The sequence below is a fragment of the Streptomyces sp. NPDC104307 genome, assembly GCF_055584045.1.
In genome coordinates this window covers 1-230,686 of record NZ_JBVJMU010000010.1, presented here as the reverse complement: position 1 = coordinate 230,686, position 230,686 = coordinate 1, and the positions used below count along the sequence as shown (strand labels likewise).

General features: G+C 70.5%; 181 protein-coding genes and 2 riboswitches (1 of these 183 cut by a window edge). Of the genes, 111 read left to right on the top strand and 70 right to left on the bottom strand.

What is annotated here, in order from left to right; translation table 11 throughout:
- Together ACZ601_RS24860 and ACZ601_RS24855 are read left to right on the top strand one after the other, a co-directional pair.
- A protein-coding gene (locus ACZ601_RS24860) for an AzlC family ABC transporter permease (protein WP_469541666.1) crosses the window boundary here: on the top strand, positions 1–106 show its final stretch. It extends 719 nt beyond the left edge of the window; the window shows 106 of its 825 coding nt (coding positions 720–825); its start codon lies beyond the left edge, outside the window; the stop codon is at positions 104–106.
- Positions 103–408, top strand: a complete 306-nt coding sequence (locus ACZ601_RS24855; RefSeq protein WP_073737754.1) for an AzlD domain-containing protein — start codon at positions 103–105, stop codon at positions 406–408. Before ACZ601_RS24860 ends, ACZ601_RS24855 begins: the two co-directional genes overlap by 4 nt.
- 22 nt (positions 409–430) lie before the next feature.
- Here ACZ601_RS24855 and ACZ601_RS24850 read toward each other — a convergent pair whose 3' ends face one another.
- Positions 431–1,345 (bottom strand): hypothetical protein, encoded by a 915-nt coding sequence (locus ACZ601_RS24850; RefSeq protein WP_440577802.1) that lies wholly within the window; start codon positions 1,343–1,345, stop codon positions 431–433.
- Between the two features lie 79 nt (positions 1,346–1,424).
- Here ACZ601_RS24850 and ACZ601_RS24845 point away from each other — a divergent pair, with 79 nt between their 5' ends.
- From ACZ601_RS24845 to recX, 4 genes are all read left to right on the top strand, one after another.
- A complete protein-coding gene (locus ACZ601_RS24845) occupies positions 1,425–1,619 on the top strand; it encodes a DUF3046 domain-containing protein (RefSeq protein ID WP_073737752.1) in 195 nt (64 codons plus the stop codon).
- A 185-nt stretch (positions 1,620–1,804) separates the two neighbouring features.
- On the top strand, positions 1,805–2,980 hold the full coding sequence (locus tag ACZ601_RS24840) for an AI-2E family transporter (RefSeq protein WP_469541663.1): 1,176 nt from the start codon (positions 1,805–1,807) through the stop codon (positions 2,978–2,980).
- A 196-nt stretch (positions 2,981–3,176) separates the two neighbouring features.
- Entirely contained in the window at positions 3,177–4,310 is a 1,134-nt protein-coding gene (gene recA / locus ACZ601_RS24835; protein WP_073737750.1) for a recombinase RecA, read from the top strand.
- 3 nt (positions 4,311–4,313) lie between these two features.
- On the top strand, positions 4,314–5,081 hold the full coding sequence (gene recX, locus ACZ601_RS24830) for a recombination regulator RecX (protein ID WP_469541597.1): 768 nt from the start codon (positions 4,314–4,316) through the stop codon (positions 5,079–5,081).
- Between the two features lie 186 nt (positions 5,082–5,267).
- Here the strand turns inward: recX and ACZ601_RS24825 are convergent, their stop codons facing one another.
- Positions 5,268–6,017 (bottom strand): DUF6197 family protein, encoded by a 750-nt coding sequence (locus tag ACZ601_RS24825; protein WP_469541594.1) that lies wholly within the window; start codon positions 6,015–6,017, stop codon positions 5,268–5,270.
- 347 nt (positions 6,018–6,364) lie between these two features.
- Between ACZ601_RS24825 and ACZ601_RS24820 the strand changes: the two genes are divergently transcribed.
- A complete protein-coding gene (locus ACZ601_RS24820; RefSeq protein WP_469541591.1) occupies positions 6,365–8,923 on the top strand; it encodes an FtsX-like permease family protein in 2,559 nt (852 codons plus the stop codon).
- 48 nt (positions 8,924–8,971) lie between these two features.
- On the opposite strand, the gene ACZ601_RS24815 is transcribed toward ACZ601_RS24820, so the two are convergent.
- From ACZ601_RS24815 to ACZ601_RS24780, 8 genes are all read right to left on the bottom strand, one after another.
- Entirely contained in the window at positions 8,972–9,403 is a 432-nt protein-coding gene (locus ACZ601_RS24815; RefSeq protein WP_469541589.1) for a rhodanese-like domain-containing protein, read from the bottom strand.
- The gene (locus tag ACZ601_RS24810; protein ID WP_469541586.1) at positions 9,400–9,930 is read right to left on the bottom strand and encodes a cupin domain-containing protein; all 531 of its coding nucleotides are present in this window, start codon (positions 9,928–9,930) and stop codon (positions 9,400–9,402) included. Before ACZ601_RS24810 ends, ACZ601_RS24815 begins: the two co-directional genes overlap by 4 nt.
- 89 nt (positions 9,931–10,019) lie before the next feature.
- Positions 10,020–10,106 carry a putative leader peptide gene (locus ACZ601_RS24805; protein WP_311307652.1) on the bottom strand — a complete coding sequence of 29 codons (87 nt, stop codon included), beginning with the start codon at positions 10,104–10,106 and terminating at the stop codon, positions 10,020–10,022.
- A 32-nt stretch (positions 10,107–10,138) separates the two neighbouring features.
- Positions 10,139–11,758, bottom strand: a complete 1,620-nt coding sequence (locus ACZ601_RS24800) for an FAD-dependent monooxygenase (protein ID WP_469541583.1) — start codon at positions 11,756–11,758, stop codon at positions 10,139–10,141.
- A 242-nt stretch (positions 11,759–12,000) separates the two neighbouring features.
- A complete protein-coding gene (locus ACZ601_RS24795) occupies positions 12,001–12,912 on the bottom strand; it encodes an amino acid ABC transporter permease (RefSeq protein WP_469541580.1) in 912 nt (303 codons plus the stop codon).
- The gene (locus ACZ601_RS24790; RefSeq protein WP_469541577.1) at positions 12,909–13,577 is read right to left on the bottom strand and encodes an amino acid ABC transporter permease; all 669 of its coding nucleotides are present in this window, start codon (positions 13,575–13,577) and stop codon (positions 12,909–12,911) included. The genes ACZ601_RS24795 and ACZ601_RS24790 overlap by 4 nt, the downstream gene beginning before the upstream one ends.
- A gap of 74 nt (positions 13,578–13,651) precedes the next feature.
- Positions 13,652–14,494 (bottom strand): glutamate ABC transporter substrate-binding protein, encoded by an 843-nt coding sequence (locus tag ACZ601_RS24785; protein WP_469541574.1) that lies wholly within the window; start codon positions 14,492–14,494, stop codon positions 13,652–13,654.
- 69 nt (positions 14,495–14,563) lie between these two features.
- The gene (locus ACZ601_RS24780) at positions 14,564–15,352 is read right to left on the bottom strand and encodes an amino acid ABC transporter ATP-binding protein (protein WP_123526919.1); all 789 of its coding nucleotides are present in this window, start codon (positions 15,350–15,352) and stop codon (positions 14,564–14,566) included.
- A 349-nt stretch (positions 15,353–15,701) separates the two neighbouring features.
- Here ACZ601_RS24780 and ACZ601_RS24775 point away from each other — a divergent pair, with 349 nt between their 5' ends.
- Both ACZ601_RS24775 and ACZ601_RS24770 read left to right on the top strand, forming a co-directional pair.
- Positions 15,702–16,394 carry a response regulator transcription factor gene (locus ACZ601_RS24775; RefSeq protein ID WP_024493686.1) on the top strand — a complete coding sequence of 231 codons (693 nt, stop codon included), beginning with the start codon at positions 15,702–15,704 and terminating at the stop codon, positions 16,392–16,394.
- Positions 16,395–16,409: 15 nt separating this feature from the next.
- Complete coding sequence (locus tag ACZ601_RS24770) at positions 16,410–17,804, top strand: sensor histidine kinase (protein WP_440573778.1); 1,395 nt, start codon at positions 16,410–16,412, stop codon at positions 17,802–17,804.
- 37 nt (positions 17,805–17,841) lie between these two features.
- On the opposite strand, the gene ACZ601_RS24765 is transcribed toward ACZ601_RS24770, so the two are convergent.
- Positions 17,842–18,843 carry a TAXI family TRAP transporter solute-binding subunit gene (locus ACZ601_RS24765; RefSeq protein ID WP_469541568.1) on the bottom strand — a complete coding sequence of 334 codons (1,002 nt, stop codon included), beginning with the start codon at positions 18,841–18,843 and terminating at the stop codon, positions 17,842–17,844.
- A gap of 134 nt (positions 18,844–18,977) precedes the next feature.
- Here ACZ601_RS24765 and miaB point away from each other — a divergent pair, with 134 nt between their 5' ends.
- On the top strand, positions 18,978–20,498 hold the full coding sequence (gene miaB, locus ACZ601_RS24760; RefSeq protein ID WP_469541565.1) for a tRNA (N6-isopentenyl adenosine(37)-C2)-methylthiotransferase MiaB: 1,521 nt from the start codon (positions 18,978–18,980) through the stop codon (positions 20,496–20,498).
- Positions 20,499–20,620: 122 nt separating this feature from the next.
- The gene (locus tag ACZ601_RS24755) at positions 20,621–21,334 is read left to right on the top strand and encodes a class III extradiol dioxygenase subunit B-like domain-containing protein (RefSeq protein WP_469541562.1); all 714 of its coding nucleotides are present in this window, start codon (positions 20,621–20,623) and stop codon (positions 21,332–21,334) included.
- Positions 21,335–21,452: 118 nt separating this feature from the next.
- Here the strand turns inward: ACZ601_RS24755 and ACZ601_RS24750 are convergent, their stop codons facing one another.
- The gene (locus ACZ601_RS24750; RefSeq protein WP_073737729.1) at positions 21,453–21,689 is read right to left on the bottom strand and encodes an antitoxin; all 237 of its coding nucleotides are present in this window, start codon (positions 21,687–21,689) and stop codon (positions 21,453–21,455) included.
- Between the two features lie 241 nt (positions 21,690–21,930).
- On the opposite strand from ACZ601_RS24750, the gene miaA reads away from it, so the two are divergent.
- The 6 genes from miaA (at position 21,931) to hflX (ending at position 29,914) form a co-directional block, all read left to right on the top strand.
- Entirely contained in the window at positions 21,931–22,869 is a 939-nt protein-coding gene (miaA, locus tag ACZ601_RS24745; RefSeq protein WP_469541559.1) for a tRNA (adenosine(37)-N6)-dimethylallyltransferase MiaA, read from the top strand.
- Between the two features lie 107 nt (positions 22,870–22,976).
- Positions 22,977–23,417, top strand: coding sequence for a hypothetical protein (locus ACZ601_RS24740; RefSeq protein WP_440573783.1), 441 nt, complete (start codon positions 22,977–22,979; stop codon positions 23,415–23,417).
- A gap of 84 nt (positions 23,418–23,501) precedes the next feature.
- Positions 23,502–24,374, top strand: coding sequence for a diaminopimelate epimerase (gene dapF / locus ACZ601_RS24735; RefSeq protein ID WP_469541556.1), 873 nt, complete (start codon positions 23,502–23,504; stop codon positions 24,372–24,374).
- A 140-nt stretch (positions 24,375–24,514) separates the two neighbouring features.
- The gene (locus ACZ601_RS24730; RefSeq protein ID WP_469541553.1) at positions 24,515–26,629 is read left to right on the top strand and encodes a RelA/SpoT family protein; all 2,115 of its coding nucleotides are present in this window, start codon (positions 24,515–24,517) and stop codon (positions 26,627–26,629) included.
- A 167-nt stretch (positions 26,630–26,796) separates the two neighbouring features.
- Positions 26,797–28,260, top strand: coding sequence for a M1 family metallopeptidase (locus ACZ601_RS24725; RefSeq protein WP_469541550.1), 1,464 nt, complete (start codon positions 26,797–26,799; stop codon positions 28,258–28,260).
- A 133-nt stretch (positions 28,261–28,393) separates the two neighbouring features.
- Positions 28,394–29,914, top strand: a complete 1,521-nt coding sequence (gene hflX / locus ACZ601_RS24720) for a GTPase HflX (protein WP_440573787.1) — start codon at positions 28,394–28,396, stop codon at positions 29,912–29,914.
- A 93-nt stretch (positions 29,915–30,007) separates the two neighbouring features.
- Here the strand turns inward: hflX and ACZ601_RS24715 are convergent, their stop codons facing one another.
- Complete coding sequence (locus ACZ601_RS24715) at positions 30,008–31,174, bottom strand: trypsin-like serine peptidase (protein WP_469541547.1); 1,167 nt, start codon at positions 31,172–31,174, stop codon at positions 30,008–30,010.
- Between the two features lie 211 nt (positions 31,175–31,385).
- Positions 31,386–32,612 (bottom strand): trypsin-like serine peptidase, encoded by a 1,227-nt coding sequence (locus tag ACZ601_RS24710; RefSeq protein WP_440573789.1) that lies wholly within the window; start codon positions 32,610–32,612, stop codon positions 31,386–31,388.
- A 371-nt stretch (positions 32,613–32,983) separates the two neighbouring features.
- Between ACZ601_RS24710 and ACZ601_RS24705 the strand changes: the two genes are divergently transcribed.
- From ACZ601_RS24705 to ACZ601_RS24685, 5 genes are all read left to right on the top strand, one after another.
- On the top strand, positions 32,984–34,363 hold the full coding sequence (locus ACZ601_RS24705) for a diaminobutyrate--2-oxoglutarate transaminase family protein (protein ID WP_440573790.1): 1,380 nt from the start codon (positions 32,984–32,986) through the stop codon (positions 34,361–34,363).
- A 29-nt stretch (positions 34,364–34,392) separates the two neighbouring features.
- Positions 34,393–36,285 carry an IucA/IucC family protein gene (locus ACZ601_RS24700; RefSeq protein WP_469541542.1) on the top strand — a complete coding sequence of 631 codons (1,893 nt, stop codon included), beginning with the start codon at positions 34,393–34,395 and terminating at the stop codon, positions 36,283–36,285.
- Between the two features lie 65 nt (positions 36,286–36,350).
- Positions 36,351–37,190 carry a GNAT family N-acetyltransferase gene (locus ACZ601_RS24695; RefSeq protein WP_469541659.1) on the top strand — a complete coding sequence of 280 codons (840 nt, stop codon included), beginning with the start codon at positions 36,351–36,353 and terminating at the stop codon, positions 37,188–37,190.
- Between the two features lie 60 nt (positions 37,191–37,250).
- Positions 37,251–39,260 carry an IucA/IucC family protein gene (locus ACZ601_RS24690; protein WP_469541539.1) on the top strand — a complete coding sequence of 670 codons (2,010 nt, stop codon included), beginning with the start codon at positions 37,251–37,253 and terminating at the stop codon, positions 39,258–39,260.
- A gap of 50 nt (positions 39,261–39,310) precedes the next feature.
- Positions 39,311–41,281 carry an ATP-dependent DNA helicase gene (locus ACZ601_RS24685; RefSeq protein WP_469541536.1) on the top strand — a complete coding sequence of 657 codons (1,971 nt, stop codon included), beginning with the start codon at positions 39,311–39,313 and terminating at the stop codon, positions 41,279–41,281.
- A gap of 85 nt (positions 41,282–41,366) precedes the next feature.
- On the opposite strand, the gene lexA is transcribed toward ACZ601_RS24685, so the two are convergent.
- Positions 41,367–42,161 carry a transcriptional repressor LexA gene (gene lexA, locus ACZ601_RS24680; protein ID WP_024489034.1) on the bottom strand — a complete coding sequence of 265 codons (795 nt, stop codon included), beginning with the start codon at positions 42,159–42,161 and terminating at the stop codon, positions 41,367–41,369.
- Between the two features lie 532 nt (positions 42,162–42,693).
- Between lexA and nrdR the strand changes: the two genes are divergently transcribed.
- Both nrdR and ACZ601_RS24670 read left to right on the top strand, forming a co-directional pair.
- Positions 42,694–43,206 (top strand): transcriptional regulator NrdR, encoded by a 513-nt coding sequence (gene nrdR / locus ACZ601_RS24675; protein WP_073737717.1) that lies wholly within the window; start codon positions 42,694–42,696, stop codon positions 43,204–43,206.
- A 158-nt stretch (positions 43,207–43,364) separates the two neighbouring features.
- Positions 43,365–46,271 carry a vitamin B12-dependent ribonucleotide reductase gene (locus ACZ601_RS24670; protein WP_469541532.1) on the top strand — a complete coding sequence of 969 codons (2,907 nt, stop codon included), beginning with the start codon at positions 43,365–43,367 and terminating at the stop codon, positions 46,269–46,271.
- Positions 46,272–46,374: 103 nt separating this feature from the next.
- Here the strand turns inward: ACZ601_RS24670 and ACZ601_RS24665 are convergent, their stop codons facing one another.
- The gene (locus tag ACZ601_RS24665) at positions 46,375–46,911 is read right to left on the bottom strand and encodes a TerD family protein (protein WP_440573797.1); all 537 of its coding nucleotides are present in this window, start codon (positions 46,909–46,911) and stop codon (positions 46,375–46,377) included.
- A 238-nt stretch (positions 46,912–47,149) separates the two neighbouring features.
- On the opposite strand from ACZ601_RS24665, the gene ACZ601_RS24660 reads away from it, so the two are divergent.
- The 4 genes from ACZ601_RS24660 (at position 47,150) to ACZ601_RS24645 (ending at position 51,496) form a co-directional block, all read left to right on the top strand.
- Positions 47,150–47,755, top strand: a complete 606-nt coding sequence (locus tag ACZ601_RS24660; RefSeq protein ID WP_073737715.1) for a YdbC family protein — start codon at positions 47,150–47,152, stop codon at positions 47,753–47,755.
- Between the two features lie 121 nt (positions 47,756–47,876).
- Positions 47,877–48,536 carry a histidine phosphatase family protein gene (locus tag ACZ601_RS24655; RefSeq protein ID WP_311302844.1) on the top strand — a complete coding sequence of 220 codons (660 nt, stop codon included), beginning with the start codon at positions 47,877–47,879 and terminating at the stop codon, positions 48,534–48,536.
- A gap of 10 nt (positions 48,537–48,546) precedes the next feature.
- Entirely contained in the window at positions 48,547–49,443 is an 897-nt protein-coding gene (locus tag ACZ601_RS24650; RefSeq protein WP_469541528.1) for an ADP-ribosylglycohydrolase family protein, read from the top strand.
- 229 nt (positions 49,444–49,672) lie between these two features.
- Complete coding sequence (locus ACZ601_RS24645) at positions 49,673–51,496, top strand: DUF4153 domain-containing protein (RefSeq protein ID WP_469541525.1); 1,824 nt, start codon at positions 49,673–49,675, stop codon at positions 51,494–51,496.
- A gap of 232 nt (positions 51,497–51,728) precedes the next feature.
- On the opposite strand, the gene ACZ601_RS24640 is transcribed toward ACZ601_RS24645, so the two are convergent.
- Complete coding sequence (locus ACZ601_RS24640; protein ID WP_469541522.1) at positions 51,729–53,282, bottom strand: MFS transporter; 1,554 nt, start codon at positions 53,280–53,282, stop codon at positions 51,729–51,731.
- A 235-nt stretch (positions 53,283–53,517) separates the two neighbouring features.
- On the opposite strand from ACZ601_RS24640, the gene ACZ601_RS24635 reads away from it, so the two are divergent.
- The 3 genes from ACZ601_RS24635 (at position 53,518) to ACZ601_RS24625 (ending at position 55,676) form a co-directional block, all read left to right on the top strand.
- A complete protein-coding gene (locus ACZ601_RS24635; RefSeq protein ID WP_469541656.1) occupies positions 53,518–54,144 on the top strand; it encodes a TetR/AcrR family transcriptional regulator in 627 nt (208 codons plus the stop codon).
- A 140-nt stretch (positions 54,145–54,284) separates the two neighbouring features.
- Positions 54,285–54,995, top strand: coding sequence for a ribonuclease HII (locus ACZ601_RS24630; protein WP_311302839.1), 711 nt, complete (start codon positions 54,285–54,287; stop codon positions 54,993–54,995).
- A gap of 60 nt (positions 54,996–55,055) precedes the next feature.
- Complete coding sequence (locus ACZ601_RS24625) at positions 55,056–55,676, top strand: hypothetical protein (protein WP_469541518.1); 621 nt, start codon at positions 55,056–55,058, stop codon at positions 55,674–55,676.
- 171 nt (positions 55,677–55,847) lie between these two features.
- Here ACZ601_RS24625 and ACZ601_RS24620 read toward each other — a convergent pair whose 3' ends face one another.
- Together ACZ601_RS24620 and ACZ601_RS24615 are read right to left on the bottom strand one after the other, a co-directional pair.
- Complete coding sequence (locus ACZ601_RS24620; protein ID WP_390091921.1) at positions 55,848–56,480, bottom strand: hypothetical protein; 633 nt, start codon at positions 56,478–56,480, stop codon at positions 55,848–55,850.
- 217 nt (positions 56,481–56,697) lie between these two features.
- Positions 56,698–58,869 carry a RecQ family ATP-dependent DNA helicase gene (locus tag ACZ601_RS24615; RefSeq protein ID WP_469541514.1) on the bottom strand — a complete coding sequence of 724 codons (2,172 nt, stop codon included), beginning with the start codon at positions 58,867–58,869 and terminating at the stop codon, positions 56,698–56,700.
- 111 nt (positions 58,870–58,980) lie between these two features.
- Here ACZ601_RS24615 and ACZ601_RS24610 point away from each other — a divergent pair, with 111 nt between their 5' ends.
- From ACZ601_RS24610 to ACZ601_RS24585, 6 genes are all read left to right on the top strand, one after another.
- A complete protein-coding gene (locus ACZ601_RS24610; RefSeq protein WP_469541511.1) occupies positions 58,981–60,282 on the top strand; it encodes a DUF4192 domain-containing protein in 1,302 nt (433 codons plus the stop codon).
- Between the two features lie 153 nt (positions 60,283–60,435).
- On the top strand, positions 60,436–61,200 hold the full coding sequence (locus tag ACZ601_RS24605; protein WP_469541508.1) for an NUDIX hydrolase: 765 nt from the start codon (positions 60,436–60,438) through the stop codon (positions 61,198–61,200).
- A 331-nt stretch (positions 61,201–61,531) separates the two neighbouring features.
- Positions 61,532–63,394 carry an ATP-binding cassette domain-containing protein gene (locus tag ACZ601_RS24600; protein WP_469541505.1) on the top strand — a complete coding sequence of 621 codons (1,863 nt, stop codon included), beginning with the start codon at positions 61,532–61,534 and terminating at the stop codon, positions 63,392–63,394.
- A gap of 180 nt (positions 63,395–63,574) precedes the next feature.
- Positions 63,575–64,459 (top strand): FadR/GntR family transcriptional regulator, encoded by an 885-nt coding sequence (locus ACZ601_RS24595; protein WP_469541653.1) that lies wholly within the window; start codon positions 63,575–63,577, stop codon positions 64,457–64,459.
- A 322-nt stretch (positions 64,460–64,781) separates the two neighbouring features.
- Complete coding sequence (locus ACZ601_RS24590) at positions 64,782–66,329, top strand: RNA polymerase sigma factor (protein WP_469541501.1); 1,548 nt, start codon at positions 64,782–64,784, stop codon at positions 66,327–66,329.
- A 131-nt stretch (positions 66,330–66,460) separates the two neighbouring features.
- On the top strand, positions 66,461–67,291 hold the full coding sequence (locus ACZ601_RS24585; RefSeq protein WP_469541498.1) for a S1 family peptidase: 831 nt from the start codon (positions 66,461–66,463) through the stop codon (positions 67,289–67,291).
- A 103-nt stretch (positions 67,292–67,394) separates the two neighbouring features.
- Here the strand turns inward: ACZ601_RS24585 and ACZ601_RS24580 are convergent, their stop codons facing one another.
- Positions 67,395–67,628, bottom strand: a complete 234-nt coding sequence (locus tag ACZ601_RS24580; protein ID WP_024489001.1) for a DUF7455 domain-containing protein — start codon at positions 67,626–67,628, stop codon at positions 67,395–67,397.
- A 438-nt stretch (positions 67,629–68,066) separates the two neighbouring features.
- Here ACZ601_RS24580 and ACZ601_RS24575 point away from each other — a divergent pair, with 438 nt between their 5' ends.
- From ACZ601_RS24575 to ACZ601_RS24545, 7 genes are all read left to right on the top strand, one after another.
- Complete coding sequence (locus tag ACZ601_RS24575; RefSeq protein WP_440577927.1) at positions 68,067–70,187, top strand: DNA gyrase/topoisomerase IV subunit B; 2,121 nt, start codon at positions 68,067–68,069, stop codon at positions 70,185–70,187.
- A gap of 175 nt (positions 70,188–70,362) precedes the next feature.
- A complete protein-coding gene (locus tag ACZ601_RS24570) occupies positions 70,363–70,881 on the top strand; it encodes a DUF1453 domain-containing protein (protein WP_469541493.1) in 519 nt (172 codons plus the stop codon).
- On the top strand, positions 70,878–72,041 hold the full coding sequence (locus tag ACZ601_RS24565) for a sensor histidine kinase (RefSeq protein WP_469541489.1): 1,164 nt from the start codon (positions 70,878–70,880) through the stop codon (positions 72,039–72,041). The genes ACZ601_RS24570 and ACZ601_RS24565 overlap by 4 nt, the downstream gene beginning before the upstream one ends.
- Entirely contained in the window at positions 72,038–72,715 is a 678-nt protein-coding gene (locus ACZ601_RS24560; RefSeq protein ID WP_469541486.1) for a response regulator transcription factor, read from the top strand. Before ACZ601_RS24565 ends, ACZ601_RS24560 begins: the two co-directional genes overlap by 4 nt.
- Positions 72,716–72,846: 131 nt before the next feature.
- Positions 72,847–73,290, top strand: a complete 444-nt coding sequence (locus ACZ601_RS24555) for a DUF485 domain-containing protein (RefSeq protein WP_440577928.1) — start codon at positions 72,847–72,849, stop codon at positions 73,288–73,290.
- Positions 73,287–74,879 (top strand): solute symporter family protein, encoded by a 1,593-nt coding sequence (locus ACZ601_RS24550; RefSeq protein WP_469541483.1) that lies wholly within the window; start codon positions 73,287–73,289, stop codon positions 74,877–74,879. The genes ACZ601_RS24555 and ACZ601_RS24550 overlap by 4 nt, the downstream gene beginning before the upstream one ends.
- A gap of 307 nt (positions 74,880–75,186) precedes the next feature.
- Positions 75,187–76,206 (top strand): LacI family DNA-binding transcriptional regulator, encoded by a 1,020-nt coding sequence (locus tag ACZ601_RS24545; RefSeq protein WP_469541480.1) that lies wholly within the window; start codon positions 75,187–75,189, stop codon positions 76,204–76,206.
- A 29-nt stretch (positions 76,207–76,235) separates the two neighbouring features.
- On the opposite strand, the gene ACZ601_RS24540 is transcribed toward ACZ601_RS24545, so the two are convergent.
- On the bottom strand, positions 76,236–77,687 hold the full coding sequence (locus tag ACZ601_RS24540) for a citrate/2-methylcitrate synthase (RefSeq protein ID WP_469541477.1): 1,452 nt from the start codon (positions 77,685–77,687) through the stop codon (positions 76,236–76,238).
- Positions 77,688–77,799: 112 nt separating this feature from the next.
- Here ACZ601_RS24540 and ACZ601_RS24535 point away from each other — a divergent pair, with 112 nt between their 5' ends.
- Both ACZ601_RS24535 and ACZ601_RS24530 read left to right on the top strand, forming a co-directional pair.
- Positions 77,800–78,960, top strand: a complete 1,161-nt coding sequence (locus tag ACZ601_RS24535; RefSeq protein ID WP_469541650.1) for a citrate synthase/methylcitrate synthase — start codon at positions 77,800–77,802, stop codon at positions 78,958–78,960.
- A 20-nt stretch (positions 78,961–78,980) separates the two neighbouring features.
- A complete protein-coding gene (locus ACZ601_RS24530; RefSeq protein WP_469541474.1) occupies positions 78,981–80,081 on the top strand; it encodes a CobW family GTP-binding protein in 1,101 nt (366 codons plus the stop codon).
- An 18-nt stretch (positions 80,082–80,099) separates the two neighbouring features.
- Here ACZ601_RS24530 and ACZ601_RS24525 read toward each other — a convergent pair whose 3' ends face one another.
- A complete protein-coding gene (locus tag ACZ601_RS24525) occupies positions 80,100–82,550 on the bottom strand; it encodes a DNA gyrase/topoisomerase IV subunit A (RefSeq protein WP_469541471.1) in 2,451 nt (816 codons plus the stop codon).
- A 326-nt stretch (positions 82,551–82,876) separates the two neighbouring features.
- On the opposite strand from ACZ601_RS24525, the gene ACZ601_RS24520 reads away from it, so the two are divergent.
- From ACZ601_RS24520 to ACZ601_RS24505, 4 genes are all read left to right on the top strand, one after another.
- Positions 82,877–84,250, top strand: coding sequence for a M16 family metallopeptidase (locus ACZ601_RS24520; protein ID WP_469541468.1), 1,374 nt, complete (start codon positions 82,877–82,879; stop codon positions 84,248–84,250).
- Positions 84,251–84,276: 26 nt separating this feature from the next.
- Positions 84,277–85,659 (top strand): M16 family metallopeptidase, encoded by a 1,383-nt coding sequence (locus ACZ601_RS24515; protein WP_440577600.1) that lies wholly within the window; start codon positions 84,277–84,279, stop codon positions 85,657–85,659.
- Positions 85,660–85,870: 211 nt separating this feature from the next.
- Positions 85,871–86,037: riboswitch (cyclic di-AMP (ydaO/yuaA leader) on the top strand.
- Between the two features lie 13 nt (positions 86,038–86,050).
- Complete coding sequence (locus ACZ601_RS24510) at positions 86,051–86,851, top strand: M23 family metallopeptidase (protein ID WP_469541464.1); 801 nt, start codon at positions 86,051–86,053, stop codon at positions 86,849–86,851.
- A 220-nt stretch (positions 86,852–87,071) separates the two neighbouring features.
- Positions 87,072–87,782, top strand: coding sequence for a GntR family transcriptional regulator (locus ACZ601_RS24505; protein ID WP_390091941.1), 711 nt, complete (start codon positions 87,072–87,074; stop codon positions 87,780–87,782).
- 211 nt (positions 87,783–87,993) lie between these two features.
- Here the strand turns inward: ACZ601_RS24505 and ACZ601_RS24500 are convergent, their stop codons facing one another.
- A complete protein-coding gene (locus ACZ601_RS24500; RefSeq protein WP_440577598.1) occupies positions 87,994–88,275 on the bottom strand; it encodes an HPr family phosphocarrier protein in 282 nt (93 codons plus the stop codon).
- 172 nt (positions 88,276–88,447) lie between these two features.
- Here ACZ601_RS24500 and ACZ601_RS24495 point away from each other — a divergent pair, with 172 nt between their 5' ends.
- The 5 genes from ACZ601_RS24495 to ACZ601_RS24475 all read left to right on the top strand — a co-directional run bounded on the left by ACZ601_RS24495 (position 88,448) and on the right by ACZ601_RS24475 (position 95,668).
- Positions 88,448–91,390: a bifunctional acetate--CoA ligase family protein/GNAT family N-acetyltransferase gene (locus ACZ601_RS24495; RefSeq protein ID WP_469541460.1), complete on the top strand. Its 2,943-nt coding sequence runs from the start codon at positions 88,448–88,450 to the stop codon at positions 91,388–91,390.
- Positions 91,391–91,470: 80 nt separating this feature from the next.
- Positions 91,471–92,073 (top strand): DUF5998 family protein, encoded by a 603-nt coding sequence (locus tag ACZ601_RS24490; protein ID WP_440574499.1) that lies wholly within the window; start codon positions 91,471–91,473, stop codon positions 92,071–92,073.
- The gene (locus tag ACZ601_RS24485) at positions 92,073–93,260 is read left to right on the top strand and encodes an alkaline phosphatase family protein (RefSeq protein WP_469541456.1); all 1,188 of its coding nucleotides are present in this window, start codon (positions 92,073–92,075) and stop codon (positions 93,258–93,260) included. Before ACZ601_RS24490 ends, ACZ601_RS24485 begins: the two co-directional genes overlap by 1 nt.
- A gap of 53 nt (positions 93,261–93,313) precedes the next feature.
- Positions 93,314–93,964, top strand: a complete 651-nt coding sequence (locus ACZ601_RS24480) for a thymidine kinase (protein ID WP_469541453.1) — start codon at positions 93,314–93,316, stop codon at positions 93,962–93,964.
- Positions 93,965–94,225: 261 nt separating this feature from the next.
- On the top strand, positions 94,226–95,668 hold the full coding sequence (locus tag ACZ601_RS24475) for a LamG domain-containing protein (RefSeq protein WP_469541450.1): 1,443 nt from the start codon (positions 94,226–94,228) through the stop codon (positions 95,666–95,668).
- 54 nt (positions 95,669–95,722) lie between these two features.
- Here the strand turns inward: ACZ601_RS24475 and ACZ601_RS24470 are convergent, their stop codons facing one another.
- The 13 genes from ACZ601_RS24470 to ACZ601_RS24410 form a co-directional block, all read right to left on the bottom strand.
- Positions 95,723–96,439 (bottom strand): DUF6390 family protein, encoded by a 717-nt coding sequence (locus ACZ601_RS24470; protein WP_469541448.1) that lies wholly within the window; start codon positions 96,437–96,439, stop codon positions 95,723–95,725.
- A 62-nt stretch (positions 96,440–96,501) separates the two neighbouring features.
- Positions 96,502–97,608: a hydrogenase expression/formation protein HypE gene (gene hypE / locus ACZ601_RS24465; RefSeq protein ID WP_469541445.1), complete on the bottom strand. Its 1,107-nt coding sequence runs from the start codon at positions 97,606–97,608 to the stop codon at positions 96,502–96,504.
- The gene (gene hypD, locus ACZ601_RS24460; protein WP_469541443.1) at positions 97,605–98,708 is read right to left on the bottom strand and encodes a hydrogenase formation protein HypD; all 1,104 of its coding nucleotides are present in this window, start codon (positions 98,706–98,708) and stop codon (positions 97,605–97,607) included. Before hypD ends, hypE begins: the two co-directional genes overlap by 4 nt.
- The gene (locus tag ACZ601_RS24455; RefSeq protein WP_469541440.1) at positions 98,705–99,001 is read right to left on the bottom strand and encodes a HypC/HybG/HupF family hydrogenase formation chaperone; all 297 of its coding nucleotides are present in this window, start codon (positions 98,999–99,001) and stop codon (positions 98,705–98,707) included. The genes hypD and ACZ601_RS24455 overlap by 4 nt, the downstream gene beginning before the upstream one ends.
- Positions 99,002–99,048: 47 nt before the next feature.
- Entirely contained in the window at positions 99,049–101,598 is a 2,550-nt protein-coding gene (gene hypF, locus ACZ601_RS24450; protein ID WP_469541438.1) for a carbamoyltransferase HypF, read from the bottom strand.
- Positions 101,599–101,600: 2 nt separating this feature from the next.
- Positions 101,601–102,146, bottom strand: a complete 546-nt coding sequence (locus ACZ601_RS24445; protein WP_469541435.1) for a hydrogenase maturation protease — start codon at positions 102,144–102,146, stop codon at positions 101,601–101,603.
- Between the two features lie 13 nt (positions 102,147–102,159).
- Entirely contained in the window at positions 102,160–102,279 is a 120-nt protein-coding gene (locus tag ACZ601_RS24440) for a DUF6893 family small protein (protein ID WP_440574509.1), read from the bottom strand.
- The gene (locus ACZ601_RS24435) at positions 102,276–103,676 is read right to left on the bottom strand and encodes a hypothetical protein (RefSeq protein ID WP_469541432.1); all 1,401 of its coding nucleotides are present in this window, start codon (positions 103,674–103,676) and stop codon (positions 102,276–102,278) included. The genes ACZ601_RS24440 and ACZ601_RS24435 overlap by 4 nt, the downstream gene beginning before the upstream one ends.
- Before the next feature lie 116 nt (positions 103,677–103,792).
- On the bottom strand, positions 103,793–104,476 hold the full coding sequence (locus ACZ601_RS24430; RefSeq protein WP_469541429.1) for a DUF6084 family protein: 684 nt from the start codon (positions 104,474–104,476) through the stop codon (positions 103,793–103,795).
- Positions 104,473–105,126, bottom strand: a complete 654-nt coding sequence (locus tag ACZ601_RS24425) for a DUF5947 family protein (RefSeq protein WP_469541426.1) — start codon at positions 105,124–105,126, stop codon at positions 104,473–104,475. The genes ACZ601_RS24430 and ACZ601_RS24425 overlap by 4 nt, the downstream gene beginning before the upstream one ends.
- Positions 105,123–106,064 carry a NifU family protein gene (locus ACZ601_RS24420; RefSeq protein WP_469541423.1) on the bottom strand — a complete coding sequence of 314 codons (942 nt, stop codon included), beginning with the start codon at positions 106,062–106,064 and terminating at the stop codon, positions 105,123–105,125. The genes ACZ601_RS24425 and ACZ601_RS24420 overlap by 4 nt, the downstream gene beginning before the upstream one ends.
- Positions 106,064–107,857 (bottom strand): nickel-dependent hydrogenase large subunit, encoded by a 1,794-nt coding sequence (locus tag ACZ601_RS24415; RefSeq protein WP_390091955.1) that lies wholly within the window; start codon positions 107,855–107,857, stop codon positions 106,064–106,066. The genes ACZ601_RS24420 and ACZ601_RS24415 overlap by 1 nt, the downstream gene beginning before the upstream one ends.
- Before the next feature lie 47 nt (positions 107,858–107,904).
- Positions 107,905–108,960: an NADH-quinone oxidoreductase subunit B family protein gene (locus ACZ601_RS24410; protein WP_440574514.1), complete on the bottom strand. Its 1,056-nt coding sequence runs from the start codon at positions 108,958–108,960 to the stop codon at positions 107,905–107,907.
- Positions 108,961–109,220: 260 nt separating this feature from the next.
- Here ACZ601_RS24410 and ACZ601_RS24405 point away from each other — a divergent pair, with 260 nt between their 5' ends.
- Both ACZ601_RS24405 and hypB read left to right on the top strand, forming a co-directional pair.
- Positions 109,221–109,550 carry a hydrogenase maturation nickel metallochaperone HypA/HybF gene (locus ACZ601_RS24405; protein WP_440574515.1) on the top strand — a complete coding sequence of 110 codons (330 nt, stop codon included), beginning with the start codon at positions 109,221–109,223 and terminating at the stop codon, positions 109,548–109,550.
- 3 nt (positions 109,551–109,553) lie between these two features.
- The gene (hypB, locus tag ACZ601_RS24400) at positions 109,554–110,339 is read left to right on the top strand and encodes a hydrogenase nickel incorporation protein HypB (protein WP_469541418.1); all 786 of its coding nucleotides are present in this window, start codon (positions 109,554–109,556) and stop codon (positions 110,337–110,339) included.
- A 57-nt stretch (positions 110,340–110,396) separates the two neighbouring features.
- Here hypB and ACZ601_RS24395 read toward each other — a convergent pair whose 3' ends face one another.
- Positions 110,397–111,173, bottom strand: a complete 777-nt coding sequence (locus ACZ601_RS24395) for a VOC family protein (protein ID WP_469541415.1) — start codon at positions 111,171–111,173, stop codon at positions 110,397–110,399.
- Positions 111,174–111,406: 233 nt separating this feature from the next.
- Here ACZ601_RS24395 and ACZ601_RS24390 point away from each other — a divergent pair, with 233 nt between their 5' ends.
- Positions 111,407–112,237: a sulfurtransferase gene (locus ACZ601_RS24390; protein WP_469541412.1), complete on the top strand. Its 831-nt coding sequence runs from the start codon at positions 111,407–111,409 to the stop codon at positions 112,235–112,237.
- A 103-nt stretch (positions 112,238–112,340) separates the two neighbouring features.
- Here ACZ601_RS24390 and sepH read toward each other — a convergent pair whose 3' ends face one another.
- Positions 112,341–113,399 carry a septation protein SepH gene (gene sepH / locus ACZ601_RS24385; protein ID WP_440574519.1) on the bottom strand — a complete coding sequence of 353 codons (1,059 nt, stop codon included), beginning with the start codon at positions 113,397–113,399 and terminating at the stop codon, positions 112,341–112,343.
- 496 nt (positions 113,400–113,895) lie between these two features.
- Between sepH and ACZ601_RS24380 the strand changes: the two genes are divergently transcribed.
- Positions 113,896–114,957: a hypothetical protein gene (locus ACZ601_RS24380; protein WP_469541409.1), complete on the top strand. Its 1,062-nt coding sequence runs from the start codon at positions 113,896–113,898 to the stop codon at positions 114,955–114,957.
- A gap of 18 nt (positions 114,958–114,975) precedes the next feature.
- Here ACZ601_RS24380 and ACZ601_RS24375 read toward each other — a convergent pair whose 3' ends face one another.
- Positions 114,976–116,298, bottom strand: coding sequence for a D-arabinono-1,4-lactone oxidase (locus ACZ601_RS24375; protein WP_469541406.1), 1,323 nt, complete (start codon positions 116,296–116,298; stop codon positions 114,976–114,978).
- Entirely contained in the window at positions 116,255–117,502 is a 1,248-nt protein-coding gene (locus ACZ601_RS24370) for an MFS transporter (RefSeq protein WP_469541404.1), read from the bottom strand. The genes ACZ601_RS24375 and ACZ601_RS24370 overlap by 44 nt, the downstream gene beginning before the upstream one ends.
- 169 nt (positions 117,503–117,671) lie before the next feature.
- On the opposite strand from ACZ601_RS24370, the gene ACZ601_RS24365 reads away from it, so the two are divergent.
- Together ACZ601_RS24365 and ACZ601_RS24360 are read left to right on the top strand one after the other, a co-directional pair.
- The gene (locus ACZ601_RS24365; protein WP_469541401.1) at positions 117,672–118,799 is read left to right on the top strand and encodes a ferrochelatase; all 1,128 of its coding nucleotides are present in this window, start codon (positions 117,672–117,674) and stop codon (positions 118,797–118,799) included.
- 39 nt (positions 118,800–118,838) lie between these two features.
- Complete coding sequence (locus ACZ601_RS24360) at positions 118,839–119,657, top strand: inositol monophosphatase family protein (protein WP_469541398.1); 819 nt, start codon at positions 118,839–118,841, stop codon at positions 119,655–119,657.
- Between the two features lie 105 nt (positions 119,658–119,762).
- On the opposite strand, the gene ACZ601_RS24355 is transcribed toward ACZ601_RS24360, so the two are convergent.
- Positions 119,763–119,936 carry a hypothetical protein gene (locus tag ACZ601_RS24355; protein ID WP_185092415.1) on the bottom strand — a complete coding sequence of 58 codons (174 nt, stop codon included), beginning with the start codon at positions 119,934–119,936 and terminating at the stop codon, positions 119,763–119,765.
- Between the two features lie 404 nt (positions 119,937–120,340).
- Here ACZ601_RS24355 and ACZ601_RS24350 point away from each other — a divergent pair, with 404 nt between their 5' ends.
- The 4 genes from ACZ601_RS24350 (at position 120,341) to ACZ601_RS24335 (ending at position 123,930) form a co-directional block, all read left to right on the top strand.
- Positions 120,341–120,994, top strand: a complete 654-nt coding sequence (locus ACZ601_RS24350) for a response regulator transcription factor (RefSeq protein WP_440573081.1) — start codon at positions 120,341–120,343, stop codon at positions 120,992–120,994.
- A 5-nt stretch (positions 120,995–120,999) separates the two neighbouring features.
- Positions 121,000–122,235, top strand: a complete 1,236-nt coding sequence (locus ACZ601_RS24345) for a sensor histidine kinase (protein WP_440573082.1) — start codon at positions 121,000–121,002, stop codon at positions 122,233–122,235.
- Positions 122,236–122,639: 404 nt separating this feature from the next.
- On the top strand, positions 122,640–122,936 hold the full coding sequence (locus ACZ601_RS24340; RefSeq protein WP_003965732.1) for a DUF4193 domain-containing protein: 297 nt from the start codon (positions 122,640–122,642) through the stop codon (positions 122,934–122,936).
- Between the two features lie 13 nt (positions 122,937–122,949).
- Positions 122,950–123,930: a hypothetical protein gene (locus ACZ601_RS24335; RefSeq protein WP_469541392.1), complete on the top strand. Its 981-nt coding sequence runs from the start codon at positions 122,950–122,952 to the stop codon at positions 123,928–123,930.
- 9 nt (positions 123,931–123,939) lie between these two features.
- On the opposite strand, the gene ACZ601_RS24330 is transcribed toward ACZ601_RS24335, so the two are convergent.
- A complete protein-coding gene (locus ACZ601_RS24330) occupies positions 123,940–124,398 on the bottom strand; it encodes a DUF3093 domain-containing protein (RefSeq protein ID WP_440573084.1) in 459 nt (152 codons plus the stop codon).
- 58 nt (positions 124,399–124,456) lie between these two features.
- Between ACZ601_RS24330 and ACZ601_RS24325 the strand changes: the two genes are divergently transcribed.
- The 12 genes from ACZ601_RS24325 (at position 124,457) to ACZ601_RS24270 (ending at position 136,837) form a co-directional block, all read left to right on the top strand.
- Positions 124,457–125,041 carry a PaaI family thioesterase gene (locus ACZ601_RS24325; RefSeq protein ID WP_327339400.1) on the top strand — a complete coding sequence of 195 codons (585 nt, stop codon included), beginning with the start codon at positions 124,457–124,459 and terminating at the stop codon, positions 125,039–125,041.
- On the top strand, positions 125,041–125,574 hold the full coding sequence (gene dut, locus ACZ601_RS24320; RefSeq protein ID WP_469541387.1) for a dUTP diphosphatase: 534 nt from the start codon (positions 125,041–125,043) through the stop codon (positions 125,572–125,574). The genes ACZ601_RS24325 and dut overlap by 1 nt, the downstream gene beginning before the upstream one ends.
- A gap of 1 nt (position 125,575) precedes the next feature.
- Positions 125,576–126,349, top strand: a complete 774-nt coding sequence (locus ACZ601_RS24315; protein WP_328865179.1) for a DUF3710 domain-containing protein — start codon at positions 125,576–125,578, stop codon at positions 126,347–126,349.
- Between the two features lie 332 nt (positions 126,350–126,681).
- A complete protein-coding gene (kdpF, locus tag ACZ601_RS24310) occupies positions 126,682–126,771 on the top strand; it encodes a K(+)-transporting ATPase subunit F (RefSeq protein ID WP_037777601.1) in 90 nt (29 codons plus the stop codon).
- 7 nt (positions 126,772–126,778) lie between these two features.
- Positions 126,779–128,443 (top strand): potassium-transporting ATPase subunit KdpA, encoded by a 1,665-nt coding sequence (gene kdpA / locus ACZ601_RS24305; protein ID WP_469541384.1) that lies wholly within the window; start codon positions 126,779–126,781, stop codon positions 128,441–128,443.
- 44 nt (positions 128,444–128,487) lie between these two features.
- The gene (kdpB, locus tag ACZ601_RS24300) at positions 128,488–130,569 is read left to right on the top strand and encodes a potassium-transporting ATPase subunit KdpB (RefSeq protein WP_469541648.1); all 2,082 of its coding nucleotides are present in this window, start codon (positions 128,488–128,490) and stop codon (positions 130,567–130,569) included.
- Between the two features lie 6 nt (positions 130,570–130,575).
- Positions 130,576–131,253 (top strand): potassium-transporting ATPase subunit C, encoded by a 678-nt coding sequence (locus ACZ601_RS24295; RefSeq protein WP_469541381.1) that lies wholly within the window; start codon positions 130,576–130,578, stop codon positions 131,251–131,253.
- A gap of 111 nt (positions 131,254–131,364) precedes the next feature.
- Positions 131,365–132,102 (top strand): ABC transporter ATP-binding protein, encoded by a 738-nt coding sequence (locus ACZ601_RS24290; RefSeq protein WP_440573087.1) that lies wholly within the window; start codon positions 131,365–131,367, stop codon positions 132,100–132,102.
- Between the two features lie 150 nt (positions 132,103–132,252).
- Entirely contained in the window at positions 132,253–134,796 is a 2,544-nt protein-coding gene (locus ACZ601_RS24285) for a sensor histidine kinase (protein ID WP_440573088.1), read from the top strand.
- A 62-nt stretch (positions 134,797–134,858) separates the two neighbouring features.
- The gene (locus tag ACZ601_RS24280) at positions 134,859–135,551 is read left to right on the top strand and encodes a response regulator (RefSeq protein ID WP_440573089.1); all 693 of its coding nucleotides are present in this window, start codon (positions 134,859–134,861) and stop codon (positions 135,549–135,551) included.
- Positions 135,552–135,637: 86 nt separating this feature from the next.
- On the top strand, positions 135,638–136,054 hold the full coding sequence (locus ACZ601_RS24275) for an OB-fold nucleic acid binding domain-containing protein (RefSeq protein ID WP_363072544.1): 417 nt from the start codon (positions 135,638–135,640) through the stop codon (positions 136,052–136,054).
- A gap of 3 nt (positions 136,055–136,057) precedes the next feature.
- Positions 136,058–136,837, top strand: a complete 780-nt coding sequence (locus tag ACZ601_RS24270; protein WP_440573090.1) for a DUF3159 domain-containing protein — start codon at positions 136,058–136,060, stop codon at positions 136,835–136,837.
- Positions 136,838–136,903: 66 nt separating this feature from the next.
- Here ACZ601_RS24270 and ACZ601_RS24265 read toward each other — a convergent pair whose 3' ends face one another.
- Both ACZ601_RS24265 and ACZ601_RS24260 read right to left on the bottom strand, forming a co-directional pair.
- Positions 136,904–137,581, bottom strand: a complete 678-nt coding sequence (locus tag ACZ601_RS24265) for a potassium channel family protein (protein WP_073737650.1) — start codon at positions 137,579–137,581, stop codon at positions 136,904–136,906.
- The gene (locus ACZ601_RS24260) at positions 137,581–138,249 is read right to left on the bottom strand and encodes a potassium channel family protein (protein WP_440573091.1); all 669 of its coding nucleotides are present in this window, start codon (positions 138,247–138,249) and stop codon (positions 137,581–137,583) included. The genes ACZ601_RS24265 and ACZ601_RS24260 overlap by 1 nt, the downstream gene beginning before the upstream one ends.
- A 362-nt stretch (positions 138,250–138,611) precedes the next feature.
- Between ACZ601_RS24260 and ACZ601_RS24255 the strand changes: the two genes are divergently transcribed.
- The 7 genes from ACZ601_RS24255 to ACZ601_RS24225 all read left to right on the top strand — a co-directional run bounded on the left by ACZ601_RS24255 (position 138,612) and on the right by ACZ601_RS24225 (position 153,418).
- On the top strand, positions 138,612–140,660 hold the full coding sequence (locus ACZ601_RS24255) for an APC family permease (protein WP_469541373.1): 2,049 nt from the start codon (positions 138,612–138,614) through the stop codon (positions 140,658–140,660).
- A 167-nt stretch (positions 140,661–140,827) separates the two neighbouring features.
- A complete protein-coding gene (locus ACZ601_RS24250) occupies positions 140,828–142,186 on the top strand; it encodes a class I SAM-dependent RNA methyltransferase (RefSeq protein WP_469541371.1) in 1,359 nt (452 codons plus the stop codon).
- A gap of 590 nt (positions 142,187–142,776) precedes the next feature.
- Positions 142,777–145,053: a GmrSD restriction endonuclease domain-containing protein gene (locus ACZ601_RS24245; protein WP_469541368.1), complete on the top strand. Its 2,277-nt coding sequence runs from the start codon at positions 142,777–142,779 to the stop codon at positions 145,051–145,053.
- 142 nt (positions 145,054–145,195) lie between these two features.
- Positions 145,196–146,773 (top strand): TIGR02677 family protein, encoded by a 1,578-nt coding sequence (locus ACZ601_RS24240; protein WP_469541365.1) that lies wholly within the window; start codon positions 145,196–145,198, stop codon positions 146,771–146,773.
- Positions 146,770–148,035 carry a TIGR02678 family protein gene (locus ACZ601_RS24235; protein ID WP_469541362.1) on the top strand — a complete coding sequence of 422 codons (1,266 nt, stop codon included), beginning with the start codon at positions 146,770–146,772 and terminating at the stop codon, positions 148,033–148,035. The genes ACZ601_RS24240 and ACZ601_RS24235 overlap by 4 nt, the downstream gene beginning before the upstream one ends.
- The gene (locus ACZ601_RS24230) at positions 148,032–152,198 is read left to right on the top strand and encodes a TIGR02680 family protein (RefSeq protein ID WP_469541359.1); all 4,167 of its coding nucleotides are present in this window, start codon (positions 148,032–148,034) and stop codon (positions 152,196–152,198) included. Before ACZ601_RS24235 ends, ACZ601_RS24230 begins: the two co-directional genes overlap by 4 nt.
- Positions 152,189–153,418: a TIGR02679 family protein gene (locus tag ACZ601_RS24225; RefSeq protein ID WP_469541356.1), complete on the top strand. Its 1,230-nt coding sequence runs from the start codon at positions 152,189–152,191 to the stop codon at positions 153,416–153,418. The genes ACZ601_RS24230 and ACZ601_RS24225 overlap by 10 nt, the downstream gene beginning before the upstream one ends.
- Positions 153,419–153,485: 67 nt before the next feature.
- On the opposite strand, the gene ACZ601_RS24220 is transcribed toward ACZ601_RS24225, so the two are convergent.
- Positions 153,486–153,767 (bottom strand): hypothetical protein, encoded by a 282-nt coding sequence (locus ACZ601_RS24220; RefSeq protein ID WP_469541354.1) that lies wholly within the window; start codon positions 153,765–153,767, stop codon positions 153,486–153,488.
- A complete protein-coding gene (locus ACZ601_RS24215) occupies positions 153,764–154,072 on the bottom strand; it encodes a hypothetical protein (RefSeq protein WP_469541352.1) in 309 nt (102 codons plus the stop codon). Before ACZ601_RS24215 ends, ACZ601_RS24220 begins: the two co-directional genes overlap by 4 nt.
- 177 nt (positions 154,073–154,249) lie before the next feature.
- Between ACZ601_RS24215 and ACZ601_RS24210 the strand changes: the two genes are divergently transcribed.
- The 10 genes from ACZ601_RS24210 (at position 154,250) to ACZ601_RS24165 (ending at position 178,392) form a co-directional block, all read left to right on the top strand.
- Positions 154,250–155,092 carry a helix-turn-helix domain-containing protein gene (locus ACZ601_RS24210; protein WP_469541349.1) on the top strand — a complete coding sequence of 281 codons (843 nt, stop codon included), beginning with the start codon at positions 154,250–154,252 and terminating at the stop codon, positions 155,090–155,092.
- A complete protein-coding gene (locus ACZ601_RS24205) occupies positions 155,074–155,283 on the top strand; it encodes a DUF397 domain-containing protein (protein WP_469541346.1) in 210 nt (69 codons plus the stop codon). Before ACZ601_RS24210 ends, ACZ601_RS24205 begins: the two co-directional genes overlap by 19 nt.
- Positions 155,284–155,522: 239 nt before the next feature.
- Positions 155,523–156,755 (top strand): serine/threonine-protein kinase, encoded by a 1,233-nt coding sequence (locus ACZ601_RS24200; RefSeq protein WP_469541343.1) that lies wholly within the window; start codon positions 155,523–155,525, stop codon positions 156,753–156,755.
- 126 nt (positions 156,756–156,881) lie between these two features.
- Complete coding sequence (locus ACZ601_RS24195; RefSeq protein WP_469541340.1) at positions 156,882–160,130, top strand: SNF2-related protein; 3,249 nt, start codon at positions 156,882–156,884, stop codon at positions 160,128–160,130.
- Positions 160,127–165,727 (top strand): hypothetical protein, encoded by a 5,601-nt coding sequence (locus ACZ601_RS24190; RefSeq protein WP_469541338.1) that lies wholly within the window; start codon positions 160,127–160,129, stop codon positions 165,725–165,727. Before ACZ601_RS24195 ends, ACZ601_RS24190 begins: the two co-directional genes overlap by 4 nt.
- Positions 165,724–172,578, top strand: a complete 6,855-nt coding sequence (locus ACZ601_RS24185) for a DEAD/DEAH box helicase (RefSeq protein WP_469541335.1) — start codon at positions 165,724–165,726, stop codon at positions 172,576–172,578. Before ACZ601_RS24190 ends, ACZ601_RS24185 begins: the two co-directional genes overlap by 4 nt.
- Entirely contained in the window at positions 172,575–174,914 is a 2,340-nt protein-coding gene (locus ACZ601_RS24180; RefSeq protein WP_469541332.1) for a UvrD-helicase domain-containing protein, read from the top strand. The genes ACZ601_RS24185 and ACZ601_RS24180 overlap by 4 nt, the downstream gene beginning before the upstream one ends.
- Before the next feature lie 98 nt (positions 174,915–175,012).
- The gene (locus ACZ601_RS24175) at positions 175,013–176,302 is read left to right on the top strand and encodes a DUF262 domain-containing protein (protein ID WP_469541330.1); all 1,290 of its coding nucleotides are present in this window, start codon (positions 175,013–175,015) and stop codon (positions 176,300–176,302) included.
- A 2-nt stretch (positions 176,303–176,304) separates the two neighbouring features.
- Positions 176,305–177,429, top strand: a complete 1,125-nt coding sequence (locus ACZ601_RS24170) for an AAA family ATPase (RefSeq protein WP_469541327.1) — start codon at positions 176,305–176,307, stop codon at positions 177,427–177,429.
- A gap of 30 nt (positions 177,430–177,459) precedes the next feature.
- Positions 177,460–178,392, top strand: a complete 933-nt coding sequence (locus ACZ601_RS24165) for a hypothetical protein (protein WP_469541325.1) — start codon at positions 177,460–177,462, stop codon at positions 178,390–178,392.
- Between the two features lie 497 nt (positions 178,393–178,889).
- On the opposite strand, the gene ACZ601_RS24160 is transcribed toward ACZ601_RS24165, so the two are convergent.
- A complete protein-coding gene (locus ACZ601_RS24160) occupies positions 178,890–179,711 on the bottom strand; it encodes an alpha/beta fold hydrolase (RefSeq protein ID WP_469541322.1) in 822 nt (273 codons plus the stop codon).
- An 81-nt stretch (positions 179,712–179,792) separates the two neighbouring features.
- Between ACZ601_RS24160 and ACZ601_RS24155 the strand changes: the two genes are divergently transcribed.
- Entirely contained in the window at positions 179,793–180,197 is a 405-nt protein-coding gene (locus ACZ601_RS24155; protein WP_469541321.1) for a MerR family transcriptional regulator, read from the top strand.
- Between the two features lie 80 nt (positions 180,198–180,277).
- A complete protein-coding gene (locus tag ACZ601_RS24150; RefSeq protein WP_469541318.1) occupies positions 180,278–181,108 on the top strand; it encodes a tetratricopeptide repeat protein in 831 nt (276 codons plus the stop codon).
- A 102-nt stretch (positions 181,109–181,210) separates the two neighbouring features.
- On the opposite strand, the gene ACZ601_RS24145 is transcribed toward ACZ601_RS24150, so the two are convergent.
- Together ACZ601_RS24145 and ACZ601_RS24140 are read right to left on the bottom strand one after the other, a co-directional pair.
- On the bottom strand, positions 181,211–182,050 hold the full coding sequence (locus ACZ601_RS24145; protein WP_469541315.1) for an endonuclease/exonuclease/phosphatase family protein: 840 nt from the start codon (positions 182,048–182,050) through the stop codon (positions 181,211–181,213).
- A gap of 182 nt (positions 182,051–182,232) precedes the next feature.
- Positions 182,233–183,036 carry a class I SAM-dependent methyltransferase gene (locus ACZ601_RS24140; protein ID WP_469541312.1) on the bottom strand — a complete coding sequence of 268 codons (804 nt, stop codon included), beginning with the start codon at positions 183,034–183,036 and terminating at the stop codon, positions 182,233–182,235.
- A 755-nt stretch (positions 183,037–183,791) separates the two neighbouring features.
- Between ACZ601_RS24140 and ACZ601_RS24135 the strand changes: the two genes are divergently transcribed.
- Positions 183,792–184,178 carry a RapZ C-terminal domain-containing protein gene (locus tag ACZ601_RS24135; protein WP_469541645.1) on the top strand — a complete coding sequence of 129 codons (387 nt, stop codon included), beginning with the start codon at positions 183,792–183,794 and terminating at the stop codon, positions 184,176–184,178.
- A gap of 8 nt (positions 184,179–184,186) precedes the next feature.
- Here the strand turns inward: ACZ601_RS24135 and ACZ601_RS24130 are convergent, their stop codons facing one another.
- Entirely contained in the window at positions 184,187–184,666 is a 480-nt protein-coding gene (locus ACZ601_RS24130; protein ID WP_469541310.1) for a diadenosine tetraphosphate hydrolase, read from the bottom strand.
- Between the two features lie 646 nt (positions 184,667–185,312).
- Here ACZ601_RS24130 and ACZ601_RS24125 point away from each other — a divergent pair.
- From ACZ601_RS24125 to cobM, 4 genes are all read left to right on the top strand, one after another.
- On the top strand, positions 185,313–187,580 hold the full coding sequence (locus tag ACZ601_RS24125; protein WP_469541307.1) for a hypothetical protein: 2,268 nt from the start codon (positions 185,313–185,315) through the stop codon (positions 187,578–187,580).
- Between the two features lie 114 nt (positions 187,581–187,694).
- Positions 187,695–193,742 (top strand): hypothetical protein, encoded by a 6,048-nt coding sequence (locus tag ACZ601_RS24120; protein ID WP_469541305.1) that lies wholly within the window; start codon positions 187,695–187,697, stop codon positions 193,740–193,742.
- 141 nt (positions 193,743–193,883) lie between these two features.
- Entirely contained in the window at positions 193,884–195,185 is a 1,302-nt protein-coding gene (gene cbiE, locus ACZ601_RS24115; RefSeq protein ID WP_469541304.1) for a precorrin-6y C5,15-methyltransferase (decarboxylating) subunit CbiE, read from the top strand.
- Positions 195,182–195,931, top strand: a complete 750-nt coding sequence (gene cobM / locus ACZ601_RS24110) for a precorrin-4 C(11)-methyltransferase (RefSeq protein WP_469541301.1) — start codon at positions 195,182–195,184, stop codon at positions 195,929–195,931. The genes cbiE and cobM overlap by 4 nt, the downstream gene beginning before the upstream one ends.
- 36 nt (positions 195,932–195,967) lie before the next feature.
- Here cobM and ACZ601_RS24105 read toward each other — a convergent pair whose 3' ends face one another.
- Positions 195,968–197,083 carry a cobalt-precorrin-5B (C(1))-methyltransferase gene (locus ACZ601_RS24105; protein WP_469541298.1) on the bottom strand — a complete coding sequence of 372 codons (1,116 nt, stop codon included), beginning with the start codon at positions 197,081–197,083 and terminating at the stop codon, positions 195,968–195,970.
- A gap of 11 nt (positions 197,084–197,094) precedes the next feature.
- Between ACZ601_RS24105 and ACZ601_RS24100 the strand changes: the two genes are divergently transcribed.
- A complete protein-coding gene (locus ACZ601_RS24100; protein ID WP_469541296.1) occupies positions 197,095–197,856 on the top strand; it encodes a cobalt-precorrin-6A reductase in 762 nt (253 codons plus the stop codon).
- A gap of 55 nt (positions 197,857–197,911) precedes the next feature.
- Here ACZ601_RS24100 and cobJ read toward each other — a convergent pair whose 3' ends face one another.
- From cobJ to cobG, 3 genes are all read right to left on the bottom strand, one after another.
- On the bottom strand, positions 197,912–199,417 hold the full coding sequence (cobJ, locus tag ACZ601_RS24095; protein WP_469541293.1) for a precorrin-3B C(17)-methyltransferase: 1,506 nt from the start codon (positions 199,415–199,417) through the stop codon (positions 197,912–197,914).
- Between the two features lie 2 nt (positions 199,418–199,419).
- Positions 199,420–200,046, bottom strand: coding sequence for a precorrin-8X methylmutase (locus tag ACZ601_RS24090; RefSeq protein ID WP_469541642.1), 627 nt, complete (start codon positions 200,044–200,046; stop codon positions 199,420–199,422).
- A 124-nt stretch (positions 200,047–200,170) separates the two neighbouring features.
- Positions 200,171–201,532 (bottom strand): precorrin-3B synthase, encoded by a 1,362-nt coding sequence (gene cobG / locus ACZ601_RS24085; protein WP_469541640.1) that lies wholly within the window; start codon positions 201,530–201,532, stop codon positions 200,171–200,173.
- A 47-nt stretch (positions 201,533–201,579) separates the two neighbouring features.
- Positions 201,580–201,731, top strand: a riboswitch (cobalamin riboswitch).
- A 72-nt stretch (positions 201,732–201,803) separates the two neighbouring features.
- Here cobG and cobN point away from each other — a divergent pair.
- On the top strand, positions 201,804–205,400 hold the full coding sequence (cobN, locus tag ACZ601_RS24080; RefSeq protein ID WP_469541290.1) for a cobaltochelatase subunit CobN: 3,597 nt from the start codon (positions 201,804–201,806) through the stop codon (positions 205,398–205,400).
- A gap of 147 nt (positions 205,401–205,547) precedes the next feature.
- Positions 205,548–206,606 carry a vWA domain-containing protein gene (locus tag ACZ601_RS24075; RefSeq protein ID WP_440573116.1) on the top strand — a complete coding sequence of 353 codons (1,059 nt, stop codon included), beginning with the start codon at positions 205,548–205,550 and terminating at the stop codon, positions 206,604–206,606.
- 164 nt (positions 206,607–206,770) lie between these two features.
- On the opposite strand, the gene ACZ601_RS24070 is transcribed toward ACZ601_RS24075, so the two are convergent.
- Genes ACZ601_RS24070 through ACZ601_RS24040 form a run of 7 tightly spaced genes read right to left on the bottom strand, consistent with a single transcriptional unit; the run spans position 206,771 to position 212,215 of the window.
- The gene (locus ACZ601_RS24070; RefSeq protein WP_469541287.1) at positions 206,771–208,003 is read right to left on the bottom strand and encodes a cytochrome P450 family protein; all 1,233 of its coding nucleotides are present in this window, start codon (positions 208,001–208,003) and stop codon (positions 206,771–206,773) included.
- A gap of 9 nt (positions 208,004–208,012) precedes the next feature.
- Positions 208,013–209,230: a cytochrome P450 gene (locus tag ACZ601_RS24065; protein ID WP_469541285.1), complete on the bottom strand. Its 1,218-nt coding sequence runs from the start codon at positions 209,228–209,230 to the stop codon at positions 208,013–208,015.
- Positions 209,227–209,856, bottom strand: a complete 630-nt coding sequence (locus tag ACZ601_RS24060) for a GTP-binding protein (protein ID WP_469541282.1) — start codon at positions 209,854–209,856, stop codon at positions 209,227–209,229. Before ACZ601_RS24060 ends, ACZ601_RS24065 begins: the two co-directional genes overlap by 4 nt.
- Positions 209,834–210,187: a DUF742 domain-containing protein gene (locus ACZ601_RS24055; RefSeq protein ID WP_390092027.1), complete on the bottom strand. Its 354-nt coding sequence runs from the start codon at positions 210,185–210,187 to the stop codon at positions 209,834–209,836. The genes ACZ601_RS24060 and ACZ601_RS24055 overlap by 23 nt, the downstream gene beginning before the upstream one ends.
- Entirely contained in the window at positions 210,184–210,606 is a 423-nt protein-coding gene (locus ACZ601_RS24050; protein WP_440573122.1) for a roadblock/LC7 domain-containing protein, read from the bottom strand. The genes ACZ601_RS24055 and ACZ601_RS24050 overlap by 4 nt, the downstream gene beginning before the upstream one ends.
- A gap of 2 nt (positions 210,607–210,608) precedes the next feature.
- Positions 210,609–212,066 (bottom strand): ATP-binding protein, encoded by a 1,458-nt coding sequence (locus ACZ601_RS24045; protein WP_469541278.1) that lies wholly within the window; start codon positions 212,064–212,066, stop codon positions 210,609–210,611.
- A complete protein-coding gene (locus ACZ601_RS24040) occupies positions 212,066–212,215 on the bottom strand; it encodes a hypothetical protein (RefSeq protein ID WP_440577980.1) in 150 nt (49 codons plus the stop codon). The genes ACZ601_RS24045 and ACZ601_RS24040 overlap by 1 nt, the downstream gene beginning before the upstream one ends.
- A 417-nt stretch (positions 212,216–212,632) precedes the next feature.
- Here ACZ601_RS24040 and ACZ601_RS24035 point away from each other — a divergent pair, with 417 nt between their 5' ends.
- From ACZ601_RS24035 to ACZ601_RS24020, 4 genes are all read left to right on the top strand, one after another.
- Positions 212,633–213,538 carry a helix-turn-helix domain-containing protein gene (locus ACZ601_RS24035; protein WP_469541275.1) on the top strand — a complete coding sequence of 302 codons (906 nt, stop codon included), beginning with the start codon at positions 212,633–212,635 and terminating at the stop codon, positions 213,536–213,538.
- Positions 213,539–213,551: 13 nt separating this feature from the next.
- Positions 213,552–213,755, top strand: a complete 204-nt coding sequence (locus tag ACZ601_RS24030) for a DUF397 domain-containing protein (RefSeq protein WP_440577978.1) — start codon at positions 213,552–213,554, stop codon at positions 213,753–213,755.
- 215 nt (positions 213,756–213,970) lie between these two features.
- On the top strand, positions 213,971–215,275 hold the full coding sequence (locus ACZ601_RS24025) for a helix-turn-helix domain-containing protein (protein WP_469541272.1): 1,305 nt from the start codon (positions 213,971–213,973) through the stop codon (positions 215,273–215,275).
- Between the two features lie 189 nt (positions 215,276–215,464).
- On the top strand, positions 215,465–216,682 hold the full coding sequence (locus ACZ601_RS24020) for an FAD-dependent monooxygenase (RefSeq protein ID WP_469541270.1): 1,218 nt from the start codon (positions 215,465–215,467) through the stop codon (positions 216,680–216,682).
- A 62-nt stretch (positions 216,683–216,744) separates the two neighbouring features.
- On the opposite strand, the gene ACZ601_RS24015 is transcribed toward ACZ601_RS24020, so the two are convergent.
- From ACZ601_RS24015 to ACZ601_RS23985, 7 genes are all read right to left on the bottom strand, one after another.
- Positions 216,745–217,473 carry an ABC transporter ATP-binding protein gene (locus ACZ601_RS24015; protein WP_469541267.1) on the bottom strand — a complete coding sequence of 243 codons (729 nt, stop codon included), beginning with the start codon at positions 217,471–217,473 and terminating at the stop codon, positions 216,745–216,747.
- Positions 217,474–217,483: 10 nt separating this feature from the next.
- Positions 217,484–218,311: an ABC transporter ATP-binding protein gene (locus ACZ601_RS24010; RefSeq protein ID WP_469541265.1), complete on the bottom strand. Its 828-nt coding sequence runs from the start codon at positions 218,309–218,311 to the stop codon at positions 217,484–217,486.
- The gene (locus ACZ601_RS24005; RefSeq protein WP_469541263.1) at positions 218,308–220,317 is read right to left on the bottom strand and encodes a branched-chain amino acid ABC transporter permease; all 2,010 of its coding nucleotides are present in this window, start codon (positions 220,315–220,317) and stop codon (positions 218,308–218,310) included. The genes ACZ601_RS24010 and ACZ601_RS24005 overlap by 4 nt, the downstream gene beginning before the upstream one ends.
- A gap of 1 nt (position 220,318) precedes the next feature.
- On the bottom strand, positions 220,319–221,521 hold the full coding sequence (locus ACZ601_RS24000) for an ABC transporter substrate-binding protein (protein ID WP_469541260.1): 1,203 nt from the start codon (positions 221,519–221,521) through the stop codon (positions 220,319–220,321).
- Between the two features lie 100 nt (positions 221,522–221,621).
- Positions 221,622–222,026, bottom strand: a complete 405-nt coding sequence (locus tag ACZ601_RS23995) for a roadblock/LC7 domain-containing protein (protein WP_469541257.1) — start codon at positions 222,024–222,026, stop codon at positions 221,622–221,624.
- A complete protein-coding gene (locus ACZ601_RS23990; protein WP_469541255.1) occupies positions 222,023–224,377 on the bottom strand; it encodes a sensor histidine kinase in 2,355 nt (784 codons plus the stop codon). Before ACZ601_RS23990 ends, ACZ601_RS23995 begins: the two co-directional genes overlap by 4 nt.
- A gap of 594 nt (positions 224,378–224,971) precedes the next feature.
- Complete coding sequence (locus ACZ601_RS23985) at positions 224,972–225,787, bottom strand: SAM-dependent methyltransferase (protein WP_469541253.1); 816 nt, start codon at positions 225,785–225,787, stop codon at positions 224,972–224,974.
- 214 nt (positions 225,788–226,001) lie between these two features.
- On the opposite strand from ACZ601_RS23985, the gene ACZ601_RS23980 reads away from it, so the two are divergent.
- Complete coding sequence (locus ACZ601_RS23980) at positions 226,002–227,417, top strand: lipase family protein (protein ID WP_469541251.1); 1,416 nt, start codon at positions 226,002–226,004, stop codon at positions 227,415–227,417.
- 32 nt (positions 227,418–227,449) lie between these two features.
- Here ACZ601_RS23980 and ACZ601_RS23975 read toward each other — a convergent pair whose 3' ends face one another.
- Both ACZ601_RS23975 and ACZ601_RS23970 read right to left on the bottom strand, forming a co-directional pair.
- Positions 227,450–227,773: an ArsR/SmtB family transcription factor gene (locus ACZ601_RS23975; protein WP_469541638.1), complete on the bottom strand. Its 324-nt coding sequence runs from the start codon at positions 227,771–227,773 to the stop codon at positions 227,450–227,452.
- A 77-nt stretch (positions 227,774–227,850) separates the two neighbouring features.
- Positions 227,851–228,297 carry an SRPBCC domain-containing protein gene (locus ACZ601_RS23970; protein ID WP_469541249.1) on the bottom strand — a complete coding sequence of 149 codons (447 nt, stop codon included), beginning with the start codon at positions 228,295–228,297 and terminating at the stop codon, positions 227,851–227,853.
- 183 nt (positions 228,298–228,480) lie between these two features.
- Between ACZ601_RS23970 and ACZ601_RS23965 the strand changes: the two genes are divergently transcribed.
- Positions 228,481–229,122 (top strand): CatB-related O-acetyltransferase, encoded by a 642-nt coding sequence (locus tag ACZ601_RS23965; RefSeq protein ID WP_469541248.1) that lies wholly within the window; start codon positions 228,481–228,483, stop codon positions 229,120–229,122.
- A gap of 267 nt (positions 229,123–229,389) precedes the next feature.
- Positions 229,390–230,571 carry a macrolide family glycosyltransferase gene (locus ACZ601_RS23960; protein WP_469541246.1) on the top strand — a complete coding sequence of 394 codons (1,182 nt, stop codon included), beginning with the start codon at positions 229,390–229,392 and terminating at the stop codon, positions 230,569–230,571.
- The last annotated feature ends 115 nt before the right edge of the window (positions 230,572–230,686 follow it).

Here is a 230,686-nt window from a genome sequence, read left to right as displayed (position 1 = left end):
GGGCCCAGCCGCTCGGAACGATCAGCACGCCCAGCCCGCCGGGAAGGCGCCGCACGCAGAGGGCGCGAAGGGCTCGCGCACGACCATGCCGGAGGACGGCCGATGAACGTCTGGATCGCCATCGCACTCACCGCCGTCGGCTGCTACCTGGCCAAGCTCCTCGGCCTCCTGGTGCCCGCCGGAGCCCTGGAGCGCCCCATCGTGCAGCGCCTCGCCGCGCTGCTGCCGGTGGCGCTTCTGGCCGCCCTGACCGCGCAGCAGACCTTCGGTGACGGACAGCACCTGGCGCTGGACGCCAGGGGCGCGGGTCTCGCCGCGGCAGCGCTCGCGCTCGTCCTGCGCGCGCCCTTCCTCGTGGTGGTGGGCGCTGCCGTGGCCGTCACCGCCGCGGTCCGCGCCCTCGGCTGACCATCCGCGCCCGGTGCCCGTGTCAGACCAGAACGCGCCCGTGCGCGCGCAACGTCTGCAACGCCCTGAGCGTCACCAGGGGCCGCCCCTCCAGGGCGGTCCCCGGCGCCCACTGCCGCCAGGTCACCGGCCAGCCGCCGTCCGCCTGCTGCCCGGCCGCCAGGTGGTCCAGCGACAGCCCCATCTCGGCATCGGTGAACCACCGGCGGGCGAGCGACTCGGGGGCACGGGCGTAGTCGTACGGGAAGTGCTGCTCGCCGGGTGCGTAACCGGCCGCCACCGGGTACTCCGCCCGCTGCTCCGGATCCAGCACGGCGAGCCGCTGCTCGCGTACCAGGCGCCCCAGGCGATCGGCCGCCGCCTCGGCCCGCGACCGGTCCGGGGCCCCGTCGAGAAAGGCGACGGCCGCCTCGATCTCGTACGGATGAGACACCTGGAGCGCGTCGACGGCCGCCCAGCAGAAGTCGGTGGCCCGGAACAGCCAGGCATGCCACACCGCGTTGCGGTGCAGCAGCCCGACCACGGGGCCGGTGGCCAGCAGCTCGGCCGGCGGGTCGTCGACGATCGGAATGAACGGTGCGGCCGGATAGCCGCGTTGCGAGGGGAGAAGGGCGGGCAGGGCCCCCTCCTTCGTGGACACGTCCGTAAGGAAGCGGCAGATCCGCTCCACCCGGATCCCGCCGCAGCGGCCGATGGAATCGAGGACGCTCAGCGCGTGGGCCGTGTGCAGCGGCTGGCTGACTGGTCCGCGCAGATCGGGTTCGAGCGCGTGACCGTACCCGCCGTCCTCATTGAGATGGGCGGCGAGCGCCGTTTCCACGGCATCGGCGCTTCCGTTCAGGAAGTGGTGGGCGAACCGCCGCTGTTCGAGGACACGGGCCGTGAGCCAGATGAACTGCTCGGCACGGTTGAGGGGACTTTCTCCGGTTCCAGCCATGGACCGACCGTAAGCCGGTGTGGGCTCCCGGCAAGGGCAGGCGGCCCGGCTGCACTCTCAGGAGCGGGATACTGATGGCATGCGGTTGACGATTTTCTGGGAACGGATGGCGGACCACTTCGGCGCGGGCTACGCCGACTCCTTCGCGCGCGACCATGTGATGGCCGAGCTGGGCGGCCGTACGGTCCATGAGGCACTGGCCGCCGGCTGGGAGGCCAAGGACGTCTGGCGCGGAGTCTGCACGGCGGTCGGCATCCCGGCGGACAAGCGCTGAGGCGCAGCTCGGAGCTCTGCCCCGGACGACGGTCGCCCCGGGGCGCGCGCCGGAGTGTCGCAGCCGTAGGCGAGACTGGTTCTGTGGCACCGACAGACGAGACCGCTCAGACCCAGCCGCCCCTCACCCCGCCCGTACCGCCGGTCGAGCCATCGGCCCCGCCGTCGGGTGCCGGGCCGGTCCGCATGCCCGGCTGGCTGCCGCGTGCGATGGTGCTGGCCCTTGCGCTCTACGCCTGCTTCCGGCTCGGGAGCTGGGCGTTCGACCAGCTCATCGGCCTGCTGATCAACATACTGATCGCCTTCTTCCTGGCGCTCGCCATCGAGCCCGCGGTGAGCCGTATGTCGGCCGCAGGCATGCGCCGGGGCCTCGCCACGTTCCTGGTCTTCCTCGCCGTGCTGATCGCGAGCGTCGGTTTCGTCGTGATGCTCGGCTCGATGCTCGCGGGCCAGATCGTCGACATGGTCGACGAGTTCCCCAAGTACCTCGACTCGGTGATCAACTGGGTCAATCAGACCTTCCACACGGAGCTCTCCCGGGTCGAGGTGCAGGACAGCCTGCTGCACTCGGACTGGCTGCAGAAGTACGTCCAGAACAGCGCGACCGGTGTGCTCGACGTGTCGACCACGGTCCTCGGCGGCCTGTTCCGGCTGCTGACGATCTTCCTGTTCTCCTTCTACTTCGCTGCCGACGGGCCCCGGCTGCGCCGCGGACTGTGCTCCGTGCTTCCGCCCTCCCGCCAGGCGGAGGTGCTGCGGGCCTGGGAGATCGCGGTCGCCAAGACCGGCGGATACCTCTACTCGCGCGGACTGATGGCGCTCATCTCGGGAATCGCGCACTACATCCTGCTGGCGGCTCTCGGCGTGCCGTACGCGCCGGCGCTCGCGGTCTGGGTCGGGCTCGTGTCGCAGTTCATCCCCACGATCGGCACCTACCTGGCGGGCGCCCTGCCGATGCTGATCGCCTTCACCGTCGATCCCTGGTACGCGCTCTGGGTCCTCGGGTTCGTCGTCGTGTACCAGCAGTTCGAGAACTACGTGCTGCAGCCCAAGCTGACCGCCAGGACGGTGGACATCCACCCGGCGGTCGCCTTCGGCTCGGTGATCGCGGGTACGGCACTGATGGGCGCCGTCGGCGCGCTCATCGCCATCCCGGCGGTGGCCACGCTGCAGGCCTTCCTCGGCGCCTACGTGAAGCGGTACGACGTCACGGACGACCCGCGGGTGCACGGTCATCACCAGTGGCGGCTCGGCGAACCGCTGGCGGCGCGGCTGCGCCGATTCCGGCATGCCCCGGAGAGCGATGACGGGCAGGCGCCGGGCGAGGGCGACGGGCCGCAGGGGCCGCGGCCGCGCTCCTGAGAGCGGGTGAGCCGGTGTGGCGTGGCGCGCTTGACACCAAAATCGAACATCCGTTCTTATGGGATTCCGGCCGGGTTTTGCCGGGCTCGACCGTGGAGTTGTCCACAGGCCGGGAGGACGTCGAGGCCCATTGTCAGTGGCAGGGGTTAGCGTCTGAGACGTGAAGCGATCGACTCAAGCAAATCGGGTGGAACCCATGGCAGGAAACGACCGCGAGAAGGCGCTGGACGCCGCACTCGCACAGATCGAGCGGCAATTCGGCAAGGGCGCGGTCATGCGCCTCGGCGAGCGGCCGAACGAGCCCATCGAAGTGATCCCCACCGGTTCGACGGCCCTCGACGTCGCGCTCGGCGTCGGCGGCCTGCCGCGCGGCCGTGTGGTGGAGGTGTACGGGCCGGAGTCCTCCGGTAAGACGACGCTGACGCTGCACGCCGTGGCGAACGCGCAGAAGCTCGGCGGCACAGTCGCCTTCATCGACGCCGAACACGCCCTCGACCCCGAGTACGCGAAGAAGCTCGGTGTCGACATCGACAACCTCATCCTGTCCCAGCCGGACAACGGTGAGCAGGCCCTTGAGATCGTGGACATGCTGATCCGCTCGGGCGCCCTCGACCTGATCGTCATCGACTCCGTGGCGGCCCTGGTGCCCCGTGCGGAGATCGAGGGCGAGATGGGCGACTCGCACGTGGGTCTGCAGGCCCGACTGATGAGCCAGGCGCTCCGGAAGATCACCAGCGCGCTCAACCAGTCCAAGACCACCGCGATCTTCATCAACCAGCTCCGCGAGAAGATCGGCGTGATGTTCGGCTCGCCTGAGACCACCACCGGTGGCCGCGCGCTCAAGTTCTACGCCTCGGTGCGCCTCGACATCCGACGGATCGAGACGCTCAAGGACGGCACCGACGCCGTCGGTAACCGCACCCGCGTCAAGGTCGTCAAGAACAAGGTCGCGCCGCCGTTCAAGCAGGCCGAGTTCGACATCCTCTACGGCCAGGGCATCAGCCGTGAGGGCGGCCTGATCGACATGGGCGTGGACCACGGCTTCGTGCGCAAGGCCGGTGCCTGGTACACGTACGAGGGCGACCAGCTCGGCCAGGGCAAGGAGAACGCCCGCAACTTCCTCAAGGACAACCCCGATCTCGCCAACGAGATCGAGAAGAAGATCCTGGAGAAGCTGGGCGTCGGTGTACGGCCCGACGCGGCCTCCGCCGAGCCCGCAGCGGACGCGGCGGCCGGGACTGCCGCGGCCCCGGCCGACGGTGCGGCCAAGCCGGTGTCCGCTGCGGCCGGCAAGACCAAGCCGGCCAAGACGACGGCGGCCAAGAGCTAGGCCGTGACACGTCGTACGGAGTGGCCGGGCTTCGCCGCCGAATCCGGCGAGGGCCCCGGCCCCGGATTCGCCGCCGCGTCAACCGACGGAAGCGCCTCCGGATCGGGCTCTGAGGCCGGTCTCCCCTACGAACCGGCTGCGGGGGCCGGCCGGGGCAGGGGGTCGGGCCCGGGAGCGGGTCCGGGGTTCGGTGAGGGGGCCGGGCGCCGTTCCCGGTCCCGCTCCAGAAGCAGCGGCTCCCCCTCCTCGTCGAGGGCCGAGAAGGGGGAGTCGCGAGACCCGGTCGAGCAGGCGCGCAACATCTGTCTGCGGCTGCTCACCGGGACGCCGCGCACCCGCAAACAGCTCGCGGACGCCCTGCGCAAGCGGGAGATCCCGGAGGAGGCCGCGGAAGAGGTCCTGTCTCGCTTCGAGGACGTCGGTCTGATCGACGATGCCGCGTTCGCCGACGCCTGGGTGGAATCCAGGCACCACGGCCGAGGACTCGCCCGCCGCGCCCTCGTCCGCGAGCTACGGACCAAGGGTGTGGACGCGACGGTCATCGACGAGGCCGTCGGCCGGCTCGACCCGGACCAGGAGGAGGCGACGGCGCGCGAACTCGTCGCGCGCAAACTCCGCTCCACGCGGGGACTGGACCGCGACAAGCGGCTCCGCAGGCTTGCCGGCATGCTCGCCCGTAAGGGATACGGGGAGGGAATGGCCCTGCGTGTGGTGCGCAGGGCACTCGAAGAAGAGGGCGAGGACACGGAAGGGCTGGACGAACCCTTCTGACCGGAGCTTCCGGCCGGTGTGTCCGGCCGGTGTGTCTGACCCGTGTGTCTGACCTGGACTTCCGACTGGCTCAGCTGACTGGTTCCGCCGGTCGGCCCGTCCGACGGGCTCAGCTGACTGGTTCTTCCAGCCGGCCCTCCAGCCGACTGGTTCCCGCTGCCCGTCGGCCTGCGTTATTGGCCTGCGCTACTGTCCGGCGCGGGCTGCGCGGCTGATGGTGGCGTCGATCAGGGCGACCGCATCGGTGGCGGTGCGCCCGGGGTGCCGGTTCCACGGCCCGATCAGCCCGGTCCAGCCCTGGGAGCGGAGCTCGGTGATCAGCCAGGCGCCGGCCTGGTCGACGGTGGCCGCCGAACCGTAGCCGAGGCGATGCGCGGTGAGCATGGCACCGCAGACACAACGGGCGCCCCTCGCGTTGCGCAACCGGTACGGGGTGTTCTGCCAGCCCCACTCGGTGAGGATCTGCCGTGCGTGGGCGAGGTGGGTGGAGGGCCGAACCTCGGCCTGTCCGATGCGCCGCCAGGAGTGGAGCCGGTCGGGCAGTACCGCACCGAGGCGCCCGGGAAGCGGACGCTCGCGCGGCGCGGCGGCGGGCAGCGTACGGAGGGTGTCCGCGATCAGCTGATCGACCGGCACGGACAGCAGATCACGCCAGTCGGCCGGGTCCGCCTGCGACGGATGCGACGAGTCCGGAAGTGACTGGCTCGGATGTGCCCGGTCCGGAAGTGACCGGCTCGGATGTGCCCGGTCCGGATGCGACGAGTCCGGATGCGACGGGTCCGGATCAGGTTCGGCCGGTACGGGACGTACGGGTTCACGGGCCGTGCGGTCCCAGCCCGTGACGATCTGGCGCCACGCGTCCGTGTCATGAAGCCGAGCGGCCTGAGCGTCCAGCTCGTCAGGGGTCAGCGCGGTGGTCGGAGCAGTCGTCGGCATCGGTGCGGGCTCCCCGTCGTAGCGGCCTGGTCGTTGAGCCGAATGTCCGTCCAGTACGGGGATCGCTCCACCGGAGAGAGGCCATACGGGTGTGTCGCGACGGATTCGGGCCGGGAAGAGCCCTCGGGCGGGCGGGCCGTAGGGAGGGGGAAGCCCCGGTGCGGGGGAAAGCCCCCGCATCAAGACGGCGGAACGCTCCAGTGCACCGGTACCCCCGCACAGAGGAGTCTGTGACACATGCCGAAGCAGCCCGGACACGGCCTGGGAACAGGGCCCGGAACCGGTAGCGGCTCGGCCGACAACACCGCGGACGACGACGACGCCAACCGAAAAGAGACGGTCGCATCATGCTGCTGCGCTACGCCCTCGGGACGATCAGACACCGCAAGGGGGGATTCCTCGGAGCACTGCTGGCCCTCATGTGCGCCGCCGCCCTCGTCACCGCCTGCGGCACCCTGCTGGAGACCGGCCTGCGCGGACGCATCGCCACCGAGCGCTACGCCGCGACCCCGCTCGTCGTCTCCGCCGACCAGAACGTTCATCAGACCACCGTCAAGCACAAGGGCAACGGGAAGACCAAGACCAAGCACAAGGCGAAGCCCGTCGCCGAACGTGCCTGGCTTCCCGCAGGCGACGCCGACCGGCTCCGCGCGGTCGAGGGCGTTCGCACGGTCGTCCCCGAACTGACCTTCCTGGCCCAGCCGCTCGGCCTCCCCGGGGGCGGCGGAGCATCCGGTCCGCCGTCCTACGGCCACGCGTGGACCTCTGCCCCGCTCACCCCGTTCGCCCTCACCGCAGGCCGTGCACCGGCCGCCGCGGACGACGTGGTGATCGACCGGGACCTCGCCCGGCGGGCAGGACTGACCGTCGGAGACCGGATCACCGTCCAGTCCACCCGGGCCCCTCGCGCGTACCGAGTCAGTGGCGTCGCGGCCCCGAAGGGTGTCGACCGGCTCCGGGAGCAGACCTCGCTGTTCTTCTCCACCTCGGAGGCCGAGCGCCTCGCCGCCCGCCCCGGCCAGGTCACCGCGTTCGGCGTGCTGCCCGCAGCCGGTACGGACCTCGGCGGGCTGAAGCAGCGGGTCGCGCAGGCCCTCAAGGGCACGACGGCCCAGGTCGCCACGGGTGACGACCGAGGACCGGTCGAGTTCCTGGACGCGGCGGGTGCCCGGGTCAAGCTCGTCTCCATGGGAGCGGCCATGGGCGGCACCTCGCTGCTGGTCGCCGTACTCGTCGTCGTCGGCACCTTCGCGCTCTCCATCCAGCAGCGCCACCGTGAACTGGCCCTGCTGCGCACCATCGCCGCCACCTCTCGGCAGATCCGCCGCCTGCTCGGCCGTGAGGCGCTGGTGGTCGGGGCCGTCGCCGGGGTGCTGGGCGCACTGGCCGGACTGCCGCTCGCCGGCTGGCTGCACGGCCGGTTCATCGATACCGGGGCAGTCCCGGCGACCCTGGAGCGGACGGCAGGCATCTTCCCGGCCTGCGTCGCCCTGGCCGTCACGCTCATCGGCGCCTGGGCCGCCGCCCGGATCTCCGGTCGCCGCATCGCCGGGCTCCGCCCGGCGCAGGCCATGGCCGAAGCCGAGGTCGAGCGCGCCCGCCCGGCACGCCTGCGGACCGTCGCCGGTCTCGTCCTGCTCGTCGGCGGCGGGGTGCTCGTCGCCGTACTGAGCATCCTGCGCACCGAGGCCGCCTCGACCCCCGTCACCTTCCTCGCCGTGGTGATGCTGGCCACGTCGGTGTCGCTGCTGGGCCCCCACCTCGTGCGGGCGGCTTCCCTTCTGCTGGGCCTGGTGCTCCGGCCGGCCGGGCCCATCGGGAAGCTGGCCAACTCGAACACCCGGGGCAACTCCACCCGGATGGCCTCCGTCGTCACCCCGCTCACCCTGCTCATCGGCATGACCTGCACGGTGCTCTTCGTCCAGCCGACCCTCGGGGACGCCGCCCTGGCCCAGGCCCGGGAGGGCACCCGCGCGACCTGGGTACTGGGCGCACAGGGCCCCGGCGTCCCGGCCGCCGCCGTCGACGCCGTCCGCGCGACGTCCGGTGTCACCGCCGCCACGGAGATCGTCCGGACCACGGTCCGGGTCGGGCTCGACAAGTACCCGGCCCAGGGGGTCACCCCGGCCGGCCTCGCCCGCACCTGGGACCCCGAGGTGACGAGCGGTTCGCTCGCCGCGTTCACCGCCGACTCGCATACCGCCGCGATCAGTGAGCTCGCCGCCGATCAGCTCGGCCTCCACCCCGGCAGCAAGCTGAAACTGCACCTCGGTGACGGAACGCCCGCCACCCTCACGGTCGCCGCCGTCTACCACCGGGGCCTGGGCTTCGGGGACCTGACGCTGCCGCACGATTTGGTCGCCCGCCACATGGACAACCCCCTGGCCGCCACGGTCCTGGTGTCCGGAGACGCCTCCCGCAGCGAACTGACCGCCTCCGTAAAGAAGTTTCCCGGCATCGCGGTCCTGGCACCGGCCGACGCCGACCGGCTCCAGGCGGACCAGCAGCAGAACAACGCCGAGGTCAACCTCCTCGCCATGGGCCTCGTCCTGGCCTTCACCGCCATCGCCGTGGTCAACACGCTCGCCATGTCGGTGTCCGAGCGACTGAAGGAGTTCGCGCTGCTCCGGCTGGCCGGGGCGACGCGCCGCCAGGTGCTGCGGATGCTCCGCATCGAGACCGTGTCGGTCCTGATGATCGCCGCCGTTCTCGGCTCCGGAATCGCGCTCGCCGTACTGACCGCGTTCAGCATCGGTATGACGGGCGGTGCGGCCCCCGCCGTTCTGCCGCTGGTGTACGCGACCGTGGTGGGCGCCGCGGCGCTGCTCGCCCTGATCGCCACGGCGCTGCCGGGCCGGATGGCGCTGAAGGCCCGGCCGGTGGACGCGGTCACGTCGGGTCAGTGAACGGAGCCCCCGCCGACCCGGGGGCCCCACCGACCCCGAGGCTCCCGGTCAGACGTCGACCGGGAGCCCCGCCGCGCGCCAGGCCTGGAAGCCGCCCGCCAGATCCGTTGCCCGGTACAGCCCGAGCCGGTGCAGCGACTCGACGGCGAGGCTCGACGCGTAGCCCTCGTTGCAGATCACCACGACCCGCAGACCGTGGCTCACCGCCTCCGCCGCGCGGTGGCTGCCCTGTGGGTCCAGCCGCCACTCCAGCTCGTTGCGTTCGACGACCAGCGCTCCCGGGATCAGCCCGTCCCGCGCGCGCAGCTCCGCGTAGCGGATGTCGACGAGCAGGGCCCCGTCGGCGGCCGCAGCACGGGCCTCCTCGGGGCCGATCCGCTCGAATCCGGACCTGACCCGCTCCAGCAGCTCGTCTATCCCGACCTGTCGGGTGCCCTCCGGCCCCGTACCTTCGTGATCTTCGTGCGGTGCGTCGCTCACTGCCAGTCCTCCGGGATTTCGGTCTGTTCGAGGCGGAGTACCGCGTCCGTGCGGCTGTAGCGCCGGATCTGCGGGAGCGGGGGGTAGTACGCGTGGACGGAGACGGCGTGTTCGTCGGCGGACTCGTTCAGCACCTCGTGCACATGGTGCCTGCCGAAGGCCCTGCCCTGCCCCGGCGTCAACTCCCGCGAACGATCGATGCCCTCGGTCAGTTCGAGGGTCTTCCACCCGTCGGTGGGCAGTCGTGCCGCGAGCGAGTGCTCCTTGAGCGTGCCGCTCGCGGTGAGGAAGGCGCCGATGGAGTCGGCGTGGTCGTGCCAGCCGGTGCCGGTGCCGGGCGGCCAGCCGATCAGCCAGGCCTCACTGCCACCGGGCCCTTCGAGCCGGATCCAGGTGCGGCCCTCGGGGTCGAGCGGGAGCGAGGCGATGAGGGCGGCGTCCGCGGCGGTACGGCGGACGAAGTCGAGCAGTTCCGCAACGGTCGGAACGGTCCGACCGGAAGTGGACGAGGGTACGGAAACAGGCAAGGCAGAGGCAGACACAGGGGACCGTCCTGAGAGTTCGCGTGGATGTCCCGCCGTACGTCATGGCGTACGGCGGAGCAGGAGAAGGCGATTCAGCAGGACGGGCGACACACGCAGCCCGCATAGCGGAGCAGGTCCATATGGACCCTCCGCCACAGGCGCACATCGGTGTCGGTCATGTTCCGGAGTAGACCATGTGCGCCTGCGGGGGTCAATTGATGTCTGCGGTGCGGTCGGAGCGTTCGGAGGTGCGGGCCGCGCCGCCGCGCGCCGCTTCCGCTGCCGCGCGGAGCTCGGCGGGCCGTACCCCGCTGAACGACTCCACCAGGTGACCGTCCGGCCTGACCAGCAGAACGGTGTGCGCGGAGGCCCCTGGATAGCTCTCCGCCACCAGCAGTTCGCCCTTCACCGGCAGGGCGTCCACCGCCTCGACGAGCCGGGGCATCACTCCAGCGCCCATCCAGTGCCGCCGGTCCCATACTCCAGTTCCGGGGGCCACCAGGACCACCAGCAGCCGCCCCTGCCCCAGCCGTTCCCGGAGCCGTACGCCGGTGCCGTCCGGTGCCGTCACCCGCACATCGGTGACCGGCGCACCGGGGGGCGTACCCACGGACGTGTGCGCCTCGGCACGCGGGGGCGCAAGGGGGGACAGCGAGTAGGAAGGGGGCGCACCGAGGGGGCCGCATCCCAGATGCCCGTCGGTGAGCAGCGAATCGTGCCCCCGTGCGCTCCCCGGGACCAGGGTCCGCAGCCCGCCGCCGCCCCGCAGTATCGGCAGTGACTGGTCTGCTGCGCGCAGCCGCGCGGCGACGGCGGACCGGCGCTCGGCCTGGTAGCTGTCGAGCAGCACGTCGGACGCGCCGTGGTGCCAGGCCAGCGCCAGCTTCCAGGCCAGGTTCTCGGCGTCCCGCAGCCCCTCGTCCAGCCCCTGGGTGCCGAGCGCGCCCAGCAGATGGGCGGCGTCCCCGGCGAGGAACGCCCGCTTCACCCGCCACCGCAGGGCGAGCCGGTGGTGCAGCGTGTAGACGCCGGTGTCCAGCAGCTCGTACGGGGGTGTCTCGCCGCACCAGCCCGCCAGGGTGTCCCGGACCCGGGCGACCAGGACGTCGGGCGTGACGAGCTCGCCGCGCGGCGGCAGCAGCCAGTCCAGCCGCCAGACGTCGTCCGGCAGCGGCCGTGCGGTCACCTCGGCACCACCGGAGCGCCACGGCGGCAGCCGGTGCAGTACGGCCTCGCCCGGCCAGGGCAGCTCGGTGCGCAGGGCGGCGACGGCATGCCGCTCCACCGCCGTACGCCCGGGGAACCGGATGTCCAAGAGCTTGCGCACGGTGGACCGGGCCCCGTCGCAGCCGACCAGATAGCTCCCGCGCCACCAGGTCGCCCCGGGGTCCCTGGTGTGCACGGTGACCCCGGCCGGGTCCTGCTCCAGCGTGTCTATCCGGCTGTGCCGTGCCGTCCGTACGAGATCCTGCGCGGCCACCGCGTCCCGGAGTCCGCGCACCAGTGCGTGCTGCGGGATGTGGACGGGGGCGGCCGGCGCGTCCCCGGACTGAGCGTGTTCGCCTTCTCCGAGGGGCAGTTGGCTCACCAGCTGCTTACGCCGCAAGGACCGCCAGCCGGACCAGCGAAGGCCCTCGTCCTGGAGCGTCTTGCAGCCGAGCCGCTCCAGCAGGGCCGCGGTGTCCTCGCGGAGCACCACCGTGCGGGCAGGCCGCGTCTCCTCCTTGCCGGGATCCTCGTCGAGGAGCACGGAAGGCACCCCCTGAGCCGCGAGGGCGAGCGACAGCACCAAGCCGACCGGCCCGGCACCGACGATGATCACCGGGTCCACGGCGCGGCCCCCGGAACGTGTGCGGTCGGACGCTTGGCGGCGTACGGGCGGAGCGGACGGGCCGGGGCGGCCCCGGAGGTCGGGGAGGGCGGCGACGGAGATGCGGCGGCGTAGGGGGCTCGGGGCGCGATCACAGAACGTATGCAACCTACTGCCGGTGCTTGCGTCAAGTGACACCGGAACGCGGCGAGGGGCGGTGGCGCACGCGCCACCGCCCCTCGGGGACCTCTGTTGATCAGCCGTCAGACGGCGCGTCCGTCATCAACGTTGAGCGACGGCGCACCAACCGTCTCCAGGTCGCCCCCCGGGCCGGTGCCCACGACCGCGCCCGTGCTCTTCTTCGCGCGCCGGAGCCGCCGCTCCAGCCAGCTCGCGAAGGACGTCAGGGCGAAGTTCAGCGCGAGGTAGACCAGCGCGATGATCGTGAAACAGGCGATGGTGTTCGCCCCGTAGTTCGCCGACATCGGCCGGACCGAGGCCAGCAGCTCCGGGTAGCTGAGCACCGCGCCACCGAGGGCGGTGTCCTTCACGATCACCACGAGCTGGCTGACGATGGCCGGCAGCATCGCGGTGACCGCCTGCGGCAGCAGCACGAAGACCATCGTCTGGCCCTTGCGCATGCCGATCGCCTTGGCCGCGTCCGTCTGCCCGCGGGGGAGCGTCAGGATGCCGGCGCGCACGATCTCGGCGAGCACCGAGGCGTTGTAGAGCACCAGACCCGTCACGACGGCGTACAGCAGACGCGTGTCCGGTTCGAGGTCGGCGTACTCGGAGTACATCGCGTTGGCGATGACCATCAGGAGCAGTACGGGGATGGCGCGGAAGAACTCCACGACCACGCCGCTCGGCACGCGCACCCACCGGTGGTCCGAGAGCCGCCCGATGCCGAACAGCGCGCCCAGCGGAAGAGCGATGATCAGAGCGAAGAAGGCGGCCTTGATCGTGTTCTGGAAGCCGGGCCAGATGTACGTCTCCCATGCCTGGGTGCCGGTCAGGAACGGCTTCCACTTGACCCAGTCGAGCTGGTGCTTCTCGGCGAGGCCGCCGTACACCCACCACACCACTGCCGCTGCGGCCAGTACGAAGAGGACGGTGTACAGGATGTTGCGCCGCTTGGCGCGGGGCCCCTGCGCGTCATAGAGGACGGAACTCATCGCTTCACCGCCACCTTCTTGGCGACCCAGCCGAGGATGAGACCGGTCGGGAGGGTCAGAATGATGAAGCCGAGGACGAACACACCGGAGATCAGCAGCAGCTGGGCCTCGTTCTCGACCATTTCCTTCATCAGGTACGAGGCTTCCGCGACCCCGATCGCCGCTGCGACCGTGGTGTTCTTCGTCAGTGCGATGAGCACGTTGGACAGCGGATTGACCACCGACCGGAACGCCTGCGGGAGCACGATCAACCGGAGCACCTGGGTGAAGCTGAGCCCGAGTGCCCGGGCCGCCTCCGCCTGGCCGACGGGCACCGTGTTGATGCCCGAACGAATGGCCTCGCACACGAACGACGCGGTGTAGACGACGAAGGCGAGCACCGCGAGCCGGAAGTTGATGACCTTGAAGTCGCCTCCGCCCCCGAGCGTGATCTGAAGCGTCTGGAAGAGGCCCAGCGAGGCGAAGACGATGATCACGGTCAGCGGAATGTTCCGGACCACGTTCACATAGCCGGTCGCGAAACCGCGCATCAGGGGGACCGGGCTGACCTTCATGCCGGCCAACAGCGTTCCCCATATGAGGGAGCCGAGGGCGGAGTAGACGGTGAGCTGCACCGTCACCCAGAACGCCCCGAGCAGGTCGTAACCATCAAGAAAGTCGAACACGATCTCCCGCGCTTCCGCGTGTAGGAGGGCACGGCGCGCCGCCGTCAGTGGCGGCGCGCCCGGTCAGCCCTGCTTCACTTGACGACGTTGCCGATCTTGGGGGCAGTCTCGTTCTTGTAGTTCGCCGGGCCGAAGTTGGCCTTCACTGCCTTCTCCCACGAACCGTCCGAGACCATCTTGGTCAGCGCGTCGTTGATCTTCTTCTTGAGGTCGGCGTCGCCCTTCTTCAGGCCGATGCCGTAGTTCTCGTTGGTCATCTTGAAGCCGGCCAGCTTGAACTTGCCCTTGTTGACGTCCTGCGAGGCGTAGCCGGCCAGGATGCTGTCGTCCGTGGTCAGCGCGTCAACGGCCTTGTTCTCCAGGCCGGTCAGGCACTCCGAGTAACCGCCGTACTCCTGCAGCTGCGCCTTCGGGGCCAGAGTGTCGTGGATGTTCTGCGCCGAGGTCGAGCCCGTGACCGAGCAGAGCTTCTTGTTGTTGAGGTCCTCGGGCTTCTTGATCGAGACGTCGTCCGCGCGGACCAGGATGTCCTGGTGGGCCAGCAGGTACGGACCCGCGAAGTCGACCTTCTTCAGCCGCTCGTCGGTGATCGAGTAGGAGGCGGCGATGAACTTGACGTCACCGCGGTCGATCGACGTCTCGCGGTCCTGGCTCTTGGTCTCCTTGAACTCGATGTTCTTCGCGTCGTAGCCGAGTTCCTTGGCGACGTACGTGGCGACATCGACGTCGAAGCCGGTGAACTTGCCGTCCGGCGTCTTCAGACCGATTCCGGGCTGGTCGATCTTGATACCGATGGTGATCTTCTTGCCGCCGCCCGAACCGGACGAGTCGTCCTTGTCGTCGGATCCACAGGCGGTGGCGGTCAGAGCGAGGGCGAGCACGGCGGCCGAGGCGGCGGTGACCTTACGAAGCTGCATGGTGAAATTCCCTAGAGTTGACGCGATGTGAGTGATCGGCCGGCCCTGAAACCGGCGCTGAAGGCTCCATCAGTGGTGAAGGATCTTCGACAGGAAGTCCTTGGCCCGGTCACTGCGCGGGTTGCTGAAGAACTGGTCGGGCACGGCCTCTTCGACGATCTTCCCGTCCGCCATGAAGATGACCCGGTTCGCCGCGGAGCGGGCGAAGCCCATCTCATGGGTGACGACGACCATCGTCATGCCCTCGCGGGCGAGCTGCTGCATGACCTCCAGCACCTCGTTGATCATCTCCGGGTCGAGCGCGGAGGTCGGCTCGTCGAACAGCATGACCTTGGGGTCCATCGCCAACGCCCGTGCGATCGCCACGCGTTGCTGCTGACCGCCGGAGAGCTGCGAGGGGTACTTGTCGGCCTGGGTCCCCACGCCCACCCGGTCGAGCAGCGAACGCGCCTTGTCCTCGGCCGCCTTCTTCTCCGTCTTGCGGACCTTGACCTGGCCCAGCATCACGTTTTCGAGCACCGTCTTGTGGGCGAAGAGATTGAACGACTGGAAGACCATGCCGACATCGGCACGCAGCCGCGCCAGCTCCTTGCCCTCCTCGGGCAGGGGCTTCCCGTCGATCGTGATCGCGCCCGAGTCGATCGTCTCCAAGCGGTTGATCGTGCGGCACAGCGTGGACTTCCCGGACCCCGAGGGCCCGATGACGACCACGACCTCGCCACTGGCGATCGTCAGGTCGATGTCCTGGAGCACATGCAGCGCGCCGAAGTGCTTGTTGACGTTGCTCAGCACGACCAGGTCGCCGCCGGCCGCGGGTGCAGCGTCCTCGGCGCCCTTGGTCACTGAAACTCCGCTCATCGGCTTTTTGCTCCGTCCTCCTCGGTTGGCAAGGACCTTAGTGACGCAGTGCGACCAGCGTCATTACATCTGAGCGGAAATTGAGCATAACGATCCGGCCGCAACCGGACACTCCGCGTGAACGGGACGTCACGCGCGGGAACCCGGCGTACCGGGTGCATAACGGAAACATGGATGCAACCGGCAGGCACTTGACTGGCCCACCGGTCATCGGAGTGGATGCCTTGGTACACCCCGACGTGAAACGCCTCGATACGGGGAAGTGACCAGGGGCGTACGCGACCGCACCGACACCACATCCGCCGACTTCAAGACATTTACCGGCACCGCGACTCCGGAGAGGGGGCCCATGAGACTGCTGCTCGTCGAGGACGACAACCACGTCGCCGCCGCCCTGTCCGCCATCCTCGGCCGGCACGGCTTCAAGGTGGTGCACGCCCGCAGCGGCGAGGAGGCACTCCAGGCCCTCCTCCCCACGGATGCGGAGCCCTTCGGAGTCGTACTCCTCGATCTCGGGCTGCCCGACCAGGACGGCTACGAGGTGTGCGGGAAGATCCGCAAGCGCAGTGCCGTACCGGTGATCATGGTGACCGCGCGGGCCGACGTCCGCTCGCGCATCCACGGGCTGAACCTCGGCGCGGACGACTACGTGACCAAGCCGTACGACACCGGCGAGCTCCTCGCCCGTATCCACGCCGTCAGCCGGCGCAAGCCCGCCGCGGAGGACACCGGGCCCACGCCCGTCGCCGCGCTGCGCCTGGGGCATGTGCACATCGAGCTGCCCACCCGGCGGGTCAGTGTCGACGGCAGCGAAGTCCAGCTCACCCGCAAGGAGTTCGACCTGCTCGCGCTCCTCGCGCAGCGGCCCGGCGTGGTGTTCCGACGGGAGCAGATCATCAGCGAGGTCTGGCGCACGAGCTGGGAGGGGACGGGGCGCACGCTTGAGGTGCACGTCGCCTCCCTGCGCGCCAAGCTGCGGCTGCCCGCACTGATCGAGACCGTGCGCGGGGTCGGCTACCGCCTCGTCGCCCCGTCCGCGTAGGGGCGTACGGCTCCGGTGCGTACCAGGCTGCTTCCGCTGCTCATCGTCCTCATGGCGAGTGTCCTGCTCGCGCTCGGCTTCCCGTTGGCCGTCAGCGTGGCCGCCGCTCAGCAACAGGGCGTCGTGATCGACCGGATCGACGACATGGCACGCTTCGCCGCACTCGCCCAGTTCATCACCGAGCGCACCAACGGCTACGACGAGCGACAGCGCACGCTCCAGACCGAACTGGAGACGTACGACGCGGTGTACGGCATCCGGGCGGGCGTCTTCTACCGTGACGACTCCGCGATGGCGAAGGCCCCTGGAGACTGGCGGCTGCCGGTCGAGGGCGAGGGCCGGGAGGCGTTCAACGAGGCGCTGCTCGGCCGTCGCAGCCACGATCCGCCGCAGGTCTGGCCCTGGCAGGACGGCCGGGTGGTCGTCGCCTCACCCGTCGTGCGCGACGGGGACGTGGTCGCCGTCGTCGTCACCGACTCACCCACCGCGCAGATGCGTTCCGACACCCTGCGCGGCTGGCTGCTGATCGCGGCGGGCGAGGTGGTCGCGATGCTGGTGGCGGTCGGCGCGGCGATCCGGCTCACCGGCTGGGTCCTGCTCCCGGTGCGGACCCTGGACGTGGCCGCCCACGACATCGCCAGCGGCCGGATGCGGTCCCGGGTGGCGGCCTCCGGCGGACCGCCGGAACTCAGGCGGCTGGCCCGTTCGTTCAACGAGATGGCCGACAACGTCGAGGACGTGCTGGAGCAGCAGCGCGCCTTCGTCGCGGACGCCTCGCACCAGTTGCGCAATCCGCTGGCCGCGCTGCTGCTCCGGATCGAGCTGCTCGCCCTGGAACTCCCTGAGGGCAATGAGGAGATCGCCTCGGTGCGCACGGAGGGAAAGCGCCTCGGCCAGGTCCTCGACGATCTGCTCGACCTGGCCCTGGCCGAACACGCCGCGGCCGATCTCCAGCTCACCGACATCGGCGCCCTCACCGCCGAACGCGTGCTCTCCTGGCGCCCGGTGGCCGAGGAGAAGGGGGTCAGGCTCCGGACGGACGGCACCCCCGCCGTCACCGCCTGGGCCGACCCGATCGCCCTGTCCAGCGCACTCGACGCCATCATCGACAACGCGCTCAAGTTCACCCCGGCGGAGGAGGAGGTCCGGGTCACGGTCGCCTCCGGCGGCGAGTGCGTCACCGTCGCCGTCGCGGACCGCGGACCGGGCCTCACCGAGCAGGAGCTGGAGCGCGTCGGAGACCGCTTCTGGCGCAGCTCGCAGCACCAGAACGTACGGGGTTCCGGCCTGGGCCTCTCCATCTCGAAGGCGCTCCTGGCCGCGAGCCGGGGCACCATCGCCTACGAACGCCACGAACCGCACGGGCTGCGGGTGACGGTGTCCGTTCCCCGCAACAGCCCGCATGGCTGAGCGGACTGTTGCGGCGGCCCGCCCCGGCCCGGCGGACTCAGGGCTTGACCGAGCGGTAGTAGCGCTTGGCCCCTTCGTGCAGCGGCAGCGGATCGGTGTAGATCGCGGTCCGCAGGTCCACCAGCTGCGCGGCGTGCACCTCACGCCCGATGCGGTCCCGGCTGTCGATCACGGTCCGGGTGAAAGCCTCGGTCATCGCCGCGTCCGTACGGTCGGTGGTCACCAGTACGTTGGCGACCGCGACGGTCGGCACGGCCTGGCCCTGCTGAGCGTTGCGGTAGGCGTCCGCGGGCATCACGGCCGAGCGGTAGTAGCGGGTCGAGCCGCCCGCCGCCTGGAGCTGCTTGATCAGCGTGTTCTCCAGCGGGACCAGCCGGATCGCGAACCGGTCGGAGAGGTCCGCCACCGCGGTGGTCGGCAGCCCCCCGGACCAGAAGAACGCGTCGATCCTGCCGTCCTGAAGCAGCTTCGGCATGGTGTCGATGCCCGCCGGTACCGCCGTCACGTCGTTGACGGGGTCCAGCCCGGCGGCCGTCATCAGCCGGTCCGCGACCAGCCGCACCCCGGAGCCCGGCTGGCCGACCGCGACCTTCTTGCCGCGCAGGTCGGAGACCTTACGGATCTCCGAGCCCCGGTCCACGACCAGCTGTATGTAGTCGTCGTAGAGCCGGACACAGCCACGCAGCCGCTCGGCGCCCGGCTTCCGGTCCCGCAGGTAGGTGGCCACGGCGTCGGTGGTCGCGATGGTGAAATCGGCCTTGCCCGCCGCCACCCGGGCGATGTTCTGCTGAGATCCCTCGCTGGTCTGCAGCTTTATCGACACATCGGGCAGATCCTTGGCCAGCGCGCCCTTCAGCCGCTCGCCGTAGCGCTGGTAGACGCCGCTGCGCACGCCGGTGCTGAACGACAGGCTCCCGGTCGGTGTGGAGTCCCCGAGCGGGAGCAGCCACCACAGCAGCAGCCCGAGCACGACGACGAGGGCGGCGCCCGCCCGAAGGGAGCGACGCCGGCCGATTCGGGACAGAGCCGACGGGAGCATGGCGGCGATCCTGCCAGGTGGTTCCCGGCCATGGCCAGGGGTGCCGGCGGATCTCCCGGCCGGGGCGGGGCCGGGGAAGCCGTCCGGGAGCCGCCCGCGACGGGAGGTGTCCGGGCAGCGCCTACCCTTGTCGCATGAGCAGCGGCAACCGGAGCGAAGCAGTGGACGTCAGAAAAAGCTACGAGGTGCGCACCTACGGGTGCCAGATGAACGTCCACGATTCCGAGCGGTTGTCGGGTCTGCTGGAGGACGCCGGCTACGTACGGGCGCCCGAGGGCTGCGACGGGGACGCCGATGTCGTGGTCTTCAACACCTGCGCGGTGCGGGAGAACGCCGACAACAAGCTCTACGGCAACCTCGGCCGGCTCGCCCCGATGAAGACGAAGCGCCCCGGGATGCAGATCGCGGTCGGCGGCTGCCTCGCCCAGAAGGACCGCGACACCATCGTCGAGCGCGCCCCCTGGGTCGACGTCGTCTTCGGTACGCACAACATCGGCAAGCTGCCCGTGCTGCTGGAGCGCGCCCGAATCCAGGAGGAGGCGCAGATCGAGATCGCCGAGTCCCTGGAGGCGTTCCCCTCGACGCTCCCCACCCGCCGCGAGTCCGCGTACGCGGCCTGGGTCTCCATCTCCGTCGGCTGCAACAACACCTGCACCTTCTGCATCGTCCCGGCGCTGCGCGGCAAGGAGAAGGACCGCCGGACCGGCGACATCCTGGCCGAGATCGAGGCACTGGTCGCGGAGGGCGTCTCCGAGATCACCCTGCTCGGCCAGAACGTCAACGCCTACGGCTCCGACATCGGCGACCGGGAGGCCTTCTCCAAGCTGCTGCGTGCCTGCGGGCGGATCGAGGGCCTGGAGCGGGTCCGCTTCACCTCGCCGCACCCGCGCGACTTCACCGACGACGTGATCGCGGCCATGGCCGAGACACCGAACGTGATGCCGCAGCTGCACATGCCGATGCAGTCCGGCTCCGACACGATCCTGAAGGCCATGCGGCGTTCCTACCGGCAGGAACGCTTCCTCGGCATCATCGAGAAGGTGCGGGCCGCGATGCCCGACGCCGCGATCTCCACCGACATCATCGTCGGCTTCCCCGGGGAGACCGAGGAGGACTTCGAGCAGACGATGCACGCGGTCCGCGAGGCGCGCTTCGCCAACGCCTTCACCTTCCAGTACTCCAAGCGCCCCGGAACCCCGGCCGCCGACATGGACGGGCAGATCCCCAAGGAGGTCGTCCAGGAGCGGTACATGCGCCTGTCCGTCCTCCAGGAGGAGATCTCCTGGTCGGAGAACAAGAAGCAGGTCGGCCGCACGCTGGACGTCATGGTCGCGGAGGGCGAGGGCCGCAAGGACGGCGCGACCCACCGGCTCTCCGGCCGCGCCCCCGATAACCGCCTCGTGCACTTCACCAAGCCGGACCAGGACGTACGGCCCGGCGACGTGGTGACCGTCGAGATCAGCTACGCGGCCCCGCACCACCTGCTCGCCGAGGGCGCACCCCTCGCCGTGCGACGGACCCGGTCCGGGGACGCCTGGGAGAAGCGCAACGCCTCGGCCGCCGCCAAGCCGGCCGGTGTGATGCTGGGCCTGCCCGGCATCGGCGCCCCGGCCCCGCTGCCCGCCGCCTCGGCCCCGGGCTGCGGCTGCGACTGAACGGACCGCTGGGCGAGAGGGGCGAGGGGCACGGGGCGCGTGGCCAGCACGCCGCGGATCACGTGAGCGCGCGGCCAGCACGCCGCAGGGCGCGCGAGCGCGCAGCCAGTACGCTGCCCCTCATGCTTGTCGCCGCCGCTGTGTGCCCCTGTCCGCCCCTGCTGGTCCCCGACGTCGCCGCCGGTGCCGCGCCGGAGCTCGACGCCGCGAGGACCGCGTGCACCGACGCGCTGGGCGTGCTGGCCGCCTCCCGGCCCGATCTGCTGATCGTGATCGGCCCGGCGGGCATCGCGGGCCGCGGGACCCATCCCGAGGGCGCAACCGGCTCCTTCGGGGAGTTCGGCGTCGATCTCGCGGTTCGGCTCGGGCGGGACCTGGGCACGGTGGCGGACCGGCCGCTCCCGGCGTCGCTCGCCGTCGGCGCCTGGCTGCTGGCCCGCACCGGCTGGGCAGACGCGCCGGTCGAGGGGCTGGGCGTGGGGGAGCCGCTGGAGACCGCCCGCTGCACGGACACCGGCCGGGCGCTGGCCGGCCGGGCGGACCGGGTGGCGATGCTGGTGATGGGCGACGGCAGCGCCTGCCGCACCCTCAAGGCCCCGGGCTACCTGGACGAGCGCGCCGCCGCGTTCGACGCGGCGGCCTCGCGCGCGCTGGGCGCGGCGGACACCGGCGCGCTGACCGCGTTGGACGAGGCACTCGCGTACGAGCTGAAGGCCGCGGGCCGCGCACCCTGGCAGGTGCTCGCGGGGGCCGCACAGGGCGCCGGTCTCGACGGCCGGCTGCTGTACGACGACGCGCCCTACGGCGTGGGCTACCTGGTCGCCGCCTGGTCCTGACCCCGCGAAGGCTCGGGCCGCACGGAATCCGGCGCACAGCCCTGGGCGGTCCGCAGGGCACACGACGGCCGCGGAGCGATACGCTCCGCAGCCGTCACGGTGTCCTGCCGGACCGGGGTCAGGAAGCGGGCGGGGTGGTGCCCCCGTCCTTGTTGGACAGCTTCTCCACCGCGTCCTTGGCCTTCTGCGTGCCGGACACGATCTTGTCGCTGTACTTGCCCTTGGTCTTCTCGTCCACCGTCCGCGCGGCCTTGTCGAGCCCCTGGTCGATCTTGCCCCCGTGCTGCTGCGCGAGGTCGCTGACCTTGTCCTTGGCCGGGCTCAGCTTCGCCTTCAAATTGTCCATGAAGCCCATCGGACACCTTCTCTGCTGGGGGAGTGCGTGCGTGCGCGTCTTCTCCGGACCGGGTACCCGCCGTGCTGCCGCGCAGTCACCGCCGCGATACCTGCTGTCGTGGCGGGACGGAAACCCGAACTATGAGAAAACGCCCATATGTACTCGACATTTTACTTGACGGGGTGTCCGGACGCGCCGCCGTCCCCGGCCACCCTCTCGGCCATTCGGAACGGGCCCCCGGGTTTGCGAGACTGTGCCAGTGAGAAGCCCAGCTCCCGCACCGCGGGTCATCGCCGTCGTCGGTCCCACCGCAGCCGGAAAGTCCGACCTGGGGGTGTTCCTCGCCCAGCGGCTCGGGGGTGAAGTGGTCAACGCCGACTCCATGCAGCTCTACCGGGGGATGGATATCGGCACCGCGAAGTTGACCCTGGCGGAACGCGCCTCCGTCCCGCACCTGCTGCTGGACATCTGGGACGTGACCGAGGCCGCCAGCGTCGCCGAGTACCAGCGCCTCGCCCGCGCCGAGATCGACCGGCTGCTCGCCGAGGGCCGCACCCCGGTCCTGGTGGGCGGCTCCGGGCTCTACGTGAAGGGCGCGATCGACGCCCTGGAGTTCCCCGGCACGGATCCCGATATCCGGGCCGCGCTGGAGGCGGAGCTGGCGGAACGGGGCTCCGGCGCGCTGCACGAGCGGCTCCTCGCCGCGGACCCGGAGGCGGGCCGCGCCATCCTGCCGAGCAACGGGCGGCGCATCGTCCGGGCCCTCGAAGTCATCGAGATCACCGGCAAGCCCTTCACGGCCAACCTCCCCGGTAACGATGCGGTCTACGACACCGTCCAGATCGGCGTCGACGTGGCCCGCCCCGAACTCGACGAGCGCATCGCCCTGAGGGTCGACCGGATGTGGGACGCGGGGCTGGTCGACGAGGTGCGCGCACTGGAGGCGCGGGGGCTGCGGGAGGGGCGTACCGCCTCCCGGGCGCTCGGCTACCAGCAGGTGCTCGCCGCGCTGGCCGGGGAGTGCACGCAGGACGAGGCACGTGCCGAGACCGTGCGCGCCACCAAGCGGTTCGCGCGCCGGCAGGACTCCTGGTTCCGCCGCGACCCGCGCGTCCACTGGCTGAGCGGCGCCGCCGAGCACCGCGGAGAACTCCCGCGCCAGGCGCTGGCGTTGATCGAACGAGCGGTCACAGCCTGATCACGTGATTGCATCGGGAAGCCCTGCCCGTCAGTTCGGCCGGTCGCGGCGTGCCATCATCGAGCATCGATCGACCAGTGGAGTCCGAGTTGGGAGGGCGCGTGGCGATGGAGGCCGGCCCTCGCGACACAGAACAAGACGCACCGGACACGCAGCACGAGGCAGGAAGCTTGAGCCCCGACGGGCCCGATGAGCTCGATGTGACCCCCGAGGTCCAGGTCGAGCTCCGCCCCGCCCGCCGACTGCGTATCTGGCAGCTCGCGCCGATCGTCACGCTCGCCGCGATGGGATCGCTGATGTTCGCCTTCCCGCTCGCCTTCGAGTTCGGTGACGGCGGCGCGGTCGTCGCCATGCTGGGACTGCTGATCAGCTGCTGCGCCGCGGGCTGGGGCATGATGGCCGCCCGCCGCGTCGGACACACCTGGCCCGGTCTGCCGCCCAGGGGCTCCGGGGAGCGCCCGGACTGGCGGGTGATCGTGCTGTACGTCGCGGTGTGCGCGGCACTGGTCGCGCTGGCCGTGTGGCGCGTGGCCCGGCTGCGTTCCTGAACAGCGGCGGGCCGGCCACCGCGGCCGATGCCGCCGGGCCGGGCGGTTTCCGGCGCTGTCGGCGCCACCTCGTACAGTTGACCTGTGACCATCTCGCAGATCGACTTCCTCAAGGGCCACGGCACCGAGAACGACTTCGTGATCCTTCCGGACCCGGACAACGCCCTCGACCTGACCGCCTCCGTCGTGGCCGGGCTCTGCGACCGCCGGGCCGGCATCGGCGGGGACGGGCTGCTGCACGTCGTGCGGTCCGCCGCCCACCCCGAGGCGCGGGCCATGGCGGACGAGGCCGAGTGGTTCATGGACTACCGCAACGCGGACGGCTCGATCGCCGAGATGTGCGGAAACGGCGTACGGGTCTTCGCCCGCTACCTCCAGCGCTCCGGCTCGGTCGAGGAGGGCGATCTCGCCGTCGCCACCCGCGGCGGCGTGAAGAACGTGCACCTCGCCAAGGACGGCGACGTCACCGTCTCGATGGGGCGTGCGCAGCTTCCGGCCACCGGAGTCACGGTCACCGTCGGCAGCCGCAGCTGGGACGCCCGCAACGTGAACATGGGCAACCCGCACGCCGTCGCCTTCGTCGAGGATCTGGCGCACGCCGGCGATCTGTTCACCGAGCCGTCCTTCGGCCCGGCCGAGGTGTACCCCGACGGGGTCAACATCGAGTTCGTCGTGGACCGCGGACCGCGTCATGTCGCCATGCGCGTCCACGAGCGCGGCTCGGGCGAGACCCGGTCCTGTGGCACCGGCGCCTGCGCCGTGGCCGTCGCCGCGGCCCGCCGGGACGCCGCAGACCCCGCGATGAGCGGCACCCCGGTCACGTACACCGTCGACCTCCCCGGCGGCACGCTGGTGATCACCGAGCACCCGGACGGTAAGATCGAGATGACCGGACCGGCCGTGATCGTCGCACAGGGCAAGATCGATCCGGCCTGGCTCGAAACGCTGAACGGATAGCGCTTCGCTCGAATGGGTGATCCGTTTCACGCTGGGCGAGAGGCGGACTCCGCCACGTGGTGGGCTCGGTAGCATCAAGCACCGGCCCGGAGGCGCGACCGCACCTTTCCACCGCCGGTCGACGTCGCCGGAGGTGCCCCATGAGCGCAGAGGCCGCCAACCCAGGTGCTCCCATCCGCAGGCGGGGCCGTCCCCGGATCGACCTCCGCAGACTGGGCCGCGTCGCCCTGCTCGGCCCGGTCTCCCGGGACCGGCTGCCGGACGCCATCGGCCATGTCGCGGAGGCGCACCGGGCCCACCATCCCGACGCCGACCTCACCGTGCTGCGCCGCGCCTACGTCCTGGCGGAGAGCTCGCACCGCGGGCAGATGCGCAAGAGCGGCGAGCCGTACATCACACACCCGCTGGCGGTCACCCTGATCCTCGCGGAACTCGGTGCCGAGACCACGACGCTGACGGCGTCCCTGCTCCACGACACGGTCGAGGACACCGAGGTGACCCTCGACCAGGTCGGGGAGCAGTTCGGTGACGAGGTCCGTTATCTGGTCGACGGCGTCACCAAACTGGAGAAGGTCGACTACGGCGCGGCGGCCGAGCCCGAGACCTTCCGCAAGATGCTGGTGGCCACCGGGGACGACGTCCGGGTGATGTCGATCAAGCTCGCGGACCGGCTGCACAACATGCGCACCCTCGGCGTGATGCGCCCGGAGAAACAGGCCCGGATCGCCAAGGTCACCCGCGACGTACTGATCCCGCTGGCGGAACGGCTCGGGGTGCAGGCGCTCAAGACCGAGCTGGAGGACCTCGTCTTCGCGATCCTCCACCCCGAGGAGTACGCACGCACCGATGCCGTGGTCTCCGCCGCCACCAGCGGGGCGGACCCGCTGACCGCCATCGCGGGGAACGTCGCCTCGGTGCTGCGGGAGGCCGGAATCCCCGCCGAAGTCCTGGTCAGGCCGCGCCACTTCGTCTCCGTCCACCGGGTCAGCATCAAACGCGGCGAGTTGCGCGGCACCGACTTCGGACGGCTGCTGGTGCTCGTCGGGGAGGACGCCGACTGCTATGCCGTCCTCGGAGAGCTGCACACCTGCTTCACCCCGGTGATCTCCGAGTTCAAGGACTTCATCGCGGCCCCCAAGTTCAACCTCTACCAGTCGCTGCACACCGCCGTGGTGGGCCCGGAGGGCGAGGTGGCCGAAGTCCTCATCCGTACGCACCGGATGCACAAGGTGGCCGAGGCGGGTGTCATCGCCCTCGGCAATCCGTACGCCGCGGACAGCGGTGCGCAGAGCGCGGAGCCGGCCGACGGCGAACGGGCCGACCCGACCCGGCCCGGCTGGCTGTCCCGGCTCCTTGAGTGGCAGCAGTCCGCCACCGACTCCGACACCTTCTGGACCACGCTCCGCGCCGACCTCGCCCAGGACCGTGAGATCACCGTCTTCCGCACCGACGGCGGCACGCTCGGCCTGCCCGCGGGCGCCAGCTGCGTGGACGCCGCCTACGCGCAGTACGGGGACGCCGCGCACAGCTGCATCGGCGCCCGGGTGAACGGCCGGCTGGCCACGCTCGGCACCGCGCTGGGCGACGGCGACACCGTACAGCTGCTGCTGGCGGAGGACGCCGCGTCCGGGCCCTCGCCCGGCTGGCTGGACCATGCCAGGACGCCCACCGCCCGGATCGCGATCACCGGCTGGCTCGACGCCCACCCGCCGGACGCGGACACCGTGTCCGGCAACGCGGCCGCGGACCCCAGGCCCGGACCGCAGCCCGCGCCGCCCGGATCCGAGGGCGCAGGCGGCCGCGCCGCGCGGGCCCTGGTGAACCGGCCGGACGCCACCGTACGGCTGGCCGGCTGCTGCACCCCCGTACCGCCCGACGACGTCACCGGCTTCACGGTGCGCGGCGGTGCCGTCGCCGTCCACCGGCTGGCCTGTCCGGCGGCGGCCCGCATGGAGGCCGTCGGCCGGGTGCCGGTGGCGGTGAGCTGGGGCGACGCCTCCGAATGCCGGGTGACGCTGATCGCGGAGTCCTTCGGACGGCCCCGGCTGCTGGCCGACCTCACCGAGGCCATCGCCGGGGCGGACGCGGCGATCGTCTCCGCCACCGTCGAACCGCCCAGCGAACAACGGGTGCGGCACACCTACACCCTGGAACTCCCCGACGCCGCCGGGCTGCCCTCACTGATGCGCGCGATGCGCGACGTACCCGGGGTGTACGACGTGAGCCGCGCCCAGCACCCGGCCGCCGTTCTCTGACCGGGCGGAACTCCCGGAACCCGCCCCGGGGGCCCAGCACCCGGCCGCCGTTCTCCGACCGGGGCGGCCTGCGGCCGGGACCGTGCTGTCCGCCGCGACGGATCTCGTTCGAGTGGCGTGACGCGCGCCGTCCCGTGGCGGGCGGGCGGCGCTGATAGCCGTAGTGCATGCCGTTCCTCTCCCGCCGCCTGCGGGCCGCACTGCTGGCCACCGCATCGGCCACTCTCGTCGCCGCCACCCTGCCCGCACCGGTGCCGCTCGGCATCGGTGACCCGCTCTTCCCCCACCTCGGCAACCCCGGATACGACGTACTCGCCTACGACATCGGCCTCGACTACCGGGGCAGCAACAGCGAGCCGCTCGAAGCCGTCACCACGATCGACGCGCGCACGACCGGTCCGCTGGACCGGATCAACCTCGACTTCACCCGGGGCACCGTGCACTCCGTCTCCGTCAACGGCCTGCGCGCCGACTTCGCCGTCGAGGACGAGGACCTGATCGTCGAACCGCCCGGCCGGCTCCCGGCCGGCGTACCGCTGCGGATCACCGTCCGGCACACCAGCGATCCCCGGGGCGAGCGGAACAACGGCGGCTGGGTGCCGACGGCCGACGGGCTCGCCATGGCCAACCAGGCCGACGCCGGGCACCGGGTCTTCCCCAGCAACGACCACCCGTCGGACAAGGCGTACTTCACCTTCCGGATCACCGCCCCCGACGACCGGACGGTGGTGGCCAACGGGGTGCGCACCGGACGCACCCGGCACGGCGACCGCACCACCTGGACCTACCGCACCGAACACCCGATGGCCACCGAGCTCGCCCAGGTCAGCATCGGGAAGTCCGCGGTCGTGCGGCGGACCGGACCGCACCGGCTGCCGGTGCGCGACGTCGTGCCGGCCGCCGACCGGAAGCGGCTGGAACCATGGCTGAGCAAGACCCCGGGCCAGCTGGAATGGATGGAGCAGCAGGTCGGCCGCTACCCCTTCGAGAACTACGGCGTGCTGATCGTGGACACCGACACCGGATTCGAGCTGGAGACCCAGACCCTGTCGCTCTTCGAACGCCGGCTGTTCACAGACCCCGGCTTCCCCGAGTGGTACGTGGATTCGGTCATGGTCCATGAGCTGGCCCACCAGTGGTTCGGTGACAGCGTCTCGCCGCGGTCCTGGTCCGATCTCTGGCTCAACGAGGGACACGCCACCTGGTACGAGGCGCGCTACGCGCAGGAGCACGGCGGCAGGACGCTCGAACGCCGGATGCGCGACGCCTACACCTACTCGGACAGCTGGCGCGCCGACGGCGGGCCGCCCGCGCGCCCGGACGCACCGGCCCCCGGCAAGAAGATCAGCCTGTTCCGGCCGGTGGTCTACGACGGCAGCGCGCTGGTCCTGTACGCGCTCCGTCAGGAGATCGGCGACAGTGCCTTCGACCGGCTGGAGCGGCTCTGGGTCCGCAAGCACCGCGATGCCAACGCCGCCACCGCGGACTTCATCCGGCTGGCGTCCCGGGTCGCCGGACGTGACCTGAGCACGTTCTTCGACGGCTGGCTGTACGGGAAGACCACGCCGCCGATGCCCGGTCATCCGGACTGGCACAGCACGGCACCGGCGGGGGGCGGGAAACCCGCGTGACGGGCCGGGCGCTCCGTGCGACTATCGACGGGTCGCCGCGGCGGCCGGACCGGAGCGCTCCCCGTGCGGGAATCATCCGGGTAGGTGACGCGTTGTGACTGATGCAGACCACTCGTATCGACGTAAGGATCCAATGACCTCCTCTTCTTCCCTTCCCCAGGACGCGCAGGACGCGCAGAGCGCCACGGAGAACGTCACCGAGAGCCTCAACGAGCCCCTTCGGGCCGACGCCCTGATGGAAGAGGACGTCGCCTGGAGCCACGAGATCGACGGAGAGCGCGACGGCGAACAGCTCGACCGCTCCGAGCGCGCCGCACTGCGACGCGTGGCGGGACTCTCCACCGAGCTTGAGGACGTCACCGAGGTCGAATACCGGCAGCTGCGCCTGGAGCGCGTGGTGCTGGTGGGCGTCTGGACCTCGGGCACCGTGCACGACGCGGAGATTTCGCTCGCCGAGCTGGCGGCCCTCGCGGAGACGGCCGGAGCCCAGGTGCTCGATGCCGTCTTCCAGCGCCGTGACAAGCCCGACGCCGCGACCTACATCGGTTCGGGCAAGGCCTTGGAGCTGCGCGACATCGTCCTCGAATCCGGGGCCGACACCGTCGTCTGCGACGGTGAGCTCAGCCCCGGACAGCTGATCCACCTGGAGGATGTCGTCAAGGTCAAGGTGGTCGACCGGACCGCCCTGATCCTCGACATCTTCGCCCAGCACGCCAAGTCCCGTGAGGGCAAGGCGCAGGTCTCACTGGCACAGATGCAGTACATGCTGCCGAGGCTGCGCGGCTGGGGTCAGTCGCTCTCCCGTCAGATGGGCGGCGGCGGTTCCAGCGGCGGTGGCGGCATGGCCACCCGTGGCCCCGGTGAGACCAAGATCGAGACGGACCGGCGCCGGATCCGCGAGAAGATGGCGAAGATGCGCCGGGAGATCGCGGAGATGAAGACCGGCCGCGAGATCAAGCGCCAGGAGCGCAAGCGCAACAAGGTGCCTTCGGTCGCGATCGCGGGCTACACGAACGCCGGCAAGTCCTCCCTGCTCAACCGGTTGACCGGGGCGGGCGTACTGGTGGAGAACTCGCTGTTCGCCACCCTCGACCCGACCGTGCGCCGGGCCGAGACACCGAGCGGCCGGATCTACACCCTGGCCGACACCGTCGGGTTCGTACGGCACCTGCCGCACCACCTCGTCGAGGCGTTCCGCTCCACCATGGAGGAGGTCGGTGAATCCGACCTGATCCTGCATGTGGTGGACGGCTCGCACCCGGTGCCGGAGGAGCAGCTGGCCGCCGTGCGCGAAGTGATCCGTGAGGTCGGCGCGGTGGACGTGCCCGAGATCGTGGTGATCAACAAGGCGGACGCCGCGGATCCGCTGGTGCTCCAGCGGCTGCTGCGCATCGAGAAGCATGCCATCGCGGTATCGGCCCGGACCGGCGCCGGTATCGACGAGCTGCTCGCGCTCATCGACGGTGAACTGCCGCGCCCCTCGGTCGAGATCGAGGCACTCGTGCCGTACACCCAGGGCGGAGTCGTCTCCCGGGTGCATGCCGAGGGCGAGGTGATCTCCGAGGAGCACACGCAGGAGGGCACCCTGCTCAAGGCGCTGGTGCACGAGGAACTCGCCGCGGAGCTCTCCACGTTCATGGCCGTGGCGCACTGACCGCAGCGCAGCGCAGCGCAGCACCGCAAAGGCCGATGGCCCGCGCCCCCTGCACAGGGGGCGCGGGCCATCGGCCTTCGCAGTGCGCCGTAGTCACCGACCGGCGAACTTGTCGCTCATCATCGTGAAGATCTGCTCGGCACCCTGGCCCAGGTGGGGTCCGGCCAGCCAGCCCGAAGTCACCGGGCCGATGGAGGTGTTGGAGACCAGCGCCAGCTTGCCGTCGTCACCCTCGCTGAACCAGCCGCCGCCGGACGAACCGCCGGTCATGGTGCAGCCGATGCGGTACATCGTGGGGGTGGCGGGGCTGATGGAGAGCCGGCCGGGGCGGTCGACGCACTTGTGCATGATCAGGCCGTCGTACGGCGGGGCGGCCGGGTAGCCCCAGGCGCCCATCGCGTTGATCTGCTTGGCCTCGGGGGCGTCGAAGTTGACCGCCAGGGCGTTGCCCACGGTCTCCTCCAGGGACTTGGTGCCCTTCTCCGGCTTCACGTGCAGCACCGCGTAGTCGTACGGCGCGCCCTCGCCGCCGGTGGGGCCGCCGTCAGCCAGCCATTCGCCCGAGGTGGTGGCCCAGTCGGCCCAGTAGGCGCCGTACGGGGCGATCTCCTGCGGCTGCGCGTTGCGCAGCGCGGCGGCGTCCTTGCCCTGGTCGTTGTACGCGGGAACGAAGACGATGTTGCGGTACCAGCCGCCCTTGGAACCGGCGTGGACGCAGTGGCCGGCGGTCCACACCAGGTTGGACCTGCCCGGGTTCTTGGGGTCCTTCACGACCGTGCCCGAGCAGACCATGTGGCCCTCGGGGGAGTCGAAGAACACCTTGCCGACCGGGGCCGCGTAGTTGTGGTACGGCGTCTTCTCACGCTCGGCCGTGACCGGCTTCGGCTCCGGGTCGCTGACGCCCTGGTCGCCGGAGAAGTCGCCGGCGGACATGGTCTTGGCCGGGTCCTTGGCGGACTTCATCCGGTCGGGCTTCCACAGCCCGTCGATGACCGGGTTCACGAAGTCCTTGGCCTCACGCAGCCATGTGGCCTTGTCCCAGTTCTTCCACTCGCCGTTCTTCCACTTCTCCGGGTCGACACCGTGCTTCTTCAGCGTGTCGGCCAGACCGGCGGACAGGCCGCCGTCGCCGGCACTGGCGGACTCGGTGGCGGCGGGCTTGTCGGCTGCCTGGTCCTCGCTCGGACCACAGGCCGTGGCGGTCAGCGCCAGGGCTGCGACGAGACCGGTGGCCGCGAGCAGCGGACGTATGGATCGCATGGAAAGAGATTCCCCCTGAAATCTAAAAATGGCATGAATACGCCATGTGGCATGACCGTGTCATGCGAAACGCCGGTCGGACCGGCTGTCGAAGATGATGCGGACCACCCTATGACGGCCCGAACCGGGGTTCTGCCGGAGCTGGAGGTCACTGACCGGCCGTCACCCGCGCCTGTGCGGGTGACGGCCGGTCCCTAACGTCCCGGGTACTTCACTGTCCCGCGTACTTCTTGCTGACCGAGTCGTAGACGCCCTTGGCTTCCTTGCCGAGGCGCGGTCCGGCCAGCCAGCCGGCCGTCACCGGGCCGATGGAGGTGTTCGAGACCAGTGCGGGCTTGCCGTCCTGGCCCGCCGCGACCCAGCCGCCACCGGAGGAACCGCCGGTCATGGAGCAGCCGATGCGGTACATCGTCGGGTCGTCCTTCGTGAGCGAGAGCCGCCCCGGCTTGTCCTTGCACTGGAACAGCTTCTGGCCGTCGTACGGCGGAGCGGCCGGGTAGCCGGTAGCCGTCATGTCGGCGATCTTCGGCACGGCCGGTGCGTTGAAGTCGACCGGCAGCGCAGAACCGACCGTCTCCTCCAGGGACTTGCCGTCCGAGCCCTTCTCCGGCGTCACGTGCAGCACCGCGAAGTCGTACGGAGCGCCCAGCCCGCCGACCGAGGCGCCCTGGTCGATCCACTGCTCGGAGGTCTGTGCCCACGCGCCCCACCACACGCCGTACGGGGCGACCTTCTCCTTGGGTGGGTTGTTCTGGAGCTCAGCGGTGGACAGACCGCTGTCGTTATAAGACGGCACGAAGGCGATGTTTCGGTACCAGCCGCCCTTCTTGCCCGCGTGGACGCAGTGGCCGGCCGTCCACACCATGTTGGACTTGCCGGGGTGCGCCGGGTCCTTCACCACGGTCGCCGAACAGACCATGGAGCCCTCGGGGGAGTCGAAGAACAGCTTCCCGGACTCGGCGGCGTTGGCGTGGAGCGGCGTATTCACGCCCACGGCCCGGACCGGCGCCGGGGTCGGGTCGGTCACCCCCTCGTCACCCGAGATGTCGTTGTCGACGGGCTTCTCGGGCGTCTTGTCGGCGTCCCGCATCCGGTCCGGGTCCCAGAGGCCCGCGATGATCGGATTGATGAAGTCCTTGGCCTCACGCAGCCACTTGTCCCTGTCCCAGTTCTTCCACTCGCCGTTCTTCCAGTGGCTGAGGTCGATCCCGTGCTCCTTGAGCCGGTCCTTCAGATCGTCCGGGACGGTGATCTTGTTGTCCGACGTCTGGCCCGCGGAGCTGGCGCTCGGCTCGGCATTCGCACTGTCGTCGTCCGGCCCGCAGGCGGTCGCGGTGAGTGCGAGGACGGCGGCGACCGCCGCGGTGGCGAGCACGGGAGAGGGGCGACGGGCGCTCCCCCCGCGGCGTGCGGTGGCTGCTGGTCGAATGAGTCGCATCTGGTGATCCCCCTGGGACTTCGTAACTCAACACTTCTGTACTGCACTTCTGTACGGCGCACCGCACTTCCTCACAGCACACCGGTCCCCTCCCGGATGACGTTCCGGGACTGCTCCGGTGGTGCCGCGGCCGCCGGGGAGCTGTCCCCGGCGCTCGGCGCGGTCCCCCACTATGCCGGTGCCGGTGTTGACGGTGTACGGCAGGGGCATGGTTCCGCTCCGCAAGGATCTTCGGATCTACCCGTGATCCTCCGCGTCCGGCGTCGTTGGTACGAACGGGGGACACAGGGACAGAGTTCACCCCCGCAGCCCGTCCCTGCGCGATCGTGCTGACGTGCAACGCAACTGTTACAGCGGGAGGAACAAGAGCCGTGGCCGTGACCGAACCAGCTCCGGCGGCACCGCCTGCAGCGTACGAGGGAATTCTGCGCCGCCAGGCGACGCGCGAGTCGGCCGCCCGCACCTACGCCCGGTCGCTGCCGATCGTCCCGGTACGCGCCCGTGGGCTGACCATCGAGGGCGCGGACGGCCGGCGCTACCTCGACTGCCTCTCCGGCGCGGGGACGTTGGCCCTCGGGCACAATCACCCGGTCGTCCTGGAAGCGATCAAGAAGGTCCTCGATTCGGGTGCGCCCCTGCACGTCCTCGACCTGGCCACCCCGGTCAAGGACGCCTTCACCACCGAGCTGTTCGCCACGCTGCCGCGTGAGTTCGCGGACAACGCGCGGATCCAGTTCTGCGGACCGGCCGGCACGGACGCCGTCGAGGCGGCGTTCAAACTCGTCCGCACCGCCACCGGGCGCAGCGGACTGCTCGCCTTCACCGGCGCCTATCACGGCATGACGGCCGGTGCCCTCGCCGCGTCCGGCGGCGCCGAGGACGTACGGGTGACCCGCCTCCCGTTCCCGCAGGACTACCGCTGCCCCTTCGGCATCGGCGGCGAACGCGGCGCGCGGATCGCCGCGCGGTGGACCGAGACGGTGCTGGACGACCCCAAGAGCGGAACACCCGCGCCTGCCGGAATGATCCTGGAACCGGTGCAGGGCGAGGGCGGCGTCAACCCCGCCCCGGACGGCTGGCTGCGCCGGATGCGGGACATCACCGCGTCCCGGTCCATCCCGCTGATCGCTGACGAGGTCCAGACCGGCGTCGGCCGGACCGGTGCCTTCTGGGCCGTCGAGCACAGCGGGGTCGTTCCCGATGTGATGGTGCTCTCCAAGGCCATCGGCGGCTCCCTTCCGCTCGCTGTCATCGTCTACCGCTCGGAACTGGACACCTGGCAGCCCGGTGCCCACGCGGGCACGTTCCGCGGCAACCAGCTCGCCATGGCGGCGGGTACCGCCACCCTCGCCTACGTCCGGGAGAACCGGCTGGCCGAGCGCGCCGGGACCCTCGGCACCCGGATGCTGGCGAGGCTGCGGGCACTTGCCGCGGACCACCCCTGCATCGGTGACGTCCGCGGCCGGGGCCTGATGATCGGTGTGGAGCTCGTCGACCCCGAGGCGGCCCCGGTGGACGGAGTGAGCGAGGCCCCGCCCGACCCCGTCCTCGCGGTCGCCGTCCAGCAGGAGTGCCTGCGCCGAGGTCTCATCGTCGAACTCGGCGGCCGTCATTCCACGGTCGTACGTCTGCTACCTCCCCTCACGCTCACCGACGAACAGGCGACAGCGGTCATCGACCGCCTCGCCGATGCCATGGCTGCCGCGGAGCGCTCACCGCACCGACGGACCGCGACCGGGTCGATCCGCTGACCCCGGACACCCTCACAGGAAAGACCGCCGTGAACCCCACCCCCGCGCCCGAGGCCGACGGCCCTCCCTCCACCCACCACCGAGGAGAGGCCGGAACGCACGGCCACCTCGCCGTCGAGCCGCCGACCGTGCCGCGCCAGAAGGAGATGCCGCACGGTCACTGGCACGCCGCCAGGACGACGCCCGCCTGCCCGGCACCGGCCGCCGACCCCCTGGACCACCCGGACCCGCTCCGGGCCGCGGACGCCGCCGGCATCGAGAACCTGCTGCGCTGCTGGGTCCGCGAATGCGACCTCCCCCGCCCGGAGGGGGAGACCCTCCGCATCCCGCTGCCCGCGAGCGGCACCGCCCTTCTCGTCCCCGTCCGCCACTGGTCCGCCACGGGCTGGCACCGCTTCGGCGTACCCGTCCTGGCACAGGCGCCCGACGGAGCGCCCGGCGCGGACGCCGTCACCGTCGCCGCACTCCTCGGCCGCGAGGCCGACCACAACGAGGGCGCGGACATGGTGGGAAGGGTGGCCGACTCGGTGCGGCGAACCGCCGTATTCATCGACGGGCAACGACGCCGGCCCACCGCCGCCGCCGAGGCCGACCTCTTCCTCAGTGCCGAGCAGTCCCTGCTCCTGGGACATCCGCTCCACCCCTCTCCCAAAAGCCGCGAAGGCCTCTCCGACTCCGAATCCCGCCTCTACTCGCCCGAGTTGCACGGATCCTTCCCCCTCCACTGGATGGCTGTCGACCGGTCCGTACTGGCAGCCGACTCCGCATGGACCGACCAGGGCCGTCCGGTGCCGGCGACCGAACTCGTGGCCCGGCACGCCAAGGGCCTGCCGTTCCCCGAACACACCGCACCGATCCCGCTCCACCCCTGGCAGGCCAGGGAACTGGCGAACCGCCCCGAGGTCGCCGCCCTCCTCGACGCCGGACTCGTACATGACCTGGGCCCGTACGGCGCGCGCTGGCACCCCACCTCTTCGGTACGCACCGTGCACCGGCCCGGCGTCGGCACCATGCTGAAGCTCTCCCTCGGCCTGCGTATCACCAACTCCCGTCGTGAGAACCTCCGTAAGGAACTCCACCGGGGGGTGGAGGTCCACCGTCTGCTGCGCAGCGGGCTCGCCACGCAAATGCATCTCGCCCATCCCGGCTTCGACATCGTCCGGGACCCGGCATGGCTCGCGGTCGACACCCCGGACGGCGAGCCCGTACACGGCTTCGACGTCATGCTGCGCCACAACCCGTTCGGCCGGCACGACGACGCGGTGTGCATCGCCGGGCTCACCGCGCCGCGCCCCTGGCCGGAGCGGGCAGACATGCACTCACGCCTCGCTGACATCGTCCGCCGGCTCGCCGCCGCGACCGGGCGGACCACGACCGCCGTGGCCGCCGAGTGGTTCCTGCGCTACCTCGACCGGGTTGTCCGGCCAGTGCTCTGGCTCGACGGGCACGCGGGGGTGGCACTCGAAGCGCATCAGCAGAACACCCTGGTGGTGCTCGACGCCGAAGGCTGGCCGGTCGGCGGCCGCTACCGCGACAATCAGGGCTACTACTTCCGTGAGTCGCACCGCCCGGCACTTGAGCGGAGGCTTCCCGGCATCGGATCGGTCAGCGACACCTTCGTCTCCGACCCCGTCACCGACGAACGCTTCGCGTACTACCTCGGTATCAACAACGTGTTCGGACTGATCGGAGCGTTCGGTGCCCAGCAGCTCGCTGACGAACAGATGCTCCTCGCCGCCTTCCGGCGGTTCCTCGGAGTGGCGAGCGGACTGGGCTCCCCGTTCCCCGCACACCTTCTGGAAACCCCGCGCCTCCGCTGCAAGGCCAACATGCTGACCCGGCTGCACGGGCTCGATGAACTCGTGGGCCCTGTCGACACCCAGTCCGTCTATGTCACCATCACCAACCCTCTCTGCGGCTGAAGGAATCCCGCTGGGTGCCCGAAGGAACCTCGTCGTCCGAATTGCTGAGAGAGGAGAGCACCACCGTGCCTCCCGCCGACGCGTACGCCGACGCGTACGCCGACGCGTACGCCGACGCGTACGCCGACGCGTACGCCGACGCGTACGCCGACCCCGGAACCGGCCTCGCCCCCAGTGCCGGATCGGGCGCCGAGGACACACCGGATCTACCGGGCACCCATGAACTCCTCGCCTCCCCGGCCGAGGACATACCCGGTGCATCCTCCACGCCCAGCACGACCGGTGCACTCGGCGTATCCGGTGCACCGGTCACCGGGAACGCCGCAGGCGTCTCAGAGCTGCTCGACCGGCCGGCCGCGTGGCAGCCCGCCACCACACCGGCCGGAGTGTTCCAGCTCGTCCCCGTACGGCTGGAGCGCGACCTCGCGGTGATCAGCCGCTGGATGAACGACCCTGCCGTCGCGGCCTTCTGGGAGCTCGCCGGAGCCGAATCCGTCACAGCGGACCATCTGCGGTCCCAACTCGACGGCGACGGACGCAGCCTTCCCTGCCTGGGGGTGCTGTCAGGCATTCCCATGAGCTATTGGGAGATCTACCGCGCCGATCTGGACCCGCTGGCCCGCCACTATCCCGCCCGCTCGCATGACACCGGAATCCACCTCCTCATCGGTGAGATCAACAACCGCGGCCGTGGAGTCGGCGCCATGCTGCTCCGGGCCGCCTCCGACCTCGTACTCGACAACCGTCCCCTGTGTACCCGGGTCGTCGCCGAACCCGACTTTCGTAACACCCCTTCCGTCTCCGCCTTTCTCAGCGCCGGATTCCGCTTCTCCGCGGAGGTCGAACTCCCGGACAAGCGGGCCGCGCTGATGATCCGCGACCGAGCCCACCGTGCCCAGCTGTGAACCAACCGCTGCCTTGTCTACACCGCTCGAAGCCCATCGGTTCCATCCCGAGGAGTCCCCGTGCCCACATATCCTGCGAGCCATGATTCAGCGGAGTCGCCCGCGCTGCTCAGCACTCCAGAACTGAACCGGGCGGTGTGGGACCGAGCCGCCGCCCGGATGCTTGCCAAGATGCTCGGCGAATTCGCCTACGAGGAAGTCATCCAGCCGGTCGTGCGATCTGCCGGGAGCAGTACGTACACCCTCGTGCTGGACGACGGCGGAAGCCTGATCTTCACCGCCGGCCGCGGGGTCTACGGCAGCTGGCGGGTCGCCCCCGACTCGATCCGCGAGGCGACGACGGCCGAGACCGAGGCGCACGCCCTCGCCGCCCGGGAAGCGACCGCCCCAGCCGCGACCGCCCCAGCCGCGACCGCTCCGGCAGCGACCGCCGCAGCAGCTGCCCCTGCGGCGACGGCCGCCCCCGCAACGACCGCCGCCCCAGAAGCCGCCGCGGTATCCGGTGCGTCGCCCGCGTCCGAAACGTCCACGGGCGTCCCCTTCCGCGACCCGCTGCTCTTCCTCGCCCGCGCCCGCCGCCTGCTCGGAATCGACGGCGCCACCCTCGGCCACCTGGTGCGCGAGCTCACCACCACACTCACCGCCGACGCCCGCCTCGACCACAGCGCGCTCACGGTCTCCGAACTGGCCGACCTCGACTACGCGGAACTCGAAGGACACCAGACGGGCCACCCCTGGATCGTCGCGAACAAAGGGCGGCTCGGGTTCTCCGCCACCGACGCGTCCCTCTTCACCCCCGAGGCCCGCAGGCCGGTCCGGCTGCCGTGGATCGCGGTCTCCTCCCGGATCGCCGCCTACCGGGGCGTGAACTCACTCGCCGCCGCCGAGCAGCTCTACGCGACGGAGCTCGACCCGGCGGTCCGCGAGTCCTTCGCCGCGGTCCTGCGCACCCGGGGCCTGGACCCCGACGACTACTACTGTCTGCCCGTACACCCCTGGCAGTGGGACGAATGGATCGTTCCGCTGTTCGCCCCGGCCATCGCCGCGGACGACATCGTCCCCCTGCACGCCGACCCGGATCTGCGGCTTCCGCAGCAGTCCATCCGTACCTTCGCCAACCTGGAACGGCCCGACCGGCACACCGTCAAGCTGCCCTTGTCGATCCTCAACACACTGGTCTTCCGCGGACTCCCTACCGAACGCACCCTCGCCGCCCCCGCCGTCACCGGCTGGGTCCAGGGGCTGCGCGACAACGATCCCTTCCTGCGCGACACCTGCGGCGTCATCCTGCTCGGAGAGGTGGCATCGGTCACCGTCGAGCACCCGCTGTACGACCACCTCCCCGAGACGCCGTACCAGTTCAAGGAGATCCTCGGCGCGATCTGGCGCGAACCCCTCCTCCCTCGACTGGCGCCCGGCGAGCGGGCCCGCACCCTCGCCTCCCTGCTGCTCACCGACCCGCAGGGGCGCTCCTTCACCGCCGAGCTGGTCGCCCGCTCGGGACTGACCCCCACCGCGTGGCTGAGCCGGCTCTTCGCCGCCCTGCTCCCACCGCTGCTGCACTTCCTCTACCGCTACGGCACCGTCTTCTCGCCCCACGGCGAGAACGCCATCGTCGTCTTCGACGGCCGGGACGTCCCCGCCCGCCTGGCGATCAAGGACTTCGTCGACGACGTGAACATCAGCGCCCGGCCGCTGCCGGAGCACGACAGCATGCCGGACGACGTACGTCGCGTGCTGCTCACGGAGGAGCCCGGCTTCCTCACCCAGTTCATCCACTCCGGTCTCTTCACCGGAGTGTTCCGCTTCCTCTCCCCGCTCTGCGAGGAACAGCTGGGTGTACCGGAGGCCGAATTCTGGTCACTCGTCCGGGCGGAGATCCTGCGCCACCACGCCCGTTTCCCCGAGCTGAAGGAGAGGTTCGAGATGTTCGACATGCTGACGCCGCGCATCGAACGTCTCTGCCTGAACCGCAACCGCCTGCATCTGGACGGCTACCGGGACCGGCCCGAGCGACCGCACGCGGCGGTCCACGGCACCGTGGCCAACCCGCTCCACCCCTCCGCGTGAGGCCGGGAGTGACCGCCGTTGTCAGTGGCGCCCCGTAGGCTGGTCGGGCTATGACGAAGCCACCTCTCCCCGAGCTCCTGCACGCCGCCGTGACCGCCGTCGGCGGTACGGAGCGGCCTGGTCAGGCCGCCATGGCCGACGCCGTCGCCGAGGCCGTAGACGACCAATCCCACCTGCTGGTCCAGGCCGGCACCGGCACCGGCAAGTCGCTGGGCTACCTGGTGCCCGCCCTGGCGCACGGCGAGCGTGTCGTGGTGGCCACGGCCACCCTGGCCCTCCAGCGCCAGCTGGTGGAGCGGGACCTGCCGCGTACGGTCGACGCCCTGCATCCGCTGCTGCGCCGCCGTCCTCAGTTCGCGATGCTCAAGGGCCGGTCGAACTACCTCTGTCTGCACCGCCTCCACGAAGGAGTGCCGCAGGACGAGGAGGAGGGTCTCTTCGACCAGTTCGAGGCCGCGGCCCCGTCGAGCAAGCTCGGTCAGGACCTCCTGCGGATGCGGGACTGGTCGGACGAGACGGAGACCGGTGACCGCGACGATCTGACGCCGGGGGTCTCCGACCGGGCCTGGGCGCAGATCTCCGTCTCCTCGCGCGAGTGCCTGGGCGCCACCAAGTGCGCGTACGGGGCGGAGTGCTTCGCGGAGCAGGCCCGTGAGCGGGCGAAGCTCGCCGATGTGGTGGTCACCAACCACGCGCTCCTCGCCATCGACGCCATCGAGGGCGCTCCGGTGCTCCCGCAGCACGAGGTGCTGATCGTCGACGAGGCCCATGAGCTGGTCTCCAGGGTCACCGGTGTGGCCACCGGCGAGCTCACCCCCGGACAGGTCGGCCGCGCGGTTCGGCGCGCCGCGAAGCTGGTCAACGAGAAGGCCGCGGACGCGCTGCAGAGCGCGTCGGAGGGCTTCGAGCGAGTGATGGAGCTGGCGCTTCCCGGTCGCCTGGAAGAGGTGCCGGAGGATCTCGGCTACGCGCTGATGGCCCTGCGGGACGCCGCGCGTACGGTGATCTCCGCCCTGGGATCCACCCGGGACAAGTCCGTCCAGGACGAGGACGCCGTGCGCAAGCAGGCTCTGGCCTCGGTGGAGACCATCCACGGCGTCGCGGAACGCATCACGCAGGGCTCCGAGTACGACGTCGTCTGGTACGAACGCCATGACCGCTTCGGCGCCTCCGTACGGGTCGCCCCGCTCTCCGTCTCCGGACTGCTGCGCGAGAAGCTCTTCACGGACCGCTCCGTCGTCCTCACCTCGGCCACGCTGAAGCTGGGCGGCGATTTCAACGGGGTCGGCGCGTCACTCGGGCTCGCCCCCGAAGGCACCGCGGGTGACGACATCCCGCAGTGGAAGGGGCTCGACGTCGGCTCGCCCTTCGACTACCCGAAGCAGGGGATCCTGTACGTCGCCCGGCATCTGGCGACGCCCGGCCGGGAGGGCTCCCGCACCGACATGCTGGACGAGCTGGCCGATCTGGTGGAGGCCGCGGGCGGCCGTACCCTCGGGCTGTTCTCCTCCATGCGGGCCGCCCAGGCGGCCGCCGAGGAGCTGCGGGGGCGGCTGGACAGGCCGATCCTGCTCCAGGGCGAGGAGACGCTGGGGGAGCTGATCAAGAACTTCGCGACTTCCCCGGAGACCTGCCTCTTCGGCACGCTCTCGCTCTGGCAGGGGGTGGACGTCCCCGGCGCGAGCTGTCAGCTGGTGGTCATGGACCGGATCCCGTTCCCCCGCCCCGACGACCCGTTGATGAGCGCGCGCCAGAAGGCGGTCGAGGAAGCGGGCGGCAACGGTTTCATGGCGGTCGCGGCGACCCACGCCGCGCTGCTGATGGCACAGGGCGCCGGCCGGCTCGTCCGTGCCACGGGTGACAAGGGTGTCGTCGCGGTGCTCGATCCGCGTCTCGCCAATGCCCGGTACGGGAGTTATCTGCGCGCCTCGCTCCCCGACTTCTGGTACACGACCGACCGCAACCAGACGCGTCGCTCGCTGGCGGCGATCGACGCCGCCGCGAAGGCCGAGGGCAGGTAGGCCCGTACGGGGTTCCCCGGTCGTGTGGATGGGGCCCGGAAACCGGCACTACCGGTTTCCGGGCCCCATCCACGCGGTGGAGACGTCACACCCGCCGCAGCACCGCCACGACCTTGCCGAGAATGGTCGCCTCGTCGCCGGGAATCGGCTGGTACGCGGAGTTGTGGGGGAGCAGCCAGACATGACCGTCCTCCCGCTTGAAGCGTTTGACGGTGGCCTCGCCCTCCAGCATCGCCGCCACGATGTCGCCGTTCTCCGCCACGGGCTGGCGCCGGACAGTGACCCAGTCCCCGTCGCAGATCGCCGCTTCGATCATCGAGTCGCCGACGACCTTGAGGACGAAGAGCTCGCCGTCACCGACCAGCTGGCGGGGGAGCGGGAAAACGTCCTCGACGGACTCCTCCGCGAGGATCGGGCCACCGGCCGCGATCCGGCCGACCAGCGGTACGTACGAAGCCGCAGGCTTCCCGGTGGTGTCCGTGGGCTGCGTGCTGGGCTGGTCCGAACCGCGAACCTCGTACGCCCGGGGGCGGTGGGGGTCGCGGCGCAGGAAACCCTTGCGTTCCAGAGCCATGAGCTGGTGCGCGACGGAGGACGTACTGGAAAGGCCCACCGCCTGGCCGATCTCCCGCATCGACGGGGGGTATCCCCGCCGCTGCACGGAGTCCCGGATGACCTCGATCACTCGCCGCTGCCGGTCCGTGAGCCCCGAGCTGTCCGCCCGGATTCCAGGAGGTCGCCCGGGAAGCGAGCGCGCTGGGCGCGCGGGCTCGGGCCCCTCCGTGTTCGTGGCTGAGTCATTCATGGCATGCACCGGCTCGCGTCGGCTCTGGGAGCGGTCCTGGGCAGTGATGATGGCACTGTCTGCGGTGGTGGTCACGTCGGCCCCTCTCGAATGGTCTCCCTAGCTGCACAACGGTAGTAGCTTTCGAAAGGTTGCGCCAAACACACGTTCGAGTGAAAAACAAATAAAAGCCTGTTGGGCTTTCATTGCTAGGTGTATGAGCGAGGCCGCGATGCGCGCCGCCCGCCGTCGGGTCGAACGGCAATTCGAACCATTACGGTAGCCCTCGCGGCCGCGGAGGCGTCGCGCGGGGTCGCCGTCCGAGTCGCGGTCCGGCCTCCCGTGCGCCCCGGAAGCCGCCGCCCCGCAATCGATGGGGCCACATGCTTCCCGTACTCTCTTGCTCGGTCGTACGCTGCCTTCCGGCCGCCCGTGACGCGCGACACGCGCTAGGGCCGAATGCGCGGCCAAACCCAAGATCTAGTGGTTGGATTGCCTCGATCGCCCAGAGGTTGTGGTCCCCGTCTTCCGGGGGTGCGGTCATCGCCTATGCTTGAGACTGCTTCGAAGGCCCCAGGCGGGGCCTGAAGAGGCCATTCAGTCGTGCTGTGAAGGAGGGTTGGGAGCCATGCACTGCCCCTTCTGCAGGCACCCCGACAGCCGGGTCGTCGACAGTCGCACCACCGACGACGGGACCTCGATCCGCCGGCGCCGCCAGTGCCCCGACTGCTCCCGCCGTTTCACGACGGTGGAGACCTGCTCGCTCATGGTGGTGAAGCGCAGCGGAGTGACCGAGCCCTTCAGCCGCACCAAGGTCATCTCCGGCGTGCGCAAGGCGTGCCAGGGTCGGCCGGTCACCGAGGACGCCCTCGCCAAGCTCGGCCAGCGGGTCGAGGAGGCGGTGCGTGCGACCGGCAGCGCCGAGCTGACCACTCACGATGTGGGCCTGGCCATTCTCGGCCCCTTGCAGGAACTCGACCTGGTCGCTTACCTGCGGTTCGCATCCGTGTACCGGGCGTTCAACAGCCTCGAAGACTTCGAGGCCGCCATCGTGGAACTCCGCGAACAGCGGCCTCCCGTAGAAGGATGCGGGACCGGCGAGACCCTTGAGGTCCCCGTTCCCGCCGTCGCCGCCGACTGAGCGGCGCAGGCCGACCGCCGCCGGTTCCGGACCGGCGGCCGGGTGGCACGCAGACCTGCTCCGGATGCCCCACGCGGCGTCCGAAGTACCAGACACACACTGTGCCCGGGGAAGTTCTCGGCACTTCAGGGCGTTTTTGCCCACATATGGGAGGCGGCATGACAGAGACGGCGAGCGGCCCGGCACGAGGTTCCCGCACCAAGGGAGCCAAGTCGACTGCGACCAAGCAGGGCCTGCGTATCGAGCGCATCCACACCACCCCCGGCGTGCATCCGTACGACGAGGTGGCGTGGGAGCGCCGTGACGTCGTCATGACCAACTGGCGCGACGGCTCGATCAACTTCGAGCAGCGTGGCGTCGAGTTCCCCGACTTCTGGTCGGTGAACGCGGTCAACATCGTCACCAGCAAGTACTTCCGCGGGGCCGTAGGCACCCCGCAGCGCGAGACCGGTCTGCGACAGCTCATCGACCGGATCGTGAAGACCTACCGGAAGGCCGGAGAGGACTTCAACTACTTCAGCTCTCCGGCGGACGCGGAGATCTTCGAGCACGAGCTGGCGTACGCCCTCCTGCACCAGATCTTCAGCTTCAACTCGCCGGTCTGGTTCAACGTCGGCACTCCCCAGCCGCAGCAGGTCTCCGCCTGCTTCATCCTGGCCGTCGACGACTCCATGGAGTCGATCCTCGACTGGTACAAGGAAGAGGGGATGATCTTCAAGGGCGGCTCGGGCGCAGGCCTGAACCTCTCCCGTATCCGCTCCTCCAAGGAGCTCCTCTCCTCCGGAGGCAACGCCTCCGGTCCGGTCTCCTTCATGCGCGGCGCCGACGCCTCCGCCGGAACGATCAAGTCCGGTGGCGCCACCCGCCGTGCGGCCAAGATGGTCATCCTCGACGTCGACCACCCCGACATCGAGAACTTCATCGAGACCAAGGTGAAGGAGGAGGAGAAGATCCGCGCCCTGCGCGACGCGGGCTTCGACATGGACCTGGGCGGCGACGACATCACGTCCGTCCAGTACCAGAACGCCAACAACTCGGTCCGGGTGAACGACGAGTTCATGAAGGCCGTCGAGTCCGGCGGGAAGTTCGGGCTGCGCGCCCGGATGACCGGTGACGTCATCGAAGAGGTCGAGGCCAAGTCCCTCTTCCGCAAGATGGCAGAGGCCGCCTGGGCCTGCGCCGACCCGGGCATCCAGTACGACGACACGATTAACCAGTGGCACACCTGCCCCGAGTCCGGCCGGATCAACGGCTCGAACCCGTGCAGCGAGTACATGCACCTGGACAACACCTCGTGCAACCTCGCCTCGCTGAACCTGATGAAGTTCCTCAAGGATGACGGCAAGGGCAACCAGTCCTTCGAGTCCGAGCGCTTCGCCAAGGTCGTCGAGCTGGTCATCACCGCGATGGACATCTCCATCTGCTTCGCGGACTTCCCGACCCAGAAGATCGGCGAGAACACCCGCGCGTTCCGTCAGCTCGGCATCGGCTACGCCAACCTCGGCGCCCTGCTGATGGCGACCGGCCACGCGTACGACAGTGACGGCGGCCGCGCGCTCGCCGGCGCCATCACCTCGCTGATGACCGGCACCTCCTACCGTCGCTCCGCTGAGCTGGCGGCGGTCGTCGGCCCGTACGACGGCTACGCCCGTAACGCCGAGCCGCACCAGCGCGTCATGAAGCAGCACTCCGACGCCAACGCGGTGGCCGTGCACGCCGACGACCTGGACAACCCGATCTGGGCCGCCGCCACGGAGGCCTGGCAGGACGTCATCCGGCTCGGCGCGAAGAACGGTTTCCGTAACGCGCAGGCCTCGGTCATCGCGCCCACCGGCACCATCGGTCTCGCGATGTCCTGCGACACCACCGGCCTTGAGCCCGACCTCGCCCTGGTCAAGTTCAAGAAGCTGGTCGGCGGCGGCTCGATGCAGATCGTCAACGGCACCGTTCCGCAGGCGCTGCGCCGCCTGGGGTACCAGGAGGAGCAGATCGAGGCGGTCGTCGCCCACATCGCCGAGAACGGCAATGTGATCGACGCGCCCGGCCTGAAGCCCGAGCACTACGAGGTCTTCGACTGCGCGATGGGCGAGCGTTCCATCTCGGCCATGGGCCACGTGCGCATGATGGCGGCCATCCAGCCGTGGATCTCCGGCGCGCTCTCCAAGACGGTGAACCTGCCGGAGACGGCCACCGTCGAGGACGTCGAGGAGGTCTACTTCGAGGCCTGGAAGCTGGGCGTGAAGGCGCTCGCGATCTACCGCGACAACTGCAAGGTCGGCCAGCCCCTCTCCACCAAGAAGTGGGAGGAGAAGAAGGACGAGGTCACGGCCAAGGCCGAGGACACCATCCGTACCGCGGTCGAGAAGGTCGTCGAGTACCGCCCGGTCCGCAAGCGTCTGCCCAAGGGCCGGCCCGGCATCACCACCTCGTTCACGGTGGGTGGCGCCGAGGGCTACATGACCGCCAACTCCTACCCGGACGACGGTCTGGGTGAGGTCTTCCTGAAGATGTCCAAGCAGGGTTCGACCCTCGCGGGCATGATGGACGCCTTCTCCATCGCCGTCTCGGTCGGTCTGCAGTACGGCGTCCCGCTGGAGACGTACGTCTCGAAGTTCACCAACATGCGCTTCGAGCCGGCCGGCATGACGGACGACCCGGACGTGCGGATGGCGCAGTCGATCGTCGACTACATCTTCCGTCGCCTGGCGCTCGACTTCCTGCCCTTCGAGACCCGCTCGGCACTCGGCATCCACTCGGCCGACGAGCGTCAGCGCCACCTCGACACCGGTTCGTACGAGGCCTCGATGGACGAGGACGAGCTGGACGCGGAGAGCCTGGCCCAGTCCGCCCCCGTACGGCCGGCGGAACCGCTGAAGGCGGTCGCCCCCGTGCGTGAGACGGAGAAGCCGGAGCCGAGGACCGCGCACACCTCGGCGGAGCTCGTCGAGATGCAGCTGGGCATCAGCGCCGACGCCCCGCTCTGCTTCTCCTGCGGTACGAAGATGCAGCGCGCCGGATCCTGCTACATCTGCGAGGGCTGCGGCTCGACCAGCGGTTGCAGCTGATCCCGGCCGCATGAGGCGCGACGGCTGAGCCGCGCCCGGCGGCGGGCCATGGGGCGGGAAGGTCTCCTCGGGGAGCTTCCCGCCCCTTCCCGTACCCGGAGCCTCAGGCTGCGGACGGGCGGTCTCCCATCGTCGCGGCGAACGAGTCGGCGTCGCCGTCGAAGCCCCGCACCGTGTCGTGGAACTGCCAGGCACCCGTGGTGTCCCGGACGAACTCGGCGACGACCGCCGCCGTCGCGCCGCCGACCGACGAGAAGTCGTTCTCGGCCAGGATGTCGTAGCCCTCGCGGACCTGTACGGCGGTGTTCTCCACGGCGCCGAAGGTCTTGTGGCCGTCGCGCTGCTGTATGGCCACACCGACGATGACCCGGGTGTACGACTCCGACAGCCGGTCCAGCTCCAGCGTCATCACCTCGTCGTACCCAAGCCCCTGACCGGTCCTGCTGTCCCGGTCGAGCGTGATCGTGCCGTCGGGCGCACGGCTGTCGAAGTGGACGAGGTAGGCGGGGCTGCCGTACGGCTCCTCGGTCGAGTAGGTCGCCGCGATGATGTCGAGGTCATTGGGGGGATCGCCGTGAGGGCTGGGGTCCCATTTGACCCTCACCTCGACCTTCTCGATGTCCTTGTTGGGCGTGCTCATCGGACTTCCCTCCTTCGCCCGTGGGGCCGTCGCCCCGGCTCTATCACCAGATCATCTCCGTAACTGTCGGTGAAACCAACCGGCTTGGCCACGGGCGGCGGAATCGGGCCACCGCCCGGTCCGGTCACCGGGTACCAAATCCGCGGCGGCGGTCCATGGCGGACCGCCGCACGGCCGGTTCCGGTGCACTCCGAGAGAGCGTGACCCACGCCACGTCCGTCACCCGTACGATGGGGCCGTGCTGGTCAAGTGGATTCGCTGCAATGTGGTCGACCGTCGCGGTTTCGAGCGGGGGCAGCGCAAATGGGCGGGGCTGCTGGGGGAGCCGGGGTTCAGGGGACAGGGTGGCGGCTGGAGCCGTGGCCGGCCGGAGGTGGCGCATGTCTTCGCGTTCTGGGAGAACCGGGTCTTCTACGACTCGTTCATGGCGCGCGGGCACGACGCCCTGGCCGCCGCGCAGTCGGGCACGTGCAACGACATACAGGTCAAGCTGTTCGACTACCGTTTCGACGTGAAGACCGGCTTCGAACCCGGGTTCACCGATGCGGACGTGCTCAGGGTGGCGCACAGCAGGGTGCACGAGGACCGCGTCGAGCACTTCGCGCTGATGCAGCAGCGGGTATGGAATCCGGCGATGGCCGGATCGCCCGGGATGCTGCGAGGAGTCTTCGGAGAGGCGCCGGGCCATGAGTTCCTGGTCCTCTCCATGTGGCAGTCGAGCGCGGAACGCGGCAAATACCGGGCGGGGAGTGTCGAACGGCTCGCGCAGCGGGCGCAGACCGAGGACGATGTGGCGGCGCTCTCCGGCGACGTCGTGCAGCTCGAACCGTCCTGGACGGTGTGAGCGGACCGGGCGCCCCGGCCGTACCCGTTCCGTGCGAGGGCCGCGAGCCGGCCCATCGCTCGACGCGGCGACCGGAGGCCGGCGCTCACGACCTCGTGCACCAGGTCGTTAGGGTCGGTACATGGCAAGACCGCAACGCATTGTCCTCGTCCGCCACGGCGAGTCCGAGGGCAATGCCGACGATACGGTGTACGAACGTGAGCCCGATCATGCGCTGAGGCTTACCTCGACAGGGCTGCGGCAGGCCCGGGAGACCGGGGTGCGGCTGCGCGAGCTCTTCGACGGAGAGCAGGTCAGCGTGTACGTCTCGCCCTACCGCCGCACGCACGAGACGTTCAGGTCCTTCGGCCTCGACCTCGAACGCGTGCGGGTGCGGGAGGAGCCCCGGCTGCGTGAGCAGGACTGGGGGAACTGGCAGGAACGGGACGACGTCAAGCTGCAGAAGGCGTACCGGGACGCCTATGGGCACTTCTTCTACCGCTTCGCGCAGGGCGAGTCCGGGGCGGATGTGTACGACCGGGTGGGAGCCTTCCTGGAGAGCCTGCACCGGAGCTTCGAGGACCCGGACCACCCGCCGAACGTCCTGCTGGTCACGCACGGTCTGACCATGCGGCTGTTCTGTATGCGCTGGTTCCACTGGTCCGTGGCCGAATTCGAATCTCTCTCGAATCCGGGCAACGGCGAGTCCAGGACGCTGGTGCTGGGCAAGGACGGGCGTTACACGCTTGACCGGCCGTTCGAGCGCTGGCGCACCCCTGAGCCGTACGGCATCACCGGATAGAGTGGAACCGATGACCGATTCGGCTTCCGACCAGCGCTTCGAACGCGCCCTTGCCAGCCTGCGCGGCCTCTCCGTGGGAGACGCCCTGGGCTCACAGTTCTTTGTGCCCGCCAACTATCCGCTACTGAAGGACCGCCACCTGCCACCGGGTCCCTGGCAGTGGACCGACGACACGGAAATGGCCTGTTCGGTCCTGTCCGTACTCCACGAGCACGACCGTATCGATCAGGACGCGCTCGCCCGTTCCTTCGCGGTGCACCACGATTTCGACCGAGGCTACGGTCCCGCCGTGAACCGCCTGCTCAGGCTGGTCCGGGAGGGCGGGGACTGGCGGGAGCTGGCCTCCGCGCTCTTCAAGGGCCAGGGTTCGTGGGGCAACGGTTCGTCGATGCGCATCGCCCCGCTCGGTGCCTGGTACGCGGACGATCCCGAGCAGGCCACGCACCAGGCCGAGATCTCCTCGTACCCGACCCACCAGCACCGGGAAGCGGTCGTGGGAGCGATGGCCGTGGCAGCGGCCGCCTCGCTCGCCGCGTCGCCCACCGGCCCGCCGAAGCCGGCCGACCTCCTCGACGGCGTCATCGCGCTCGTGCCGCGCAGCGCGGTCGGTGCGGGACTGCGCAGGGCCCGCGACATGCTCGACTACCGCGACGCCGGAACGGTCGCCGCGGTGCTCGGCAACGGCCGTCGCACCAGCGCGCACGACACCGTCCCCTTCGCCCTCTGGTCCGCGGCCCGCAGCCTCGGCGATTTTGAGCAGGCCTTCTGGGTGACCGCGCAGGCGGGCGGAGACGTCGACACGACCTGCGCGATCGTCGGCGGGGTGGTCGCGGCGGGCGCGGCCGGCGCACCACCGGCGGACTGGACCGCGAAGACGGAGCGGCTGCCCGACTGGATGGCGCGGTAACGGACCCGGCTGCGAGTCTGGACGGCGCGGCAGAAGCGGCGCGCCGTACCCGACTGTCACGGTACTGCCACAGCGCTTCCCCGTTCGGCCCGTGACGGTAACGGGGGGTTACTCTTTCGGCCACGCCGCCCTCGGTGATCATTACGACGGGTGCGCACCGATAGAGACGCCGGGGGGCCGCGCGCTGCCCAGGGCTCGCGTGGGCGGACCTCGGTGGGGGAGGGGTCCCATGTCCGATCACATACCAGAGTCACCCCGGCACGAGCGCGCTCCGGGGGCGTCGGAGCCGGTGGATCCGCCCGGACCGGCCGAGGCGGGAACGCCGGAGCCGGTGCCGGCCGCGGTGCAGATGTCCAAGCCCGTAGTGGCGCCCGCGCCCTCCGGTGCACCGGAGGGCGCGGGCGCACCGGACGAGCGCGCCGCGGTGCCTGAGCCGCCGAAGGTCCCGGCCTACGCGCGGCAGCCGCACCCGCGGCAGCCGCCCTCGCCCTGGGCGCACTCAGGCAGGCAGACACCCTCGGAGCTCACCCGGATCCGTCCCGCCGCACCCGGGCCCGTTCCTGCGGCCACTCTCTGGTCCGTCCTGGCCACCGCGCTGCTCAGCGCCCTGCTGCTCGGTGACGGGATCGGCCTGAACCTGTTCGTGGTGGCGGTCCCCGCGGCGCTCGCGGCGTACTTCGCCGCACGGGCGGCCGGCCGTGGGCTGCGCCCGTGGACCGCCGTCTGGGCCGTCGGTGGTCTCGCACTCCTCGCCGTACCGGCACTCCGCGACGCGGGCTGGCCGGTCTTCCTCGCCGTCGTGTCCGCCGTGGCAGTCGGTTCGCTCGCGCTGCACGGCAGCCGGGGCTGGCTCGGGATCTTCCTCGGTTCGCTGGGACTGCTCACCTCCGTCGCCGGATCGCTGGGCTGGGGTGTCCACGGAGTACGCGACCGGATGGCCGGCTCCCGCGGGCGCTGGGGCGTCGCGTTCCGCTCCACGGCCGCCGCGGTCGTGCTGCTCATCGTGTTCGGGGCGCTCTTCGCCAGCGCCGATGCCGCGTTCGCCGACGTACTGGGCAGCTTGATCCCCGATGTGTCGGTGGGCGAGGGCCCGTGGCGGCTGTTCCTCGCCGCGGTCGGGCTCGTGGGCGCGCTCGCGGCCGCGTACACCGCCGCCGCACCGGTGCGATGGGACGCGCTCACCGTTCCTTCCGGCCCGGCGCGCGGGCGGTTGGAGTGGGCGCTCCCGCTGATCGTCCTGAACCTGCTCTTCGCCGGCTTCCTCGCCATCCAGCTCACGGTGCTGCTCGGCGGCTACGACAAGGTGATGGCCGAGACCCATCTCAGCTACGCCCAGTACGCCCGCGAGGGCTTCTGGCAACTGCTCTGGGCCACCGTCCTCACGCTGCTGGTCATCGCCCTCGCACTCCGCTGGGCGCCGCGCGGCGGAGCACGCGACCGTACGCTCGTGCGCTCCGTGCTCGGCACGCTGTGTCTGCTCACGCTCGTCGTCGTCGCCTCCGCGCTGCGGCGCATGGATCTGTACGTCGATGCCTATGGCCTGACCCGGCTGCGCATCTCCGTGGCCGCGGTCGAGCTCTGGCTGGGCGTGGTCCTCCTGCTGATCATGGCGGCCGGGGTGTTCGGAGCGAAGATGCTTCCGCGCGCCGTCGCCGCGAGTGCGGCCGTCGGCGTACTGGCCTTCGGGCTGGTCTCACCGGACGGGCTGATCGCCGAACAGAACGTCCAGCGGTACAGCGACCATCATTCGATCGACATTCAGTACCTCCGCGGCCTCTCCGCCGATGCCGTGCCGGCCCTGGACACGCTTCCCGAGCCGCTGCGCTCGTGCGCCCTCGAAGAGATCCAGCGGACCTTGCGAGGCTCGGACGCGCCCTGGTACGCGACGAGCTGGGGCGAGGCGCGGGCCCGGGACATTCTCGGTGACTGGGATCCCGGTGCGCGGGTGCGCGACTGCCAGAGGCTCGGGTCGGGCGACATGGGGAACGAACGAGGCGACGGGGACGGCGGCACAAGCGGGGGCGACTCGTACGATCCGTACGACCCCTACTGATCCGCTGGTCCCGTACGCCTCGTACACCCGGTACGTCACTGCTGATCACTCGGCCTGTCCGGCCGGCCGGAACCGGACCGGACTCGTCCGTACGGAAGAATCCGGAGTCCGGTCCGGTTCCGGTGGACTCTTCCGTACGGACGGCGTGCGTGATTCGTACGGACGGCGTGCGTGACACGTCCGTCCGTACGGACGGCGTGCGTGACACGTCCGTCCGTACGGCGGCTGAGCGTTAGACGGCAGCTCCCCCTGCCGACGCCTTGCCGCTCAGCGCGTCCAGATCGCTCTTGCGCACCCGGATCACCAGAGCCGCGGTGAGCAGGGCGAGGGCCGCCATGGCCACCGCCGCGATGAACGCGGTGGAGATGCCCTGCGCGAGCACCTGGTGCCCCCAGTTTCCCGGCAGCTCGTGGGTCCTGGCGAACTCCGCCTTCTGTTCGGGCGAAGCCTTCGCCAGGAACTGCGGCACCTGCTTCTCCGCCTCGTTGCGGCTCGCTGTCCCGAAGACGGTGACCAGGATCGAGAGCCCCAGCGAACCACCTACCTGCTGGCTCGCGTTGAGCAGACTGGACGCCGCCCCCGCCTCGTGCTGGGCGACGCCGGAGACAGCGGTGAGGGTGAGCGTCACGAAGTTCAGCCCCATGCCGACGCCGAAGAACATCATCGGTCCCAGCACTCCGGACAGATAGCCGCTGTCGGAGGATATGAACGTGAGCCAGCCGAGACCGACACCGGTGAGTGCCGAGCCGGTGACCATGAAGGGCTTCGGTCCGAGGACCGGGAGCAGCCGCTGCGAGAGTCCGGCTCCGGCGGCGATCGCGACGGCCACGGGCAGGAAGGCCAGGCCCGATTGGATCGGCGTGTAGGCCAGTACGTTCTGCACGAACAGCACGATGAAGAAGAACATGCCGAGCATGGCCGCGGACAGGCTGAGCATGATGACGTACGTTCCGGAGCGGTTGCGGTCGGCGAACATCCGCAGTGGGGTGATCGGCTCCCTGGCGCGCATCTCGATGAGGACGAACGAGGCGAGCAGTACGACCGCGGCGCCGAACGAACTCAGTGTGAGGGAGTCGCTCCAGCCCTCCTCCGACGCCCTGATGAACCCGTACACGAGCGAGGCCATGCCCAGCGTCGAGGTCAGGGCTCCGGATATGTCGAAGCGGCCCGGATGCCTCTGCGACTCGTTGATGTACAGCGGAGCGAGTACGGCGATCAGAACGCCGATCGGCACGTTGACGAAGAAGACCCAGCGCCAGTCCAGCCATTCGGTGAGCATTCCGCCCGCGAGCAGGCCGACCGCGCCACCACCCGCCGACACGGCGGCGAAGACGCCGAAGGCGCGGTTGCGCTCCGGGCCCTCCGGGAAGGTGGTGGTGATGAGGGCGAGTGAGGTCGGTGAGGCGATCGCGCCGCCGATGCCCTGGAGCGCGCGGGCCGCCAGCAACTGCCAGGGCTCCTGGGCGAATCCGCCGAGCAGTGAGGCCAGGGTGAAGATCAGGATTCCGGCCATGAAGACCCGGCGGCGCCCGAGAATGTCCCCGGCGCGCCCGCCGAGCAGCAGCAGCCCGCCGAAGGTGAGTGTGTAGGCGCTGAGAACCCAGGAGAGGTCGGTGGTCGAGAAGCTCAGGGCGTTCTGGATGTGCGGGAGTGCGATGTTGACGATCGTGGCATCGAGCACAACCATCAACTGGCAGGCGGCGATGACGGTCAGGGCGATACCCGGGCGGCCCTGCCGGCGTGCCGGGCTCGGTGCGTCCCGTGCTTCTAACTGAGAGGTTGTCACTATGGATCCCCCACAAGTGAATTAGTGAACGGACCCGTTCACTGTTCCGGTAACGGTAGTGAATCCCCCTCAGTGAACGCAAGCGTTCACTGAGTCCGCTGCCACCCGGTCATGTCCGGTACCGCCGCCCGGCCGGGGACTGCTCGGTCCCGTCCGGCCCCGCATGCCGCCCTGTTCCGCCGTGCCTCCCCGGCCGGCGCGGGTGCGGCGAACCCGTTTCGATGGAGAGAAACTCATGGATACTTCGCGATCGGCAGCCGCCGCCCGGCCGCCGGTGGTGTCCCTTCGCCGCCGGGGCTCCGTGCTGGAACGCGCGATCCTCGAAGCCGCGCTGGAGCGGCTGAGCACGGTCGGCTGGAACGGGCTCACGATGGAGGGCGTCGCCGCGGGGGCCCAGACCGGGAAGGCGGCGATCTACCGGCGATGGCCCTCCAAGGAGGACCTGGTCGCCGACGCGTTGCGGCGCGCGCTGCCGCCGATGGGGGACGCGCCCGACTCCGGCAACATCCGTGACGACCTCTATCAGCTGTGCCGGACGCTGCGGGACGGCATGCTCTCCAAATCCGGCACCGCACTGCGGTCGGTCCTTCACGAATGTGACGCGAGCACGGCCGAACGGTTTCAGTCGGTGATTTTCCACAGTGTGATCGCGCCGTCGACCGACCTCATCCGGGAAGTGGTGAGCCGTGGGGTCGAACGGGGAGAGGTCCGCCCCGACGCCTTGCGCGGGCTGGCCTTCGACGTGATTCCCGCGATGATGATGTATCGCAGCAAGGTGTGCGGCAGCGAATGGAGTGACGGCGACATCGCTGAACTGATCGATCAGGTCGCGATGCCGTTCTTCCGCTCCGGCGCCAGCTGACGGGCCCCGCCGGACGCGGTTCCGGGCCTCCGCGGGCGAGGGTGCCGTGACCGGTCCGGCGGCGCGGCGCCGGACGGCGGCGGCCGGCACGTGCCCCGGGGTGTTCCCGGCCGCCGCATCGGCGTACGCTTGCTGGCGCCATGCCGTATGAACCACCCACGCACACCGTCGAGCGCTCACTGCGCGCCACCACCGGTGCCAGGACCGTCGCCGGTGTCGACGAGGTCGGGCGCGGAGCGTGGGCGGGTCCGGTCACCGTGTGTGCCGCCGTCACCGGTCTCCGCAGACCGCCCGCCGGACTCACCGACTCCAAGCTGATCAGCCCCAAGCGCCGCGCGGAGCTCGCGCCGCTGCTGGAGCGATGGGTCACCGCGTTCGGACTCGGTGACGCCTCGCCGCAGGAGATCGACGAACTCGGGATGACCGCCGCTCTGCGGCTCGCGGCCGTCCGCGCCCTGGAGGCGCTGCCGGTACGCCCGGACGCGGTGATCCTCGACGGCAAGCACGACTACCTGGGCTCACCCTGGCAGGTCCGTACCGTCATCAAGGGCGACCAGTCCTGTGTGGCGGTGGCGGCGGCCTCGGTGATCGCGAAGGTCCGCAGGGACACGGTGATGGCCGAACTCGGCGCGGAATCCGGTGAGTACGAGGACTTCGCGTTCGGTGCCAACGCCGGCTATCCGTCCCCCGTGCACAGGGCCGCGCTGGAGGAGCGGGGCCCGACGGCCCACCACCGCCTCTCGTGGTCCTACCTCGACGCGCTGCCCAGGTGGCAGCACCTCAAGAAGGTCCGCTTCTCCGCCGAGGCGGCCGCACTGGAAAGCGGGGGCCAGCTCGGCTTCGACTTCTGATCGCACACACGTACCCACCCGCTGATGGCTTGTGCGTCAGCGTTTGATAGACAACCACCCATGCCTCTCATCCCCGAGGAGCCTCAGATTCACGAGAGCGCCCAGGGTCCCCGCGCCACTCCGGCCACCGGCCGCACCGCGTCGACCCCTCGTCCCGTACCCGGCCCGCGTACAGCGGCCATGCCGCGCCCCGGTCGTCCGGGTCCCGGCCCCGCGCGGCCAGCGCCCCCGGCGCAGCGCCCGCACCCTGCCCCCGTCCGGCCCGAGGCCGCCGCGCCGGAGAACCGTTCCGCGCCGCAGCTCCAGCTGATCCCCGCCCCCGCCGACGGCGCGCTCGCCGCCGCCGACGAGGCGGTGGACCTGCTGCTCGACTCCGGTCGGGCTCCCGGCGACATCCTGGTGCTCACCACGGCCGGGCAACACCCGTGGGCAACGCACGAGCTGTCCTTCGGCGAGGCCGCTTATTGGGCCCAGCACGAAGCCGGCGACGACGTGTTCTTCGCCGGAGCCGCGGCCGTGGACCGGGTGAAGTCCCGGCCGGTGGTGATCATCGCGGTGAACGGTGTCGTCGATGACGCCGCCACCCGTGCGCTGGCCGCCGCGCGGCGGAGCGTCGGAGCCCTGCTGATCGTCTGTGGTGACCCGCAGCAGGTCAACGCGGTTCTCGGCGCGGGCGTCTGACCGCAGCACGATCGGGCCGGGGGTGGCTACTGAGCCCAGCCCCGGCCTGTCGTCAGCCCGTTCTTCGGGGACCTGCTCCGCAGCGCCCCCGGGTACTGGCGCCCGGCTGTTGGTGACCCTGCCTGTTGGTGACCCGGTCGCCCGCGAGGGCGGCCGGGTCCGCGGCCGGGGTCAGCGGGCCACGCTGCGGTGCAGTGCCTGGGCCGCGCCGCCGCCGGTGCGCGACGGGGCGGCCGGATCCTGGTCCAGCGCGGTGTCCGCGAGAGCCGCAGGCCGAGACGTGGAGCTGGGGCGACGGCCGCCCCTGCCCTCGCCCAGCACCTGCCAGCCGCCGGTGGTCAGCGTGATGTACGCGCCGCACCTCAGTCCGTGCAGGGTGCAGGCGTCCCGCAGCCCCCACATCCACGCCCCGTCCTCCTCCGTCCAGCGCTCGTCCCCCTCGCGGCAGTAGAGAAGTACTGCGGTACGGACGGGAGTACGGCGGCGGAGATCGTGCGGGATGACCCGGCGCAGATGCGCCAGCAGCGAGTTACGGAATTCCCAGCCGTCCGCCGTCACCGAGCGGCGGGCGAACGAGGCACTGGCCGTCAGGCGTTCCTCGTGATCGAGCACGGCCACAACGGCGGTCGCCGGAGTCGGCCGGTGCCTGGCGTGCAGGCCGCTGACGACCTCGCGCGGGCTGCGCAGCAGCGGTATGCCCGCCGCGGCCCACTCGGCCGGTTCGAGTATCCGGGCAAGGCGGTTGGCGGAGTCGGCGGCTGCCGACATGGAAGTGGCTGCGGACGGAGCGAATCCGAAGGTCACGGTCCTCCCTTCGCATACGCGCCCACGATGCGGGCAGGGTCGGGTGAGGGCGCGCCGTGGCACAGCCCTTCCGGGCCCGATAAGAACTGTGCGGGGAGCGAGTCCAATTCTCCCTGGCGTATCGGCAGGCGGCAACGAGCAATTGGCGCAGCTGACGGTAATCAGCTGGAATGACACGGATATCCCTGCCCAATCGGGCCCCGGCTGACGCCACCTGTCACGCCTGAACAGCGAGGACCAGCGGAAACACCGCGTCAGCGCCGGCCCGGCGCAACAACCGGGCCGTCACGGCAAGCGTCCATCCGGTGTCCGAGAGATCGTCCACGAGCAGCACGGGACCGTGTGCCTGCGCCAGGGCCTCGGCCAGCTCGGTTCCCACGACGAGCGTCTCGTGCAGAGCCCGGACACGATGCGCGCTGTTGGTCTGCGAGATCCGGATCCCGTCGGCCTCCGGGGCATGGCCGACGCTGCCGAGGAAGGGCATCCGCCCGACCTCTGCGATACGGCTGCCGAGCGACTGGACGAGCTGTGGCCTGCTGTGCGAGGCGATGGTGACCACACCGACCGGCCGGGGCACGGCGTCCGCCGCACCGGACGCCCACCCGCCGGGCCCCTTCGCCCAGTCGGCCAGCACGGTGACCACCGCGTCGACCACATCGTCGGGCACCGGTGTGTCCGGTGCCTGCGGCGCCAGCATGGGGCGCAGCCTGTTGCCCCAGCCGATGTCGGACAGCCGGCCCAGCGCGCGTCCGGTACCGGACAGCTCCCCCGCGGGGATACGGCCCTTGAGATCGACGCCCACCGCGGCGAGGCCGGTCGGCCACATCTTGCGCGGCTCCACCTCGACACCCGGCCTGCGCAGCTCACCCTGGGCGGTGTCCAGCGCGGCCGAGGAGACGCCCTGGTCGAAGCGTGCTCCGGCGCAGTTGTCACAGCGCCCGCAGGCGGTCGCCTCCTCGTCGTCGAGCTGGCGGCGCAGGAACTCCATCCGGCAGCCGTCCGTCGTGGCGTAATCGCGCATCGCCTGCTGCTCGGCGGCCCGTTGGCGGGCGACCCAGGCATAGCGTTCCGTGTCGTAGACCCAGGGCTCTCCGGTGGCGACCCAGCCGCCCTTGACCCGGTGGACGGCCCCGTCGACGTCGAGAACCTTGAGCATGGTCTCCAGCCGCGTGCGCCGCAGGTCGACCAGGGGTTCCAGGGCGGGCAGCGAGAGCGGGCGGCCTGCCTGGGCGAGGACGTCGATCGTGCGCCGGACCTGATCCTCCGGCGGGAAGGCGACCGAGGCGAAGTACTGCCAGATCGCCTCGTCCTCCTTGCCGGGAAGCAGCAGTACTTCCGCGTGTTCTACACCTCGGCCCGCACGGCCCACCTGCTGGTAGTAGGCGATGGGGGAGGAAGGTGAGCCCAGGTGCACGACGAATCCGAGGTCGGGCTTGTCGAATCCCATGCCCAGAGCGGAAGTTGCCACCAGCGCCTTGACGCGGTTGGCAAGCAGATCGTCCTCCGCCTGCTGCCGCTCGGCGTTCTCGGTACGGCCGGTGTAGGAGGCGACGGTATGCCCGCACTGACGGAGGTAGGCGGTGATCTCCTCCGCCGCGGCGACCGTCAGGGTGTAGATGATCCCCGAACCGGGCAGCTCCTTGAGATGATCACCGAGCCAGGCCAGCCGGTGGGCGGCGTTGGGAAGCTGCAGCACACTGAGGCTGAGGCTCTCGCGGTCCAGCGGACCGCGCAGCACGAGGGCGTCCGTACCCGCTCCGGTGCCCAGCTGCTCCGCGACGTCAGCTGTCACGCGGGCGTTGGCCGTGGCGGTGGTCGCGAGCACCGGTACGCCCGAGGGCAGATCGGCGAGCATGGTCCGAAGGCGCCGGTAATCGGGGCGGAAGTCATGGCCCCAGTCGGAAATGCAGTGCGCCTCGTCGACCACGAGCAGCCCGGTCGCGGCGGCGAGCCTGGGCAGGACCTGGTCCCGGAAGTCCGGATTGTTGAGCCGCTCCGGGCTGACCAGCAGTACGTCCACCTCCCCGGCCGCCACTTCGGCCTGGACGGTGTCCCACTCCTCTGTGTTGGACGAATTGATCGTGCGGGCGCTGATGCCGGCTCGGGCCGCGGCCGTGACCTGGTTGCGCATCAGAGCCAGCAGGGGCGAGACGATGACGGTCGGGCCGCTGCCCTGGGCCCGCAGGAGCGAGGTGGCGACGAAATACACGGCTGACTTGCCCCAGCCGGTCCGCTGGACGACCAGCGCTCTGCGCTTGTCGGCGACCAGCGCCTCGATGGCTCGCCACTGATCCTCGCGCAGCCGGGCGGTGCCGGAGGCGTCCCCGACGAGTCGGGCCAGTACGGAGTCGGCCGAAGCCCTGAGCTCTGCGCGGTCTGCGTTGGTCATGCCCCCATGCAACCCGATGGGTACGACAAACCGCGAACGACCGCGCTGCCCCTGTGGATAACTTATCCACAGGGGGTCGCGGATTCTTGCCCGGCACGAGACCGTCATCCCATGAACAAGCACCACGAATCCACCGGCCCCTCCGACGAGCAGCAGATCACCCTGCGAGGCCCGGCCGAGCTGGCCGACGCCCTCCCGTATCTCATGGGATTCCATCCGAACGACAGCGTGGTGATGGTCGCCCTGCACGGTGGCCGGGGCCGCTTCGGCGGGCGGCTCAGGCTCGGCATCCCACAGTCCGCGCAGGAGTGGCCGTCGGTTGCCGAGCAGCTCGCGGAATGCCTGATCAAGGGGAGCGAGCGGCGTGGCGACCGGCCCGACGCGATCGTCGTCTTCCTCTGCCAGGACCCGGCCGACGGAGAGACCGGCAACCAGGTCATGGAGCGGCTCCGGCCCTTCGCCCAACGACTGCGCACCGCCTGTGGAGCACTGGACGTGCCGGTGCTCGAAGCGCTCTGCATCTCCGACGACCGCTACTGGTCCTACTGCTGCCCCGATGCCCGGTGCTGCCCGGCCGACGGCACCCCGCTGGCCGTGCCCGGCACCTCGGTCATGGCGGCGGCAGCTACCTACGCGGGCGTTCAAGTACGGGGATCGCTGCGCGAGATGGAGGCGAGGCTGACACCCCTGGCGGCTACGGCGAGCAGTGGGCAGCAGCAGGCGCTCGACCGGGCGGGGTCCGCACTGCTGCCGAAGCTTCTCGACGAGGAGGGCCGCAAAGAGGTCGGAGGATCGACGCTGAAGCTCGCCCAGCAGCTCATGAAACGCCTCGGGGAGGTACCGACTGCGATGCCCTCGCTGACCGACCTCAACGACGACCGGCTGATCAGCCACGAGGAGGCCGCAGCGGTGATTCTCGGCCTCCAGGACCGGGAGACCCGCGACAGGGCCGCCGAGTGGATGGAGGGGCCAGAGGCCGAGTCCGCGCTGAGGTTGTGGCGGGCGCTGGCACGCCGCTGTGTCGCGCCGTACGTGGAGCACGCGGCGGCTCCGCTCACCCTGGCCGGCTGGGTCGCCTGGTCCACCGGGGACGAGCCGGCCGCGCGGGTCGCGCTGGGCCTCGCTCTGCGGCTGGACCCCGGTTACACGTTCGCCCAGCTGCTGCACGAGGCCTGCAACCAGGGGCTCGATCCGGAGACGCTGCGACGTTGCCTGCGCGGCGAACGCGCCACCAGGACAGTACGGCGCGGCCGCGGCACGGGACGGGTCGCGGGGGCCCGTTCCGTACGGGCGCACGCGGCCGGGCGGCGCCGGCCACGACAGGGCTCCGCCGGGCCCGGAGCGGCGACCGACCGGCGCCGCGCCGGACAGCCCCGGACGCAAGGCCGCCGGGGGTCCAGGACCCGTCGATGACGGCGGACGCGGTACGGGCGGCCGGCTCCTGGACCCCGGGGCGCGGGGGAGCACGGGACGGAGCGCCTTCGCAGCGGCGCTGCCTGTGCGGGGAAGGGCGAAGAGCGCGACGAAAGGAGTGTTTATCGTCAGGCAGACGACTATGATCACGGCATGCCGCCCTACGACCCGTCGACCTTCCCGCCCTTCGCCGTCACCGTCGACCTGGTCGTGCTCACGGTCCGCCGTCATGCGCTCTGCGCGCTGGTGGTGCGCCGAGGCGAATCGCCGTTCCAGGGCAGGTGGGCGTTGCCCGGCGGCTTCGTCAAAGCCGATGAGGACCTCGGAGCCGCCGCGGCGCGTGAGCTCGTCGAGGAGACCGGGCTCTCCGCGCACGACCCGGTGGTTCCCGCTGTCGGGAACGGCGCTCACCTCGAACAGCTCGCCACCTACGGGGACCCGGGGCGCGATCCACGGATGAGGGTCGTCAGCGTCGCCCATCTGGCGCTGGCCCCCGACCTGCCGGCGCCCAAGGCGGGCGGGGACGCGAACAGTGCCCGCTGGGCACCTGTCGGTGACCTGCTCGGGCCCGAGGGTGGATACGGCCGCGACGGTGAACACCCGGCGCCGTTGGCCTTCGATCACGCGCGGATCCTGGCCGACGGTGTGGAGCGGGCCCGCTCCAAGATCGAGTACTCCTCGCTGGCCACCGCTTTCTGTCCGCCGGAGTTCACGGTCGGGGAGCTTCGCAGGGTGTACGAAGCGGTCTGGGGTGTCGTGCTCGACCCGAGGAACTTCCACCGCAAGGTGACAGGCACCCCCGGGTTCCTGGTGCCCTCCGGCGGCACGACCACCAGGCAGGGCGGCCGTCCCGCGCAGCTGTTCCGGTCGGGCGCGGCGACCGTACTCAACCCGCCGATGCTCCGGCCCGAGGTCTGATCCCGCTTCGACGGGGCGAGTCCCCGCCGACGCCGTACGGCCGATGCGTGTCCGTACCGGCGAGGCATGCCCGTACGCGGTGCGTGCCCGGCCCCTGATGTGTGCCCGGCCAACCGATGCCTGTCCGTGCACCTGATGCGTGCCGGCCAACCGATGCCTGGCCGGGCGGCGTGTGGGTGCCCGTGTGCCGAATGCGCGGGCCGCTGGAATTCACGCGGAGGTGAGGCCGGAACGCCGGGGATGCAGCGTTGCGCAAAAAGTCGGATATGTCGGGTTATCTTTCTGCGGTACCCACTGCCGTCGAGCGGTCTCACCTCGTGCGAGAGAAGCGATGCTCCAGGCCATCGGACTGACCAGCGCCCGCCACCGCGGACTTCCGCCCGCCGTGGACGACCTCACGTTCGAGGCCGGCTCCGGCTGCGTCACCGCCCTGCTGGGCGCGCGGGGTTCCGGAAAGACCGCGGCTCTGCGGCTGATGCTCGAACTGGATCCGGGCCGGGGAATCACCTACTTCCGGGGCAGAGCGCTGCATCGCGTCGCGCAACCCGCCCGCGAAGTGGGAGTGGTCCTCGGGGACGTGCCGGGCCACCCGGTCCGCACCGCCAGGGGACAGCTCCGCATGCTCTGTGCCGCGGCGGGCGTACCGGCGTCCAGGGCCGACGAACTCCTCGACACCGTTGGCCTCGCCGGTCTCGGTGACCAGCGCATCGCCTCGCTCTCCCCGGGCATGGACCGCAGGCTGGCCCTTGCGTCCGCGCTGCTCGGTGACCCGCACACGCTCATCCTCGACGAACCCGCGGAAGGCCTCGACGCGCGAGAGGCCGACTGGCTGCACGGGGTGCTGCGATCCCACGCGACCAGGGGCGGCACCGTGCTGTACACCACCAGCGACGCCAAGGAGGCCGCGAGGGCCGCAGGGCAGGTGGCGGGGCGGGTGGTGTCCATCGACGGCGGACGGCTCGTCGCGGATCAGGACGTCGTCGAATTCGCCCGCACCCGGCTCCGCCCTCGCGTCGCGGTCCGTTCCCCGCACGCCGCCCGGCTCGCCGCGGTCGTCAGCCGCGAGGCGAGGGCGGCCCGGCGCTCCGTCGAGGTCGTCACAGAGGCGAGCAGCAACCGGCTCTCCGTCTACGGCAGCAGCTGCGCGGAGATCGGGGACACGGCGTTCCGGCACGGGCTTCCCGTTCACCAACTCGCGGACGAAGTCGGAGACACGGGCCCGGTCGTCAGCGACGTGGCTCCCGGAGGTCCCGCCTCCCGGACGACCGGGTCCGGCGTGACCGCGCACAGCGGGGCGGCGGCCACCCGAACCCGGCCGGACGGATCGGGTTCCGACGGCGCCGGGCCCGCCAGGGCGGAGGGCTCACCGGCACCGAACGCCGCCGCGAAGGATCTTCCGCCGCCGATCAGGCGGCGTCCCGCCCGTGGTCCGCTGCGCCCGGTGCGCTACGAACTGCGCCGCCTCTTCGGAGTCAGGACCACGGCACTGATCATGGCCGTCGCCCTGGTCGCGTCGGCCGGGATCTCCGTGCTGCTCGCCCGCGACGGCCGTACGCCGCTGCCCAACGTGCTTGCCGCCTGGCCATCGCTGCTCCCGCTGCCGCCCGCCGCGATCTGCGCCGGGCTGCTCGGGGCGCTCTCCTTCGGTGACGAGTTCCGGTATCCCGCGCTCGCCGCCGGCCGAGGCACCGTACCCCGCCGCCTCGGGCTGCTCCTCGCCAAGCTGGTGGTGTCCGCGGGGGTGGCCCTGCTGCTCGCCCTGCTTGTCGTACTGGCCTCCGCGGCGTCTCTTCGCCTCGTGTACGGCGGAGACTTGATCCGGATTCCGCCGAATGTGATGTCGCTGGGCGTGAGTTGGTCGGGCCTGACCGTCGGCTGCGCCTGGGCCGGACTACTGGCCGCCGGAATCTTCCGGGTGACGGCGGCGGGTGTGGCCGCGGTGCTCGCCGTTCCGGTGCTGATGGTTCCCCTCGTCCAGCGGATGCCGAAGGCGCCGACCGCCCGTTCGATGGCCGGACTTCCGGGACGGCTGAGGGAACTGGCCTGGCCGCACTGGCCGCACGAGACGGACCGGTGGCTGTTGGCCGCGGTGCGGGTCGTGGCCCATCCGGTGGGGACCGCATTGACCCTGTCGTTGTCGGTCCTCATCTGCGCGTATCTGTTCACCAGCGTTCGCGGCAGGGTGCGTTGGTGATCGCGCGGTGGCACCGGATCGCCAAAGTTCCACAACTCCATTTGAATTGCCCGTTTTATACCAATAAGGCGTCAATTGGGAAGCGGGTACCGATCACCCTTTCGTGTGCTTTTCACCAAAGACCTCAAGGGGTGGCTGAGCCGCGCCGACAAAGGATGCGTGAGTACCCTTGCGCACACCATGATGACCGCCGCCCGCTCTGCCGACTCCGGCCTCGCCGGCTCGGGCGAACTCGACCGTTACCCCTACGCGGACGCGCCGGCCGGCGAGCGTGCCGCCATTCGTTCCTGGAGCGGTACCGACAATGAGCTCGGCAGGGTGGGCCGGCGGGGATCGGCCAGCCGTGGCCGAGGCCTGCACGGCCAACTTGTCCAGCAGCTCGGACAGATGATCGTCTCCGGAGACCTGGGCGCTGACCGCCCCTTGGTCCCGGAGGAGATCGGTCAGCGATTCGAGGTCTCCCGCACCGTCGTACGGGAGTCGCTGCGTGTGCTGGAGGCGAAGGGGCTGGTGAGCGCCCGCCCCAATGTGGGCACCCGCGTCAGGCCTGTCAGTGACTGGAATCTGCTCGACCCCGACATCATCGAATGGCGTGCCTTCGGCCCGCAGCGCGAAGACCAGCGTCGCGAGCTGAACGAGCTCCGGTGGACGATCGAGCCGCTGGCCGCCAGCCTCGCTGCGGGCCATGGCCGGGATGATCTTCAGCAGCGCCTCGCCGACATGGTCGAGATCATGGGGCACGCACTCGGGCAGGGCGACGTGATCACCTGTGCCCGTGCCGACGCGGAGTTCCATGCCCTGCTGATCCAGGCCGCGGGCAACCGCATGCTGGAGCACCTCTCCGGCATCGTTTCCGCCGCCCTGCACGTCTCGGGTGGGCCGGTGACCGGTTGTGACCGCCCGAATGAGGGATCGCTCGGCCATCACGCGCGGATCGTCGACGCCCTCGCGTCCGGCGACTCCGCAGGCGCCGAATCAGCCATGCGCCAGCTGCTCGCGGTCCCGCTGGAGCTGGAGGCGGAGTCGGCCGAACCGGTGGTGCCGGCGCCGCGCGAGCAGCACTGAGCGCGGCACTTGGCGGGTGTGCCGGCCGTGTGCCGCCGGGCCCCCGCGGTCCGGCGGCATAATTGTGAGGGGATGCCCCTCATGGTCGCGTTCGTCGGAAATGGGGTGTGACTCGGGCCACGCGGATTGGGCGTAACACTCCTCGAAACAGCGCGATGACTTAAGAGGTGACCGCCGCGGAAGGAATACAGCAGCCATTCAGTGTGCTGTGCAGTTCTGAGGCATAGCCCGCGCCGTCGGCACATTCCCAGCCGACGGTCGTCGGTTCAGCCCTCTCCTGGGCCGGGCCGGAAGCCGTTTCCATCGTTCCGAGAGGTTGTTCGTGTCGGCCAGCACATCCCGTACGCTCCCGCCGGAGATCGCCGAGTCCGAATCTGTGATGGCGCTCATCGAGCGGGGAAAGGCTGATGGGCAGATCGCCGGCGATGACGTGCGTCGGGCCTTCGAGGCTGACCAGATTCCGCCAACCCAGTGGAAGAACGTTCTGCGCAGCCTCAACCAGATCCTCGAGGAAGAGGGTGTGACGCTGATGGTCAGTGCCGCGGAGCCGTCGAAGCGCGCCCGCAAGAGCGTCGCAGCCAAGAGCCCGGTCAAGCGCACCGCCACCAAGACTGTCGCGGCCAAGACGACCGTGACGCGGACCGTCGCGGCCACCGCCGCCCCGTCCGCCGAGACCGTGGACGTGGTGGCCGATGACGCCACCGCAGCCGCCCCCGCGAAGAAGGCGGCAGCCAAGAAGACGGCTGCCAAGAAGACCGCCGTGAAGAAGACGGCGGCCAAGAAGACCGCGTCGAAGAAGGCCGGCAAGCAGGACGACGAGGCCCTCGACGGCGACGAGGCGGCCGAGGAAGTCAAGGCCGGCAAGGGTGAGGAAGAGGAGGGCGAGGGCGAGAACAAGGGCTTCGTCCTCTCCGACGACGACGAGGACGACGCACCCGCGCAGCAGGTCGCCGTCGCCGGCGCCACGGCCGACCCGGTCAAGGACTACCTGAAGCAGATCGGCAAGGTCCCGCTCCTCAACGCCGAGCAGGAGGTCGAGCTCGCCAAGCGCATCGAGGCGGGTCTGTTCGCCGAGGACAAGCTGGCGAACGCCGACAAGCTCGCGCCGAAGCTCAAGCGTGAGCTGGAGATCATCGCCGAGGACGGCCGCCGCGCCAAGAACCACCTGCTGGAGGCCAACCTCCGTCTCGTGGTCTCGCTGGCCAAGCGGTACACCGGCCGCGGCATGCTCTTCCTGGACCTGATCCAGGAGGGCAACCTCGGTCTGATCCGCGCGGTCGAGAAGTTCGACTACACCAAGGGCTACAAGTTCTCCACGTACGCCACCTGGTGGATCCGGCAGGCGATCACCCGCGCCATGGCGGACCAGGCCCGCACCATCCGTATCCCGGTGCACATGGTCGAGGTCATCAACAAGCTCGCGCGCGTGCAGCGCCAGATGCTCCAGGACCTGGGCCGCGAGCCCACCCCGGAGGAGCTGGCCAAGGAACTCGACATGACCCCCGAGAAGGTCATCGAGGTCCAGAAGTACGGCCGTGAGCCGATCTCCCTCCACACCCCGCTGGGTGAGGACGGGGACAGTGAGTTCGGTGACCTGATCGAGGACTCCGAGGCGGTCGTCCCGGCCGACGCGGTCAGCTTCACGCTCCTCCAGGAGCAGCTGCACTCGGTGCTCGACACGCTTTCCGAGCGTGAGGCCGGCGTGGTCTCCATGCGCTTCGGTCTGACCGACGGACAGCCGAAGACGCTGGACGAGATCGGCAAGGTCTACGGCGTGACGCGTGAGCGCATCCGTCAGATCGAGTCCAAGACCATGTCGAAGCTGCGTCACCCGTCGCGTTCGCAGGTGCTGCGCGACTACCTCGACTAGGCCGGGGGAGTATCCGGAACGAGGGCTCGCATCCCACAGGGATGCGAGCCCTCGGCATATGTGGGGGTGCGGATCGGCGTCGGCGCGATGACTCTGGGTAGGCATGGTCCATCACAGAGTCAGGAGTACGTATGTCCCGCACCGTCGTCCGCACCATGACCGGGGCGCTCGCCCTCACTGCCGCCGCGGCCGTGATACCGCTCGCGTCCCCCGCTTCGGCGGTCGCGGACAGCATCGTCATCGGAGGTCAGCCCGCCCAGGTCAAGGACAGTCCGTGGGTGGTGGCGCTCTCCAGCCGCAGCCGCTTCGGGGACACCCGTGCCGGCCAGTTCTGCGGCGCCGTGGCGGTGGGGCCGCAGAAGGTGCTGACCGCCGCGCACTGCCTCAGCCGCGAGGCGCTCGGCACCGATGTCGGCCAGGTGCGCGATCTGCGGATCATCTCCGGGCGGAACGAGCTGAACGGTTCCGGCGGCAAGGAGATCGCGGTGAGCGGGACGTGGGTCAACCCCGGGTTCGACGCCACCACCAACAGCGGGGACGTCGCCGTGCTGACGCTCGCCGAAGCGCTCCCGGAGCAGGACGTGATCCCGATGGCCGAAGCCGGTGACGCCGGGTACCGGGCGGGTACCGCCGCGGTCGTCTACGGGTGGGGTGACACCACGGGCAACGGTGACTACGCCTCGTCACTCAGGTCAGCGAAAGTGACCGTTCTGCCGGACAGCTCGTGCGAGGAGGCCTACCCGGGCGGCAGGAACGGCACGTACGAGGCCTCAGCGATGCTCTGTGCGGGCGAACCGCAGGGCGGGTACGACGCATGCCAGGGCGACAGCGGAGGGCCCCTGGTGGCCCAGGGGCGGCTCGTGGGGCTGGTGTCCTGGGGAGCCGGCTGCGGCCAGGCCGGGAGCCCCGGGGTCTATACGCGGATTTCCGCCGCCATCGGGTGGATGGCGGACGCCGACTGACGGCACCGGTTCCGGGTACGAGAACGGGCGGCTCCCTCCGGTGGAGGGAGCCGCCCGTCGGTCGGTACAGGACCGGCCCCTGGCTCGTCGTGGATGCGAGGTATCAGTGTTGTTCCTCTTCGGCGGCTTGGGCCTGCACGGCCGTCAGTCGGTCCGTCTCATCCTGTATTTCCGCGGCGATCTTCTTGAGTTCCGGCTCGAACTTGCGACCATGGTGGGCGCAGAAGAGCAGTTCACCGCCACTGATCAGGACGACGCGCAGATATGCCTGGGCGCCGCAACGGTCACAGCGGTCTGCTGCGGTCAGCGGGCTCGCGGGGGTCAGAACAGTAGTCACGTCGCCTCTTCTCTAGCTCGACGAGCTGTCGTACCAGGGTCAACATCCAACCAGGCCGAAAACGTTCCCGCTCGTGGCTTTTCTTCGAAACTTCTTCTCGGGAAGGCTGTCTGTTGCCGGTTCGCGGCGAATGTGCCGTATTGCTTGGCGCTACGGTTTCGCGTTGCTTGTCTTGGTCGGTCCGTCCGACCGGCTGGCTTGCCGGCTTGTTCATGAGGACGTGCCCGGAGCCTAAATGGTTCATGCCTGGAAGGGAACGTGATGTGCACGTCACTCCGACGAGGGATCGAACGTGTATGCGAGGCTGGACTAGTGTGAGGGTTCTCCTAGGGTGGCGTTACACCCGCTCTACCAGGCCTCGGTACCCTCTCAGCGGCAACCGAAGCCGAGCCCGTTACCCACTGGGCCCCAAATGAAATTCAGCGAGGAGCGAACCGCGTGACCGCCGATACGTCCGTGCCGTCCACTGCGCTGCTGACCGGAGCAGACCAAGACGGTTCCAACTACACCGCGCGGCATCTGCTCGTACTCGAGGGGCTCGAAGCGGTTCGCAAGCGCCCCGGGATGTACATCGGGTCCACCGACAGCCGCGGCCTCATGCACTGCCTCTGGGAAATCATCGACAACTCGGTCGATGAGGCCCTCGGCGGCTACTGCGACCACATCGAGGTCATCCTCCACGACGACAACTCCGTCGAGGTCCGTGACAACGGCCGGGGCATCCCGGTCGACGCGGAGCCCAAGACCGGGCTGTCGGGCGTCGAGGTCGTGATGACCAAGCTGCACGCCGGAGGCAAGTTCGGAGGCGGCGCGTATGCCGCCTCCGGTGGTCTCCACGGCGTGGGCGCCTCCGTCGTGAACGCCCTCTCCGCCCGGCTCGACGTGGAGGTCGACCTCCACGGCGCGACCCACTCGATCAGTTTCCGCCGCGGGGTCCCCGGCATCTTCACCGAGCAGGGGCCGGAAAGCCCCTTCGACCCGGCCAACGGGCTGCTCAAGGGCAAACGGGTCCCGAAGACGCGTACCGGTACGAGGGTGCGGTTCTGGGCCGACCGGCAGATCTTCCTCAAGGACGCCAAGCTCAATCTGGACACGCTCTACCAGCGGGCCCGCCAGACGGCCTTCCTCGTCCCCGGCCTCACCATCGTCGTGCGCGACGAGCGAGGCCTGGACGGAGAGGGCAAGACGGAGGAGACGTTCCGCTTCGACGGCGGGATCAGCGAGTTCTGCGAGTACCTGGCCCAGGACAAGGCGGTCTGCGACGTCCTGCGCCTGACGGGGCAGGGCACGTTCAAGGAGACCGTGCCCGTGCTCGACGATCGCGGCCACATGACGGCGACCGAGGTCACCCGGGAGCTGGTCGTCGACATCGCGATGCGCTGGGGGACCGGTTACGACACCACCCTCAAGTCCTTCGTCAACATCATCGCCACCCCCAAGGGCGGCACCCATGTGAGCGGTTTCGAACGCTCGGTGACGAAGACGGTCAATGAAGTGCTCCGCTCCGCGAAGATCCTTCGCGTCGCCGAGGACGACATTGTCAAGGACGACGCCCTGGAGGGCCTCACCGCGGTCGTGACCGTGCGGCTGGCGGAGCCCCAGTTCGAGGGGCAGACCAAGGAGGTGCTCGGCACCTCCGCGGCCAACCGGATCGTCGCCAATGTGGTCGCCAAGGAGCTCAAGGCGTTCCTGACGTCCACCAAGCGCGACGCGAAGGCCCAGGCCAGGGCCGTCTTGGAGAAGGCGGTGGCCGCCGCACGCACCCGGATCGCGGCCCGCCAGCACAAGGACGCCCAGCGCCGGAAGACGGCTCTGGAATCCTCTTCACTGCCCGCGAAGCTCGCCGACTGCCGCAGCGACGACGTCGAGCGCAGCGAGCTGTTCATCGTGGAGGGTGACTCCGCGCTCGGCACCGCCAAACTGGCCCGGAACAGCGAGTTCCAGGCCCTGCTGCCGATCCGGGGCAAGATCCTCAACGTTCAGAAGGCATCCGTCTCCGACATGCTGAAGAACGCCGAGTGCGGCGCGATCATCCAGGTCATAGGAGCAGGGTCCGGTCGGACCTTCGACATCGACGCCGCGCGCTACGGCAAGATCGTGCTGCTGGTCGACGCCGATGTGGACGGCGCCCACATCCGTATTCTGCTGCTGACGCTCTTCCAGCGGTACATGCGGCCGATGGTCGAGGCGGGTCGGGTCTTCGCCGCGGTGCCTCCGTTGCACCGGATCGAGCTCGTCCAGCCGAAGAAGGGCCAGGACAAGTACATCTACACGTACTCGGACAACGAGCTGCGCACGCGGCTGCTGGAGCTCCAGCGCAAGAACGTCCGGTACAAGGACTCGATCCAGCGCTACAAGGGTCTGGGCGAGATGGACGCCGACCAGCTGGCGGAGACCACGATGGACCCGCGCTTCCGCACCCTGCGGCGGATCAACATCGGCGATCTGGAATCGTCCGAGCAGGTCTTCGATCTGCTGATGGGCAACGAGGTGGCACCCCGCAAGGAGTTCATCACCAGCTCGGCGGCCACGCTGGACCGCTCGCGCATCGACGTCTGAGTCCGCGGCCCGCAGGACCGGCCCGTTCGGCCGGCCCGCACGTCACCGGAGCCGTCGTCTCCACCCGTGGGTGCAGACGACGGCTCCACCCACGTTCAACCCCTGAGCCGATCCCCTGAACCGGCCGTTTCCGTAGCGTCGGAGCCACAGAACTCCCCGCCATTCGGAGGCTTCCATGTCCGGGCTCGTCAATGTCCTGGTGACCGTCGCGGTCATCGCTCTCGTCGTGGTCCGCCAGTTCTCTGCCCGGCAGATCTCCGGCGACCGGCGCTGGTGGCTCCTGCCCGGCATCCTGCTCGTCATGGCGCTGCGCGAGCCCGGACTCGTCGACGAGCACCACGAGGCCCTCTCCGTCGCCGTCCTGGGAGCACAGCAGGCCGTCGGGCTGGTCACGGGCGCGGCCTGGGGATGGACAGCCCGGCTGTGGCGCGGGGAGGACGGCGCCCTCTGGAGCAAGGGGACCGGGGCCACCGTCTACGTCTGGACCGGGAGCCTGGTGCTGAGGGTGGCCGTCTACGGGGTGGCCGCCGCGCTGGATGTACATCAGGGCAGCTCGGCCGTGATGATGGCTCTCGCCGTGACGCTGCTGGTGCGCAGTGGGGTCCTGGTCTTGAGGGCTGCCGGGACACCCGCGTCGTACGGTGATACCGCTGACCGCGCACCGTTCCGGCAGACATGGAAGGACCGTGTGTGACACCGGCCGCATGGACGAGCTGGCCTTCACGAGAGGCTCTCGCGCGGGAGAAGCGCACCCGTTCGAGGACCGTCATCGGGTGGTCCGTACGGGCAGGGCTGCTCACCGTGATGCTCTGGGGGACGTTCACAGGCGGACTGTTCGAGCCCTGGGAGATCGCGGTCGGCCTGATCGGGGTGTTCGGCTGCGCGGTGCTCGCGGTGGCCTTCTTCCGGGTCAGCCTGGAGAACCACCTGTGGCTCTCGCTGGGCACGCTCGCCCTTCTGATGCTGGCGGCGTTCGGGGCGCAGGCGGCCGGGGCCACGGTGCCGGCGGTGGTGCTCTGGTGCGGTTGCGCGGTCACGGCTCTGGAGCGGTTGCCGCTGGTCGCGGGAGTCCCGTCCACGTCGGTGGCGCTCGGCGCGTACGCCGTGGTGAACACCGACAACTGGCTGTCCACCGCTGCGACCACGGCCGGGCTCTGTCTCGCGGGCTACGTACTGCGTCTGGACGCCGAGGCCCGGGGAAGCGCGCGGCGGCTTCTCGCGCAGGAGCGGGCCGCGAGGGTGGCGGAGGCCGAGACGGCTGCCCTGGACGAGCGGTCCAGGATCGCCCGGGAGATCCACGACGTGCTCGCCCACAGTCTCTCCGCGCAGCTGGTGCACCTGGAGGCGGCGCGGCTGCTGATCGAGAGGGAGCCCGCGGGGGAGTTCCGGGACCTGGTCCTGCAGCGGGTGGTCGCGGCCCGCTCCATGGCCCGTGAGGGGCTTGCGGAGACCCGCCAGGCGCTCTCCGCCCTGCGCGGCGAGGTGTCCCCGGTGGAGGACTTCCTGCGGCAGCTGGTGGCGGCCGAGCCGGCCGAGGTCAGGGTGGAGGGGGAGCACCGGAAGCTGACCGCCGAGGCCTCGCAGGCGGTGCGGCGCGTCGCACAGGAGGCGCTGACCAATGTGCGCAAGCACGCGCCCGGCGCCCGGGTGCTCATCCGGCTGGAGTACCTGCCGGACGGGATCGCCCTGGAGGTCAGCGATTCGGGCGGCAGAAGTCCTGAGGGCGACCTCGCTGTCAGTGGCTCCGGATACGGTCTGCTGGGAATGCGGGAACGCGCCGAACTGCTCGGCGGCACGCTGGAGGCCGGTCCCGGCGAGGAGGGGTTCGTGGTGAATCTGCGGGTGCCCGCGTGAGCGCGCGGGTGGTGGTGGCGGACGACCAGTCGGTGGTGCGCGAGGGAATCGTCATGCTGCTGGGCCTGCTGCCCGGGATCGAGGTGGTCGGATCGGCGAAGGACGGGGAGGAGGCCGTCGCCCTGGTGGCAGAGCATGCCCCCGACGTGGTCCTGATGGACCTGCGCATGCCCCGCTGCGACGGCGTGGAGGCGACGCGCCGGATCCGCAAGGACCATCCCGGCACCCAGGTCGTCGTGCTCACGACCTTCGCGGAGGACGATTCGCTCTTCCCCGCGCTCCGGGCGGGGGCCCGCGGCTATCTCACCAAGGACGCGGGGGGAGACGAGATCGTGCGGGCCATCGAGGCAGTCCTCTCGGGCGAGGTCGGCCTCTCGCCCGCCGTGCAGCGCCGGCTGCTGGAGCAGGTCACCACGGGGCCGTTGCCACTGGCCGCGGGCACCGAGCCGGAGCTGCCCGACGGGATGACCCCGCGCGAGGCCGAGGTGCTCGTCCTGATCGCCGAGGGGATGTCCAACGCGGAGATCGCCCGCAGCCTGCACATCTCCCAGGCCACCGTGAAGAGCCACATCAACAACCTGTTCGCCAAGGCGGGGCTCCGCGACCGCGCCCAGGCGGTCCGCTATGCGTACGTTCGAGGGCTCGCACAGCCGCCCGGCACATCCTTCACCTGAAGAGGTGAAGTCTCGCGAATGAAGCGCCCGGGATCTTCCCGATCTGACCATTCTTGGATACGCGGCCGAAGTGGTCCGTGGACAAGGGGAGTTGTTCGGTGGAGAAGGAAGCAGGGCGCGAGTCCGCAGCGGTGCGACTCGACGACCCGTGGTACGACGCGCTCGCCTCCGGTTGGGGGGAACTGGACAGTACGGGAAGCTTCGCGCCCGCCGGGACAGCTGATTCCGTGGTGCCGCAGCGCGGCCACAGTGCGGCGGACATCTATTTGGAGGTACAGCGCAGCGAAGCCTTCCAGGAGGTGCGGCGCCGGTACCGGCGCTTCATCGTCCCCGCCACCCTGGCGTTCTTCTTCTGGTACCTCGCCTACGTGGTCATGGCGGTCACCGCGCCCGGCCTGATGGCAAGACCCGTGGCCGGTGCCGTCAACGTCGCCATGGTGGCGGGACTCGGACAGTTCCTCACGACGTTCCTGCTCACCGGTGCGTACGCGCGGCACGCGCGGCTGCGCAGGGACCGGGCAGCGCTCGACCTGCGCTGGGAGACACAGGAGATGACGCGGGGGGCCGCGCGTTGAGCGGGAATCACCAGACCCTGGCGCTTCTGCTGTTCAGCGTCTTCATCGCCGTGACACTCGGCATCACCACCTGGGTGAGCCGCAACCGGCATGGTTCCGCCGAGGAGTTCTACGCGGGCGGGCGGCTGTTCTCGCCCATGGAGAACGGTTTCGCCATCGCCGGCGACTACATGTCGGCCGCGTCCTTCCTCGGTATTTCCGGTCTGATCGCCCTCTTCGGCTACGACGGCATGCTCTACTCGGTCGGCTTCCTGGTCGCCTGGCTCGTCGTACTGCTGCTCGTCGCGGAACTCGTCCGCAACTGCGGCCGGTTCACCCTGGCCGATGTGGTGGCGGCGCGGATGGCCGAGCGGCCGGTCCGGATCGCGGCGGGGACGTCTTCCGTCACGGTCTCCGTGCTCTACCTCGTGGCGCAGATGGTGGGCGCGGGGAGCCTGGTGGCGCTGCTGCTCGGCGGCACGAGCGGGGCCGCCCGGTCCTGGACCGTCATCGGTGTCGGGGCGCTCATGGTGATCTATGTGTCGCTCGGCGGTATGCGCGCCACCACCTGGATCCAGATCGTGAAGGCCGTCCTGCTGATGGTGGGCACGATCGTGCTCACCGTGCTCGTCCTGGTGCGCTTCCACGGCAATGTCAACGAGCTGCTCAACTCCGCTGCCGACCGCAGCGGCAACGGCAAGAAGTTCCTCTCGCCCGGTCTCCGGTACGGCGGCACCTGGACGGCACGCGTCGACTTCATCAGCCTCGGCCTGGCACTGGTGCTCGGCACGGCCGGGCTGCCGCACATCCTGTCGCGGTTCTACACCGTGCCCACCGCCCGTGCGGCACGCCGGTCGGTCGTCTGGTCGATCGGCCTCATCGGCAGCTTCTATCTGATGACGATCGTGCTCGGATTCGGGGCGGCGGCGCTGGTCGGCACGGCGGACGTACGGGCCTCGAATCCCGCCGGAAACACGGCTGTTCCCCTGCTGGCCCTGGTGCTCGGCGGTGGCGAGGGATCCACCGGGGGAACGATTCTGTTCGCCGTTGTCGCCGCCGTGGCCTTCGCGACCATCCTGGCCGTCGTCGCCGGAATCACGCTGGCCTCCTCGGCCTCCGTCGCCCACGACCTCTACGCCTCGCTCCGTCGCCCGGGTTCCAAGCAGCGCAGCGAGGTCGCCGTGGCCAGGGTCGCGGCGGCGGGGATCGGGGTGGCCGCCATCGGGCTCGGCCTGCTCGCCCAGGACCTGAACGTGGCCTTCCTGGTGGGCCTGGCCTTCGCGGTCGCGGCGTCCGCGAATCTGCCCGTGCTCCTCTACTCGCTGTTCTGGCGGAACTTCACCACGCGTGGCGCGGTCTGGTCGGTCTACGGAGGTCTGATCCCCGCCGTGCTGCTCGTCGTCTTCTCCCCGGTCGTCTCGGGCAGCGCCACCTCGCTCTTCCCCGGCGTGGACTTCCAGCTCTTCCCGCTGGAGAACCCGGGCCTGGTCTCGATCCCATTGGGGTTCCTGGCCGGCTGGATCGGTACGGTCACCTCGAAGGAGCCGCCGGATGTGGCCAAGCACGCGGAGACCGAGGTCCGCGCGCTGACCGGCGCCGGCGCCGTCTGAAGTCCAACTCGCCCGGATGCGGCGGGAGCGCGCCCGCACAACCACGAGCAGCGCGGAGAGTTGCGCGTCGAGGGGTGCCGGAATGAGACTGATGACGAGTACGGTGACGCCGTCGGCGATGGTCGGCCCGCATGACGTACCTGCGGGAAGCACCGCCCCGGTACCGCCGAGTCGGTGCGGTGTTCCGGCAGGGCGTGAGTAGCACGCTTGGGGTGGAAACGGTGCACGGCATTCCGGAGTTTCGCGAGATTGTCTCGTTTCCCACTCCACGCAATCCGCTTGCGCTTCTTGCGCTAATCTTGCACACATGACGCGACGACTTGCTCAGGTGGCACAAAAGGTTGGAGTCAGCGAGGCCACGGTCAGCCGGGTGCTCAACGGCAAGCCAGGAGTCTCCGACGCCACGCGGCAGGCCGTCCTGTCCGCGCTGGACGTGCTCGGTTACGAGCGGCCGACCCAACTGCGCGGCGAGCGGGCCCGGCTGGTCGGCCTGGTCCTGCCCGAGCTGCAGAATCCGATCTTCCCCGCTTTCGCCGAGGTGGTCGGGAGCGCGCTCGCCCAGCAGGGGCTCACGCCCGTCCTGTGCACCCAGACCAAGGGGGGCGTCTCCGAGGCGGAGTACGTCGAACTGCTCCTGCAGCAGCAGGTCTCGGGCGTCGTCTTCGCCGGTGGCCTCTATGCCCAGACCGACGCACCGCACGATCACTACAAGGTGCTGGCCGACCGGAAGATCCCCGTCGTCCTCATCAACGCGGCCATCGATCACCTCGACTTCCCCGGCATCTCCTGCGACGACACCGTGGCCGTCGAACAGGCCTGGCGGCACCTCGTCTCGCTCGGCCACGAGCGCATCGGCCTGGTGCTCGGCCCCTCGGACCACGTGCCCTCGCAGCGCAAGCTGGCCGCCGCCATGGTGCTCGCGGAGGAGGCCGGTACGGCCATGCCGGACAAGTGGGTCGCCAGGGCGATGTACTCCCTGGAGGGCGGGCAGGCGGCCGCCATGCGGCTGCTGGACGAAGGGGTCACGGGGTTCATCTGCGCCAGCGACGTGCTGGCCCTCGGAGCGGTGCGCGCGGCACGCCGCCGCGGCCTCTCGGTGCCCGCGGACGTCTCCGTCGTCGGGTACGACGACTCGGCGTTCATGAACTGCACGGAGCCCCCGCTGACCACGGTCCGCCAGCCGATCGAGGCCATGGGGCGGGCCGCGGTCGAACTGCTCTCCGTGCAGATCGGCGGGCGTACCGTGCCGTCCGACGAGCTGCTCTTCGAGCCCGAACTGGTGGTGCGCGGCTCCACGGCCCAGCCCCCGCGCAGCACTTCCCGCTGACCGTCGCGATTTTGCGCCTGGCGAACAGCCTATTGCGAAGGTGACCCGGTGGCATCGGACCCTGTGGCATCGGGCAGCGGCCGGGGCGGCCGCGGTCCGGTGTACTGGCCGATGGGGCGCATCCGCAGCGGGCGCTCCCCGTACTCCTCCAGGGCGTGCGCGATCCACCCCGCCGTACGGGAGATCGCGAACACGGTCTCGCCCGCCTCCGCGGCCATGCCGGCGGAGACGGACAGCACCGCGAGCGCCATGTCGACATTCGCGTGCAACGGGGCGTGGCGCGCGGTCGTGGCGACCACGTCGCGGGCCGCGGCCAGCGCCGGCGCCGCTCGCGGGATGTCCGCGAGCAGTGCGAACAGTGCCGTGGCCCGTGGGTCCTCGCCGGTGTAGAGCCGGTGGCCCAGCCCCGGCACCCGGCGGCCGGTACGGAGATGGTCCGCGACCACCGGGGCCGCGCCGCCCCGCTCCAGGACCTCGGCCAGCATCCGGTGCGCCAGCCCACTGGCCGCGCCGTGCAGTGGCCCCTCCAGGACTCCGAGCCCGGCCGAGACCACCGCGTACGGGTGGGCCCGTGCCGAGGCCGCGACCCGGGCCGCCAGGGTGGAAGCGGCCAGATCGTGGTCGATCAGCAGCCCGAGAGCGGTGTCCAGCGCGTCGAGTGACGGCTCGTCGGCCGGGTGTGCGGTGAGTTTCGGCCACAGCTGATGTGCCATACCGGGATCGGCGGCCGCGACCGCGCAGCCGCCTTCGCCCCGGCCCCCGGCCCGGTACAGGTCCCCGTCCCGCGTCCCGCCCCCGGCCCGGTACAGGTCCCCGTCCCGCGTCCCGCCCCCGGCCCGTTCCAGGCCCCCGTCCCGCTCCCCGCCCTCGTCCAGGATCCCCGCCCCGTCCGCGTCCACTGTCGGCAGCGCGCCCACCAGCGTCGGGATCAGGCTCCGCGCGCTTCCCAGCACCGCCTCGCGTGACAGGTCGAAACGCAGCGGATCGGCGGCGGCCGCGGCGACGACCGCGACCCGCAGCCGGTCCGTCGAGCCGGAGTGCGCCGGCAGCGCGCCGACCGTCCGGCGTGCCGAGGCCAGCGCCTCGCGGGGCGCGGTGAAGTGTGCGCCCGTCCGCAGCTCACCGGTCCAGAGCCACTCGGCGATCTCCTCGTAGGTGTGACGCCGGGCCAGCTCCGTGGCGTCCACGCCGCGGAAGCAGTAGCGGTCGCCCTCGATGAGCGTGATGCCGGTCCGGAAGGAGAGCTCCCCGGCCGGGGAGGCGGGCTCCCTGCGTCCGGTCCGCCGCGCCAGGGCGTCGACCTCTGCCGGGTCGAACGTACTGCCCCGCCCGCCGGGCGCTCGGTTGCTGCTCAGCTGGCCCCGGCTCACGTACGCGTACACCGTCTCGGGCTTCACGCCCAGGCGCTCGGCCGTCTCCCGGGTGGTGAGCCGTTGCGCCGTGCGCTCCGAACCGTCGCCCGAGCCCGCTTGATCCGTCATGGTGCTCACCGTATCCATATTGATTCAATCAACATTGACAGATATTAAGTCAAGCATGGACAGTCGAATCAATGTCAAGAGCCGCAGCACCGGAATGTTCCTGGAGGAAGCAATGACGACCATGACCGGCTCGGCCCCGCTCGACGTCCCCCGAGGTCTCGCGGGTGTCGTCGTCACCGACACGGCCCTCGGGGATGTCCGGGGCCGCGAGGGCTTCTACCACTACCGGCAGTACTCGGCGATCGAGCTGGCGCAGACCCGCAGCTTCGAGGACGTCTGGTACCTGATGACCGAGGGTGAGCTGCCCGGTTCGGCCGCCCGTGCCGACTTCGCGACCCGCACCGCCGCACTGCGCCGGCTGCCCGCGGAGGTACGGGACGCCCTGCCCGCCATAGCGCGCGGGGGCGCCGTCTCCGGACCGCTCGCGGGGCTGCGCACGGCGCTCTCGCTGCTCGGCGCGTCGGCGGGCTTCCGCCCGGTGTACGACATCGACGCGGACCGGCGCCGCGCCGACGCGCTGACCGCCTGCGCCGCCGTCCCCACCGTGCTCACCGCCCTGCACCGGCTCGGCCAGGGACTCGAACCGGTGGAACCGCGAGACGACCTGCCCTACGCGGCCAACTACCTCTACATGCTCACCGGTTCCGTGCCGGACGCCGCCCGGGTCAGGGCCGTCGAGCAGTATCTGATCTCCACCGTGGACCACGGTTTCAACGCCTCGACCTTCACCGGCCGGGTCGTCGCCTCCACCGGTGCGGACGTCGCCGCCTGCCTGGTGGCGGCCGTCGGCGCGCTCTCCGGACCGCTGCACGGCGGGGCGCCGAGCCGGGCGCTGGACACCCTGGACGCCATCGGGACCCCGGAGCGCATCGACGGCTGGATCCGCGAGCGGGTCCTCGCCGGTGACCGGATCATGGGCTTCGGACACCCGGTCTACCGCACGGAGGACCCCCGCTCCCGCATGCTGCGTTCCATCGCCCAGGGCTTCGGTGGCCCGCTCGTCGACTTCGCCGTCGAGGTGGAACGGCAGGTCGAGGCGATCCTCGCGGAGCTGAAGCCGGGCCGGGAACTGCACACCAACGTGGAGTTCTACGCCGGAGTGGTCATGGAGCTGTGCGGGCTGCCGCGCGAGATGTTCACGCCGACGTTCTGCTCCGCGCGGGTGGTCGGCTGGAGCGCCAATATCCTGGAGCAGGCGGAGGACTCCAAGATCATCCGCCCGGCGGCCCGCTACGTCGGCCCGCCTCCGCCGCAGCCGGTCCCGGCCGCCTGACGTCCCCCGGAAGGGCCCCGTTGAACCCGTCGTCACCGCCCCGCAGTCGGCAGATCCCGGTCATCGTCCTCGCCGGATTCCTGGGATCCGGCAAGACGACGCTGCTCAACCACCTGCTGCGGCATCGCGCCGGAAACCGGATCGGCGTGATCGTCAACGACTTCGGGTCCATCGAGATCGACGCCATGACCGTGTCCGGACAGGTCGGCTCGACCGTCTCACTCGGCGGCGGCTGCCTGTGCTGCGCGGTCGACGTGAGCGAGCTGGACACGTACCTGGAGACCCTGACCCGGCCCGCCGCCCGCCTCGATGTGATCGTCATCGAGGCGAGCGGGCTCGCCGAACCCCAGGAACTCGTAAGGATGCTGCTGGCCAGCGACAACCCGCACATCGTGTACGGGGGACTGGTCGAGGTGGTCGACGCGGCCGAGTTCGCCGCCACCCGGGAGCGTCACCCGGAGATCGACCGCCATCTCGCCGTTGCGGACCTCGTCGTACTGAACAAGACCGACCGGGCCGGGGAGGCCGGCCAGCTGCGTGTCCGGGAGGCCGTCGCGGCCACCGGCAGCACGGCGGCCGTGGTTCCCGCCAGCTACGGCCGCGTCGATCCCGAGCTGCTCTTCGATCCCGCGCTGCGGCCCGACAGCGAGGAGAAGGCACGTCAGCTGAGCTTCGAGGACCTGTACCTGGCGGAGCGGGCGGCGGAGGCGGGGGAGGAGCACGGGGACCATCTGCACGCGGCGTACGAGAGTCTCGACTTCACCACGGACGTGGCCATGAGTCCCCGTCGGCTGATGGCCTTCCTGGACTCCCGGCCGGAAGGGCTCTACCGGATCAAGGGGTACGTCGACTTCGGCGCGGGAGACCCCGACAACGCCTACGCGCTGCACGCCGTCGGCAGGTTCCTGCGGTTCGTCCCGCAGCCCTGGACCCGTGGCGGGCCCCGGCTGACCCGGCTCGTGCTGATCGGCTCCGGCATCGACGTACAGGGTCTGCGCAAGGCGTTGGAAGGCTGTCGCGCGGCGGACGAGCCGACGCCGGACACGGAGCAGGACGCCGCACACGAGCGATCCATGTGGGGCGTCCTGCGCTACGTGCGCGGGCCCGGCGACGAGATGTAGCGCCACGGGCCGGGCTTGCTACACCGGGCCGGCGATCACCGCGACCGGGGACTCCAGAGGCGTCCCGGAACCGTCGCGGCGCGGGTCGGGCTCGGGCAGCGTGGCCGGTGTGCCGTTCTTCTGCGCGGCGCGAGCGGGTGTCGGGCCCGCCCAGGCGAACGTGAGCACGTCCTCGCCCTTCAGGAACCGCTGACAGCGCACCCCGCCGGTGGCCCGGCCCTTGCGCGGGTACTGGTCGAACGGGGTGAGCTTGCAGGTCAGCACGGAGTCGTCCAGCGTGCCGTGCGAACCGGCCACCGTGAACACCACGGCATCAGAGGCCGGATCCACCGCGGCGAAGGAGAGCACCTCCGCGCCCTCCGTGAGCTTCACGCCCGCCATACCGCCGGCCGGACGCCCCTGCGGGCGCACCTGTGCCGCCGGATAACGCAGCAGCTGCGCGTCCGAGGTGATGAAGACCAGGTCCTCCTCGCCGGTACGCAGCTCCACGGCGCCGACGATCCGGTCACCGTCCTTGAGGGTGATGACCTCCAGCTCGTCCTTGTTGGCCGGATAGTCGGGCACCACACGCTTCACGACACCCTGCAGGGTGCCGACCGCCAGCCCCGGGGAGGACTCGTCGAGGGTGGTGAGGCACACGACCTCCTCGTCCGCCTCCAGAGTGAGGAACTCCGCGACCATCGCACCGCCCGAGAGGTTGGGCGCCGCGTGGGTGTCCGGCAGCTGCGGCAGATCGATCACGGCGAGCCGCATCAGCCGCCCCGTCGAGGTCACCACGCCGATGTCGCCGCGTGCCGTGGCCGGTACGGACGAGACGATCACATCGTGCTTGGCACGCTTGGCGTCCTCGGCGAGGACGATCGGGTCGCCATTGGCCGTACGGGCCAGCAGGCCGGTCGAGGACAGCAGCACCCGGCAAGGGTCGTCCGCTACCTCCAGCGGAACCGCCGCGATCTGCGAACCGGCCGACTCCAGCAGCACCGTACGCCGGTCGGTGCCGAACTTCTTGGCGACCGCCGCCAGTTCCGTGGAGACGAGCTTGCGCAGCTCAGGGTCCGATTCGAGGATCGCGGTCAGCTCGTCGATCTCGGCGTTGAGCCGGTCCTGCTCGCTCTCCAGCTCGACCCGGTCGAACCGGGTGAGCCGGCGCAGCGGGGTGTCCAGGATGTACTGCGTCTGGACCTCGCTCAGCGAGAAGCGCTCGATGAGCCGGTCCTTGGCCTGCGCCGAATTGTCACTGGACCGGATGAGCCGGATGACCTCGTCGATGTCGATCAGCGCGACGAGGAGACCCTCGACCAGGTGCAGCCGGTTGCGGCGCTTGGTCCGGCGGAACTCGCTGCGCCGGCGCACCACGTCGAAGCGGTGGTCGAGGTAGACCTCCAGGAGCTCCTTGAGGCCCAGCGTGAGCGGCTGTCCGTCGACCAGTGCCACGTTGTTGATGCCGAAGGACTCCTCCATCGGCGTCAGCTTGTAGAGCTGCTCCAGCACGGCCTCCGGCACGAAACCGTTCTTCACCTCGATGACCAGGCGCAGTCCGTGCGCGCGGTCGGTGAGGTCCTTGACGTCCGCGATGCCCTGGAGCTTCTTCGCCGAGACCAGGTCCTTGATCTTGGCGATCACCTTCTCGGGACCGACGCTGAAGGGCAGTTCGGTGACGACCAGACCCTTGCGGCGTGCCGTGACGTTCTCCACGGCGACGGTGGCGCGGATCTTGAACGATCCGCGCCCCTTCGCGTACGCGTCCTTGATGCCGCCGAGGCCCACGATCCGGCCACCGGTCGGCAGGTCGGGACCGGGGACGAACCGCATCAGGGTGTCCAGGTCCGCGCCCGGATGCTTGATCAGGTGGCGGGCGGCGGCGATGACCTCGCCCAGGTTGTGCGGCGGCATATTGGTCGCCATGCCGACCGCGATCCCGGTCGTGCCGTTGACCAGGAGGTTGGGATAGGCGGCCGGCAGGACGACCGGCTCCTGCTCCTGGCCGTCGTAGTTCGACTGGAAGGCGACGGTGTCCTCGTCGATCGACTCCGTCATCAACGACGTCGCGTCGGCCATCCGGCACTCGGTGTACCGCATGGCGGCCGGCGGGTCGTCGTTGCCGAGCGAGCCGAAGTTTCCGTGTCCGTCGACAAGGGGGAGCCGCATGGAGAACGGCTGTGCCATCCGCACCAGCGCGTCGTAGATCGACGCGTCACCGTGCGGGTGCAACTTACCCATGACCTCGCCGACGACGCGGGCGCACTTCACGTAGCCGCGGTCCGGGCGCAGGCCCATCTCGTTCATCTGGTACACGATGCGGCGGTGCACCGGCTTCAAGCCGTCACGGGCGTCCGGCAGGGCCCGTGAGTAGATCACCGAATACGCGTACTCAAGGAAGGAGCCCTGCATTTCGTCGACGACGTCGATGTCGAGGATCTTCTCCTCGAAGTCGTCCGGCGGCGGGGTCTTCGTGCTGCGGCGGGCCATCGCGGCTGCGACTCCTTCACGGATTCTGTTCGGGCAACCTCAGGTTCTGACGCGGACCATTGTGGACCGCCGCACCGACAACTCCGACCTCGACCCGTCCCAAAGGCGGTTCTCGACCCGTCCCAAAGGCGGTTCTCGACCCGTCCCGAGGGGGGTTCTCGACCCGTCCCGAAGGGGTCGGGACCCTCTTTTCCGACGGCTTCGGCGTGACTCGCGCATGACTTGCGCATGACGTGCGCGGCACGGGAACTTCGCCAGGTGTCGGTGCGCTTGCTTACAGTGGCAGGTCTCGCACCACATCCAGTATCGCGATCGAAGGGACGTACATGCCCATGGGTCACACGGCCACAGCCCAGGCCGGCTCCGGCGGCTTGACAGCGACCGAGCACCGTCTGGCCAACGGCCTGCGCGTGGTGCTCTCCGAGGACCATCTGACCCCGGTCGCCGCGGTGTGCCTCTGGTACGACGTCGGCTCGCGCCACGAGGTCAAGGGACGCACCGGTCTGGCTCACCTTTTCGAGCACCTGATGTTCCAGGGCTCCGGCCAGGTCAAGGGGAACGGCCACTTCGAGCTGGTGCAGGGCGCCGGCGGCTCGCTCAACGGCACCACCAGCTTCGAGCGGACCAACTACTTCGAGACGATGCCCACGCACCAGCTGGAGCTCGCCCTGTGGCTCGAAGCCGACCGGATGGGCTCGCTGCTCGCCGCGCTCGACGAGGAGTCCATGGAGAACCAGCGGGACGTCGTCAAGAACGAGCGCCGGCAGCGGTACGACAACGTCCCGTACGGCACCGCGTTCGAGCGGCTGACCGCCCTCGCGTACCCGGAGGGCCACCCGTACCACCACACCCCGATCGGGTCCATGGCGGACCTGGACGCGGCGACCCTCGATGACGCGCGGTCCTTCTTCCGTACGAACTACGCGCCCAACAACGCGGTGCTCTCGGTCGTCGGCGACATCGATCCCGAGCAGACGCTCGCCTGGATCGAGAAGTACTTCGGCACCATCCCGTCGCACGACGGGAAGCAGCCGCCGAGGGACGGCTCACTGCCCGAGGTCATCGGCGGCGAGCTGCGCGAGGAGGTCCACGAGGAGGTCCCGGCGCGCGCGCTGATGGCCGCCTACCGGCTGCCGCACGACGGCACCCGGGAGTGCGACGCCGCGGATCTCGCGCTGACCGTGCTGGGCGGCGGAGAGTCGTCCCGGCTGCACAACCGGCTGGTCCGTCGCGACCGGACGGCCGTCGCGGCCGGATTCGGGCTGCTGCGGCTGGCCGGCGCGCCCTCGCTCGGCTGGCTGGACGTCAAGACGTCCGGCGGCGTCGAGGTGGCGCAGATCGAGGCCGCGGTCGACGAGGAGCTCGCCCGATTCGCCGAGGAGGGCCCCTCGCCCGAGGAGATGGAGCGGGCCCAGGCCCAGTTGGAGCGGGAGTGGCTGGACCGGCTCGGTACGGTCGCGGGCCGCGCCGACGAACTGTGCCGGTACGCCGTGCTGTTCGGTGACCCGCAGCTCGCCCTGAGCGCGGTGCACCGGGTGCTCGACGTCACCGCGGAGGAGGTCAGGGCGGCCGCCAGGGCCCAGCTGCGGCCCGACAACCGGGCGGTACTGGTCTACGAGCCGGTCGAGCCCGCGGAGCCCGCAGACGAGGCGGGGACCGCCGCCGCCGACACCGACGCGCACGAAGGGGCGGACAAGTGAGCGACGCTGCCGTGACTGGAGTTTCGATGGAGTACCACCCGCAGCCCGCCCCCGGGACGGCCAGGCCCTGGGCCTTCCCCGCGCCCGAGCGCGGTGCCCTGCCCAATGGCCTCACGGTGCTGCGCTGCCACCGCCCCGGCCAGCAGGTCGTCGCCGTCGAGGTCTTCCTCGAAGCACCGCTCGACGCGGAGCCCGAGGGTCTGGACGGGGTGGCCACGATCATGTCGCGCGCCCTGTCCGAGGGCACCGACAAGCGCAGTGCGGAGGAGTTCGCCGCCGAGCTGGAACGGTGCGGCGCCACTCTGGACGCCCACGCCGACCACCCCGGCGTCCGGGTCTCCCTGGAGGTGCCCGCCTCCAGGCTGGCCAAGGCGCTCGGCCTGGTCGCGGAGGCCCTGCGGGCACCGGCCTTCGCCGACAGCGAGATCGAGCGGCTGGTGAACAACCGGCTCGACGAGATCCCGCACGAGCAGGCGAACCCCGCCCGGCGCGCGGCCAAGCAGCTCTCCAAGGAGCTCTTCCCGGCCACGGCCCGTATGTCGCGCCCGCGCCAGGGCACCGAGAAGACCGTCGAGCGGATCGACTCCGCGGCCGTGCGCGCCTTCTACGACGCCCACGTCCGCCCGTCCACCGCGACCGCCGTGGTCGTCGGTGACCTCACCGGCATCGACCTGGACGCCCTGCTCTCCGAGACCCTGGGCGACTGGTCGGGCAACACCGCCGCGGCCCGTCCGGTCCCGCCGATCACCGCCGACGACACCGGCCGGGTGGTCATCGTGGACCGCCCCGGAGCGGTGCAGACCCAGCTGCTGATCGGCCGGATCGGCGCGGACCGGCACGACAGCGTCTGGCCGGCCCAGGTGCTCGGCACCTACTGCCTGGGAGGCACGCTGACCTCCCGGCTCGACCGGGTGCTGCGTGAGGAGAAGGGCTACACCTACGGCGTGCGCGCCTTCGCCCAGGTGCTGCGCTCCTCGGCCCGGGACTCCGCCTCGGGGGCGACCGGCGCCGCGATGCTCGCGATCAGCGGCTCGGTGGACACGGAGTCCACCGGACCGGCGCTGGAAGACCTCTGGAAGGTGCTGCGGACCTTGGCCGCGGAGGGTCTGACGGACGCCGAGCGCGAGACGGCCGTGCAGAACCTCGTGGGCGTGGCACCGCTGAAGTTCGAGACGGCCGCCTCCGTCGCGGGCACCCTCGCGGACCAGGTCGAGCAGCACCTCGCCGACGACTACCAGGCGCAGCTGTACGCGCGCCTCGCCGAGACCGGCACGGTGGAGGCGACGGCGGCCGTGGTCAACGCCTTCCCGGAGGACCGCCTCGTCACGGTCCTCGTCGGGGACGCCGCGCAGATCAAGGAGCCCGTCACGGCTCTCGGCATCGGAGAGGTCTCGGTCGTCACCGGCTGAACCGCCACCGCCCCCGACAGCGGGGCGGGAGCGAGGCCCTGGCGGGTCGTCTGCCGCCAGGGCCTCCCTTTTTGTCCGCTTTGGTGGAGAGGTTGCCTGTCTGCCCTGTGGGATGCGCTACAAAACCGCCTGTCCGTTTGGTGCGGGGAAGTGCCCCCGCTTAGCGTCGGCGCGGCTGTCCGTCACTCGTATGCCGCATCCGCGACGTACCGGGCAGCCATCGCCGAGTCCCCGTCAGGCGCGAGCCGGGGGAGCCGGGGACCCACGCAGTCCCTGGGGTGAATCGGACGGCCGTGCCTCTGTGGGGGCCCGGTGTCCGTAGGAGACCTTCCTGCTCCGAACCCGTCAGCTAACCCGGTAGGCGAGAAGGAAGGAAAGGATCAGCCACTTCATGGCGTTCACCCGTGCCACGGGGAAGCACCGTGCCCCGTGCCGTATGACGCGCCGCGGCGCGAAGGCTCTCGGCATCGCGGCCCTGGCGACCGCCGGAGTCATCGGCTCGCCGGCCTCCCCGGCGCTCGCGGAGGACACCGAGACCTCTGCCGCCGGCACCGGCCTCTCCCAGATCATCGCCATCGAGGGCGACCTGGCCGACCGGATCGACGCCCAGGCGGACGCGCAGCGGCACCAGGCCGACGCCGCAGAGGCGAAGGCCAAGGCCGAAGCCGACGCGAAGAAGAAGGCCGAGGCGAAGGCCAGGAAGGCCAAGGCCGCCGCTGCCAGGGCCAAGGAGGCCCGCGAGAGCGAGGCGCGTGCCGCCCGCTCCGCCGAGCGCGCCCGGCTGGGCACCTTCCAGCTGCCCGTCGCGGGTTCCTACGTGAGCACCGGCTACAAGTCCAGCGGCTCCCTGTGGTCTTCCGGCAGCCACTCCGGCATCGACTTCCACGCCGCGTCCGGCAGCTCCGTCGTCGCCGTCGGCGCCGGTACGGTCGTCGAGGCCGGCTGGGGCGGCGCGTACGGCAACAACATCGTGCTCCGGATGACGGACGGCACGTACACCCAGTACGGCCACCTCTCCTCGATCGCCGTGTCCGTCGGCCAGAGCGTTGGTCAGGGGCAGCGGATCGGCCTCTCCGGTGCCACCGGCAACGCCACCGGACCGCACCTCCACTTCGAGGCCCGCACCACCCCGTCGTACGGCTCCGACATGGACCCGGTCGCCTACCTGCGCGCCCACGGCGTCACCGTCTGACCGACACGAAGCACCTCAGCGAAGGCCCCGGCGACGCGCCGGGGCCTTCAGTCGTACCCGGCGCCTGACCATGGCGCGGCACCCCTTCCCGAACCCGTCCGCGACCAAAAGATATTCATGAATTTACGCCCGGCATCGGAAATGCGTCCGCATTGCAATAGAGTCACAGGACAGGCGTCGATCGGCCGCGTTCCGCGGGGATTAAGGCGGAGGTTCGGACATGCGCATTCCGGCGCATTCGGTATGCACGGCAATCCGTGACGACATCGTCTCCGGTGTCTTCGAACGCGGCAGCCGACTCACCGAGGAAGTGCTCGCACGCCGTTACGGGGTCTCCCGTGTCCCGGTGCGTGAAGCGCTGCGCACCCTGGAGTCAGAGGGCTTCGTGGTCACCCGCAGGCACGCCGGGGCCTGCGTCGCCGAGCCCGACGAGCAGGAGGCGGCGGATCTGCTTGAGGTCCGGATGCTGCTGGAACCGCTCGGTGCGGCCCGTGCCGCCCAGCGCCGCACCGACGCCCACCTCAAGGTGTTGCGCGGCCTGGTCAGGCTGGGCCAGGAGCGGGCCCGCCGGGGCGAGGGCGAGGATCTGCGCTCCCTGGGCGGCTGGTTCCACGAGACCCTCGCCCAGGCCTCCGGAAGCCCCGGACTGATCGCACTGCTCACCCAGCTCCGGCACAAGATCGCCTGGATGTACGCGGTCGACCCGCCGGCCCGCCCCGCCGATTCCTGGGCCGAGTACGGGGCCATCGTGGACGCCGTGGCGCGCGGCGACGCGGAACGGGCGAGGGCGCTCGCCGCCCAGCACGCCGAGCGGGCCACCGCCGCGCACCGGCTGCGCCGCCCCGGCCGCCCCGCTGCTCCGGCCGTGCCCCGGGCCGGCCGGGTGAGGACTTCGCAACATGCCGTAAACACCCAGGGCGGCCGTCATTAACAATTACGCCGTATACAAGAAGTAGCTATTCGCCGAAGCGTTCCTGGTGCTGTCCATTCCGTTGTTCCGCTCGCTGCCCTGAATTATTTCCGGCGGCCGGATGATATGGGTCGCAATGGACAGCATTCTCGTGCGAACGCAAAAGCCGCGGCTCCCGGTCGGGGGTGCCGCGGCTCTCGCGCAGGAATTCCAGGCGGTCGTGACCGCTGGGTCAGACGGTCTCCGGGAGCTCGTCGAGCCCCTCGGCGACCAGCTTGGACAGACGGTCCAGAGCGGCCTCTGCGTTGTCGGCCTCGGACGCGAGAACGATCTCCTCGCCGCCCTGGGCGCCGAGCCCGAGCACCGCGAGCATGGACGCGGCGTTCACCGGATTGCCGTCGGCCTTGGCGATGGTCACGGGGACGCCGGAGGCCGTGGCGGCACGGACGAAGATGGATGCGGGGCGGGCGTGCAGGCCCTCGGCCCAACCGACGTTGACGCGGCGCTCAGCCATGGTTCTGCCCTTCACGAATCAATGGTTGTCTAGACCAGTCTCTCATGCAGTGCGCGATGCTCCGGCCGACCCGCGGCCCGTCCGCGGACCGCTTCCGCCGTCGGCCGGCCACCCCCAGACTGCCCCGGCCCCGACCCCCACGCGACCGCTGGCGGAGCCGTACGCTTTGCCCATGGAGCCCTCTGTGGAGCAGAGTCCGCATCACGCCTACCCCGGCCACTGGGAGGCGGACGTGGTGCTCCGCGACGGCGGCACCGCCCGGATCAGGCCGATCACCACGGACGACGCCGAGCGGCTGGTCAGCTTCTACGAGCAGGTCTCCGACGAGTCGAAGTACTACCGCTTCTTCGCCCCCTACCCCCGGCTCTCCGCCAAGGACGTCCACCGCTTCACCCATCACGACTACGTCGACCGGGTGGGACTCGCCGTCACGGTGGGCGGCGAGTTCATCGCCACCGTCCGCTACGACCGGATCGACGCCACGGGCAGGCCCGCCTCCGCTCCGGCGGACGAGGCCGAGGTCGCCTTCCTCGTCCAGGACGCGCACCAGGGCCGCGGGGTCGCCTCCACCCTCCTCGAACACATCGCGGCCGTCGCCCGCGAGCGCGGTATCCGGCGCTTCGCCGCCGAGGTGCTCCCCGCCAACAACAAGATGATCAAGGTGTTCCGGGACGCCGGATACACCCAGCAGCGCAGCTTCGAGGACGGCTCCGTCCACCTCACCCTGGACCTCGAACCGACCGCCGAGTCGCTCGCCGTCCAGCGCGCCCGCGAGCAGCGGGCGGAGGCGCGGTCCGTGCAGCGGCTGCTCGCCCCCGGCTCCGTCGCCGTCATCGGCGCGGGGCGCAACCCGGGCGGGGTCGGCCGCACCGTCCTGCGCAACCTCCTCGGCGCGGGCTTCACCGGCCGCGCCTACGCGGTGAACAGCGCCCTGGACACGGACCAGGACACCATCGACGGGGTGCCCGCCCACCGCTCCCTCGGCGAGATCGGCGAACCGGTCGACCTCGCCGTCGTCGCCGTCCCCGCCGAGCGGGTGCCGGAGGCCGTCGCCGACTGCGGGGAACACGGCGTCCAGGGACTCGTCGTCCTCTCCGCCGGATACGCCGAGTGGGGCGCGGAGGGCCGCGAACGGCAGCGCGAACTGGTGCGCCAGGCCCGCTCGTACGGCATGCGCATCATCGGCCCGAACGCCTTCGGCATCATCAACAACTCCGAGGCGGTCCGGCTGAACGCCTCACTCGCTCCGGAACGGCCCGCCTCCGGGCGCATCGGCCTGTTCACCCAGTCCGGCGCGATCGGCATCGCCCTGCTCTCCGGGCTCTACCGGCGCGGCGCGGGGCTCTCCACCTTCATCTCGGCCGGAAACCGCGCCGACATCTCCGGCAACGACTTCCTCCAGTACTGGTACGAGGACCCGGACACCGATGTCGCCCTGCTGTACCTCGAATCGCTCGGCAACCCCCGCAAGTTCACCCGCCTCGCCCGGCGTACCGCCGCGGTGAAGCCGGTGGTCGTGGTCAAGGGCGCCCGGCACAGCGGCTCCACCCCGCCGGGCCACGCCGTACCCATCAGCCGGATCCCGGACGCCACCGTCTCCGCGCTGATGCGGCAGGCGGGCGTGATCCGCGTCGACACGGTGACCGAGATGATCGACGCGGGCCTGCTCCTCGCGGACCAGCCGCTCCCGGCGGGCGGCCGCGTCGCGATCCTGGGCAACTCCGAATCCCTCGGGCTGCTCACGTACGACGCCTGCCTGGCCGAGGGGCTGCGGCCGCGTCCGCCGCGCGACCTCACCACCGCCGCCACCCCGCAGGACTTCCGGGACGCGCTGGCCGAGGCGCTGGCCGACGAGGGCTGCGACGCGGTGATCGTGACGGCCATCCCATGGGTGGGGGAGGACGGCGAAGCGGAGCAGGGCGACGGCGAGGTGCTGGCCACCGCCCTGCACGCGGCCGCCGCCGCGGGTCCGGCCAAGCCGGTGGCCGTCGTCCACGTGGAGATCGGCGGCCTCGCGGAGGCCCTGGCCGCGGCCACCAGCACGGTGGCCCAGCAGCGCCCGGCCCCGGCGCGGCCGTCCGGCCCGGCGCCGGGCCGGACGGCCGCCACGCCCACCACATCGGTACCCTCCGCCACAACAGCGTCCCCAGCCACGACACCGCCCTCGGTGACGCCCGCGCCCCTCGGCGATACGGACGCCGCGCCCGGGGCGGCCGGACCCGGTGAAGCTCGCGCCGTCGGCCGGATCCCCGCCTATCCGGCCGCCGAACGCGCCGTCCGCGCGCTCTCCGAAGCCGTGAAGTACGCCCAGTGGCGACGCCAGGCGGCGGTCCCCGGCAAGGTGCCCGAGTTCCTCGACGACACCATCGACGAGGCGGGGGCGGCGGCCCGTATCGACGCGATTCTCGGCAAGGACCCCGATCCGCGCGGCAGGCCCCTGTCGCCCGACGAGGCCCGCGAGCTGCTGGCCTGCTACGGCATCACCGTCCGGCCGACGCTGCCGGCCCCGGACGCGGAGGCGGCCGTCGCCGCCGCCGGGCGGCTCGGCTACCCGGTCGCGCTGAAGACCACCGCACCCCATCTGCGCCACCGCGCCGACCTCGGCGGTGTCCGGCTGGACCTCGCCACCGAGTCCGCCGTGCGCCGCGCCTACGGCGAACTGACGGAGCTGCTGGGCAAGCCCGCCGAGCTGCGGCCCGTGGTGCAGGCCATGGCCCCGCGCGGTGTCGACACCGTCGTACGGGCCACGATCGACCCGGCCGCGGGCGCCGTCCTCTCCTTCGGCCTGGCGGGCGCGCCGTCCGAGCTGCTCGGTGACACCGCCCACCGGCTGGTTCCGGCCACCGACCGGGACGCCGCCGAGCTGATCCGCTCGATCCGGGCCGCCCCGGTCCTCTTCGGCTGGCGCGGCTCGGCGCCGGTGGACACCGGGGCGCTGGAAGAACTGCTGCTCAGGGTCTCGCTGCTGGTCGACGACCACCCAGAGGTGGTCGCCGTGGCCCTGGAACCCGTGGTGGTCGCCACCCAGGGGCTGACGGTCCTCGGAGCGAGCGTCCGGCTCTCGCCGCCCCCGGCCCGTACCGACCTCGGCCCGCGCAGGCTCTCCAACTACTGAACCGCCCGACCCGCGCGCCGTCCGGGACGGGGCGGGCAGGACGTCCCCGGCAGCCATCAGCCCCCCGTAGGATGGTCCGTATGGCTAAGACCGGTACGACGACCCAGGGGCTGCGCGCGGCGATCGAGCGCAGTGGCTACTACCCGGCCCTCGTGGCCGAGGCGGTGGAGGCCGCCGTGGGCGGTGAGCCGGTCGCTTCGTACCTGGTGCACCAGGAGACCACCTTCGACTCCAACGAGGTGCGCCGGCACGTCACCGTCCTGGTACTCACGGATAACCGTTTCGTCGTCAGCCACACCGACGAGCAGAACGCCGACACCAGCTCCCCGACGCCCTACGCCACCACCTCGACCGAGTCGGTCAAGCTCGACCGGATCTCCTCGGTCGTGGTGAGCCGCGTGGTGGCCAACCCGGAGAAGTACGTGCCCGGCACGCTGCCCCGCGAGGTCGTCCTGACCATCGGCTGGGGCGCGGTCTCCCGGATCGACCTGGAGCCCGCCGCCTGCGGTGACCCCAACTGCGAGGCGGACCACGGCTACACCGGCAGCTCCACCGCCGACGACCTGAGCCTGCGGGTCAGCGAGGCCGGCGACGGCCCCGACACCGTGCGCCAGACCCTCGCCTTCGCCCAGGCGCTGTCCGAGGCCACCGCCGCCACCGCCACCGCCGCGGCAGAGCGCTGATGGCCCAGCCGGCCTGGCAGGACCCGGTGCCACTGGGCATCGACACCGCCCCCGTGCCCGAGTACGGCAGCGGCTCGTTGGCCGATCTGCTGCCCACGCTCGTCGCGGGTCAGGGGGTGGCGGGGTTCACGCCCACGATCGCGGAGCTCAAGCCCGCCGACCGCAACTGCGTCTTCCTGATCGACGGCCTCGGCTGGGAGCAGATCCGGTCCCATCCCGACGAAGCGCCCTTCCTGCACTCGCTGCTGCCCACCTCGCGCGGCGGCACGGGCCGCCCGATCACGGCCGGTTTCCCGGCGACCACCGCGACCTCGCTGGCCTCGGTCGGTACCGGCCTGCCCCCCGGCGAGCACGGCCTCGCCGGGTACACCGTGCGCAATCCGGCGACCGGCGCGCTGATGAACCAACTGCGCTGGCGGCCCTGGTCGGAGCCGAAGGTCTGGCAGCCGCACCCCACGGTCTTCACCCTCGCCGACGCGGCCGGAGTGCGCACCGCCCAGGTCTCCGCGCCCGCCTTCGAGCAGACCCCGCTCACCAAGGTGGCGCTCAGCGGTGGCTCGTTCCTCGGCCGGCTGACCGGCGAGGACCGGATGGACGTCGCGGCCGAACGGCTGGCCGCCGGTGACCGCTCGCTCGTCTACACCTACTACAGCGAGGTCGACGGCATGGGGCACCGCTTCGGCGTCGACTCCGACGCCTGGCGCGGCCAGCTGATGCACGTCGACGGACTGGCCAGGCGGCTGGCGGAGCAGCTACCGCCGCGCTCGGCGCTGTACATCACCGCCGACCACGGCATGATCGACATCCCGTTCGACGAGCAGTCCCGGATCGACTTCGACGCGGACTGGGAGCTGCGCGCGGGTGTCGCGCTGCTCGGCGGCGAGGGCCGCGCCCGCCATGTGTACGCCGTCCCCGGCGCGGCGGCCGATGTGCTGGCCGTCTGGCGCGAGGTGCTCGGCGAGCAGTTCTGGGTGGCGAGCCGGGACGAGGCCGTCGCGGCGGGCTGGTTCGGCCCCCGGGCCGACGAACGCGTCCTCGGCCGGATCGGCGACGTGGTCGCGGCTGCCCACGACGACGTGGTGATCACCGCTACCGACAACGAGCCGCACGAGTCCGCGATGGTGGGCATGCACGGCTCGGTGACCCCCGTCGAGCAGCTCGTCCCGCTCCTCGAAGTACGCTCGTAGCCCAGGTCCCCGCGTACCCCTCCCCGCCCGTCCCGAAAGGTGCTCGACCCCTCATGCCCGAGCTGGTTTTCTTCTCCGGAACCATGGACTGCGGGAAGAGCACACTCGCACTCCAGATCGGGCACAACCGGTCGGCGCGGGGCCTTGAGGGCGTGATCTTCACCCGGGACGACCGGGCGGGGGAGGGCAAACTCTCCTCCCGGCTGGGTCTGGTGACGGACGCGGTCGAGGCGGACGAGGGGATGGACCTGTACGCGTACGTGGTGGCCAGGCTCTCCAAGGGCGCCAGGGTCGACTACGCGATCGTGGACGAGGCGCAGTTCCTGGCCCCGGACCAGATCGATCAACTGGCCCGCGTCGTGGACGACCTGGAGATGGACGTCTTCGCCTTCGGGATCACCACGGACTTCCGTACGAAGCTGTTCCCCGGTTCACAGCGGCTGATCGAGCTGGCGGACCGGGTCGAGCAGCTTCAGGTCGAGGCCCTGTGCTGGTGCGGGGCCCGTGCGACGCACAACGCCCGGACGATAGAGGGCGAGATGGTCGTCGAGGGCGCTCAGGTCGTGGTCGGTGATGTGAACCGCCAGGCGGGCGAGGTCGGTTACGAGGTCCTCTGCCGCCGCCACCACTCGCGCCGGGTGACCGCTGCGTCCGCTCGGGCGGGTGCGCTCTCGCCCGATGTCCTGCCGGTGTCGCCCGCCTGACACCGGGGGCGCCTTCTCAACGAGGCGACTGGTGCCGATGGCCGATTTTCGGCCGGTTTCGCCGTGCGCGGCCTCCGGATCGATCCGTGGCATAACGGCCCCTGTAATCGATGGCTGAAAACCGACCGTTTGCCGCTCTCCCGGTACCGAACTCCTGTTCTAGAGTCACGGGTTGTACGGGGGGTGGCCGGGCCGGTGCCGGGACGGCTGATGTGTGCCGGGGAGAGCTCTGCCCACCCTCATCACACACTGGGAGGGACCTTGCACGTCCGATTCGTGGCTCGTACCGCCCTGGTCGCCGCACTGCTGGCGGCGACCGTCACCGCGGCACCCTCGGCTTCGGCCGCCGACAACCACCTGACGCTCCGTCCGTCGGCCGACGGACGGTCCGCGGTCGCGACGGAGACCCGGCCGGTGGCCGCCTGGCGGCTCGACGACCGCAACCGTTCCCAGCGGGCCGCCGCGTGGGCGGGTCCCTACCGGGGACTGCCCGGCCCCGGCGTCCGGTTCGGAGACCAGGGGCCCGACGGCAGTATGCCGGGCGCCGCGAACTTCGACGGGGGCGACTTCAGCTACCTGAACACGGACGGAATCGCCGTGGACACCACCCACGCCTTCACCGCCGGAGTATGGGTGCTCCCCGAGGAGACCGGTCGGGACACGACGGCCATCACCCAGACCGGCATCGCGAGTACGGCCAACTTCTCCCTCGGCACGACCACCGACGCCGCCGGGAACCCGGTCTGGAGCTTCACGCTGCCGTCGGCGGACGGCGAGACGCTGGTCACCGGAGGCACCCCGCAGGCGGGCGAGTGGGCCTACCTCGCCGGGGTCTACGACCCGGCCACCGGCTCCGCGCGGCTCTATGTGGACGGCGCCCCAGTGGCCACCGAGGACGCGGCGGTGCCCGAGGACACCGTCCTGTGGAACTTCGTGATGGGGCGGGACGGCAACGACTACTCCAAGAAGAGGTGGCAAGGAGACCTGGCGGACGTCAGGCTGTGGGACTCCGTCATCGATCCGGTCGAGCTCGCCGAACTCGGCCGCCGCAAGCCGTGGCTCAGGGCCTACTGGCCGATGGAGACCACCGTGCTCTGCTGCGACGGGCTGACCATGATCCCCGAAGTGGACCACCGCGCGGACTTCCTGCTCGGCGGCGACGCCCACATCACCACCGATGACGCGCTGGCGGACACCGGCAGTGTCTCGCTGGACGGCGACGGCGACTATCTCGAAAGCGACATCCCGCCGCTCAACACGTCCAGGAGCTGGGCCGTCTCCGCGAAGGTCCGGCTGCGCGGCACCCCCGACCGCGACATGGCCGTACTCTCGCAGCTCGGCCGGCAGGCGGACGCCTTCACCCTCCGCTACCGGGCGGCGGACCGGAGCTGGCAGGCCGTCCTCGCCCACGCCGACGAGCCGGACGCCACCACGACTCAGATCGGCGCGCCCGCCCGGGGCGGTATCCAGACCCTGCTGCTGCAGTACGACGAGCGGGCCGGCAACGTCCAGCTCTGGATCGACGGCACCCTTGCCGACAGCGCGCCGTACGCGGCGGCCGACGTCTGGGAGGCCGTGAGCTACCTCCAGGCAGGCCGGGACTCGGCGGCCGACGGGGTCGGGGCCCACTACCTCGACGGTGACATCGACGAGGTGCGCACCTGGGCCGGGGTGCTCTCCGGCGAGGAGATCAACTCGCTCTGAGCCGGGGCCGGGGCCGGGGCCGGGGCGCCGCCTCCGGTACGGGCAGGGCTGGGTCTACGGAACGAGCAGGCCCAGCCCGCCACACGTGCGCGCCTCGAAGGACTCGATGCGCAGGGCCTGTTCGTCGGTGAGCACATCGCACACCCAGTCCCAGTGCAGCGCCACCCGGTCACCGGGGCGGACGCCGTCGATCAGCGTCCGCCCGCCGGCCGCGAGGCGCACCGTCTCCACCTGCCAGTCGCCGGCAGCGGTTCCGGTCCCGTCCCAGACCAGCGGACGGGACCGGACGGTCGCCACCTCTGTGCCGCCCGTGAGCACCACGCCCGTCCGGACGCGGCACCGGTCCAGGACGGACAACGCGGTCGGATTCCCGTCCGGCCGGAGCATCCGCGCCCACGGGTAGACCTCGAACACCTGGAAGCTGTGGTGGGCCAGGGCGCGCCCCGCCGCCTCCCGCCAGGTGCCGCCCAGCTGGCCGCGGAACCGGTCGGTCAGCCGCTCGACCAAGGCCGCCGGATCGGCCAGCTCCAGCAGCTCGTTGCCGATCCAGTAGGCCTCGACCACCCGCACATCGAGCGGGTCCGGGAGCCCGGCCGTCTCCGCGAGGAACTGCAGATAGCACCAGGCCCCCTCGAACTGCCGGGCCCGCCGCTCGATACCGGCGGTCTCCTCCCGGCGCAGCAGCGCCGCCGCGTCGGCGGGGCCGCAGTAGCCGAGCTCGTTGGGCGGGTAGGCGTATCGCGCGAACAACAGCGCGCCCTCAGCACTCACTCAGCAGATCCTCGCCCGTTGCCACGCACTCAGCAGATCCTCGCCAGTCGTTCGCCACGCACTCAGCAGATCCTCGGCAGCTGTTCACCGATCGGCAGACCGATCACCCGGCTCCCGCCCAGCCCCGTCCGCGCGACCACCATCCCCGCGTGATCCGGCACGCAGCTGCCGATCGCACATGCGGACCGGCCCAGCGGGTGGGCCCGCATCGCGGCCAGCACCCGGTCCGCGTCCTCGGCGGGAACGATGGCGATCAGCTTGCCCTCGTTGGCCACCTGGAGCGGGTCGAGCCCGAGCAGACTGCACGCGTCCCGCACGGTGGGCGGCACCGGCAGCAGCCGTTCCACCAGCTCGATGCCCACCTCCGAGGCGCGGGCGATCTCGTTCAGCGAGGCGGAGACACCCCCGCGCGTGGGGTCCCGGAGCACATGGACGTCGCTGCCGGTGGCGAGCATGGCGGCGACGAGCCCGTGCAGCGCTGCCGTGTCGCTCTCGACGGTAGTGCCGAACTCCAGCCCCTCGCGGCAGCTCATCACCGCCACCCCGTGCACCCCGATGTCACCGCTGACGAGCACGGCGTCGCCTGGGCGGGCCCGGCGCGGGCTGATGTCGACACCGGCCGGCACCACGCCGATGCCCGAGGTGTTGAGGTAGACGCCGTCACCGCTGGCGCGCTCCACGACCTTGGTGTCACCGGTGACCAGGCGTACGCCGGCGTCCTCCGCAGCCCGGCCCACGGCCTGCGCGATCCGGCCGAGGACGCTCAGCTCCGTGCCCTCCGCGAGGATGAAGGCGGTCGACAGGAACAGCGGCGTTGCACCCGACATCGCCAGGTCGTTCACCGTCCCGTTCACCGCCAGGTCACCGATGGACCCGCCGGGGAAGAACATCGGCTTCACCACGAACGAGTCCGTCGAGAAGGCGAGCCGGGTGCCGCCGACCGTCAGTACGGCCGAGTCACCGAGATCGGCGGCCGCCGCCGCCCCGTACGCGGGCAGGAACAGATGCTCGATCAGCTCGCCGGACATCGCACCGCCACCACCGTGGCCCATCACGACGTTCGGGACGTCCCGCAGCGGTACGGGGCAGGACCACCCCTCGAAGTCGAGATCGGGCACGTCGTCGGCCGGCACCGTCACTTCGCGCACCGCGTCAGTCACATCAGTCACTTCGCATCGACCAGTTCCAGGCGGCGGTGGGTGTAGTACGCGGCGCAGGCGCCCTCAGAGGACACCATGGTCGCGCCGAGCGGGTTGCGCGGCGTGCACTCCTTGCCGAACGCCTCGCACAGGTGCGGCTTGATCAGACCCTGGAGGACCTCGCCGGAGCGGCAGAGCGACGACTCGGCGGTCCGGATGCCCGTCACGTCGAACCGCTGCTCCGCGTCGAACTCGCGGTACTTCTCGGAGAGCCGCCAGCCGCTGCGGGGGATCGCCCCGATGCCGCGCCAGGTCCGGTCCGTCACCTCGAAGACGTCCGCGAGCATCTTCATGGCGGGCGCGTTGCCCTCGTCGCGCACGGCCCTGGGGTAGGCGTTCTCCACCTCGTGGCGGCCCGATTCGAGCTGGAGGACGGTCCGGCGGACGCCTTCGAGGATGTCCAGGGGCTCGAAGCCGGTGACCACGATCGGCACCTTGTACTTCTGCGCCAGCGGCGGGTACTCGGCTGTCCCCATCACACTGCACACATGACCGGCGGCCAGGAAGGCCTGCACCCGGCAGGTCGGAGACTCCATGATCGCGGCGATGGCGGGCGGCACCAGGACGTGGGACACCAGCAGCGAGAAGTTCCGCACCCCGAGCTGCTTGGCCTGGTACACCGTCATGGCGTTGGCGGGGGCGGTGGTCTCGAACCCGATCCCGAAGAAGACGACCTCACGGTCCGGGTTCTCGCGGGCCAGCTTCAGCGCGTCGAGGGGGGAGTACACCACCCGTACGTCGCCGCCGGCGCTCTTGACGGAGAACAGGTCCTGGCTGCTGCCGGGCACCCGGAGCATGTCGCCGAACGAGCAGAAGATGACGCCGGGGCGGGCGGCGATGGCCAGTGCGCGGTCGATGGTCTCCAGCGGGGTGACGCAGACGGGGCAACCCGGACCGTGGATCATCTCCACGTCCTCGGGCAGGAGCTGGTCGATCCCGTGCCGGATGATCGAGTGGGTCTGGCCTCCGCAGACCTCCATCATCGCCCACTTGCGGGTGGTGGCCGCGTGGATCTCGTCGACCAGCCGCTTCGCGAGATCGGGGTCGCTGAACTCTTCGAGGTACTTCACCGGCCGGCTCCTTCGGATGCTGTGCTCTGCTGTGCCGCCAGTTCGAAGCCGTCCCCGAACTCCTCGGCGAGGATGCCCAGCCGTTCGAAGTTGGCCAGGGTGTCCTGGGCGGAGGCCTCGTCGAGGCGCTGAATGGCGAATCCGACGTGCACGATGACGTATTCACCGACGGTCACATCGGGGATGTACTGGAGGCACACCTCCTTGCGGACCCCGCCGAAGTCGACCTCCGCCATCACGGTGCCGTCGACTTCCGCGGTACTGAGGACGCGCCCCGGAACAGCCAGACACATGGTTCCTCTTCTCTGTGGATCCCTTGGGTACGAGAGGTGCGGGGCGGTCAGCCCGCTGCGGCGATCATCAGCTGGCCCAGTGCGATGCCGCCGTCGTTCGGCGGCAGCAGCCTCGGCCGCAGGACGGTGAAACCCCGTTCCGTCAGCCCCTGTTGTGCCGCTTCGAGGAGTACGGCGTTCTGGAAGACGCCGCCGCCCAGAGCCACGGTGCCGAGACCGGTGCGGGTACGGCACAGCTCCGCGAGCCCGGTGATCAGTGCGGCGACCGAGGCGTGGAAGCGCGCGGCGATCAGCCCGGCGGGGACGCCCGCCCGTACGTCGGACACCACGGCCCGTACGACCGGGCCCGGATCCGCGATCGAGGGCCCTTCGCCCGCCCCGGGCCGGATCCCGAAGCGGTAGCGGCCCGCGGCGGCCGCGGGGAGCCCCTGACCACCGCGCGCCGCCCCCTCCAGCTCCATGGCGGCCTCCGCCTCGTACGCCACCTCGTGGCGGAGACCGGCCAGTGACGCGACGGCGTCGAAGAGCCGGCCCATGCCCGACGTGGGCACGCAGCCGAACCCGGTGGCGAACTGATGTGCCAGCAGCTCGCGTTCGGCGGCCGGGCACGCGGCGACCGAGGGCAGGTCCGCGTCCCAGGGGACACCGGCCGCGTGCAGGTGGGCGAGAGCCATCCGGTACGGGCGCAGCACGCTCGCGTCGCCCCCGGCCAGCGGTACGTATCCCAGGTGGGCGGCCCTGCGGAAGGACGCGTAGTCCGCCACCAGGACCTCGCCGCCCCAGGCCGCCCCGTCGTCGCCGTGGCCGGTGCCGTCGAAGGCGATGCCGATCACGCGCTCGCCCGCGCCCAGACCGTGCTCGGCCATCACGGAGGCGATGTGCGCGTGGTGGTGCTGGACCGTGCGCACCGGCCGCCCGGCCGCGTGCGTGCGGGCCCATCCGGCGGAGTGGTAGCCCGGGTGACGGTCGGCCACCAGCCGGACGGGCGCCACCCCGGTGAGGTCCTCCAGGTGCTTCTCCGTCCTGGTCAGCGCCTCCACCGTGGACAGGTCGTCCATGTCACCGATGTGCTGGCTCAGCCAGGCGTAGCGGCCCTCGCCCAGCGCGCAGGTGTTCTTGAGGTCGGCGCCCACCGCGAGCGTCGGCTCCACGTCGAAGGGCAGCGCGATCGGCAGCGGGGCGTATCCGCGCGACCGGCGGATCGGCAGCTCGGCACCGGCCGCCCAGCGGCTGACCGAGTCGTCGCACGGCACCTGGATGCGCCGGTCGTGCCGCAGCCAGCCGTCGACCAGCGGGGCCAGCGAGGCCAGCGCCTCCGCGTCGTCGGTGACGATCGGCTCACCCGACAGGTTGGCCGACGTCATCACCAGCGCGTCCGGGCCCGGCCGGTCGTCCCCGATACCGAGGAGCAGCACGTGCAGGGGCGTGTACGGAAGCAGCAGCCCGAGGTCGGGACTCCCCGGCGCCACCGCGGGGGACACCCCGGGCCTGCCCGGGTCCACCCGGGGGAGCAGGACGATGGGCCGGCGGCCACCGGTCAGGAGCTCCTCGTCCCCGGCCGTCACGGTCACCAGCTCCCGCGCCACGTCGAGCCCCGCCACCATGACCGCGAACGGCTTGCCGCCGCGCCGCTTGCGCCGGCGCAGTTCGGCCACGGCCGCGTCGTTCCGCGCGTCGCACACCAGGTGGTAGCCGCCGAGCCCCTTGACCGCGATGATCCCGCCGTCGGCGAGCAACTCCCGGGCGGCCCGCAGCGCGTTCTCGTCGCGGCAGCGGGACACCCCGTCGCCGCCGACCAGTTCGAGCCGGGGCCCGCAGTCGGGGCAGGCGATCGGCTGGGCGTGGAAGCGCCGGTCACCCGGGTCCTCGTACTCCGCCCGGCAGGCCGCGCACATCTCGAAGTCCGCCATCGTGGTGGCGGCCCGGTCGTACGGGAGGCCGGTGACGATCGTGAACCGGGGACCGCAGTGCGTACAGGTGATGAAGGGGTGGCGGTAGCGCCTGTTCGCCGGGTCGGCCAGCTCGTCCAGGCAGTCCCGGCAGGTCGCGGTGTCCGGCGAGACGAGCGTCCTGGACCGGCCGCCCCCGCCGGACTCCCCGATGGTGAACCCCGTGCCGCCGCGGACCGGCTGTTCGCTGGTGCGCACGTCCACGACGACCGCGAGCGGCGGGGCGTCGCTACGGAGCCTGCGGCCGAACTCCGCCACCGCGTCCGCGTCGCCCTCGACCTCGGCGAGCACCCCGTCCCCGGTGTTCGTCACCGTGCCCGTGAGCATCAGCTCGGACGCGGTGACGTAGACGAAGGGCCGGAAGCCGACCCCCTGCACGACCCCGCACACCTCGAACCTGCGCCGGACCCGCTCCGCCCGGCCCCGGCCCATCATCTCCAGGCCCGACAGGGCCTCGCGGGCCTTCGCCCGGTCGATCAGCTCGACGGCGAAGCCCATGTGCAGAAGCACCCAGTCGTCGCAGCCGGGTGCCTCGTCCAGCATGCCGATGTTGACGCGGCGCCTGGCGCCCTCCACATCGACCAGAGCCAGCTGGCCCGCATACCCCTCGACGATCTCCACGACGCGACCAGGAATGCCCAGGCACATGATCAGGATCTCCGGGGTTCGGCGCCTTTCACGGACGCGGTCGGTACGGGCGGCCGGTCCGGCACGAGCTGCCGGACCAGGGTGTGCACGGTGTGGACGGCCTCGGGCAGCGCGTTCTCGACGGCCTCGCTGAGCCCGATGCCCTCCTCGACTCCGGCGGGTGTGCAGCCGACGAGGTAAGTGAGCGGAAGAGTACCGCCCAATTGATCCAGGTTTGCAAGGACAGCGACCGGATTCATCCCATGGGCGTCGAATTCACCCGTACCGAGGTCGTCGGCGCCGATGCGCAGCACAGTCAGCTCCCCGGGCGCGCCGCCACCCGGGTACGCGTCGACCAGCACCAGCACGTCGTACCCGTCCAGCAGGTCGTACGCGAGGTGCATGCCCCGGATGCCGTAGTCCACCACCCTTACCTCCGGCGGCAGTCCGCCGTCGCGGGACAGCCGGCGGACCGCCTCGGGGCCGAAGCCGTCGTCACCGAGGAACAGATTGCCGATGCCGGCCACCAGTACCCGCGTGGCCGTGCCCGGTTCGCTCGTCGTCGTCATCGGTGCCGGCGGCTCACATCGCCCGGGCGCGCAGATAGCGGCGGATGTCGGGGATCGACTTGATGCCGACGCCCACGGCGACCAGTGCCACGGCCGCAGCCAGACCGGTGGTGATGATGCCCAGGGTCTTCATGATCGGTTCTCCTCTCGGTGCCGAGCCGTCTCCTCGACGGTCAGCGGGGTCAGCTCGTCAGGTGCGAAGTAGAAGTAGCGGCCGTACCAGTCGTGCAGGTCGGAGGCCGGGTCGTCGACGAGGACCAGGGCCACGTGCGTGCCGCCGTCCACGTCAGAGAGCACCGCGGTCACCCGGGCCACCTGGCCGGCGAAGAACAGGTCCTGCGCGTCGGCCCGCCGGGACGGATGGACGCGGACCAGGCTGTCCTTGGCCACCCGGACCCCGTCGATCACCACCGCGTCGCTCCCCGGCCGCACCGAGGCATCGGCCGCCGGGTCCCACCACGGGGCGCCGGAGGTGTCGAAGGCGGCGGGCTCCACGTCCCGCACATCGGCCGGGGCGCCCATGGCGGCGGGCTGCGGCAGGTGCGGGTCGCGCAGCAGTCCGTGCAGCTCCTGGAGCCCGGCGGGCGACATGCCGTCGCAGCGGTCGATGATCTCGCGGGCCCGAGGATCGGTGGCCCGCGCCTCCGCCTTCTCCGCCTCCGTCATGGTCATCACCCGGAGGGTCAGGATCTCGTCGATCTCGGTCGAGTCGAACAGGGCGCCGGGACTCTGCTCGGCGACCTCCGGGTAGTCGTACAGGATGATCGGCGCACCGAGCAGGACATCCGTCGTCCCCTTCGGACCGGCGAGCACCGGCCAGCACCTGCTCTGCCGGCAGCGTCCCGCCGCGGCCGCCGCCCCGGCGGGCGGCTCCAGCAGCGAGACGAACTCCGCGTCGTGCGCCCGCAGCAGCAGATGCGCGCCGATCAGCGAGGCCCGGATCGCGGCGTCCTTGGTGGCCGCCGGTTCCGGGTGCTCGTTGCGCACCGCCACCGAGAGGCGGGTGTACCCCTCGTCCACGACGCTGTCCGTACGGATACCCACCGTCAGCGGCAGCCGCCGCCGCACGATCCGGCCCACCACCGCGCCCAGCGCGTCGGTGAGCGGCTCCCTGTCCTCACCGCCGGGGACCTCGTGGACGGTGTCCACCGCCTCGCCCAGCGGCAGCGCGGCCAGCACGACCTCCCGCTCGACCGCCTCGTCCCAGGACAGCACCTCCACCCCGTCGACGGTCAGCCGGTCGACCGGCTGCTCCGTCCCGTCCGCGTCCGGGGCCCACACCTCGCGGACCTGGAGCTGGAGGAAGCGCAGGTGGACGGTGACCGCGGCCGGACCGTCGTGCGGTGCCAGCAGGACCTGGGTCTCCATCCCCGGCTGCTCACCGAAGCTCGCCGCCTCGGCGTTCGGCGGGCCGAGGACCCCGAACTGCCAGCGCGAGCGGTTCTTGTTCGAGCTCGCCCGGTACGGATAGAGCAGATATCCCTCGTACAGGACGGCGTCCGCGATCGAACGCACCTGGTCAAGGCTCACAGGACCACCCCTTCCGAACCCGCCTGGCCAAGGCTCATCGCGGGACCACCCCTTCCGACCCTGCCTGGTCACGGCTCATCGCGGGACCACCCCTTCCGAACCCGCCTGGCCAAGGCTCATCGCGGGACCACCTCATCCGGAAGTGCCGGTTCGACGCCCACCGGACCCACCTCGTCGTGCCCGGCCAGGAGGGCCTGGACCGTCTCGTCCCAGCTGATCAGCCCGCGCCGGGCCCGGAAGTCCGCGAAGCGCGCCAGCACCTCGTGGTCCAGCCTGATCCACCCGGTGTTGGGGAAGTGTGCCGCCACCATGCGCCGCCACACCTCGACCGGCATGGCGTACCGTGCCTCGCAGTCCCACGGCACCTGCTCGACCCCGAAGCCCTTGCTGCCACGGGTGAAGACCGTGCCGGAGAACATCAGGGCGAGCGGGACCGAACCCTCACCGAGGGCGTGCAGATAGCGGGAGCCGATCACGTCGAAGTCGTAGGTGCAGGGCAGTGGGAGATCGACCTCCGTCGCCCCGCTGAACCCCTGCACCGTGGTGTCGCAGCTCATCCACTGGAACGGCTTCAGGGTGTCCGTCCAGCGCTCCCGGCCACCGAACAGGGCGTGCAGACCGCTCTGTTCGGCCTCGTCGTAGTGGCGCCGCTGCGGCTCGATCCGGACCTGGCAGTGCAGCGCCACTGCGTGGATGCGCCGGCCCGTCCGCTCCTCGATCCGGAGCCTCGCCGTCAGCTGCGGCGAGGCCGCGTACGGCTCGGCGAAGATGTCGAGTACGGAGAACGCGAAGTCGTTCACGGCGCCCCGACCCCCTCGGCGGGGCGGCTGCGGTCCGCCACCCGGGCGAAGAAGGCGTCCATCGCGGTGCGCGCCTCCGAACCGCCGTCGAAGCCGCGCCACAGCGTGCGCAACTGCCCCACCAGCTCGTAACAGGCGTCGATCGGCACCAGATGGCACGAGCCGCCGCCGCCGGCCGTGCGCCGGATCAGCAGCGCCTCCACGTCGGGCCGCAGACCGGCCAGGACCGGGCTTGCCTCGACCACGGCCTCCCAGGCGTCCAGCGGCAGTTCCGACTCGGTGGCCCCGGCCGGACCCGGATAGAACGCGACCATCCGGTCCTGCACGGAGTTGCGGAACAGGAAGGCGAGCCCGACCGGGATCTGCAACTCGTCCCAGGCCCGCCCGTCCACGGTCAGCCCGGCGAAGTGCAGATAGCGCTCGGGCACCGCCCGGTAGCGCAACTGCGCCCCCTCGTCGGTGAACAGCAGGTAGCAGGCCCGGCAGCCGCACATCAGGGCGCGGCTGTCGAGGTTCACCACATGGGGATGCTCTTCCCCGATCGGCTCCGCGCACATCTCGCAGCGCTCCCCGGTGGCCGGCGGCGGCCGGTCGCGGCTGAGGCGCAGCAGCGTGGACGCCGGGGACGCGGAACGCCCTGCCGCGATCACGGCGCCACCGTCACGGGCACCGAGACGGAGACCTCGCCGCCCTCCGCGAGCAGCGGCAACGGGGCCAGATGGGCGCCGTCCTCGTCGAGGCAGACACCCGCCCGCCGCACGTCGTAGTGGGCCCGGCAGCCGGCGCAGCGCAGGATCGCGTCCCCCGAGCCACCGCCGAGGCGCCGCGCCAGCGCCGCACCCTCGAACGGCCGCTCGCAGCGTGCGCACCGGTCCTCGAAGGCGAAGAGGTCCGTGCCCACCCGGCAGACCACCACCGGCATCCGGCCGACCTCGACCCGGGCCACGGCGCCGGACTCCAGCGCGGACAGCTCGGGGACGACCTCCCAGGACGCTCCGTCCCCGGCGGCCGCGCCGGCATCGGTGTGCAGCCGGGCGAACAGCGAGTCCACCGGCACCAGCGGCCCCGCCGCCCCGGACTCCTCCGCGGCGGTCTCGACCTCGATCGAGGTGATCTCCGGAGCCGCCGCCTCCACCGCTCCCTGCACGGCCAGTTTGAGCGTGACCGAGGAGGACGGGCAGCCGTCACAACTGCCCAGCAGCCGCAGCCGGACCGTGCCCTCCTCGCTGACGTCCAGCAGCTCCACATCGCCGCCGTGCGAACCCAGATACGGCCGCACACTCTCCAGCGCCTGCTCGACCCGGGTCTCCACCCCGTACGGGTGCAGCCCGTGCACCAGCAGGACACTGGCCACCAGATCGTCACCGGCCAGCGCGGCCAGCACGTCGTCGTCCAGCCGGCCCTGCTCGTGCACGAGGTCGAGCAGCCGCTCAAGGCCGGCACCGTAGAAGTCGACGACCAGCCGGACCAGTTCCTCGCTGCGCTCGCGGGCGATCGCGCCGCCCGCGCCGCTGGCGGCGATCAGGGTGTCGATGCGGTCGCCGGTGGCCCGCCAGTCGGGCTCCGGCGGGAGATCCTCCCGCGCCATCACTCGCTGCCCGCGGACTGGGTGGGGGAGTGCAGCAGTTCCAGCTTCTTGCCCTCGCCGAGGTACATGTGCACGCCGCACGGCAGACAGGGGTCGAAACTGCGCACCGTGCGCATGATGTCAATGCCCTTGAAGTTCTCCCGGTCGTTCTCCTCGAAGATCGGCTGCCCCTGCACGGCGTCCTCGTACGGGCCCGGCGTGCCGTACGTGTCGCGAGGGCTCGCGTTCCACGGGGTCGGCGGGTACGGGTGGTAGTTGGCGATCTTGCCGTCCCGGATCACCATGTGGTGCGAGAGGACCCCGCGCACCGCCTCGGTGAACCCGCAGCCCACGCCCTCCTCCGGGACCTCGAACTTCTCCCAGGTCTTGGTGTTCCCGGACCTGATCTCCGCGAGTGCCTTCTCCGCGAAGTGCAGCGCGCAGGCGGCGGCGTACGCCTGGAAGTAGCTGCGCGCCCGGTTGCGCTCGATGGTGTTGCTCCACTTCGGGACGTGCCACTCCAGCTCCACCGGGCCCTTGAGCGCGGTCTTGGGGAGGTTGATCTTGACGCTGTGGCCGGTGGCCTGGATGTAGCCGATGTCGACCAGTCCGGCCAGCGCGGTCGTCCACAGCCGGGCGAGCGGGCCGCCGCCCGTGTCGAGCGCCAAGTAGTCCTTGCCGTCGAACCAGCGCGGCGACATGACCCAGCTGTACTTGTCGTCCAGGTCCCGCTTCTGGGGCTGCGGGTTGGTGTGCTGGTTCCACGGGTGGCGCCGGTCGACCGGATTGCCGAGCGGGTCGTGGGACACGAACGTCTCCTGCTCGTCCCAGTCGTTGTAGTACGAGGAGCCGAGCAGGATCCGGATGCCGAGGTTGATCTTCACCAGGTCGGTGGTGACCAGCTTGCCGTCCACGACGACACCGGGGGTGACGTACATCTTCCGGCCCCAGTCGGTCATGTCCTTGTACTCGAAGTTGCAGTGCTCCGGGTCCTGGAACGAGCCCCAGCAGCCCAGCAGGATGCGGCGGTTGCCCACCTGCTCGTACCCCGGCAGGGCCTCGTAGAAGAAGTCGAAGAGGTCGTCGTGCATCGGCACGACCTTCTTCATGAACTCGACGTAGCGCTGGAGCCGGGTGATGTAGTCCGTCATCAGCTGGATGGTCGCCACGGTGCCGACGCCGCCCGGATACAGGGTGGAGGGATGGACGTGCCGCCCCTCCATCAGGCAGAACATCTCCCGGGTCATCCGGCTGACCTGGAGCGCCTCGCGGTAGAACTCGCCGGTGAACGGGTTCAGCGACCGCATGATGTCACCGATGGTCCTGTACCCGTGGGCCTCGGCGTGCGGGGACTCGGTGCGGTTGGCCTGCTCCAGCACCCCGGGGTTGGTCTCCGCGACCATCTTCTCGCAGTAGTCGACCCCGACCAGGTTCTCCTGGAAGATGTTGTGGTCGAACATGTACTCCGCGGCCTCGCCGAGGTTCACGATCCATTCACCGAGGTGCGGCGGCTTCACCCCGTACGCCATGTTCTGCGCGTAACAGGAACACGTGGCGTGGTTGTCACCGCAGATTCCGCAGATGCGGCTCGTGATGAAATGCGCGTCCCTCGGGTCCTTGCCCTTCATGAAGACCGAATAGCCGCGGAAGATGGAGCTGGTGCTGTGGCACTCAGCGACCACTTTCTGCTTGAAGTCGATCTTCGTGTAGATGCCCAGGCTGCCGACGATCCGGGTGATGGGGTCCCACGCCATTTCGACCAGGTCGTTCTTTCCCTGGCCTCCCCGGGCACCCTTGGCTTGCGTCGCGGTCATGTGCGCCGCCTCATCTTTCTGTTTGTCGCCGTGATTTGCGCGGTCACTTACCAGGTGCGTGTGGCGCCGGTCGTGAGTTCCCTGCCCGGCTTACGCCATTTCGGTTCGCGGTCCAGGGTGTGCGTGGTGATGTGGCGCAGCCGCCGCATCGTCGACCCGTACAGCCCGACCGAGTTGGTCGAGAGCTTTCCGCCCGGGGGCTCGTCCATGAACGGCATGAACTTGTCCGGGAACCCCGGCATGGTGCAGCCGATGCAGATGCCTCCGACGTTGGGGCAGCCGCCGATGCCGTTCATCCAGCCGCGCTTGGGCACGTTGCACTTGACCGTGGGGCCCCAGCAGCCGAGCTTGACGATGCACTTGGGCGAGCCGTACTCCGTCGCGAAGTCGGCCTGCTCGTAGTACCCGGCCCGGTCACAGCCCTCGTGCACCGTCGAGCCGAACAGCCACGTCGGCCGCAGCGCGTCGTCCAGCGGGATCATCGGCGCCTGCTCCGTGGCCATGTAGAGCAGGTAGGTGAGCGTCTCCGACAGGTTGTCCGGCTGGATCGGACACCCGGGGACGCACACGATCGGGATGCCGGCCTTGGACTTCCAGTCCCAGCCCAGGTAGTCGGGCACCCCCATCGCACCGGTCGGGTTGCCCGCCATGGCGTGGATGCCGCCGTACGTCGCACAGGTGCCGACCGCGACGACCGCGGTCGCCTTCGGGGTCAGCCGGTCGAGCCACTCACTGGTGGTCATCGGCTGACCGGTGGCGGGATCGTTGCCGAATCCGCACCAGTACCCCTCGTCGTGCAACTGCTCGTTCGGAATGGACCCCTCGACGACCAGGACGAACGGTTCGAGTTCTCCCCGGTCGGCCTTGAAGAACCATTCGAGGAAGTCATCGGCGCCGCCGTTGGGGCCGCACTCGAAATCGATGAGCGGCCAGTGGACGGCGATCTTCGGAAGTCCGGGCAGGGCGCCGAGCGCGATCTCCTCGATGCTCGGCTGAGTGGCCGCTGTCAGCGAAACGGAATCGCCGTCACAGCTCAGCCCCGCATTGATCCACAGGACGTGGATCAGGGTGTCCTCCGCTTTTACCGCTTCCTCTGTCGGCATGGAGGTGCCGCCTTTCAGGATGATGGCCCACCGGACCATCGGCCCCCACGGATGGGTACGCGCACATTGCTACCATCACGCCCCGATTCGGGCGGACCGGCAACACGGGGAATTGCCGGGCCGCCCCATTCCCGGGGGCCGAATGACCGCAGGCCCGTGGACCGGTCGGGTGATCCGGCCGGGTACCGGTCCGGTCGGACCCGGGCGGCAGCCGGCCGCCGCCCTACGGTCGGAGCCACCCCAGGAAGGACGAGGCACCGGTGCACGAGCTGGCCATCACACAGAGCGTCGTCGACTCGGTGTGCGAGCGCGCCGAGGGGCGTCCGGTCCGCACGGTCCGGGTCCGCGTCGGTGTGCTCACCGCCGTGGTGCCGGACTCGATGCGCTTCTGCTTCGGCCTGGTCACCGAGGGAACGGCCGCGGAGGGCGCCGAGCTGGAGATCGAGCAGCGGCCCGGAGCCGGCCGCTGCCGTACCTGCGCTGTCGAATTCACCCTGACCGACCTGATTCTGCTGTGTCCCTGCGGCAGCGCGGATGTGGAGATCACATCGGGACAGGAACTGCAGATCGTTTCCATGAGAGTGGGCTGAACCATGTGTGGCACCTGCGGTTGTTCCGAGGAGTCCGGCGGGACCCGGATCACGATGCTGCGCGAGGACGATGAACCGGATCACGGCCATCCGCACCCGCACCCGCACCCGCACTCACACGCGGGCCTTCAGCCGGACGGCGCCGTGCAGACCGTCACCATCGAGCAGAGGGTGCTGGCCAAGAACGACCTCCTCGCGGAGCGCAACCGGACATGGATGACGGATCGCGGTGTCGTGGCCGTGAACATGATGAGCTCACCCGGCGCCGGCAAGACCACCCTGCTCGAACGCACCATCACCGATCTCGCCGGCCGCCGCCCGGTGGCCGTCATCGAGGGCGATCAGGAGACCCGGCTCGACGCCGACCGGATCGGCCGCACCGGCTGCGCCGTGGTGCAGGTGAACACCGGGGCGGGCTGTCACCTGGACGCGGAGATGATGCGGGACGCGCTGACCGCACTGTCCCCGGCCCAGGGCTCGCTGCTCATGGTGGAGAACGTCGGGAACCTGGTCTGCCCCGCCCTGTTCGACCTGGGCGAGCGCGCCAAGGCCGTGATCATCTCGGTCACCGAGGGCACGGACAAGCCGCTGAAGTACCCGTACATGTTCGCCGCCGCCGACCTGATCCTGATCAACAAGGCCGATCTGCTGCCCTACGTCGACTTCGACGTCGAGCAGTGCACGCGACACGCGCGCTCGGTCAACCCGGACGTGCGCGTGCTGACGCTCTCCGCGACCACCGGCGAGGGCCTGAGCCACTGGTACGACTGGCTCGCGGCGCAGCGGTAGCGCCCGCCGTCCGGGAGCGGAGGGACCGACGCGGGCGTCGGCCCCTGCGCCTCCGTCTCAGTGCTTCGCGGACCGCACGATCGTGAACGCCGCACCCTCGGGATCGGCGACCAGCGCCACCCTGCCGGAAGCGCCCTCCCTGGGGGCCTGGAGGATGTGCCCGCCGAGCTCCACCACGTGCTGCGCGGCCTCGTCGGTGTCCGCGACCTCGAAGTACGTCATCCAGTGCGGGCCGCGGTCCCTCGGCAGGCCGTGGCCGACCCCGTGCAGCGAGGCCACCGGGCGGCCGTTCAGGTGCAGGGTCTGGTAGTCGAAGTCGGCCGAGACCACGGCCTCCGTCGCGTAACCGAAGACCGCCTGGTAGAACTTGGCGACCGTCGCGGTCTCCCGGGTCACCAGCTCGTTCCAGACAGGCATTCCGGGCGCTCCGGCCGGCGAGCTGCCGATATGGCGGCCCGCCTGCCAGATCCCGAAGACGGCCCCGCCCGGGTCGGAGGCGATGGCCATCCGGCCGGCCTCGCCCGCGTCCAGCGGCCCGACACCTACCGTGCCGCCGCAGGCACGGATCGCCTCCGCCGTGAGATCGGCGTCGTCGGTGGCCAGGTAGGTCGTCCAGGCGATCGGCAGGTGCCGGTCGGGAGAGAGCTGCCCGATGCCGGCCACCTCCTCGCCGTCGATCAGGGCCCGGACGTACGGGCCCAGCTGCTCCGGGCCCGGTCCGAACTCCCAGCCGAACAGTTCGGCGTAGAAGTTCTGGGTCGTGTCCAGGCCGTGCACGATCAGGCTCACCCAGCAAGGTGTTCCGGGTGTACGCCGAGCGGCAGCCTCGGTCATCGTCACTATCTCCTCGGACCATCGTGGTGGCCGTACGGGGGAACGGGGCCTGCGCGCCGTCGTGCGGTACGGGATGTGTACGCCCCGTGCAGATGCTTGCACCACCCGGCGCCCGATGCGCCCCGGCCGCGCCGCACTTTCCGTGATCTCGACGGACGAGGTTCCGCTTTGTGCCGGTACGACCATTTCGTCGTTGTTACGGGTGGGCAGGCCACTGCGCGAGGATGGCTCCCATGAAGCCCATCATCTCCGCATCCGAATGTGCGAGCGAGTCGGCGGGGCCCCGGCCGCCGGTGCTCCTGGACGTACGTTGGCAACTGGGCGGCCCGCCCGGCCGGCCCGACTACGAGGCCGGGCACATCCCCGGGGCGGTCTACGTCGACCTGGACAGCGAACTCGCCGGCCCCGCGGGCGACGGGGGCCGCCACCCGCTTCCGGACCCGGCGGAATTCGGCGCCGTGATGCGCCGCGCCGGGGTCAACCGGGACAGTTCGGTGATCGTCTACGACGGCGGCCAGGGCTGGGCGGCGGCCCGCGCCTGGTGGCTGCTGCGCTGGACGGGGCACCGGGACGTCCGGGTGCTGGACGGCGGTCTCGCGGCCTGGACCGGCGAGCTGTCCAAGGAGACCCCGGTCCCCGCCGAGGGCGACTTCGTTCCGGAGCCGGGGGCACTGCCGCTGCTGGACGCGGACGGCGCGGCGGCCCTGGCGCGCTCCGGCCTGCTGCTCGACGCGCGGGCCGCCGAGCGCTACCGGGGCGATGTGGAGCCGATCGACCGGGTGGGCGGGCACATCCCCGGCGCGGTCTCGGCCCCCACGGTGCAGAACGTCGGGGCGGACGGGCGCTTCCTGCCCGCGGCGGCGCTGGCCGAACGCTTCACCGGACTGGGCGCCGACGGGGACGCCGTGGACGTCGGCGTCTACTGCGGCTCCGGCGTCTCGGGCGCGCACGAGGTGCTGGCCCTGGAGGTCGCCGGGTTCACCGCCGCCCTCTACGCGGGCTCCTGGTCCCAGTGGTCGGCCGATGAGACCCGGCCGGTCGCCACGGGCCCCGAGCCCCGGTAACGGGACGGCGGGCCGTAACCGGGAGGCGGGGTTCCGTCGACGCGGCGTGAAGGGGCCCGTACGCAAGCGCGTACGGGCCCCCTTCACGCCTCGGTCACCCGGGTCAGTCCTGCTTCTTGCGGCGCGTGCCGAAGACGATCTCGTCCCAGCTCGGCACCGCGGCTCGGCGGCCCGGCCGGACGCCGTCCGCCTCGGCCTGCCGGTCGGTGGTGCCGGTCAGCCGGTCGCGGTGACCGGCCACCGCGCGGGGCATCAGCACATCCGCGTAGGCGGAACCGGCGCCCGCGGAGGCGGCCGGCGGCTCCTCGGCCTCCGGCTCCTGCGCGGCCGGTTCGATGGCCGGCGGCTCGGGCGGCGCGGGGCGCTCCGGTACGACCATGTCGCCCCGGAAGCTGGGTACGGCCTCCAGGAGGCTGGTGAGCGAATCACGTTCGCTCGCGGTGACCCCGCCGACGCGCTCCTCCGGCTCCGGCGGCGGAGGCGGCGCGGGACGCTCGATCTGGCGGTCCAGGGCGCGGTCCAGCGGCCGGTCGCGCGGCAGCCGGGCGATCCGGGGCACGAACGGGAAGCTCGGTTCGGGCGCGGCGACGTCGTCGGTCTCACCGATCAGCGAGCGCGCCTCGTCGTCCACCGCCACGACCAGCCGCCGCGGGGCGTCGTAGGTCCAGCTCGCGGAGTGCGGCTCACCGGCGACCCGGTACACCAGGAGGACCTCCCAGGTGCCGTCGTCGCGGCGCCAGGAGTCCCACTGGACGGTCTCCTTGTCGGCGCCGCGCAGCAGGAGGCGCTCCTGCACCGCCTCGCCGAGCTGGGGTCCGGTGTTCTCGCCGGGGCGGCGCACCGGCGTCTTGCGGGCGCGCTCGGCCATGAAGGCGCGCTCCGCGAGTACGGGGCCCTCGAAGCGGCGGACGCGGTCGACCGGGATCCCGGCGAACTGGGCGACTTCCTCCGCCGACGCGCCGGCCCTTATCCGGGCCTGGATGTCGCGGGGGCGGAGGTGGCTCTCCACCTCGATCTCGATCTGACCGAGCCGTGCCCGGTCGTTGCGCACGGCGGCTCGCAGCCGCTCGTCGATCGGGAGGGTGTACTCCGTGCTGTCTGCAGCCTTGAGCACCAGTCGTGTGCCGTCGTTGGAGACGGCCACGACACGCAGTTCGGGCATGGGGACCTCCCGGGTGGTGCCTGCCGACGTCACGTGCGTCGCTGCTTCCGCTAGTCGAGTGTGACCTGCCCGGGTGCAGCCTGCCACAACATTGCCGTGTTGCCCGGCGTGTCGGGCGTGAGCCCTTGATCGCCGGTATGGCACGGTGACCTCTTGCGCAACACAAAGTATCAGTTGGTCACTCTGTGCAGCCGGCCCCCGTGCGATGCCGCGGCGCCGCCGGATCGAGTGCCTCCTTCGGCCCCCTCCCGAAGGTTCCGGACTTCCACGTGGGAGTCCGGCCCCAGGGCTCGCCACAGTACTCCATTCGGGCCATGTGGGTGGACCGCCGCGCCGCTGAAGTTCTCGCGAGGTACGGGAGTTGAGCCGCCCCGCTGGAGACGGGATGCTGCCCTCGCGTGTCCTGCTTCACAGAATCACCGTAAACGGAACTATCGGCTTCGCTCAAATGTCCCTTCTGTTGCATGGTGGGAGCGATGTCAATCAAGGGCTGGAAATGGTGCAGAAGCCGGAAAGTGACATAGAACCCAGAGAAAGGCGGATCGATCTCAGCCTGCCCCAGGTCGCGGGCAGTGCGGTCGCGGCGGTGGCGGCGGCCGTGGCGGCCTCACAACTGGGCGTGTACGGAACGATTCTCGGCGCCGGGGTGATGAGCATCGTGGCCACCTGCGGGGGCTCGGTCTTCCAGCACTTCTTCCGTCGTACGGGTGAACAGATCCGCGAGGTCACGGTCCAGGTGAAGCACCCGGACCGCGAAGTGACCGTGCACACCCGCCAGACGCGTGACGCCGGTGACCCGGACGGCACGTGGGGGACCCCCGAGACGCGTGTCGCCCTGCGGGAGGCGGCCGGATCACCCGACGCCGCCGCGGTGCCGCCCGCGATGGACGCCACGAGGCTCCTGCGCCGGCCGGACGCGGCGACCACGCCCCAGGACGCGGACGCGACCACCGTCCTGCGCAAGGTGTCGCAGGACCCCGGACGCACCCAGCTGATCAGAGCGGTCGACGGAACCCGGCCGCTCGCGACGGCTTCCGGGGACGAGGAGTTCACGGAGGCGACCACGCACGGCACCCGGATCCGCGGCTGGAAGCGCTCGGCGCTCGGCGCCGCCGTGGTGTTCGCCGTCTCGATGGCGGGGATCACCACCTTCGAGCTGGTCTCGGGCAACGACCTGAGCGGCGGTCAGGGAACCACCGTGGGCTCCGTCGTACGCGGCGAGCGCGGATCGGCGCCCGCGGACCCGGCGCCGGCGCACAGCACCGACCCCGGCCAGGACGACCGGCCCACCCCGGACCGGAGCGGCAGCTCCACTCCCGGCACCGGCCAGGAGCCGGGCGGACAGAGCCGGAGCCCGGAAACGGACCGGGGCGAGAGCCCGACGACGGACCCGTCGCCCACGCCCACCCCGTCGGACTCCGTGGCAGACCCGGCGCTGTCGCCCACGCCCACCCCGTCGGAGACCGGCGACGGCAGCAGCACCGCCCCGGACCCGGCGGGCACGGGCAGCGCCCCCGCGCAGCAGGACCCGCCGGCCGGCACGGACACCGGGGAGTGAGCGGACCCGGCGCGACCCTCAGTCGCCCAGGACCCGGCGCAGGTAGTCGTTGGCGAACAGGCGGTCCGGGTCCAGCCGGTCCCGGACCGCGGTGAACTCGCCGAAGCGCGGGTACACCCCGGCGAGGTAGCCGGCGTCACGGGTGTTGACCTTGCCCCAGTGCGGGCGGCCCGCATGGGCGGTCATGATCCGCTCCACCGCCGTGAAGTACGCCTGGTAAGGCGTGCCCCGGTAGAGGTGGACGGCGATGTACGCGCTCTCCCGGCCCGAGGCCGTGGAGAGCGCTATGTCGTCGGCGGGGGCGGTGCGCACCTCCACCGGGAAACTGATCCGCAGCGGTGAACGTTCCACCATCGCCTTGACCTCGCGCAGTGCCTCCACGGCCGCCTCGCGCGGCAGGGCGTACTCCATCTCCACGAACCGCACCCGGCGCGGGCTGGTGAAGACCTTGTACGGGATGTCGGTGTAGGTGCGGGCCGACAGGGCGCGGCTGGAGAGCTTGGCGATCGAGGGGATCGTGCCGGGTACCGCCCGGCCGAGGGCGCAGGCCGCCTGGAAGATCCCGTTGGAGAGGAGCTCGTCCTCGATCCAGCCGCTGACCTTTCCGGGCGGAGCGGCGGGGCCCGCACTGCGGTTGTTGCGCTTGGTGTTGCAGTTGCCGGTGTGCGGGAACCAGTAGAACTCGAAGTGCTCGTTCTCGGCCACCATCTGATCGAATTCGGCCGTGACCCGGTCGAACGCCATCGGCTCCTCGCGGGCGGTCAGCAGGAAGACCGGCTCCACGGCGAAGGTGATCGCCGTGATGACGCCCAGGGCGCCGAGCCCGATCCGGGCGACGGCGAAGATGTCCGGGTTCTCGGTCGCCGAGCAGGTCAGCACCGTGCCGTCCGCCGTGACCAGCTCCAGGGCCCGGATCTGCGCCGATATCGACGCCGAGTCACGCCCGGTGCCATGGGTGCCGGTGGAGGTGGCCCCGGCGACCGTCTGGTCCATGATGTCGCCCATGTTGGTGAGCGAGAGGCCCTCGCGGGCCAGCGCGGTGTTGAGGCGCTTCAGCGGGGTACCGGCCTCGACGGTCACCGTCATCGCCGCCCGGTCGATCTCCCGGATGCCGGTGAGCAGCTCGGGGCGTATCAGCAGCCCGTCGGTGGCCGCGGTCGCGGTGAAGGAGTGGCCGGTGCCCACCGGCTTCACCTTCAGACCGTCCTCGGAGGCCCTGCGCAGCTCCTCGGCCAGCTCGTCCACGGAGGCGGGCGACACGGTCCGTACCGGACGGGCGGTGACGTTCCCCGCCCAGTTACGCCACGCGCTCGTCGCCGTCCGTGCGTAGGTGTCGGTCATCTTCCCCGCGCCCTTCCGTAGGAACCGGCCCACTGAGCCGGCGGTACCCCAGGAACGCCACCGCGGCCGCGACCGCCCCCGCCACCGCGGGCACCGCGTACCCCGCCTTCGCCCCGGACGCGTCGACCACCCAGCCGGCGGCCGAGGAGCCGAGCGCCACACCTACGGCGAGCCCGGTGCTGGTCCAGGTCATGCCCTCGGTCAGTCTCGTGCGCGGTACGTGCTGTTCGACGAGAGCCATGGTGGTGACCATCGTCGGTGCGATGGCGAGGCCCGCGACAAAGAGCGCCACGGCCAGGAACGGCAGGTTCCCGGCCAGTTGGAGGGGGATCATACTCACGGCCATCGCACACACTCCCACCAGCCACCGGCCGGACGGCCTGCCCTTCAGGTGCAGCAGGCCGAACACCGCCCCGGCGAGGCAGGAGCCGAGCGCGTACACGGCCAGGACGAGGCTCGCCGCCGCCTTGTGGCCGCGCTCCTCCGCGAAGGCCACCGTGACCACGTCGATCGCCCCGAAGATCGCCCCGGTCGCCACGAAGGTCACCACGAGCACCTGGAGGCCGCGGGAGGCCAGCGCGGAGCCCTTGGTGTGGTGTGCGTGCGGATGCGGCACCGGCTCTGTGTCCCGCTGCGCGGTCAGCCAGAAGACGCCGACCAGCAGGAAGCCGGCGGCCAGCAGCGGACCCGCCTCCGGGAACCACGCGGTGGACAGGCCGATCGAGATGATCGGCCCGAAGATGAAGCACACCTCGTCGACGATCGACTCCCACGAGTACGCGGTGTGCAGCTGCCGGGCCGAGCCCCGGTAGATCTCCGCCCAGCGGGCCCTGACCATCGAGCCGACGCTGGGGACGCAGCCGGCGCCGGCCGCGAACACGAACAGGGTCCAGTCCGCCAGCCCCTGCTGCGCGCAGACCAGCAGACCGGCCACCGACGCCAGCGCGACCAGCGTCACCGGGCGCAGCACCCGGCGCTGCCCGTGCCGGTCGACCAGCCTGGATATCTGCGGCCCCACCACGGCCGCGGCCATCGCCAGCGTCGCGGAGAGCGCGCCCGCCAGCCCGTAGCGGCCGGTCAGCTGGGAAACCATGGTCACCACGCCGATGCCCATCATGGACAGCGGCATCCGGCCGAGGAAGCCGGCGCAGGAGAACCCCTTGGAGCCGGGGGCGGCGAAGATCGCGCGGTAGGGACTGGGCACGGGGTACTCCGGTACGCGTGGTGCGGTCACACGCGGTGTCAGGGGTGAATACGGCCTGCACAGCTTACGGCCTCGCCCGTGACCGCCGATGGCCGGCGGCCGGGGCCGCGGCCGGGCGGTGCGGATGTCGGTGGGAGCCGCGCGGGGGGCGGGTGGCAGGATCGATGCCATGTCCGATCTGCGTGAGCCCGCTCCCTACGACGCCCTGCTGCTGCTCTCCTTCGGGGGTCCCGAAGGCCCCGACGACGTGGTTCCGTTCCTGGCGAACGTGACCCGCGGCCGGGGTATCCCCGAGGAGCGGCTGAAGGAGGTCGGCAAGCACTACTTCCTGTTCGGCGGCGTCAGCCCGATCAACGGCCAGAACAGGGCGCTGCTGGACGCCCTGCGCAAGGACTTCGCGGATCACGGACTCGACCTGCCGGTCTACTGGGGCAACCGCAACTGGGCGCCGTACCTGACCGACACCCTGCGCGAGATGGTCCGGGACGGACGCCGCCGCATCGCCGTCCTGGCGACCAGCGCCTACGCCTCCTACTCCGGCTGCCGGCAGTACCGCGAGAACCTCGCCGAGTCGCTGGCCGTCCTGGAGGCCGAGGGGCTGCCGGTGCCGCGCGTCGACAAGCTGCGGCACTACTTCAACCACCCCGGCTTCGTCGGGCCGATGGTGGACGGGGTGATCGCCTCCCTGGCAGAGCTGCCCGAGAACGTCCGCACCGGGGCGCACCTCGCCTTCACCACGCACTCCATCCCCACCTCCGCCGCCGATTCCTCCGGACCACCGGAGACGCACGGCGACGGCGGCGCGTACGTCGCGGAGCATCTCGACGTGGCCCGGGTGATCGTCGAGGCCGTCCGCGAGCGGACCGGCGTCGAGTACCCCTGGCAGCTCGTCTACCAGTCGCGCAGCGGCGCCCCGCACATCCCGTGGCTCGAACCCGATATCTGCGATCACCTGGAGCTGCTGCACAGCGACGGCGTTCCCGCCGTGGTGATGGCGCCGATCGGCTTCGTCTCGGACCACATGGAGGTCCTGTACGACCTCGACACCGAGGCCACGGAGAAGGCCGCCGAGCTGGGCCTGCCGGTCCGCAGGTCCGCGACCGTCGGCGCCGACCCGCGGTTCGCGGCCGCGGTGCGCGAACTCGTGCTGGAGCGCGCCGCCACCGAACAGAGCCGGGACCCGCGGCGGTGTGCCCTCGGGGCGCTCGGGCCGAGCCACGACCTCTGCCCGGCCGGCTGCTGCCCGGCCCGCGCGCCCAGACCGGCTGCCGCGGGCGCCGACAGCCCCTACGCGTAGAACGATTCGATCCGTACCCCTCAGACCTCCGGGAGCGCCGTGACCGACCCACTGCTGTCCGAACTGCTCGACCTCGCCCTGGACGCCGCCCGCCGGGCCGGCGCGCTGCTGCGCGACGGACGCCCCGCCGATCTGGGGGTGGCCGCGACCAAGTCCAGCCCGGTGGACGTCGTCACCGAGATGGACATCGCCGCCGAGAAGCTGATCACCGGCTTCCTGTCGGAGCGCCGCCCCCAGGACGGCTTCCTCGGTGAGGAGGGCGCCAGCTCCGAGGGCAGCAGCGGCGTCCGCTGGGTGATCGACCCGCTCGACGGCACCGTGAACTACCTGTACGGGCTGCCCACCTGGGCCGTGTCCATCGCCGCCGAACGGGACGGCGAGCGGGTCGTGGGCGTGGTGGAGGCCCCGATGCGCCGGGAGACCTACCACGCGGTGCTCGGCGGCGGCGCGTACGCGAAGGGCGGGGCCTACGGGGACGGTGCCGCCCTGCGCTGCCGGCCCGCCCCGCCGCTCGACCAGGCGCTCGTGTCGACCGGCTTCAACTACGTGGCCGACGTCCGCGCGCACCAGGCCGACGTGGTCCGGGTGCTGATCCCGCGTCTCCGGGACATCCGGCGTGGCGGGTCCGCCGCGATCGACCTCTGCGACGTCGCCGCGGGCCGCCTCGACGGCTACTACGAGCGCGGCCTCCACCCGTGGGACCTGGCGGCCGGTGACCTCATCGCCAGGGAGGCCGGTGCGTTGACCGGAGGGCGGCCGGGGGCGGTCACCGACGGCGGTCTGACGGTGGCCGCCTCACCCGGCGTCTTCGAACCGCTGCAGTCCCTGCTGGAGGAGCTCGGCGCCTGGCACGACTGAGCCGCCCGCCCCGCCCGGAAACCGCTGTGCGGCCCGTGGGCGGCATCGGAACGGAGAAGGCCCCGCAGGTGCCGATACGGCACCGCGGGGCCTTCTCGTAACGACTCAGACGCTTGTGGCGCCGATGTGGACTCCGTGCTCCGCGGCGAGACGGTGCAGATCCTCCAGCTCGCTCTGCTCGACGTCCGCGAGGAAGTCGTCGCCCGTCTCGCGGGCTTTCGTGAGGTCGGACTCGGTGGTCTGGATGCGTTGCAGCAGACCTGCGGTGAAAGCGTCCATGAGGCGCCCCCTCATCGTGGGTCGGTGGCACGGGGGTGTGCCCGGGTTTCCCTCCGCCGAAGCGGTAGGGCGGGTGATCACGCGGCCTCCGGCGGAACGGAGGGGCCAGTGGTACGCCACATACGAGACGTGATCGCGGGTGTGAAATCGTCCTCCCCAGCCCGTACCTCTGAGAAACCTCAACTGGCCCGGAAAACCACCGCCTTCCGGGAAGCCGCAGGTGGGGCCGCGCCGTCTTACCGCCGGTTTATACGCGTTACGGGCAGGATGGAGGCGCACAGACCGGGCCCGGACGCGGCCCGGATCACCGGCCGACGGCCCGACTCGAACGTTTCACCGGTCGCTTTCGGACACTGTGCGGCTCTGTTGTGGACGTTCGTGGAAGTTCTAAGGAAGGAAGCGCCGTGCGCGTACTCGTCGTGGAGGACGAGCAGCTGCTCGCCGATGCGGTGGCCACCGGATTGCGCCGGGAGGCCATGGCCGTCGATGTCGTGTACGACGGTGCGGCGGCCCTGGAGCGCATCGAGGTCAACGACTACGACGTCGTGGTGCTGGACCGGGACCTCCCCCTGGTGCACGGAGACGACGTGTGCCGCCGGATCGTCGAGCTGGGCATGCCGACCCGAGTACTCATGCTCACCGCCTCCGGGGACGTCAGCGACCGGGTGGAGGGCCTGGAGCTCGGCGCCGACGACTATCTGCCCAAACCCTTCGCCTTCACCGAGCTGACCGCACGGGTACGCGCCCTCGGCCGCCGTACGACGGTCGCGCTGCCCCCCGTCCTGGAACGCGCCGGGATCAAGCTCGACCCGAACCGCCGCGAGGTCTTCCGGGGCGAGCAGGAGGTCCAGCTCGCGCCCAAGGAGTTCGCGGTGCTGGAGGTCCTGATGCGCAGCGAGGGCGCCGTGGTCTCGGCCGAGCAGCTCCTGGAGAAGGCCTGGGACGAGAACACCGACCCGTTCACCAACGTCGTCCGGGTGACCGTCATGACCCTGCGGCGCAAACTCGGTGAGCCCCCCGTGATCGTCACCGTGCCCGGCTCCGGCTACCGGATCTGACGGCGGTGCCCACGGTCCAGCCGCCACCGACGGCGCCCCCCAAGCCCACCTGGGAGCCCAAGCAGCAGGAGCCCCCGTACCCCTGGCTGCGCCCGACCATCCGGATACGCCTCACCCTGCTGTACGGCGGCATGTTCCTGATCGCCGGCATCCTGCTGCTCTCGATCATCTACATGCTCGCCGCGCAGGCCCTGCACGTGGGGAGCGAGCTGCCGTTCCAGATCGTCGACGGTCATGTGTCCAGCAAGATCTGCAACCTGCTGGGGGAGGGGAGCTCACCGAGCTCCGTCAACGCGGCGATGAACTCCTGCGTGAACCACCAGCGCCAGCAGGCGCTCGACACACTCCTCAACCGGTCGCTGCTGGCCCTCGTGGGCCTGAGCATCATCGCCTTCGCGTTCGGATACGCGATGGCGGGACGGGTGCTCTCGCCGCTGGGCCGGATCACCCGCATCGCCCGCCGGGTGGCCGGCACGGACCTGTCCAGGCGCATCGAGCTGGACGGCCCCGACGACGAGCTCAAGGAGCTCGCGGACACCTTCGACGACATGCTGGACCGGCTGGAGCGGGCCTTCACCGCGCAGCAGCGGTTCGTCGGGAACGCGTCGCACGAACTGCGCACGCCCCTGGCGATCAACCGCACGCTGCTGGAGGTGCACCTCTCCGATCCGCAGGCGCCCCCGGAGCTCAAACAGCTGGGCAAGACGCTGCTGGCCACCAACGAGCGCAGTGAGCAGCTGGTCGAGGGCCTGCTGCTGCTGGCCCGCAGCGACAACCAGATCGTCGAGCGCAAACCCGTCGACCTCGCGGAGGTCGCCTCGCGCGCCCTCGACCAGACCCGGGCGGAGGCCGAGGCCAAGAGCGTGGAGATGCGCGGTGAGCTGGGCCCGGCAGTGGTCCAGGGCAACGGCGTGCTGCTGGAGCGGATCGCGCTGAACCTGGTGCAGAACGCGGTGCGCTACAACGTCCCGGACAGCGGCTGGGTCGAGGTCACCACCGAGCTCCTGCCGGGCCAGGCCGTGCTCGTCGTCTCGAACACCGGCCCTGTGGTCCCGGCGTACGAGATCGACAACCTCTTCGAGCCCTTCAGACGGCTGCGCACCGAGCGGACGGGCAGCGACAAGGGGGTGGGGCTGGGCCTGTCGATCGCGCGGTCCGTCGCGCGGGCTCACGGAGGCCGTATCATCGCGGAGCCCCGCGAGGGTGGTGGTCTTGTGATGCGCGTCTCACTGCCTGTCTGACAGGCAGGACGGAGCGATTCGCACGAGGATTATTTTGTTCGCTTTGAGCGGAATTTTCGGGACCCGATCCCGGACGGACCGTGTGTGATCGATCACAAGAGCGAATTTCCGGCCGTCCACGCTCCGTGATCAGGGCCCCCACCGGAAATCCGCCAAAAGTCGGGGTTTTCGGGGGTCATTATCACGGGAAGTACACGGGGTGGCACCGGTCAACGGCGCCGCCGGGACCGTGTACGGTCCCCATCGCCACCCAAGCCGATCGCCATAAGGCGGTCCTTTTGGGTGTCGATTGAGTAACAGACCTTGATGTGAGGCAAAATCTCCGCCTCGGGTCGGGCACAAGTCCGGCCTCTCACGCGTTACGTGCGCTGAGACACCGCAGACACCCAGAGGGGGAGAGCGACATGGCAACGGATTACGACACCCCACGAAAGACCGACGACGACGTCGATCAGGACAGCCTTGAAGAGCTCAAGGCTCGTCGGAGCGACAAGACGGCCTCGGCCGTCGATGTCGACGAGTTCGACGCGGCCGAAGGACTGGAGCTGCCCGGCGCAGACCTGTCCAACGAAGAGCTGGCCGTAAGGGTCCTGCCCAAGCAGGCCGACGAATTCACGTGCATGAGCTGTTTCCTCGTGCACCACCGCAGTCAGCTGGCCCGTGAGAAGAACGGCCAGCCGATCTGCCGCGACTGCGACTGAGGTCCGGTCGGCCGTGGCAGGGGACACGCCGTTCCGGAAGCGGCGTCACCGGCGCAGTAATGAGCCGGCGGCGCATGAGGGCGGTACCGGCCCGGCAGAAGGCCTAGCAGCGCCTGCCGAGCCGTCCGCCCTGCCACCCTCGCCGGGCGGACAGGAAGAGGAGCGGGGCCGGCCGGCCTCGCTCGAAGCAGCCGGCGCAGCCGAAGCGGCTGCGGAAGTCGACACGGCCGACAGGGCCGAACAGGTCGACAGGACGGAGCCCGTGACCGGGGCAGGCCGTCTGAATTCAGTGAAACGGGGCGTACGCAAGGGCGGGGAGAGCGCCAGGGCAGCGATCGGTCATATCGCGGACCTGATCATCGATATCGCTCCCCGCGTCCCTGTGCGCGATCTCGCCACCCTGCGCAAGCAGTTTCCCGACCTGGGGCCCGAGGAGCTGGCCGACCGGCTCATCGCGGGCGCGGGCAAGGCCACCGCCACCGTCGGCGCCGGAATCGGCGCGGCGGCCATGATGCCCGTACCACCCGCCATGCTCGCCGAGCTGGCCACGGAGATCACCGGCGTGGCCGCGATCGAGATGAAGCTCGTCGCCGAGCTCCACGAGGTGTACGGACTCCGCCCGCCGGGCGGCATCACCCAGCGCTCCACCGCCTACCTGACTTCCTGGACCGAGGAACGCGGTATCGACGTCACCCGTCCGGTGACCGTCAACGCGGCACTCGGCGGCCAGATGAAGCGCGAACTGCGCCAGCAGATCATGAAGCGCACCGCGCGCGATCTGCCGAACCTGATGCCGTTCATGATCGGCGCCACGGTCGGCGCGATAATGAACCGCCGTGAGACCAGAAGGCTCGCCGAACGGGTCAGGAAGGATCTGCGCGAGCGGCAGATCCCCTGGGACCGGCTCCCCGAGCTGCCGCCGCTGGAACGGCCCGCGCTCCCGTACGAACCTCCCGAGGCCCCGGCGGACCGGCCCCCGGACGAGAGGCCCTAGCCGCAGGCCTCAGGCCCGTACCGCCGCCTTCAGCGCCGCCACCAGTGCCTTCGGCTCGCGCGTCGACAGATAGACGTACGGGGTCGGGTCCTCGGGATCGGTGACCTTCACCCGCACGGCCGTCGGGATGTAGCTGCGCAGCAGCATGAAGGCCCGGGTGTCCGCCTTGTACGAGCGCCAGGCGCGCGCCTCCTCGGCGTCCAGCACCTCGGCCTCACCGAGCGCCGCGACCGGGATCCGCGCGTCCCCCGCCACCAGGGCGTCGCCCACCACCCGGATCCGGATGGAGCCGTACGAGCTCACCACCACCGCCGACGCGACCGTGCCGCCCACCAGGCCGGCGAGCAGCGGCAGGGTGCCCAGGGGCAGCAGCATCAGCGCGCAGGCGATGCCGAAGAGGAAGCAGATCACCCACCAGGAACGGGGTGCGGTGAGGCGTTCGTCGAAGGGCGGGGCGGAAGGCTGCATGAGCCCAAGCTTGGCACGGCGCGACCTGCGGGTAGCCGCGCGGGTAAGGTCTGCGGCTGTGAGTGGAACATCTGCGGCTCTGAAGCCCCCGGCCGACGCGGTGAAACCGGTCCGGCATCCCGACGCGCCGGCCCCCGGCGAGCTCCTCGGCGCGCACTACGAACACTGTTTCGGCTGCGGCGGGGGACAGCCGCACGGGCTGCACCTTCAGGCGAGGGCCGGCGAGGGCGTCGGGGTCACCGCCGAGTTCACCGTGCAGGCGGCCCACCAGGGCGCCCCCGGCCTGGCGCACGGCGGGGTACTGGCCACCGCGCTCGACGAGACGCTCGGCTCGCTGAACTGGCTGCTGCGGGTGATCGCGGTGACCGGACGGCTGGAGACCGACTTCGTCCGCCCCGTCCCCGTCGACACCGTGCTGTTCCTCGACGCCGAGATCACCGCCGTGCACGGCCGCAAGATCTACTCCAGGGCCACCGGCCGGATCGGCGGCCCGGACGGGCCCGTGGCGGTCCGCGCGGAGGCCCTCTTCATCGAGGTCAAGGTCGACCACTTCATCGACAACGGCCGCCCCGCCGAGATCCAGGCCGCGATGGCCGACCCGGACCAGGTCAAGCGCGCCCGCGCCTTCGAGGTGAACCCCTGATGCGACACCCCGTGGACGTGCTGATCCGCCGGACGGAGCCGGACGTGCCGATTCCGTCCTACGGCCACCCCGGCGACGCCGGAGCCGACCTGGTGACCACGCAGGCCGCCGAGCTCGCGCCCGGCGAGCGGGCCGTGCTGCCCACCGGGGTTTCGATCGCACTGCCCGACGGGTACGCCGCGTTCGTGCACCCCCGGTCCGGTATCGCCGCGCGCTGTGGAGTCGCACTGGTGAATGCCCCGGGGACGGTTGATGCCGGGTACCGTGGAGAGATCAAGGTGATCGTCATCAATCTCGACCCGCGCGAGTCCGTGCGGTTCGAACGGTTCGACCGGATTGCCCAACTGGTCGTGCAGCAGGTCGAGAAGGTGCGCTTCCACGAGGTGTCGGAGCTTCCCGGTTCGGCGCGGGCCGAAGGGGGCTTCGGGTCCACCGGCGGTCATGCCGCCGTTGATGTTGATGGCGTCCGGGGCGAGCTTCCCCAGGACGGGAACAGCTACGCTTCGGTCGATTCCGACCGGGAAGGACAGTGACGTGTTCGGACGTCGCAAGGACAGTGGTTCCGCCGAGGACAAGGCGGACGAAGCGCGCGAGGCCGAGCAGGTCGTCGACGGGCTCGATGACGCCGATGCCGCCGAGGGCGGGTCGCGCCGGATGAACCTTCCGCCGGCGCCCCGGCCGGACGGCCCGTGGGACATCGAAGAGGTCTCCCAGCCCGGCGAGGGCCGGGTGGACCTGGGCGGCATCTTCGTGCCCGGTGTCGAGGGCATGGAGCTGCGCGTGGAGGTGGCCGGAGACGCGATCGTCGCCGCCACCGTCGTGCTCCGTGACAGCGCGATCCAGCTGCAGGCCTTCGCCGCCCCCAAGAAGGAGGGCATCTGGGGCGAGGTCCGCGACGAGATCGCCTCCGGCATCACCCAGCAGGGCGGGATCATTGACGAGGTCGAGGGCCCGCTGGGCTGGGAGCTGCGCGCGCAGGTCCCCGTACAGCTTCCCGACGGGGCGAACGGCGTGCAGCTGGTCCGCTTCGTCGGCATCGACGGCCCGCGCTGGTTCCTGCGCGGCGTGATCTCCGGTCAGGGCGCCGTGCAGCCGGAGGCCGCCGGTCTGCTGGAGACGGTCTTCCGGGACACCGTGGTGGTCCGCGGCGACGGCCCGATGGCCCCGCGCGACCCGATCGTCCTGAAGCTTCCCAACGACGCCCAGATGGTGCCCGAGGGCGTTCAGCAGGAGGAGCAGGAGAGCTCGAAGTTCTCCGGCGGCATGGCGGGCCTCCAGCGCGGTCCCGAGATCACCGAGGTGCGCTGACCCCGCGCCCTTAAGCAGCACCGGCCGGTGGGCCGTGTCCCCGCACAGGGACACGGCCCACCGGCTTTCCGCGTTCCCGGCTGCCGCCGGGCCGGGCGGCAGGTGTCGTATGGGGCGCGTATCGGGCACGTACAGGCGCCGTCAAGGACCGGCCCCTCTCCGTATGGAAGGCATCAACGCAGGTCAAAGCGGTGTCTGCGGCGGGTTTGCTCATGAGGTCCGAGAAATCCGCACCTCATCCAGGAGCACCCGATGGCCGATCTGGCCTTCGTCGTCACCACGATCGCGGTCTTCGCGCTGGTGGCACTCATCGCCAAGGGGGTGACGAAGCTGTGACCGCGGAAAACGTGGTGGGCCTCGTCGTGGCCGTCGCCCTGCTGGGCTATCTCGTCCTCGCCCTCCTGTACCCGGAGAGGTTCTGAGCCCGATATGAGCCCCGTCCTCGCAGGTGTGCTCCAGCTGCTCGCGCTCGTCGTGGCGCTGGGTCTGGCGTACCGCCCGCTCGGTGACCACATGGCCCGTGTCTACACCTCGCCCCGGCATCTGCGGGCCGAGAAGTGGATATACAAGGCCATCGGCGCCGATCCGAACACGCAGATGCGCTGGCCCGCCTATCTCCGCGGTGTCCTGGCCTTCTCCGTCGTGAGCGTCCTCTTCCTCTACCTGATGCAGCGGCTCCAGGGCTCGCTGCCCGGCTCGCTCGGCTTCGTCTCGATCGACCCCGACCAGGCGTTCAACACGGCGGCGTCCTTCGTCGCCAACACCAACTGGCAGTCGTACTCCGGCGAACAGGCCATGGGCCACGTCGTGCAGACCGGCGGCCTCGCGGTGCAGAACTTCGTCTCCGCCGCCGTCGGCATCGCCGTCGCGGTGGCACTCGTACGGGGTCTCGCCGCCACCCGTACCGGTGAACTCGGCAACTTCTGGTCCGACCTGGTGCGCGGCACCGTACGGATCCTGCTGCCGGTCTCGGTGATCGGCGCGCTCGTGCTGGTCGCCTGCGGGGCGATCCAGAACTTCTCCGGCATCCATGAGGTCGGGCAGTTCATGGGCGGTTCGCAGCAGTGGAACGGCGGTGCGGTCGCCTCCCAGGAGGCCATCAAGGAGCTGGGCACCAACGGCGGCGGCTACTTCAACGCCAACTCGGCCCACCCCTTCGAGAATCCGAACGGGCTCTCCAACCTCTTCGAGATCTTCCTGATCCTCCTGATCCCGTTCGCGCTGACCCGCACGTTCGGCCGGATGACCGGCTCGCTCAAGCAGGGCTACGCGATCCTCGCCACCATGGGCGTCATCTGGCTCGGCTTCACCGCGCTGATGATGTGGACCGAATTCGCCCACCACGGGCCCGCGTTCGAGATCGCGGGCGGTGCCATGGAGGGCAAGGAGAACCGTTTCGGCGTCGGCGGCTCCTCCCTCTTCGCGGTGGCCACCACGCTCACCTCGACCGGCGCGGTGAACTCCTTCCACTCCTCGTTCACCGGCTTCGGCGGCGGCATCACGATGCTCGGCATGCAGCTCGGCGAGATCGCCCCCGGAGGCACCGGCTCCGGCCTCTACGGGATGCTGATCATGGCGGTCATCGCGGTGTTCATCGCCGGACTGATGGTCGGCCGCACGCCCGAGTACCTCGGCAAGAAGATCGGCACCCGCGAGATCAAGCTCGCGGCCTGCTACATCCTGATCACCCCGGCCCTGGTGCTCGGCTTCACCGCCGTCGCGATGGCCCTGCCCACCCCGCGCGACTCGATGACCAACACGGGCGCGCACGGCTTCTCCGAGATCCTCTACGCCTACACCTCCGGCGCCAACAACAACGGTTCGGCGTTCGCCGGACTGGCCGTGGACACCCCGTGGTTCAACACCACGATCGGACTGGCGATGCTGCTGGGCCGGTTCCTGCCGATGGTGTTCGTCCTCGCGCTGGCGGGCTCGTTCGCGGAGCAGCGGCCCGTGCCGGTGACCGCCGGCACCCTCGGCACGCACCGGCCGCTCTTCAGCGGACTGCTCGTCGCCACCGTCATGATCGTCGCCGGTCTGACCTACTTCCCGGCCCTGGCTCTGGGCCCACTGGCCGAGGGGCTGGCGTCATGACCCTCCGTACGAACATGACCCTCCGTAAGAATCAGAAGGACACGATGTCCACCGTCACACCGGCCCGAGCACCGCACCGGGACAACCCGTCAGGGCGCGTCGGAGCCGGCACGTTCGACCCCGGCATGCTGATCGCCGCGTTCCCCGACGCGGTTCGCAAACTCGATCCCCGGGTGATGATCAAGTCGCCGGTGATGTTCGTGGTGCTGACCGGCTCCGTGCTCACCACGGTGCTGGCGGCGCTGGACCCGGCCGACTGGTTCGGCTGGGCGATCACCGCCTGGCTCTGGCTGACCACGGTCTTCGCCAACCTGGCGGAGGCGGTCGCGGAGGGCCGGGGCAAGGCCCAGGCGGACACCCTGCGCCGGGCCAGGACGGGCACCGTCGCCCGCCGTCTGACGGGCGGCGGCGAGGAGCGGACGGCGGGCACCGAGCTGAGCGTCGGTGACCTGGTGGTCTGCGAGGTCGGCGACATCATCCCGGGCGACGGGGACGTCGTCGAGGGCGTGGCCAGCGTCGACGAATCCGCGATCACCGGCGAATCCGCACCGGTCATCCGGGAGTCCGGCGGCGACCGCAGCGCCGTCACCGGCGGTACGAAGGTGCTCTCCGACCGCGTCGTCATCAAGATCACCACGAAGCCCGGCGAGACGTTCATCGACCGGATGATCGCCCTCGTCGAGGGCGCCGCCCGGCAGAAGACGCCCAACGAGATCGCGCTGAACATCCTGCTCGCCTCGCTGACCATCGTCTTCCTGCTGGCCGTGGTCACCCTCCAGCCGTTCGCCGGCTACGCGGGCGGCGAGCAGTCCATGACCGTGCTGGCCGCACTGCTGGTCTGCCTGATCCCGACCACCATCGGCGCGCTGCTCTCCGCGATCGGCATCGCGGGCATGGACCGGCTGGTGCAGCGCAACGTGCTCGCCATGTCGGGCCGCGCCGTCGAGGCGGCGGGCGACGTGTCGACCCTGCTGCTCGACAAGACCGGCACGATCACCCTCGGCAACCGGCAGGCCGCCGCGTTCCTCCCGGTCGGGGGCGTGACGGAGGCCGAGCTGGCGGACGCCGCCCAGCTCTCCTCGCTGGCCGACGAGACGCCGGAGGGCCGCTCCGTCGTCGTCCTGGCCAAGGAGGCGTACGGGCTCCGCGAGCGGCATCAGGGGCAGCTGTCCCGCGCGGAGTGGGTGGGCTTCACCGCCCGGACCCGGATGTCCGGGGTGGACCTCGACGGACGCCGGATCCGCAAGGGCGCCACCGGCTCGGTCACCGCGTGGGTCCGGGAGCGGGGCGGCACGGTTCACCCGGACGTCGCCGCGCTCACGGAGCGGATCTCCCGCGAGGGCGGCACGCCGCTGCCGGTCGCGGCCGACGACGGGGAGGGCGCCCGGGTCCTGGGCGTCATCCACCTCAAGGACGTCGTCAAGGAGGGCATGCGCGAGCGGTTCGGTGAACTGCGCCGGATGGGCATCCGTACGGTCATGATCACCGGGGACAACCCGCTGACCGCGAAGGCCATCGCCGAAGAGGCGGGCGTCGACGACTTCCTCGCAGAGGCCACCCCCGAGGACAAGATGGCCCTCATCAAGCGGGAACAGGCCGGCGGCAGGCTCGTCGCGATGACCGGCGACGGTACGAACGACGCCCCGGCGCTCGCCCAGGCCGACGTCGGCGTCGCCATGAACACCGGGACCTCGGCCGCCAAGGAGGCCGGGAACATGGTGGACCTGGACTCCGACCCGACGAAGCTGATCGAGATCGTCGAGATCGGCAAACAGCTGCTGATCACCCGCGGCGCGCTGACCACGTTCTCCATCGCCAACGACGTCGCGAAGTACTTCGCGATCATCCCCGCGATGTTCGCCGCCGTCTATCCGGGTCTGGACAGGCTCAACATCATGGATCTGTCCTCGCCCCGGTCCGCGATCCTGTCCGCCGTGATCTTCAACGCGCTGATCATCGTCGCGCTGGTACCGCTCGCGCTTAAGGGCGTGCGCTACCGGCCGGCCGGCGCCGACTCGATGCTCCGGCGCAACCTCGGGATCTACGGGCTCGGCGGACTGGTCGCCCCGTTCGTCGGCATCAAGATCATCGACCTGATCATCTCCCTCATCCCCGGAATCGGCTGACCTGCCATGAACAACTCATTCGCGAACTCCGTCCGGCCGCTCGGGCCCGCCCTGCGCGCCCTGCTCGTCCTCACCGCGGTCTGCGGCGTCCTCTACCCGCTCGCCGTCACCGGGGTCGCCCAGGGACTGATGCCCGGCCGGGCGGGCGGCTCCGAGATCACCGAGAACGGCGAGGTCGTCGGCTCCGGACTCATCGGGCAGCGCTACGACCTGCCGCTCAAGAAGGGCCAGGAGACCCCGGCCCCCGACCTCAAATGGTTCCAGCCGCGCCCCTCCAACGGGCTCGGCACCAACAGCGTCAACACGCGGTACTCGCTGCTGGTCTCCGGCGCGACCAACCGCTCAGGGGACAACAAGGAGCTGATCGACTGGGTCACCGCCGCCAAGGCCGCAGCCGTGAAGGACAACTCCGTCCCCGGCCACCCCGTCAGCCCCGCGCAGGTGCCGCCCGACGCCGTCACCTCCTCCGGCTCGGGCCTCGACCCGGACATCTCCCCGGCGTACGCCCGGCTCCAGGTCCGCCGGGTCGCCGAGCGCAACCACCTGGACACGGCGCGGGTGGCGGAGCTGGTGGAGCGGCACACCGACGGCCGGATCCTGGGCTTCGCGGGTGAACCGAGGGTCAACGTGCTCCGGCTGAACATCGCCCTCAAGCAGCTGGTGAACGCCGAGGCCGGGCGCTGACCGGCCACGGTGCCCGGGTCCGGCCGCCGCGGCCGGACCCGGGCATTGCCCGTCGCCGGGCCTCCCGCACATACTGGCGGCCGACAGGACCGAGTACGTACGGGGAGCGACATGACCGAGAGCACCGACGCGGCCGGCAACGGCGTCAAGAGCGGCACGGCCGTCACGGAGCGGCCCATGGTCCGGGTCGAGGACCTGCACCGCTCGTACGGCTCCGGTGCCGCCGCCACGCACGCGCTGCGCGGGGTCTCCTTCGAGGTACCGCGCGGTGAGCTCGTCGCGCTCAAGGGGCGCTCGGGCTCCGGAAAGACCACCCTGCTGAACCTCGTCGGGGGACTCGACAGCCCCGACAGCGGCCGGATCACGGTGGACGGCACCGACCTCTCCACGCTCGGTGAGAACGGGCTGCTGGAACTGCGCCGCGACCGGATCGGCTTCATCTTCCAGTCCTTCGGCCTGATCCCCATCCTGACGGCGGCGGAGAACGTCGGCGTACCCATGCGGCTGCGCAAGGCAGAGCCGCGCGAGCGCGAGGAGCGGGTGTCGCTGCTGCTCTCCCTGGTGGGCCTCGCGGACCACGCCGCCCAGCGCCCCGGCGAGCTCTCCGGCGGCCAGCAGCAGCGGGTGGCGATAGCCCGCGCGCTCGCCAACCGGCCCGCCCTGCTGATCGCGGACGAGCCCACCGGACAGCTCGACGCGGAGACCGGCCTCGCGGTGATGGAACTGCTGCGCGCGGTCGTGCACAGCGAGGGCGTCACCGCGCTCGTCGCCACCCACGACGCCCAGCTGCTCGGCCTCGCGGACCGGGTCCTGGAGCTCAGCGACGGGCACATCGTCGAACACGCGTAGGGCCTGTGAAAAACAGCCCGGCCGGGCATCAGAATTACGTCAATACGGTCAGCTCCAGCACCCCCCGCCCGATATGCCAGAAATTCACGGGGTAGCTTCGACAGTGGCTGCCGCATCGGCCGCAGCCGGTTTCGGGAAGACGATGGGGCCATGGCGCGCGGCAAACTTCGGATCTACCTCGGTGCGGCACCGGGCGTCGGCAAGACGTACGCCATGCTCTCCGAGGCGCACCGCCGGGTGGAGCGGGGCACGGACTGCGTCGTCGGCTTCGTCGAGCACCACGACCGCCCGCGCACCGAGGTCATGCTGCACGGCCTCGAACAGACCGGGCGCCGCGAGATCGAGTACCGCTCCGCGGTCTTCACCGAGATGGACGTCGACGCGGTCCTGGAGCGCGCACCCGCCGTCGCCCTGGTGGACGAACTGGCGCACACCAACGTGCCCGGCTCCCGCAACGCCAAGCGCTGGCAGGACGTCGAGGAACTCCTCCAGGCCGGCATCGACGTGGTCTCCACCGTCAACATCCAGCACCTGGAGTCCCTCGGCGACGTCGTCGAGTCGATAACCGGCGTGCGCCAGCGCGAGACCGTGCCCGACGAGGTGGTCCGCCGCGCCGACCAGCTCGAACTCGTCGACATGTCGCCCCAGGCGCTCCGCAGGCGGATGGCCCACGGCAACATCTACAAGCCGGACCGGATCGACGCCTCGCTCTCCAACTACTTCCGCCCCGGCAACCTCACCGCCCTGCGCGAGCTGGCCCTCCTCTGGGTGGCCGACCGGGTCGACGAATACCTCCAGCAGTACCGGGGCGAGCACAACATCCGCACCACCTGGCAGGCCCGCGAACGCATAGTCGTCGGACTCACCGGAGGCCCCGAGGGCCGCACCCTCATCCGCCGCGCCTCCCGGATGGCGGCCAAGGGCTCCGGCAGCGAGATCCTCGCCGTCTACATCGCCCGCAGCGACGGACTGACCTCGGCCTCGCCCAAGGAGCTCACCGTCCAGCGCACGCTCGTCGAGGACCTGGGCGGCACCTTCCACCACGTCATCGGCGACGACATACCCTCGGCCCTCCTCGAATTCGCCCGGGGCGTCAACGCCACCCAGATCGTCCTCGGCTCCAGCCGCCGCAAGGCCTGGCAGTACATCTACGGCCCCGGCGTCGGCGCCACCGTCGCCCGCGAGTCCGGCACCGACCTCGACGTCCACATCGTCACCCACGACGAGGTCGCCAAGGGCCGGGGCCTGCCCATCGCCCGGGGCGCCCGGCTCGGCCGGGCCCGGATCATCTGGGGCTGGCTCGTCGGCGTGGGCGGCCCGGTCCTCCTCGCGCTGCTCCTCAAGGGCCTGGAGAACGGTCCGGGGCTCGCCAACGACGTCCTGCTCTTCCTCTTCATGACCGTCGCCGCCGCCCTGCTCGGCGGTCTGCTGCCCGCCCTCGCCTCTGCCGCCGTGGGGTCGATGCTGCTGAACTACTGGTTCACCCCGCCCACCCACACCCTGACCGTCCAGGACCCCGAGAACTTCGTCGCCATCGTGATCTTCTTCGCGGTGGCCGTCGCGGTGGCCTCCGTCGTCGACCTGGCGGCCCGCCGCACCCACCAGGCCGCCAGACTGCGCGCCGAGTCCGAGATCCTGTCCTTCCTGGCCGGCAGCGTGCTGCGCGGCGAGACGACCCTGGCGGCGCTGCTCGACCGGGTCCGCGAGACCTTCGGCATGGAGTCCGTCGCCCTGCTGGAGCGGCAGAGCGACGTCGATCCCTGGACCTGCGCCGGGAGCGTCGGCCCCGGCCCGGTCGCCCGGCCGGAGGAGGCCGATGTGGACATGCCCGTCGGCGACCACATGGCCCTCGCGCTCTCCGGCCGGGTGCTGCCCGCGGAGGACCGCCGGGTGCTCGGCGCCTTCGCCGCCCAGGCCGCCGTGGTCCTGGACCGCCAGCGGCTCGTCGGCGAGGCGGAGGAGGCCCGCCGGCTCGCGGAGGGCAACCGGATCAGGACCGCCCTGCTGGCCGCCGTCAGCCACGACCTGCGCACCCCGCTCGCCGCCATCAAGGCCGCTGTCAGCTCCCTGCGCTCCGACGACGTCGCCTGGTCCGAGGACGACGAGGCCGAGCTCCTGGAAGGCATTGAGGACGGCGCCGACCGCCTCGACCACCTGGTGGGCAACCTCCTCGACATGTCCCGGCTGCAGACCGGCACCGTCACTCCGCTGATCCGCGAGATCGACCTCGACGAGGTCGTACCGATGGCCTTGGGCGGCGTCCCGGAGGACAGCGTCGAGCTGGACATCCCCGAGACGCTGCCGATGGTCGCCGTCGACCCCGGGCTGCTGGAGCGGGCCGTCGCCAACATCGTCGAGAACGCCGTCAAGTACAGCCCGGACGGCGACCGCGTCACGGTGGCCGCCAGCGCGCTCGGCGCCCGCGTCGAGCTACGGGTGGCCGACCGAGGCCGTGGCGTCCCCGACGACGGCAAGGAACGCATCTTCGAACCCTTCCAGCGCTACGGCGACGCCCCGCGCGGCGCCGGCGTCGGTCTGGGCCTCGCCGTGGCCCGCGGCTTCGTGGAGTCCATGGGGGGCACGCTGGACGCCGAGGACACCCCCGGCGGCGGCCTCACCATGGTCCTGACCCTCAGCGCGGCCTCGGGACACCTCCCGGTCGCCCCCGACCTGCCCGCGCGGGTCACCTCATGATCCACGTACAGCAGCAGACGGCCGTACAGCAGACAGCCGCACAGCAGAGAGGCAGGACCGAGATGACCCGGGTGCTTGTGGTCGACGACGAGCCGCAGATCGTACGCGCCCTCGTGATCAACCTGAAGGCGCGCAAGTACGAGGTGGACGCCGCGCCCGACGGAGCGACCGCCCTCCAGCTCGCCGCCGCCCGCCACCCCGACGTCGTGGTGCTGGACCTCGGGCTGCCCGACATGGACGGCGTCGAGGTCATCAGGGGGCTGCGCGGCTGGACCCGGGTGCCGATCCTGGTGCTCTCGGCCCGCCACACCTCCGACGAGAAGGTCGAGGCGCTGGACGCGGGGGCCGACGACTACGTCACCAAGCCGTTCGGCATGGACGAGCTGCTGGCCCGGCTGCGCGCCTCCGTACGCCGCGCCGAGCCCGTCGGACAGGATGGCGGCGACCAGACCGTGATCGTCGAGACCACGGGCTTCACCGTCGACCTGGCCGCCAAGAAGGTCCAGCGCGAGGGCCGGGACGTACGGCTCACCCCCACCGAGTGGCACCTGCTGGAGGTACTGGTCCGCAACAGCGGCCGGCTGGTCAGCCAGAAGCAGCTGCTCCAGGAGGTCTGGGGACCGTCCTACGGCACCGAGACCAACTACCTGCGGGTCTACATGGCGCAGCTGCGGCGCAAGCTGGAGGCCGACCCCGCCCATCCCCGGCACTTCGTCACCGAACCGGGGATGGGCTACCGCTTCGAGCGGGCCTGACGTCAGCCGCCCGCTTCTCCCCATAACCCGTTCGAGTGAGACGGCGGCCACCCGCCACGACCTCCGGGGACCGGTACGCTTCGGTTATGAGTGCTGTCCCTCGATTCGAGAAGGCCGGGAAGGCCGAGCGGCCGTCCGGGCGCTTCCGCCGGATGCTCGACCGGCTCTCCAGCTCCCAGGAGGACCTGGAGCGCGAGGAGCTGGCGGAGGACTCGCACGCCTCGGGATGCACCCGGATCTCCGAGTGCAGCGACCGCCAGATCGTCAAGGTCACTGGTACCTTGCGGACGGTCACCCTGCGACCGCGTGCCGGAGTGCCCGCCCTGGAGGCGGAGCTCTTCGACGGCACCGCGCCGCTGGACGTGGTCTGGCTCGGCCGCCGCTCCATCGTGGGCATCGAGCCGGGCCGCAAGCTCATCGCCTCGGGCCGGATCTCCATGAGCCACGGGCGCCGGGTGCTGTTCAACCCCAAATACGAACTCCGACCGCTCGGCAAGGAGTAGCCGGTGACGTCTCTTGACAAGCCGACGTCCGACACGGACCCCACCACCCGCACCGATCAGCAGGAGGCCGACGCGAAGGCGGTCACAGAGGCCGCGCTCTTCGAGGCCTTCGGCGGCATCCGGGGCATGGTGGAGACAGTCCTGCCGGGACTGCTCTTCGTCACGATCTTCACCATCGACAAGAACCTCACCTACTCGGCCATCGCGGCCGTGGCGGTGTCGCTGGTGCTCGTGGCCGTCCGGCTCATCCGCAGGGACACCGTCAAGCACGCCTTCAGCGGGGTCTTCGGTGTGGCCTTCGGTGTCGTCTTCGCGAAGATGACCGGCAACGCCAAGGACTTCTACCTCCCGGGCATGATCTACACGCTCGGACTGGCCCTCGCCTACCTGGTCACCACGGTGGCGGGACTGCCGCTGATCGGCCTGATCCTGGGCCCGGTCTTCAAGGAGAACCTCTCCTGGCGCACCAGGAACCCCGGCCGCAAGAAGGCCTACGCCAAGGCCAGCTACGCCTGGGGACTGATCCTGCTCGCCAAGTGCGCGATCCTCTTCCCGCTGTACTGGTGGGGTGACACCACCCAGTTCGGCTGGGTCCTGGTGGCACTGAAGATCCCGCCGTTCCTGCTCGCGGTCTACCTCACCTGGGTCTTCCTCGCCAAGGCACCGCCGCCCATCGACGTCTTCGCCGAGATGGAGGCGGAGGAGCAGGCGGAGAAGGACCGCAAGGCCGAGCAGGACCGTGCGGCGGCCGCCGCCGAAGCGGCCCGCGGTCGGGAATTCTGAGCGGGGACAACACGGAAGGGGGCCCGGTACCGCCACTGGCGGCACCGGGCCCCTCCGCATATCCGCTCAGCTCTCCGAGTCCCCCTGGCGCACCGACAGCAGGTCCTCCAGCTGTTCCTCGCGCGCCTGGGCCGCGACGAACAGCAGCTCGTCACCGGCCTCCAGGGTCTCCTCCGTGCTCGGCGTCAGAACCCGCTGGCCACGGATGATCGTGACCAGCGAGGTGTCCTCCGGCCATGCCACATCCCCGACCTGGGTACCGGCCAGCGCCGATTCCGGGGGCAGCGTCAGTTCGACCAGGTTGGCGTCGCCGTGGCTGAAGCGCAGCAGCCGGACCAGATCACCGACGCTCACCGCCTCCTCGACCAGGGCCGACATCAGCCTCGGGGTGGAGACCGCCACATCGACGCCCCAGGACTCGTTGAACAGCCACTCGTTCTTCGGGTTGTTCACCCGGGCGACGACCCTCGGCACGCCGTACTCCGTCTTGGCGAGCAGCGAGACGACCAGGTTCACCTTGTCGTCGCCGGTCGCTGCGATCACGACGTTGCAGCGCTGCAGAGCCGCCTCGTCCAGCGAGGTGATCTCACAGGCGTCCGCCAGCAGCCACTCGGCCATCGGCACCCGCTCCACCGAGATGGCGGTCGGCGCCTTGTCGACGAGCAGCACCTCGTGACCGTTCTCCAGCAGCTCGGCCGCGATGGAACGGCCCACCGCACCGGCCCCGGCAATCGCGACACGCATCAGTGACCGCCCTCCTCAGGGCCCTCGGCGAAGGCCGCCTCGACCTTCGCGATCTCGTCCGTACGCATCATCACGTGGACCAGATCGCCCTCCTGCAGCACCGTCTGCGACGACGGCAGTATGGCTTCGCCCAGTCGGGTGAGGAACGCCACGCGGACGCCCGTCTCCTCCTGCAGCGTGCTGATCTTGTGGCCGATCCAGGACGGCGTGGTGTGCACCTCCGCGAGCTGCACACCGCCACTGGGATCCCGCCACAGCGGCTCGGCGCCCGAGGGCAGCAGCCGCCGCAGCATCTGGTCCGCGGTCCAGCGCACGGTGGCGACCGTGGGGATGCCGAGCCGCTGGTAGACCTCGGCGCGCCGGGGGTCGTAGATCCTGGCCGCGACGTTCTCGATGCCGAACATCTCGCGTGCCACCCGGGCCGCGATGATGTTGGAGTTGTCGCCGCTGCTGACCGCCGCGAACGCGCCGGCGTCTTCGATCCCCGCCTCGCGGAGGGTGTCCTGGTCGAAACCGACGCCGCTGACCCGGCGGCCGCCGAATCCGGAGCCGAGACGCCGGAACGCGGTGGGGTCCTGGTCGATGACGGCGACCGTGTGACCCTGCTGCTCCAGGGTCTGCGCGAGAGCGGCTCCTACTCGCCCGCAGCCCATGATGACGATGTGCACCTTGCGCCTACCTCGCAGTCCTGATCGTCCGGCTGACCTGCGAAAACACCCTGCTCACACTCTTTCCTCGGCTGGCCGGGCAAACAATGGGGCAACGGTTCGTCCCGTTGCCCAGGATGAGCTTATGCGGCGCCGGACGCGTTGCCTCATTCGAGTCTCCTTTCCCCGGGGCCACGATGGCAAAGGGGCGGCTCCCGAACTGTTCCGGCGCGATTTCGGAGTGCGTCGGAGCGTCTCGGAGCGCCTTCGGCGCAAGGATCGCGTTAAGGATTTCGTGGCTTTTCCGTCCGAGTGCAGGAGATTCAAGTGATACGGGGGTGGTGCGTGGGCGGGCCCCATACGAAACCCTTACGATCCACAGCGTGTCCAAACTGACCGACGTGCCCAAACGGATCCTGATCGGACGGGCCCTGCGCAGCGACAAGCTGGGGGAGACGCTCCTCCCCAAACGCATCGCCCTGCCCGTCTTCGCGTCCGATCCGCTGTCCTCGGTGGCGTACGCACCCGGAGAAGTCCTCCTGGTGCTGTCCATCGCAGGCGTGTCGGCGTACCACTTCAGCCCGTGGATCGCGGTCGCCGTCGTGGTCCTGATGTTCACCGTCGTCGCCTCGTACCGGCAGAACGTGCACGCGTACCCGAGCGGGGGCGGCGACTACGAGGTCGCGACCACCAACCTCGGCCCGAAGGCCGGACTGACCGTGGCCAGCGCCCTGCTGGTCGACTACGTCCTCACCGTCGCCGTGTCGATCGCCTCCGGGGTGGAGAACCTCGGCTCCGCGATCCCGTTCGTCGTCGAGCACAAGACCGTCAGCGCGGTCGTGGCCATCGTGCTGCTCACGGTGATGAACCTGCGCGGCGTGAAGGAGTCCGGGAAGCTCTTCGCCATCCCCACGTACCTCTTCGTGGCCGGCGTCTTCATCATGATCATCTGGGGCGCCTTCCGCGGACTGGTGCTGGGCGACACCATGCACGCCCCGACCTCCGGCTACACGATCAGGGCCGAACACCAGGGCCTGGCGGGCTTCGCCCTCGTCTTCCTCCTGCTGCGCGCCTTCTCCTCCGGCTGCGCCGCCCTCACCGGCGTCGAGGCGATCAGCAACGGTGTCCCCGCGTTCCGCAAGCCCAAGAGCAAGAACGCCGCCACCACCCTCGCGGCGATGGGCCTGCTGGCCGTCACCATGTTCTGCGGCATCATCGGGCTGGCTATGGCCACCGACGTGAAGATGGCCGAGAACCCGGCGAAGGACCTGATCAGCAACGGCTCCCCGGTCGGTTCGAGCTTCGTCCAGGACCCGGTGATCTCCCAGGTCGCGGCCGCCGTGTTCGGTGACGGAACGTTCTTCTTCGTCATCCTCGCCGCGGCCACCGCGCTCGTCCTCTTCCTGGCCGCGAACACCGCGTACAACGGCTTCCCGCTGCTCGGCTCGATCCTGGCCCAGGACAGCTACCTGCCCCGCCAGCTGCACACCCGCGGCGACCGGCTCGCCTTCTCCAACGGCATCGTGCTGCTGGCCGGTGCGGCGATCCTGCTGGTCGTGATCTACGGGGCCGACTCGACCCGGCTGATCCAGCTCTACATCGTCGGCGTGTTCGTCTCCTTCACCCTCAGCCAGACCGGCATGGTGCGGCACTGGAACCGCCACCTGCGCGCCGAGCGGGACCCGCTCAAGCGCCGCCACATGATCCGCTCCCGCGCGATCAACACCTTCGGCGCCTTCTTCACCGGCCTGGTGCTCGTCGTCGTCCTCGCCACCAAGTTCACCCACGGCGCCTGGGTGGCGCTGCTCGGCATGGTGATCTTCTACGGCACGATGACCGCGATCCGTAAGCACTACGACCGGGTCGCCGCGGAGATCGCCGCCGACGAGGCCCCGTCCCACGAGAGCGTCAGGCCCTCCCGGGTCCACGCGATCGTCCTGGTTTCCAAGCTCCACCGCCCCACCCTGCGCGCGCTCGCCTACGCGAAGCTGATCCGCACAGACCACCTGGAGGCGCTCTCCATCAGCGTCGACCCGGCCGAGACGAAGGTCCTCAGGGAGGACTGGGAGCGGCGCGGCATCAACGTACCGCTGAAGATCCTGGACTCCCCGTACCGCGAGGTGACCCGCCCGGTCATCGAGTACGTCAAGGGCCTGCGCCGGGAGAGCCCGCGCGACGTCGTGAGCGTCTACATCCCCGAGTACGTCGTCGGCCACTGGTACGAGCACCTGCTGCACAACCAGAGCGCGCTGCGGCTCAAGGGCCGGCTGCTCTTCACCCCGGGCGTGATGGTCACCTCCGTCCCGTACCAGCTGGAATCCTCCGAAGCGGCCAAGAAGCGCGCCCGCAGGCGCGCGAACTGGACCGCCCCGGGCTCGGTGCGCCGGGGCCCGGTGGAACGCAGGTCCAAGGAGCACACGCACAAGAGCTGACGAGCCCTGCCCGCTCTTCCTGCTGACCCGGTCATCCTGGTAACCCGCTGTGACCCGCTCTTCCTGGTAAGCGGCCGTACGACACCCACGTAGACTCGTAGGTTGTTGTCCGGCCGCTTGCCGTTCGCCGTTCGCCTGTACCCCTTGATCTCTGGAGCCCTCCCCTCATGCAGAACGAATCCACTTCGCCGCAGACGGGCGAAGCCCCGACCGTGGAATCGCTCGTGGGGCGGGAGTACGAGGTCGAGGTCGGCCCGGTCGCCCACGGCGGCCACTGCATCGCCCGTACGGCCGAGGGCCAGGTCCTGTTCGTCCGCCACACGCTCCCCGGCGAGAAGGTCATCGCCAAGGTGACCGACGGAACGGCCGAGTCCCGCTTCCTGCGCGCCGACGCGGTACAGATCATCGAGGCGTCCAAGGACCGGGTGAAGGCCCCCTGCCCGTTCGCGGGCCCCGGCAAGTGCGGCGGCTGCGACTGGCAGCACGCCAAGCCCGGCGCCCAGCGACGGCTCAAGGGCGAAGTGATCGCCGAACAGCTCCAGCACCTCGCGGGCCTCACCCCGGAGGAGGCCGGCTGGGACGGCACCGTCATGCCGGCCGAGGGCGACAAGCTCCCGCCGGGCGAGGTCCCGGCCTGGCGCACCCGCGTCCAGTACGCCATCGACGAGGACGGCCGGGTCGGCCTGCGCAAGCACCGCTCGCACGAGATCGAGATCATCGACCAGTGCCTGATCGCCGCCCCCGGCGTCTCCGAGCTCGGCATCGAGAAGCAGGACTGGCCCCAGATGGCCACGGTGGAGGCCATCGCCGCCACCGGCTCCAACGACCGCCAGGTCATCCTGACCCCCCGCACCGGCGGCCGCCTCCCGCTGGTCGAGCTCGACAAGCCCGTCTCGGTCCTGCGCGTCGACGAGCACGACGGCGGCGTCCACCGCGTCCACGGCCGTGGCTTCGTCCGCGAACGCGCCGACGACCGCACCTACCGCGTGGGCTCCGGCGGCTTCTGGCAGGTCCACCCGCAGGCCGCGTACACCCTGGTGAAGGCCGTCATGCAGGGCCTCATGCCGCGCAAGGGCGAAATGGCCCTCGACCTGTACTGCGGCGTCGGCCTCTTCGCCGGCTCCCTCGCGGAACGCCTCGGCGACAAGGGCGCGGTCCTCGGCATCGAGTCCGGCAAGCGCGCGGTGGAGGACGCCCGCCACAACCTCAAGGACCTGGAGCGGGTCCGCATCGAGCACGGCAAGGTCGACCAGATCCTGCCCCGCACCGGCATCACCGAGGCCGACCTCATCGTCCTCGACCCGCCCCGCGCGGGCGCCGGCAAGCAGGTCGTCAAGCGCCTCTCGGCCCTGGGCGCGCGCCGCATCGCCTACGTCGCGTGCGACCCGGCGGCGCTGGCGCGGGACCTGGCGTACTTCGCGGAGGGCGGCTACAGGGTGCGGACGCTGCGGGCGTTCGACCTGTTTCCGATGACGCATCATGTGGAGTGCGTGGCGGTTCTGGAGCCGGTGAAGAAGGACGACTGAGCTGCGGTTTTGTGATTTGGGTGAGATAGTCGACCTATTTCCCTCCGTGGCGCGGGTCGAGTGCCCGGCTTGACCCGCGAAGCCTCCTGAACTGCGAATTCATCAGGGAGTCGCTCGCGTCGGCGACGTCTTCAAGTCCCGTTCGGAGATTCTTGACGCTCGAATCGGGTCTCAACCCCACGGACCTCTCCGGCTGGGGCTGTGCGGGCCGGGCCCTCGGTAAGGAGGGCAAGGAACCCGGCGGCGGCGCGAGCTGCCTGTACAAGTCCCATGCTTCCTTGAGCCCAGTGCGAGCCAGTCCAAGCGGCAGAGCGTGGCGCCGATCCGGGGTCGTGCGTTCATCCGGCCCGTTCGGGCCAGCAGGTGTGGCATTCGCTTGACCGGATGGGCGGCCCCGAAAACTGGCCCGGGGCACCACGGACTTGGGCGGGACAACCCTTAGTTGGGCCACGCCGCCGTGCTTTCCTCCTTGTGGCCAGCTCCATTGGTCCTGTGGGGCGGTGTGTCCACGTGGTAGAAACCTGATGCTGTTCCCACGCTCTTGATACTTCCACCGACCAGTTGCCCTCGGACGTTTGGAGCCCTCGGCTGTGCCATCCACTCTGTATCGCGACACCGGTTACACGCTCCGGCACCTGATCGAGAACATCGAAGGCGGCCGCATCGGACTCCCCGACATTCAACGCCCGTTCGTCTGGTCCGCGGCGAAGACCCGCGATCTCTTCGACTCGATGTATCGGGGCTACCCGATCGGCACCCTGATGTTCTGGGAGACCGGCGCTGAGGTGGGGACGCGGCAGATCGGAACGGAAGCGAGTGATCGAGCACCCCAGCTGTTGGTCGTCGACGGGCAGCAGCGGCTTACCGCTCTGTTCGCTGTCCTCACCGGGCGCAAGATCGTCACCAAGTCATTCGACGCGATCAACGTTCGCATCGCGTTCCACCCGGAGGACCAGACATTCGAGGTCACTGATGCGGCGATCGAGCGTGATGCCCACTTCATTCCGGACATCACTGCGCTCTGGGCCCAAGGTGGATACAAGCCCACCGTCCGTCGCTTCTTCCAACGGCTCGAAGAGGCCGGCGGACAGCCGTTGTCGGACGCTGCCAAAGATGAGCTCGAAGAACGCATAGATGGTGTCCGGGACCTGCACGATTTTCTCTTCCAGGTTGTGGAGCTGGGTGCTTCGGCTGACGAGGAGCAGGTCGCCGACATCTTCGTGCGCATCAACTCCGAAGGCGTGAAGCTCAATCAGTCCGACTTCATCCTCACCCTGATGTCAGTGCATTGGGAGGAGGGGCGCCGTCAGCTCGAAGAATTCAGCCGCGGCGCGGTGATCTCAGGGCTCCCCGATCCGAGCCCTCGGAACGCCTTTCTGGACCCGAGTCCGGACCAACTGCTGCGCGTAGCCGTCGCTTTCGCCTTCCGGCGGGCTCGGTTGCAGCACGTCTACAGCGTCCTGCGGGGAAAGGACCTTGGAACCGGAAAGATCACCGCCGCGCGACGGCAGGAGCAGTTCGATCGGCTCGCCCAAGCACACACGAAGGTCCTGGACCTGACCAGCTGGCACGAGTTCTTCCAGTGCGTCAGGTTGGCCGGCTTCCGCAGCCGCAAGATGATCACCTCGGACAACGCCCTGCTGTACAGCTACACAATCTGGCTGATTGGACGCCACGATTTCGGGCTGACGGCCGATGAACTCCGTCCCTTGATCGGACGGTGGTTCTTCATGGCGCACACCACCGGCCGGTACTCCAACTCGCCGGAGTCGCAGATGGAGTCCGACCTGGGGCGCATCGGTAGTCTGCCGCCAGGTGATGGCCGAGCCTTCGCCGCGGAACTCGACCGGATCATCGCAGCGAACTTCACCGGCGACTACTGGGACATCTCCCTGCCGAACCGGTTGGACACGTCCTCGTCGCGCTCACCGGTGCTGTTCGCCTACCAGGCTGCGCTCGACATCCTCGACGCCGAAATGCTCCTCGGCGACCAACGGATCCGTGATCTGCTGGACCCCTCAGTCAAACCCGTCAAGGCCGTCGGCCGGGACAACCTGTTCCACGGCAAGGTGCTCGCCGGAATGGGTATTACCGACCGACGCCAAGTCAATGCCATCGCGAACATGGCGTATGTGATGTGGCCGGCGGACGCGCTGTTCAACAGCGACGCACCACATGACTACTGGCCGAGAGTCACCGACGCCATGGACCCGAAGGTGCTCGAGCGGCAGGTGCGGTGGCACGCGCTCCCGGTCGGCTGGGAACAGCTCGACTATTTCACCTTCCTGGAACGGCGGCGTCAGCTGATCGCCAAGGTTGTGCGGGAAGCGTTCGAAACCCTCAGAGGGGAACGCCCTGCGTACGTCCCGACCACCCCGGCCGACATGATCGCCGCCGGCGAATCCCAGGGTACCGAGTTCAAGGCCAGCGCCCGCTGGAACGTGCACACCCGGCAGGCCGACAAGTCTCTGCGGCACAACATCGTCAAGGCCGTCTGCGGCTTCCTGAACGGCGAGGGCGGAAACCTGTATATCGGCGTCGCCGACGACGGGACCGTCCTCGGCATCGAGAACGACCTCACCACTCTGGAGTCGCAGGCCAGCGTCGACGGATACGAGCTCTTCGTGCGCCAGCTCATCGACAGCAGCTTGTCGACCCCGACTGCCACCACCGTCCGCGTAGGCTTCCCCGAAATCGCCGGCAACGTCGTCTGTCAGATCAGTGTTGCCGCGGCAGGCATGCCGGTGTTCGCCAAACCCGCCAAGGGCGGCAACGGCGCCACCGACTTCTGGGTCCGGGTCGGCAATGCCACGAAGCAACTCCACGGTGATGACCTCCTGCGCTACAAGGAGGAACACTGGGGATGAGCGTCCTTATGGCTGGCCCTCCGGCCCCTGGGGAATGACCTCGGGCCTGGAAGCGGTCAGGGCGCCCCGCATACCGGCGTCAACCAGACAATCACTCTGGTTTCCGTCCGGGAGCGTTGCCGTCACGGCACAATGGCCAGTGATGACCAGCACCACCGCTCCAGGCTCCGGGCCGGACGGGTTCAGCCCCTTCGCCCACCTCACCGTGCAGAACACCGTCCTCTACCGGCAGGTGATGCGGGCGTTCGTCACGGCCAAGGAACGCTTCGCCGTGCATCTGCGTCCCGAGGACGTGTACGCCGCGCTGCCCGGGGAGGTGCGGCCCGGCGAGCTGGACGGCGTCGTCAAAGCACTGGACAAGCTGGTCGAGTGGGGGAATCTACGGGCCGACCCCGACACCGGACGGGTCAGCGCCGTCGAGGACTTCTACCGCAAGCGCTTCATCTACCAGCTGACCCGGGCCGGGGAGGCAGCCGAGGAAGCCCTGGCCGCCTACGACGAGGCGCTCGGGCGGCGGGGCGCCCTTCAGGTCATCGCTCTGCACGACATCGTCACGCAGCTGCGCGCCCTTCTCGTCCTCACCGCCGACGAGCAGCCCGACCCGGGCAAGACGTACCTCGCGTTCGACGCGCTCGCGAGCCGGTTCGCCGCTCTCGCCGACAACGCGCGCGCGTTCATGAGTTCGTTGCAGCGCACCATCGACCTGCACGAGGTGGAGGAAGCGGTCTTCCTTGCGTACAAGGACCGCCTCATCCAGTATCTGGAGCGTTTCATCCAGGACCTGATCACCCTGGGCGGACGCATCGCCCAGCTCATCCTGGAGCTGGAGGACTCGGGCCGGATCCAGGCCCTGCTCAGGGCCGCCGCGGGACGGGAGGCGGCCGACGCCGCGCCCGAGGACGCGGCGCCCGCCGCGCAGAAGGCATACGCCCACTGGGCCGGGCGCTGGGACGGGCTCACCGCGTGGTTCCTCAGCCGGGACGGGCGCGAGTCGCAGGCCCGCCTGCTGCGTGGCCGCGCGCTGGGGGCCATTCCGCAGATGCTGGCCGTCGTCCGGGTGCTGGGGGAGCGCCGGGCCGGCCGGTCGGACCGGTCCGCCGATTTCCGCACCCTCGCCCGCTGGTTCGCCGAGGCCCCCGACGACGCCTCGCGGCACCAGCTGTGGCGGGCGGCCTTCGGACTCCACCCCGCCCGGCACCTCACGGCCGACGCGGACACCCTGGCCGCCCGGCTTGCCGCACCGGTGCCCGCCGCAACCCCCTGGGCTGCCGCGGAGCCGCTGCGGATCAGCCCCCAGCTGCGCCGTACCGGCAGTTACGAGCGGCGGGGCAAGCCCCGCAAGGTCGAGGACCGTCAGGAGCGTCGTCGTCACCTCGCCGAGGTGGCGGCCAAGCAGGTGGCCGAGACCGCCGCTGCCCGGGACCGCCTCGTCACCGACGGAGCGGTCAGACTGTCCGAACTCGGCGAGCTCGACCCGGTCTCCTTCGGCCTCTTCCTCCAACTGCTCGGCGACGCACTGGCCACCTGGCGCCCCGGCATGCGGCACACCGTGGCCACCAGCAACGACGGTGCGATGGAGATCAGGCTCAGCGCCCTGGCCGACGGACCGGCGGCGGAGATCCATACACCGTCGGGCACGTTCCACGGGCCCGATCACCTCATCGAGATCGTCGATCTGACCGACGCCGACAGGTCGTTGCACGGAGGAAGCGGACGATGACCACGCCACCGGCCCCGGCCGAAGTGCTCGAAGGACAGCACGCCGCAGAGCTCCGCAAGGCCGCCCGCGCCCTGCTCAAACAGCCGCTCCTGCTCTCCCACGGCAAGCACGCGGACGAGTTCCGGCTCGTGCGGCGGCACGCCGCCGAACTGCGCGAGTGGTTCGACCGCAACACCGGCTGGCCACTCCACGTGGACGCCGGGACGGCCCGGCTGCGCAAGATCCCCGGCGTGCTCCACGACGCCACACACCCCGCACGCGAGGTGACCCGCGCCGCCACCCCGTTCACCCGCCGCCGCTACGTCCTGCTCTGCCTGGCCCTGGCAGCCCTGGAGCGCGGCGAGTCCCAGATCGCGCTCGGCCGTCTCGCCGACCAGGTCGTCCTCGACGCCACCGACCCCGGGCTGGTCGCGTCGGGCATCCACTTCACCCTCGACCGCCGCGACGAGCGCCTCGACCTCGCGGCCGTCGTGCGGCTCCTGCTCAGTCTGGGCGTGCTGCGCCGGGTCGCCGGGGACGAGGACGCGTACGTGAACGGGGCGGGCGACGTGCTCTACGACGTCGAACGCCGGGTACTGGCGGGGCTCCTCGCGACACGTCGTGGCCCCTCCACCGTGCAGGCCGAGGCCACCGCCGACCGGCTGGCACAGCTTGTCGCCGAAACCGCCCTCGACAGCGAGGAACTCCGCTTCCGCGCAATGCGGCACGCACTCACTCGCCGACTCCTGGACGACCCGGTCCTCTACTATGACGAGCTGAGCGACGCCGAACTCGGCTACCTCACGAGGCAGCGGGGGTTCCTCACGGCCCGGGTCGCCGAGCTGACCGGTCTGATCCCGGAGATCCGCGCCGAAGGCATCGCCATGGTCGACCCCGACGACGACCTCACCGACGTACGGATGCCCGAGCAGGGCACCCATGGCCACATCACCCTGCTGCTCGCTGAGTACCTGGCGCGGGCGGCCGGGCCCGTCACCACCCTCCAGCTCGCCCAGCGGGTGCGGGAACTCGCCCTCGTACACGGCACGTTCTGGTCCAAGGCCGCGCGGGAACCAGGCATGGAGGCCGAGCTCGTCGAGCAGGCCGTCGCCCGGCTCGCCGCCCTCGGCCTGGTCTCCCGGACCGCCGACGGAGCCGAACCCCGCCCCGCGCTGGCCCGATACGCGGTCGGTGAACCCGTCGTCCTCGAACCAGGAACACCACCCGCAGGCACACCCGGCAGCGCGCGCACGCCGGCACAGCGAAAGGCCGGTCAGGCGTGACCACCCCGCTCCCCGAACCCCTCCGCACCCGCTGGCAGCCCCTGCGCATCGGGCTCGTCGACCTCTTCCACTACGACGTGGAGGAGTTCCACTTCCGCGACGGGCGACTGCTGCTGCGCGGCAACAACGGCACCGGCAAGTCCAAGGTGCTCGCGCTCACCCTGCCCTTCCTGCTCGACGGCGACCTGAGCCCGCGAAGGGTGGAGCCGGACGGGGACCCCGGGAAGCGGATGGAGTGGAACCTCCTCCTCGGCGGCGAGCACCCGCACACGGAGCGCCTCGGCTACACCTGGATCGAGTTCGGCAGACTCGACGCGAGCACCGGGGAGAGCCACTTCCGTACGCTGCTCTGCGGGCTGAAGGCGGTGAGCGGACGCGGGATCGCCCGGCACTGGTACGCGGTCACCGACCTGCGCGTCCAGCACGGACCCGGCACACCCGTGGAGGGCTTCCTCAGCCTGGTCGACGCCACCGGAACGGCCCTGACCCGGGACCGTCTCGTCGAAGCCGTCTCCGGTCACGGCATGGTGTACGACCAGGCCAAGACCTACCGCAGAGCCGTGGACGAGGCCCTCTTCGGGCTCGGCGAGCAGCGGTACGGCGCCCTGGTAGACCTGCTCGTCCAGCTGCGCCAGCCCCAGCTGTCCAAGCGCCCCAACGAGGCAGCCCTGTCCCGCGCCCTCACCGAGGCGCTGCCACCGGTGGACCAGGCCGTGATCGCCGACGTGGCCGAGGCGTTCCGGTCACTCGACGAGGAGAAGTCCGAACTGGCGGCGGCCTCCGCCGCGGAGCGCGCCGCCGCCGGCTTCCTGGAGCACTACCGGCGCTACGCACGCGTCGCCACCCGCCGCCGCGCCCGGCTGCCACGCGCCGAGCACTCCCGCTACGAGCAACGCCAACGCGACCTCGCCGAGGCACAGGCGCAGCAGGCTGGGGCCGAGGGGGAACGAAAGGCTGCAGCCGGGCTCATCGCGACGCTGGAGGAGCAGCAGAACCGGCTCCGCGCCCAGGACGCGGCCCTGCGGGAGAGCCCCGAGATGCGCAGCGCCAGAAATCTGGAGCAGGCGCACCACGAGGTGGAGCGCACGGCGCGTGCGGCCGAGCGCGCGGACAGCGACCGGGATCAGGCGGCGCGGCTGCACGACAAGGGCGTGCAGCGGCTCGGCACCGCCGAGAACCGGCTGCGGGCGGCCGACCGGCACGCGCAGAACACCTACCGGCAGGCTGCGGAGGCCGCGGCGACCGCCCGGGTCGCCCTCCCGGCGCCCAACCTGCCGGACGACGGTCGCGCCCCGAGTGAACTGCGCGGCGCCGTCGAGGAGTCCGTGGAACGGGGCCGCCGCGCGCTCGCCCATGTGACGGACCTCGCCCGCACCGCAGCGCGCACCTCGGAGGAACGGCGCACGCACGCCGTCCGGCTGGACGAAGCCGACGCGGACCGGTCCGCGGCCGCTGAAGAGCTCGGTCAGGCAGAGGAGGACGCGGTGCGTGCGGGCCGGGCGCTGCTGGACGAGGTCCGCACCCGTGCCCGTAGCTGGACCGAGCTCGCCTACGCGGACGAGCCCGGTCTGCTGGACGAACTCCAGGAATGGGTGGGCCGCCTCCACAGCCCGTACCCGGCACGGGCCGAGGCCGCGCGCGCCCACAGCGCCGCATCCGCACGGCTGGCCGAGCAGGCTGCCGCCGCCGGCCGGCGCCGTGCCGAACTCACCGGGCAGGCCGACGGGCTGCGGCAGGAACTCGCCGAGCTGGAGGCCGGCGGGCGACGTCCGCCGCAACCGCCGCACACCCGCACCCCCGGCCTGCGTGAGCGTCTGACGGGTGCCCCGCTGTGGCGGCTGGTGGACTTCGAGAACGGGCTCTCCGCAGCGGAACAGGCCGGTCTTGAAGCCGCCTTGGAGGCGTCCGGGATGCTCGACGCCTGGGTGCTGCCCAGCGGCACGGTTCTCACGGCGGACAGCCACGAGGTGCTGCTCGCCCCGGCAGGGGCTCCGGTGCGGGGCGCGTCGCTCGCGCACCTACTGCGGCCGGCCGTGGACCTCGGGGACGCGGGGGCCGCCGCCGTGGGCGAAGCGACCGTGGCCCGGGTGCTTGCCGCGATCGGCGCCGGTGCAGTGGGTGCCGAGCAAGGTGGCGCCGGGCCGGCGGGCGAAGCCGGAACGTGGGTCGCGGTCGACGGCCGCTTCCGGGTCGGCGCGCTGACCGGCCGATGGGCCAAGGCCACCGCCGCGTACATCGGCGAGGGTGCGCGGGAAGCTGCCAGGCGGGCCCGTATCGAAACGATCACCGGTGAAATCGACGTATTGCAGGGAGAGTTGACGATTCTTGTGGAACTGCTGGGTGCGTTGGCCGCCCGCCGCGAGGTGCTGGACGCGGAGGTGGCGGACGTACCGGACGAGACCGCCCTCACCCGCGCGCACGCCCGCGTTGCCGCCGCCGCGGAATCCCTGCGCCGAACCGGCGAACGGCAGGAGGAGCGAGCAGCCGCCCTTCTGGAGGCGACCGGCCGGAGCGAGGCGGCGGCGGAGGAACTCGCTTGGACCGCCGTGGACTTGAGGATGCCGTCCGACGAGGATGGACTGACGACGGTACGTGACGCACTCGGCGCCCTCGCCGAGGTGCTGGCAGCCCTCTGGCCCGCCCTGCGCGAACGCGGTGAGGCCGGCGGCCAGGTCGCCGACGAGCGTACCGAGGCAGAGCAGGCCGCCGAGCGTGTCGCGGAGCTCGCGGAGCGCGCGAAGGATGCGGAGAACGAGGCGGCGGCGGCCGACGAACGCCTCAGCACCTTGCGTTCGACGGTGGGCGCCGCCGTCGACGAGCTTCAGCGCCTGCTGGCGCGGACCGCGGAGGCGTCGCGCACCTGCGAGAGCGAGCAGCAGGCCGCTCACCGGCGTCACGCCGAGGCCGACCGGGCCGCGAGCAGGGCCGAAGGCCGCATCGAGCAGTTGCACGAGGGGCTGGCGGAGGCGGCCGAGGCGCGTACGGAGGCGATTGCCGCACTCCAGCGGTTCACCGCCACCGGACTGATGGCCGTGGCGGTGCCCGACATTGAGGTGCCCGCCGTGGAAGCCGGAGCATGGGCCGCGACCCCCGCGATCACGCTGGCCCGCGCCATCGACGCGGAACTGTCCTCCACCGATGACTCCGACAGCGCCTGGGAACGGGTGCAGCGCCGGCTCAGCGAGGAGTTCAAGACCCTCCAGGACACTCTGTCCCGGCACGGACACCGGGCGTCCGCCCGGATGGTGGAGGACGGCATGGTCGTCGACATCACGTATCAGGGCCGCGAACGGGCCGTACCGGACCTGGCAGCGGCCCTGGCGGTCGAGGTCGGCGAGCTGTCCCGCATCCTGTCCGCACGGGAGCGGGAGATCCTGGAGACCCATCTCGTCACGGAGGTCGCGGGGACGCTCCAGGAGCTGATCGGTGCGGCCGAGCGGCAGGTACGGGACATGAACGTCGAACTGGAGGAGCGGCCGACCTCCACCGGCATGCGGCTGCGGCTGGTGTGGCGGGCATCCCGCAAGGCTCCCGCCGGGCTCGCCCCGGCCAGGGAGCGGCTGCGCCGGTCGGCCGACGTATGGTCCGCCGAGGACCGCGCGGCCGTGGGCGAGTTCCTCCAGGAGCAGATCGCCCGCCAGCACACCGACGACGCCTCGGGCAGCTGGCTGGATCACCTCACCGCTGCACTCGACTACCGGACCTGGCACGAGTTCGGGGTCGAGCGGCACCAGCAGGGCCGCTGGATCCCGGCCACGGGACCCGCCTCCGGCGGCGAGCGGGTGCTCGCCGTGTCGGTGCCACTGTTCGCCGCCGCGTCCTCCCACTACGCGAGTGCGGGCAGCCCGTACGCACCGCGCCTGGTCACCCTGGACGAGGCGTTCGCCGGGGTGGACGACGACTCCCGCGCCAAGTGTCTGGGCCTGCTGCACGCCTTCGATCTCGACGTCGTGATGACGAGCGAGCGCGAGTGGGCCTGTTACCCGCAGGTGCCCGGCATCGCCATCGCCCAGCTGTCGCGGATCGACGAGGTCGCGGCGGTGCTCGTCACCCGGTGGGAGTGGGACGGCACGCGAAGGCGACGAGGCCAGGATCCGGTGGGGCCCGGGCACGCCGTTCCCGCGCAGCCCGGGGCCGAAGCGGCGGAGCCGCTGTGGAAGTGACCCCCGTGGACGACGTACGGCTGCGCAGATTCCTCGGCGCACCCGGCCTCAGCTGGCTGGTCGACCGTGCGCGCCGGCGTCTGGAGCGCGGGCGACCGCTCACCGGACCGGTATCGCTGAGCGCGCCCACGGCCGACCAACGGATGTCGGCGGAAAGGTTGTTGGGTCGTGCACCGGGCGGCGGGCGGTCCTTGTCCGTGCGCCTCGAAGCGGTGGACGACCTGCTGCGCCGTTCAGGCATCAGCCCGGCAGGACTGGCCGTGGCCGTGGTGGCGCTCACCGGGCCGGTCACCCTCCTCGGCGAGGCGCGCGCTGAGGAGCAGCGGGCCTGGGCGCAGGCGTACGCCCCGCTCGGCGCCCTGGCCCACGAGGTCCCCGCCCTACGGCCCTGGGCCGAACGGCTCCGGAACGACGGCCTCGTACGACGCCTCGCCGGTACCCCCACCGCAGCTGCCGACCTGCTCGGTCAAGTGGCCACTGTCGTGAGAGCCCTTCCGGTGGAGCCGGCGGTGTCGCTCCCCGCGTTCGCCTCCCGGCTCCTGGGCAGCGCCCACGCCCTGGACGACGGGACCCCGCTCTGCACCCTCACCCTCTCCGGCGTCCGGGCGCTGACCGGGGTCCCCGACACGGGTGGCGCGCAGGGGCGGCGCGAGGCGTGGGCGTCGGCGGGACTGCTGCGCGACGAGCTGTCCTCGACGGTGCTCGCCCTGAATCTGCGGGGGACTCCCGCCCTGGACTGGATGGCCGACGCGGGCGAGCCCGCCGTGCTCACCCTGCGGCAGCTGATCCGGCACCCGCCCCGCTCGGCGCCGCCGACGGTCCGGATCTGCGAGAACCCGGCGGTGCTCGCCGCAGCCGCCGACAGGTACGGCACCCAGTGCGCGCCGCTGGTCTGCCTCCAGGGCCAGCCGTCCGCCGCCGCCCTCGCCCTCCTGAGTCATCTCCACACGCACGGCAGTCGCTTCCGCTACCACGGCGACTTCGACTGGGGCGGCCTGCGGATCGCCGCCGCCCTGCTGCGAAGGGTCCCCTGGACCCCGTGGCGCTACACCGTGGCGGACTACCGCGCCGCCGTGTGCAGCCTGCCATCCGGCCCGCCCCTCACGGGGGTGCGGGCCGAAGCCACGTGGGACCCGGATTTGCCGGACGCGTTGCAGGAGGCGGGGGTGCGGGTGGAGGAGGAGGCGGTGTTGGGGGATCTGCTGTCCGACCTCGGGTGAGATGAGCCACGGCTCCCGACCGTGCTGCGACGCGGTAGGCGCGCACCGGTTATGCATGCACCCTGCGTCATGGGGCGTCTTCTTCAGCCCGGCCGGTCTGTGAGGATCCCCGTATGCCGCCGACACCGAGGCCGGTACGGCTGCGGGCGTTGGCCTCGGCGACGCGGGCGCTCAGCAACTCGGCGGGGCCGAGCGGCCGCAGGCGGGCCGGGTCCGCGTCCCACTCGCGGCCGCCGCCGAGCGGGCGGAGCTGTAGGCAGGGACCCTCGTGGCCCATCACCAGGCCCACCCGGCCGCTCCCGATGTCATGCACGGCTGTCCCGACGCTAGGGACGCCGTCGTCGGTCACCTGGTCGTTCCGTTCCTGATCACCGCGGCGAGGGCGTGTGCCACGGGGGCGGAGCAGACGCCGAGGTGGACGAGTGCGTAACCGGCCGGCCGGGCGCTGCCAGCGCCTTCCACATCCCGCCAGGGGGTGCGTACATCCATGGCGGGCAGCTGGACACCGGCTCCACTCAGCGCGGCGGCGAGGACGTCGCGGGCATCGACGGCCTCCTGGATCTTGGCCGTTGCCGCGTCGCCGGCGTGGGGGACGGAGGCGTTGGCCCGGGGCGTCTTGCGGGGGAGGGACGGCTGCGGCGAGAGCGGCGTCATGGGGGCTCTTCCTTCGGTTGTTCTTTCGTGGATTCCTCTGCCTGGCCACGCACCCTGGTATTACGGTGCGTGAGGGGCTCGATACGAGAATGGCCCGGTCAGGGGTGTGACACACCGGGAGCGCGGGGTGCTTCCCCGGCCGGTGAGCCACGTTCCACACGTTCCACGGAGGGCGCGATGCCGACGAGGCGGGCGGTCACAAGCCGCAGCAGGGAACCACGGGCACGGTTCGCGGAGGAGCTGCGGCGCCTGCGTACCGCGCGCGGCGACAGTCTGCGGCAGCTCGGCGAACGGCTGGGCTGGGACTGGTCGTTGTTCGGGAAAATGGAGAAGGGCGAGACGGTCGGCGGCCCGGAGGTGGTGCAGGCGCTGGACCACTACTACGGGACGCCGGGGCTGCTGCTGGCCCTGTGGGAGCTGGCGATCAGTGATCAGTCGCAGTTCAAGGAGCGGTACCAGCGGTACATGGCGCTGGAGGCGGAGGCTACGAGCTTGTGGCACTTCGCGGTGAGCGTGTTGCCGGGGCTGTTGCAGACGCCGGGGTACGCGCGGGAGCTGCTGGCGTCCGGCGGGTTCAGCGGGGTACGGCTGACGCAGCAGGTGGAGGCGCGGATGGGACGGCGGAACCTGCTGGAGGGAGAAGGCGCGCCGCCGTTCCGGACGATCCTGTCGGAGGCGGCTCTTCGGACGGCATTGCGAAGTACGGAGGAGTGGCGAGACCAGCTCGAGTATCTGTCCGAGATGGCAGAGCGGCCGAACCTGACGCTTCAAGTGCTCCCGCAAAGTGCCGGGTTGCATGGGTTGTCGAGTACTGACGTCTGGTTTCTTCGACTGCCGGACAGTCGAACTGTGGCGTACACGGAACATGGGTACGGAGGGGAACTCCACGAGGAAAGCGTTGCGGTGGAGCGCATGCAACGTGCGTACGATGCGACGCGTGACCTGGCGCTCTCCCCAGCCGAGTCTCAGAAATTCGTCCTGCGCATGTTGGAGGAACTGTCGTGCGATCCATCGACCTGAGCGCCGCGACCTGGCGCAAGAGCAGCTATAGCAACCAGGATGGTGGCGCCTGCCTCGAGATCGCTGATGACTTCAGAGCCGTTGTCCCCGTGCGAGACAGCAAGAACCTGCACGGCCCCGCCCTCACCTTCACCGCGACCGACTGGTCGTCCTTCGTGTCCGCAGTGAAGGACGGCTCCGTGGGCGCCTGAGCCGCCCACCGCGCGAGACGGCCCCGTTGACTGGTGACCCGCCGACGGGGCCGTCGGCATTCCAGCGCGAATGCCCTCCTCGCGGGGCCGACGGGTCGAGTTTCGGCCCGCTCCCCGTATTCGCGCATGTCAAGCGACACAAGCCCCTGACGGTCCCCTATCCGGAGCGTTAGAGTGAACCTTCTGTGAAGGCGTGACGCGCCCCCACGAGAGCGGCGCGAGAGGGTGACGCAGAAAACATGACTGAGGTGCCCACGCAAATCGGCCGGTACACGGTCGAGCGGGAACTGGGCGCGGGGGGCATGGGGCAGGTGTACCTGGCCTACTCGCCGGGCGGTGACCCGGTCGCCGTGAAGGTGATCAGGAACGACAGGCTCGACCAGGCGACCCGAGCGCGCTTCGAGAAAGAGGCACTGATTGCCCGGACGGTCGTCGGGACCAACCGGGTGGCCCGTTTCCTCGACGCCGATCCGTACGCCGACCGGCCATGGATGGCCGTCGAGTATGTGCCCGGCCGTACCGTCCAGGAACAGGTGGAGAGCGCCGGAACCCTGTCGGTCGCGCTCGTGGCCAGTCTGGGCGCGCTGCTGGCCGAGGGCTTGGAGGCGGTACACGCCGTCGACCTGCTGCACCGCGACCTCAAGCCGCAGAACGTCATGCTCGGCGAGTACGGCCCCATCCTGATCGACTTCGGTCTCGGGGCTTTCATGGACGCGGGCAAGAACACGCTCACCCAGGAAGGCATGATCGTCGGCACGGTGCGCTGTATGCCGCCCGAGCAGGCGCTCGGCCGCTCCCGGGTGCAGGCTCCGGCCGACGTGTACGGCCTGGGCACGGTTCTGTTGTACGCGGCGACCGGCCGCTACCCGTACGAGGGCAACGGCTGGCCCGCGATCGTCGCCAAGGTGACCGACGAGACTCACCCGCCGGACCTCTCCGGGCTGCCGGGGGTGCTCGTCCCACTGGTCGCAGGCATGTTCGCCCATGCTCCGGAGGACCGGCCCAGCCTCACCGAAGTCACCGCCCAGTGCGTGGAGCTGATCAAGGGCTCAGGGTTCACGCCGGTCGAGGCGCGGTATGCGCTGATCGACGTCTCGGCCCGCCCCGGGAAGGCCGGAGAGAGTTGGCCGGGTCCTTCGCCGGCCGTGTGGGAGCGCATCACCACGCAGTGCGTCGACGTGCTCGACGTGCACACCCCGGTCGTGGACGAGGAGGGTCTGGACAGCCCGCTGGACCGCCCTGACCGAAGCGATCCACCTGACGACGAGGAGCAGCCGGCGTCTCCGGCCTCGGCGGATGGCGATGCCGGGCTTCCCGTTGCGCCGCCGGCCAAGGTCCGAGCCGGTGAGCAGACGCCCCGCCCCACGGATCGGACGCCCCCCGAGCCCCGCCGCAGACCCGGCCGGAAGCCGGCCTCGCAGAAGGTGGCCGAGGAACTGAGGGCCAGATACGCGATGCAAGCGGCCCTGTAACGGGTCCGAGCGGTCGGCACCGGTGTGCGCCCGCATTGCTAGGGGGAAGTGGGCGGGAGGCCCGGCACCGCTGCGCCGCCGCCCGTGGCACGCGAGAACTATGTGAAAGAAGCGGTGGGGAGCGGTATGCGGGACATCAGGGACGATGAGGAAGCGGAGCGGTTCGTGAGCGGTTCGGCGGCGGTCGGTGACGCGGCCACGGAGCAGGGGACCTTCGACTCGGCGTACCGCGAGCAGGCCGCAGGGGATGCTCACGCGGACACCCCGGCCGGTTCCGCGCCGCGTTCGCACCGCCCCAGGTTCGCCCCCGGCTCCCAGGTCCTGGTGCGCGACGAGCAGTGGCTGGTGAAGAAGGTCGCCGACACACCGCACGACGGCTGGATGGTCGAGGTCACCGGCGTCTCCTCCCTCGTGCGCGGCACGGACGCCGTCTTCTACGAGAAGCTCGACCACATCGAGCCGCTCGACCCGGACCGGACGCGTCTCGTCCCCGACTCCTCCCCGAACCACCGCAAGGCGCGCCTCTACCTGGAGGCCGTCATCCGCAAGACCGCGCTGTCGCAGACCGAGCAGGGGCTCGCACTGGCCGACAACTTCCTCATGGATCAGCAGACGCACCAGCTCCGCCCCGCTCAGCTGGCCCTGTCCATGGAGAACCCCCAGCCCCGCGTTCTCGTCGCGGACGTGGTGGGCCTCGGCAAGACCCTGGAGATCGGCATCATCCTCGCCGAGCTGATCCGCCGGGGCCGCGGCGAGCGCATCCTCGTGGTGACCCCGGCGCATGTCCTGGAGCAGTTCCAGCGCGAGCTGTGGACCCGCTTCTCGATTCCGCTCGTCCGCCTCGACTCCACCGGTATCCAGCGGATCCAGCAGGACATCCCGGCCGGCCGGAACCCGTTCGCCTACTTCAAGCGGGCGATCATCTCCGTGGACACGCTCAAGAGCGACGTCTACGCCCACCACCTGGAAAACACCGAATGGGACGCCGTCGTCATCGACGAGTCCCACAACCTGGTCAACAAGGGAACGAAGAACAACGCCCTCGCCCGGCTCCTGGCCCGCCGGACCGACGCCCTCGTCCTCGCCTCCGCCACCCCGCACAACGGTGAAGGGGAGTCCTTCGCCGAGCTGATCGGCATGCTGGACGAGGCGGCGATCGCGGACCACTCCGCTTACGACGTGAAGGACCTGGGGCACCTCTACATCCGGCGCACCAAGACCGACCCCGAGGTACGCGATTCCCTCAAGGGCGTCTGGGCGGACCGCGGCCCGTCCCAGCCGGTGATCGCCAAGGCCACCGCGAAGGAGACGGCCGTCCTGGAGGAGCTGGCCGCGCGCTGGATTCCGCGCGACCGGGCGGCCTCCTCCGTGTGCGTGGACCCGATGATCGCCTACAACCTGCTGAAGGCGTTCCTTTCCTCCCACCGGGCACTCCAGTCCTCGATCGAGACCCGGACCAAGACCCTTGCCAAGCCTCTGAAAGCCCGCAAGGGGCAGGACCCGGTCAAGCTGGAGGCAGCGCGGAAGATCGAGCACACGGCGATCGTCGACCTCACCCGCCTCGCGGGCGATCTCGGCAGCGACGACTCGTCCAAGCTTGACGCCCTGGTCGAGGCGCTCAAGGAGATCGGTGTCGGCCCCGGCTCCGACACCCGTGTCGTGGTCTTCTCCGAGCGCGTCCCCACCCTGAAGTGGCTGGCCGAGACCGTCCCCGCCCGCCTCGGCTTCCGCCCGGCGAAGCAGCTGGAGGAGGGCGAGAAGAAGGCCAAGCCGTGGAAGGCGTACGGCGGGGTCGTCGAGGTCATGCACGGCGACGCGACGGGTGAGGATGAACAGAAGCGCATCGTCGAGGACTTCGGCCTGCGCACGACACCCGTACGGCTCCTGTTCACCGGCGATGTCGCCTCCGAAGGTGTCAACCTGCACCAGCAGTGCCACCAGCTGATCCACTACGACCTTCCCTGGTCGCTGATCCGTATCGAGCAGCGCAACGGCCGCATCGACCGGTACGGGCAGGAGAAGAAGCCTCAATTCCGGGCCCTGGTGCTCACCAGTGACGTGGAGTGGCGCACCGACGACGAGACCGGTGAACCGCTGCCGCTGGACGACCGCCTGGTCGGCGCCAAGCTCCTCGCCCGCGAGGAGGAGGCCCACCGCATCGAGGGCACCGCGGAGGCGGTCACCGGTATCTACCGGGCGAAGGAGGAGGACGACCGGCTGACCCGCGACCTCATCGCCGGTCGCACCGTCGAGGAGTCGATCAAGCAGTCCTCGACGGGCGGTGGCGTCAAGGCCGTGCTCGGTCGTCTGATGGGCAACATCGGAGCGAAGAAGAAGACGGACGACGTGCCGCGCGCCACCGTGCCCAGCCTGTTCGGCACGGGCGGCGGTACCGACGCGACCTCCGGCTACTTCGACGAGGCCCTCCGCCAGGTCTGTCACCCCATCAGCCCGGACATCGCGCTCAAGCTGCGGCGTGAGAAGGACGGCACGATCGCCTTCGAGCCGCCGTCGGATCTCCTCCATCGGCTGAAGGCCCTGCCCAAGTCGTATCTCACCGAGCAGCAGATCCTTCCCACGGCGAACAAGGAAGGCCGCATCCGCCTCACCTTCGACAAGGGCCTTGCCGCCAAGCGGCTCAAGGTGGCCCGGGAGGACTCAGCCAGCCAGTGGCCCAACGTCAGTTACGTCTCCGACGTGCACCCCGTCCTGGACTGGGTCACCGACAAGGCGCTCGCGGCGCTCCGCCACGACGAGGCGTTCGTGCTCGCCTTCGATCCCGACCACGACAAGGCGGCCGATATCGATCCGGAGCTGGCCGCCGCACTCGACGGCCCCGTCTATCTGCTCCAGGGCATCTACTCGAACAAGGCCGGGCGTCCCACCGTCGTGGAGTGGATGGCCGTCACCGGTCTCCCGCACGCCCCCCGCGTCCACCGGATCGATGACGCCTTCCTCGCTGCCTGCCGGGTCGGCCCCAGCATGCCGGGCCGTGCCACCCCGGTGAACCTCGGACTCCTCCAGTCACGCGTGCCGGACGCGGTCGCCGAGGCCCGGCGCTTCCTGACCGACCGCGAGGGCGCGTACGCGCGGGAGATCGACGCCGTCCTCGCCCCGTACGAGAAGCGCGTCACGGAGTGGCAGCAGACGGCGCTGTTCACGCCGGCAGCCCGCCGGTCGTCCAAGGTCAAACAGGACGTCGACCTCACGGCGAGCAGGCGCAAGACGCTGGTCCGGTCGCTGCGGACGTCCGGCGCCCCGCTGCTGCGGCTCCTCGCCGTCCTCGAACCCCTTGCCGCCACGTCGGCATCGCGGCCCACCGCCGTACCCGCTGAGACCGCCACGCCCGACGCCGGAGAGACGACCGCCCGATGAGTACCGACTTCGATTCCTTCTCCAACCGCGGCGAGTACCTGTCTGCGCACTACTTCGCCGAGCAGCTCGCCGACGGCCTGAAGAAGGGCGTCTTCGCGGCCTGGGCGGACCGTGAGTCCGACGAGAACGACGACCGCGTCACGCCGCGCGTCGCCCTACGCGGCCTGCGGTCCGTCTACCTCGACGAGAAGTACCGCGGGTTCTTTGCCGAGCAGGCCAAGGCGGACACCGAGGAGGACGAGCGCCCCGACTCAGTGGGGTACGAGAAGTTCTTCCACACCTACCAGGACGAGGAGTGGAGCGAACGCGTCGAGGACTGGCACCGCAAGGTTCTCGCCGCCCTCGGGTACGTACAGGCGGGTGCCGACTCCGGTCAGCGTGAGCTGACCGTCCACCGGGCCGGACGTGACCACACTGTCCCTGTCGCCTGGCACGGCGACGGCATCGTCGCCGTCGACTGCGGCTGGTCCGCGAGCAATGACACGGCCCTGGACGCCGACTCCTACGGCCGTCTGCTGCACCTGGTGCGGACGGTCGGCAGCGGCGAGACCTACGAGTCGGGGTACGCACTCGCCACCTGGCTGTTCCAGAGCGAGCTGGGCGGCGAGGGCGGCAGTGCCCCGCGCTTCGTCCTGCTGCTCTGCGGCGGCGTGATCGTCCTCGCCGACCGGCAGGCGTGGGGCGAGGGCCGCTACCTGGCCGCCAATCTCGACTCCGCCCTGGAGCGCTACGACCGCAGGCAGTCCGGCGAACTCGCCACCATCGCGGGCCTGTTCAGCCACGACGCACTCGCTCCGGCCGAGGACGGCAAGGGCCCCGCCATCGACGCCCTCGTCAAGGCGTCCCGCGACAACGCGGTCGGCGTCTCCGGCGAGCTGCGCCAGGGCCTCCAGAAGTCCGTTGAGATCATCGCCAACGAGGTCCTGGCCCGCCTGGAGGAGACGGGTCTCGAACCGCGCGACCTCGAAACGCCCGGGGACCCCTTCGCGCGGCAGCTCACCCGCGAGGCACTGCGCTACCTCTACCGGGTCCTGTTCCTCCTGTACGCCGAGGCCCGCCCCGAACTGGGCATCCTCCCGGCCGACGACGGGACCTACGAGGCCGGTTACTCGGTGGCCCGCCTCCGCGATCTCGTCGAGCGGGACGCGCAGCTGACGGACGAGACGGCTCGCCAGGGATTCCACCTGCACGCCTCCCTCGACCTCCTGTTCAACAAGGTCAACTACGGCCACCGGCAGTACGGCACCGAGCCCTGGGACGAGCGTCCCGACGACGACGCGGAGACCCGCAAGAAGAAGGCCAGGCAGCGCAGCGAGGGCCGTGGCCTGCGCTTCGAACCCCTGCGCAGCGAACTCTTCGAACCGGCATCGGTGAGGCTCGTCGGCCTCGGCACCCGCGACCCGCGCCGCGACGAGGAGGGCCCCGAGGGCCCGGCCTGGCTCGACCTGCGCCTGCGCAACCACGCCCTGCACGAGGTGCTGCGCCTGCTCACCATGAAGAAGGCCAAACGACGCGGCGAACGCGGCGGCTTCATCTCGTACCGCAACCTCGGTATCAACCAGCTGGGTGCGGTCTACGAGGGTCTGATGTCGTACACCGGCATCATCGCCGAGGAGGAACTGAGCGAGGTCGCCAAGGGCGGTGACCCGGAGAAGGGCTCCTGGCTGGTCCCCTCGCACCGGCTCAAGGAGTACCCGGAGAACACCCGGGTCGAGTACGACGAGCGGGACCGGGAGGAGAAGGGTCTGCGCGGGCCGAAGAAGTACCCGGCGGGGACGTTCGTCTACCGTCTCGCCGGCCGCGACCGGGAGACCTCGGCGTCGTACTACACCCCTGAGTCGCTGACCCAGGTCACCGTCGAGCTGGCGCTCAAGCACCGCCTGGACCAGGAGAAGGACGCCGAGGGAAACGTCATCAAGACGCGGGCCTCGGAGCTGCTGAAGTACCGCATCTGCGAGCCGGCGCTCGGTTCAGGGGCGTTCCTCAACGAGGCGATCAACCAGGTCGCCGAGGAGTATCTGCGGCGACGGCAGGACGAGTTGGGCACGTCGATCCCGACGTCCGAGGCGCTCACGGAGAAGCAGAAGGTCAAGGCGTACATTGCGCTGCACAACGCGTACGGCGTGGACCTCAACTCGACGGGCGTCGAGCTCGCCGAGGTGTCGTTGTGGCTCAACACCATGCACCCGGGGATGCGGGCGCCGTGGTTCGGGCTCCACCTGCGGCGGGGCAACTCGCTGATCGGGGGGCGGCGTTCGGTGTACGCGGCGGGGGACGTGGCGCCGTGGAAGGGTAAAGCGCTGTGGCTTAACGCGAAGGACACCCAGGCGCCGACCCCGCTGCCCTTCCGGAACAACGAGGCGGGCGGGGAGTGGCAGCCGTTGCCGGACGGGGCGGTGCACCAGTTCCTGCTGCCCACGCCTGGTTGGGCGGCGGTGACGGGTGCGAGCGGCGACGCGAAGAAGCTGCTGGGGCAGTTGGCGGGGGGCGGTGTCGACCAGCTCAAGGCGTGGAAGAAGGGCATCCTCCAGAAGCCGAAGCGGCGGCTGAACGTCAAGACGGGCGAGCCGATCCTCGTGGGGAAGGCGGGGCGCGAGGCGACCTCCCAGTACACCCGGCTTCGGGACGCGGCGCGGCGGGCGGAGTTCCTGTGGTCGCTCGTCGTCAAGCGGATGGAGCTGTCGGAGCGGGAGATCGCGCGGACCGTCGACGTGTGGGAGGCGGACCCGGAGAAGGACGAGGAGTTCTCGTTCTTGCGTCAGGCTGTGGGCGGCGTGGAGGGGGAGAGCGGCGCCCGGCTGTCGAAGGAGAAGGTGTACGCCGAGCTCTTCAAGGCCGTCGGGTCGCCGTACTGGCGGCTGAAGCAGGTCATGGACGCCTGGTGCGCGCTGTGGTTTTGGCCGACGGGTGAGGCCGCGCTGCTGGACGGCAGTGCGTCGGAGTATGACCCGAAGGAGGCGGTGAACGCTGCTGAGCTTCTGGGGGAGATGTTCGGGGCCGCCGGGTCGGTGGTCGGCGATGAGGAGCCGGCGGCGGGGGAGCGGCCTGAGGCCGGTGCGGTGGATGAGCCGACGCGCCTGGACGTTGTTCCGGTGGCGCGTTTCACCGAGCAGACGTCGCTGTTCGCGACCGAATCCGGCGTTCAGGAATCGCTGCTCTTCGCGGACGCCGACGGCGAAGCGCGGGCGACTAAGCGCGTACCGGCGAAGCCGAGGAAGACGGCGGCGAAGCGGGCTCCGCGCGACTGGCGGGACGTCATTCCGCTGGTGGACCTGGACGACTGGATCGACTTCCTGGAAGCGATGCTCGGTACGGTCGACATCGACGAGAACGACCTGCTCACGGATTTCGCCCACCTCGATGCGCTCAAGGACTTTGAGCTGAGCCTTCCGTACCTGCTGGGGATGGACCTCAAGCATCCGGAGGAGCGGTTCCCCTGGATGCGGGGTGTTACGGACATCGCCGAGGAGCAGGGGTTCTTGCACTGGGAGTTGGACTTCGGGCTGGCCTTTGCGGAGGGCGGGGGGTTCGACCTTCAGGTGGGGAACCCGCCTTGGGTGCGGCCGGATTGGAAGGAGGGTTCTGTTCTCGCGGAGTCGGATCCTTGGTTTACTTTCGCTGAGACGCAAACCGAAGGTGAGCGTGATTCACGCCGTGAGCGAGCGATTTCAAAGCCTTACTTCCGCGCCTACATCAACAGGGAGGTGGAAAGCGTTACTTCCACTTCTAATTATCTAAAGGCGCCTCAGGTTTATCCTCTAATTTTTGGAAGTCGCCCCGATTTTTACCGTGGTTTCATTTGTCAAACCTGGCATCACGCCTCGTCCGGTGGCATCGTTGGACTGATTCATCCGGACACTCATTTCGAGGGGTCGAGTAGCGGTCCACTCCGTGAAGCGGCCTATCGGCGCCTTAAGGTGCACGGAAGTTTCATCAATGGCAAGAACTGGGCATTTGAGGCCAGTCGAACGCTTGAGTTTGGGGTTCATATTTACGATGCTAAGGCTGGTGAAATTGATTTCTCGCATATAAGTCACCTGTATGCGGCGTCCACGCTCCTTGAGTCCTTCTTGCATGATGGCACGGGTGAGACTCCAGGGATCAAATATCGCGGGAAGTGGGACACTCGGCCACATCGTAAGCGAATCGTCCATGTCAATGCGAGCCTGCTGGCCGTGTGGAATTCTCTCTCGGGTAGTGAAGGTGAAGCAATTCAGCGCACCCCTCTACGGTACCCTGTTTCGTCGGCGGAGAATGCGGCGCTACTGGCATTGGCTCTAACTGAACGACGCTTGGGCGTTCAGGAAATTGATGGCGGATTTAATGAAACAACGGCAGAGCGATCCGGGGTCATTCGAGAAGATACATCCTCCCCGGAGGACTGGCGAGAAGTAATCCTGAAGGGCCCGCAGATTGGTGTTGCGACACCAATTGCTAAGCAGCCCCCACACATGAAGAATAACGATCAGCCGTGGAATCTCCTGGATCTGCAGGCTGACTCGGTGCCAGCCACTGTATACGTGCGTGGCGCGACAACCCGGGAAGAATTCGTGGCAGCTCAGAGGCGAAGGGTTGATCGCTCAATTTTTCGAGAGCTTGAATCCCTGGGGCGACAAGAAGTTGCTGCGCGGTACATCGGGAATCCAATGCTCGCATCATTCGTCGGGAAACATGAGGGAGGTATCGAGGGTCTCGAATCTGAGCGGTACGCGGAATTGTTGTGCGAATTGGCGAAGCGCCCATTTAGTGAATGCTATCGTCTCGCGTGGCGTGAAATGATTCCAGACAATGGGGAGCGTAGTCTATTTGCTGCTCTAATTCCCCCAGGGCCGACGCATGTTCATGCGGTTCGGAGTGTGGCGTTGGAGGACAATAGGCTTACGGCGCTACAATCTGGTTTCTGGGCCAGTTTGGTGTTGGATTACTATCTTAGGGCAACTGGACGAGCGCATCTGGACGTGGCGGATGCCAAGTCCATGCCATTCGCGGAACCGCATCACCCATTGGCCTCTGCGCTACTTCTGAGAACTCTGCGCCTCAACTGTCTGACGTCAGCTTATGCTGCCCTCTGGGGTGAAATTTTCGATCCCCGGTGGAGCGAAAGGGAGAGGTGGGCATTTCGTTGGCCTTTGATTCCCCTCCTCGGGAGTGTAGGGGCGGGTTGGAGCGTGGAGACACCCCTGCGGTCTGAATATGCTCGCCGGGCGGGATTGGTAGAGATTGATGCGCTGGTGGCCGTTTGGCTCGGCATTTCGGCGGACGGGCTACTTTCCGCGTACGGGTCACGCTATGGGACAATGAGCGATTACGAAGACGATATGTATTTCGATGCAAAGGGTCGTCGAATTACGAGTCGCTTCGAGGTGTATGGATTTATGCAGGCGCGGTCAGGGCGCAAGAAAGTGTTTGAACAGCTGGAGCACCATTTGAGCAACCCGGAGGCCTCTCCCGTCCCCGACGGCTACACCGCCCCCTTCTACAAGGCCGACCGCGAGACTGAGATGCGTGAGGCGCACGCCTACTTCCAGAAGCGCCTCGACGCCGCCGTGGCCGCCGGCGAATGGGGCCCGGTCAAGCAGGAGGTGCCCAAGCCGTGAGGCCGACGCTCGAAGCGGAAGGGCTCAAGGAGAGCCTGCTCCAGTACCTGTCCACCACCTACGCGCTCACCGACGAAGGCGCGCGGCAGGCGCTGCACCGGTTCCTGGGGGACGACAACTCCGGCATGTTCCGGGGGCCTTTCCTCCGGCTGCGTACCCCGTTCGTCGATGCGGACCCGTCCTGGGAGGAGTACCTGGACTGGCGGCGTACCGACGGCTGGAAGCCGTACGCGCATCAAGCTGTCGCCTTCGAGCGGCTGTCTTCCGCCGGCGGCCGTACGCCCCGGCCGACGCTCGTCACCACCGGTACCGGGTCCGGCAAGACGGAGTCGTTCCTCTACCCCGTGCTCGACCACTGCGCGCGCGAGCGGGCAGCAGGGCGCGGCGGGGTGAAGGCCGTGTTCCTGTACCCCATGAACGCGCTCGCCACCGACCAGGCGCAGCGCATCAACGGGCTGCTCAGCGAGCACCCCGAACTGAGCAAGGTGCGGGCCGGGTTGTACATCGGTGACCGGGCGTCCACCCGGTACGGGCGGGTGTTCACCGACCGGTCCGACATGCAGGTGACGCCGCCGGACATCCTGATCACCAACTACAAGATGCTGGACCTGCTGCTCCAGCGCGCCGCCGACGCATCGCTGTGGGCGGACACCGACATCCGCTATGTGGTGGTCGACGAGTTCCACACGTACGACGGCGCGCAGGGCACCGACGTGGCGATGCTGCTGCGCCGGCTCGCCTCCGCCGTCGGGGCCTCGGAGAAGGGGCGCCCGCTCGGGCGTATCTGCCCGGTCGCCACCTCCGCGACCCTCGCGTCAGGGACGGACGCCGACGGCGTGCGGCAGCTGCTCGACGTGGCGACCGAGGTGTTCGGCACCGAGTTCCTCGCCGACTCGATCATCGGGGAACAGCGGCTGACCGTCGACGAGTTCGTGCCGCGTGCCGATTACGACCCCCTCGTCCCCACACCGACGCCCGACGAGCTGGCGGCGCTGCCCGACCCCACGCTCGGCGAGGAGGAGTTCGCCGCGCTCGCCGAGGCCGTCACCGGCAGCCGGGACACCGACCCGCACGCGCTCGGCCGGATCCTGAAGCGGCACCCGCTGACCTCGGCCGTTCTGCACGCCCTGGACGGGCAGGTGCGTCCCGTGCCCGAGGTCCTCGACCTGATGTGGCGCAGTGGCGCGCAGTCCTGGGGCCGGACCATCACACTGCGTCCCGAGGTGGCCGCGAAGGCGCTCGCCCGCTTCGTCGCCCTGCTCTCGGTGGCCCGTGACCCGGCGTCCACGCCTGAGAAGCCGCGCCCCTTCGTACAGGTCGAGGTGCACCAGTGGGCCCGGTCGGTGTCCCGCCTCGTACGGGGCGTGCTGCCGTGGCCGAAGGCCGAGTTCCAGTGGGACGCGGCCGGCACACCGGAGACCTCCGAGGGCGGAGCGGTGCACACCGCGCCGGTGACCACGGCGACCGCCGGGCAGACCGCGAACCTGTTCCTGCCCGCGGTGTACTGCCGTGACTGCGGCCGTTCCGGCTGGGCGGTCTTCACCCCGGAGTCCGACGACCTGGACGTCGAGGTCGACACGCACAAGATCCGGCGGGCCTCGGTCAGCCAGGACAAGATGCGGGTCCGTAATCTGATCGCCGCCACCGAGGGGGAGGCGAAGGAGGGATCCGGGGCCGCGCCCATGGAGGGCGCGGGCCGCTCCGCCGGGCGGGCCGACGCGAACGCGCTCAGCGTGTCCGGGGCCGGACAGCTCCGTGTCCTGGACGGACCCAAGCGCAGGCTGCGGCTGCCGGACCCGGTGGCGGACTACGACCCCGAGACGGGCAGCCCCCGTCTCGCCGGATCCGACTCCGCGTTCGTCCTGGTGTTCCTGGGGGAGACCGCGACCAGGGCCGCCGAGGACGACTGGTGCCCGGCCTGTGGCTCGCGCAACACGATCCGCTTCCTCGGTACCGGCGCCGCCGCCCTCGCCGCCGCCTCCGTCACCCAGCTGTTCACCGGCGGGGAGCTCGACGAGGAGCAGGGTGAGACGAAGACCCTGATGTTCAACGACTCGGTGCAGGACGCCGCGCACCGGGCGGGATTCGTGGCGAGCCGTTCGTACACCTTCTCGCTGCGCGCCCTGTTCAAGAGCCACCTGTCCGAGGACAGGCCGACCGCGCTGAACGACCTGATCGCCGACGTGGTCGACGCGACCACCGACCGTACGACGCTCGCCGCCGTCGTCCCCACCGACCTGCACGACTTCAAGGGCGTGAAGCGGCTGCTGTCCGGCGAAGGCCGGGGCGGTGACCACAAGACCTGGGAGCTGATCGGGGAGCGGTTCGCGTTCGAGGCGCTGATGGAGTTCGGGTTCCGGTCCCGCAACGGCCGCACCCTGGAACTCACCCGGACCGCCGCCGCCCAGGTGCGTATAGCCGATCCGGTCGCCGCCGTCGAGCTCGTACGTACCGCGCACACCGCGCCGTACGGAAAGGGCGGCCACCTGCCCGTCCCCGACGCCCTGGACGACGCGCGGTACCTCGGCTTCCTGCGGATCTTCCTGGAACGGCTGCGGACCCGGGGCGCCATCGGCCACCGCTGGCTGGACGGATACCTGAGGGAAGCAGGCACCAGCCGTTACTACATCTGGGGCAAACGGCCCGCCGGCATGCGGGCCTTCCCCAAGGGCATCGCCGCACCCGTGTTCCTGCTGAACGCGCCGAAGACCAAGAGCGAGTTCGACTTCGCCACCGGACGGCTCTCCTGGCCCGAGCGCTGGGCGCAGCGCAGCCTCGGGCTGCCGCGCGAGCAGGCCGCCGAATTCTGGTCCCGGCTGCTGCCCGAACTCGTCGCAGCCGGACTGCTCGCCGTACGCACGCCGGAGGACAGCAGTCTGCGGATCTACGGGCTCAAGCCGGGCGCCGTCGACGTACAGCTCCTGAAGGACGGCGAGGTCAACGAGGCGTTCGTCCGCTGCCCCTCCTGCTTCTGGGAACAGACCGTCCACCCGGGCCTGCTGCCCCAGTGGGACGGCCAGAAGTGCCCCGCCTACCGCTGCCGCACGGGCCGCCTCGTCGCCGGAACCCGTCCGGAAGGACTCGGCCGGCACCAGCGCGACCGCGACTACCGCGAGGACTACTACCGCAGGCTCTACCGCAAGGCCGGCACGTACCAGGTCATCACCGCCGAGCACACCGGCATGCTCACCCGCCCGGAGCGCGAGCGGGTGGAAGCGGCGTTCCGTGACGGCAGCGGGTTCAAGGACCCCAACGTGCTCTCCTGCACCCCCACCCTGGAGATGGGCATCGACATCGGCGACCTGTCGGCCGTCGTGCTCGCCGCGCTGCCCCGCCGCGCCGCCAATTACGCCCAGCAGGTCGGTCGCGCCGGCCGGCGCACCGGCAACGCCTTCCTCCTCACCATCCCCGACCGCAGCCGCCGGGACCTGTACTACCTCGACCAGCCCCGCGAGATGATCGCCGGGCAGATCGTGCCGCCGGGCAGCCACCTGTCGGCCATCGAGATCCTGCGGCGCCAGTACCTCGCCCACCTCCTCGACCTCGCCGCGCGGGGCCGACTGGAGCGGGCCGACGGACGGCCGCTCGCGGCGATTCCGCACGACGCGCCCGCACTGTTCGGCCCCTCCGGATACCTCGCCGACCTCGTGGAGGCCGCGCTCAGCGGTGCCGACGAACTCGTCGAGACGTTCCTCGGCCTCTTCCCCACAGGAGTCAGCCCCAAGGCCGCCGACGACCTGCGTGCCTACGCCGGACGCGGGCTGCGCGGCGCCGTCGAGGAAGCCGGACGGCAGTGGAAGCGCGGCGAGGACGAACTCCGGCGCAGGCTGAAGTTCATCGACGAGGCCGTCCACGAACTCCATGAGAACGACGACGAGCAGCGCATCCGCAAGGTCGAACTCGAAGCGGAACACCGCGCCGTCGGCAAGCGTCTGATGAAACGCGGCCTCACCACCGCGCAGCAGGCCCTCTGCGACCTCGGGCTGCTGCCGAACTACGCGCTCATCGACTCCGTCACCACCCTCAACGCCACCCTTTACTGGCCCGACGGCACCGACCCGAAGACCGGCCGGGAACGCTTCGACTCCAAGATGCGCCCCTACGACCGGCCCCGCCGCTACGCGCTGTCCGAACTCGCGCCCGGCAACACGTTCTACGTCAACGGCTACAAGCACCAGATCACCGGCATCGAGATCGGCAGCTCCACCCGGCCCGACTGGACGCCCTGGCGCTTCTGCAGGGATTGCGGCTACGTCCGCACCGAGAACGCCGCCGACGACCGCACCCCGTGCCCGCGCTGCCACAGCACCGGCATCGCCGACGACGGGTCCTGCCTTCACCAGGTGATCGAACCCACCGTCGTCACCTCCCGCGACAAGCGCGACGACGCCCGGATCGGCGACGACAGGGACGATCGCGAACAGCGCTTCTACACCGTCGTCGACGCGGTCGACATCCCGGCCGAGCACATCGAGGCCGGGGCGTCCTGGCGGCACACCCGGGAGACCTTCGGCGTCGACTACTCCCGTAAGGCCGTCATCCGGAAGATCAACGTCGGCCCGCTCCGGTTCGACGCACGCGCCGAGGACGAGCTCGCCGGACACGACATCCGACTGGCGCCCTTCCACGTCTGCACCGCCTGCGGAGCGGCCACCGCCGACGGCAAACCCGTCTTCGACCACGACACCGACGCCCTCGACACCTCCGCCGTGCACAACCCGGCCGTCAAGCACCATCAGCCCTGGTGCCCGCTGCGCCGGGGCAAGAAGGGGCCGGACGCCCCGAAGCAGGAACCAGTGCTCCTCGCCCACCAGCTCACCACGGAGGCCCTGCGCATCCTGCTCCCGGCCGCGACCGTGCTCGTCGACGAGAAGGTCCACTCCTTCCGGGCCGCGCTGCGCCTCGGTGTCGACCGGCACTTCGGCGGTGACCCCGCCCACCTGGACACCACCCTCGCCAGGATGCCCGACAAGGCCACCGGCGAGAAACGGCACTTCCTCGTCCTGTACGACCGCCTCCCCGGCGGCACCGGCTACCTCGACCGGCTCACCCGCCCCACCGCCTTCCGCGACACCCTCGCCGAAGCGCGCGACGTGCTGCTCAACTGCCCCTGCAAGGACGAGGGGCGCCGCGCCTGCCACCGCTGCCTCCACCGCTACGCCGAGGAACGCCACCAGGACGAGGTCTCGCGCCGCGAGGCCCTGGAGATCATCAACAGCCTCCTCGGCCCCGTCGACGAGAACGGCCGCCCGCTGACCGACGACGAGGGGAAGCCCATCGACCACTGGCAGGTCGCGGACGTCCCCACGACCGAGGCGATCGGTCTGGACAAGCAGGTCGAGTCCGATCTGGAGGCCCGCTTCCTCACCGCCCTCCGCACCTGGAGCAACAGCCAGGACGACGCCTCCCTGGAGGAGAGCGGCACACACAGCGGCAACCTGCGCTTCGCCGGATCCACCGCGTGGCGGCTGACCGCCCAGCGGGACGAGGATTTCACCCGCACGGACTTCACCTTCGAAAAGACCAACGGCACCTCCCAGAAGGTGCACGTCTTCCTCGACGGCCACCGCTACCACGCCACCCGTGCGCACAACCGCATCGCGCCCGACTGCAGGAAGCGGGACGAACTGCGGGCCGGCGGAGCTCTCGTCTTCCAGATCACCTGGGACGACATCGAGCTCTTCGAGACGGGCGAACGCGCCAAGGCCCGTCCGGTATGGCCGCCCTACCGGCGCAGCGGTCAGGACGCCGCCAAGGACTGGTACGAGGAGCTCGGGGGTGAACGCGCCGAACTCGCCGGGGCCGTCTTCGGCAATCCCATCGACACTCTCCTCGGCTACCTCCGCGACCCGTCCCGCACCCGGTGGGGGCGGCTGGCCGAGGCTCTGGTCGGCGGACTCCTCAGCGCCCCCGAACCCCTGGCGCAGAACGTCGACCGCGCGCAGGCCCGCGCAACGCTGCGCGGCGCACTCCGTTCCCTCGCGAGGGGCGGGAGCCCGGCGGACAACGTCGAACCCGTCGCCGAGAGCGGGGAAATCCTCGTCCTCCACGCCACGGATGAGCATGGCCTGCAGCTGCTCTACACCGTCGACCCCTCCGGCGGACCGGACGGAACCGCCGGAGTCGGCTGGGGTGCCATCGCCGTACTCGACGACCACGACGGCGACCAGCTCGGCACCGCCGAACACAAACTCCGCTGGCGGTCCTGGCTCTACTGGTCCAACCTCCTCCAGTTCCTCGCCTTCACCGGCGGCGACGGCGTACAGCTCGCCACCAGCCTGGCCGCCGACTTCCCCGTGGACATCCTCCGCGTCGGAGGCGGCGTCGGCGAACTGGAGACGCTCATCACCCGGCTGCACCCCGAGCCGGCTACGGCAGACCGGGCGGAGAGCGGTCCGACAGCTCCGGCGGAGACCACGGGGCTGACGACAGGGGCTGACCGCCTCCCGGCCACCTCGCCCCCAGGATCCTCTGTTGCCGAGCAGACACTCGAAGACCTGCTCCGGGACGCGGCCTGGGACGAGGACATCCTCGAACTCCTCGAAGAGGACGAGCCCGACTCCGACCTCACCCGGCTTGCCAGGAAGCTCGCCGCACGAGGCAAGAAGGCCCCGGTGTTCGGCTACGAACTGGGGGAGCGCGGCTGGCAGGCCGACTTCGCCTGGTCCGGCCATGGCATCAAGATCGCGGTGGTCGTGGACACCGACGGCCACGACGGCGAGGAACGCCGCAAGCGGGACGACGCGTACACCGGTGACGGCTGGACCGTACGCACGGCCGCCGACTGGCTCGACCACCTCGACACTCTGCTCACCCTGCTCCCCGACACGGAAGGCCCGACCCGCCGATGACCGCACGGCTCAGCCTGTACGAGAAGGCCGAACAGGAGCTGTACAAGCTCGATCGCTCGGTCAAGGGCAAGTTCTACGACTTCTCCCACCGCTTCCGGCAGAACCCCGATCACCCCGGCCTCGACCTCAAGCCGCTCAAGGGCGACGGCCGCGTCTACCGGGCGAAGATCGACCAGTCCTACCGGGCGCTCCTCGCCAAGATCGGCATCGACGGCGACGGCCATGAGAAGTGGCTCGTCGTCGCCGTACGACACCGCAAGCACGTCTACGAAGAACTCTCCGTCGCGATCAACCGCATCACGGGAGAGATCGAGTTCGTCGACCTCTCGGTGGTCGGCCGGAGCGTCCTCCAGCGGGCCGGAATGACGCTCACCCCGGCTGAGCAACCCGAGGCCGGAGACGAGCCGGAGACGCCTGCTCCTGTACCGGCCACGGCAGAACCGGCGGCCATCACAATCGAGGTGCCGGAGGCCGAGCCGCTCCTGGCCGGCCTCGCCCCGGACGACCTCCGTAAGCTCGGCGTCGCCGAACAACTCATCGGCCTCGCCCTCGCGGTCACCGGGAGCGAGGAGCTCGACGCCCTCGTCTCCGGCGCCCCGCTCCTCACCAAGGACATCCTGTACGGTCTCGCGGCCGGTCTTACCCTCGACGAGGTCCGCAAGGAGATCACCGCACCCGTAGAGGTCGAACTCGACGAGTCCGAGCGGCAGGACCTGGACGCGGCGCTCGCCCGTACCACCGTCACCACCATCGACGAGGCCCTCGAAGACATCCTCGAAGAGGGTGACTTCCGTGCCTGGAAGGTCTTTCTCCACCCCGCCCAGGCCAAGCTCGTCGACCGCCGCTACAGCGGCCCCTTCCGTGTCTCCGGCGGGCCCGGCACCGGCAAGACAATCGTCGCCCTGCACCGGGTCAAGCACTTGGCCGAGAGGCTGCCCCACGGCCACAACAAGCCGATCCTGCTCACCACCTTCACCAAAAACCTCACCACCGACCTGCGCGCCCGCCTTGCCTCACTCCTCGAACCCGAGCAACTCGCCCGCGTCGACATCACGCACATCGACCAACTCGCCGCCCGCGTCCTCAGCGAGAACACGCTTTCCGGCGCAGGGAAGCAGCGCATCTCCGACAGCGTGGCCCTGAACACCCTCCGCCAGATCCTCGTCGAACTCGACGAGAAGCGCTGGGACGCGGAATTCCTGTACGAAGAATGGGAGCAGGTGATTCTCGGCCAGTCCCTCGGTACCCGCAAGGCGTACTTCGATGCCCGTCGAGCGGGACGCGGCCACTCCGTGAGCCGTCCCGACCGCGCCCGGATCTGGAAGATCCTGGAGCAGTTCACCACACGCCTCGACAAGGACAGCCGCGAAACCTGGGGCCAGGCCGCCGAACGCGCCGCCCGCTTCGAGATGCAGCGCGCTTCCAGGATCAAGGACCGTCAGGAGCACAAGGACGAGATCGGTGGGAGGGATCTCATCCACCGTGACGACAGCTCCGGCATGTACTACCTCGGTCACCGCTACCAGCACGTCGTCGTCGACGAGGCGCAGGATCTCCGTCCCGCCCACTGGAAGATGCTCCGCGCCATGGTCACCTCCGGCGAGGACGACATGTTCATCGCCGGCGACACCCACCAGCGCATCTACGACCAGCAAGTCACCCTGGGCACCGTCGGAGTCCACATCCGCGGCCGCGCCGCCCGTCTCACCCTCAGCTACCGCACCACCCGCGAGATCCTGAACCGCGCCATGGAAATGGTGAACCCCAAGAGCGCCCAGATCACCTTTGATGACCTCGACGACGGCACGGACAACCTCGACGGCTACCGCTCGGTCCTCCGCGGCCCGGCCCCGGACCTCGTTCCCTGCGATTCCTGGGACGACGAACTCGTCCAGCTCGCTGCCGCGCTCAAGACCTGGCGAGAAGAACACGCCACCGGCGGAGCCGGCGGCAGACCTCGCGACCCGCGCGGCACCATCGCCGTTTGTGTCGCCGACCGCGAGGCCGCCAACCAGGTCATGTACTACCTGGCGACCGAGGCCGGCCTCACCGTCGCCGAACTCACCAAAGACGGTGTCAAGGGCGACGGCGACATCCACGTGGGCACCATGCATCGCTTCAAGGGCCTCGAATACCAGAAACTCGCCATCATCGGTGCGCGGGACGGCGTCATCCCCCGCGCCTCCCTCGTCCAGCGCTACCGCGATACCGATCCGAAGCGTCTTGCCCGCGAGGAACTGAAGGCGCGCTCCCTGCTCTTCGTGGCCGCCACCCGAGCCCGCGACACCCTGCGCATCAGCTGGCACGGGAAGGCGAGTCCGTATCTGCCGAGGTAGTAAGTGAACCCGCTCGGCCGCCGGATTCGCCGTGCGCACGAAAGCCGCTAGCGCCGGATCACGGCCGGTAGGGTGAGGAGCCAGAACGGACGGACAGAGTGACCCGGCACAACACGAGGGCGAGGGCGACGGACGACATGGCCGCGCTGGAGGACAGTAGCCAGAGGCGCACGCGGGACCAGCGGTCGGTCTACGAGCGTTACCAGGAGGTGCCGGGGGAGCTCCCTACCCTGGACGAGCTGTTCGGCAGGGAGACCGCCTCCGACGGGCAGCCCACAGACGTCGAGCGGGAGGCCACCGAGGGCGGTGTCGACGAGATCACTTCGCCTTTTGACCCCGAACACATCGACATCGAGACCCGCACGACCACAGTCGACCTGCTGATCTCTCGGCTCCGCAACGAGATGATCGACCTCGCTCCCGACTTCCAGCGCCGGGCCGGGATCTGGACCGATGAGAAGCAGAGCCGCTTGATCGAGTCGCTGCTTCTGCGCATTCCCATCCCGTCCTTCTACGCCGCCGAGCAGAAGGACGGCAGCTGGGCCATCGTGGACGGCATTCAACGCCTCACCTCCATCGCTCGCTTCTTCGACGCCGAGACGGTAAACGCGGCACCGTTGACGCTGAAGGGGCTGGAGTACCTGCGTAATTTTGCGGGAGCGGGCTTCCACAACCTCTCTGGCAAGCTTCAGATCCGGCTGCGCGAGACCGAGGTCGTCGTCCACGTCATCAGGCGCGGCACCCCCGAGCCGGTCATGTTCAACGTCTTCGCCCGTATCAACACCGGCGGTGAACCGCTCACCCGTCAGGAGATCCGGCACGCGCTCATCCCGGGCCGCTCCAGAACCTTCCTCGCGGAACTCGCGGCGTCCGAGGAGTTCCGCAGTGCCACCGGTTACAGCGTGGTCGGGGACCGCATGGCCGACCGCGAGATGGTCCTTCGCTTCCTTGCCTTCCGGCTCACACCTCCGGATGGATACCAGAACGGCGACTTCGACGGGTTCCTGGGCCAGGCCATGCACCGCATCAACCGCTTCGTACCCGCGGAAGAGGCGCAGCTGCGGAACGAGTTCAGCCACGCCATGGACGCAGCCCAGGCGATCTTCGGCGTTCACGCCTTCCGCAAGTACCGGGCGGGGCAGCAACGCAAGTCCCCCATCAACAAGGCCCTGTTCGAGACCATCGCGGTGAATCTGGCCGGGCTCGCCCCGCCCCAGCACGATGTGCTGAGGCGGCTGAGCGTGCTGGACGCCTTTGCGGACCTGATGGAGGACACCGAGTTCGAACGCTCGATCTCCGTGGCCACCGGAGACCCCAGGAAGGTACGAAAGCGGTTCGAAGCCGTACAGGAACTCTTCGAAGACCTCCTTGAACACGGAGATGCCTGACAGTGATCACTCGGCTCACCCTGGTCAACTTCAAGGCGTTCCGCCGCCTTGAACTCCCCATGGGTCCCTTGACCCTGCTCACCGGACTGAACTCCTCCGGCAAGAGCAGTGTCGTCCAGTCCCTCGCCCTGCTTCGCCAGTCGTTCGGGCCCGATCGGGCGACGGCCCCCCGAGGGGGGCTGCTGCTCAACGGCGAGCTGGTGGAGCTCGGAACCGCACGCGACGTCCTGCACGACGACTTCGGTCCTGCCGACGACCTGCTGGCCACCCAGGCGCCTGTGGTAGGTCTCGTTGTCGAGATGGGTGACGCGGTCCGGGTCGCCGCGTTGTACGACGCGGAGCAGCCCGACGAAGACGTGATGGAGGTGAGGGTTTCGCCGGAGCTCCCCCATTTGCTCGACACGCCGTTCCAGTACCTGCACGCCGATCGCATCACGCCGGCCGTCACCTACCCGCGATCACGTCAGGTAGCCATCGACCGCGGGTTCCTCGGTGTCCGGGGCGAACACACGGTCAACTACCTGCGCCACTTCACCGAGAGAGAGGTCCCCGAAGGGCCATTGCGCCATCCGGGTGCGGCCTCGCCTCAGCTCCTCGATCAAACGGTTGCCTGGATGCAGGAACTCTGCCCCGGTGTGAACCTCCAGGCTTCCGCGATCGAGGGCACCGACTTCGTCCGTCTCTCCTACGGCTTCGGTGGCACCGCCGGAATCAACGCCACCCGGCGCCGCCGCCCCACCAATGTCGGCTTCGGCCTCACCTACGCGCTGCCGATCGTGGTCGCCTGTCTCACAGCCACTCCGGAGAGCCTGATCCTGCTGGAAAATCCCGAGGCCCATCTCCACCCCAAAGGGCAGAGCAGGATGGCGGCACTGATTTCGGCGGCCGCTGCTACCGGGGCGCAAATGATCGTCGAGACCCACAGCGACCACGTCCTCAACGGAGTCCGCCTTGCCGTCAAACGGGGAGACCTGCGGCCGGAGGAGGCGCTCATCCACTTCTTCCAGGGCAACGGCTCGGGGGCCGAGGTCATCAGCCCCCGGGTCGACGAGGACGGCATGCTGGCCCAGTGGCCCGAAGGGTTCTTCGACGAGTGGGAGAACTCACTGGATCAGTTGCTGGACTGACGAAGAACAGCCAACGGTTGAGGGGGAAGTATGCCTTTGTTGTTCCTGAACGAGAAGTCCTGCGGCGTTGCCTGTGACCCGGACCGCGCCGGTGCGGCGATGGCCGACCTGGTCGACGCCGTGCGCGCCGTCGCCAAGGAGGACCCGGGTGAGACTTCTCTGGTCAGCGAGGTCGCGCTCAAGTCACTGGAAATCGCCGAGGGCTATCCGGTCGGCAAGTGGATCGGGGCCAGCCCGAAGAATCATGTCCGCTGGCAGCGTCTCCTCGGTCTGCGAAACAGGTCCCCGGTCCGCAGTGTCTTTCCGGAACCGGATGCGGACGGACATCTCGACTACCGCCACGAGGGAGAAGAAGCCCAGGCCCTGGGTGCCGCGCACTTCATGGATGGTGTCGCGGTCAGTCTTCCGGTCTCCCGTGAGTGGCAGACGTCGACGGTCAGTATCGAACGCAGCGAACTCGTCGAACGTGACGACGGTTCCTTGGAGTTCGAGCACGACACTGTCGGCGTACGGCATATCTCGGCCCTGCCGCACGTCGAGGAACACCTCGGCTGGATCCGGGGGTCGAGCCTGGCCCGGGCAGTGACTGGTCGTCAGATCTGGGAACGCAGGGCTGACCTCTATCCGAGCCTCCAGTTCCTGCCCCGCACCGAGGCTCAGTTCAGCAACCTCGACCCGCGCTGGGTTGTGCCCGTGCGACGTTGCCTGGAGCGGTTGGATGCCGCAGCCGCCGCATGGGACCCTGCCGCGACGCATGAGCCGGAATGGCGGAGCAAGGTGACTCCGGAGGGCGAGACGCGCAAGCGCGTATGTCGGTTCGAAGACCTGGACGGGCGATCGGAGACGTTCCACCTCCACGCCCGCTTCACTCCGGGCGCCGGCCGCATCCACTTCCGCCCCGTCGGAGAAGGCGGCAAGCTCCGAATCGCGCACGTCGGTGGCAAGATCCGTCCGGACCTCTGAAGGTTCCGTGGGCAGTGCCGGCTCCCGGCAGCCCGCCGGGCGGACTGATCCCGTTCCTGTGCAACCCGTTCGTCCAGGGTTTGCTTCGTACGCCTCCGCGAGATGAGGTAGCCGGTCCGACCGGTCCGGGAATGGCGTCCCGAGAGCGCCTTCCGTTGGGGGCGGCGGGCAGGGTTCACATCGGCTTAGGTGGTCTCTTCCCAACAGCATCCGACCCTGTTTTCCCAGCGGTCACGGAACGCGCTGTCCGTGCCCCGCGCGCGCCCCCTGTGCACACTGAGCCGGTCCATTCGCCTCCAACAAGCTGTCTTTGCGGGTGATCCGTCGTCCGCGTCCGCAGCATGGAGGGGGGGGACTGCTTGCTCACCGGCGCAGATCTCGAAGACCTCGTCCAGGACCCGGCGCGTTGACAGCCAGGTTGGGAGTACACCGTCCTTTCAACCGGCCCGCCACCGGCGCAATCCGGCAATGTCCCCGGTCACAGCAGTAGGGGGCGCTCACGCTGACGCGGCGGTGTGGGTAGCGGGGAGGGTGGCGAGGAAATCGCGGACGTGGTGGAGCCAGGTCGCCCGGTCTGCCGGGTTGAGGAGGTGCGCTGCGCCGGGCAGTTCGATCAGCCGGGCGCCCGGGATCCCGCCCGCCAGGCGGTACGAGCTCTCCGGCAGCACCAGCCGGTCGCCGGTCGGCGCCACCACCAGGGTGGGGGCGGACACCTTCGCCAGGTCGGCCCGGACGTCCACGCGGGACACCAGGTCGAAGTGGTCCAGCATGCCCGGCGGCATCGCGGTCAGGGTCTGGGCGACCGGTTCGTCCAGGTCGGCCGGTTCGAGGTCCGCCAGGTCCGACGGTGACATGCAGGATATGAGGGCGAGCCGTGCCACGTCCTCCCACTGGCCGTTGGCTGACAGGGACTTGATCAGCCGGGCGGCGAGCGCCAGGACGGGGTCGGCGACGGCGAAGCCGGCTGTGAGGACGAGGGCCCGGACGCGGCCGGGGTGCCGGGTGGCGATCCGGACGGCCACCGCGCTGCCGAGGGACTCCCCGAGGACGGCGAACGATTCTTGGCCGGCCGCGACGGCGGCTGCGACCAGGCGGTCGGCGAGGTCGTCCAGGTCCAAGGGTTCGACGGCGGCGGGGGAGCCGCCCGCTCCCGGGTAGTGCGGGCCGACGAGGGTGTGGTCCCGGGCCAGGTCGTCGAGGACGAGGCCGAAGTTTCCCTCGACGCCGCCTCCCGCGCCGTGCGCCAGCAGGAGCGCGGGACCGCGCCCCCGCACGAGGACATCGAGGTGAGGGAAGGGAAACGCGTGATCAGTGGTCATGCAGCCGACGCTAAACTCCGACATCGGTGTCAGAGTCAAGTCGTGCCGTGTGCAGGGGGAGTGGGAAATGGGGCCGGCGGTATGCGCATGAACGCGATGGTGCGGCGCACCGGGGTCCATGAGCGGCTGCTGCGCTACTACGAGCAGCAAGGGCTGCTGACCCCCGAGCGGTTGCCGAGCGGATACCGCGTCTACAGCGAGTCGGACGTCGAGACGGTGCGCCGCATTCGCTGTCTGCTGGCGGCAGGCCTTTCGACCGCGCTGATCGCTCAGGTTCTGCCGTGCATCCGGGCGGACGACGAGCGCCTCGTGCCCACCTGCCCGGACCTGCTCGCCCAACTGCGCCGGGAGGGCGAGCGAATCACCCGCGCCATCGAGGATCTACAGGCGTCCCACGCGCTCCTCGACACCATCATCACCGCCGTGCCCCACGGGGGCGCCGGGACGCCGAGGTCGCCTCAGCCGGGCGTTGCCGAGGCAAGCTGACAGGGGAGGCTCCGGATCGGGTGGCCCGGAGATCTCCGACACAGACACTGTTCGCTCATGCGTTCTCCTATGCTCCGGGCATGCAATTCTTCCGATCGCGCGGCAGACGTACGCATACGCCCTCCGTGTCCCGGGCCGTGGCTCTGCACCAGGCCGGGCGTTTCGCCGAGGCGGAGGCCGAGGCGAGGGCCGTGGTCCGGTCGCGGCCGGGCGACGATACGGAGCTGCCGTTGGCGCTGACCGTGACGGCGATCGCGATCGGTGCCCAGGGCCGCCATGCCGCGGCTCTCGCCGCACACGAAGAGGCCCTGCCGGTCTTCGGAAGGATCTTCGGGGACGGCCACTGGCAGACCCTGAAGGTGCGTTCCGACCGCGCCCAGCAGCTGGCCTCACTCGGTCGGTACGCGGAGTGCGAGGCGGAGTGCGCGGCCGTTGTCCGGGCCGCGATGCGCGGCACGGACCCGGAGCTGCGGACCGTGGCGGCGGCAGCCAGTAACGGTGAGGTCTTCGCGCTCAATGGGCAAGGGCGCCACGTGGAGGCCGAGGCGCGGGTCCGCACCGCCCTGGCCGCGCATCGTGAACCGGACCGGATGTCCCTGGTCCTGCAACTCGGCCTGGTCCGCAGCCTCAACGGGCAGGCCCGCTACGAGGAGGCTCTCGCCGAGGCCGCGGGTGCCGAGGCTCTGGAACGCGGTCTGCCGCCGGAGGGGCGGGGTCAGGACGCCGGCTCCGTGGAGCTTGTCGCGGCTACCGCCCTCCTGGGACTGGGCCGCGATGCTGAGGCCCGCGTGCGGGCCGTATCCGCTCACGACGCCTGCCTGGCCGCCTTGGGCCCGGATCATCGCCGCACCACAGAGGCTCGGGCTCTGCTCGACCGTTTCGGCGGTGTCTCAGCCGGTCCTGTGCCGTAGACGCGCGTGCCGCGCGAGAGGACGCACGGAGTCGCACCGGGCTCGTCACCGTCACCCTTTCGTCGAGTTCCTGCCCGCTGTCGGTGGCAGTGGCGCGGCTCGCTACGACCGTCTCAGATCGGCCTGCACCAGATCGTGGTCCGAGTACGGGGTGAGGTGCACATCCTGTTTGAGCGGGGCGAAACCGCGCAGGAAGATGTAGTCGAACTTGCTGCGCCAGTCGGTGGTCGGCTCGCACGTGCCGACCGCAGAGGGGCCGCACGCGCGGTCCGCGTCCGTGGCCAGGCCCCACATCCCGGTGAGTTCGGCGGTGTCCGGGACCGCGTTGAAGTCGCCGAGAACGATCGTGCGGTCGTGCCGGGCGACAGCCTTCGCCAGTACGGCGGTCTGCTTCGCGCGGAACGACTCCTGACGCCGCTCCGCCAGGTGCGTGTTGAAGACCCGGACGGGCCGGCCGTCCACGAGGGTGGTGACGGCCATGTACCCGCGGTCCTCCGAACCGCCCTCCGGATATTCCACGGTCACCCGGTCGGTCATCGGGGCGGCCGAGAGGATCGCCTGCCCGAAGCCTCCCGGACTCCATGGGACTCCGCCGCAGCGGCTCCAGCTCTTCAGCACCGACCCGTACTCGACGTGATAGACCAGCCCGTACAGATACCGCAGGTGATCCCGGATCCTCTCGACATCCCCCACACACGCCTCTTGCAGGCCGATCACCTGGGGCGCGTAGGTCGCTATCTCTGCCGCCCGTCCGGCGTTCTGGCCGCTCCCGCAGGGATTGCAGATGTTCCACGTCATGACACGGTTCGGCACGACCTCCTCCGGGGCGTCGGCCGGCAGTGGCTTGGCGATGGAGAAACTGTTCGGTGCGCTGGGGCCGATGAGCAGCACGCAGACCGCGATCAGCCCGCCCGCGAGCCACCGCGCGCCGTTTTTGGTCACCTTTGTCTCCTCCAAGCAGAGACCCGCGCCCTCACGTGAGGTCTCCTCGCACGAGGTTATGTGACAGGTCGTATGCGGCACATGAGGTGGCTGGATCTCAAGGCGGCATCACATCGGACGACGCGTTTACCTTCGGAGACGGCGTTTGCCGATCTGCTTGAGCGCCGTGACGTATCGCTGTGTCAACAGGTCGCGACAGCCAGGCTGACCACGTAGTGCTCCTCGACCATCCCATTCGGGAAGACCTTGGCCAGGAAGTCACGCTCTTTGGCCATGAAGGTGGTCGTTGCTTCTTTGCCGAGAACGAGAAAGTCGGAGTAGCTGGCGAGGTTGGCGAGATGCATGTCGAGAGGGACGGTCCGTGTCCATGGCACGTGCCGGTGGACGAAGCCGAGCTCGGTCGGTAGTCCGCAGAACCGGGCCATGGGGTCATGAGGGCTGTCGTCGGCACCGAAGAGTCGGCGCAAGCGCGCGTCCTGGTCGGCGATCCACGGAACGGTGCTGTCCGAGTCGTTCCACCAGAGGGCGAGTGCACCACCGGTGCGCAGGACCCGGAGCGCTTCCGGGACAGATTCGCGCTGGTCGGTCCAGTGCCAGGCCTGGGCATATGTGAGGACGTCGATGGAGGCGGAGGCCAGCGGCAGGTTGTTGCCGTCCCCGATCACGAGGGGGACTTCGGGGAGGATGAGACGGAACTGCGAGGCCATCTGCGGGCCGGGCTCGACAGCGATGACGTTCGCACCGCGGTACTGGAGAAGCATCGTTGCCAGTCCGGTGCCGGCCCCGACGTCGGCGACTCGGGCGCCCTCCAAGGGGAAGCCGGTGAGTTCCTCGACCGCGTCGAGCAATTCGGACGGGTATGAAGGACGGTTCGCAGCGTAGCTGGCGGCAGCCGTGTCGAAGGAGCGGGCCTGCGAATCGGCAGCAGCGCGCCGGATCAACCAGAGTCTCGTGGAGGACGACGCCTTCTGGGCCTGGGCGATCATCGAGACCCTGCGGCATACTGGCGTCCGGGCCGAGGAACTGACCGAGCTCACCCACCTCGCCCTGGTCTCCTACAAACTCCTGGACACCGGCGAAGTCGTCCCGCTCCTTCAGGTCGTTCCCTCCGAGAGCAATGAAGAACGGTTGCTGCTGGTCAGCCCCGAACTCGCCAGCTTCCTCGCCACGATCATCAAGCGCCTGCGCGACTCCAACGGCGGCGCGGTCCCACTGATCTCCCGCTACGACTGGCACGAGCGCGTCACAGGCCCTCAACTGCCGCACCTGTTCCAGCGGCGGCCCTACTGGCAGCCGCAGGTCATGAGCGAGGCCGGCATCAAGCGTGCGCCGGACCGGACCCTGGAGGCCACCGGGCTGCGCGACCAGGCTGGGGAGCCACTGCGCTACACCCCCCCACGACTTCCGGAGGATGTTCGCGACCGAGGCCGTCACCGGCGGCCTGCCCGTCCATATCGCCGCCCGAATCCTTGGTCACAAGACACTGACCACCACTCAGGCATACCTCGCAGTCTTCCAGGACGATCTGGTGCGGACCTACCGCAGCTTCCTCGACCGACGCCGAGCTGAGCGCCCGCAAGAGGAATACCGCGAACCGACGCGGCAGAGTGGCGCGGCTTCCAGCAGCACTTCGAACTCCGCAAGGTCTCTCTCGGCACCTGCGGCCGCCCCCAACTGGTCGACCTCGGCATGCCCCTCATCGCAGACTCAGCACCGCCGCCAGGAACAGGAGACTCCGACCTTGCACCCGATACGCCTGTTTTCGTTCGGCTACCTTCACCGCCCCGCCAGCCCGGACGGCACCCCGATCCCGCGGACCGCTGACCGCGTCGAGGACGTCCACCCGGCCGCCGCTCGGGACATCCTCGACCTCGACGGCTTCCACCCCCGTGTTCAGGACGTCGTCCTGAACACTCTCGGGGCCCGCGAACTGATCGACAACATCGTGTCCTACGCGATGTTCCCCGCAGGGGTCCGCACTATCGCCATCGGATGCGCCGGCGGCCGCCACAGGGCCTGCGGTCTGGTTCAAATTATCGGTCAGCGCATCCGCGACTTTGGCCGGGACACCGAGGTCGAGCACATGCCCGCCCACCTCCCCCGCGTGCTGGTGATGACCGCCTCATGACCTCGCCGTCAGCTTGCCGAGCGCAGACGGTCCAGCTCATCACCGATCGCCTTGCGCAGCGGGTCGTGCTGCGCACCGAGTGCGAACTCCTTGTCGGACCAGTTGTCGCGGGGATAGAGCCACACCGGCATACTCACCAGCTGGGCTGGCTCCCAATCGAAGCGCGGCCATACGTGCACATGCAAGAACCCGTCCGTGTTGCCCAGGATCTCCAGGTTCACCCGCCGGAAAGCCGGATCCGTACGACTGCACGCTCGCTCGACTGCTTCTCCGAGCTGGTCCATGTCAGACAGGAAGGCCAGCCGCTTGGCCTTAGGCAAGTCCGACAGTCTCTCCACCATGGGATCGTCCGCCAAGAGGACCGAGTAGCCCGGTAGGAACTGCACATCGCCGATCACCGCGAATCCCGCGTCCAAGCGCCTAAGCACCACAGGGTTTTCGCCCCGAAGAGCACTTCCGATCCGGTCCACCCGCCAGTCACCAACCATGCCCAGAACCTACCCTTCCGTGTTCACCTGCCCGCGAGAGGGCACTGGGGGGAGCATCACAGTCGACCTGCAATTCCTTAGTCCGGAAAAGGGCCGCAGGGCGTCGGCCGCTTCCAGGGCCGCGACACCTTCCGCCGCCTCACCCACCACCTCCAGGTCCGCTGGTGCTCCAGGATGCGCCGCATGCCGCGGCGCACCATGTCCTGATCGTCGGCGAGAAGTACGCGAATCATCACGACCGGCCACTCTTCCAGCCGGAGCGGCGCTGTTGAGCGGTTGCGTGTGCGCTCCTCCCGGATCCACTCGGCGGACTGCGGACGAGACCCCTGGCGCAGACAGGGCGCTGCACACAGGCCGTGGACAGTCCCACGGTTTGCCTCGCTGGTCGAGGGTGGGGGTGGGCCACCACCTGGGGCCGCCTGCCCACTGGCACTCAAACACGGGTACCGGGCACAGCCACGGTGCGCGACGCCGGCTACCACGTACCGAATGCTTCTGCCTGCCCTGCGTCGGCCGCTGTCGGCAATCGCAATGTGATGAAAAGGGCCACGGCATCCCCAAGCACAGGCATAATTTGCGGGAATTACCGCAGGCGGGCGGGGGTGACCTGTAATGCGGCGGAGGTGTCATGGGTGGGGACCCGTATGTGTCAGCAGCGGTCGGTGAATACGAGAGGGTGGGGGTACCTGATCCGTACGGTGACAGGGCCCTCCTGACGTCGGACATGACGAGGGGATACGAAGCCGTACCCGTCCAGGAGCGGGATCGGCTGCGGTGCTATCTCGAAGCCGTTGTGGCGGCCCGTCCGGCGCCGGTGCACACCACCGTCGCCTTCAACGCCGTGTACTTCGGGTACGACCTCGGCGGTGACGGCTACGGCGGCAGTCCGCTGTGTCTGGACGACTTCCCCGTGATCTCGTTCGGGGAACGCGCTCCTGTGCTCCCGGTCGGTGCGATGGTGTGTGTTGCCACCGGATCGGACCCGCTGTACGCCGAGATCGTTCATCGAGAGGGTGCCCACCCGGACGTCGGCGCGCTAGGTGACGTGCCGGCCTGGGTGTCGGGAGCGCCAGCTGGCGCGGAGGGGCCGGGTAAGGCAGGGGAGGGCGCCGGGCCGCGACGGCGGGAGCTCTTGGTCCCGGATCTCAACGCCTTCGGGTCGGCCTTGAGCCTGTCACCGTCCCAGCTCCACCGCTTACGCACGCGCGGGCGCTGGATCAACGAGGACGGGCATGTGGTTGTCGACGTCTGCTATCCGTCCCCGGAAGCAGCCCGGCGCGATGACCTACCGGCCTATGCGGACTACCTCCTGACGACCGCACGGAAGCAGCTGCTCAGCCCATTCGTTCCCGTGTCCCTTGCCACGCTGGTGGGAGGCACGCACTACGACGATCTGCGGGCAGGACTGCTCGGCCTGCTCGATACAGTGCGGGGCATCCTCAACTCTGCTTCTGCGATGCGGACATGGGGCAACTACGCCATGACACGGGCATCGCTGGCCGCATGCTGGCGAGATACCGGTCCGCTGGGCGGCGATGATCTCAGGTCACTCGCTGCAGCGGTGGAGCATGCGGCTCCTTCAGGAAAGCGGCGCTACGGCCTCACCTCACCGGTCACCGTGTACACGGCGGTGGGTCCGCGGCTTCGCGAGTTTCCAGGTGCGACGGAACTGCTCAGGGGAGTGGGCTACGCCGCTGCGGTGTGCCGGGCGAACGTGGCTCTCGCCGATGTCGTCCAGGGAGACAGCGACCGAGGCCTGTTCGAGAGCGGCTGCCGGATCACCCTCGACGATGCCTTCGAAGGCGGAGGCGTGTGGCGATCCCATCATCCCGGTCATGCGGAGGAACCCGGAGATCCCCTGACCCCGGCAGGACGAGGCTGGACGTCCACATTGCCCGCGCAGACGGAGGTGGAGGCTGCGCTGGACCCGGTCGAGCTACCTCTCTCCGACGACGTCTTCCTGGGCACGGGCGAACTCCTGCGCAACGACGCACGGGAAACCGTCTGGCGGACACCCCTGCGGCTGGCCCATCTCATCGGCGGCTGGTTCCCCCTGCATCCGTACGTCGTCGAAGAGCTTCGTCTGTCTCACAGCACGCGCCCAGGACTCCGCCTCGAAATCGACCATGTCGGTGTGGCACTTGACGAAAAGGAAGCGGTGCAGCAAGTCACCGCCGAAGTCGGCGACGAACATGGCCGTTTGACCGGGATTACCTGGCCCAACACCTTCTTCCCCGGTCTGATGTTCGAGCTGCGCAGGTGCCACGGCACCACCGTGATCCGTCTCACCACGATGCGGCTGAAAGAACAGATACGGGTCGGTGACCGGGAGACCGGGCACTGCTACGACCCCCGCGTGCTGACCCGGGAGGACGCCCCGGGCAGCGACCACCGTGGAGACAGCGCTGCCGGGCTCGGGCCCCGGCAGCTGGTCATGCGCACAGTGCGCCGTTGCGGGCTGCTTACCGTGGACGGCCATGCCCTGATGGACCGATCGATTCTGCCGAGCGCGGTATACGGGCGCCGGCCGGCCCGGTCACAGTCCGCAGCACTGGAAGCGGCGGTCACCGATCTGCTCGCCGAACATATCCTGGAGCCGGACCGAGGCAGTCGGGACACGTGGGGCCAGCCGCACTTCCCGGCGCGTGACAGGGAGCCGGCCATTCCTCTCATCGGCTACCACCCGGTCACGCACCGGGTAATACATCCGTGGGGCGGCACGGATGTCAGCGGTGAGGGTTTGCCGGCGGCCCAGCTTGTCTCCGGCCACCTCCGGCGCCTGCGGCCGGGTTGCTCGCCCAGCGAAGGCCAGCGAGAGGCCTTCCGGGAGCACTGCCGCGGGCTCGGCAAGGCGGATGGCTGGGAACTGCCCGACGGCTACACCTTCGTTACCGAGCACATTCGCGGCGGCTGATCCGCGCCTCAAGCCCCCACCGCTTCCTTACAGCCCGTTCCCTCCTTCCAGGCTCTCCTCACACAGCGGGAGCCGATCCCGCAGAACCCGGCAAATGAATCGGAGTACGCGTAGATGCATGACCGCTACCACGTCGTGACGGGGCCGCCGCTGTCCCCGCCAAGTGCCTCGGGCGAGGCACTGACAGGCTTGGCTGAAGCTCTCAACGCCTTGGAGCTTCCGGCCGCCGCCGCTCTGAACGACCTCACGGTGGACATGGTGGAGCTCGCCTTCAACTCTCTGCCGCCCAAGAACCGGCAGAGGCTGCTCGGTAGCCTCGGAATCCGCATGGCGGCTCCCAGGCGGGCGGGCCCTGCGTTGTGCCAGGACGTTCTCGCCCGGCTGCGCCGTGACGCCCGTCAGCGCGCCTGCAGGTGTGGGATCAGGGAGCTCACGCGGACCGTGTTCGACCAAGTGGACTCGTACGTAACGGCACCCGACGACGAGTCCGCCGCCGACCCCGATTCCCGGTGGGGCGCGACGCTCGTACGTGCCGCGGTGTTCGCGTGGTGCAATGCCTCCGTCGCGGATGCCTGCATCCTTTCCTGGGCCGCGGACCAGAACTGGTTCGCGGTGACGGCCGATGAGACCGAGAAGGCGCGGCTCGCCGCTGTCGGTGATACGGCACGGTCGATCGCGGTGACGTACTCGGGCTTCTTGTCCGGCATGGAGCAGGAGCGGGGAGAAGAGCCGCTCGTGGCCGTGTCGAACGACGCGTCCGAAGCGGCCGACGACGCTGACCGGACCGACCCCGAGCGGCCCGACGAAGCGACGGAGCCGGTCGCGGTGTGCAGGGAGTTGGAGTCGGCCCTCGCTCGGGCCAGGCACGCCGTGGACAAGGTGATGGGCTCGGTCGCGGACGGCCGCCCTCCGCAGAACGAGGACCTGGCACCGCTGGCTGTGCTGGGCGCCTTGTTCGACGGGGCCGAGGCGGCGTTCCGTGCGGCCGGGATCGACGGCGTGGCGCGGCGGTTCCAGGACATGACAGAGGCCGCGGACGCACACCGGGAGGCACACGAACGGGACCTGCGGACAAGGGAGTCGCTTCGCGGGCTGCTCGACGTCGTCGGCCGTCCGGGCAGCTCCGCTGCCTCTGCCGCTGAGGCTGTGCGAGGTGCGGCCCGCCGCCTGCTGGACACACCGGTATGGGAGCGGACGCAACGCGAGGAGTCCGCGGCACTCACTGCCCTGTCCAAGCTCATTCGGCTGGGGCGGCAGGAGGACGCCGCAGCGGAGCGGCTGACTTTGCAGGAGCAGGTCGTGCGGTGGCTGCCCGCCTGCGCCACGGCGGCGGTCATGGCGCCTGAACTGACCCTGGACCAGGCGGAGGATGCCGAGCAGGAACCGGTCGGAGCGCAGATGCCCGATGGCCGGCCCGTCAGTGCGGAAGCGGAGGCATCCGGAGCTGTCCAGGCGAGCGAGCTGGAGGACGCGAAGTCGGCGGGCGGGATCGCTGAGGACTTCATGCGGGAGCCCGCCCATGCGTCGTGGGCCTCTGTTGCTGCCGCTCCGCCCCCGGGCGCGGCCGGTGCCGGCGACGCACGGAGTGAGAAGCGCACCGACAGAGACCTGGCCCCGCCTACCGCTCCGCGTCTCGAAACCGTGCCCCCGCCCACCGGAGCGCGCGACCAGCAAACGCCCGTGCGCACAGTGGCCCCCGTCAGGTCGATGACCGAGGACAGCGGAGCCCGGGATGAGACGGACGCGGAGCAGGCTCTGGCGCGACTCGTGGTCGAGCGCCGCTTCGGGCTCGCCCACCACGTGGCACGCGCCGCCTGCCACCCCGAGCCGCAGGTAGCGGCTCTCCGCCTGGCCGGTGCCGCCGAGCTTCTCACTTCCGGCGACAGCCAGGCCGCCCGGCTCACCACAGGCGCGCTCCAGCAGTACGGCGTACACGAGGGCCGTGATGGGGAGGGCAGCGAACTCTTACTGCTCCCCGCCCTGCTGCGGACGGCGCTGATCACTGGCGACCACCTGGCGGGTGCCCAGCTCAAGGTGCTGGTGCCTCGCCTGCCGGACCGGCTCGCGGAGGCTGCGGCCGCCGTCGCCGACCGAGCCCTCAGCGGGGTGTTGATGATCGCCTCCCCGCTGGTTGTCATCGCCGACGTATCGGAGACGGAGGCGCGGCTGCGGGAGTTGGATGAGCAGTGCCGTGCGTTGCTTGTGCCGCCGAGGTTGCGGTTCGCGCGGGCGACGGAGGTTGCCAAGCGCTGGCTGGCCGCTGACCGAGGAATGCTGGGAGTGCTGCTGACGACCGTGGTCCGTGACCGGCGTGACGCGGTGCCGCAGGTTCGGGAAGAGGTCGAACGCCTGTCGAAGCTGACCGAGATCAACAACGAGATCGATCGGATGGACGGCAGGCACCGTTCCAGCGGCAAACAGCTCCAGGGCGCCGGACGGCACGATCTCGTGCATCTCGTGGAACGTGCTGTCGGCCTGGCCAAGGAGTGGTGTCTGGCGGTCGAGGGCATCCGCCGTGGCGACCGCTCCGACGGCAACCGGGCGATCAAGGAGATCTCGTCTCTGCGCCGGTCACTCCTGGACGGTGAGGAGGCGCTGCTTGCCGAGCTGGAACAGCTGGCTCAGCGATCTGGTGCGGTCGCTGCTGCGACCGCGTGGGCGGCACACGCCTCGATGCAGGAGTTGTTCGCCCTGCTGGCCGGTGAATCCAGGAACACTCGTCCTGGTGGTTCGATCAGCCCCGAGAAGGTGCTGGACGCGGAGCTGCTGAAGGTCTGCGACGCGCCTGACGAACGGCCGTCCCTGGATCGTCTCCTCCTCGCAATCGACCGGACCTGGCAGGAGGCCCTGGACGAGAGGCTCTCCCACGATGCCTTCGGCGCGACCCGCACCATCGCCGAGCTGGCGGGCCTCGGGCTGTTGCCCGCCGCGCCCGCGGGCGACTTCACTCCGCCCGGGCTGGCCGCGATCGACGAGCGGGAGGCCGTCCGGCGCACGGAACTGCGTAAGGAACACGACGAACTGGTCGCCGAGTTGCACCGAGCGCAGGCGGACGGCGCCGTGACCGACGATCAGGACCTGCGCCTGCAGGAGTTGCTGGCCGACGCCCGTGACCGACTCGACGGGATTGGCACGCCCGATCTGAGGGACGTACGCCGTGCCCTGGGCACCGTGCGGAGTGACCTGCCCGAATTTCGGCAGCAGGCGGCCAATCGGATCCGGGCCCGGCTCGACGCCCTGGACCTCACCGCGGACGGGCGTGCTCAGGTACTGCGCCATCTGGACACCGGCGGCCTGGCCACCGCAGCCGATCTCGTCTACTTCCTGGAGATCGGTGAGCCCGTCCCCGAGCTCGCGGGCAGCGAACCCCACTTGACCGACTTCTTTCCCGCAGTACCTGACGGGCTGCCCCGCGGCATCGACCGTGAGCTGGTGGATGTGGTCCGGGCCGGCGCCAAACATCCGACGCTTCCCGTCCTTGACTACGGAGCCCTGTCCACAGAAGAGGCCGCTCTGGCGGCCGACGCCCTCGACGGGTGGCGGGAACTCGGTACGACCGAGCCGAAGGACCGACTTGAGGTATCGGGACGGCGGCAACTGCCCCCGCTCCTGAAACTCCTCGGCTACGACGCCAAGAGCGCCAGGCCGCTTGACGAGCGGGCGCCGAACCTGCGTCGACGCGAGTACCGCTTCTTCGAGGCGACCGAGGTGGAGATCAACGGCAGGGCGAAGGCACCGGCTTTCGGCTCTCAGATCTGGGAGCAGGGCGGCACGCTACGGGTGCTGATGGTCTGGGGACGCCCGCCCGCCAAGGTGGTCATGAGCCTGGCAGAACGCGACACCAGCGGTGCGGGCCTCCTTGTCGCCTACTTCGGCACGCTCAGTCCCGAGGCTCGTGCGGAACTGACCGTCGGCTCGGACCGGTTGCAGCCTCTCCTGGTCGTGGATGACGCGGCCCTCGCCTATCTCGCGGCACAGGGCGACCGGCAGGTGAGCACTGCCACACAGACGCTGCTGCCGTTCTCTGGCGTCAATCCGTATATTAGGGAAAAGCGCGGTCGGATCGGCGGCGAGATGTTTTACGGGCGTGACGCCGAACGCAAGAGCATCATCGACCCGCGCGGCACCCAGGTCATCTACGGTGGCCGGGGGCTCGGCAAGTCGGCACTGCTGGCCGATGCCGGGGACAGATTCGTCGAGCAGCGCCCTGGCTACCACCAGGCTGTGTACGTGAACCTCGACCAAGAGAACATCGGCAAGGGCAGTTCGCTCGGCCCGGAGGCGCTGTGGAGTGTCCTGGACCGGAAGCTGACCGAGGCACGGGTGCTGGACCCGCCGCAGGGTCGCAGGTCCGCCAAGGGCGTCGGCGACATTTCCGAACGTGTGCGCGCGGGCATTCGTGCTTGGACGGATGCGGATTCGCGTCGTCGGCTCCTGATCCTGCTTGACGAGTGCGACCAGTTCTTCGAAGCGGACGCGCCGCGTTTCAATCAGACCAAGAAGCTCAAGGGGCTCGGGGACGACACCAAGGACCGGGCGAAGGTCGTATTCGCCGGGCTGCACTCGGTACAGCGGTTCGCCAAGCTCGCGAGCAACGGGCCGTTCGGTCACCTCGCCCAGACCCCGAAGGTGATCGGCCCGCTCGCCCCCCAGTTCGCGGCCGAACTGCTGGTCGAGCCCATGCGGGCCCTCGGATTCGAGTTCCAGGACATGGACCTGGTCAACCGGGTGCTCGGCTACTGCTCCTACCAGCCGTTCCTTCTCCAGATGTTCGGTCACCGGCTGGTGGAGCTGATGCACCGCAAGCGGGCTCGGCGTGGCGCCGAGGGTCCTCCGTACCCGGTGGAACTCGCCGACATCGAGGTCGTGGAGTCGGACGCCGGACTCAGAGACAGCATCTCGGCGGCGTTCAAGGACACCCTCAGCCTCGATCACCGGTACGACGTGATCGCCAACGTGCTGGCGTACCACGCCCGCCGTCGCGGCCTGGAAGTGAGGCTGAGTGACACCGAACTGCGCGAGGAGTGCGAGACGTACTGGCGCAAGGGGTTCGAACAGCTCGACACCGAGGGTTTCCGTGCCTACCTCTCCGAAATGGTCGGGCTCGGCGTTCTCGCGCCCAACCACGACGGTCTGGGATGGCATCTGCGCGGTCCCAACGCACTTCGCATGATCGGCACTTCCCACGAGGTGGAAGCTCGTCTGCTCAGGGCCGAGGAGGACTGCAAGCTCCAGGAGAGCATCGTGCAGGAAGGCCGTCCCGAACTGTCCGACGGCCGCCCCGCCCCGCTCACCAACACCCAGCTGGACGACCTCCTGGGCAGGCGGTCCAACCAGACGAGGATCGTCCTCGGTAGCCCCGCGACCGGTGTCGGCGACGTCGCCCACACCCTGCGGACTCTCACTGCGGGCATCGCCGGCTGGTCGTTGCCTCCCATCGGCAAGCCGAGCGCTTACAAGCAGGAGCTCATCGGTGGACGCCCCCGCGAACGGCGCGTCATCATCAGCGACTTTGTGAACTACCGGGACCCTGTGCGCCCCGACACCTGCCGGGAAGCCGTCAGCCTCGGCGAGACGCTGCTGCCACTCACCCCGGGGGTCACACGCGCAGTAGTCCTCGTCACCGATACCACACAACTGGCCCTTTGGCGCTCCCTGCTGACCGGCACGGAACCCACGTCGGCCGCACCGGTGGTGCTGCGTCGCCATGACCGTCGAAGTCTGCGCGGCTGGGCGCAGCACGTCGAGGTTTTCCAGCGCGAGGACCAGCTGGACCGACTCCACGAGCTGACTGGCGGCTGGCCGAGCCTGGTCGGCGATGCCCACCGGCTGTACCGCGAGCTGGACGACCCCGACGAGGCACTGCGCCGCCTGGCCGGCCTGCGTACCGACCGGGCCCGCGCCCACGCCTTTGCCACGGACACGGGGGTGTACGCGGACCCGTTGCTCGCCACCGGATACCGAGTCCTGGCAAAGGAGTACCAGGGCGGATCGTTCGACTGGGAGAGCGCTCTGACCGCCGTGGCGGTCAACGGTGAGGTTGCCGAGGACGAGGCGCGTTGGATTGTGACCTGTCTCGAAGCCCTCCAGGCTTTCGACCGCGCGGGCGACCAGCTGCGTCTGGAATCGCTGCTGCGTGCGTGCGTGGCGCTCCACGGGTGATCTTTGCGGGTCACGATCCCGTCGAGCAGGAGGAGACCGTGCCCCGCCCGGTCCGGTCTCCTCCCTTACCTGGCCGGTGTCCTGACAAGGCCGGACAGTAGAGTTCGGGTGCGCCAGCCCCCGAACACCGAGGTATCGTCCGTGACTCCCGAACCCGCCGCACCCCCCGTTCCGCCGCCAGTGAGTGTCGTGGGGATCGGGGCCGACGGATGGTCCGGACTGCCCGACGCGTCGCGCTCCGCGCTCATCGGCGCAGAGGTCCTGATCGGCGGCGAGCGTCAGCTCGGCCTGCTCCCGCCGCAGTGCGCGGGACGGCGCGTGGCCTGGCCCTCGCCGCTGCGGCCCGCGGTTCCCGGCCTGCTCGCCGCGCACGCGGGGAGCAGGATCGCGGTGCTGGCCAGCGGGGACCCGATGTTCTACGGGATCGGCCGGGCCCTCACCGAAGTGCTCGGCGCCGACGGGCTGCGGGTTCTGCCGCACCCCTCGTCCGTGTCCTACGCCTGCGCCCGGCTCTGCTGGCCCCTGGAGGACACCGAGGTCGTCACGCTGGTCGGCAGGCCCGCCGCCCGGCTCGCGGCCGCCCTGTACGACGGACGCCGGCTGCTGGTCCTCAGTGCGGACGCGGGCACCCCCGCCGTGGTCGCCGCGCTGCTGCGGGAACACGGCTTCGGGCCGAGCACGTTGCGCGTCCTGGAACAGCTCGGCGGCGAGCGCGAGGCGAGTACCGAAGGCACCGCGGACAGCTGGGCGCACCCGCCGGGCGACCCGCTGAACGTGATCGCCGTCGAATGCCGCCGGGCCCCCGGCACCCCGCACCTGGGCGCCGTACCCGGCCTGCCCGACGACGCGTACGAGCACGACGGCCAGCTCACCAAGCGCCACATCCGGGCCGCGACCCTCGGCGCGCTCGCACCGGCACCGGGCGAACTGCTCTGGGACGTCGGCGGCGGCTCCGGGTCCGTGGCGATCGAGTGGATGCGCGTCCACCCCTCGTGCCGCGCGATCAGCGTTGAGCGCGACCCGGTGCGGGCGGAGCGCATCGCGCGCAACGCCGGACGGCTCGGGGTGCCCGCCCTGCGCGTGATCACCGGCAGCGCCCCGGACAGCCTGGCCCGGCTGCCCTCGCCCGACGCCGTGTTCATCGGTGGCGGGCTGACCGTGCCCGGCCTGCTCGACGCCTGCTGGGAAGCGCTGCCGGGCGGCGGCCGGCTGGTCGCCAACACCGTCACGCTGGAGTCGGAGGCGCTGCTCACCGAGTGGTACCGCCGGCATGGCGGCGAACTGGTCCGCCTCGCCGTCGCGCACGCCGTGCCGGTCGGCGGCTTCACCGGCTGGCGGCAGGCGATGCCGGTCACCCAGTGGTCGGTGCGCAAGCCCCCGGCCGGTCCTACCGCGCGAGCCGCGGCGCACACCCGTACAGAACATTCAGGAGACAACAGATGACCGTGTACTTCATCGGCGCGGGTCCGGGCGCGGCCGACCTGATCACCGTGCGCGGCGCGCGGACGCTCGCCGCCTGCGGGGTGTGCCTGTACGCGGGCAGCCTGGTGCCCGCCGAACTCCTCGCCGAGTGCCCCCCGGAGGCCAGGCTGGTGGACACCGCGCAGCTCGACATCGACCGGATCACGGCCGAGCTGATCGGTGCGCACGAGGCCGGTCACGACGTGGCGCGGCTGCACTCGGGCGATCCCTCGGTGTTCAGCGCGGTCAACGAGCAGATGCGGCGCCTCGACGAGGCGGGCGTGCCCTATGAGGTGATCCCGGGCGTACCCGCGTTCGCGGCGGCCGCTGCGGCACTCAAGCGGGAGCTGACCGTCCCCACGGTCGGCCAGACCGTCATCCTCACCCGGATTGCCCACCGGGCGACCGCGATGCCGGAGGGGGAGGACCTCGCGACGCTGGGCCGCAGCGGGGCCCTGATCGTCCTGCACCTCGCCGCCAGGTACGTGGACCGGGTCGTCGAGGAACTGCTGCCGCACTACGGGGCCGACTGCCCCACCGCCGTCGTCGCCTTCGCCTCCCGCCCCGACGAACTCATCCTGCGCGGACCTCTCGACGGCATCGCGGAACAGGTGAAGGCTGCGGGCGTGATCCGTACCGCCGTCATCATGGTCGGCCGCACGCTCGGCGCCGACCAGTTCCGCGACAGCCACCTCTACTCGCCCGGACGCGACCGGCACGCCTGCTGACACACCCCCGTCCCCCCGGCACCGGGCGGCGGCGGGTCAGCGCACCGCGCTGCGCCCGACGACCGTGCCCGCCCGGTCGATGCAGATGACATCGACGGCGACCGGCGAGCCGCGCAGCACCGTCAGCGCCTCGTCGCGGGCGGCCACCGCCACCAGGTCCCCGAGGGGGACGCCGGCCGCCTGGCAGGACCGGAGCGCCGCGAGGCCCGTGTTCGCGGTGGCCACCTCCGCGGCCAGGGCCTCGTCCGCGCCGCCCCGCCGGGCCAGTCCGGCGAGGAAGACCTTGTCGACCTGGGAACGGGCCGAGTGCAGGTCGAGGTGGCCGGCGGCGAGCTTCGACAGCTTGGCGAACCCGCCGCAGATGGTAAGCCGGTCCACGGGGTGACGGCGCACGTACTTCAGCACGGCGCCCGCGAAGTCCCCCATGTCGAGCAGGGCGATCTCCGGCAGCCCGTACTCGGCCACCACGGTCTTCTCGGACGTCGAGCCCGTGCAGCCCGCCACATGGGTGTGGCCCGCCGCACGCGCCACGTCCACGCCCCGGCGGATCGAGTCGATCCACGCCGAGCAGGAGTACGGCACCACGACACCGGTCGTGCCCAGGATCGACAGTCCGCCCAGGATGCCCAGTCGCGGGTTCCAGGTCGAGCGGGCGATCTCCTCGCCGTGGTCGACGGAGACGGTGACCTCGACGTCGCCCGTGCCCCGGTGCGCCTCGGCGACCCGCGCGAGGTGGTCGCGGATCATCTCGCGCGGCACGGGGTTGATGGCGGGCTCGCCGACGTCGAGCGGGAGTCCCGGCAGGGTGACGGTGCCCACGCCGGGCCCCGCCCTGAACACCACGCCGGAGCCCGGCGGCAGCCGCCGGACGGTGACGCGTACGAGAGCGCCGTGGGTGACGTCCGGATCGTCCCCGGCGTCCTTCACCACACCGGCTGTCGCCCGCTCCCCGGCCAGCTCCTCCACCGCCAGCGCGAACGCCGGGGTCTGGCCCCGGGGGAGGGTGATGGTCACCGGGTCGGGGAAGTCGCCGGTCAGCAGGGCGGTGTACGCGGCCGTGGCCGCAGCGGTCGCGCAGGCACCGGTCGTCCAGCCGGGCCGCAGACCGGTGTGTTTGAGTTGGGCGCCGCGCCCGCCCTTCGCCTCACCCACGGATGGACCTCATGCACGTACTCGTACTCGGCGGGACCACGGAGGCCCGCCGCCTCGCAGAGCTGCTGGTGGCGGCACTGCCGGAGGACGCCCGGGTGACCAGTTCGCTCGCGGGGCGGGTGGCCAGTCCCAGGCTCCCGCCGGGCGAGGTGCGCGTCGGCGGGTTCGGCGGTGCCGACGGCCTTGCCGCGTGGCTGCGTACGCACCAGGTGGACGCGCTCATCGACGCCACCCATCCTTTCGCCGGGACGATCAGTTTCAACGCGGCGACAGCCGCCTCGGCTGCCCATGTTCCCCTGCTGGCACTGCGCCGACCCGGCTGGGTGCCCGGCCGGGGCGACGACTGGCACCCGGTCGGCTCCCTGGAGGAGGCCGCACGCGCACTGCCCGCGCTGGGGCGGCGCGTGTTCCTCACCACGGGACGCATGGGACTGGCCGCCTTCGCCGGGCTGGACGCCCTGTGGTTCCTGATGCGGTCGGTCGACGCACCGGAGCCGCCGTACCCCGCCCGGATGGAGGTCCTGCTCGACCGGGGGCCGTTCACCGCGGAGGGGGAGCGGGAGCTGATCCGCCGCCACCGCATCGACGTCCTCGTCACGAAGGACAGCGGCGGCGCCGCCACCGCCCCCAAGCTCGCCGCCGCCCGCGAGGCGGGGATCCCGGTGGTCGTGGTGCGCCGGCCACCGGTCCCCGAGGGGGTCGCGGTGGCCGATACCCCGGAGCGGGCCCTCGACTGGCTGCGCGGGTCCGGCGGCGGCCGGACCGGGGCTTGAGCCCCGGGGTAGCGGCGGCTCAAGCCTCCGGGTAGCGGCGGACGGAGACCTGGGCTCAGCCCTCCGGGTAGCGGCGCGGCGTCCAGACGATCTGCTCCCCGTCACCGCGCCGCACCCACCGCGTCTGCGAGGACCCGACGATCAGGATCGTCCGCATGTCGACCTCAGCCGGGTCGAGATCGGCCAGCCGGACGGTGCGTACGCTCTCGGCCGGTCCGCCGACGTCCCGGCCGAGCACGACCGGGGTGTCCGGCGAGCGGTGCTCCAGGAGCAGTTCGCGCGCCTTGCCGACCTGCCAGGTCCGGCTGCGTGAACCGGGGTTGTACAGCGCGAGCACCAGGTCCGCGGAGGCCGCTGCCCGCAACCGCTCCGCGATGACCTCCCACGGCTTGAGCCGGTCCGAGAGCGAGATCGTGGCGTAGTCGTGGCCCAGCGGCGCCCCCGCCCGTGCGGCCGCCGCGTTGGCCGCCGTCACGCCCGGCAGCACCCGTACCGGCACGTCCGCGTACCCGTCTTGGGAGGCCACTTCGAGGACGGCCGTCGCCATGGCGAAGACCCCCGGGTCCCCGCCGGACACCACGGCCACCCGCCGTCCGCGACGCGCCAGGTCCAGGGCGAACTCGGCGCGCTCCGACTCGACCTTGTTGTCCGAGCCGTGCCGGGACTGCCCCGGCCGGACCGGCACCCGGTCCAGATAGGTGGTGTAGCCGACCAGGTCGTCGGCGGCGGCCAGCACCCCGCGCGTCTCGGGCGTCAGCCACAGCGGCCCGGCGGGCCCCGTGCCGACCACGGCGACCTCGCCCCCGCCCGGAGTTTCCTCGGGACGCGGCGCGTCGATCCTGCTGGGCAGCACGGCGACCGCGAAGTACGGCACGGAGCCGGCGTCGATCCCGGCGAGCTCGCCCGTGCGCTCCCCGGCCATCGTGGCGCGCTCCACGTAACGGGCCTCGGGCAGCCGCCCCGACGCCTCGAAGGCGCGGCGCACCGCGGGGAACGTACGGCCCAGCTTCATCACCACCGCGGTGTCCGTGGCGGCGATCCGGGCGGTCAGCTCCTCCTCCGGCAGGGTGCCGGGCAGGATGGTCAGCACCTCCTCGCCCTCGACGAGCGGGGTGCCGAGCCGGGCGGCCGCCGCGCTGACCGAGGTGACACCGGGGATCACCTCGGTCGGGTAGCGGTCGGCGAGCCGCTTGTGCATGTGCATGTACGAGCCGTAGAAGAGCGGGTCGCCCTCGGCGAGCACGGCGACCGTGCGCCCCGCGTCGAGGTGGACCGCGAGGCGGGCCGCCGCCTCGGTGTAGAAGTCGTCCAGCGCGCCCCGGTAGCCGCCCGGGTGGTCCGTGGTCTCCGTCGTGACGGGGTAGACCAGGGCCTCTTCGATGTGGTCGGGGCGGATGTGTCCGGCCGCGATGGACCGGGCGATCGACCGTCCGTGCCGGGCGCTGTGATAGGCGACGACATCGGCCTCGGCGATGACCTGCACGGCGCGTACGGTCATCAGGGCCGGATCGCCGGGGCCGAGCCCGACTCCGTACAGCCGGCCGTTCTTCTGCTCGCTCACGCTTACTCTTCCTCGCTGGCGATCGCGTTGAGGGCGGCGGCCGCCATGGCGCTGCCGCCCCGCCGGCCGCGCACGATCAGATGGTCGAGCCCGGACGCGTGTGCGGCCAGGGCGTCCTTGGACTCGGCCGCGCCGATGAAGCCGACCGGCACACCGATGACGGCGGCGGGGCGCGGCGCGCCCTCCTCGATGAGTTCGAGCAGCCGGAACAGGGCGGTGGGCGCGTTGCCGACGGCGACGACCGCGCCGTCCAGCCGATCGCGCCACAGCTCCAGGGCGGCCGCGCTGCGGGTGGTGCCGAGTTCCGCCGCGAGACCGGGCACCGCTGGGTCCGACAGGGTGCACACGACCTCGTTGCCGGCGGGCAGCCGCTTGCGGGTGACCCCGCTGGCGACCATGGCCACGTCGCACAGGATGGGCGCGCCGGCCCGCAGCGCCTCACGGGCACGGGACACCACGTCCGGGGTGAAGGCCAGATCGCGTACGAGGTCGACCATGCCGCAGGCGTGGATCATCCGGACCGCCACCTGGCTCACATCGGCGGGCAGTCCCGACAGATCGGCCTCCGCGCGGATCGTGGCGAAGGACTGGCGATAGATGGCCGGTCCGTCCTTCTCGTACTGGTGCACAGTGCTGTCGCTCTCTTCATCGGGCATGGAAGTCGGGCATGGAAGTCGGGCATGGAAGTCGGGCATGGAAGTCGGGCGTGGAATGGGTCGGTCGGGTCCGGGAGCGGTCGGCCGGTGGGAAAGGTCAGGTGCCGGGGCACGGGGCGGGGCGCTGCTCGTCCAGGCCGCCCCGGGCCGAGGCCACGGCTGCCGCTAGAGCGGCCGGGCTGTCGGCGACGGGCTGCGGGGCGTGCCGTTCACCGTCGCGCACCAGGGAGACCCGGTAGCCGTCCGGGGCGGCGACGACATCGACCCACGCGCCCCGCGGATGGCCGCACCGGCGTTCGCACCCCGACCAGTACACCGGCAGCGCGCCCACGGGCCCCAGGGCCGCTGTCGCCCCGGCCCGGACATCGGCGAGGGACTTGGCGCAGCCGGGGCGCCCGATGCAGGCCCCCACTCCGGTCCAGGGGGAGCGGGGCCCGGTGATCAGGCCGGCGGTCCCCAGAGCGTCCAGTGCCTCTGCGGCCCGTGCGCGCTCCACGCCCGGTACGACGACGCCGCGCCAGGGGGTCAGCCGCAGTTCGCCGCCGCCACCCTCCCCTTGCCGGGCGGCGCGGGTCAGCGCCCGCCACTGTTCCGCGCCGACGCGGCCCAGGGGTACGCCGACGCACAGCGCGACCGTCTCGTGCGGTCCGTCCACGATGCCGGGAGCGGGAGCGGGAGCCGCGGGCTGCGCGGGGTGTACGGGTCCGGCAGTGCGCGTGGCGCGGATTCCGGCCTGGCGCAACCGCCGGACCACCTGGTCCAGGAGGATCCCGACGTCCGCGCGCAGATCCGTCACCCGCCAGACGCCGGAGCCGCGCGCGGTGTCCAGGAAGGTCTCGGCGGCGATCAGCGCGGCAGCGGGAGCGTGCGCACCGGGTATCCGCAGCACGGATTCGGCCGGGCCGATCCGCAGAGCCGCGTCCCCGTCGGCCCGCGCCAGCAGCGTCACATCGGCGCCGAGCGCGTCCACATCGCCGCGGCCGTCGTCGAGCGCGAACAGGAACCGGCCCGACAGCTCGGTCGTCAGGTCACTCGCGCACACCAGCTCGTCCAACGCGGACAGCCACGGGCGGATGTCCCGCTGCCCCCGGCCGTCGAGCCCGGACAGCGGGGAGGCCACGATGTTGCGGACGCGCTCGTGGCGCTCGGAGGGCAGCAGCCCCGACTCACCCATGCGGGAGGCCAGTTCGCCGCCGCAGTCCGGCGGCAGACCGCGCAGCTGCACATTGCCGCGCGAAGTGAGATGCAGCTCACCATCGCCGAGCCGCTCCGCCAACTCCCGCACCACGTCGGCCTGCGCCGCGCTCAGTACCCCCCCGGGGATCCGGACCCGGGCCAGCGCACCGTCGTCCGCCCGGTGCAACCGCAGCGTGCCGGGGCAGGCGTCACCGCGGTCACGGACCGGCGCGGCTCCTGTGGGCACGGGCAAAGTGGCTGGCGGGGGCATGGCGGCGAGCATACCGACCATCTCATCAGATCCGTATGCCTCCCAGTTCTTGACCGCCCCTTACTATGCCTAGCGACGGGCCTTGCGGTCCGTAGTCGCCACAGACGGCGACAGGGGAGGAAGCCCGGTGCGATTCCGGCGCGGTCCCGCCACTGTGATCCCGGCCGCACCGGCCGGGTGAGTCAGGAACTCCCTTCCCCGTGCCACTCGGCCCGTCCGAGCAGGGGAGTCCCATTCCGACACCGCCCGGGGCGTGGATACCCCGAGGAAGGCCAGACGCCGCATGATCCTGCTCCTGTCGACGTCAGACACCGACCTGCTCAGCGCCCGCGCCTGTGACGGCCCGGTCGCCTACCGCTACGCGAACCCCTCCCGGCTCCCGCTCCAGGACCTCCCGCAGCTCCTGGACGGCACAGAGCTGGTCGTCGTACGCCTCCTCGGCGGGGTCCGCGCCTGGCAGGACGGCCTCGACCAGGTGCTGGCCACCGGCCGCCCCGTCGTCGTCCTCACCGGCGAACAGGCCCCCGACGCCCAGCTGATGGCCGCCTCCACCGTCCCGATCGGCATCGCCGCGGAGGCCCACGCCTATCTGGCACACGGCGGCCCCGGCAACCTGGAGCAGCTCGCCCGCTTCCTCTCCGACACCGTCCTGCTCACCGGCCACGGCTTCGAACCGCCCGCCCCGGCGCCCTCCTGGGGACCGCTGGAGCGCACGCCCCGCGCGACGGACGGCCCCACCATCGCGGTGCTCTACTACCGCGCCCACCACATGAGCGGCAACACCGCGTTCATCGACGCCCTGTGCGGCGCCGTCGAGGACGCGGGCGGCCGCGCCCTGCCGCTGTTCGTCGCCTCGCTGCGCACACCGGAGCCCGAGCTGATCGACGCCCTGCGGGCCGCCGACGCGATCGTGACCACGGTGCTCGCCGCGGGCGGAACCCGGCCTGCGGAGGCGTCGGCCGGCGGTGACGACGAGTCCTGGGACGCCGGCGCCCTCACCGGCCTCGACGTGCCCATCCTCCAGGCGCTCTGCCTCACCGGTTCGCGGTCCGACTGGGAGGACAACGACGAGGGCGTCTCGCCGCTGGACGCCGCGAGCCAGATCGCCGTCCCCGAGTTCGACGGCCGCCTGATCACCGTCCCGTTCTCGTTCAAGGAGATCGACGAGGACGGCCTGCCGGCCTACGTGGCCGATGCCGAGCGCGCCGCCCGGGTCGCCGGGACCGCCGTGCGCCACGCGCGGCTCCGCCACATCCCGAACGCAGACAAGCGCCTCGCGCTCGTGCTGTCCGCGTACCCGACCAAGCACTCCCGGATCGGCAACGCCGTCGGACTCGACACCCCGGCGAGCGCCGTCGCCCTGCTGCGCCGGCTCCGCGCCGAGGGGTACGACTTCGGTGACGAGGAGGTGCCGGGCCTCGCCTCCGGTGACGGGGACGAGCTGATCTACGCGCTGATCGAGGCGGGCGGCCACGACCAGGAGTGGCTCACGGAAGAGCAGCTGGCCCGCAACCCGGTCCGCATCCCGGCCGCCGACTACCGGCGCTGGTACGCGACGCTGCCGGCTGAACTCCGCGAGGCCGTCGAGGAGCACTGGGGCCCCGCTCCGGGCGAGATGTTCGTGGACCGCTCGCGCAATCCCGAGGGCGACATCGTCCTCGCCGCCCTGCGCCGGGGCAATCTGCTCATCCTCATCCAGCCGCCGCGCGGCTTCGGCGAGAACCCGATCGCGATCTACCACGACCCCGACCTGCCGCCCTCGCACCACTACCTGGCCGCCTACCGCTGGATCGCCGCCGCCGCGGACGACAACGGCTTCGGCGCCGACGCGATGATCCACCTCGGCAAGCACGGCAACCTGGAGTGGCTGCCCGGGAAGAACGCCGGGCTCTCCGCCGCGTGCGGCCCCGACGCGGCGCTTGGCGACCTCCCGCTCGTCTACCCGTTCCTGGTCAACGACCCGGGCGAGGGCACCCAGGCCAAGCGCCGCGTCCACGCCACCCTGGTGGACCACCTCGTACCGCCGATGGCCCGCGCCGAGAGCTACGGCGACGTGGCCCGGCTGGAACAGCTGCTGGACGAGCACGCCCAGATCGCGGCGATGGACCCGGCGAAGCTCCCGGCCATCAGGGCCCAGATCTGGACCCTGATCCAGGCCGCGAAGCTCGACCACGACCTGGGTCTCGAAGACCGCCCGGAGGACGAGGGCTTCGACGAGTTCATCATGCATCTCGACGGCTGGCTCTGTGAGATCAAGGACGCGCAGATCCGCGACGGCCTGCACGTCCTGGGCGGCGCGCCCGCCGGAGCCGACCGGGTCAACCTGGTCCTGGCGATCCTGCGGGCCCGCCAGATCTGGGGCGGCACCACCTCCCTGCCCGGCCTGCGCGAGGCGCTCGGTCTCGACGAGTCGGCGGCCACCCGCACCACCGCCGACGAGGTGGAGGAGCAGGCCCGCGCCCTGGTCCAGGCGATGGAGGACGCGCAGTGGGCGCCGGAGGCCGTCGCAGACGTCGCCGCCGGACACCCCGGGCCCGTCGCCGACATCCTCGACTTCGCCGCCCGCGAGGTCGTGCCCCGGCTGGCGGCCACCACCGACGAACTCGACCACTGCGTCCACGCCCTGAACGGCGGCTTCGTCCCCGCAGGCCCTTCCGGCTCCCCGCTGCGCGGCCTGGTCAACGTCCTGCCGACCGGCCGCAACTTCTACTCCGTCGACCCCAAGGCGGTGCCTTCCCGTCTCGCCTGGGAGACCGGACAGGCGCTGGCCGACTCCCTGCTGGAGCGCTACCGGACCGACAACGGCGACTGGCCCACCTCGGTCGGCCTGTCCCTGTGGGGCACCAGCGCGATGCGTACCGCCGGCGACGATGTCGCGGAGGCCTTCGCGCTGCTCGGCGTCCGCCCGGTCTGGGACGACGCCTCGCGTCGGGTCACCGGGCTTGAGGCGGTCCCGGCCGCCGAACTGGGGCGCCCGCGCATCGATGTGACGCTCCGCATCAGCGGCTTCTTCCGCGACGCGTTCCCGCACACCATCGGCCTCCTGGACGACGCGGTCCGCCTCGCGGCCTCGCTGGAGGAACCCGCGGAGCAGAACTACGTACGGGCGCACACCCAGGCGGACCTGGCCGCGCACGGCGACGAACGCCGCGCCACCACCCGTATCTTCGGCTCCCGCCCCGGCACCTACGGCGCCGGACTGCTCCAGCTCATCGACTCACGGGACTGGCGCACCGACGCGGACCTGGCCGAGGTCTACACCGTCTGGGGCGGCTACGCCTACGGCCGCGAACTCGACGGACGACCGGCCCGCGAGGAGATGGAGACGGCGTACAAGCGCATCGAGGTCGCGGCCAAGAACACCGACACCCGCGAGCACGACATCGCGGACTCGGACGACTACTTCCAGTACCACGGCGGCATGGTGGCCACCGTGCGCGCGCTCAAGGGCACCGCCCCAGAGGCGTACATCGGGGACTCCACCCGGCCGGAGACCGTCCGGACCCGCACCCTGGTCGAGGAGACCTCGCGCGTCTTCCGGGCCCGCGTCGTCAACCCCAAGTGGATCGAGGCGATGCGCCGCCACGGCTACAAGGGCGCCTTCGAGCTGGCCGCCACCGTCGACTACCTCTTCGGCTACGACGCCACGACGGGGGTGGTCGCCGACTGGATGTACGACAAGCTCACCGAGACCTATGTCCTGGACCCGGCCAACCGCGAGTTCCTCCAGCGCGCCAACCCCTGGGCCCTCCACGGCATCGCGGAACGTCTCCTGGAGGCCGAGTCGCGCGGCATGTGGGAGAAGCCGGACCCGGAGGTCCTCGCCGGTCTGCGCCAGGTCTTCCTGGAGACGGAAGGCGATCTGGAGGGCGAGGACTGAGCCACCGGCCGCACCGGCCGCCGTACGGATGAAGGGCCCCTGGCCGCTCGCGCGGCCGGGGGCCCTCGTCCGCGTCCAACTCCGTTGTCAGTGCCTCCCCATAGAGTTCAGATATCACTCGGGGAGCTTCGGAGAAGGAGCAGAAACGTGTCCGCCAACAGGATTCAGCACAAGGTGAATCACGTCGCGCTGGTCGTCGACTGTTCGGGTTCCATGCGCCCGCACCAGGGCCAGCTCATTCGTGTCGTGGACGAGTTCGTGGCCGGTTTGAAGGCCGAATCGGACAGCCTCGGCCATGAGACCCGGATCAGCCTCTATTCCTTCGATCACCGGGTGGAGAACCTGGTCTGGGACATGGACGTGAAGCATCTGCCGTCCATGCGGGGTCTGTACAGGGTCAACAACGGTGCCACGGCCCTGATCGAGGCCTCCTTGAAGTCCCTGGACGACCTGGGTCATATCTGGGAGGAATACGGCGAGCACAGCTTCCTGCAGATCGTGGTGACGGACGGCGAGGAGAACGCCTCCGGCGGCGACCGGCGGCACGACGGCGACATGGCCGTCCTCGGTCCCTGGCTCGACAGGATCACGGCGAAGATGGGCGGGCTCCCGGGCCACTGGACGTCCGCGATCCTGGTGCCGAACTCGCTGGCGAAGCGCACCGCCCAGAACTACGGCTTCCCGGCGGGGAACATCGCCATCTGGGACGCGGACTCCCAGGAGGGTGTCGAGGAGGCGATCGGCACCGTGCGCGCCGCCGCCACCAGCTTCCTGCGGGGCCGCGAGCAGGGCGTGCGCGGCACAAAGAACCTGTTCGCCGTGGGGCAGGACATATCCGTTGACGAGGTACGGGCGAATCTCGAACCGATACCGACCGACAAATACCGGCTCCTGAAAGTCGACAAGGAGATCGAGATCCGGCCCTTCGTCGATTCGCATCCGGGTGTGACCTACGAACGCGGCTCGTGCTATTACCAATTGGGCGCCCGGGTCCAGGTTCAGCCCGACAAGGAAGTCGTCGTGGTCGAGAAGGACACCGATCGCGCCTATACCGGTGACGCGGCGCGCAGCCTTCTGTTCGGTACGGGTATCCACGGGACGGTCTCGGTGAAGGCGGGGAACAATCCCGAGCTGGAGGTCTATGTGCAGAGCCGCTCCGTGAACAGGAAGCTCAAGCCGAAGACGCGTCTGCTCATCATGCTCTGAAATCTCGTGCGGCTCGTGCGGCTCGTGCGGTCCCCGTCGGCTCAGGTGGTGCCGGCCGCCGTCGGCCATGTGCTGCCACGGGCGTCCAGTCGCCAGGGGCGGGGGGCCGCCGGACCGCCCCCCGCCCAGGTGCGCCGTCAGAGGGGCAGCGGCCCCCGGCCCGGTCAGGCGGTGGCCGGCCGCAGCCGGACGGGCAGGGTCTGGTGGCCGTTGCTGATGAGGGAGTGCAGCGGCTTCAGCTCGGCCGCCGGCACGGCGAGTTCGAGGTCGGGGAAGCGCTCGAACAGCAGCCGCAGGGCCGCGGCGATCTCCATACGGGCGAGCGGGGCGCCGAGGCAGAAGTGCACGCCGTGCCCGAAGGCGAGGTGCTCGGAGGACGGCCTGGTGACGTCGAAGCGGTCGGCGGACTCGCCGTGCCAGTCGGGGTGGCGGTTGGCCGCCGCGTAGGAGACGAGGATCGCCTCTCCGGCCCGGATCGTCTGCCCGTCGGGCAGCGGCAGGTCCTCCAGCGCGCAGCGCAGCGGGAGGTGCTTGACGGCAGGTTCGTGCCGCAGGGTCTCCTCGACGACATCGCTCCAGTTGGCCCGGCCGGCCCGGATGTGGGCGAGCTGCTCGGGGTTGGTGAGCAGGGCCGTGATGCCGTGGTCGATCCCGTTGACCGTCGTCTCGTACCCGGCGCTGATCATCAGCAGCAGGGTGTCGCGCAGTTCGTCGTCGGCCATCGCGCTGCCGTCGCCCTCGGTGTCCCGGGTGGCGATGAGGAGCGAGGTCATGTCTTCGCCCGGCGCGGCGCGCTTGGCATCGATCAGTTCGTCGAGCAGCTTGTACAGGGCCGCCGTGTTCGCCGCGGCCTCATCGGCGGCGAGCGCGGTGGAGAAGACTCCGTCGACCACGCTGCGGAAGCCCTGGCGCTGGTCGTCGGGGACACCCATGAGCCGTCCGATCACGGCGATCGGCAGAGGATAGGCGAGCTCCTCGCGCAGGTCGACGCTCTCCCCGGCCGTCCGGGACTCGATGGAGTCGAGGAGGGCCGTGACGATCGCCTCGACGGTGGCCGCCATGGTCTGCACCCGGCGGGCGCTGAACGCCGGGGCGACCATGCGCCTGAGCCGCCGGTGGTCGCCGCCGTATGCGGTGAACATGTTGTTCACCGCGATCCACAGGGCCAGCGGCCAGGTGGAGACGGTGTCGGCGAAGGCCGGCCAGTGAGCGCGGGTGTCCTTGGAGACCCGGGCGTCCGTCAGGAGTTCCTTGAGGAGAGCGGGGTCGGTGACGGACCAGGCGGTGACGCCGAGGATGTCGACACGGGCGGCCGGTCCGCGGGAGCGCAGGGCCTCGTGCTCGGCGTGGTGGTCCGCCGCGGAGGGGTCCAGAACGAGGATCGGGTGTTCGGGCACGGGTGCTCCTCAGCGAGTGGCAGGGAAGACGACAGGGAGGGATTCCAGGGCACGGTGGAAGGGGCCGGGCCGCCAGCGCACCTCGTCGGCGGGTACCGCGAGGTCCATCTCCGGGAAGGCGTCGGCGAGAAAGGTGATGGCCGTCTCGGCGATGAGGTAGGCGTGGGAGCGGGCCGGGCAGGTGTGCGGTCCGGTGCTCCAGGACAGATGGGCCCGGTTTCCGACGAAGGCGTCCGGCGGGAGTCCGCCCGTGAGCACCGGGTCGTTGTTGCAGGCGGCCATGGAGATGACGACCGGCTGGTGAGCAGGCAGCAGGGTGCCGTCCACGTCGGCGTCGTAACGCGGATAGCTGATGCAGTAGTTCGCCATCGGCGGGTCCGTGTACAGGACGGTGTCGAGGGCATCGCGGATCGTGGACTCGGCGGAGTGCAGCGTGGCGGAGAACTCCTCGTCGGTGAGGATCTTCCACCACGTGTTGACGATGAGGTTGGTCAGCGGTTCGATGCCGGCGCCGTACAGCGTGACGATCTGGTGGCCCATCTCCTCGTCGCTCAGCCCCGCCGGGTGGGCTATCAGACGGGACGTCACGTCGTCCGCCGGGTGGTGCCTGCGCAGGCTCACCAGGTCGGCCACCGCCTGCCCGAGGATCTCGTTGCCACGGGCGGCGTCGGTGGTCTCGAAGATGCGCGACATGCCGTCGGCGATCCGGGCGCCGATCTCGTCGGGGCAGCCCAGCATCGAGCTCAGGACCCGGAAGGCGATCGGGAAGGCGTACTGAGTGGCGAGATCCGCCCGGCCGGTGGCGCCGAAGCCGTTCACGGCGTCGGCGGCGACCTGCTCCACCAGGGCCCGCAGCTCGTGCTGGTCGATCGCGTCGATGCTCGCGGTGTTGGCCGAGCGGTAGCGGGAGTGCTCGGTGCCGCCGCTGCGCAGGGCGTTGGGCCGCCACTCCATCATCGGCCGCACCGGGCACGACGCCGGCACCGTCTGCTCCCACACGCGGGGATCGGCGGGGAAACGCAGCGGATCGTTGAGGATGCTGCGCGCCTGGAAGTAGCCGATCACCAGGGTGGCGGGGATTCCGGGGGACAGTTCGACGGGCACGAACGGGCCGAAGGTGCCGCGCATCCGCTCGTACGCGGCGTGCGGGTCGGCGGCGAACTCGGGCCCGTACAGCGGAAACCGGGCCGCCGGCCCGGACAGTGGCTCGGTGCTGATGGGATTCATCGCAGGGGCTCCAGGGGCTCCATCGGTGCGGCTGGTCGTCGCTCCACGAGGTGGTCCATCAGGGCAACGAGTGCGTGGAGCGAAGAGGTGCGGTCGCGGGCGTCGCAGGTGATGAGCGGGGTGGTGCCGTCCAGGGCGAGGGCCTGGCGGAGTTCGCCCAGGTCGTAGGCGGGGGCGCCGGGGAAGGTGTTGATCGCGACGGCGTAGGGGATGCCCTGGGCCTCCAGGAGGCCCAGGGCGCCGTGGCAGGCGTCGAGGTCGCGTGTGTCGGCCAGGACCAGGCATCCGAGCGCACCTTCGGCCATGTCCTCCCAGAGCAGGTGGAATCGCTCCTGTCCGGGCAGCCCGAACAGATAGAGGACCAGGTGGCCGGCGGCCAGATGGATCCGGCCGAAGTCCATGCCCACGGTCGTCGTGGTCTTCGCCGGCGTCCCGCTGAGGTCGTCCACACCCGCGCTGTCGATGGTGATGGGCTCTTCCATACGCAGCGGAGTCACCTCGGACACGCTGCCGATGAGGGTCGTCTTGCCCACGCCGAAGCCCCCGGCGACCACGATCTTGGCGGACTCGGTCACCGCGGCCGGTACAAAGGTGACGTCGGTGTCAGACCAGGTCTCGGAGGCCATCGCGCACCCTTCGCAGGAGATCGGATTCGGGTCGGTCGGAGTCGGCCGCGACCGGGCTGGTCAGATGGCCGCTGTCCATCAGGGTGGAGACGAGGATGCGCACCGTGGAGGGCGGCATCTGCAACGCGGCGGCGATGTCCGCGACCGCGAGGCCGCCGTGACCGCCGGCGAACAGACTCATCAACCTCTGGGCATCGGGGCCAAGGGCGTTCGTCCGGCCGGTCGCGGCGATGACCACGCTCTCCAGGCGCACGTCCTGTCGCGGACGGACCCTTCCCCCGGTGCGTACGTACGGCCTGACCAGATCCGCGTCACGCCGCGGCCCGCTCATGCCGCGGAGCCGCCGTCCGTCTGCGGCGGAACCCGTTCGGCGGTGCTCAGCTGCCTGCCCACCTTCACCGCGAGCTGCGCCATCTCACGGCTGATCAGACCCACGTCCGCGTGCGGATCGCTGGTGCAGACCGACAGCATGGTGTTGTCGCCGGCAGCCGTCGTCAGGCCTATGTTGTCGATGCACTCGATCATCTGCTGGCGGACTCCGCCACCACCGGTGAAGTCGTCCCATGCCTTTCCGGCGGCACGCATCGCGGCCGTCAGCGCGGCGAACTTCTCGCCCTCCTCCTGGCTCATCGTTCTCGTGCGCGCCTTCAACAGGCCGTCACTGCTCATCAGTACGGCGAAGCGGACGCCCTCGATCTCCCCGAGGTGTTCGTCCAGCAGCCAGCCAAGGGAGTTGATGGTGGTCGACATGGTCAACGTCCTTCGGTCTCAGGGGGAGTGCTCGGCGTGTCGCGGACGCTGCGGGCACCGTTCAGCCAGGCGGTGGCCACCTCGGGCCGACCGGGTTCCACCGGCACCGCGGTGGCGGCGTGGCGGCGGGAGGGCGGTGCGGACCGCCGGCGGACCGTGAGTCCGCTCACCGTGGTCGAGGGCTGCGCCTGCTCCGGTTCGGCTGCCTGCTCCGGGGCAGCGGCGGTGGCCGGAACCGGCGCGTCGGCGGCGGCCGGCTGGGCGACGGGAGCCGGCTGGGCAAAGGCGGCGGGCTGGGCGACGGGCCCCGGTGCGGCAGCCGCGGCCGGGGCCTGCCGGCGATGAGGCGCGGGCGGGGTGGCCGGTACGGCGGGCTGCGGGGCGGGAGGCGCGGTGAGCAGCTTCTGCGGCAGGACGATGAAGGCGCGGGTACCGCCGTACACGTTGGGGGCCGTCACCTCGACGCGGTATCCGTAGGACGCGGCGAGGAGACCGGCCACGCGCAGGCCGGTCTGCGGATAGGCACCCAGTTTCGTGATGTCGTCCCGCTCCTCGCTGGACATCACCCGGCGGGCCCACTCCAGCCGCTCGTCCTCCATGCGCAGCCCCGCATCGTCCACGATCAGGAAGACCGCGTCGTTGCCGTGCTCCAGGGAGACGTGCACCCGGGTGTTCGGCGCCGAATAGCGCAGGGCGTTGTCCAGCAGGATCGCCAGTGTGTGGATCACCGCTTCCACGGCCCGGCTCTCCACGCCGAAGGTGTTCACGTCCGCGTGCTGCACTCGCTGGAAGCCCTCGACCCGGCCCATCGCGGAGCGCACGATCTCGCCGAGCGCGGTCACCGGATGGCGCCGGGAGAGCTTCTCGCCGGCCAGCACCGCGTACCCGCTGGCCGTCAGCAGCATTTGCTGGGCCAGGTGGTCGATCTCGACGAGGGTCTCGTACGCGTCGTCGGAGACGTGCTGACGTACGCCGGCGCTGACCTTGGTGCCCAGCTTCGACGCCCGGTGGACCGTGCCCGCGGCGAAGGACCGCACGGCCGCGCGTGCGACGTCGACGGCCTCCTTGCGTACATGGGCGACCTGTTCGTCGGCTTCGCGGCGGGCCAGCGCCACTTGTTCCTCGGCCGTTCTCCCCGCCACGGTGACGGCGCGGGAGAACTGCCCGGCCAGCGCTCCGACGGCCTCGGCGACGGGACTGCCAACCAGCTGAGGCGGAACAGTCACGTCGACAACGCCTGCCGGGCCCGGCCCGGCCCCGTCGGCAGGCACCGGGCCGACACTGGTCGCCAGGTGCCTCACGAAGTACTCGGTCATCTGTATCTGGTGCGTGAGCCGCTCTGAGTGCTCCCGCAGTTGGCCGGCCCGTTGCTCCGCCCGGTTTGCCGAGCGGCGGAACCGGACCGCCAGCACCGCTCCGGCTACCGCCAGCAGCGCGAGAACCAGCGTCAGCGCGAGCATCAGAACTCCGAGATCGTGACGGAAACGGCTGCCTGGCCGGAGCCCCGGCGGCGGAGCCGGCCGGCCCGGACGTCGTCACGGACGGGCACTCCGGCCCGCGGGTCACCGGTCAGGAGGTGCTGCTCGATACGCGGGAGATGGCGTTTCATGATGTCCGTACTCCGTAGTGCCGGGATTACCGGGTCTGTGGGCGGGGTCGTCGGGGGCATCACGATCTCCGCGGGGGTGCGATCAGCCCGCGGGCGGCAGGGCGAGCCTTCACGACCTCACAGCGGTGATCCGCTGCGCGGTTGCTCGTAGGGTGGCCCATCGCGGAAGTCCTTGTGGTGGAGACAATCGACACCAGATCACTCGAACGGCGTGTAATCCAAGTGATCTGTGTTTCTACCGAGTTGGAGTATGGGCCTGGATCTCTCTCGGTGTAACGCTCACCGGGTAAGTGTCCGCATGAGCGTTGCGTACACGGGCGCGGCGGCAGCGAAATCCCGGTGCCGCACGGTAACTTCCCTGTGGCTGCCAAGCGTCGGCGGGGAGATCCGGGGCGGCATGTCCAAGGGGGTAGTGCCATGACCGAAGGGCTGAAGGTGCCGGCGGCTGCGGAGCCTTCCGGCGGAATGGGCCCGGTAACGCGGCGGCGCCAGTTGGGTGTCCGGCTGCTCGCCCTGCGCGATACATGCGGACTGTCGGCCGAGGAGGCCGGCGAGCGTGCCGGGGTGTCCAAGGCGACCGTCAGCCGGTACGAGCGGGCCAAGGGGAACGTGCGGTGGAACCAGGTCGACCAGCTCTGCCGCGCGTACGGTGCCTCCGACGAGGAGCGTCACCGCCTCGTCGAACTGGCCAAGAACAGCAGGGACAAAGAGGTCTGGTGGATTCCGTTCGCCGGGAAGCTGCCCGATCAGATGCGGATGCTGCTGGCCCTGGAGAACGAGACTCCGTGCATCAGCCACCACACCGTGGGAGTGGTGCCCGGCCTGCTCCAGACGCTGGGGTACGCCCAGGAGATCAAAGCCACCCCGGGGAACGCCCTTCCGCCGCAGGAGTTGCGGGAGTTCCTGAGGATGCGCATGCTGCGTCAGCGGATTCTGGACCGTGCGGCGCCGCCGGTGTACCACGTCATCCTGGACGAGGCGGTTGTCCGGCGCAGGGTCGGGAGCGGTGAGGTCATGTCCGCTCAGCTCGACCACCTGCTCGCCCGGGGGCGGGAACCGAGCATCAGCATCCAGGTGCTGCCGTTCTCGCGGGGAGCGTACAGCGCGGGCCTCAGCACGTTCATCGTCTTCGGTGGCCCCGACCCGTCTCTGGACGTCGTCTTTCTGGAGAATCAGACCGGCTCCCTGTTCCTGGAGGAACCCCCGGCGCTGAAGCGCTACACCGAGGCCATGGCCTTCCTGCGTCAGGAGGCACTGGACACCACCGCCTCCGCCGAACTGATCGCCGAGGCGAGCAGTACGCACCTGCGAAACCGGAAGTAGCGAGGAATTGCGCATGGCACGACAGATCCGGCCCGAGTTCTTCAAGAGCAGCTACAGCGCCAATGCCAACGGCGAGTGCGTCGAGTGCGCAGAACTGCGGCACGCGCTCCTCGTGCGCGACTCGAAGACGGCCGACGGCGCCGTCCTCAGCTTCACACACCTGGCGTGGGGGGAGTTCACCGCGTCCCTGCGCGGCGACGGCACCGAACGCCGCTGACCCGATCCGCCCCGACTCGCCGGGGCGGGGCTGGTCAACGCCCCTTTCCGCCGGCCGCCCCGCTCCCGCCGGAAACACCTTGTGCGGTCGCCTGGTTACAGTATTCAGTCCCAGGAGGACATGGCCGGGGCAGAGAAAGCCGCATCGGCCGATGATGATGCAGACAGTCCGCAGCCGCGACAGCTGTCCGCATCAAGGCGCCGATGGAAGAGGAAATGCCGCAGAAGCCGAAGAGCCTGGACGACACCAAGTCCGCACGCGCCTGGTGGGGCAAGGAGCTCCGCAACTGGCGCAACGTCAGATCGCTGTCCTCGAAGGAACTGGGCAAGAGAGTCCACCTCAGTGGCACGATGATCGAGCGGGTCGAGAAGGACGAGCGCCCCTGCGACGCCGGGCTGGCCCGAAGGCTCGACGACGCCCTGGATGCCGGTGGGGCGCTGCGCCGGCTGTGGCGTCTGGTGGAGGAAGAGGCGGCCGGGCAGTCCGGTGATGCGGACAGCCCGGCTCCGGACCGGCTGCCGGCCGGGAAGCCCGCGCAGGTCACGTGGGAACTCGACGGACATCCGCCGGGCCTCATCGACCTGAGACGGGCCGAACCCCCCACCGTCGTCCGCCCCGGGGACATCGCCCAGATACTCGATGCCGCCACGGTCATCGCCGAGTGGGACAACCTCTACGGGGGCGGTGGCATTGTGCGCAGCTCCCTGTACGGCCAACTGCTGTGGGCACGGGGCCTGCTCGCCGCCCAGTACCCACCCGCGCTGGAAGCGGACCTGTTCGCCGCGGTCGGTCGCCTGTCCATCGTGATGGGGGCGAGCGCCTTCGACGCGTACGAGCACGAGAACGCGACCCGGCTGCTGCGCTTCGGCCGCTGGTGTGCCGAGCGGGCCGATGACTGGCACCTGAGGGCCTGCGCCCTCAACTGGCTGGCCCGGCAGTTAATTTGGTGCGGCATGCCGGACGAAGGGCTCACCCACGCGGAGGACGGGCTGGTGCGTGCGGACCGCCTCACGCCCCGTGAGCAGGCGATGCTGCACAACGCCCGTGCCAGGGCGTGGGCGAGGATGGGGCGCCCCGGCCAGGCCCTGACGGCCATCGGCCGGTCCGACGAGGTCTTCGGCCCGGCCAAGGGGGACGAGGACACGGTCTGGATGAGCTTCTACGACGATGCCCAGCATCACGGCGACACCGGGCACGCCGCCTTCGATCTGGCGCTGCTCTCCGGCCAGCCACCGGCGGTCGCGACGGCCAGACTCAGCAAGGCGGTTGACGGGTACTCCGACGTCTATGTGCGCTCGCGCGCCCTCTCCGGAACGAAGCTCGCCACACTGATCATGGCGACCGGGGACCCGGAGGAGGCCCTGCCGGTGGCTCACCGGGCCCTGGACGAGGTGGCGCGCCTCCGCTCCAACCGCGTGGTCGAGGACGTGATGAACCTGTCGAAGGAGTGCCGGCGGCACGCCGGCGACGCGGAAGTCGCCGCGCTGCGCGAACGGATCGCGTCCACCGTGCGTTTATGACCGTCCCGCACACCATGCCCGGGTGCGCCCGGCTCACCGGCCGGCAGCCCCTGGATAGGATTCCTTCCGTGCCCTGACCTAGCTGAACGGCACTACGAGCAACAGTGCTTGTGGAATTTCGACCGGTCGAGCCGGCGTGGCGGAGCCCGCGAACGGCGACCGGAACACCAAGTGAGCGGAGAACCAGTCATGCGCGGAGGCAGCATAGCCGTGGTCGGCGGCAGCATAGCGGGGTGTGCCGCGGCCCTGGCCGCGTCGCGCGGGGGAGCCGCCGAGGTCACCGTCTTCGAGCGCGCCGACGCCGAACTCCGGGACCGAGGCGTGGGCATCGCGCTGCACAGCGACCGCTACGACGAGCTGAGGGACGCCGGTTATGTGGCGCCCGAGATGCCCTGGGCGCCGCTGAACCGGCGGGTGTGGAGCGTGCGGCACGGCGACGCCGAGCACGGCCGGGCCATCGGCGAGCAGCCGTTCCCCTTCCGCGCCTACAACTGGGGTTCGTTGTGGAGCGAGTTGCGCCGCCGGGTGCCCGAGGGGGTCACGTACCGCTCGGGAGCCGTGGTCACCGCCGTGGAGCCGGACGACGACGGGGTGACGCTGCGGCTGGCCGACGGGTACGAGAAGCACTTCGACGTCGTGATCGGCGCCGACGGCTACCGCTCGGTCGTCCGCGAGGCCATGTTCCCCGGCATCACGCCCTCGTACGCCGGGTACATCGGCTGGCGCGGCACCTCCTCCGACGTCGAGGGACTCCCTTCGGACGGGCAGTCCGCGCACAACATCGTCTTCCCCGGCGGCCACTGCATGATCTACCGCATTCCGGACGGCGACGGCGGGCACCGGCTCAACTGGGTGCTCTACACCGCGCCCCCGCAGGTCGACGGCCTCCACCCCGATCTGCGGACCCCGACCTCCCTTCCGCCGGGCAGGCTCAACGCCGAACTCACCGCGCATCTGCGCGCACTTGTGGCCGACAGCTTTCCCTCGTACTGGGCGGCCCGAGTCCTGCGCACCCCCGCCGAGACCACTTTCATTCAGCCGATCTACGACCTGGAGGTCCCGCACTACACCTCGGGGCGGATGGCGCTCGTCGGCGACGCGGCGAGTGTGGCCCGGCCGCATATCGGCGGCGGCAGCGTGAAGGCGCTCCAGGACGCCACCGCGCTGGAGGCCGCCTGGGTGGCGGGGGAGAGCTGGAATGAGGTTCTGGAGCGGTACGACGCCGGCCGCGGCGCGGTCGGGGCGGCCATGGTCGCGCTCGCCCGCCGCATGGGCAGCGCCCAGGTCGAGAACACCCCGGACTGGTCCGCCATGGAGCAGGCGGAGTTCGACGCCTGGTGGCAGGACCAGAACAGCGGCTCCGACCGGCGCAGCGGCTTCGGCGGCCACAGCCTGAAGGTCAAGTAGGACGCAGCGCGGCGGGGGCGGCGACCGGAACCGGTCGCCGCCCCCGCCGTTGTCGGGTGCGCTCAGCGGCCCGTCTGCGCGAGTTCGAGCGCGGCGTGCAGGGCGGTGGCGTCGGTACGGGCGTCCGCGCCGTCCTGCCGCAGCGCCACCCGCCCCGAGGTCAGCACCGTGATCGTGTCGGCGCACTCGGCCGCCCGGTCCGGGCTCGGGGAGACCAGCAGGACGGCGATGCCCTCGTCGGCCAGCGTGGTCACCAGCTCGTGGACCTGACGGACCAGAGCGGGCGCGAGGCCCTCGGTCGGTTCGTCGAGCAGCAGCACGCTGGGGGAGCCGAGCAGCGCGCGGGCCAGGGCCAGCATCTGCTGCTCGCCGCCGGACAGATCCGTGCCCCGGTTGCCCCGGCGCTCGCCCAGCCGGGGCAGGAGTTCCAGAACCCGCGCGGGCGTCCACACGCTGGGGCGCTCGGTGTCGCCCCGGCGCGGCGGGCGGTGGGACAGCCGCAGGTGTTCGGCGACGGTGAGGCCCGCGAATACCCGGCGGCCCTGCGGGACGAGACCGATGCCGGCGCGTGCGATCCGGTGCGCGGGCTGCCCCGTCACCTCCCGGCCGCCCAGCCGTACGGTGCCGGCGTCGGGGCGCATCAGTCCGGCGACGGTGTGCACGAGGGTGGTCTTGCCCGCGCCGTTGTGGCCGACGACCGCGTGGACCGTGCCGGCGGGAACGGACAGGTCGAGACCGTGCAGGACGGTCCCGCCGTGATAGCCCGCGGTCAGGCCGGTGATTTCGAGCATCGTGGGCCGGTCACCCTCTCGCGTCGGAGGGGGACGGACCGGCGACGGCGGGTTCGCCACCGGACGCCGCGCCGGTGGCGTGGTAGGCGTCGCGGACCTCGGGGTGGGCGAGCGCCTCCCCGGTCGGGCCGGTGACCAGGACCCGCCCGGCGGCCAGCACGGTGACCGACGTGGCGAGTTGGGCGACGACCTCGACATGGTGCTCGACCAGGATGACCGCCACGCTGTCCGGCAGACCGCCGAGGATGGTGAGCAGCCGGCCGATGTCGCCGTCGGTCAGCCCGGCCGCCGGCTCGTCCAGGAGCAGCAGCCGGGGCTCGCCGGCCAGCGCGGCGGCCAGGTCCAGCATGCGCCGCTGGCCGTGGGAGAGCGTGGCGGCCGGCCGGTGGGCGAGGTCCGCGAGCCCGACCGTCTCCAGATGGCGGGCCGCGGACTCCTCGTGCAGCCGGTAGCGCGAGGGGCTGCGCCAGGCGCCCCGGCGCTTGGGGTGGTGCGGCCAGCCCGCCAGGACGACGTTGTCCAGCACCGTCAGTTCGGAGATCACCGACGGCTGCTGGAAACTGCGGGCGATCCCGAGCCGGCTGCGCTTGGCGGTGGCCGTCCGGGTGATGTCCGTGCCGTTCAGCGCGATGGTGCCCCGGTCGGGCCGGTCGGTGCCCGCGATCAGGTTGAGCAGGGTGGTCTTGCCGGCGCCGTTGGGGCCGATGACGGCGTGCCGGGCGCCCGCGGGCAGCCGCAGGCAGACGTCGTCGACGGCGGTGAGGCTGCCGTAGCGGCGGGTGAGGTGGTCGAGGACCAGCACCGGCGGTGCCGGTGCCTCGGCGTGCGCGGGCGTCATGGGGCGGCCTTCCCGGTGGGCAGGGGCAGGGGTGCTGCCGGTCGCGGCGCGCCGCGCAGACCGGCCAGTCCGCGCGGCAGCAGATACACGGCAGCGATGAACAGCGCCCCGAGCAGCAGCGGTCCGTGTCCGGGCCAGGAGCCGGCGACCCAGTCCCGGGTGAAGACGATGAGCCCGGCGCCGAGCAGGGCGCCGATCACGGACGTCGTGCCGCCGATGACGGCCGCCAGCAGCGCGAACGCGGCGATCTCGAAGCCGACGTCGGCGGGCGAGAGGTACTGCTGCACGCTGACCATCAGCGAGCCGCCGACCCCGGCCAGCGCACCGGCGCAGATGTGCGCCACCAGCAGATAGCGCCCCACCGGATGCCCGGAGGCACGCATCCGCGCCTCCGCGCCCCGGGTGCCGGTCAGCAGCTTCCCGGCCGGGGAGCGCAGCAGCAGCAGGGTCAGGGCGACGGCCACGACGGCGACGACGAGTGCGTAGGTGTAGAGCTCGCTCTCGTCGGTCATCCCCTCACCGCCCCACAGCGCCTGGGTGGCGGGGAAGCCGACGAGGCCGTCGGCGCCACCGGTGACGGACTTGAACTGGTTGATGACCGCACTGGCCAGCTCACCGACCGCGAGGGTGATCATCAGCACGGTGGTGCCGCGGGCCCGGATCACGGCGGGCCCGGTCACCGCCGAGAACACGGCGGCCGCGAGCGCGGACAGGACGATCTGGACCGGGCCCACCGTCCAGCCGGCGTCCGCCAGATTGGCGGTGGCGTACGCGCCGACGGCGAACGGCGCGGTCTGCCCGAGCGTGGGCAGCCCCGCGTAGCCGGTGAGGATCGTGACGCTGACCGCGAGGAGCCCGAGGGCCAGCGCGGAGCCGGCCAGCGAGATGCCGTACGAGTCGAGCAGCCCCGGCAGCGCGATCAGCATCAGGAGCAGGACGAGCAGCGGGGCCGCCCGACGCCATGCCGCCCCGCGCACCCACGCCCCGAACCTGCCGGAGGCCCGCGCGGGAGCCTCCGGCGGACGTGCCTCTCGTGTACGGGCCTCGCCGGTACGCGCTCCGGGGCGCGTCCCCAGCCGTGCCGTGAGGAGGCGGCGGAGCCGGGCCACCGGGTCTGCCTCCGGGCCTTCGGGGCCGTGCGCCGCCGTCGGTTCCGCGAAGCGGGAGCGGAACACCAGCACCGCCGCCATCGCGGCGAACAGCAGATACGGCGCCAGCTCCGGCAGCACGGAGACGCCCAGTGTCTGGACCTCGCCCACGGCGACCGCCGCCGCGAGGGTGGCCCACAGCGAGCGCAGCCCGCCCAGGACCACCACGACGAGGGAGAGCATCAGGACGTTCTCCGACGTGCCGGGGCCGGGCCCGATGATGGGTGCCCCGAGCACCCCCGCGGCACCGGCCAGCGCCCCCGCCGCCGCGAGGACGCCGGTGTGCACCGCCCGGGGGTTGTGTCCGGTGGCCGCGAGCATCTGCGGATCGTCGGCGGAGGCCCGTACCGCCGCCCCCAACCGGGTGCGGGTCAGCACCCAGGTGCCGAACCCCGCCAGCAGCACGGCCATCACGATGAAGCAGAGCCGGTAGGCGGGGTAGCGGTGGCCCAGCAGGTGGACCGAGGTGTCGAGCGCCCCGGGGACGCGTACCGGCAGCTCGTCCGCCCCGAAGAGCTGGATGAGCAGATCACCGCCGGCCAGGGCGATCCCGAAGGTGAGCAGTGCCTGAGCGAGATGCCCACGCCGGGCGAGCGGAACCGTAGCGGCGGACAGCCCCGCCCCGGCGAGCGCGGCCGCGGCGGTACCCGCGGCCAGCCCGAGGGCGAGGCCGCCCCAGGTTCCGTCGCTCAGCTCGGCGCCGGTGTAGGCGCCGATCGCGTACAGCGTGCCGTGCGAGAGGTTCAGCACGCCGGCCGTGCCGAACGCGAGACTCAGGCCGGCGGCGACCACGAACAGCAGCAGCCCGTAGGCCACTCCGTCCACCGCCGGCACGAGGTGGGCATCGAGAAGCTCCATGTCAGCCGCCGAGGGTCGCCAGGTCCTGGACCATGACGTTGGCGAGCTGGTTGCCGTCGGGACGCACCTGGCGCAGGTACCAGCTCTGCACCGGGGAGTGCGCCTTCTCACCGAACTCCCAGGCACCGCGCGGGCTGTCGATCTGACCCAGGCCCGCGATGGCCGTGTTGATGGTCTCCGGCGTCACGTCGCCCTTCTTCGCGGCGTCAGCGATCGCCTTGTCCAGCACGGCGGCCGCGTCGTACGACGACATCGCGTACGTGGTCGGCTGGGAGTCGTGCGCGGCCGTCCAGTCGGCGGCGAACTTGCGGTTGGCCGCGTTGTCGAGGTCGGGGGCGTAGTTCAGGACCGAGTAGATGTCCTTCGCCGCGTCGCCCTGGGCCTGGAGCACGCTGCCCTCGGTGACGAAGGCCGTGTACAGCGGCAGGTCAGCGACGTCGGACTGCGCGTACTGCTTGGCGAAGTCGATCGCGGCCTTGCCGGCGTAGAAGGAGTAGACCGCCTTCGCGTCCGTCTTGGCGATGTCGGCGAAGTACGGCATGAAGTTCGTGGTCTTCGGGAACGGCGTCCAGGTCGTCTTGCCGTTGGGGTTGGCGAGCTTGCCCTTGATGCGCTTGAACTCGTCCGTGAAGCCGCGCAGTTCGTCGTAACCGCCCTGGTAGTCCGGGCCGATCGCGTAGACCGGGCCGTTCACCTTCTTCTTGACGTACGGCGCGATGGCCTTGCCCGGCTCGTCGGACATGAAGCTCGTCGTCCAGACGTACTTGAGGTCCTTGACCGGCGGGCGGGCGTTCGACCCGAGGAAGGGGATCTTGGCCTGGTTGACCAGCGGCATCACCGCGGCGACCGAGCCACCGCTGACGAGGCCCGTCAGCACGTCGACCTTGTCCTTCTTGACCAGCTTGGTGGTGGCGGGGACGGCGGTGGGGGGACCGTCGCCCTCGTCCGCGACGATCAGTTCGACCTTGCGGCCGCCGAGCTTGTTGCCGTGCGTCTTCAGGTACAGCTCGAAGCCGGCGCGCAGGTCCGTACCCACCGGCTTGTAGGTGCCGGACAGGGAGGCCACCAGGCCGACCTTCACGGTCTCGTCGCCGGTGCCGCTGTCGCTGCTGCACCCGGTGACGGCTGCCAGCCCGAGGGCGAGGGCGGCAGCGCCCACCGGCCGGATTCTGCGGTGGCGTGTACGGGATATGTCGAAGAACATGAGGGCTCTCATCGGGGGAGGGGTGGGTGAAACGGGATGGCCGGGCCGCCGGCGGGGACGGCGGCCGGGCCGGGTGCGGCGCTGGGGCAGCGGCCGGCGGTCAGTGGGCGGGCGGGCCGCTGGGGGCGCGGACCTGGGGGGACAGCGAGTCACCGACCTGGTTGATCAGTTCGGACATCATGTAGCTGACCTCGCCGATGTCCGCGTCCCTGGTGGTGGTCACCAGGAGCGAGGCACCGCTGGAGACGGCCATCGAGAACATGTAGCCGCCCTCCATCGCGGTGAGGCTGTGCTCGACGGGGTCCGTGTTCGTCAACTGGGCGGCGGCGGAAAGCAGGTTGACGACGCCGGAGGCGATGGCCGCCAGCCGGTCGGCGTCGTCGCGTTCCACACCGGTGTATGCCAGCGCGAGTCCGTCCACGGACACGGCTATCGCCTGGGTGACCTCCGGAATGCGTCCGGCGAAGTCGCCCAGGATCCAGCTCAGGTCGGTGGGTGAGGTCATTTCTTGGTCCGTTCGGTGTTGTCGTCGGTAGCGGAACGCCCACGGGTGTTCGTGCTCCGGTTGATCCCCTGGGCGTAGGCCGCGAGGACGTCGGAGACCTGCCGGGAGTCCCGGCGGCGGGGCGACGGCCTCGGTGCGGTGGCGCCGGACCGCTGATCGGTGTTGCCCCGCTTGCCCAGGGTGGGCCACTGCTGGGGCGTGCTGCGCTGCCTCAGGGGCAGACCGGAGGAGCTGACTCCGGCCACGCGTGAGACCTGTTCGTCATGCGGGGGATGCGGAGCCGCGGTGGTGGCGTGCTCCCGGCCTCCGGTGACGGTGTCCGCCACGCGGGCGCCGCCGGACGGGGCGTCCGAGCGGCCCGGCTGCCTGCGGACGGACTGTCCGCGTGCCGTGACGGGACGGGGTGCCTCGTAGCGGACATCGTTGCCATGTCCCTCGCCGGGCGCGCCCGGCGCGGTCTCCTGCGGGATCTCGGTCAGTACGCCGGCCGGCAGGGTGACCTCGGCGATGGTGCCGGGGCCGGAGGAGTCACGCAGTTCGACCACGATGCCGTGGCGTGCGGAGAGCCGGGCCACCACGTGCAGACCCATGGAGCGGACGTCCCCGATGCCACCCTTCGGCTCGCGCAGCGCGGCGTTGTGGACGGCGCGGCGTTCGGGCGTGATCCCCACTCCCTCGTCGACGATCTGCACGACGACCCGGTCCCGCAGCCGCCACAGGGCGACCCCGACCTGCGCGTCGGGAGGCGAGAACCGGGTGGCGTTGTCGAGGAGTTCCGCCAGGATGTGCGCCACGTCGTGCACGGCGCGTGCGGCGATGCCGATGCCCGATTCGATGACGCCGAGGGACACCCGGTCGAAGCGCTCGATCTGCTGGGCTGCCGCCACGATGACCGTGGAGCAGCCGATGTCGGCAGAACGCACCCGGGCGTTGCCGTAACCACCCAGTACCAGCAGGTTGTTGGTGTTGCGCTCCATGCGGATGGCGAGGTGGTCGAGGGCGAACAGCGTCTGCATGCGGTCGGGGTCGGCCTCGTCGCGCTGCACCGCGTCGAGCTCGGACACCATGACGCTGGTCAGCTGAGCACCCCGCCGGGCGACCCGGACCAGGGTCTCGGCGAACTGCTCGTGTATCCGCGCCTGTTGCGCGGCCAGCCGGACGGCCTCGTGGTGGACGGCGTTGAACGCCTCGCCCACCTCGCCGATCTCGTCCCCGCCCGTGGTCCCGACCGGGTTGCCCGACCGTTCCGCGACCTGTTCGGGTGTGGAGCCGCTCAGCCCACCGGGCTGGGACAACTCGCTCATCACGGCGGGGAGTCCGGTGTGGGCGACCTCGTGCGCGGCGTTGCGCAGATCGCGCAGCCGCCGGATTATGACGCGCCCCAGGCGGACGGCGAGGACGACGGCGCCCACGAGGGTCAGCAGCACCAGGGCGACCTCGGCGCCCGCGGTCCACATGAGGCGGGTGCGCTCCTCGGAGACCGTCACGATGACGGAGGCGTCGATCCTCTTCTCCACGTCACGCAGCAGCGTCTGACGGTCATCGGAGGCCTTCAGCCACTCCTGCGCGGAGACGTCGATGCTCCCGCCGGCGCCCGTACGCCCGATCCGGTCCTCCAGCTGCCGGGCCGCCAGCGCCTTCGGGCCGGAGAGGGTGCGCTCCAGCCAGGTCCGCCACTCGGCGGGGCCGAGGCCGAACATGACTCCGGTCGACTCCGTGTAGCCCAGCCGGCTGGCGTCGAAAGTACGCTGAGAGGCGATGGTGAAGCCGCCCGCGGCCTGCGCTCTCGCCACGGTGACCTGCTGCTGAGCCGTGTGCTCCGTGGCCTCTGACAGGGCGGCCGCGGCGCGGATGCGGTCCGCGATGTCGGCGTCGACTCCGTCGGCCAGTGCGATGCCGTCGCGGTAGCCGTTGAGGTCGGCGATGACGATCCGGTAGCCGAAGGCCAGCGCGGAGATGGTGCTGCTGCCCGAGCGCACCTGGGCACGCAGGGTCGGCAGCTCCTCGGTGAAGCGCTGGATGCGGGTCAGTGCGGTCCGCGCGCTGCCGGGTACTTCGGACAGGTGGGACGTTCTGCTGTTGAAGGCGGCGATGCTCTTGTCGGTCGCGTTGGAACTCGTGAGGAAGGCGTCGGGAGTTCCCTGCTTGGAGACCAACGCGGTGGCGGTGGCCCGCTCGCGCTGCAGCTGGTACGTCAGATCACCCGCGGCTGCGGCGACATCGACCATCTTCGTCAGCCGGTAGGCCTGGAGGGCCTGGCTGGTAGCGGGTGCGAGGGCGAGAACCGAGAAGGTGACCGCGACCGTGAGGGGTGCGCTGACGAGCAGGACGAGACGGCGATTGATTTTCACTGCACGGCTCCATCACCGGAACCGGCGCTGAGTATCGGTGACACACAGATACCTGTTAACGGGGTGTGGGGTGTCGGTACGGACATGGGTGCATCGTGTGCACAGTTGCAGATGGGACAGGTGGGGCGGGCGGGACCCCGGTGGCGCGGCTTGATCCTATGCCGTGCCACGCAACTACCGATGCGTAGATCGGTGAAAGTTAGCGCGCAGGAAGCGATGTTGAACCGGTCCAACTCGATCGATACTGTTCAGAGGGAGAGGCCCGAGGCGCTAAGCGGAATCTCATGAGTGCCTCGGCCGGAGCGCCATTGCTGGTATGGCGTATGCGCATGACGGGCAGTCATATCCGCATGCGGAATGCGCGCGTGGTGAATCTCGACCGGCGTCGAGCTGTCCGGTCAAGGTCCCGGATCGCCGTTGCGGAATGGTTAGATCCGATGAGCGATGGTGAAGGTTTCGGACAGCCCTCCGCGCCGTCGGACGCGCGAGGAGAAGCGGCGTCCGGGGGTGTGCCTGAGCGGTTGTGGCCGATCATCGCCGGGCTCCGTCGGCCCCGGTGCGGCGGAGGTGACGGAGCCCGGCGAGGCGCCGGCCCTACGGCTTGCGGCCCACCGCCACGTACCCCGCGCTGATGATGTCGTCCTGGCCGGGGACCGGTTCGCCGAGCTCGGGGTGCCATGCCTCGGCGGCTACGATGCCGGGCTCGACGATCTTCAGTCCGTCGAAGAAGGCGGCGAACTGCTGACGGTTGCGCGGGGCCAGCGTGAGGGTGTTGGCCTTGTACATCTCGTCGACCTTCCGGGCCTCCTCCGGGTGGAAGTCGGCGGTGAGGTGCGAGATCACCATGTGGCTGCCCGGCGCCAGGACGTCGCAGAGCCTGCTGGTCAGCTCGTAGGCGCCGTCCTCGTCACTCACGAAGTGCAGCAGCGAGATCAACGAGAGCGCGACCGGCTCGCTGAAGTCCAGTGTCTTTCCCGCGTGTTCGAGGATGGCTTCCACATCGCGCGCGTCGGCCTGTACGTAGTCGATCGCGCCCTGCGGGGTGCCGCTCAGCAGGGCTTCGGCGTGGGCCAGCACGATCGGGTCGTTATCGCAGTAGACGACCCGGGTGGCGGGCTCGGAGCTCTGGGCCACCTGATGCAGGTTCGGCTCGGTGGGTATGCCCGTGCCGATGTCGAGGAACTGCCGGATGCCCTGGCCCGAGAGCCAGCGGGTGGCGCGGTGCATGAAGGCCCGGTTCACCTTCGCCATCACCGGGATGCTCGGTTCGAGTGCGAGCATCTGGCGCCCCATCGCCTCGTCCACCGGGTAGTTGTCCTTGCCGCCGAGGAACCAGTCGTACATCCGCGCGGGGTGCGGCTTGCTGGTGTCGATGTGCAGGGAGGTGGCGTCGTTCCCCGGTACGGGCATGGTGAGCTCCAGAGTACGTGAGGCGTTGGGTGATCAGCTGGCCCCAAGAATAGGCAACGCGCGCGCGGGACAAGCCCAGTTCATTTGCGCACCCGGCTCCACCGCCGTGCGGAGGAATGGTTACCGCAGCGTAACTTACTGACGGGTTACCCCTGGTAAGTTCCGCTGCTAGCTTGCGCTCACCCGTATATCGGAGCAGAGCGAGGAGTGAGCTGTGAGCCGCAAGAGCACCCGTTCGCGTTCCACCTTCAGGACCGCGGAGTCGGTAACGCCGGTTACGTCCCAGGGTCGTTCGCGACGTGCCGGCGCCGCACGGGCGCTGGCCGTCGCCGTGACGGCGGCCGCCTGTGCCATCACGTACGCCGTACCCGCCACGGCCGCCGAGGGGACGGAGCCCGTGGTGTCCCGGGGCGTGACGATCCCCGACTTCTACACCCCGCCCACGGAACTGCCTTCGGCCAATGGCGCGTTGATCCGCCATGAGCCGCTCCCCCTGGGGCTGAGCATTCCGGGTCTCGACGGCCGTCCGATGCCCGGCACGGCCACCCGGCTGATGTACCGGTCGACCGACTCCAACGGGCAGCCGGTCGCGGTGACCGGCGCCTACATCGAACCGTCCGCCGCCTGGAAGCGCGGAGGCCCCCGGCCGCTGGTGGCGGTGGCCTCGGGCACGATGGGCCAGGGCGACCAGTGCGCGCCCTCGATGGCGCTCCAGTACCCGCTGACCCTGAACGGCGAGACGGTGTCGGTCGGTTACGAGGCCCTGGCCATCTACCGACTGCTCGCCGCCGGTACCGCGGTCGTCGTCACCGACTACGTCGGACTCGGCGCGACCGACCGGCTGCACACCTACGTCAACCGGGTCGACGAGGGCCACGCACTGCTGGACGCCGCCCGCGCCGCGCACGCGGTGCCGGGGGCGTCCGTCACGACCGGCTCGCGCACCGGACTGTACGGATACAGCCAGGGCGGCGGGGCCAGCGCCTCCGCCGCCGAACTGCAGCCCTCCTACGCACCCGACGTCGAACTGTCCGGCACCTACTCGGGGGCGCCGCCCGCAGATCTGACCGCCGTCATGAAGGGCATCGACGGCAGCGCCCTGGCCGGTGCGCTGGCCTGGTCGATCAGCGGCTTCGCCCAGTCCGACACGGATGTCCGGGACGTCGTCGAGGCCAACATCAACGCCGCGGGCAAGGCGGCGCTGAAGGACGCCTCGACCATGTGCGTGGGCGACGCGATCCTCGGCTACGGCTTCGCCAAGAGCAATAAATGGACCAACAGCGGTGCGTCCATAGGTGACGTCATCGCCGCCGAACCCCGCGCGCAGGCCGCCCTCGACAAGCAGCGCATCGGCAACCTCAAGCCGGCCGGACCGGTGCGCCTGGCGACCGGCGTCCAGGATGACATCGTTCCGCACGGACAGGCCCGGCAACTGGCCGTGGACTGGTGCCGCAAGGGTGCCGACGTCACGTACGACGCCATCATCCTGCCCAACCTGGGCGACAAGCTCCTCACCAACCACGTGGTGCCGCTCATCACCGACCAGGGCGACGCGATCTCATGGCTGACCGACCGGCTCGCGGGCCGGCCGGCCACGTCCAACTGCTGGAGCATGCCGATCCAGCCCTGACCCGGCTCCCCGGCCCGGGGCGCCGTCGCGGGTCAGTGAGCGTCCCGTTCCGCCGCCTCCGCGACGCGCTTGATGCGCGCGAGGCGCCGGTCCCAGTCGGCTGCCAGTCCGGCCATCCACTGGGCCGTCGCGTTGAGCGCGGCGGGCCGTACCGAGTACCGCACCTCGCGGCCGATCCTGCTCCCGGAGACGAGCCCGGCGCCGTCCAGCACCGTGAGGTGTTTGACCACCGCCTGGCGTGAGACGGGGAGTTGTCCGGCGAGCGAGGTCGCGGTGGCCTCGCCCCTGGCCGCGAGCAGGTCCAGCAGCCTGCGCCGGGTCGGGTCGGCCAGGGCGCCGAGGACGCTGTCGACCACCTCGGGCGAGGAGGGGGCGGCGCCCTCGGCGTCCTCGGCGGCGCCGGGGCCGCCGGGCGTGCCGAGGTGTTCCTCCGTCACGCGGAAGGCTGTTCGGCGCGCTTCTTGAGTGCGTCGAGCTCCAGCGGCCAGCCCTGGGTGTTGTCCTTCAGGACCCGGCCGCGCACCTCCTCGGACCCGGCGAGTGCGGCGAACCCACTCTCGACGACCCGCAGCCTCGTCCGCTCGCCCTCCGGGATCAGGGTGAACTCCACCAGCGTGCTGTTGCCCTCGCCCGGCTCCGCTCCAGGGAACGCGCTGGCCCAGCGGTACGCCAGATACGTCGGCGGCTCGACCTTCTCCACCTTTACCGGGAAATCACCGTACTCGGCGTTCTTCGCCACCAGTGACTCGCCCTCCCTGGCCACGGTGCCGGGCAGGGAAGCCTTGTCGGCCACCCAGAACCCGGGCTGCGCCACCAGCGGCCAGACCCGGTCGACGGGCGCCTCGATCAGGGTTTCGCGTTCGATCCGGTCCTCGCTCATGGGGTGACTCCTTGAGTTCCGTCGGTGAGTACCGGCAGCGGCACCTGTCGCGGGCGCTGCCATGTCGTGCAACTCCAGGGTTGCACGCAATGGATTCGGGGGCAACCTGTGGGTTGCGCGTAACCCGGGGAGGCGGGCACGATCATGGGGCCCGTTCTGCCCCTTATTCACAAGGAGTCGCGCATGTCAGTGCCGGCCGACCCGACGGTGCTCCACCCGATGCCCGGCCAGCCGAGGGTCGTGCAGCTCAGGCCCCTGGTGAAGTCCCCGCTGATCGAGGTGGGGGAGTACTCGTACTACGACGACCCGGACGACCCCACCGCGTTCGAGACGCGCAACGTGCTCTACCACTACGGCCCGGAGAAGCTGGTCATCGGGAAGTTCTGCGCGCTCGGCACCGGGGTGCGGTTCATCATGAACGGCGCCAACCACCGCATGGACGGCCCCTCCACCTTCCCGTTCCCGACCCTGGGCGGATCGTGGTCGGACCACTTCGACCTGCTGACCGGACTGCCGGGCCGGGGAGACACCGTCGTCGGCAATGACGTCTGGTTCGGGCACAGCGTCACCGTGCTTCCCGGAGTGCGCATCGGGCACGGCGCGATCATCGGCAGCGGCTCCGTGGTCACCAAGGACGTGCCCGACTACGGGATCGTCGGCGGCAACCCGGCGCGTCTCCTGCGCAGTCGCTACAGCGAACAGGACGTCGCCCGGCTGCTCGCGGTGGCCTGGTGGGACTGGCCGGCGGAGCACATCACCGAGCATGTGCGGACCCTGATGTCGGGCAGCGTCGACGAGTTGGAAGCCTCGGCCCCGCCCGCGTGACACCCGGAGCGTGCCCGCCGTCGCGGCACCGTCGCGCGGCGGCGGGCCGCGACACACGCGATATCCGTGTGCGGGGGCCGGGGGACGCGGGCTAGAGTTCGCGGCATGCACATTTTTCAGATCTACGGCTGACGCCCTCGGGGCAGTGCCCCGTCCGCGTCCGGCATGACCTTCGCGCGCGTCCACGACCCGGCATATCCGCCGGGGTGGCCGACGTGCCGGTCTGTCGTGTCCCTTCCGCCGTAGAGCCGAAATGAGTGATTCCCCATGTCCCGTCCCCGCTCCCGCGCGCACATCGCGATGGTCGGTGTCTCCGCCGTCAGTCACGTGCTGCCGAGCCTTGAGGTCATCCGCGAACTGGTGGCCCGCGGCCACCGGGTGACCTACGCCAACGGCCCGATGGTGGCCGACCGGATCGACGCCACCGGTGCGGAGCTGGTCCCGTGCGGGACCGTGCTGCCGGTCGCCGACAACAACTGGCCCGACGACCCCATCGCCGCGATGACCCTCTTCTTCGACGACGCCGTCCAGGCCCTCCCGCAGCTGCGGGCCTTCTACGACGAGGACCCCGCGGACCTCTACCTGTACGACATCGGCGCGTACGCCGCGCGTGCGCTGGCCGAATCGCAGAACCGCCCCCTCATGCAGCTGTCCCCGACCATCGTCGGCTGGGAGAGCTACGGAGAGGACGTGGCGGCGAAGCTCTGGGAGCTGCCCGGCGCCGACGCGTACCGGGCGGGGTTCAGCCGGTGGCTCAGCGAGTGCGGTGCCACCACCACCGACGTGGACGCCTTCTGCAGCCGCCCCGCGAACACCCTCGCCCTGATCCCCCGGGCGATGCAGCCGCACGCCGGCGACGTCGACATGGACACGGTGACGTTCGTCGGCTCGTGCACCGGCCCGCGGGACGGCGAGCAGCCCTGGACCCGTCCCGTGGATGCGGAACGCGTCCTGCTGGTCTCGCTGGGTTCGGCGTACACCGACCGGCCCGAGTTCTACCGCCAGTGCCTGGCCGCGTACGGCGACCTGCCCGGCTGGCACGTGGTGCTCCAGGTCGGCAGGCACACCGACCGGCGCGAGCTCGGTGACATCCCGTCCAACGTCGAGGTGCACTCCTGGGTGCCCCAGCCGGCGATCCTGGAGCAGGCCGATGCCTTCGTGACCCACGCGGGCATGGGCGGCAGTTCCGAGGGGCTCTTCGCCGGCCTCCCGATGATCGCCGTGCCCCAGGGCGTCGATCAGTTCATGAACGCCGACCGGCTCGTGGAGCTCGGTGTGGCCCGCCGTATCGACACGGAGGACGCCACGGCGGATGCGCTGCGGACCGCCCTCATCGAGCTCGTCGACGACCCGGCGGTCGCGGATCGTTCGGCGCGGCTGCGTGCGGAGGCGCGGGCCGAGGGCGGCACCATGAGGGCCGCAGACCTCATCGAGGAGCTGCTGGCCTGATCCCTCCACCGGCGAGAACGCGGTGCGGGGCCGCGCGGTGTGTTCACCGTGCGGCCCCGGGCCGTTGGAGCGTGGTGCGGGTGGAGGTCAGCCCTTGCGGGTGTTGACCTCGTCG

What these genes read in the sequence shown, in the direction of transcription:
- hflX (WP_440573787.1), top strand. Translation starts at nt 28,394, where the DNA reads ATGACCTCCTCTTCTTCCCTTCCCCAGGACGCGCAGGACGCGCAGAGC.
- ACZ601_RS24215 (WP_469541352.1), bottom strand. Translation starts at nt 154,072, where the DNA reads ATGACGCCGCTCTCGCCGCAGCCGTCCCTCCCCCGCAAGACGCCCCGG.
- ACZ601_RS24625 (WP_469541518.1), top strand. Translation starts at nt 55,056, where the DNA reads ATGCCTCTCATCCCCGAGGAGCCTCAGATTCACGAGAGCGCCCAGGGT.
- ACZ601_RS24520 (WP_469541468.1), top strand. Translation starts at nt 82,877, where the DNA reads ATGCCCATGGGTCACACGGCCACAGCCCAGGCCGGCTCCGGCGGCTTG.
- ACZ601_RS24250 (WP_469541371.1), top strand. Translation starts at nt 140,828, where the DNA reads ATGCAGAACGAATCCACTTCGCCGCAGACGGGCGAAGCCCCGACCGTG.
- ACZ601_RS24240 (WP_469541365.1), top strand. Translation starts at nt 145,196, where the DNA reads ATGACCAGCACCACCGCTCCAGGCTCCGGGCCGGACGGGTTCAGCCCC.
- ACZ601_RS24765 (WP_469541568.1), bottom strand. Translation starts at nt 18,843, where the DNA reads ATGCTCCCGTCGGCTCTGTCCCGAATCGGCCGGCGTCGCTCCCTTCGG.
- ACZ601_RS24510 (WP_469541464.1), top strand. Translation starts at nt 86,051, where the DNA reads ATGGCGTTCACCCGTGCCACGGGGAAGCACCGTGCCCCGTGCCGTATG.
- ACZ601_RS24420 (WP_469541423.1), bottom strand. Translation starts at nt 106,064, where the DNA reads ATGGCGCGGGAGGATCTCCCGCCGGAGCCCGACTGGCGGGCCACCGGC.
- ACZ601_RS24485 (WP_469541456.1), top strand. Translation starts at nt 92,073, where the DNA reads ATGGCCCAGCCGGCCTGGCAGGACCCGGTGCCACTGGGCATCGACACC.
- ACZ601_RS24545 (WP_469541480.1), top strand. Translation starts at nt 75,187, where the DNA reads ATGACGCGACGACTTGCTCAGGTGGCACAAAAGGTTGGAGTCAGCGAG.
- ACZ601_RS24030 (WP_440577978.1), top strand. Translation starts at nt 213,552, where the DNA reads ATGGCACGACAGATCCGGCCCGAGTTCTTCAAGAGCAGCTACAGCGCC.
- ACZ601_RS24330 (WP_440573084.1), bottom strand. Translation starts at nt 124,398, where the DNA reads ATGCAGCCTTCCGCCCCGCCCTTCGACGAACGCCTCACCGCACCCCGT.
- ACZ601_RS24055 (WP_390092027.1), bottom strand. Translation starts at nt 210,187, where the DNA reads ATGAGCGGGCCGCGGCGTGACGCGGATCTGGTCAGGCCGTACGTACGC.
- ACZ601_RS24015 (WP_469541267.1), bottom strand. Translation starts at nt 217,473, where the DNA reads ATGCTCGAAATCACCGGCCTGACCGCGGGCTATCACGGCGGGACCGTC.
- ACZ601_RS23995 (WP_469541257.1), bottom strand. Translation starts at nt 222,026, where the DNA reads ATGACCTCACCCACCGACCTGAGCTGGATCCTGGGCGACTTCGCCGGA.
- kdpB (WP_469541648.1), top strand. Translation starts at nt 128,488, where the DNA reads ATGTCCACCGTCACACCGGCCCGAGCACCGCACCGGGACAACCCGTCA.
- ACZ601_RS24845 (WP_073737752.1), top strand. Translation starts at nt 1,425, where the DNA reads ATGCGGTTGACGATTTTCTGGGAACGGATGGCGGACCACTTCGGCGCG.
- ACZ601_RS24120 (WP_469541305.1), top strand. Translation starts at nt 187,695, where the DNA reads ATGCATGACCGCTACCACGTCGTGACGGGGCCGCCGCTGTCCCCGCCA.
- ACZ601_RS24100 (WP_469541296.1), top strand. Translation starts at nt 197,095, where the DNA reads ATGCACGTACTCGTACTCGGCGGGACCACGGAGGCCCGCCGCCTCGCA.
- ACZ601_RS24615 (WP_469541514.1), bottom strand. Translation starts at nt 58,869, where the DNA reads ATGACCAACGCAGACCGCGCAGAGCTCAGGGCTTCGGCCGACTCCGTA.
- hypF (WP_469541438.1), bottom strand. Translation starts at nt 101,598, where the DNA reads ATGTGCCTGGGCATTCCTGGTCGCGTCGTGGAGATCGTCGAGGGGTAT.
- ACZ601_RS24855 (WP_073737754.1), top strand. Translation starts at nt 103, where the DNA reads ATGAACGTCTGGATCGCCATCGCACTCACCGCCGTCGGCTGCTACCTG.
- ACZ601_RS24665 (WP_440573797.1), bottom strand. Translation starts at nt 46,911, where the DNA reads ATGAGCACGCCCAACAAGGACATCGAGAAGGTCGAGGTGAGGGTCAAA.
- ACZ601_RS24375 (WP_469541406.1), bottom strand. Translation starts at nt 116,298, where the DNA reads ATGACCGACACCTACGCACGGACGGCGACGAGCGCGTGGCGTAACTGG.
- ACZ601_RS24850 (WP_440577802.1), bottom strand. Translation starts at nt 1,345, where the DNA reads ATGGCTGGAACCGGAGAAAGTCCCCTCAACCGTGCCGAGCAGTTCATC.
- ACZ601_RS24535 (WP_469541650.1), top strand. Translation starts at nt 77,800, where the DNA reads ATGACGACCATGACCGGCTCGGCCCCGCTCGACGTCCCCCGAGGTCTC.
- ACZ601_RS24540 (WP_469541477.1), bottom strand. Translation starts at nt 77,687, where the DNA reads ATGACGGATCAAGCGGGCTCGGGCGACGGTTCGGAGCGCACGGCGCAA.
- ACZ601_RS24275 (WP_363072544.1), top strand. Translation starts at nt 135,638, where the DNA reads ATGAGTGCTGTCCCTCGATTCGAGAAGGCCGGGAAGGCCGAGCGGCCG.
- ACZ601_RS24265 (WP_073737650.1), bottom strand. Translation starts at nt 137,581, where the DNA reads ATGCGTGTCGCGATTGCCGGGGCCGGTGCGGTGGGCCGTTCCATCGCG.
- ACZ601_RS24825 (WP_469541594.1), bottom strand. Translation starts at nt 6,017, where the DNA reads ATGCCGACGACTGCTCCGACCACCGCGCTGACCCCTGACGAGCTGGAC.
- ACZ601_RS24670 (WP_469541532.1), top strand. Translation starts at nt 43,365, where the DNA reads ATGACAGAGACGGCGAGCGGCCCGGCACGAGGTTCCCGCACCAAGGGA.
- ACZ601_RS24730 (WP_469541553.1), top strand. Translation starts at nt 24,515, where the DNA reads ATGAGCGCAGAGGCCGCCAACCCAGGTGCTCCCATCCGCAGGCGGGGC.
- ACZ601_RS24395 (WP_469541415.1), bottom strand. Translation starts at nt 111,173, where the DNA reads ATGACCGAGGCTGCCGCTCGGCGTACACCCGGAACACCTTGCTGGGTG.
- kdpA (WP_469541384.1), top strand. Translation starts at nt 126,779, where the DNA reads ATGAGCCCCGTCCTCGCAGGTGTGCTCCAGCTGCTCGCGCTCGTCGTG.
- ACZ601_RS24585 (WP_469541498.1), top strand. Translation starts at nt 66,461, where the DNA reads ATGTCCCGCACCGTCGTCCGCACCATGACCGGGGCGCTCGCCCTCACT.
- ACZ601_RS24725 (WP_469541550.1), top strand. Translation starts at nt 26,797, where the DNA reads ATGCCGTTCCTCTCCCGCCGCCTGCGGGCCGCACTGCTGGCCACCGCA.
- ACZ601_RS24235 (WP_469541362.1), top strand. Translation starts at nt 146,770, where the DNA reads ATGACCACGCCACCGGCCCCGGCCGAAGTGCTCGAAGGACAGCACGCC.
- dut (WP_469541387.1), top strand. Translation starts at nt 125,041, where the DNA reads ATGCGACACCCCGTGGACGTGCTGATCCGCCGGACGGAGCCGGACGTG.
- ACZ601_RS24610 (WP_469541511.1), top strand. Translation starts at nt 58,981, where the DNA reads ATGAACAAGCACCACGAATCCACCGGCCCCTCCGACGAGCAGCAGATC.
- ACZ601_RS24040 (WP_440577980.1), bottom strand. Translation starts at nt 212,215, where the DNA reads ATGAAACGCCATCTCCCGCGTATCGAGCAGCACCTCCTGACCGGTGAC.
- ACZ601_RS24445 (WP_469541435.1), bottom strand. Translation starts at nt 102,146, where the DNA reads ATGACGACGACGAGCGAACCGGGCACGGCCACGCGGGTACTGGTGGCC.
- ACZ601_RS24065 (WP_469541285.1), bottom strand. Translation starts at nt 209,230, where the DNA reads ATGAATCCCATCAGCACCGAGCCACTGTCCGGGCCGGCGGCCCGGTTT.
- ACZ601_RS24380 (WP_469541409.1), top strand. Translation starts at nt 113,896, where the DNA reads ATGGTGCAGAAGCCGGAAAGTGACATAGAACCCAGAGAAAGGCGGATC.
- ACZ601_RS24795 (WP_469541580.1), bottom strand. Translation starts at nt 12,912, where the DNA reads ATGAGTTCCGTCCTCTATGACGCGCAGGGGCCCCGCGCCAAGCGGCGC.
- ACZ601_RS24600 (WP_469541505.1), top strand. Translation starts at nt 61,532, where the DNA reads ATGCTCCAGGCCATCGGACTGACCAGCGCCCGCCACCGCGGACTTCCG.
- ACZ601_RS24715 (WP_469541547.1), bottom strand. Translation starts at nt 31,174, where the DNA reads ATGCGATCCATACGTCCGCTGCTCGCGGCCACCGGTCTCGTCGCAGCC.
- ACZ601_RS24570 (WP_469541493.1), top strand. Translation starts at nt 70,363, where the DNA reads ATGTCCGGGCTCGTCAATGTCCTGGTGACCGTCGCGGTCATCGCTCTC.
- ACZ601_RS24390 (WP_469541412.1), top strand. Translation starts at nt 111,407, where the DNA reads ATGAAGCCCATCATCTCCGCATCCGAATGTGCGAGCGAGTCGGCGGGG.
- ACZ601_RS24130 (WP_469541310.1), bottom strand. Translation starts at nt 184,666, where the DNA reads ATGGTTGGTGACTGGCGGGTGGACCGGATCGGAAGTGCTCTTCGGGGC.
- ACZ601_RS24605 (WP_469541508.1), top strand. Translation starts at nt 60,436, where the DNA reads ATGCCGCCCTACGACCCGTCGACCTTCCCGCCCTTCGCCGTCACCGTC.
- ACZ601_RS24355 (WP_185092415.1), bottom strand. Translation starts at nt 119,936, where the DNA reads ATGGACGCTTTCACCGCAGGTCTGCTGCAACGCATCCAGACCACCGAG.
- hypB (WP_469541418.1), top strand. Translation starts at nt 109,554, where the DNA reads ATGTGTGGCACCTGCGGTTGTTCCGAGGAGTCCGGCGGGACCCGGATC.
- cobN (WP_469541290.1), top strand. Translation starts at nt 201,804, where the DNA reads ATGATCCTGCTCCTGTCGACGTCAGACACCGACCTGCTCAGCGCCCGC.
- ACZ601_RS24750 (WP_073737729.1), bottom strand. Translation starts at nt 21,689, where the DNA reads ATGGGCTTCATGGACAATTTGAAGGCGAAGCTGAGCCCGGCCAAGGAC.
- ACZ601_RS24165 (WP_469541325.1), top strand. Translation starts at nt 177,460, where the DNA reads ATGCCTTTGTTGTTCCTGAACGAGAAGTCCTGCGGCGTTGCCTGTGAC.
- ACZ601_RS23985 (WP_469541253.1), bottom strand. Translation starts at nt 225,787, where the DNA reads ATGCCCGTACCGGGGAACGACGCCACCTCCCTGCACATCGACACCAGC.
- ACZ601_RS24525 (WP_469541471.1), bottom strand. Translation starts at nt 82,550, where the DNA reads ATGGCCCGCCGCAGCACGAAGACCCCGCCGCCGGACGACTTCGAGGAG.
- ACZ601_RS24410 (WP_440574514.1), bottom strand. Translation starts at nt 108,960, where the DNA reads ATGCCGACAGAGGAAGCGGTAAAAGCGGAGGACACCCTGATCCACGTC.
- cobM (WP_469541301.1), top strand. Translation starts at nt 195,182, where the DNA reads ATGACCGTGTACTTCATCGGCGCGGGTCCGGGCGCGGCCGACCTGATC.
- ACZ601_RS24500 (WP_440577598.1), bottom strand. Translation starts at nt 88,275, where the DNA reads ATGGCTGAGCGCCGCGTCAACGTCGGTTGGGCCGAGGGCCTGCACGCC.
- miaB (WP_469541565.1), top strand. Translation starts at nt 18,978, where the DNA reads ATGAGCAGCGGCAACCGGAGCGAAGCAGTGGACGTCAGAAAAAGCTAC.
- ACZ601_RS24495 (WP_469541460.1), top strand. Translation starts at nt 88,448, where the DNA reads ATGGAGCCCTCTGTGGAGCAGAGTCCGCATCACGCCTACCCCGGCCAC.
- ACZ601_RS24775 (WP_024493686.1), top strand. Translation starts at nt 15,702, where the DNA reads ATGAGACTGCTGCTCGTCGAGGACGACAACCACGTCGCCGCCGCCCTG.
- ACZ601_RS24045 (WP_469541278.1), bottom strand. Translation starts at nt 212,066, where the DNA reads ATGCTCGCGCTGACGCTGGTTCTCGCGCTGCTGGCGGTAGCCGGAGCG.
- recA (WP_073737750.1), top strand. Translation starts at nt 3,177, where the DNA reads ATGGCAGGAAACGACCGCGAGAAGGCGCTGGACGCCGCACTCGCACAG.
- cobG (WP_469541640.1), bottom strand. Translation starts at nt 201,532, where the DNA reads ATGCTCGCCGCCATGCCCCCGCCAGCCACTTTGCCCGTGCCCACAGGA.
- ACZ601_RS24020 (WP_469541270.1), top strand. Translation starts at nt 215,465, where the DNA reads ATGCGCGGAGGCAGCATAGCCGTGGTCGGCGGCAGCATAGCGGGGTGT.
- ACZ601_RS24785 (WP_469541574.1), bottom strand. Translation starts at nt 14,494, where the DNA reads ATGCAGCTTCGTAAGGTCACCGCCGCCTCGGCCGCCGTGCTCGCCCTC.
- ACZ601_RS24805 (WP_311307652.1), bottom strand. Translation starts at nt 10,106, where the DNA reads ATGACCGACACCGATGTGCGCCTGTGGCGGAGGGTCCATATGGACCTG.
- ACZ601_RS24155 (WP_469541321.1), top strand. Translation starts at nt 179,793, where the DNA reads ATGCGCATGAACGCGATGGTGCGGCGCACCGGGGTCCATGAGCGGCTG.
- ACZ601_RS24710 (WP_440573789.1), bottom strand. Translation starts at nt 32,612, where the DNA reads ATGCGACTCATTCGACCAGCAGCCACCGCACGCCGCGGGGGGAGCGCC.
- ACZ601_RS24180 (WP_469541332.1), top strand. Translation starts at nt 172,575, where the DNA reads ATGACCGCACGGCTCAGCCTGTACGAGAAGGCCGAACAGGAGCTGTAC.
- ACZ601_RS24050 (WP_440573122.1), bottom strand. Translation starts at nt 210,606, where the DNA reads ATGTCGACCACCATCAACTCCCTTGGCTGGCTGCTGGACGAACACCTC.
- ACZ601_RS24415 (WP_390091955.1), bottom strand. Translation starts at nt 107,857, where the DNA reads ATGACCGCGACGCAAGCCAAGGGTGCCCGGGGAGGCCAGGGAAAGAAC.
- ACZ601_RS24210 (WP_469541349.1), top strand. Translation starts at nt 154,250, where the DNA reads ATGCCGACGAGGCGGGCGGTCACAAGCCGCAGCAGGGAACCACGGGCA.
- ACZ601_RS24200 (WP_469541343.1), top strand. Translation starts at nt 155,523, where the DNA reads ATGACTGAGGTGCCCACGCAAATCGGCCGGTACACGGTCGAGCGGGAA.
- ACZ601_RS24630 (WP_311302839.1), top strand. Translation starts at nt 54,285, where the DNA reads ATGCCGTATGAACCACCCACGCACACCGTCGAGCGCTCACTGCGCGCC.
- ACZ601_RS24290 (WP_440573087.1), top strand. Translation starts at nt 131,365, where the DNA reads ATGACCGAGAGCACCGACGCGGCCGGCAACGGCGTCAAGAGCGGCACG.
- ACZ601_RS24140 (WP_469541312.1), bottom strand. Translation starts at nt 183,036, where the DNA reads ATGATCGCCCAGGCCCAGAAGGCGTCGTCCTCCACGAGACTCTGGTTG.
- ACZ601_RS24025 (WP_469541272.1), top strand. Translation starts at nt 213,971, where the DNA reads ATGCCGCAGAAGCCGAAGAGCCTGGACGACACCAAGTCCGCACGCGCC.
- ACZ601_RS24285 (WP_440573088.1), top strand. Translation starts at nt 132,253, where the DNA reads ATGGCGCGCGGCAAACTTCGGATCTACCTCGGTGCGGCACCGGGCGTC.
- ACZ601_RS24190 (WP_469541338.1), top strand. Translation starts at nt 160,127, where the DNA reads ATGAGTACCGACTTCGATTCCTTCTCCAACCGCGGCGAGTACCTGTCT.
- ACZ601_RS24295 (WP_469541381.1), top strand. Translation starts at nt 130,576, where the DNA reads ATGAACAACTCATTCGCGAACTCCGTCCGGCCGCTCGGGCCCGCCCTG.
- ACZ601_RS24340 (WP_003965732.1), top strand. Translation starts at nt 122,640, where the DNA reads ATGGCAACGGATTACGACACCCCACGAAAGACCGACGACGACGTCGAT.
- ACZ601_RS24280 (WP_440573089.1), top strand. Translation starts at nt 134,859, where the DNA reads ATGACCCGGGTGCTTGTGGTCGACGACGAGCCGCAGATCGTACGCGCC.
- ACZ601_RS24060 (WP_469541282.1), bottom strand. Translation starts at nt 209,856, where the DNA reads ATGGCCTCCGAGACCTGGTCTGACACCGACGTCACCTTTGTACCGGCC.
- ACZ601_RS24650 (WP_469541528.1), top strand. Translation starts at nt 48,547, where the DNA reads ATGACCGATTCGGCTTCCGACCAGCGCTTCGAACGCGCCCTTGCCAGC.
- ACZ601_RS24755 (WP_469541562.1), top strand. Translation starts at nt 20,621, where the DNA reads ATGCTTGTCGCCGCCGCTGTGTGCCCCTGTCCGCCCCTGCTGGTCCCC.
- ACZ601_RS24655 (WP_311302844.1), top strand. Translation starts at nt 47,877, where the DNA reads ATGGCAAGACCGCAACGCATTGTCCTCGTCCGCCACGGCGAGTCCGAG.
- ACZ601_RS24440 (WP_440574509.1), bottom strand. Translation starts at nt 102,279, where the DNA reads ATGAAGACCCTGGGCATCATCACCACCGGTCTGGCTGCGGCCGTGGCA.
- ACZ601_RS24000 (WP_469541260.1), bottom strand. Translation starts at nt 221,521, where the DNA reads ATGTTCTTCGACATATCCCGTACACGCCACCGCAGAATCCGGCCGGTG.
- ACZ601_RS24840 (WP_469541663.1), top strand. Translation starts at nt 1,805, where the DNA reads ATGCCCGGCTGGCTGCCGCGTGCGATGGTGCTGGCCCTTGCGCTCTAC.
- ACZ601_RS23965 (WP_469541248.1), top strand. Translation starts at nt 228,481, where the DNA reads ATGTCAGTGCCGGCCGACCCGACGGTGCTCCACCCGATGCCCGGCCAG.
- ACZ601_RS24480 (WP_469541453.1), top strand. Translation starts at nt 93,314, where the DNA reads ATGCCCGAGCTGGTTTTCTTCTCCGGAACCATGGACTGCGGGAAGAGC.
- ACZ601_RS24515 (WP_440577600.1), top strand. Translation starts at nt 84,277, where the DNA reads ATGGAGTACCACCCGCAGCCCGCCCCCGGGACGGCCAGGCCCTGGGCC.
- sepH (WP_440574519.1), bottom strand. Translation starts at nt 113,399, where the DNA reads ATGCCCGAACTGCGTGTCGTGGCCGTCTCCAACGACGGCACACGACTG.
- ACZ601_RS24780 (WP_123526919.1), bottom strand. Translation starts at nt 15,352, where the DNA reads ATGAGCGGAGTTTCAGTGACCAAGGGCGCCGAGGACGCTGCACCCGCG.
- ACZ601_RS24685 (WP_469541536.1), top strand. Translation starts at nt 39,311, where the DNA reads ATGACGAAGCCACCTCTCCCCGAGCTCCTGCACGCCGCCGTGACCGCC.
- ACZ601_RS24505 (WP_390091941.1), top strand. Translation starts at nt 87,072, where the DNA reads ATGCGCATTCCGGCGCATTCGGTATGCACGGCAATCCGTGACGACATC.
- ACZ601_RS24635 (WP_469541656.1), top strand. Translation starts at nt 53,518, where the DNA reads ATGGATACTTCGCGATCGGCAGCCGCCGCCCGGCCGCCGGTGGTGTCC.
- ACZ601_RS23970 (WP_469541249.1), bottom strand. Translation starts at nt 228,297, where the DNA reads ATGAGCGAGGACCGGATCGAACGCGAAACCCTGATCGAGGCGCCCGTC.
- ACZ601_RS23960 (WP_469541246.1), top strand. Translation starts at nt 229,390, where the DNA reads ATGTCCCGTCCCCGCTCCCGCGCGCACATCGCGATGGTCGGTGTCTCC.
- ACZ601_RS24160 (WP_469541322.1), bottom strand. Translation starts at nt 179,711, where the DNA reads ATGACCACTGATCACGCGTTTCCCTTCCCTCACCTCGATGTCCTCGTG.
- ACZ601_RS24740 (WP_440573783.1), top strand. Translation starts at nt 22,977, where the DNA reads ATGGAGGCCGGCCCTCGCGACACAGAACAAGACGCACCGGACACGCAG.
- ACZ601_RS24645 (WP_469541525.1), top strand. Translation starts at nt 49,673, where the DNA reads ATGTCCGATCACATACCAGAGTCACCCCGGCACGAGCGCGCTCCGGGG.
- nrdR (WP_073737717.1), top strand. Translation starts at nt 42,694, where the DNA reads ATGCACTGCCCCTTCTGCAGGCACCCCGACAGCCGGGTCGTCGACAGT.
- ACZ601_RS24005 (WP_469541263.1), bottom strand. Translation starts at nt 220,317, where the DNA reads ATGGAGCTTCTCGATGCCCACCTCGTGCCGGCGGTGGACGGAGTGGCC.
- ACZ601_RS24490 (WP_440574499.1), top strand. Translation starts at nt 91,471, where the DNA reads ATGGCTAAGACCGGTACGACGACCCAGGGGCTGCGCGCGGCGATCGAG.
- ACZ601_RS24035 (WP_469541275.1), top strand. Translation starts at nt 212,633, where the DNA reads ATGACCGAAGGGCTGAAGGTGCCGGCGGCTGCGGAGCCTTCCGGCGGA.
- ACZ601_RS24365 (WP_469541401.1), top strand. Translation starts at nt 117,672, where the DNA reads ATGTCCGATCTGCGTGAGCCCGCTCCCTACGACGCCCTGCTGCTGCTC.
- ACZ601_RS24455 (WP_469541440.1), bottom strand. Translation starts at nt 99,001, where the DNA reads ATGTGTCTGGCTGTTCCGGGGCGCGTCCTCAGTACCGCGGAAGTCGAC.
- ACZ601_RS24595 (WP_469541653.1), top strand. Translation starts at nt 63,575, where the DNA reads ATGATGACCGCCGCCCGCTCTGCCGACTCCGGCCTCGCCGGCTCGGGC.
- ACZ601_RS24010 (WP_469541265.1), bottom strand. Translation starts at nt 218,311, where the DNA reads ATGACGCCCGCGCACGCCGAGGCACCGGCACCGCCGGTGCTGGTCCTC.
- ACZ601_RS24820 (WP_469541591.1), top strand. Translation starts at nt 6,365, where the DNA reads ATGCTGCTGCGCTACGCCCTCGGGACGATCAGACACCGCAAGGGGGGA.
- ACZ601_RS24195 (WP_469541340.1), top strand. Translation starts at nt 156,882, where the DNA reads ATGCGGGACATCAGGGACGATGAGGAAGCGGAGCGGTTCGTGAGCGGT.
- ACZ601_RS24150 (WP_469541318.1), top strand. Translation starts at nt 180,278, where the DNA reads ATGCAATTCTTCCGATCGCGCGGCAGACGTACGCATACGCCCTCCGTG.